Consider the following 162,178-nt stretch of genomic DNA (forward strand, 5'->3'; position numbering starts at 1 on the left):
TTCACGGTGCCGACGGCAACCTGCACGTTAAAGTGGACCCGCTCGCAAAACTCAGCGAAGTCCGCCCGGCAACAGCCTCCATCACCACGCACCTCGACGGCTACGAATGGGGCGACGACCTTTACATGTCTACGCATTGGGCAACCAAGGTCTTCGGTTCGCCCATGAACATTTACGAAGTCCACGCCGGTTCCTGGCGCCGCGACCCCGCCAATCCGGACCGCTTCTTGAACTGGGACGAACTTGCCGAAACCTTGATTCCGTACCTCAAGGAAATGGGCTACACCCACGTGGAATTTTTGCCGCTCGCCGAACACCCGCTCGATGAATCTTGGGGCTACCAGGTGACCGGTTACTACTCCCCCACGAGCCGCTACGGCACACCGGACCAGTTCAGGCATTTTGTGGACCTTTGCCACCAGAACGAAATCGGCGTGATTGTGGACTGGGTTCCGGCCCACTTCCCCAAAGATGCCCACGCTCTCGGACGTTTCGACGGCACCGCCTGTTACGAACATGCCGACCCGCGCCAGGGCGAACACCCGCACTGGGGCACCTACATCTTTAACCTAGGCCGTAACGAAGTCAAGAACTTCTTGATCGCTAACGCCATGTACTGGCTCAAGGAATTCCACTGCGACGGCCTGCGCGTTGACGCCGTGGCCTCGATGCTTTACCTCGACTACGGTAAGGGCCCCGGCCAGTGGGTGCCGAACAAGGACGGCGGCAACATCAACTACGACACGCTCGAATTCCTGAAGCACCTGAACAGCATCATGGGTCGACTCACTCCGCATGCGATTTTGATTGCCGAAGAATCTACCAGCTTCCCCAGCATTACGCGCCCGCCTGAACAGGGCGGCCTCGGCTTCCACTACAAGTGGAACATGGGCTGGATGAACGACTTCCTCAGCTACATTCAGCACGAACCGATTCACCGCAAGTACCACCACAACCAGCTGACCTTCAGCATGGTGTACGCTTACAGCGAAAACTTCATCCAGGTGTTCAGCCACGACGAAGTGGTGCACGGCAAGGGCTCTATGCTCGGCAAGATGCCTGGCGATAACTGGCAGAAGTTTGCAAACCTCCGCCTCACCTACGCTTTCCAGTATGCGCACCCGGGCAAGAAACTCAACTTCATGGGCAACGAGTTCGGGCAGTTCCGCGAATGGAACGAGAAGCGTTCGCTTGACTGGCACCTCATCAGCTGGGATAGCCACGGCAAGCTCCTGCAGATGATGAAAGTTCTGAACCACCTGTACAAGGAAAACGCCCCGTTCTGGGAAATCGACCACTACTACACCGGTTTCGAATGGATCTGGTGCGACGACGCCGACAATTCCATCGTGAGCTTTGTGCGCAAGGACGACCACGGAAACCAGATTCTGTGCGTGTTCAACTTCACGCCGGTGGTCCGCAACGACTACCGCCTGGGCGCTCCGACTCGCGGCAAGTGGAAGGAAATCTTCAACACCGATGCAAGCATGTTCGGCGGCTCTAACGTGGGTAACTTCGGCGAAGTCTGGACGCAGGACATTCCGTGGCAGAACCGCCAGTGGAGCCTGAATATCAAGCTCCCGCCGCTTGCAGCAGTGTACTTCCGCTTGGAAAGATAGGTTTCAAGCCCAGAAAGCTCAGAAAAAAAAGATTTGTACAGGCTAAAACGAGAATTCAAGTCGATTTAGCCTGTATTTTTTTGCTTTTTTCTAAAAAATTACTTTGTCTACAAACACGTTGTACCGGCCAGATATCATTTATGAATGAGTTTAGCCTGTACAAAGACGCTTCAAAGCTCTTTTTTATCAATAATTTGTACAAAATGTACAGGCTAAACGCAATAAGTCGCTTAATTAAGCCTGTACAAGACACCAAAACATTCTCTTCTTGACATAAATGTACAGGCCAAAAGAAAACTAAAACGTGAATTAGCCTGTACGTAGAGATTTTCAACAGCTTAGAACTCCCACACAAATACAAAAAGGGCCGCATTGCTGCGGCCCCTTTTTTCGCATTTAAGCGAGAATTATTCCACCGTGATGAGGGTGACGGTGCGCTTGCCAACCTTGATCGGCTTGCTCACGTCAACACCCTTCTTGGCCTTCTTGGACGGATCGTTTGCCCAGCCTTCCTTCAGCTTTTCGGTGCTGCGGTCGAGAGTCTGGACAGTGGCCTTGCCCTTGAAGCCCGGAATGTTCAACTTGAGTTCGTAGTCGCTGTACGGGCTCTTGTTGATCACGAGGAGGCTCTTCTTCTTGCCGTTTTCGGTGTAGTAGGTCGTGATGAGCGATTCCTTGTCACCGGTAATTTCGGTCTTGAGGAGCTTGCCGCGGAGAGCGTCAGAAGCCATCTGGAATGCCCAATAGCTCGGACGCGGGCAGTTCATGCATTCTTCTGCAGAACGGGTCAGGTAACCGTAGTCACCGCCTTCCGGAGTGATGTCGTTGTGGATATCCCAGTACTGTGCGTTGTCCACGTTTTCGGTGGCAAGCATAGCGAGGTAGTCAGCAACGAACAGACCGTTTTCGAGAGCGATGGTCTGCGGACCCGGGTTGAAGTCCACGGAGTTCCATTCGGTGAGCCAGAGTTCGATCTTCTTGTCCTTCTTGAAGTGGCTGGTCCACTTGTCCACAACCTTATGGAGACGGCTGTAGATAGGAACGAGGTCCTGCGGAGCAGAGAGGAGGGCGAAGTCGTTTTCTTCACCGAAGTGCTGCGGATAGTGGTGAACAATGAGACCGTCGGCAATGTCGCCGGTTTCCTTGAGCACGTTGTCGTTCCACTGGCCATCGAGCACGCCGAGCACGGCCACCTTAATGGTCGGGTCAACCTTCTTCATGGCTTCGATGAACTTACGGGCGCGCTTACCATAAATGGTACCGCCGTCCTTACCATACTTTTCATAGTACGGGTGCCAGTTACCATAGACTTCGTTACCGATTTCCCAGTAAACGATGCCGGCCTTCTTGTCGATGTTCGTGTGCTTCACCCAAGCAGCGGCTTCCTGTTCGGTGCCGGAACCGAAGTTCACGGTGAACATGGCGTTAGAACCGGTCTTCTTCAACCAGGCGAGGAATTCGTCGGTATCGACCATCCAGTCGTGGTTGTCGAGGATTTCCTTCCAGTGGTCGTCATCGGCACGGAGACCACCCGGGTAACGGATGATGCCGTGGTTGATGCGCTTGGCGTATTCAGCAGTCTGAACCTTGAACTTCGGATTGTCGAGCATGTCGCCATCCCAAAGGGCAGCGTTGATACCGAAGAGACCGCCCGAAATGTTCGGGTTGATCACGTCGCCGGTACCCTTGACTTCAACCTTCACGAGAGCCGGACGGGCTGCAGCCTTGACTTCCTTCTGGTTGGTGAGCTTGATGTTGTCAATTTCGAAGCTACCGTTAGAGCCTTCTCCACCCGGTTTGAAGTCGAGAGAGACAACGCCCTTGAGGTCGAACTGACCGTTTTCCTTGGCGTTAGGCGGCTGGTAGTACGGGAACTTGGAGAAGGTGCGGAACGGCACGATCACCGTGGTGCGACCGCGAGGTACACCGGTGTTGGAAACGAAGAGTTCGTTTCCGGCGTCGCCGATCTGAACCGTAATGGACTGCCATGCACGTTCGGAGTAAACGTCGAACATGATGCCCCAGTGGTTCGTCCAGTCACGCTGCTTGGCGTCGTGAGCGGCAGTGTTCTTGGTGAAGTCAAGAACGAAGTCCACCCAGTCGGACATTTCGAAGTGCTTGATGTAAAGGCTGTTGCCGTCGAGCTTGGAGCTCTTGTACGGCATTTCGATTTCGGCCTTGGACTTCGGACCGAAAGACGGTTCCCACTTGTCCTTGGCGAACTTGCCTTCGAAGTCAGAAATCACGACATCCGGAGCCTTGGACTTCCAGTTATCCCACTTGATATCCGGGTCAACCCAGTCGATATTTTCGGTGAAGGTAATCTGGTCCACAAAGATGGTCACAGGAGCCGGCTTGCCCGGTTCGCCCTGGTTTTCACCCTTGCCCACAGAGAAACGGATTTCCTGAATCTTGTTCCACTGCACGTCCTTGGCAACTTCGGCCTGCTTGTTAGCGTCCCAAGCCTTACCCTTGTCGCCGAACTTCTTCAGAGGAATCTTGACGAGCTTCCAGTCCTTGCTGACCTTAGAGCCTTCGATCCAGTCGTTCAGGCTGATCTTGGTCTGGCTCTTGATGTCGTTACCCTGGTTGTCGAGGATACCCACGTAGACCTTTTCGCCACCGAGCTTACCCTTGATCCAGAAGTAGAGACCACCCTTGTTACGCACCTTGGAGAGGTCAATGAACTTGCCTTCGCCAAGAGAGTAGGTCACGCCGGACCAGTCGTTGTTATCGATGTACAGGGCGAGCACGTTCGGGTTGCCCTGAGTCTTGGAATCAGCTTCGCGCTGGGCAGAGAGACCACCGTAGCTGTAGCTGAAGCCCTTGAGCTGGTTATCGTAGAACGTACCGTTCTTGACAGGCTTAGCCTTGCCGTCGAGCTTTTCGGGGTTCTTCGGGCCGTCAATGACGTCGTTGTTTTCATCCCAGTAGACAACCTTCTTCTTCGGAGCGGCCTTCTTGTTGCCCTTCACGATTTCGATGTTGTCGACCCAGATTTCAAAGTCAGATGCGCCGCTCTTGTCGATAGAGAAGCGGATTTCTGCAATCTTGTCCCAGTCGATACGGGCCGGGAATTCAGACTTACGGGTGTTGTCCCAGTACAAGCCACGGTCCGGGAAGTCCACGAGAGGAATGGAAACCTTCTTCCAATCCGTCGTCACGGCACCGCCCTGGATGTACTTGTTCATCGGGAGAACGACCTGAGTCTTCTTGCCGTCAGAAACTTCTTCGTCCAAAAGGCCGACCTTAACGGCTTCGCCACCCTTCTTACCCTTGATCATGAATTCGAGCTTGGAGTCGAGCATGAACTTATTGAGGTCGAAGGTTTCGTTGTACAAGCAAACAGAAGCACCCGAATATTCGCTCGGGTCGAGCTTGATGTTCAAGGCTGCCTTAGACTTGTAGCCGCCGTCCTTAGTAATGGTGATACCTTTGCTCTTGCCGCCGTAAGCGTAGTCAAAGCCCCCCGGACGATACTGTTCGTCGAAGAACTTGTAAGGAACTACACGCGGAGCTTTCGGCTGAGCCATTGTAGCCGTGACACCGAAGCCGAGAAGGGCGACGGTAGCGGCAGTCAATGTACGCTTCATCATATGATCGTGTCCTTTTTTTGTGTTTTTTAGTTTGATTTTGAAATTAAAATTTTCGCGTTCAAAAAGGGAGCACGCGACTTAAAGTCGCGTTTACAGATTGAACCGCTTAAGTAATTACTTGGCTTCCTTCAGGAGCTTTTCAACCAGTTCCGGGCTGAAACGGTCCTGACGCTTGCCGTTGATGTAGAAGTTAGGAGTACCCTGCACGCCGACTTCGGTACCGAGCTGGAAGTCCTTGTCGATACGGGCATTCATGGCAGAATCGAGAACCATGTCCTTCTTGAACTGTTCAACGTTCAAGCCAATCTGCTTGGCCACTTCGACATAGATGGAATCACCGAGTTCGCGGCTATGCGGAGCGAGGGCGTAGCGGTATTCCCAGAACTTGCCCTGCTTGTGTGCTGCGATAGAAGAGGCTGCTGCAGAGCGGGCGTTGGAGTGGAAGCTGAGCGGGAAGTGCTTGTACACGAACTTGATCTTGTCCGGATACTTTTCGTTGAGTTCCTTCATGACCGGAGCGATGCGGGAGCAGTACGGGCACTGGAATTCAGTGAATTCAACAATCGTGAGCTTCGGGTTCTTGGTGTTGCCAAAGACCGGGCTGTCTTCGTCGGGAATGTCCCAGACCTTGTTGTCCGCTTCCATTTCGGCGCGGGCCTGTTCCAGGGAGATGCCACGCTTGTCGAGAGCGTACTTGATGATTTCGAATTCTTCCTTGACCTGCTTGAAATCCTTTTCGAGGTTGTCAAGCCTGGCCTGCTGGTTGAACGAACCGCCGGCGGAAGCCTGATTGCAGGCAACGAGACCAGCGAAACATACTGCGAGAGCAACAATGGGGAGACGTTTCATGTTTTTCCTTTTTGATGTTAAAAAATCTGGGCAAGCACAATACTCGCCTGTGTAAGGGAAATATATAAAAAGTTATTAGTTGGCAGTTGGCAGTTAGCAGAACTTAGAACTTAGAACTTAGATAAGTTACTAGAAACTTTAAGTTAAATCGTCAACGGAAAATGTAAAGAAAAATCAACCCTAAGATCTGAGAACTTAGAGCTTAAAACTTAGAATTTAGAGCTTAGTGTTATTCCACTAAGCTCTAAGAGCGAAGCGGTCTAAGTTCTACCAACTGTCGCGAAGCGACCCTACCCTTGCGAGGTAGCCGCGAATGTCAGCTTTTCGTAGTTCTTGATGGCAAGGTTCAAGCGGTATTCGTTGGGGAACAGGCAAACGAGGTTGCGTTCCTTATCCATCATGCAGTCCATGGCGTATTCTTCGACGAACTTGGCGACATCGGCTTCGGGGCCAGACACCCAGCGGATTCCGTGAGCGGGCACGCGGTCCAGCGACACATCGGCGCCGTATTCGCTCTGCAGGCGGAACTTGAGCACGTCAAACTGCAACTCGCCCACCACGCCAATCACGGGGATAGCGGACTTGAGCGGTTCGTACAGCTGGGTTGCACCTTCTTCGCTCAGTTCGGCAAGGCCCTTTGCCATCTGTTTAGACTTAAGCGGGTTCAAAAGCGTTACGCGGGCGAAGTGTTCCGGAGCAAAATCCGGAATGCCGGTAAAGTTGATCTTTTCGCCGTCGGTCAAGGTATCGCCGATGCGGAACAGTCCCGGGTCGTTGATGCCCACGATATCGCCCGCCCAGGCGTGGTCGATAACTTCCTTGTCTTTCGCGAGGAAGGCGGTCGGGGCGGCCAGGCGGATTTCGCGGCCTGTGCGCACGTGGTAAACCTTTTCGCCACGGGTAAAGCTGCCCGAGCAAATACGCAGGAATGCCGTACGGTCGCGGTGCTTGGGGTCCATGTTCGCTTGAATCTTGAAGACGAAGGCGCTGAAGGCATCTTCGTCGGGGCTCACCGGGCGCTTGTCGGTCTCACGAACCATCGGGGGCGGCGCAAGCTTTGCAAAAGCGTTCAACAGCTGACGCACACCGAAATTGTTCACCGCAGAACCGAAGAACACGGGGCACATTTCGCCCTTCAGGAACTTTTCGTGGTCGAACGGATCCATGGCACCAGTCACCATCTCGTATTCTTCCTTGAACTGGGCGACCCAGTTTTCGCCGCACATTTCTACGAGGCGCGGATCGTCGGGGCCTTCCATCTGGATGATTTCCTGATGGCCTTCTTCTTTATTGAAGGTGTGGAAGGTGTTTTCGGCAATGGAATACACGCCTTTGAAAAGCTTACCCACGCCAATGGGGAGCGTAAAGGGGGCGACCTTGATTTTCAAGATGCTTTCAATTTCGTCGAGCAGGTCGAGCACGTGGCGGCCATCCAAGTCCATCTTGTTGATGAACGTGATGATCGGCGTATGGCGCATGCGGCACACATCCATGAGCTTGATGGTCTGCTTTTCCACACCGTTCACGCTATCGATAAGCACGAGGGCGGCATCCACGGCGGTGAGGGCGCGGTAGGTGTCTTCGCAGAAGTCCTGGTGCCCCGGGGTATCAACCAGGTTGAACATGCAACCTTCGAACGGGAAATTCAGCACGGAACTCGAAACCGAAATACCACGCTGCTGTTCAATCTTCATCCAGTCACTCACCGTATAGCTGCGGTTCGCCTTGGCGCGCACGTGACCCGCTTCGCGGATGACGTTTCCGTACCAGAGGAACTTTTCGGTGATGGTGGTTTTACCTGCGTCAGGGTGGCTGACAATGGCAAAAGTGCGGCGTTTTTCGATTTCGGAATTCATGGCGCCAAATATAGAATAATGTTAATCAATTAAACAATGCTGATTCTGGCTCAAGGCCGGAATGACTTGCAGGCAAAAAAAGAAAAACCGCCTCGGGGTGAGACGGCTTTAAGTGGATGATGCAGGGGTCGAACCTGCGACCCGCTGATTAAGAGTCAGCTGCTCTACCAACTGAGCTAATCATCCATAGTCGCTTAGGACGCGCACAATTATAGAATTAAAATGGGCCGCTGTCAAGGGGTGAAAACGCAATTTTTCAAAAAAAACTATATTTTTTTCATGAGCCTCAATTCGAACCGCATGGATGCCTATTTGGCGTTTTTGGGGGTGGAACGCAACCTTTCGCCCGCCACAATCCAGAGCTACCAGGAGGACCTGCGGCATTTTGTAGTATGGCTCGACGAAAACGGCATTGATCTCAAGGACTTAACGCCTGAAAAGTTGGATGACTTCCTGACGCTCACCGCCGGACAGGAGGAATACTCCCCCACGTCCATCGCGAGGCACTTTTCGAGCCTGCGCGGGTTCCTCAAGTACATGCAGAACCAGGGCGAATACGACTACAGCACTGAATCGATGCTGGATCGCCCGAAACTCGGGCATTATTTGCCCCAATATCTGACCCGCGAGGAGGTCGACAGCGTATTCGAGAGTGCGGCAAACGGCAAGAACCCGCTGCGCGACACGGCACTGTTCGAACTCATGTACAGCGCGGGGCTACGCATCTCAGAAGCCCTCGGCATCAAGCTTTCGCAGCTGGACCTGGACAACGAATGGCTCACGCCGATCGGCAAGGGCAACAAACAGCGCCTGGTGCCGCTCGGCAGCAAAGCCAAAGAAAATCTGAAAGCCTGGATCGAGCTTGGCCGCCCACTCACCCACCCGACTACAGACAACATAATTCTCAATTCCCGAGGCAAGCCCATGAGCCGCATGGGAGCCTGGAAAATCGTACAATTGCATACGATGCACTTGAGCAAGCAAGTTTCGCCGCATACCTTCCGGCACAGTTTTGCCACCCACTGCCTTGAAGCGGGCATGGATTTGCGCGTATTGCAGGAACTGCTCGGACACGCCGATATCAGCACAACCCAGATTTACACGCATATTGACAAGGAATTTATAAAGCAGGAACACCGTGCGCACCATCCTAGAGAACAGACAAATTCTTTCCATCGGCCCATACCCTGATTTGACACCTCCCTAAATTCTAGATATATTTGACCAAAAGATAAAAGCAGAGGCTAAAATGAAAAAAATTTCATTCCTTTTGTTTCCTGCACTCACTGCAGCCGCTTTTTTCATTGCCTGTAGCGACGACGACTCTTCTAGCCGCAAGGTGATTACCGAAGTCAACTCGATTTACGAACTCGGAATTTGCGGAGAAGACAACCAAGGCGATACCGTCTACGCCAAAAAAGAAGACGCCCAGTATTACTGCGACGACGCGAACTGGGTTCCCGTTGCCACCAAGGAATCGACTGGTTCCTCAAGTTCGTCTAGCCAAAAAGCAAGTTCCTCGTCCATGACCAAGGCGGAACTCGATAAATTTACCGAATTGTGCAAGGCTTCCGGCGGCAAGGTAAAAGACGGTGCCTGCTCCTGTAAAAACGAGCTCTGCGATGTCGGTGCGGTCTGCAACACCATCACGGGCATCTGCGGCAACCAGAGCAAACCAACTGACATAGACTCCACCGCCAGTTCTTCCTCGACCGCGACCACATTCGCCGACTTGTGCAAGGCATCTGGCGGTACGGCAAAAGACGGGGCTTGCGTCTGTAAAGAAACCACTTGCGACGAAGGCGTTCTCTGCAACACCAAGAGCAAGGAATGCGCAAACAAGGACGCTGTTGAAATCGAATGCGACGACAGCTACAAGAACTCCTGCTCCAACAGCCCCGCAAGTATCGGCATTGTCAAGGAATGCATAAAAGGAATCGTCGTGAACCGCTCGTGTGGCACGGTCTCTTGTAACGAAGAGGGCACAGACTGTGGCGAATGCCTCGACGACGTGCAGACCTGTACCGAAGACAAGAACTTCAAGGCGACCGTCACCCACTGCGAAAAGGGCAAGAAAGTAACCGAGAGCTGTAACGGGAAATCCTGCGACCCGCGCGACAACGGTTGCGGCGAGTGCACGAACTACGAACACACATGCACCAACGATGACGAAGGAAAGGGAACCGTCTACGAATGCGTCGCCGGCGAAGCCAAGAAGGCCGTTTCCATATGCGGCAACAAGTCGTGCCGTACCGACAAGGCCATCTGCGGCGAATGCCTTAACGGAGAACTGAGGTGCGACAACGACATCAACAACAACGCCATCATGTACAGGTGCGTCGACGGGCAATGGGAAAGGCTCCATAACAAGTTCGACCCGCTCGACAAGGAGTATTACCAATGCCCCGTCGCTTGTAGAGAAGGCACCGATCCACAGAAGATGGAGAACGAATGCGACACGGATCAATGTTCGAATTGTGATCCCTGCTGGGGTGAGCCAATGGGCGGAGCGCCTTCCAATCCAAACCCCTGCTACAACGAGGAACGTTGCAAACAAATTCTCAAGGACGAAGACCCCGACTACCCGCCGTTCAGGAGTTTCGAGACGAAACAGAAATGGAAGGACCTGATTCCTAGTAAAAAGATGGCAGCGAAAGAAGTTCACGGCTACAACTGGACGAATCACAAACCAGTCTCCGCTCCTGAAGAACGCGTGGAAGATTTTGAATTCGACCTTACTAACGAGACGCGCCGCGTATCGTGCAACGCCCTGGGAACCTACTTCGGCTTATGCCACAACACCCTCCAGACCTGCATCAACAATGTTTACCATGGTGAGGGATTTATGGTGGTCTGCGCTAGCGGCGAACTTGTCGACGCTGATGGCAACAACGATGGTATTGCTTGCGAATGCGAAAAAACAGCTAGCAACGCCAACGGATGTTGCTACACCAGAAGCGCCTGCTTCAAGCAGACCAACTGGTCGAGAGACCGCTGCGCTAAGCCCTCGGGCAACGAAAACGACGATTAATTTCATCGACATTTCAGGCAGAAAGGAACCGCAAGGTTCCTTTTTGCATATTGACATATTATCCACGACAAACAGCGCAACCCTGGGAATTTATCCCTAAAGGGAATATATGTTTATAATGGATAGCTATGACTTCTAGAATTTTAAAAATTGCGCCTGTGGCCCTTTTGTGCGTGGCCGTGAGTAGCGTTTTCGCCCTTGGCCTTGCCGACGGTGCGGCAAAGTTCCTCGGCAGTACAACTGTCGAAGGGCCTGTCCCTTCTGACTTCGGGACTTATTGGAATCAGATTACCCCAGAAAGGCAATGCACTTGGCGAACCGTCGAACAAACTCGCGGTACCTTCGATTTTTCCGAATGCGACATCCCCTACAACTGGGCAAAAGAGAACAAGGCTACATTCAAATTTCATGCCCTATTATGGGCTTCGGGAAACCCTTCTTGGCTTAGAGACCTTAGTGCGGACGAAACAAAAGAAGCCATTACCGCGTGGTTCGATGCCGTTGCGGAGCGTTATCCGGATCTAGAATACATCAACGTGGTCAGTGAAGCCAGGCGAATCCATTCACAAATAGGCAGCAACAACAAAATTATCGAAGCCCTTGGCGGCGACAACGAAGACTATAAATTCATAACCACCGCATTCAAGATGGCCCGCGAACGCTGGCCCCAAGCAATCCTCATTTACAACGACTACAACACAATCCAGTGGGAAAGAAATGAAGGGATCGACCTAATCAATACGATCAAGAACAACGGGGCCCCAGTTGACGCCTACGGACTTGAAGGCAACGATTTGATTGTGATGGGAACCGGCCCCATGAAATGCTACAATCCAGACTTGCTCAAGAACGCCCTTCAGGAGATTTACGAGAAAACAGAAACGCCTCTACTCATTTCTGAATACAACATCAGCAATGAAATAGACAGTATTCAAAAAAACTGCTTCGCGGAACATATTCCTGTTTTCATGGAAACCGAATATGTAGTAGGAGTCACCCTATGGGGCTATCTCTATGGGCAATCCTTAATGCAATGCATCACAAACCCAGGGATTAACTGTTCCGGCATTATCAGGGATGGCATAGACCGCCCGGCAATGACCTGGCTCAAGGAGTATTTCAATTTTCAGGAAGATACCACCGCAAGGGATTCGACTATCGCGGATTCCACGATTTCAATCGGCAGCAGCCTCCACCTGCAAGCGAATACCCTCCAGGCATACGACGTGTTTGACCTAAACGGCGTCCGACTCGGCCGCCTGCGCGCCTACACCATCGACGACGCCGTTTCAGTGCTCCAGAATACAAGCGACATCAAGGTCCAGGGCGTCTACATGCTCCGCTCCGTGAAGAACGGCACAGTAAAGCAAGTGCGGATTGCACGGTAGAATTATGGCACGTTTCTCACAAACGTACCATCTTTCTTATAGATGGACAATCCGTCATGCCGAATCACATCACTTCCCAATACATCCTGACATGAATAACTCAAATTTTCTAAATCAAAGCGACATGTACCTAGAGAATACGTATCAATCTGCCAATTCTTTATATTCCAACGAACTAAAGCGATTAACTCCGAGCAATGAATTCCATCTTTAGAATAACATTGATGTTTGCTGGAAACGCTCCCTGCAAAGAATTGATCTGTATACCAACTCCCATACTGATAGGTAAATGAGACTAAAGTATCTAGCCGCCTTTTTATAACTTTACGAACATGTTCCACAACAGCAGAATCCATGACACAAGGTTCTGCAAATCCGTCCTTATAACACATGTCAAAGTCTATTAAGGAATCTCGCGCACTTTCCTTCACATAGATTTCTTTTTCATACACCGAATCAAGCAATGCAGAAAGTTCATCTTTTGCACCAAAATCTTCACCAATCAAGAAGTCATATTTCTTTGGCCAATATTTAGCAGATGGTTTCATCTTTTTAGAGACAACAACATTAGCATACAAAAAATCACACTTTACGCTATCTTTGGAAGCACAAATTGCATCATAGGATCCATCTTCATTCTGATAAAGATGAGAAAAGCCTGCAGCACCAGAGTTAAGCACCATATTTGCATATGAAATATGATTCACCCTTGTTTCCAAACCTTTTACAGAATCACGAGAATTAAAATTTTTAAGAATTCGAACAAGTAATGAGGTGTCTAAATCGCAGGGATACCACAGGTTCTCTCCTTCTACACTCGTCGAACACGCCTTGTACAGTAACGCTTTACGGGGTATAGTGTCAATAAAATCGGCTCTGTTAGAGTGCGAATTAATCCAAGAAGAGCAATATTCCAAACTGTTGTGATACTGTTGTTCCGAGATTCCGGGACTCACTTCATTAGGGCACCATCCCGAAGGAGAGCACTTTGGCTTTGAGTGACAACCCGCCAAAACCGCCAAAATCAAAAGAATCAGAACTCTATAAAGCATACATCACCCGCAAAAAAGTGCCCTTCACCCATAATTTTACTAAATTTGAGCCGTTCAAATTATAAACCAAGGATTAACAATGAGCAAGAATTACAAGATTGCAGTGCTTCCGGGCGACGGTATCGGCCCCGAAGTGATGAAAGAAGCTGTCCGCGTGTTGGACGTGGTTTCCAAGAAGTTCGGCTTCGACGTGAACGCCGAATGGGCAAACGTCGGTGGTGCCGCCTACGACGAAAGCGGTTCTCCGCTGCCGGAAAGCACCCTCAAGCTGGGCGAAGCTTCTGACTGTATTCTTTTCGGTTCTGTGGGTGGTCCGAAGTGGGAACACCTCCCCCCGAACCTGCAGCCGGAACGCGGTGCACTCCTCCCGCTCCGTAAGCACTTCAAGCTTTTCTGCAACCTCCGCCCGGCCCGCGTTTACAAGGAACTCGCAGGCGCTTGCCCGCTCCGTGCCGACATCGTGGGTGACGGCTTCAACATCCTCACCGTCCGCGAACTGACGGGTGACGTTTACTTTGGCCAGCCGAAGGGCCGCGAAGGCGTTCCGGGCTCCAAGGAAGAAATCGGTTTCGACACCATGAAGTACAGCCGCTACGAAGTCGAACGCATTGCCCGCTTCGCCTTTGACGCCGCCATGCTCCGCAACAAGAAGGTTGCCAGCATCGACAAGGCCAACGTGCTCACCACGAGCGTGCTCTGGCGCGAAGTCGTGAACGAAGTCATCAAGGACTACCCGGAACTGACTCTCGAACACCTCTACGTCGATAACGCCGCCATGCAGCTCCTGAAGCGCCCGCGTGAATTCGATGTGCTCCTCTGCCCGAACCTCTTCGGCGACATCCTCACCGACGAATGCGCCATGCTCACCGGTTCCATGGGCCTCCTCCCGTCCGCTTCTATCGCCGAAGGTTCCTTCGGCCTCTACGAACCGGCAGGTGGTTCCGCTCCGGATATCGCAGGCAAGGGTATCGCAAACCCGCTCGCACAGATTCTCTCCGTGGCTTTGATGCTTCGCTACACCTTCAAGGAAGAAGAAGCGGCCAAGGCTATCGAAGCGGCTTGCGAAAAGGTGATCGCCCAGGGCTTCCGCACTGGCGACATCTACCAGGAAGGCTGCACCAAGGTCGGCACGACCGGCATGGGCGACGCCATCATCAAGGCGCTCGGCTAATAAGACCTCAACTTTTCTCACAAGAGTTCCCCCGCCTTGCGGGGGTCTTTTTGTGAACGAAGTGTGGTTATCAACTCCGAACTCTGAATTCCGAACTCCGAATTATCTATGCTCAATACAACTCTCTGCTACATCGAACAAGACGGCAAGTACTTGCTGCTCCACCGCGTCAAGAAAAAGAATGATATCAACAAGGACAAGTGGATTGGCATTGGCGGCAAGTTCGAGGAATGGGAATCTCCCGAGGACTGTATCAAGCGCGAGGCTCTCGAAGAAACGGGCCTCACGCTGATTCGCCCCAAGTACAGAGGGATCGTCACCTTCATTAGCGACGGCATGGACCAGACCGAATTCATGCACCTGTTCACGGCGACTGAATTCACTGGCACCCTCAAGGAATGCGACGAAGGCACGCTCGAATGGGTCGCCAAGGAAGACGTGGCCAAGCTCCCCCACTGGGACGGCGACCTCATTTTCTTGGCACTCCTTGAACGGGGCGCGCCATTCTTTTCGCTCAAGCTCACCTACAAGGGGAGCTCCCTGACCGAAGCGTTGTTGAATGAAGTCCCCGTCACGGTGAGCGACGTCACACAAGGGAAACGACTTTCTTAAAAAATTGGGTCTAAACGCCCCGATTTAAGGTAAATAAAGTCCGTAAGTCCTTGTGAAAAAATATTTTACGTTATAGTTTAGAACTATTAACATAAAAAGTTCTATTTTATTAATACTCCAAACCAACCCCTAGCACCGCCAGCGACTCGTTCAAAGGCGGTGTATTTTTTTACCACTTTGCCAATGCATTTGTGATAATCAGGTCTTGGAGTTTTTCAATGGCGCGAGCCTGACCATGGCGGTCTTCGGTCTCGTTCGCCTGAACGTCATAAGTACCTTCGGCACTCAGCGACTTGGATTCATAAATCACCTTATCTTTCACGTTGTCATAAAACTTGACACTCACGCGAATCGTCACACGGTAAGTTTCGACATCGCTGTTGCTGTTGTAGTTTTCGGGCTTATTCGTATAGCTCAAGAGAGTCATCTCGAAGTCTGCCGTGGCGTCACCGGTTACAAGACGCACGCCGCCAGCATTCTTGCGGAACATTTCGACTACGCCTTCGCGAATGTTGTTGGCGAGCACCGGATCCAGGGTTTTGTCTTCGACTTCATGAATCCTGACCGTCTTGATATGGCTCGGGAGCGTCGACGCCGTAAAGCTATAACAACCGCTCAGGAGCCCCGCAAACAGGGCTATCGCTACAAAACAAAGTAAACACGACGTCTTTTTTGAAAACATAACACAAATTTAAAAAAAACACTCCCAAAGGGAGTGTCTTTAAGGCAAGAATTTGGTTAATTCTTAAAGCGAGGTCTTGAACGTTCTAGAACCGACCTTCACAATGTACACACCCTTGGCTCCAGTGTAAACCTTCTGGGCGCCTGCAATGCCACGGGTCGTGCTAACGACGTTGCCAAGGCTATTGAACACGGTGATGGACTTGCCCTGAGCGTTAGCAACCATGATGCTGTTGTCTGAAGACTTATAGACAGAGACCGAGGCCAAGCTAAGATCTTCGAGCAAAGTCTGAGGATTACCCGAGCTAGAAGATTCTGCGGGCTTTACACTGCTAGAGGACTTCGGAGCTTCAGAAGAAGAAGACGCCACTTCGCTTGAAGAGGATTCCGGTTCAGGCTTTTCGCTAATAAGGCCGTTTACATCCCACTGCTTGATGAAGTTCCAGATATCGGAGACATCTGCCTTGGAGGGGCTGTGACCACGGCCAGGGAGCTTCAAGTGCTTGATATAGACACCCTTGTCACAGGGGCCCCAAGTGTACATCGTGGCACCATTATTTTCGGCATTGGGATAATTCGTTTCTTCTTTCGCCTGAGCCGGGCAGTTGAACTGGTCACGGTAATTCTTGATGAAGCCTTCAACCTGGTTGTATTGCAAAACATCATCGTTAGTTCCATGCGGATGGATGATAGGCACCGGACGCATAGCCTTGGACGCACCGAACACGTTCGTACCAGAAGTAGGCGCAAAGGCGGCGATCTTGTCGGCAATCTTGCTCATAGAATGGTAGGTGAACATGCCACCCATCGAAAAGCCAGAAAGATACACGCGCTTCTTATCGATCTTGTAGTCGGTGTACATCTGGTCGATGATTTCAGTCATCCACTTGGTATCCTTATCGCCCTGGATATCCCAGGTACTCATGCCTGTACCGCCTCTCGGGTAAACAACCACAAAGCCCGCCGTATCGGCAACCGCTTCCCAATGAGTATTAGACTGCTGGTAGTTGGGATCCTGGTCCATACCGTGACATGAAATGAGCAACGGGCTATTTTCCTTAAGATCCGACGGAGCATAGACATGGATTTCTCGACCCGAAACGGACATCTTTTTGTAGTCGTTAAGAGATTTTCCTCCACCGCCTCCGCCCCAGCCGCCCCATTGGGCAAAAGACATCGACGCTGCTGCCAAAATTGGTAACAAGTATTTCATTTTTCACTCCCTATGTATATGATACCTAGGGATAATATATACCGAAAAAATAGGATTAAAACATTCCACAATCCAATTGTGTTGTTGCAAAAGACAACACAGAAAATTAATTTGCACTCCTTTTTTCTGCATTTTGAAATCCGAATTTCGAAATCCGAATCCCGAATTAACTATCTTTTCCGCGTAAAATTTTTATCATCCGAGGCATAAAATGCTTGACATCAAGAAAATCCGTGAAAATCCGGAATACTACATTGCTGAAACCGAAAAGAAATATACGACCGTAAGCCTTCGTGACGTGCTCGCCGTCGATAACGAACGCCGCCCGCTCCTCACTGAAGTCGAACGCCTCAAGAGCGAACGCAACGCCCAGTCCAAGCGCATTGGCGAACTCAAGAAGAAGGGCGAAAACGCAGACGAAGCTCAGGCCGCCACACGCGAACTCGGCAACAAGATCGACGAGCTCGACAAGAAGCTCAAGGAACTCGACTACAAGCAGACCGAAATGCTCATGCATGTTCCGAACATCGCCCCGCGTTCTCCGGAAGGCAAGGACTCTAGCGACAACGTGGTCGAAAAAGATGGCCCGATTCCCGCCGACTACTACACCAAGAACGACGACTTCGCCCGCGTGGACCACAAGACTTTGGGCGAACGCCTCGGCATTTTCGACTTCGAACGTGGCGCGAAGATTTCCGGTTCCGGCTTCCCGGTTTACCGCGGTTGGGGCTCTCGCCTTGAACGCGCCCTCATCCAGTTCTTCCTCGACGAACACATGAAGAACGGCTTCGAAGAATTCACTCCTCCGTACCTGGTGACCCGCAACACCATGCGCGGCACGGGCCAGCTCCCGAAGTTCGAAGAAGACATGTACCGCTGCGACAAGGATGACGACCTGTTCCTCATCCCGACCGCCGAAGTGCCGCTCACGAACCTTTATGCCGGCGAAGTGATTCCGGAATCCGAACTTCCGAAGCGCATCTGCGCCTACTCCGCCTGCTTCCGCCGCGAAGCCGGTAGCTACGGCAAGGACACCCGCGGACTCTTGCGTCTGCACCAGTTCAACAAGGTCGAAATGGTCTACTTCGCTCACCCCGAACACAGCTACGAAGACCACGAAGAACTCACCCGCTTCGGTGAAATGCTTCTCGAAAAGCTCGGCCTCCCCTACCACCGCTTGGCCCTCTGCAAGGGCGACCTCGGTTTCGGTGCCGCCAAGTGCTACGACCTCGAAGTTTACGCTCCGGTCGAAAAGAAGTGGCTCGAAGTCAGCTCCTGCAGCAACTTCGAAGACTACCAGGCCCGCCGCGCAAACATCAAGACGAAGATTAACGGCAAGAACGTCTACGTCCACACGCTGAACGGTTCCGGCCTCGCCACTCCGCGCGTGATGGTGGGCATCTGTGACAACTACCAGCAGAAGGACGGCTCGCTCAAGATTCCTGAAGTGCTGCGTCCGTACATGGGTGGCATGGAAGTCATCGAACCGAAGAAGTAATCGAAAAAGTAGTTTTACGTGAGCCACAAGCGACTGATTCAAATCAGTCGTGGTGGCGAGAGCGAGTGCTTATCATTTTTTTTTCATTTGACTCTAGCACGAGCGGTCTCATAAGTAAACTTTTTTCAATACAGACGTATTGAAGGCTGAGTACAAAGTATATGGTTATGACTTGCATAGTCATAACCATTTTATTATCTTTCTCTTAAAATCAACCCCCAAATCCTCTCTCTTAAGGAGATACGAATGAATATCAAGCTTATTTCTGTCGTCTCTGCACTCGCAGTGTCTGCTGCTGTCGCTCAGGACTATGACGACGAATATGAAGAATCCACCTCCTCTACCGAAAGCGCTCAGGAAGAAGCTCCTGCCGCTCCGGCACCGGAACCGGCACCTGTTGCCGAATCTTCCACTTCTTCCAGCTTCGAAGCTCCTGCTGCATCTGAAAACGTTCCGACTCCGGCTGCAACCGGCACGTTCAACGTTCTTCATGGCAACGCCTACAATATGGTCGGCAACCAGTTCGGTGCCTCCACCATCGATGGCGATATGGAAGCTGTCTACAAGATGAGCGGTCGTAAATTGTTCTACGTCGAACCGTCTGGCGAAGAAGGCGTTCTCGCTCTCGGTTCTGGCTCTATGACCTACCTCCTCGCTTTTGACAACAACACCACTCACAAGACCAACGTGACCCCGGCCGGCGTAAACCACCGCGGTGACTACGTCAACATGGGTCTGTTGACCGCCGGTATCGCAACTCCGGCATTCGGTGTCGCAGTCGATGTAGCTATTGACAAGGCATGGCAGTCCGATGAAGAAAAGGGCCCGAACAACAAGGAAACCGAAGATCGTTCTACGACCGAAGCCGGTGACTACATCAACGTGAAATTCGGTGCTCCGCTCGGTGCTTTCGACATTACCGCTAACGTCTACTGGCTGACCTTCCGTCAGGAAGTGGACGTCGAAACAGACGACAACGGTGCCAAGACCGAAACCGATCCGGACTTCTGGGATATCGGCGCAAGCCTGACTCTTTCCAACAGTCCTTCCGCCAAGAACCTCGCCTGGGCACTCGGCCTCGACTTCTTGCGCCAGAAGAGCGACAGCCGCGTGAAGGTTGCTAACACCACGACCGAAACCACCAACAACGACGCATTCATCTTTATCCAGCCGCGATTCAACTTCGCTATGCCGGTATTCACTGCTGAAAACGCTCAGGTGTTCCTCGGCCTCAATACCCGCTTGCCGATCTTCATCTTCGATGAAATCGAAAACGGCAACCAGACCACCAACACCTACGACTTCGGCCTGTTCTCTACCCCGAACGTTCTCGCCGAAATGTCCCTCAACGAACACTGGATCCTCTTCGGTGGCGCAGCCTTCACCTGGAAGGTCATCGACTACAAGACCGAAAGTGTTGAAGCCGGTCCGGCATCTGACGACACCTCCATCATTTCTATGCGTACCAACGCAACCAACGCCAACGCCGGCCTCCGCTTCAGCTATGACCACTTGGTCATCGAAGCTTCTGTTGCCGACCAGCTTGGTTCTGCCGCATGGAGCGGCCTCGTTGGCAACCTCGGCATTTTCCTGATGTTCTAAGAGAGGCTTTATGAAGACCCTTGCAAAGATTATTTTGGCATCTAGCCTGATTACTCTTGCGGCTTGTTCCGGCAAGGGTTCTGGCGATTCCCGCATTCATAGCATTCCATCTGACGAAGACGAAAATCCGGCTCCGCAGGTCATCGACGACGAAGAAGTTATTCCTTCTGAAACTCCGTCTGGCGAAGATGGCCCGAAGGGCAATGTCTTTGCATGCAGAGACATGTCTGGAGCTTACTGCGCCGAAACGACTGACATGTCGCTGAAGAGCGAATGTGATGAAGAAGACGGCGAAATGCTCTTGGACAAGTGCCCCTCTGGCGGTACGAAGTGTAATCTCGATATTCCCGACGTTACCTTCTACGTCTACAATGGACTTGTGGATTGCAAGACCCTCGAAGCGTTCATGAACGCCGATTGGGAATAATCGTCTAAACAAGCTCTTAAACATTCAAGACGGACTTTTGATATTTCAAAGGTTCGCCTTTTTTTTATTTTTCGGACATGGTTCTGAATATTATTTGGCTCGTATTCTTCTTTGGCGCTTTTGTCGCCTGCATGGTCCAGTGGATTGCCTTCGGCGACTCCGGAATCTTCAACAAGGCTATTCTCGGTGCCTTCGACATGTCCAAGACCGCATTTGAAATTGCCCTCGGTCTTACCGGCATCCTTTCGCTCTGGCTTGGCATCATGAAGATTGGCGAAAAAGCTGGTGCGGTCCAGATTCTCGCAAAGATTGTCTCGCCGCTGTTCAGCAGGCTCTTCCCCGAAATTCCGAAGAACCACCCGGTGATTGGTACTATGCTCATGAACATCAGCGCCAACATGCTCGGGCTCGACAACGCCGCCACCCCCATGGGTCTGCAGGCCATGAAGCAGCTGCAAGAAATCAACCCGAACGAAGACAAATCCGTCGCGAGCAATTCCCAAATTATGTTCCTGGTGCTTAACGCCAGCGGCCTTACGCTGATTCCCGTAAGCATTATGACTTACCGCGCTCAGCTTGGGGCCGCAAACCCGAGCGACGTGTTCTTGCCGCTTTTGCTTTCGACATTCTTCAGCACTATCGCCGGCATTGTCGCCCTCAGCTTTTTCCAGAAGGTCAAACTTAAAGATCCGGTAACGGTCGCCTGGCTCGGCGGACTTTCGGCTTGCGTTATTTCGATTATGGTCTACTTCAGCCACCTGACGGCAGAAGCCATCGGCACCACAAGCCTCTTGATTAGCGGCATCGCCCTGTTCGGCATCATCGTAGCCTTCCTCGGACTCGCCGTATACAAGAAGGTGCAGGCCTACGAAGCCTTTGTCGAAGGCGCTAAAGACGGATTCCATACCGCCGTGATGATTATCCCAAACCTGGTGGCCATCCTTGTGGGTGTCGCCGTATTCCGCGCCAGTGGCGCCATGGACCTGTTGCTGAACGGAGTTTCCTGGATTCTCGGGCTTTGCGGTGCCGGTAGCGATATTGTGCCCGCACTCCCCACCGCCATCATGAAGCCCCTGAGCGGTAGCGGTGCCCGCGGCATGATGATCGACGCCATGAAGACTCTAGGCCCTGACAGTTTCGCAGGCCGCCTGAGCTGCATGTTCCAGGGAGCCGCCGACACGACTTTCTACATCATCGCCGTGTACTTCGGTTCCGTAGGAGTAAAGAAGACCCGCCACGCTGTTACCTGCGCTTTAATTGCAGATGCGGCAGGCGTAATTGCAGCCATCGCAATCGCCTACCTGTTCTTCCCGCCTAACTAATTCGGAATTCTGAATTCGGATTTCAGAATTATTTCTAATAGAATCATAAGTCACCCTGAGCGAAACATCTAGTTCAGGATGACATTTTTTTATTCACAATTATTTTGTTGCTTGCACGATAAGCAGAGCTAGGTAACCGATATAGACGGCTAAAAGAATAGCGCCGGCAATGCGGTTCAAACGACCATCGCCTTTACGCCTAAAGCCGAGTACAATCAAGGCGACCGTCAATGCAGTCATTAAAGGCATGTCGCGATAAGTGACCGCCTTTTCAATTTCATCCATCGGAGAAATAGTTGCCGCTAGGCCCACCACCGCAAGCGTATTGAACAAGTTCGAACCGATGATGTTGCCCAAAGCAATGTCGTTTTCGCCTTTACGGGCAGCGGCAATAGAGCTAGCCAATTCCGGGAGAGATGTTCCAATAGCGACAATCGTCAAGCCAATCAGAAGGTCGCTCACGCCAAGCGTACGGGCAATTTCGACAGCCCCCCAAACGAGAGCTCGAGAACTAGCCACCAGCAAGGCAAGCCCCAAGACAAGCCAGAAAATGGATTTGCCTAAGGAAGTCTGTTTTCCGGCGGATTCTTCTTCAACAGAATTTGATGCCTCGACCCTAGCCTTTTTCAATTCACGCCAAATGCTGTAAGCCATGACCAGCGCAAAGACAACCAGCAAAAGTACGCCATTCCAGCGCACCACGCTACCATCCCACACTAATGCAATAGAAAGCAACGACACAGCGATCAGAATCGGCAAATCACCGCGAATCACGGAGCGCTGCATTAGAATCGGAGAAATAAGCGCAGTCGCACCAAGGATCAAAGCGATATTTGCAATGTTACTGCCGTAGGCATTACCCAGTGCCAGTGCAGGATTCCCTTGAGAAGCCGATATAGCAGAAACCGTAAGCTCCGGAGCCGACGTTCCAAAGCCTACGATTACCATACCAATAAGGAGCGTGGACATGCCGCAGAATTCAGCAACACCTACGGCACCATCCACAAATTTGTCCGCACTCCAGACGAGAACGGCAAGGCCAATAACTACAGCAATAATTGCAAGAATCATATATTAGAACAGATAGACAGTAATTCCCAGATTCAGCGAAGAAGCATCCAGGTTCATGTTCATGTATTTGAGATGACCATCGTACAGGTCGGACACACCAAGGTTAGCCGCGATATCGAGCGAAAGGTAATCGTTCGCCATCACAGAGAAACCAAAGACAAATGCGCAATCCAGGCTAGAACGGTAATCGTCCATCAAGTCAATCTTGTTAGAATGCTTGACATCCTTGGAATCAGTATAGGAAATGCGAAGATCGTCTGCCAGCGGGACAGACATTTCTACACCGAGATCAAAGAAGATTCTAGAAGTTGCGGACTTAAAGGTAAAGAGAACCGGCACATCAATCTTCTTCTGGGAGAATCTGAAGTTTGTCGGCACATCATTAATGTAGTACGATTCGCTAGCCTTGCTCTGTTCATAAAGAACACCGAGCTTGATACCCATGGTGTAAGAATTCAGCGGAATGATCGAGACAAGACCGGCTCTCCAGCTAATGCCATTGTACTGGTCGCTGTCCCAATCGTTACCGGCCAATTGGTAAGCTCCCACAGAACCGCGGGCACCAATCTTGAACTTCATCGGATAAAGCCCCCTGAGTTCGTCGAAGGAGACAGTGTCCTTGCCTTCGCGTTCGGCAACATAGACTGTACGAACGGGAACGCCATCTTCACGGGTATAAACAGTTTCGTAAAGGACCGTATTTCTTGCATCGCGGAATTGTTCAACCGCTCTAGCAGATGCTGCTGTTTTATCGGCATCGTCTGCACCACGAACAGCCTTCGGGGCTACAACCACGGCAGGTTCAGCGACCGGTTCTTCCGCAGGGGCGGCAGGCGCGACAGCTACAGCAGCGGGAGCGGCCTGTTCAGCAGGGGCTGCAGTTTGTTCAGCGGCAACGGGAGCGGCGGCGTCTGCGCCACGAACGGCAACAGGAGCAGATTCTTCAGCAGGAACTGCGGCAGGAGCCTGTTCAGCAGGAGCAGCAGTTGCAGCAGGGGCGGCTGCGGGAGCCTGGGCAAAAGACATCGCCGAAAGGGCTAGAACGCTAAGAATACCAGTAAGTTTACGATTCATTTGAACCTCCATTTTTACAACTTCATTATAGCATTTTTTGAAGTAAATTGCAAAAGGACTCCCAAAAAAAGTGACGAGGTGACAATAAAAAGGTATCAAGCGTCACCAAGAACCCGAAGCATAAGCCAACCTACTTCCGACTTCCTACCGCCTACTTCCTACTGTCTACTTCCTACTGCCAACTGCCTATATTTACTACATTTAAGGCATGAATCTGAATATCGTTTCTTCCGAAAATCTCAAAAACACTGACAGCAAGGCATACGCCCTGTTTTATGTCAAAGAATCTGTTCAATTTTCCACCGTTCTCTCCCCCGAAGGCGAAGAACAGGTCGAAACCATTCTGAAGGGCATGAAGGAAGGCCCCTTCGAGGATTTGGAATATCTCGAAATCGACGGCTGCAACACCTTCTTTGTAGACGCCGCCAAGGAACGCGGTCTTTCCGCCCTCGACCACCTGCGCATGGCCGCCTACCGTCTCGCCAAAAAGGCGATGAAGAAGCAGATTCCCTGCGTAAGCCTGTTCCTCGCCGATGCGGCTGATGAACAGTTCAAGGCCATTTTGCACGGCCTGCATTACGCCGACTACAAGTTCGATGCCTACAAGAGCAAGCAAAAGCCGAACTTCCAGGTGACCTACGAAATCGTTGCCGGCGAACATGTCAAGGATTTCAAGAAAATTGCCGAAGACGTCGCCGTAGAACAGAAGGCCATTACTCTTGCCAAAAACTTGATTAACACCAGCGCCTCGGACCTCTACCCCGCCGAATTCGTGGAACGCGCAAAAACGATCGCCAAGTACACCGAAGGCTTAAGCATTAAGGTCCGCAATATGAAGCAGCTCGAAAAGGAAGGCTTCATGGGCCACGTGACCGTCGGCAAGGGCAGCTCGCACGAGCCGCACATGATTACACTCGAATACAAGCCCGCGAAGCGCACCTCCAAGGACCACTTGGTGATTGTCGGTAAGGGTCTCACCTTCGATACCGGCGGCCTCTGCCTGAAGCCGCCTAAATCCATGCCCGAAATGATCAGCGACATGAGTGGTGCGGCGACCGCGCTCGCCGCAATTCAGGCCATTGCAACGCTCAAGCTCCCGATTCGCGTGAGCGCCGTCTGCTGTCTCGCCGAAAATGCCATCGGTAACAAGTCCGTGCTGCCGGGCGACATCTTTACCGCCAAGAACGGCAAGACCGTCATGGTCGACAACACCGACGCCGAAGGCCGCCTGGTCTTAAGCGACGGACTTGCCGAAGCGGGCCTTATCGGGGCAACGCACATCGTGGACCTCGCCACCCTTACGGGCGCCATGGTCCGCGCCCTCGGCTACGCCGTCACGGGATTCTTCAGCAACGATGACGACCTTGGCCTCAAGGTGATCAACTGCGGCGAAGCCTGCTGCGAAAAGTTCTGGAGCATGCCGCTCGAAGAAGAATACGCCGACGCGCTCAAGGATCACTTCGCCGACCTCAAGAATACAGGCAGCGACGCAGGTGCCATTTCTGCGGCCCTCTTCCTCCAGGAATTCGTGCCCGAAAACACCGCCTGGACGCACTGGGATATCGCCGGCACAGCCTTCGTCGACAAGAAGTGGAAATACACCGAATACGGCGCGACTGGATTCGGCGTGCAGACACTGATTCAACTTGCCCGCGAATTTAGCGCAGCCGAGTAAATTTCTATCTTTGAGACTGTATGAAGAACGTCGATACTATTGCAGTTTTGGACTTTGGCGGGCAGTACGCCCACCTGATTGCTAACCGCGTGCGCCGCCTGGGCGTGTTTACCGAAATCCACTCCCCCGCCGCTCCCGTCAGCGAACTCGAAGGCGTGAAGGGAATCATCTACAGTGGCGGCCCCTCCAGCGTGTACGCGGCCGACGCCCCGGAATACAATCCCGAAATTTTGGACCTCCCGGTGCCGAAGCTCGGCATCTGCTACGGTCACCAGCTCATCGCCCAGCAGTTGGGCGGTCATGTTGAACCGGGCAAGGTGAAGGAATACGGCATCGCCGACCTTATCGTGGGCGACGAGAATTGCCCGCTCCTGAAGGGCCTCCCGAAGGCATCCCCGATGTGGATGAGCCACGGCGATCAGGTGACAAAGCTCCCCGAAGGCTACAAGATTGTGGCCAGCACCAAGGACTGCGAAATCGCAGCCGTCGCTTTCAACAGCGACAAGCCCGAACGCCAGATTTTCGGCATCCAGTTCCACCCCGAAGTCACGCACAGCAAGTTCGGCATGAAGTTGCTCGAAAACTTCATCGACTTCACGGGCGCAAAGAAGACCTGGAACATGAAGAGCTACCTGCCGCTCATCACGCAGCGCATCAAGGAACAGGTCAAAGACCGCAAGGTCTTCTTGCTCGTGAGTGGCGGCGTGGACTCCACCGTTGCATTCGTGCTCTTGAACCGCGTGCTCGGACCGGAAAAAGTGTTGGGCCTGCACGTGGATAACGGCATGATGCGCCTCGGCGAATCCCAAAAGATTATGGAATTCTTGAAGGCCGAGGGAATGAACAACCTCAAGGTCCGCGACGCAAGCGAGCACTTCCTTGCCAAGCTCAAGGGCGTGACTGCTCCGGAAACCAAGCGCGGTATCATCGGCAAGGAATTCTTGACGGTGAAGGACGAGGAAATGGCGAAACTCAACCTCGATCCGAACCAGTGGATGATGGCGCAGGGCACCATCTACCCCGACACCATCGAAAGCGGCGGTACCAAGAACGCCGACAAGATCAAGACGCACCACAACCGCGTGCAAGAAGTCCTGGACCTTATGGAAAAGGGCCTCGTGCTGGAACCTCTCGCCGACTTGTACAAGGACGAAGTCCGCGCCCTCGGCGAAGAACTCGGCATTCCGCACAACCTCGTGTGGCGTCACCCGTTCCCGGGTCCGGGCCTCGGCGTTCGCCTACTCTGCAGCGAAGGCAAACTCACCGACGATATGGTGAAGTTCGAAGACGTGAAGGATACCGCCGGTCAGTCCCTCGCCGACTACCTGAAGGCGAACAACATCGCTGGCCGCCTGCTCCCCATCAAGAGCGTGGGCGTGCAGGGCGACGGTCGCACCTACGCACAGCCGTTCCTCATCACCACACCGGGCCTCAGCTGGAAGGATTGCGAAAAGTTCTCTACCGAACTTGCGAACCGCTTCAAGGCAATCAACCGCGTGATTTACCAGATTGGTTCTGTTGCAGACGAAGATCCGAAGCTTGTGGAACAGTACGCCACCCGCGAGAACTTCGATACGCTCCGCAAGTTCGACAACATCTGCACTGAATTCCTGCAGGCAAACGATTTGTACGAAAAGATTTGGCAGATGCCGGTGGTGCTTGTTCCGCTCCGCACGGCAGGCAAGCCCTGCATCGTGATGCGCCCGGTGAACTCCACCGAAGCCATGACGGCCAACTTCGCCGAAATCGACCAGGGAATGCTGGCCGGACTCTGGCGCAAGTTCGAAGCAGAAGGTGCCGGCTCGCTGTGGTACGACGTGACGCACAAGCCCCCTGGAACAATTGAGTGGGAATAGTTGTCATGGCAGGCATTACATACGAAATAGACGACAAAGCAATTGTTGAACAGATTCGTAACGACGCGATAAACGCCGCTAAAGAACTTGTGGAAAAAGCTCACCTCACGGCGGGCCAGACTGTAGTTATCGGTTGCAGCACGAGTTCCACGCTCGGAAACGACATCGGGAGCCATTCCGTGCCCGAAGTCGGCAAGGCGATTTTCGAAGGGCTCTCGTCCGTGTTCAAGCCGCAGGGCATCTTCATCGCGGCGCAGTGCTGCGAGCACCTGAACCGAGCCATCATCATCGAGCGCGCGGCTGTCCCATTTGCCGAAATCGTGAACGTGGTTCCGCAGCCCAAGGCGGGCGGTTCTTTTGCGACAGCCTGCTACAGCGCCTTCGAGCATCCGGTCGCCATCGAACATATCAAGGCAGATGCCGGGCTCGATATCGGCGGAACGCTCATCGGCATGCACCTGAAGGAAGTCGCGGTTCCTGTACACATGCAGCAGACGCATATCGGCAAAGCTATTTTGATTGCGGCGCGCACGCGCCCGAAATTCATCGGCGGAGAACGCGCCCACTATGACGAAAGTCTCAAGGACGGCTACCCGAAATTCTAAAAAAAAACGAATATTCCAAATTGGAGTAAGAAAATCGTAATAAATAGGGACTATTTTCAAGGGAAAGTCCCTTTTCCTGTTTTCTTTAGTTAAATTGAACATAAGACAACAGGAGAAAAAGGTCGTGGAGCATAGCGAACCAAAAATGATGCAACCCATGGGAGCGGGCCCAAGCACTTCAATTTTCGAGAAAGAAGACTCGATTACAGGCCTTAATTTTGTGGCATGGTTCTTTGCCCAAACCCAAAAAGACCCCAACTTTTACCCTCTTGAAAGATCGACCATCACGTTCTTTAACGTGATGAATTTCAAGACGATTAACCAAAGATTCTCATACCAAGGCGGAAACGAATACCTCTGCAGGTTCAGGGACGAACTCCAAAAGCTTTTTGAAGGTGAAAAAGTTTTACGTGCAGGGGCTGACCACCTGGTGGTCATCAGTCTCAATCTCTCTGTCGAAGAAATCGCCCTACGAATCAAGCTTTTGAACAAAGCGATGACGAGTTACGAAAAAGGGCTCCGCAACCAAATCAAGGCAGGCATCTATATCGCCGACGGCACCCCACAACAACCCATTGTCATGATGGACCGAGCCTCCCTCGCCTGTCGAGAAGTCCATGGCATTTTTAACAGGGAATACGCCGTCTTTGACGAGGAACTCAACAAAAAACACGAACAGAAACAATATGTGTTGGAACACTTTGACGAAGCCTTCGAAAAAGGATTTTTCAAGGTGTATTACCAACCGATTTATCGAACACTGAACAAGAAAGTCTGCGGCTACGAGGCCCTTGCCCGATGGATCGATCCCAATCGGGGCATGATTTCACCCCTCATCTTTATCGAAGTTCTTGAAAAGGTCCACCTGATTCACAAACTGGATGCCTACATTATAGACCAGGTTTGCAAGAACCTTCGCGACGACATCGATGGCGGATACGCCTACCAACCCATTTCGGTCAACCTTTCGAGACTCGACTTTGAACTGAGCGATATCAAGAAAGTCGTTGATAACGCCGTCGCCAAATATAATGTTCCCAAGGAATACATTGTATTGGAAGTCACCGAAAGCGCTTTCGCATCGGATCAGGAGAGCCTTGGGGATATAATCCACTGTTTTAGGGAGGACGGCTACCAAGTCTGGATTGACGACTTCGGTTCGGGATACAGTTCTTTCAATAACCTGCAAACTTACGATTTCGACTTCCTCAAGATAGATATGAACTTCCTCAGGAACTTCGACAAGACCCCGAAGTCCAAGGTGATTATCGCCTCTATCGTTGACTTGGCGAAAAAGCTCGGCATTCACACTCTGGCCGAGGGTGTCGAAACCGAAGACCAGTACGAATACCTGAAGAGTATAGGTTGCGAGCTGATTCAAGGTTACTATTTTGCCAAACCCATGCCCATCGAAGATTTTTACAACAAACGAGCGGAGCTGTGCAGTTTCGAAACAAACGAAACTCCGGCGGAACGCCGCTACTACGACGATATGGGCAGAATCAACTTCCTGGAAAACTCTCCGCTGACAAGAAAGCGCATGGATGTCACAAACGAAATTCCCATTGCACTTATCGAAGGCGAAAACCGAGTTTACCGCACGATATTTGCCAACAAGGCGTTCTACCAGGAAATCAGATCCTTTGGTGCAAACGACATCAATGACGTGCTCAGCTTGCTTACTCCCGAAAGTGCCCTATATTGTTTCAAGCGACTCGTTTACTCCGAAGAATATAACGAAACCGTTGAATATAACCTGATATTGAACAATTCCGTGGTGAAAACGAAGGTCCGCTTTTTGTCGCGTATGGGCACAAAAGCCGTTTACGCGTTCATGGCGAAAAACATTTCTGCCCACGAAAAAAAGTGACTTTTTGAGGTTTTTAACGACAAAAGTCTCCCAAAACGGGGGACTTTTTCATTTTCGCCCCCAAAATATGCAATATTTTTAACTTTTTTCAAAAAAAATCTCCCTTTTTACAAAAAAATTTATAATATAGCGGTAAAGAATACGAAAACGCCTTCACCAAGGAGAAAATATGGCTGGAAAGAAGAGCAAGAACGCGCTGGATGACGATCCGATCATTCCGAATGACGACCTCGAAATGGAAGAAGCTTCCATCTTCGAAGAAGAGGACGACGATTCCGAAGACAAGGGCATTGACGAAATCCTCGGCGGTGCAACTCTTGGCCGCGCCGCGGGCGACCTCGACGGCTGGGGCAGCTCCGAATACGAGGACAACTAAGTACTCGTGAACCGCGAGGAACTCAAAGAAAAATATGCCAAAAAACGAGTGCCCCACGAATGGCGGGGCACCGATTTCTTGTCTACTCTCGTAACAACCTTCTTTGGCTCGGGCATGTCGCCCAAAGCCCCTGGCACCATGGGAAGTTTGGCTGCTACTATTGTCGCTTACCCCATGGCCTTTTTCGCCATAAAATTCGATTCCGTTTTTTACTGGCTCAACCCGTTATTTATTGTTGCAGCAATCATTGTTTTCTTTGCTGCGATTCCGTTCGTGAACAAAGCGATGAAAGACACCGGCACCGAAGACCCGGGTTGGATCGTGATAGACGAAGTCTGCGGGATTTTCATGACATTCGCACTCGTCAATCCCTACATCATCGTAGATAACCCCATTACGCTTCTCGTCGGGTTCGCCCTGTTCCGATTCTTCGATATTCTCAAGCCGCTGGGCATTCACCGTTTCGAGAAATTCCCCGGAGCATGGGGCGTCATGGCAGACGACTTGCTTGGCGGTATATATGCGGGAATCCTGATGTTTCCCATCAGCATTGCGATTGACTTGATTTCGCTTTAGCCTTTAGTAATTCTTGAGGCAGCGCACGGAATACATGTTGCTGCTAATATCAAAATCCATCGTGAAGTCGCCCGGAGGGGCCAAATGCCAGCCGTAGGCGTCCCCCTCTTCGCTGGTGGCGCTCCAGAAATGGGCCGATTTGCCTAAATCCATGAATGTATCGGTAGCCTTGCCCGCAGGCACCACATCGAAGCCGTAACGGTCAGAGCCATCCCACTTGTCCCGCGACTTGAGGCTCACCCAAGCGGCCTCCTTACCGTCGCTGTCTTCGATGACGGTGCGGAATCGTTTCCATTCGTCGTTTTCGGGGAGGTGCCAACCCGTAGGACATGCCTTCTTTGCCATCTCAAAATTATAGAGGCGGCCGTACTTTGCGCAATTCTCTGAATTGTTGTCGTAGCAGGCGCTCCCTTTCACATTGAACGCAAGGTTTTCGGCCATCCAGACGCGGGTCCCAATAACAACCGTCCTGTAGGTGTGTCCGTCGCGCGCATCGTGGAATGTTCCCGTCTGCGGAAGCGCAAAAGAAAGCGTCGCCAGAGCAAGGGACAAGAAAGCAAAAATTTTCTTCGAAAAAAGCATAAGACGAAAATAGAAAAATTGCCACTCGTTTTTGCATTGTAAAATTAAAAATCGCTTTAGAACAAAATTCATCCAGAAACGAGCGAGATAAAATCGCTTTAGAACAAAATTCGCCCAGAAACGAGCAAAAAAATCGCTTTAGAACCAGTCCAAAGCGATTTATGAAAAATTGCGAAACTAATGAATTTATGCTAACGAGTAATTTGACTTAGTGCCTAGCGAGACCAAGAGCAGCGACCGAAGGAGTACAAGTCGTACGCTGAGTAAGTCGATGCGATGCCGTATCGCGACGGCAATAAGGCAAATTACACCTTCAGTTCGCCGGCGTCGATAGAATCCCATGCCGGTATCGCTTCAATCGCCGGGCGGACTTCTTCGGTCACAAACTTCACGACCTGTCCCGGAGCGCGGCCCACGAACTTGCGGAGGTCGAGGATTTCCTTGAGCTTAGCTTCTGTAATTCCGAGCTTCTGGAACTTTTCGTTCTTCAGCACGCGTTCGAGCAAGTCGTTGTCCTTGCCCTGTTCCTTGACGACCTTGCCCGCTTCCATGGACATCACGCGGATTTCTTCGTGGAGTTCCTGACGGTCACCGCCGTTCTTGACGCCTTCCATGATGATGTTTTCGGTAGCCATGAACGGGAGTTCGGCCATGATGCGCTTTTCGATAACCTTCGGGTAAACAACGAGGCCGTTCGTCACGTTTTCGGCGATGATGAGCATGGCATCCATGGCGAGGAATGCTTCCGGAATGGCGAGGCGCTTGTTCGCACTATCGTCGAGGGTGCGCTCGAACCACTGCGTCGCCTGCGTGAAGGCGGTGCTGTTCACCTGGGCCATCACGAAGCGAGCCAGGGAGCAAATGCGTTCGCTGCGCATGGGGTTACGCTTGTAAGCCATGGCGCTGGAACCGATCTGGGTCTTTTCGAACGGTTCTTCCACTTCCTTCACGCCCTGCATGAGGCGCATGTCGGTAGCGAACTTGTGCAGAGACTGAGCGATGGAGCTGAGCACCTGGTTCACGCGGTTGTCCCACTTGCGGGTGTAGGTCTGGCCGGTGATGGTGAGCACGCGCTTGAAACCGGCCTTGGCGGTCACGCGGCGGTCCAATTCCATAATCTTTTCTTCGTCGCCGTTGAACAGGTCCATGAAGCTCGCCTGCGTACCGGTGGTGCCCTTCACGCCGCGGAACGGAAGCACTTCGATGAGGAAGTTCAGTTCTTCGAGGTCAATGAGCATGTCCTGGAGCCAAAGGCAAGCGCGCTTGCCAACCGTCGTAAGCTGGGCCGCCTGGAAATGCGTGGCACCGAGCTGGGCCATGTCCTTGTATTCCATCGCAAACTTGGAAAGCTTGTCCATCACGCGGCAAAGACGCTTGCGCACGAGAATCATGGCCTGCTGCATCTGGATAAGGTCGGTGTTGTCGCCCACGAATGCAGACGTTGCTCCGAGGTGGATGATGCCCTTCGCCTTCGGGCACTGGACGCCGTAAGCGTAAACGTGGCTCATCACGTCGTGACGGCGGCGCTTTTCTTCTTCTTCGGCGACTTCAAAATTGATGTCCTTTTCGTGGGCCTTCAGTTCGTCCACCTGCTCCTGCGTAATCGGGAGGCCGAGTTCCATTTCGGATTCGGCGAGGTAAATCCAGAGCCTCCGCCAAGTCTGGAACTTGTACTGCGGGCTGAAGATGAAACTCATTTCCTTGCTGGCATAACGCTTGATAAGCGGGCTTTCGAATTGATCACGCATGATTTTATCCTTGTTTGAATTTTTACAAAGGTAAAGATAGAAAATTACCTGAACTCGGGAGCGATAGTCAAAATCAGGTTCACGCCATGCAGACCGTGGAAACCGAATTGGACACGGAACAGGTACATATTGGGCATACGGACGCGAATACCGAAGCCCCAGGAATTGTAATAATGGTCCAGGCTCCACTTGTCTATTTTCGGAGCAATCAGGGCATATTCATCAAAGAGAACGCCATCGACCAAGCGGTCTACCGGCCAGCGGTATTCCATGCTCAAAGTCATCAGGTTATGGGTTGTCCATTTATCGCCGTAACCGCGCAAAGGAGACCTTGCGTTCAACGTGATAAACGCATTGTGCGGGGCACCGCCCTCTTCGACTTCCCAAAGGTTCACCATGCGGTATTGAACCGCTATGACGCGGCGTTCAAAAAGCGTATTGCGCACCTGTTCCGGACGCCACACGCGAACCGCCTCGTCCCACGAAAAGTCCGTATAGAACCTGCGGTTTTCGCGCCCTTCTTTTGCCGAAAGCACGTATTTTTTCGCATTTCCCAAATAAAAGTAATGCTGGAAAATAAATTCCGTGATAATGAAATCGTGGTTCAAGCCACCGTCCTTGAGGACTTTATCCTGGTCTTCTTCAGGCGTGATTCCCAAATCTTCGTAGCGGACACCGGAATATTCACCTACGATTGTATAATTGCCGTTCAGCACAATACGGGAGCCGCGCGAGGGCGCATACGGGCAATCCAGATTGTCATAGACAAACGAAAGACCAATCGGAATTTGCATTACATTCTGATAAAGACCTCTGTCTTCTATTTTGTATTCGTCGCTAACCAAGATTGAATCTTGAACATCGGGATGACTGGCGCGACTAAAATACAGCGAAGTAGAAAGTTCCGCATTCCAGTTCGAGGTATATGCAATCGGAGCCCCCAAGCGCCAGCTAAACTGGAAGCTGGAATCGGGCTGCAGGTAATTACTCTTTGTTTCGGGAATGGTAAAACGGCTGTCTCGGTCTAAATCGATGTCGTAACGGAAACCGCCAAAGAAGCGTGTTCCAAACAGGGATTGCTTGTTATAGCGAGCCGTAAAGCCGACATCGCCGTTGGCGTAGTACTCCCCTTGCAGCACCAAGTAGTCTCGATTGAAAAATACACTACGATGGCGGTAATTCGCACCGACCATAGTTCGCGAACCCGGCTTGAAATTGAAGCTCGGGTAAATCATGATTTTGTAATCTTCGCCAAAAGAAATCAATTCTACAGACTTCTCAATAATACCGTTCTTGATGGCGTAGTCCACGGGCTTTGCCACCGGGTAAATCAGGCCGTTCAGGAAAGGCTGGATTATATATTCAAGCGGCCACGACATGGCCGATTTTTCTGGCGCTTGCTCGGTAGAATCCGAAGGAGTTTCGTCTTCTGCATAGGCATATACCGCGCCAAATAAGCATAGCGCAACAATAACCCAAACAAAGAGACTTTGCGACTCCCTTTTTATCATGCCTACAATTTAGTTTAATAATTTGAACAAAGAATATAATAGTTATATTATTTATATGTTTTCGGCTTTCGCCAAATTGATTCGAAAGATTGCCCATTATCCTAAAGCGATGATCGGGTTGTTTCTTGTCGTTACACTTGCATGTATTTACCCCATCGAAAATCTCCGTTGGGAAATCCAATTGCAAGACACTCTGAAAGGACATGAAGTCGAAGCCGATTACCAGTCAATCGAAAATGCATTCGGCGGACTCGGAAGTCTGACGATTGTTATTCAGTCCAAGGACAGTACCGCCAATTTCAAGTTTGCCCAAAATCTTGCGAAATACCTTGAAGACGACCCGCAGGTTCATTACGCCGAATATGCGACCGATCTGGATTTTTTCAAGAAAAACAAGCTTTTATACGCAAGCGAAAACGATCTGGACCAGGTCATCGAAAAACTGGACAGCCTAAGGTCCGCCGAAATCAACAAGCACAATCCCCTCCTGGTCGACCTGACCGATAGCAACCAGGCTCCGGCTGACGCGCCTGCACGCGACACAATCGAAATCATTTCGCAAATCGAGTCCAAATATTTCAAAAGTCTGCAACAGGATTTTTCGAACCAGCAAGGGTCTATCCGCGTAGTCGACGTCTACCCCACCACATCGGTTTCGGACTTGCAGGCCAACCGTGAACTTTTGCGAAAGGTCGAAAAATTTGTCGAAGACAACGGAAAGGGCATTAACGTCTACTATACCGGGAAAGTCTACGATTCCATTAAAGCCGGAAAGGCGTTGCTGCCCGAAGCAAAGTTTGCCGGCGGCATGGCAGCACTCATTATCCTTGTACTCCTCATTATCAATTTCTACCGCCAGCCGCAACTGATTTTCATTTCGGCGATTCCGCTTGCCATTCCGACTATTTTTACACTCGCCTGTGCGTACCTGCTGTTCGGGCGAATCAACCTGTTCACGCTTTCGCTTGGGCTTTTGCTACCGGGGCATGCCTGCCAGGTTCTAACGCATGTCTACACCAGGTACTTCCATGAACGCGAACAGAAGCTGAGCCCCGCCCTCTGTATCGAAAGCGCCCTGTTGGGAATTGGTCCTGTGGTTGCAGCCTCTTCGCTTGTCATGGCAAGCCTGTTTAGCGCCTTTATTCTAGTTCCTCTGCCCGGACTTCGCGAATTCGGAATTCTCGGTGCCATCGGAAGCCTACTCAACCTGATGGTCTGCCCGCTGTTGACCGCTTCGCTCTTGCTGCTCCTGCAACAAAAGAAGCCCTTTGACATCAGTTTCAGCAGCATCACCCCCAATCACCGCAAGCGCCTGTTTTCGTTCAAGACTAACTGGATTATCATTGTCGTTATCAGTATTGTAAGTGCGGTCGCATGGCTTTACAGCGGCACGAACCTGACATTCCTCTACGATTTCAAGAAGACCGAAATGCAATTGGAAGAACGCGAAGCGAGAGCCTTGATTGCAGAAACGGGCTTTTCCACCTACGATCCGATTATCGTCATGCTCCCCGATTCGTCTTACAACGATGACCTGGTTGAAAACTTTGAGCACTTGCAAAAGAAAGGTCGCCTCAAGGACCTTGGCAAAATCTACACGCAATACCAGTTCATGCCCAAGGTCAGTGTCGAGAAAAAACATAAAATCGAAACGCTGAAAAAACTGATTTCGGAAGATGTTCTTTCTAGGCTTAGCCCCAAGGATAGCGCCTCCATTGTCGAGATGTTCGATAATTACGAAAACGAAGTCAAAGACTTTGTTTTGTCCGAAAACATACGTCGCAAGTTTGCAGACAAAAAAGACAATCCGGGCGTATTCGCCTTCATTATTCCCAGTTCCGACCCGAACAACGGACTCACCTGCCGCCACATTGCAAAGCAGTTGATGCAACTTGACGGAATTCACGACAAGACCTTCAAGATTTGCGGCACACCGATTTTGAGAGCCTCGCTTTTGGACACCGTTCTCGGAAACATCAACAAGTCCATTCTCTTGGGAACGGTGCTACTTTGGATTATTCTCCTGATGTTCTATAACAAGCTAAGTCGAGCCTTCTTTACCTTATTGCCGTCGCTATTTGCCATGAGCTGGGTAACCATTCTGGTTCACGTATTCAACATCCAGATTTCGGCATACAGTTCTATCGCGTTTGTCCTCTTGATTGGCGCCAGTGTTGACGGATCATTGCAACTTTGGTCTTCGTACTACGAAAAGCAGGGCGGAAATGCTTGGAGTGTTTTGCAAACGAAATTGATTTCTGTCATGATTGCGCAGGGTGCTTCGTTTATCGGTGCAATCGCCATGCTGTTCTCGTCACACCCGGGAATTAACGGCATGGGCCTCATTGCAGCGCTCGGACTTATTTGCATCTTTATTTCGCATTTTACCATTTACCCCTTGGTGGCCAGCACCTTGGACGCCTACCGCATTTTGAAAAAGGCTAAACTCAGACATGAAAGACTTATCCACAAGAACTCTTAATATCGCAGCTTCTTTAACCGTCGCTATCGATACCTTGGCAAAACAGATGATTGCCGACGGCAAGGACATCGTAAGCCTGGGTGCAGGCGAACCCGATTTTCCGACTCCGACCCCGATTCAAGATGCCGCCTGCAAGGCCATTCGTGAAGGCAAGACTCGCTACACCGCCCCCGTGGGCATTCTGGAAGTCCGCAAGGCCGTGGCCGAAAAACTGAAGGTTGAAAACGGTCTGGACTACAAGCCCGAACAGATCATTATGACAAGCGGCGCAAAGCACGCCGTGTTCAATTCCCTCGCAGCGCTCGTAAACGAAGGCGACGAAGTAATTATCCCGGCCCCGTACTGGGTGACATACCCGGAACTGGTGAAATGGCTCGGCGGAAAGCCAGTGATTGTGAACACCAAGATTGAAGACGGATTCAAAATCAAGCCCGAAGCCTTGAAAGCGGCCATTACCGCAAAGACAAAGGCGATCCTCTTGAACAACCCCTGCAACCCGACGGGCGCCGTGTACAGCAAGGCCGAACTTGAAGCGCTTGCCAAAGTGATTGTCGAAAGCGACATTTACTGCATTTCGGACGAAGTGTACGAATACTTCACCTACGACACGGAATTCTGCTCCGCAGCAGCACTGCCCGGCATGGCCGAGCGCACCATCGTGATTAACGGATTCTCCAAGTCGCACTGCATGACAGGCTGGCGTATCGGTTACGACGCCGCTCCTGCAGAAATCGCAAAGATTATCGGAAAAATCCAGGGACAGGCCACGCACCACCCGAGCAATGTGGCGCAGTATGCCGCCCTCGGTGCCTTGCAGATGAACAAGAGCAATGTTCACGCTATGCAGGCCGCCTTCCGCAAGCGCCGCGACTACATGCTCAAGCGCACCGCCGAGGTTTTGCCGGAACCGTGCCGCGCTCCCGAAGGAGCCTTCTACCTGTTTGCGCCCGTCAAGAGTTTCTACGGCAAAAAAACGCCCGCAGGCAAGGTAATAGACGGATCCATCGATCTTTGCGAATACCTGTTGCAATCCCAGGGTCTCGCCATTGTGCCGGGAGCCGCCTTCGGTGACGACAGCTGCGTGCGATTCTCTTATGCCGCAAGCGACGAGACCTTGCAGAAGGCATGTGACCGATTTATAAGGGGACTGAGCAATCTAAAATAACTATCGTGAAATGTGAAATGTGAAATGTGTGATGTGTAATTAAAAATCCATCAAACATCTCTCATTCAACATTTCTCATTCCTCATTAACCAAATGCAGTCGTTTAGAATAGTCACTCCGCAGATTGGCGAGCCGTTTACCATCGGTCGCAAGCCAGATAACTCTCTGGTGCTTGACAACCCGATGGTTTCGCGCTACCATGCGGTGCTGGAATTCGAAGACAAACATTGGAACCTAAAGAACCTCACGCAGAACAGCGTGACACAAGTCAACGGAAACGATGTCGAATCGGCAGAACTTGAAGATGGTGATACCATTCAGATTGGCCCGATGCAGCTCCGTGCGACCCTCAAACGCGGGCACTTGCAGCTCTTGCTGATGGAATCGGTCGAGCGCGACTTGGTGCAAACCAAGAGTCTGAATAGCGCTTGGGAATCTCTCGACAGCCTGCACATGGATATTCCTGAAGGCACAAGCGCAAGACTCCATGCCGGAAAAGCCGAAATCAGCTTTAATGACAAAATTGTCAATACGCAAGGGAAATCCACCCGATTGATTCAGTTGGAAGAAGGCCGAATGATTCGCCTGCCGGGCTGCACCATGAGCTACGCGCAGGGCGAACTCACTTGCAAGAACTTGCCGCTCGGATTCGATGTGGAAATCGAAAACCTGGATGTCTTTGCCGGAAAAAAACAACTGCTTTCGGGCATTGACTTTAAGCTGCATGCAGGAGAAATCCTCGCCATCATCGGACGTTCGGGCCAAGGCAAGTCGACCCTTTTGCGCTTGCTGCAGGGCAAGCATAAGAGCGGTAACGATTCCTTTGTAAGCATCGGAAAGCTTGATTACCGCAACGAAGAAATCCGCAAGCATATCGCCTTCTTGGAGCAAGATCCAGAACTGCGCCGCGACTTGACCGTTAAAGAAACGCTCTTGGACGGAGCCCGAGTCGGAATGTCTAAGATCGATTTCAAGCGGAATGCGACTGGGCGACTCGAAAAGTTCGGCGAACTTTTCGGGCTGAGCGCAAGGCTTGACAACCCCATTCGCACGCTCAGCGGCGGCGAATGCCGCCGAGTCGCCCTTGCTAAAGAACTCATGGGAAATCCGGGCCTGATTGTACTCGACGAACCGCTTTCTGGCCTCGATCCTTACAACTCCAAGATTCTTTGCACGCACTTGAAGCAGCTCGCCTTCCTCGGGCACACGATTATTTTGACTACGCACAGCTACGAAGCGCTTGAAATCGCCGACAAAGTTCTTGTGCTGCACCAAGGCAAGCAGGCTTTCTATGGCACCCCCAAAGAAGCTTACCGCTATTTTGACAGCGAAAATCCTGAAACGATTCTCACGAACTTGAACGACGACACGGCTTCTAACTGGCAAACCATTCTACAGAACCGTGTCGGTCCCGTAAGAAGCACCTCGACTCTCGAAGCGTTGGTCCCCAGTTTTTTCCCGAAGACCAACTTGTCACCCGTTTTCTTCTACAAGATTTCGATTACCGCCAAGCAATGGATCCGGGACAAAGGCAAATTCCTCACGCTTCTCTTGCAGCCGCTCATTATCGGATTCCTGTTCTCGCAAATATTCTCGGACGCCACATCGCTTTGGATTGTCGCGTTTGCAATCATACTCTCGGCGAACTGGCTTTCGCTTTCACTCTCAATCCGGGAAATCGTACAGGAAAAAGAAATCTTGCAGGCAGAATTCCGCAAGGGAGTCCCGATTCTTCCGACCATTTTGGCCAAAGCGATTCTCCCCACAACGGTCGCCTTCATCCAGACCTTTATCGTTTTTGCCTTTGTCGGATTCCGTACGCATATTTGGCCCTCTCCCCTACCGCTTTTGGCCGTGATTTTGCTGATGGTTCTGCCACCTGTTGCCGTAGGCCTTGCCGTAAGTTCGCTTTCTAAAAACGCCGGGCAGGCAAACGCCATGCTCCCGCTTTTGATTATTCCGCAGGTCGCCTTGGCCGGAGCCCTGGTGCCCTTGGACCAAATGCAAGCTATCGGGCGCATTCTTTCGACCATTATTTGGTCCCGCTACAACCAGGCAAGCCTTTTAAACCTGCTCCTAGAACGCAAAGACGCTATCGAAAACACAATTCTTGCCCTCGGCATCACATTATGTTTTTATATTGTGGTTGCAATAAAACTAAACTGGTCTAAGAAAGCAAAATGATCGCCCCGCAAAAGTCTGAAGTATTTCCGCGTCCTTTTAACGAAAACTACGACCTCATTGGCACCCTCGGTAAAGGGGGCATGGGAAATGTTTACAAAGCCCTAGACAAGAGGCTCGGACGCGAAGTCGCATTCAAGATTTTGGACGCCTCTTCCGATGAAGAAGCGATCAAGCGTTTCTATATGGAAGCGCAGGCGATGAAGGAACTGGACCACCAGAATATCGTTCACGTATTCGACTTCGGTCAAGAAAAGAACCAGCTCTTTATTGCCATGACTTATGTGGAAGGCATTAACCTTGCCGACATTCTGCACAAGAAGGAACAGCTTTCGTTCGAAGCAATCGAAGTCATTATCCGCCAGATTGCACGCGGACTTCTTTACGCTCATAGCAAGGGCATTGTTCATCGAGACGTGAAACCGTCGAACATCATGCTTACCCGCGACAACCGCGTCTACATCATGGACTTCGGCATTTCCTACATCCAGGAAATGGAAAAGGACAGACTCACGCGCACGGGCATGACCATGGGTACCCCCGAATACATGAGCCCTGAACAGTGCCACGGCGACAACGTGACCATTCAGTCTGACATTTACAGCATGGGCGTGATTCTTTTCGAAATGACCTGCGGCCGCCTCCCCTTCGAAGGTAATCGCCCGGTAGAAATCGCCCTGAAGCACGTTCAGGAACAGCCGCCTGCACCGGAACTTTTCCGCAAGGACATGCCCCCCGGACTTTCGAAGTTGATCCTCAAGTGCTTAAAGAAAAAGCTGAACGAACGTTTCCATGACATGCAGGAATTCCTGGACGCCTGCGACCAGGTGTTCCCTACCGAAAAGACGGTACAGCGCCCCACCATGGGCCACACGCCGCTCCGCCGCCGCACGGCATCGATTGCCGAAATGGCAAACATCATCACGCCGCGCGCCCGCATGCTCCAAAAGAAGCTCACGGCTCTTGCCATCTTCATTTTCCCGCTCATCATCATGCTCCTGATTTTGCTGATGCTGACGCACAAGCCCGAAAGTACCTTGCGTGAACTGGAATGGAGCGAAGCTCTTGGCAACTACGAAACCAAGGCTCTCGAAATTGACGAAAGCAACGGCTACCCGCTCAAGAACTTGAACGACAACGACCTTAAGACGGCATGGCTCCACACGATGCCGCAAAAGCCGCAGAATCCGGTACTCACGCTCTACTTCGACGGAAACGCCATCGTGACGCATTTCGGCATCGCTATCGGTTACCAGAAATCCGTAGACGACGCCTTCGGCGACCGTTTCCGCATTTTCAAGAAGCCGAAGATCGTAACGCTCGAAACCAAGGACGGATTCAAGCAGAAAATCAAGCTTGAAAACATCCGCGGAATGCAGTACCCGAATATTCAGGCAATGGAAACCAGCGAACTCAAGGTTTACCTGGATGAAGTCTACGATGGAGAAAACGAAGACTTCGCCATTTCTGAAATTCGCCTGTTGGGCATGGAACTGCCCTAATTTAATTCAGAGTTCGGAGTTCGGAATTCGGAGTTGGAGTTTGAACTCGGAATTCAGATTTCGGAGTTCGGAGTTCGGAATTCGGAGTTGGAGTTTGAACTCGGAATTCAGATTTTGGAGTTCAGATTTCAGAGTTCGGAGTTGGAATTATAATTCGGAATAAAATCGGGCTCATTTTTCACATTTTTCTAAAAACTGGCGTATATACATAGAGACACTCTTCAAAAAGGAACTCTATGTTTAACAACATGTCTAAAGCATCCAATCGGCCCAAGGGTAACTACATCGAAACACTCGCTTCGGCCTACCTAAGCCGCGAAGGCTACCAGATTCTCGCCCGCAATTACGCCTACATGGGCGGAGAATTGGACATTGTCGCCCGCGACGGAGAGACACTCGTCTTTGTTGAAGTCAAGTCCGTGTGGAACAACCAGCAAGGAAATCCGGCCGCCCGCGTAAACACCCTAAAGCAAAAGAAAATCTGGAAGACCGCCTGCCATTTTATAGCCACACAAAAAGAGCATGCACCTTTAGGCTTTGACACGCCTTGTCGCTTTGACGTGCTGACAGCAAGAGCCTACCAGAAGCCCCTGCAGTTCGCGCACTACAAAAACGCCTTTGAAGGCACACAGGTAATCCCGCAGTTATAATGTGAGATGTGTGATGTGAGATGTTTAATTACACATCACACATTCCTCATTCCACATTGCACTACTCTACTTCGTCGAGGAGCACAACAGGAATATCCGTCATGTCGCGGAAGGCTGTACAATCCGTCAGAATGCAGTCGGCACCGCAAACGTAAGCGGTTGCCAAACGCATGGATTCTTCGGTTGAAAGATTCTTCGCCGCAAGTTCGGCCGCCTTCACGGCAATCTCGCCCGTGACTTCGCAAGCCTTGACATTGCGGGAATGTTCAAAGAATTCGCGGTACTGACGCGACAGAAGACCTTCGCCAGCGGCAAAGGCTTTCTTCGAAAGTTCAAATAAAGTAACGTTCGATACCAAAATGGTCAAGTTATTTTCGTAGGCAAAGTCAAGAACCGAAGACACCACCGGATAATAATCCGGGTGCATCTGTAGCAAGCGCACCACGGCACCTGTATCCAGAAAGAGGACTCTCGACTTTTCAAGCGCCTTATTCATAGATTTCCATGTAGGCGATATCTTCGCGCATGCCAGCACGAACCATCTTGAATCGTTCTGCCTTCGGGTAGAAATACCAAATCATCCATTCACCCGCCATATCAGTACGCTTCGTCTTGATGGCAATGGGCTTTTCGCCGTTATAGAAATCGCGCTTGTGCGGAATCACGTGTTCGAACGGGCGGTAGGTATGGACATCTTCACCGGCGGCGCGTTCAATGAATCCATTGCCGCCCTTACTCCAGGTAATGGTCACGACTCCGTTGTCGTCCTTGACTTTTTCGCAACTGTCGAAGCCGCTCCCGCACCACAGGTACTTCTTGTACTTGAAGCTCTGTTCGGGCATATTGAAGGTTTCTACCGTGCGGCGATTACCCTTGTAGTTGCTGTATTCGCCTTCCAGCTTGTACTTGCCGGAATTATATTCGGTGCAACCACGCTGGGCAACCCTCACCTTACGGTCTGCAACGGCGATATCTACCGTACAGCCTTCTTCGGAATAAGTCAAGCGGGCATGTCCGTTTGCCTCGCGGAGTTCCAAATTACTGGCTTCGAGTTCAGCACGGTAGCCGAACGGACCATTCTGAATGACAAACGAGAAGTAGCGGGGATTGGTCGGAGACTTCTTGAGGAACACGCTACCGGTAGAGGATGCATATTCACCGCTCAAGTCCATGGACGCCTGTTGGAACCGGGCGAGGTCGGCGCGTTTGACCCAAACTTCACCCAGCTTGCACTGGATAGGAACAAAGCGGGGCGGTTCCTTGGGTTCGACCTTTTCCCAAATCGTAACGCGACGCTTTTTCACCTTGATTTTGGGGCGTCCCTTTTTGTCTTTTTTGACATTGCCCTTGCGGTCTTTAACTTGAATTGTATCCCTAACGACCATGACTTTTTTTACAGAATCCATGGGAAGCGGAAGTTCCCGAATTTGGTCTGTAAAGACAAGCGAACCTGCAGGAGAATTTTCATCAATGCCGTTAGCGGATTTCTTATAAACTGTCAAAGTTTCCTGAGCAAACGAAAATGAGCAACAGAGCGAAATTAAAACCGTAAAAAAATGAATTTTTTTCAAAACTTAACCTCTTTGTGGGAGTAAAGTTAACTTTTTATTGTTGAAAGAAGGAATATTTTACTAAAATTTAACATGTGGAATATATAAAGGAGTTCCTTTTATGAAGAAGATGTTTATCGCCTCTTGCATTATGGCCGCAGCCGTATTTGCTGCTCCGGCAGCAAAGGCCCCTGCAGCAGCCCCCGCTACTGCAGCCCCGGCAAAAACTGCTGAACCTGCAGCCGCTCCGGCAAAGACTGAAGCCAAGGCCGAACAGCCGAAGGCTGACGCCAAGGCCGCCGCTCCGGCTAAGACCGAAGCCAAGGCAGAACAGCCAAAGGCTGACGCCAAGGCTGCCGAACCCGCCAAGGCTGAAGCAAAGCCTGCTGCAGAAGCGAAGGCAGAACAGCCGAAGGCCGATGCAAAGGCTGAAGAAACGAAGGCCGCCGAAGCCCCGAAGGCAGAAGCTAAGGCCGAACAACCGAAAGAAGAAGCCAAGGCTGAAGAAGTGAAGCCCGCCGAAGCCCCGAAGGCAGAAGCTAAGGCTGAACAGCCGAAAGAAGAAGCCAAGGCCGAAGAAGTAAAGGCAGAAGAAGCCGCTCCGGCAGCCGAAGTCGCCGCCGCTGAACCGGCAAAGAAACCGGCCAAGAAGAAAAAGCGCAAAAAGAAAAAAATGATTCAGAACGCAGTGATGTCGGTGAACCAGATTAACTTCGACATCAACGCAGACTTCGAACTCGAAGCCGGTAAGGTTCTTTGGTCTAGCGAAGACGACGAAATGGGCGACAACTTCGAAACCTGGAAGGGAGAAGCTAACTTCGCCGTACTCGCCGAAGCAGACGATTTCAAGGGCAAGATTGGCGTAGCCTTCTACCCCGCCGACCTCAGGTCTGACGACAACCTCGACAAGACAACCAAGAAGGCCGAACTCCGCGAAGGCACCCGCCAGTATGGAGATGACTACTACTCTCTGGACGAAGCATGGGCCATGCAGGAAACAGACCTGTTCACCTTCAAGGTCGGTCGTTGGGACAACACCGACAAGAGCGGTGACTACTTCGGTGGTTACATCGACGGTTACCTGGCCGGATTCCTTTCTACCCAGCCGTCTGAAAACCAGTTGATGTTCGGTTTCACTCCGTCTGACAACATGTCCGGTTTCATTTCTTTGATCAGCAAGTCCGAAAACCTCAACAAGGGTGATCTGCGTGCTGCATTCAACTTCCACAACCTCGCCGGCATTTCCGCCCTCAAGGTTCAGCTTGCTTACCGCAGCAACATGTTCGATGTCGTTTACGACAGCAAGGCCGACATCAAGCACAACGCTTCCTTGAAGGCTAACTTGCCGATTGTCTCCAACACGGTGGACATCTTCGCTGAAGCCGCCCTCATGGACATGGCCGACGACCTCGTGATTCCCGTTACTGGCGGTATCGCAATCTACACTCCGGTTGTCGACAGAATCCTTGTCGAAGCCGAATACGTTGGCGACCGTCATGAACACCGCGACTTCTGGGGCATGAGCAAGAAGCCCAATCACATCAAGGATGTCTTGGCTGCTCTCTATCTCGAAAAGGCCTTCACTAGCCGCTTCAGCCTGTCTGCAGGTTTCCACAGCTACGGCTGCACCAAGGACTACACCATCTCGGGTAACTTGGTTGGTAGGATTAATTAAGGTTTTAAAACAACCATTAGAAAACATCCCGCGGGAATTCCGCGGGATGTTTCATTTTTAAAAAATACAAGTTGGAATATTCTGGAGTTGTATTTTTACAACCCCTTACGGTCAAGGTCTAGCAACAGAGACTGCAAGGAATCTTCTACGCTCGTGCGGAAATCACCCGAACCAAGGCTGCAGGATGCAACGACATCGTTGCCTTTAGTAATACGGATTACAGCAAAGCCACCTTCAACGGTAAATGAAACGCCAAGACCCTTGTTTAAGGCTTTTTCCAAAAGATCGCGCATAAAAAACTCCTTTTTAACGCTAGAAACATGAATACTCTTAAATTAGGCTTTTTCGCACAAAAAAACAAGAACTTTTTTTGTTTTTCATTGATAAAAAGTCCTTTTTCGGGATTATATTAAGGGTATGTACGACTTTCACCTTCATTTGGCACGGCTTCCGCAGCCGACAACGCTTGCCCGGACCTTAACGGAACGGGGGGTGCACTTCAATGCAATCGCATGCGAGCCTTATGAATGGGAAATTCTCCAGAAGATGAGTGTTTCGCTCTTTGAAGGCTGTACCCGCAATTACGGCATTCACCCGATGGCCATTGCCGACGTGACGGAAGCCGACTGGGAACGTCTCGAAACGATTCTTGTCGACAACCCCGATGCAGGCGTCGGCGAATGCGGTCTTGACAAGCGCTACCCCGGCTATTCAGCCACAGAAAGTTCGCTTCAAGAAGCCGCATTCAAGCGCCACGTGGAACTTGCACTAAGACTCCATCGCGATTTGCACATTCACTGTGTCGGCGACTACGGCCGCATTGTCAAGATTTTAAAAGACTGCAACTACCCCGGCAGAAAGCATCCGAACAAGCCCATGGTGCATACGGTATTCCACCGCTTTGGCGGCGATATTTCTACCGTAAAGTCTGCCCAGGAACTCAATCCGATTTTCTCATTGCACCAGGACTCCTTCCACAAAAAGGCAACCCTTGATGCCATTCCGCAGATTCCTGCAGAACAAATCCGGTTTGAAACCGATGCCGACGAAACTTTCTGCACGGCGAACCTTTTGAAGAATGAATCTGTCGCGAAAATTGCAGATGCCCTCATGGAGCATTTAAAAGAAACGGAACAACTCGTTCGCTAATCCGCTAGTTTTTCGCGGCTGACGAGTTCGTACTCTTCAGGACCGTCGAATCAGCCTTAATCACAGCAAACGCACGGAATTCCTTGAGCGCCTTTTCGGCGAGTTCGATGGCGTTGCCTTTACCGAGTTCAATCACGACTTGCAGTGGCGAACCTCCCATGATGCGCATGGGGAACTGCGTATTCGCATACATCTCGCTGATGATTCGCGGATCGGGCGGCGGGAATTCTACAAAAGTCGCCGCGAGCATTCCCTTGCGCTGCACAAGCCCTTGAATGCGGAGCCGCCCGGCCAAGAGCCCGATTTCGGTCACCAGCAAGAGCATCTTGGCGGCTTCGGGCACGGGCCCGAAACGATCCGCGAGTTCCTGCGCAAGCCCCGCGATTTCGTCGGTATGCGACACGCGGGAAATCCGCTGGTACATCGAAATTCGAGTGAGGCCATCCTGAATGTAGTCTTCGGGCAAGTAAGCGTCTACGCCGAGTTCTACGCGAGGCTGAATCGGCTTTTCGGACGGGCCACCGCGCAGCTGTTCCACCGCCTCGCGCACTAAGCGCACATAAGTTTCAAAGCCGACTTCGGCAATAAAGCCGTGCTGTTCCTGACCGAGCAAGTTACCCGCCCCGCGGATTTCCAAGTCACGCATGGCCAGCTGATAACCGCTACCGAGGTCGGTAAACTGTTCCAGCGCCTTCAAGCGACGCATGGATTCCGCCGAGATTTCGTTCTTCGCGGGAATCACCAAAAGCGCCTTCGCGAGCACGCTGCTACGGCCCACGCGGCCGCGCATCTGGTAAAGCTGACTAATGCCAAAGTGATGCGCGTTCATGATGATAATGGTATTCGCATTCGGGACATCCAGGCCCGATTCGATAATGCTCGTGCTGACGAGGATATCAAACTTGCGGGAGATAAAGGCTTCCATCGCATTTTCAAGATCGCGGTCATTCATCTGCCCGTGGGCAATACCGATGTGCGCTTCGGGCACAAGATGTTCGATATCGTCCGCCAGTTCATAAATGCTTTGCACGCGGTCGTTCACAATGAACACCTGGCCACCGCGAGCCAGTTCATCTTCAATCGCCTGCTTGATGACCATATCGTCGCGCTTCATGAGCTTGGTTTCTACAGGCAAGCGGTTCATGGGCGGCGTATTAATCAGTGAAATATCGCGAACGCCCGTCATGCTCAAGTGAAGCGAACGCGGAATCGGTGTGGCACTCATGCTGAGCGTATCGACCGCAAGGCGCATTTCACGCAGTTTTTCCTTCTGCTTCACGCCAAACTTCTGTTCTTCGTCGATAATTAAAAGGCCCAGATCCTTGAATTGGTTTTTCTCCGAAAGCAGGCTGTGCGTACCGACCAAAATGTCGACCTTGCCTTCGCTCACCTGCTTGAAAATTTCTTTCTTTTCCTTGGCGCTCTTGTAGCGGTTCACAAGTGCTATATTCACGCCAAAGCCTGCAAAGCGGTCCATGAAGTTTTCGTAATGCTGGGCCGCCAAAATCGTCGTCGGCACCAGGAGCACCACCTGCTTCTTGCTCACCACGCACTTGAACGCCGCACGCATGGCGACTTCGGTCTTACCAAAGCCCACGTCGCCACAAATCAGGCGGTCCATCGGGCGGCGTGATTCCATATCCCGCTTGATATCTTCGGTAGCCTTCACCTGGTCGGGCGTCGGGTCGTATTCAAAGGCGTCTTCAAATTCTTTCTGCAGTTTGCCATCGGGCGGGAAATCGAAACCTTCCACCAGTTCGCGCTTGGCGTAAAGTTCCACTAGCTCGCGCGCAATCTGAATGACCTTTTTCTTGACGCGTTCCTTGAGGTTTTCCCAGGCCTTGCCGCCCAATTTATCCAACTTGGGAGGGGTTTCTTGCGTGTCGAGGCGTTCAATCTTCTGCAAGTCCGCTACAGGGAACTTGAGTTTGTCACCGCCGGCGTATTCCAGCAAGGCACAGTCCACCATGCCACCATTCACGTTCACACGCACAAGCCCTAAGTACTTGCCCACGCCGTGATCTTCGTGCGAAACGAAATCGCCGCGGTTCAACGATTCTATCATCAAGGCGCTCGAAACGGAGCCCGCGATTTTGCGTTTACGGGTCTTGTTCGAATGACGATTGAAAATGCGCGTCTCGGTCAGGAAGGCGATTCCGTCGTCTTCGAGCCAGAAACCTTCGGACATGTTGCCCACAATGTAGTCTTCTACCGGCAAGCCTTCGAGCATCTGCTTGATGCGCCCAAGCGCACCCGCCGTCGGGGCGACCACGTAAACGGTTCCGCCGCGGGCGGCAAATTCCTCGATTTCCTTGGCCACGGAATCGGTTCCGTTCGACGAGAAATCCTGCGGTTTGCAATTCAGCTCATGACTGTTGCCGTCGTTGAGCTGCACGCGGGAAACATCCATCGAGGTGCGGCCCACAAACTGGCGCGAAAGTTCGCCCATCTTGAACCAGGTATGCGCCGGGTCCACCGCCTCGGTATCGACTTCGCGGATTTCCCTGAAGGTGTTCTCGCAGTTCACATAATACTTTGCCGCATTCTCTGACAGTAGCGACAATTCCTCGAAAACCAGCGAAGCCTTCGGCAAATAGTCGAGCAAGCTGGAATTGAGCGTCTGGTAACGCCCGCGGTGCCACCAGAGCCCCGAAAGGTCGCCGTTGTAGCACGCCGCCTCGTGTTCCTTGACCGTAAATTCGCCCATCGGGAAAAGTTTCACCGACTTCATGGTCTCTACGGAACGCTGCGAGAAAATGTCGAAGCTACGGATTGATTCAATTTCGTCGCCAAAGAATTCGATACGGATCGGGTGCGGGTACAGAAGGCAGTTTACGTCGACAATGCATCCGCGAATGGAGAACTCCCCCACCCCCGAAACCACAGGCTGTTCCACGAATCCGTGATCCAGGAACCAGGGGCGAAGCGACGAAGGCTCGGCAACACCGCCCACCTTGAGTTCAAGGCAATCCTTCATCACCGTATGCGGTGCCGGAAGCCGCATCAAGAACGAATCCAGCGGACAAACCGTTACAAAAGGATTCGCGCCCTCTACATCGCGGAAAAACTTGAGGCGTTCTTCGACAACGCCTTCGAACGGCACCTTCTTTTCGTAAGGTTTCAAGCCAATCGACGGGAAAAAACGGACAAATTCTTCGCCCAAGAGCCCTTCCAGATTTTCGACCCAATTCTCGGCGCTCTTGTAATCCTTGGCCACTACCAGAATCGGGTTCGGCTTTTTAAGGAACCGTGAGGCCACCATCATGGCTGCCGCCGGAACCGTAGCGCCATTCACGTGAAGCGCGCCCCCTTCAGCCTTGCTGAAGAGGTTTAGCGTTTCACTGCGGGCAAATGTGATGAACTCTGAAAGGGATTCTACCATCGCACCAAAGATAGCTTTTTTTTACTCATCTCCAACTGCGCGAATCGTCCACAGTTTCCTGGATATACCGGAGACCTCGATTTTTATCCAATTACCTGACGCAGCGAATCGCCATACCGATCACACGAACACTCTGATACTGAGTAGATTCATAGAATCCAAACGGTCTACCACGTCCCCAATAATCCCCAGACGCAGTCCAGTAAAAGACCGACATGTTATCAGCCATTCTCGACCTCATCGGATCCATCCCGTTTTGAAGATAGGCAATCTCATAACCGGTCGGAGTTATATTCAGGCCATAGAGGTCTTCATCATGCCATCCCGTTGTATCGGTGAAAGCAGCTGTTGGATAGGGCATCAAGTTCCATCCATCGCCATAGAAGGCATAGAACTTATTGAGATTGTACAAGTTTGTAAGCATGTCATGCAACTCCGTCGAATCAGGCAAGCGCCAACCCGATGGACACGCCTTCGCCGCGGTAGAAGGGCTATAGAGTCGTCCCCACTCGTCACAATTTGTCGCCGTGCTGCTCGAAATACAAATGGTGGAATCCACACCGGCATAATTGAGGTTCTGGGACATGAAATCTAGCCCGTCAATGGTTACGTAATTGTATTTCTTGCTATCTCTGGAATCGGTAAATGTCTTTTTAACTCCAACCCACTTCTGGCCGGTACACTTACTGGTATTTGCTCCGTTGAACATCGTATGTCCTTCGCGAGCGGCCGTACAGTATCCCATATATTCACGATCTGTCGCCTTTTGCCATTTATACGCGTACGATTGAGCCTTACAGACATAGTGTACGCCATGATAAGTAACCGTATCTCCAACGCTCGAATACCCACAATAAGTTCCATGAGCCTTATCTAGAGAATCCAGTTTTTTCCATCCGTTTGATGTTTTGATGTCACAGACATATTCCTCATTATTGAATACGACCCTTTCTCCATCTTTACTAGCACCGCACTCGCCATAGAACAAATACATATTATCAACTCGTGTCCATGAGATGCTAGTACTATGACATGCGTACATGATTCCGTCCGAGCCTTTCTTGTACTTATCGTAGTTTTCCTCGTTACAGGTTCCCAGGGCTCCGATCACCGCACTGATGGCAACCCAATTATGACTGTTGCAGCGATAATATGTGTCACCACTTAAAACGACCTCACGGGAATTATTACCTGCACAGAATCCCAAGAGTTTGTCCAGGGAATCCGGTACAACCCACTTGTTTTCGCGGCATCCATATACGGTACCCAGATATGTTTTAGTCACCCCCGAGGACTTGCTGTCGCATGTACCAAGTACGATATCAGTACCTGCCTTTTTCCAGCTTCCGCTCGTACACACAAAGACTGTATCCACATTCTTTTTGGTCGATCCTTCCATTGAGCTTGTGCAGATACCCAATAAGACTTCATAGCGGTCCATTATTCTCCAGCCATTCTCTTCACAGTAATAAGTCGAACCACTCTTGGTGGAGGCTTTCTTTCCTTTATTACTCGCGGTGCAGAATCCAATTTCTTCGTCCAGGGAATTAAGGGTATTCCAAGATGAGGAGAAGCAATAATACTTACGCGAGTTCACATTGACGATTTTGAGGTTCTTGGTACTATCGCATACGCCACCGATATCTACAGCCTTAACCTCACGCCATCCTCCATCACAAATGTAGGCGTAACCCGATTCCGTCGAATCGATTTCGCCATCACGTTTCTCCGTGCAAAGGCCCATGTCGACTTCAAGATTATTCATCTTGTACCAACCGTCTTCAAGACAGATGTACTTGTCGCCGCCGTAAGGCAAAATCTTGTTTTCGACTTTCGGAACACAGTCGCCCAAATAGTCGTACTTGGTCGCGGTACGCCAGGACGTTTCGTCGCAAATGTACGCGACCTCGCTTTCGGTCGTGTCAATAACGCCCTGTTTCTTGGGAGAGCAAACACCGATTTCACTTTCCAGCTTTGTAAAGGTATCCCACACGCCCTTTCGGCAAACGTAGCGAACTTCATGCAGTTCGCCTTCCTTGAATTCCCTAGTACTGTCGCATTTGCCCATATAGTCGCTCAGGAGCGCCGTACGCCAGCCCGTAGAATCGCAGGCATAAAATGCGTACGAATCGTAAGGCCTGACTTCGTTCGAATAATAATTGGACTGCGATGCCGAAGTCGTCGTTTCAAGAGAATCGAGTGTCCCGATCATGCTGGGCCTGCAGTAGCCCAACTTCAATTCAAGATTCTTGAGTGAACGCCATGCTCCATCTTCGCAAGCGTACAGATTGCCGTTGAACAAATAAGTGGTGCGGTCGTTCTCGTCGGTACAAGCGTCCTTGGAATCCGAGATATCGGCAACCTGCCATTCACGGAACTTGCAGATATACATGGTATCGTTGTACACTGCGGACATGCCGTTTTCGGAACTGCCACAGCTATTCGAGAAATCGTCTACCCAGCGCGTACCAGAGCACTTATAATTGGTCTTTTCGCTCATGACATAGAACGGCTGCAACGTACTACGGGTAATAGAATCGCAATGCGGAAGGTCTTCGACAGTCGCCACAAGATAAGTGTACTTTAGGCAACGTAGCTGGTAAAAGTTTTCTTCGTCTGCCGGCCTGAACGAAACCGAGCGTCCCTTGACTATGGCAATCGTATTGTCGCCAGCCAGATAGTAGCCCGCCTTGTCCAAGTCCGCGCAGTCAACCCCGTGCAAACCCTCATAGCAATAACCACCCATCGAAAATCCGAACGAAGAAGCGACTTCGGGGTACTTGGAAATGTAAGCCATGGTTCCCGACCAGTCATCCTTGGTCGGAACCGAGAATCCGCTCGGGCAACGGGCGTAACCCGGGTGGTACATACGGCCGTACGCATAGCAGTTATCGGGATCGTCATTGTAACACATGGTGCTACTAGAGTAGCCTTCGGTGGCATTGTCTTCTAGCCAGACGTACATGCCGAACTGGACCGTATTCAAGTAGGCTCCTACGCTAGAATCGTAAATTTTGTCCTTGGAAACCTTCGAATCAGAGACCTTGTTGTCGACACCGGCTTCTTTTGCCGGGTGCACATCTTCTTCGGGATCTTCAGGTGTACCGGAGCTGCTGGAATCACCGCCGCAAGCAGAAACCAAAACGCACGTACACGCAAATAGAAGCGCAAAAAGACTCGTGGTCTTTTGAAAAGCTCTCATGTTATCCTCGTTCGTATTTAGAAAAGCGTTTAATAACGTTTTCCGCCCTTTATCTGTAAAAATAAGATAGAAACACAGAATCGCTTTGTCAAAAAGTTTACAAAGGGGAATGCATTGATGTTATCTAATTTGACAAATCTTTGAAAAAGGGCGATATATTTGTATATTTGTACCAACTAATAATCCCTACGGGGTTAAAACCAGGTTTTAACCTAGTTTTTATTCCAAACGGGGGTGCTCTGGTTTGCCTCGCCTAACGCTATTCGCGTTAAGCTCGCCCTACGGGCCTTGCGCTCACTTCGTGAGCTTAAGGGCCAAAACGCTCCTTATAGTCGCGTTTAATCGACAGGTCTCAACCAGAGCTATACTCGGGGTTAAACATTCGGGGGTGCTCTGGTTTCGACAGGGTTACCGAAGTGTTAGTTGCAAGCCGAGGTCTCAGACGAGGGCACTCGTAAAAAAGTCTGAAAAAAAATAAGTGCTGACGAAAACTACGCACTCGCTGCCTAATTAACGGCAACGCCGGGCCTCATTCCGCTCCCATCGGGGTGTACGTCCGGACGCAATATGGGATAGGATTCTTGCATGCCTGGGGCTAGAGTCCGAGATTCACTAGGCTGGTCAAAGTCCGCGCCGACCTTCTTGGGCGTAGATCAGACGAGATCTTAAATTCGAAGGGAAAGCTTGTAGGAACGTGCATGGACGTGATTTTGGACAGGGGTTCGACTCCCCTCACCTCCAGAACAAAAGAAAGGAACTCTTCAAGAGTTCCTTTCTTTTTATACGGGTTTATGGAATGGATTAGTCGAATGAACCACCTGTAAGGACATTAGGTGTATCCGCAGCATCATCGGTTTTGGGACTATCTACCAAAAGAGACGCTTTTACCATGTATTCGAGCACATCCATTTTCGGAGTGACATATTCCTTTTTCTGATCCATTTTCTTTTTCTTATTCCTCTTCTATACCCATTTTGACCATTAATAGACAATCGTTTGTCTCCATGGTATATAAGTTTAAAGCCCGACGCTATCGTTGACATACTAGCCTCACCTTCAATAAATTAACATTTTCCCCATCATTTAAAGTGGATTTTAACCTAAAAACAGCCCTTTCGAACAAAAAAAATATATATTTTCCTCTAAAAGTCATTTTATCTTTAATGAAGTCAAGGGGGGCTTTCATGAAAAATACACTTAAATACTTTTTAGGGGTAATTCTCCTATTTTCTGTTTGCGCATGGAGCAAAGCATCTGATATCCTCATCGTCGTTGACGACGAAATGATAAAAGACAACGAAATCAAGAATGCCATAGACACCTATACGGATGACATCTGGAATACTTATCAAGTAAACGCTACTATCGTGTCTTTCAAATCCCAGAAGAACGGCGGGAAAGCCACCGACCTAAAAGAAATACTCGTAAGCAAGAAGGATTCCATCACGGGCGCCATCTTTGTTGGAGACATTCCGCGCGCTCAATTTGAATTCTACCAGAAAACACAAGAAGGATTCCGGTACCAGCGCTGGGTAACAGACCTTTACTTCATGGACCTTGACGGTATTTGGAAAGACACTGCTGCCGGAGGCCCCGAAGCCCATGGCGGAAAGTTGTTTGACACCACCACGACAACGTTAAACTTCAATGTAATCAACGGTTCTCCGATACCAGGGAAGGTACCGGTGGATAGTTTTTCAATTGCATATTCCGGATACATAAAATCTCCAGTCACCGCACTTTGTTCCCTGCAACTTACCACGGACAACGACAGGCGCCTTTGGATTAACGATTCCCTGCTCATTGATGCATGGTTCAACAACTGGGACATTCCCTATTACAGCGCTTTTCAATTCAAGAAAGACAGCCTCTACAAATTCAAACTAAACTATGCAGAGGAATTTGGCGACGCTTATCTGACACTAAAATGGAAATGCGGGAATAATGCCTCCTATATACCAATCCCTGATTCCGTTTGGCGTCAAAATGACAAGAGCACACCCGGTCTCAACCAAACCTATTATGGAAACATTTTCATGATAGATTCGCTCCCCGAAGAAGACATAAAGCACCTTTGGATTTCTGGAAAATCTAATGGAGTTTTTGACGGGCACTATTCCAAAAGTGGCGCGGTTTCTGATTCCTTTGAAATATGGGTTTCTCGAATTGACCCCAATACGGCTGGTTTCTACGGTAACCCCAAAACACTTTTATTGAACTATTTCGAGAAAATTCACAACTACTATCTCGGTTTGTTCAAGAAAGCTACGCGTAGTGCCATGTTCCTAACTGAGGAAGGAGGCCTAAACAATCCTCTAGACCAGAAATTCGTTGATGGTTTGAGCCTTCTTTATTCCCCAGACTCCCTTGATAAGTCTATCGCCGATGGACAGGAATATCTAGACAACATAAAATCAGATAAGTATGATTGGGCCCTTTATGGTGGGCACGGAGGCCAGACTGGCCTTGGAAACGGACTGGATATAACACAAGTGGAAAGGAACATGTGCGTTTCACCGAGATTCTTCCACTTTGCCTGCTGTGGTCCACTTACCTGCTATGATTTCTACGGCAACGCCAATAGTGCCTCTGTTGGAAGCGAGCATATCTTTAACACGATTAACGGCGGTTTTGTAAGTATCGGTTCGTCCAAAACCAGTGGAAGCGACCAAATGGATGGTTTCATGTACTACGCCTTTGAGCACAAGTTCATTGGCGAATCGTTCCGGGAATGGGTAAACGAAAGGGTGAAAAGGAACCAGTACAGCCACAAGGAAGACCTTTACGATTGGTTCTATGGAGAATCGATTATCGGAGATCCGATGCAAAAACTGGAAATGCCGGAACAAAAAACGATTCGCATCCATAAAGTCAAAGCACAACGGATGCCACAAAAAAACGGCAAACTGTACGACCTTTTGGGAAGAATCAAAGGCTTTTTCAACATCCAGTAATCAACCAAAAAAACAAAGATTTTCGGCTCTGTCAAGCCTTTCCGTATTGCAGCGTTAAAAATTTTTATTCGCTGTAAATTGGCTGTGGTTATGCTGCGGCGGTCAGAATAGCCAAAACAGCCTAAAAGCAGCATTTTCGGGGTGAATTTGCTGGTTTCGAAAGGCTGACGGATTGGGAAAGTTTTGCTAACCCAGGGTTGACGTATAAAATGGCATGAGTGAGTCTTGTAAAATAATGAAATTTTGTGCAGTGAACCTATTGACAATTGCCCAATTGTGCATTATATTTGTGTATGTAATTTATTAAAGCGAGGTTTATACATGGAAAACAACAGCAAACGCAAAGAGCTAACCACCCGTCAAGAAGAAATCCTGGAGTACATCAAGAAGTATTCCAAGGAAAACCGCATGCCGCCTACGGTCCGCGAAATCGGCAACCATTTCGAGATTTCTTCGACGAACGGCGTCCGTTCCATTCTCGCCGCCCTCATCAAGAAGGGCTACATCAACCGCTCCCCCAGACTTAGCCGCGGTATCGAAGTCGTCGACAGCGGCAACAACGAAGGTGCCGAAGCACCGACCAATACCATTGAAATTCCTATCGTGGGCCGCGTCGCTGCCGGTACGCCGATTCTCGCCGTGCAGAACCTCGAAGGCACCGTCACCATCGACCGCGACTTCCTCGCTTGCCGTTCTGACGTCTTTGCGCTCCGCGTCAAGGGCGATTCCATGATCAACGCCGGCATCCTCGATGGCGACCTCATTTTCGCGCGCCAGCAAAAGACGGCCGACCGCGGCGAAATCATCGTTGCCCAGGTCGACAACGAAGCCACCGTCAAGTATTACCACCCCGCCGCAGACCATATCGAACTGCGTCCGGCTAACCCGCGTTACCGCCCGATCATCGTCAAGAAGGACAAGCACTTCTCCATCGCTGGCAAGCTCATCGGCGTCATGCGCAAGGTGAACTAATTATAGACTACGCCGCCCGCGGCGCATCGTCTTCACAAACTCGCTTATAAAAGAAATCCGCCCTCGTTTGAACCGGGAGCGGATTTCATATTTCCGAATAATCGATATTCCGTAGACTGACTATTCACCCATTTCGGCGAGATCTTCTTCAGCTTCCTTCAGGTCGTCTGCGTCCGGTCCGATAATATCGTCATCTTCTTCATCCAGGGAGTCGCCGTCCATGGCACCGAGCTGGTATTCCACCTTGCGGGCTTCCTTGGACTGACCGAGCTTGAGGATAGCGGCGCATTCTTCGCAGAAGCCGAGGTGCTTGTCGACCCAGAATTCCGGAGACACGAGGTTGCGGTTGCAGCGCGTGCACATCTGCGTGGCAGCTTCGCGTTCGAACATCTTGTTCTGTTCTTCGAGTTCCTTGAGAATACGTTCCGTCAGTTCTTCCTGCGTTTCTTCGGCAAGGGACGACTTGTGGCGGATCGCAGAGGTCGGCTTCATGTCAAGGTTCTTGACATCGCTAGACATCTTCTTCTTATTGGAGCGGTCTTCGGATTCGTCGACCTTCACGAACATGATGGTCTTGGAAAGGCGCTTGACACCCTGGAGAAGCACTGCGTAGGCGTAGTCCGGAGCGTTCTTGGACTTCTTTTCGACAACCGGAGTTTCAACAGGCTGTTCGACGTTTTCGACAACTTCGGCCGGCTTGGTGTTCTTTGCCTTGGCAGCCTTCGGAGCCTTGTCAGCCTTGACATCGGGTTTCACTTCGGGCTTTTCGACCTGCTTGGGCTGAGCCTTGGCGGGCTTTGCCGGAACAGGCTTTGCAGCCTTAACCGGAGCGGGCTTCGGAGCGACCTTCTTGGCCGGGGCCTTTGCAGGAGCGGCCTTAGCTGCAGTCTTCTTAGAGTCCTTCGCCTTCGGAGCGGGTTTAGCCGGAGCAGCCTTCTTGGCCGGAGCCTTCGGAGCCGGTTTTGCCGGAGCGGCCTTCTTGGCAGGAGCCTTTGCAGGCTTTGCCGGAGCGGCCTTCTTGGCCGGGGCCTTCGGAGCCGGTTTTGCCGGAGCAGCCTTCTTGGCCGGAGCCTTTGCAGGCTTGGCCGGAGCAGCCTTTTTCACTGCTTTAGCAGGGGCCTTGGCGGGCTTTGCCGGAGCGGCCTTCTTGGCAGGCTTTGCTGCGGGTTTCTTTGCCGGAGCCTTGGACGATACTTTCTTAGAACTCATAGATTACTTCTTTTCCACGATAGTGATGTTAATAATTTTATCATTGGGTTCAATACGGCAAACGACATCTTCGCCTTCGAGAACCTTACCGAACACCGTGTGCTTGCCATCTAGATGGTGCTGCGGCGTCTGCGTGATAAAGAACTGCGAACCGTTCGTATTCGGGCCTCGGTTGGCCATCGAGATAACGCCGGCTTCGTGCTTCAAAGAGCTGATTTCGTCATCGATTGTATAACCGGGGCCGCCCTTGCCGTTACCTTCGGGATCGCCACCCTGGATCATGAATCCGGGAATCACGCGATGGAACGTGAGGCCGTTGTAAAAGCCCTTATTTGCGAGATCAACAAAATTCGCAACCGTGTTGGGAGCGGACTTGAAATCTAGCGAAACCACGATTTTGCCTTCGTGTGTTTCAATAATTGCATCGATTGCCTTAATAGCGGAATAATCCTTGTTGAACACCTTTCCCTGAGCGAATCCAAAACTGAAAAAGCCAAGTACGAGGGCTGTCACAAGGGCAACAAAAACTAGAGGTCTTTTCATATCAACCATGATTGATGGTGCACATCTTTGATTTATATTGTTAATATAGCTTTTTTTGTCAAAGTCCATTGCGCATTTTCTATATTTAGCCCGAAAAATAGCAGGATTCACCCGGTAATTTCACCAGATAATCTTATCGTAATTATGCCGCAAAACGACAACATTAGAAATTTCAGCATTATCGCCCATATCGACCACGGTAAATCGACTCTTGCCGACCGAATGATTGAACTGACCAAGACCGTTTCGAAGAACGAAATGACGAACCAGCTCTTGGACGACATGGACCTTGAACGCGAACGCGGCATTACCATCAAGGCGCACGCCATTCGCATGGTGTACGAAAAAGATGGCAAGGAATACATTCTGAACATGATCGATACACCGGGGCACGTGGACTTCACCTACGAAGTCAGCCGCTCGCTTGCCGCCTGCGAAGGTGCCATTTTGGTGGTGGACGCAAGCCAGGGTATCGAAGCCCAGACGCTTTCGAACCTCTACCTCGCCCTCGAAAACGACCTTGAAATTATCCCGGTGCTCAACAAGGTGGACCTGCCGGGCGCACAGCCAGACCATGTGGCTCAGCTCGTAGGCGACTTGCTCGGTTACGACCCCGACAAGATTCCGCGCATTTCTGCAAAGACTGGCCTAAACGTGGACCAGGTTCTCGACAAAATTGTCGACGAAATCCCGGCCCCCAAGGGCGATACGGGCAATCCGCTCAAGGCTTTGATTTTTGACTCCGTGTACGATTCTTACCGCGGCGTGATCAACTACATCCGAATTGTCGAAGGCACGATCAGGGCCGGCATGAAGATCAAGATGATGAAGACCGGCGCCGAATACATGGTGACAGAAGTCGGAACCTTCAGCATGCGCCGCGACCCGCGCGAAGAACTGACCGAAGGCATGGTGGGTTACGTGCTTGCCAACGTGAAGACGATTAGCGACGTGAAAATCGGCGACACCTTGACCGATTCCGCCAATCCGGCTACCGAACCGCTCCCGGGCTACAAGGATATTCTGCCGATGATCTATTCCGGCATCTACCCCATCAACCCGGAAGACTACAAGGACTTGCGCGAAGCTTTGGAAAAACTCCGCCTGAACGATTCCGCCATCAGCTGGGAACCGGAAACCTCCGAAGCACTCGGCTTCGGTTTCCGCACCGGATTCCTTGGGCTGTTGCATATGGAAATCGTGCAGGAGCGTCTGGATCGCGAATTCAACGTAGACATCATCACGACGGTACCGAACGTGGAATACCACGTGTACATGAGCGACGGCACGATGGTGAAAATCGAAAGCCCCTCCAAGCTCCCCGATGCCAGCCGTTACGACCACATCGAAGAACCTTACGTGAAGGCGCAAATATTCACGCCCAAGGAATTCGTGGGTGCACTCATGACGCTCTGCGAAGAAAAGCGCGGCGAATTCGAGACCATGGAATACCTCGACGAAGAAAAGGTGATCCTCAAGTATAACCTGCCTCTCGCCGAAATCATGTTTGACTTCTACGACCGCCTCAAGTCCGTAAGCCGCGGCTATGCAGGCCTCGACTATGCGCCAAGCGAATACCGCAGAAACAACCTCGTGAAGCTCGACATTCTGTTGAACGGAGACCCGGTGGATGCATTCTCGGTGATTATCCACAAGGACAAGGCCCACACTTATGCCAACGCCATTTGTGTGAAGCTTAAGGACCTTATTCCGCGCCAGCAGTTCGACGTGGCAATTCAAGGTGCCATTGGCGGCAAGATTATTAGCCGTTCGACCGTGAAGGCGGTGCGCAAGGACGTGCTTGCCAAGTGCTACGGCGGTGACATCACCCGTAAGCGCAAACTCCTTGAAAAGCAGAAAGAAGGTAAGAAGCGCATGAAGAGCATCGGCTCTGTTGAAGTGCCGCAGAAGGCGTTCCTCGCCGTACTTTCCCTCTCCGACAACTCCACGAATAACGGGGACTAAGTCCAATGTCCAGACTTTCGAGAAAGGTGAAAAGGCTGCAGCGAAAGAATTCGCAAAGCCATATCTTTCTCTTGTTCCTGTTCTTGTTATTCATTTGCGGAGCAGCCTTTGTCGCACGCCTTTATGCGATTGCGCCTGTCAAGATTATGGATGCGTCGATGACGCCCAAGTTCAAGGAACAATCTATCCATTGGATGTGCAAACTACCGCAATGTCTTTCCAAAATCAAGGAACAGGACATTGTCTGGCTTTCGCTCAAAAGCGGCGAAACCATGGTACGCAGGGTGCTCGCCATGCCGGGCGACTCCATTGAAATCACAGACAAAGGGCGCGTGCGTACGCCGCACCGCAATTACAAGTGGAAGGGCGAAGACGCCTTTATCCAGAGCCAAACGATTTACGTTCCCAAGGCCGGCGACACGCTTTATTTTGACAAATTAAATGAGGTCGAACAAGACTACATTTTGGCCTACCTGCATACGCATGGCGAAAAGATTGCAATCAAGTCGACGCTCTGGCAGGGCGACCGCGAAATCAACATTGACCGCGTGGGAGCCACCAAGATCGCAAACCGCCAGGTAAGCCTTAAGGAAGTCGACTATTTGCCTTGGCAGGACCGTTACCTGATCGAGCTCCAGATTCGTCAAGCCGAGCCGGGCAACGCCCCCATTAAAATCAAGCGCGAACTGTTCCGCCTGAAGCCCGCCAAGCTCGAACTCACTCCCCCGCCCACGTCTTCTGCAGATTCTACCGCCTCCGATTCCATTAAGACCGATTCCGTAAAAGTTGCGCACGTCGATTCCAGCAAAGCAGCAAAATCCGACTCAACTCAGAATGATACAACGAAAAAAGATTCTGCGGTCGCTGCACCTGCAAAGCCTGCCCCTGCAAAAGAAGAACCGGAAAAATACTTGGATGAGCCCTTGAACATGATTGTCATCGAAGAAGACTGCTATTACATGACATGCATCAAGGGCTCCAGCTGCCCCGATTCCCGCGAACTCGGCTACTTTACGCACAAGGACTTTATCGGGCGCTACCTAGAATGGCCTGACCGAATCAAAGTCAAAGTCATCTACCCCATTCAGCGTTACGCAAATCGCGCTTTGGACTATGCCCTTTCGCTCTTAGCTCCGGAAGAAGAAGAGGAGTGAGGTCGCACCTGCGGTGCTTTGAGGTATGAGGTCTCGGCACTTTTAGCGTATTTACAGTAAATACAAAAAGAACCATAAGGCGTAAAACCTTATGGCTCATTTTTTAAGTTCTGAGCGAAACGGACTCAAAGGAGCTTTAGCTCCGAGCTCATAGCTCAAACCTGTTAAGCAATTAGTCCAGCGAGTGAACCAGGAGACCGTCGCGGAGCTTCGGTTCAAACCAGGTGCTCTTCGGCGGCATGATTTCGCCAGCGTCGGCGATGTTCATCAGCTGATCCAGAGTCGTCGGATACATAGCGAAGGCGCAGGCGCATTCACCGCTATCCACACGCTTCACGAGTTCGCCGAGACCGCGAATGCCACCGACGAAGTCGATGCGCTTTGACGTACGCGGGTCGTCGATATCGAAGAGCGGCTTCAAAATAAGCTTCTGGAGGAGAGCCACGTCGAGGCTGTCCACCGGGCCGAGGTTCTTGAGGTATTCAGCCTTGAAGGTGCAAGCGTACCACTTGCCACCCATATAGAAGTTCACCTGGTTCTGCTTGGCAGGGCTCTGCATCTTGTCGAGGGCAACGATATCGAACACCTTCTTCATTTCGTCCATGAGCTGTTCCGGAGTACGGCCGTTCAGGTCCTTGAGAACGCGGTTGTAGTCAAGGATCTTGAGCTGGGTGCTCGGGAAGAGGATGGCGAGGAAACGGTTGTATTCTTCGTCACCGGTGTTGTTCGGGTTCTGTTCGGCGCGGTAGCTGGCGGCGCGAGCACCGGCGGCGCTCCTGTGGTGACCGTCAGCAATGTAGCTCACCGGAACGGCTTCGAAGGACTTGCGGATGGCTTCGATTTCGGCGTCATCGTCGATAATCCAAACCGTATGGCCGAATCCGTCGCCCTTGCTCACGAAGTCATACACGGGCTTACGCTTGGTCACGGCACCGAACACGTCGAACTGGCCCTGATCGCGGTAGGTCAGGAACACCGGACCGGTGTTGGCGTTGGTGGCGAGCACATGGCGCAAGCGGTCTTCTTCCTTGTCGGCACGGGTCAGTTCGTGCTTCTTGATAATGCCGTTGAAGTAGTCGGCAGCGGGAACGCAGCAGACGAGGCCGTACTGTTCGCGACCGTTCATGGTCTGGCGGTAAACATAGAGGCAAGGCTTCTTGTCGTAAGCGATCACGCCTTCGGCAATCATCTTGTCGAGATTTTCGCGAGCATGCGCATAGACCTTCGGATCGTATGCATCTACGGAATCAGGAAGTTCCAGCTCGGCACGAGTCACGCGCAAGTAGGAATGCGGGAGCCCTTCGGCCATGGCCTTTGCTTCGGCGCGATTCATCACGTCGTACGGGAGGGCGGAAATCGTTTCGGCTTCGGCCGGATTCACCGGGCGCAGCGCCTTGAACGGGTAAATGTGCATCATAGGGTGTTTTCCTTTGTGTGCTGCTTTAATTAAAGCTTCGTCTTCAGCAATCAAGCTCTGGATGTAGCTTGTCTTTGCATCCAGCCACTTTTTCTTGCGATAATTTACAATAAAATAGGCCAGGAAAAAGAAGATTGCACCGCCAATGGCAGCCACAATCGTAATTCCAACCATAAAGGCCGCCAAATGCCCAGCCGCATCGTGCCACAAGTGCGAAATCACGGAAATGCAGTTCTTGAAAGAAAGGCCCTCGAATTCCGAAAGGAAGTCGAAATTGATCTTTTCGGGGTTTAAAATTTTGCATCCGATAGCGTAACCCGTGGGGTAAAAGAATCCGAACTGGGTAAGAGGGTTAGCTACGAAAGAAGCAACAATCCCAGGCACCTTCGGAAGCCTGAACAAGGCGCAAAAGGCAACCGTCAAAATAATCGCGACACCAATCGTGGGCCAGATACCGATAAAAACGCCTGCAGCAACCGACCATGCCACCTTCAGGGCATCCTGGCGCTTGGGGAACATGCGGTTATAATAAATACGACTCAGTCTCTTGTACTTGGACTCGGACTTGTCGATACGCTTATGCTTAAAATGAATCATTGCGGGGGCAAATATAGCAATAGTAGGAAGTAGACAGTAGACAGTCGGCAGAAATATGTAGCTAGTCGTCATCACATTTTCTACATTTAGGTCGATGAAACACTTGATTTCTAAAGAAGGCTTTGAAAAGTTCAAGGCGGAATGGGAACACTTGAAATACGTGGAACGCCCCGCCATGATCAACCAGGTGCAGGCGGCTGCAGCCGAGGGTGACCGCAGCGAAAATGCGGCCTACACGTACGGACGCATGCGCGTGCGCGAAATCGACCGCAGGCTCCGCGAACTGGACCGCATTCTGGACGGCGCGCAGGTAGTGGAATCACAGGCATCTGACGACGGCACAGTCCGCTTTGGCGCAACGGTCAAGATGAAGGACATCAAGACCAAGCGCGAACGCACCTACTCTATCGTGGGCGAAAAGGAAATCGACCCGCTGCAAGGCCGAATCAGCATGAAATCGCCCGTAGGCGAAGCCCTAATGGGCAAAAAACAAGGCGACCAGGTGCAAGTGCAAGCACCCAAAGGCCTGATTACATACGAAATCGTGGAAGTGAAATATTGATGATGTGTAATGTGAATTGTGTAATGTGAAATGAAAATTTTTCCCATTACTCATCACACATTCCACACCACACATTGGTAATTATGTTTATCGATACGCATTGTCATTTGGATTCCTACGAACAGCATTCCGGCGAAGCCGTCGGCAATCTGTTTTCACGCCTCGCCCACGACCCGGACCAAAACATCCAGGCTCCCGAAGCCTATATTCACGTGGCATGCGATCCGGCAGACTTTGCCCGCGCCCAAGAGCTCTCTGAAAAATATCCAAATGTCTACGCCGCTTACGGGATTCATCCGGAATATGTTTTGACGGAAACCGCCGAAGACGAAGCAAAACTGCTTAAATACCTGAAGCACCCCAAGTGTGTCGCCTGTGGCGAATTCGGACTGGATTACCACTACGGTTCAGACACCAAGGCCGAACAGGTCAAGCTTTTCGAGCGCCATCTGGAACTCGGGCTCAAATCGGGCAAGCCGCTGGTTTTGCACCTGCGCGAAGCCGACGACGATGCGCTTGCAGTATTGCGTAATGCCGACCTTCGTGGAAGCAAGATTCATGTACACTGCTTTACGGGCTCGCCTAAATTCTGCGCACAATTGCTGGACCTGAAATACCGCGGGGCAAGCATTTTCGTAGGCTTTACGGGAATCGTGACGTTCAAGAATGCGCAAAACGTGCGCGATGCCGCAGCCCTCGTGCCCATGAACCAGATGCTCCTGGAAACCGACTCCCCCTACATGGCCCCCATCCCATACCGCGGAAAACCCTGCCATTCGGGCTATATTCCCTACATTGCACAGGCACTCGCCCAGGTAAAAGAAATCCCTGTAGAGGAGCTCTACAGGGACTGCCGTGAAAACACTCGCCGTTGTTACGGAATATAACTTTCTCCGACGTAACCTCTTTCGATTACGGGGATTTCCTTTGCAGCCTTTTCTGCGGTTGCAGACGATGCAGGCATATAATGCTGCTGCAAGTATTCGTAAGCCTTCTCGGCCGATAGCGGCTTGCTGAAATAGAAACCCTGAATCAGTTTGCATCCTTCGGACTTCAAGAAGTCGAGCTGTTCTTCGCTTTCGACACCTTCGGCAATCAAGTCAAGATTCAAGGACTTCGCAATGCCAATCACCATGCGGGCAAACGAGGCGTCTTCTTCGTCATCGGTCACGTGGTCAATGAAGGACTTGTCCATCTTGAGCGTATGAATCGGGAACTGCTTGAGGTAAGAAAGGCTACTGTAACCCGTACCGAAGTCATCAATCGAAATCTGGATACCCATTCCCGAAAGAGCCTTCATGATCTTCACCGTCTTTTCGGCTTCGCACACGGCTGTGTATTCGGTAATTTCGAGCTTCAGGTTCTTCGGGTTCAAATGCGTTTCAAGCAACACCTGCTTGATATCGTCGATCATGTTGTCGAGCGCAAACTGCTTTGCCGAGAAGTTCACGGCCACCTGCAAGTCGGTATAGCCCTGGTCGGCCCAGGCCTTAGCCTGCAAGCATGCCATTCTCAAGATCTGGGCGCCCATCGGGATAATGAGGCCCGTTTCTTCGGCAATCGGGATAAATTCTGCCGGCGAAATGAACTTGTTTTCGGATTGGTTCCAACGGACAAGCGCCTCGAAGGCTGCCACGCGGTTTCCGTTAGAAACATCGACAATCGGCTGGTAGAACAGCACAAATTCACGCGCCTGGAGAGCCCTGCGGATGTCAAATTCGAGCTTGTAGAGCTTCATGGCCTTTTCACGGATGCCACCGCTAAAGAACTGGATTCCGCCATGGGCCACGCTCTTCTTCATTTCACGAAGGCTCGAGGTGACGTTCGCCATGATATCTTCGACGCAGTCTACTTCACGGTTGAGGGCCACCGCCATCGAAACGCCGATATAAAGTTCGCGGCCTTCCAACTGGATAGGCTGCTTTACCGCATTATGGATTCTACGGACTATGGACTTGATATCGTTATCGTCGTTATTGAACTGGATATCGTGCAAAACGATTGCAAAGACATCCGGACCGATACGGGCAATGGTGTCTCCGGTACGGCACTGCGCCTTAATACGGTCAGCGACAATGCGCAAAACGCTGTCGCCTACATTAATGGAATAAGATGTATTGATCGCTCCAAAACGGTCAATGTCCAGAAGGGCCACCGCAAACAGGTAATCGGGTCTCTTGAGAGCCATGTCGACATCGACCTTGAGCTTTTCAAGGAAGAACTTGCGGTTATAGACACCCGTCAGGGCGTCTTGATAGGCGTAATAGTAATTCTGCTTGGCCTGGGCCTGCTTGTCGGAATTTTCGTCGAGGGAACCCACAATGCGAATGGGGTGACCGTCTTCGTTCAGCTGCACGTGGCCCGAAAGCATCAAGCGGCCTTCGCCGGACTTGGCCTTCAACAAATTGATCATCATGCTGAACTTTTCGCCATTTTCAAGGGCGACCTGCAGAGCCTTCTTGAACTGGAGCCAGTCGCTTTCGACAATGCGTTCCTTGAGCAGGTCAAAGGAATCGAGCATAGTGCTTGCTTCGGCCTGCAAAAGCTTGATTGCGCGGTGTGACCAGTAGACTTTTCCGGTAATGACGTCAAAAGTCCAAAATCCGCTGGCGGAAATATCGACCATCATCTGGAACAGTTCGTCTCGTTCCATGAGGTCTTTCTTGAAATCACGGATAGGTACCGGATCGGCTGCCGGAGGGGCGATATTGACATCTTCGCGCATGCGCTTGCGGTTGCCAATAACCGGGAAACGATACAAAACAGCCACTATGACCAGGAAAAAGTCGGCAAGAATATAAGGGACCGCCCAAATTAGACGCTCCTTACCCGATAGAATTTCTGGAATGAATGCTGCAAAAAAAACACTTGCTATTACCAGCAAGAACCGTAACACCACTTTTTCGTCAAATAATCTCATTTACCCAATCCGTATGGGCATAATATATAAATAAATTTTAACAGTGTGACTAAAAATTTTATGTTTTTTTTAATAGTTGACAATTACACGACAACAAAAAACGGACCCTGCGGATCCGTTTTAATAGTGCCAAAGGGACTCGAACCCTTGTTACCGGCGTGAGAGGCCAGTGTCCTAGACCACTAGACGATGGCACCGAATGCTATTTGGTGTGCCGAAACAGCGACGCCAAATATAGCAAACCACCAATTTTCTGTCTAGTCTCTGTAGTAGAGGTCGAGATTGCTTTCTACAGCGGTCGAATTTTCGAGGTTGTTCACAAAATCATTGAACAAGCTCATAGCGACGTAGCTGCTGGTATTTGCAATTTCGGTCTTCACGGCTTCCTTAACGGAGGCTTCTTCAGGAACCTTCTTGGAGACGACCTTGACCATCACGGCACCGTTTTCGGTAGCGACGGCAGAGCTCCATTCGCCTTCCTTGGTATTTTCGAGAATCTTGGAAATTCGGTTGCTGCCATAGCCGAAGCCCGGCACGTAGCCGTCGACAGAGGCGGTCACATGCTCCATATTCACCTTTTCAATCTTGTTTGCGGCAACAGCTGCAGAATCGGCGGCGCTATCAGCCGGAGCCCAGGCCTTCACCTTGTCGGCAACGGAAGCGAGGTAAGCTTCAGCAGCGGCAGCGGCCTTGTTGCGGAGAAGCGTATTCTTGATGCTGTTGAAGTACAGGTCAACGCTGCGTTCACCAGCCTTGAGTTCCTTGACCTTTTCAGCAACCACGACCCACTTGTTGTTCTTCAAGATCGGAGAAACCTTGCTAGCTTCGTCCGGGAGGTTTTCGTTCGGCCAGGCATAAGCGGCAAGCCCCTTCAGGTAACCGACACCTTCGATATTGTCGCCACGAGAAATCCAGTTAGAAGTGTGAACATCGAGGTTCAGTTCCTTGGCAGCATCGGCAAAAGTCTTGCCAGCATCGACAGAAGCCTTCACCTTGGTGAGAATGCCTTCGAGGCTATCGATTGTTTCAGAAGAAGCGTTCACGACGAGAAGGATATGTGCGACCTTCACGAGATCAGCACCGGTAGAATCCTTGGACTTGCCGAGGCTCTTGATGATGTGGTAGCCAAAGCGGGTACGAACCGGTTCGGAAACGGCACCGGAATCGAGACCGAAAGCGACATCTTCGAATTCCTTGACATAGACACCACGACCCACATAGTCGTCGCTCAAGACGCCGCCCTTTTCAGCAGTGGATGCATCTTCGGAAGAAATACGGGCCATGTCTTCGAACGTGGTAGTCGAAGAGGAATCGGTCAGCTGGTAATAAAGCGTCATGGCATATTCGCGAATGCGCGCGTCATCGCCAGCAGTAGCTTCGACCGGGAGGTATGCAAATTCAAACTGGGCCATGTCCTTCTTGACAAAGAAGCTGTCGCGATGGGCATTGAAGTAGCCAGCGACCATCACGCTGTCCACGGCATTTTCGTCAGCCTTGAAATCTACACCGTTGACAACCGCCACCTGCAGTTCGTAGTCGGTCATGCGACGGTTGACATTCCAGTTCGCTTCGAGAGACGTCGGGTGTACAGAAGCGCCGACCAGCACTTGCAGTTGGCGAGCCGGAATCGTGTTAACCTTCAGGTCTTCTTCGAGCTGAAGCATCACACCCCAGCGGAAAGCTTCGGGAGTCTTGAGCCAAGCGTCGTATTCTTCCTTATTGAAGGTCGAATCCGTGAGGAACTTCGGCAGACTGGCGATATAAGCCTGAGAACGCTGCATCAGGTCTTCCTGGCTCGTAGCCTGCTGCTGGATCATGTACAGGTAGCGCTGGGCTTCCTGGACCAGACGGGCGCGAACGGCATCCGGATTGCGGCTGAATTCGGATTCGAGTTCGGCGACCGACGCGCTCAGTTCGGCTTTTTCGAACTGTTCGTTCAAGAGAATCTGGCGAACAAAGCTACGGAAGACTTCGCTACGCAGCTGGTTGTACTGTTCGTCCTCGAGGTGCTGGCCCTGGTATTGGTTTTGCACGATGTTCTTGATACGGGAGTCGAACTCGGCATAAGTAATCTTCTTGTCGTTTACAACGCCGACCGGATAGCTGTGTCCTTGGTTCGGGACACGGTCCATGGCCAAAAGGCCCACCACGATACCCGCGGCAAAGATAACGATAATCCACTTGGCTTTTTCATTAATCCACGTTAACATAGAGTAGACTCCATAGAAATTTTTGTCGGGCAAAATGTAGCAAAAAAAATCTATTACTTTTATTTTGCATTCAAATAATGCCGAAATAGCCGTTTTTTTCTATCTATATACACCGAAAAAAACAAAGTTTAGTCAACGGAGTTCGGTCATGTACGACATTTTGGTTCTGGGAGCAGGAATTTCTGGCTTGAGTGCAGCACTCCATGCCGCAGAAAAAGGCTTTTCGGTTGTTATTCTCACTAAGGGTGCGAAACCGGACGGCTCATCGAACTACGCTCAAGGCGGAATCGCGACCGTTACCGAAAAAACAGACAAGTTCAAGTTCCATATTGACGACACGCTGGAAGCTGGTGCAGGCCTTTGCAAGAAAGAACCCGTGAACATTCTGACCAAGAGCGGCCCAGATACCATTCGCCAGCTGGTCAAGTGGGGCGTGCAGTTCACCCCCTCGCCCGCCGACAAGACACAATTTGACTTGCACTTGGAAGGCGGCCACAGCCACCACCGTATTTTGCACGCCGCAGACCTCACCGGTAAAGAGATTATGCGCGCCCTGCTTTGCGAACTGCACAAGCACAAGAACATTCACTACATTGAAAACTGCTACATCAAGGACTTGATTTGCAAGGGCGAAGGCAAGAACAAGCGCTGCATCGGTGCCAAGATTATTCACCAGAAGACGGGCATTGTCGAAGACCTTTACGCAAAGGCTTCTATCCTTTCTACTGGCGGTGCCGGTCGTATCTGGCAGTACACGGTTTGCCCGCATGACAGCTGCGGCGACGGTATGGCGATTGCTGCCCGCGCAGGGGCCGCGCTGCAAGACATTGAATTCATGCAGTTCCACCCCACGAGTCTTTACGCTCCGAACCTCAAGAAGCCGTTCCTGATTTCGGAAGCAGTGCGTGGCTTTGGCGGAATCTTGAAAAACGACAAGGGCGAAGAATTCATGAACCAAGTGCACCCGCTGCACTCCCTTGCACCGCGCGACATTGTGGCCCGCGCCATTCATAGCGAAATGCAGCGCTTGGGCAAGCCCAACATGTTTATTGACTTGAGCGGTCGCACGCCGAAAGACATCAAGAGCCATTTCCCGAACATTTACGCGAAGTGCCTCGAGGCAGGAATTGACATTACCAAGCAGTGGATTCCGGTGGTGCCGGCCGCACATTACATGTGCGGAGGCGTACTGGTCGACACATGGTCACGCACCGAGATTAAGGGCCTGTACGCCTGCGGCGAAGTCGCCGCTACCGGCGTCCACGGCGCAAACCGTCTGGCTTCGAACTCGCTTCTGGAAAGCGTCGTCTTCGCCATCCGCGCTGTCGACAACATTAGCGAAAGCGGTCTCCTGAAAGAAAAGATTGCTACAAGCAAGTCGAGCAAGAAAGAAAAGGTTTCGTTCACCAAGTCCGCCTACTGGCGCAAGCGCAAGAAGATTCTGCAGGACATGATGTGGACGCATTGCGGAATCGTGCGCACGGTTGCCGGGCTCAATCAGGGGCTCAAGGTTGTCGAAGAACTTGAAAAAGATGTCAACACCGCCATCAAGAACAAGGAAACCGAAAACCTGTACTTCATTGAATTCCTGAATGCATTGCAGGTATCGAAGATGATTCTGATTGCAGCACTCCACCGCAAGGAATCTCGCGGACTCCACTACATTCTGGATTATCCGAATCTGGACCCGAAGACGAAACACCATACGATTTACTTAAAGTAGGAAGTAGACAGTAGACAGTAGACAGTAGACAGTAGACAGTAGACAGTTGGAAGTTGGACGTGGAAGGAAAAAGCGCAAAACCTTCAAAGATTGGCGGGTACACACCGACGCAGGAACTGGGTTCCGGCGCCATGGGTCAGCTGTGGCTTTGCCATGACAAGTCGCTCGACCGCATGGTCGTGGTCAAGCAAATGCAACAGGACATCGAAGACAACGATGTCAATGTCCGCCGCTTTATGCAAGAAGGCAATATCCTTGCGCACCTAAACCACCCGGCCATTACCAAGCCCTACGCCCTTTGGAAAGAAAAAGACGGCAAGCTTTCGCTGTCCATGGAATTCGTGCACGGGCTCACGCTTCGTCAGATTCTTGACAAAGTAAAACAGCCGCCTCTGTGGGTTGTTCTGAACATTTTGCACGAAATCCTTTGTGCCTTGGGCGAAGCTCACCGCAAGGGAATCGTCCACCGCGACATCAAGCCCGCCAACATCATGGTCGATAACGACGGGCGAATCCATTTGCTCGATTTCGGCATCGCGCATACGGAATCTCCGCTCAAGTTCAACAAGGGCGAAGACGCCGAACGATTAACGCAAACGGGCGCCATTCTCGGTACCGTCACTTACATGAGCCCCGAACAGACTGTCGGCGAAGAAGCCACTCCAGCATCCGACCTGTTTGCCGTAGGCATTATCGCAAGCGAAATGCTCATGGGCCAAAACATTTTCCGCGGCACGAACTTTAGCGACACGCTCCAGAGAATCCAGAAGCTCCGCGTCACCGAAAAGGCTTTTGACAAGGAACTCCCCCGCCGCTTAAAGAAATTGATCGCAAAGATGCTGAACAAGGATCCGCACAAGCGTCCGCTCACCGCATTCGATGCTGCCGAGCAAATTTCGCTTGTCATGCGCAATTACCCACGCGATATGGTTCCGTACATGGCCATGTGGATTTACGCCATCAAGGATTCTATCAAGCAGAAAACCGACTCAATCGACGAAACGCTTTTCACCGAACCCCCGATTTATCCGACGCATATCAAGTTTCACTTTTTCAAGGGACTTGGCATCGGCGCTATCATTGGCTTTTTAATTTGTTTTATCATTACACGTTTTATTTAGGCAAACTTTTTTTAGAAAACAAATTCCATGAACGCAATAGACATTGTCTGCCTCATCATCATTCTTTTTCTCATGTTGCTCGGTTTATGGCACGGATTTTTCCGCGGGATATTCCGACTGATTGCCTGGGCCGCAGGCATTGTGGGCGCCTATTTTGCATGCGACTTGCTTTCTGACTTTGTTTCAAACACGTTGCAGGCAAGCGCATTTTCGACAAAGCTCGTTTGCATGTGCATCGGATTCCTGGTTCCGTTCCTGCTGTTCCTGTTTGTAGGGCGATTCCTCCAGCACATTACCGAAAACACGACTGTCGGTAAAGCCGACCGGATTCTCGGAGGAATTTTCGGAGTCATCAAGGCATTGCTCATTTGCTTTGTGCTGCTGACGATTTTGCACCTGTTCCCCTTTGGCGGAATTATTCCCGAAACCCGCGACACCGCGTTCGCTTACGACGCCTACAAGGCATCTCTTGAATTGATGGGTTATTCTTCGAAGCCGGTGAACTTGCTCGATGTCGCCGAAAAGAAAGCCAACGAAATCACCAAGTCCATTACGGACAAGGCCGCCGAAAAGGCATCCGAAGCAGCCAAGGATGCCGCAGACAAGGCAACCGAAGTTGTCAAAGAAACGGCCAAGGATGCCGCCGACAAGGCAGCCGAAGTCGCCAAGGAATCGGTCAAGGACGCCGTCGACTCGCTCAAGAGCACCGCTAAAGAAGCAAAAGAAGCCGCTAAATAGCCGTCTTATTTTGTTGCGTACTTACGCGCTTCTTTAATAATATCGTCTTCGCCGTCGACATGATGATTACGCATCACGAACTTGCCGTTACAAATCACGGAATGGATGGCACTAGAATCGCCCGCATACACCCAGTTACTCACCAAGTTGTAATTGGGCACAAGGCGTTCATTCTTCAAGTCTAGCAACAAGGCGTCAGCCAAGAAATCGTCGGCAATCAGGCCCGCCGGGATTCCATAGGCAAGCGCCGTATTCGACGTCGCCATTTCGAAAGCCTCTACCGCAGGCAACGCCTCGGCGTTACCGCCCTTGCGTTCCACCTTTGCCAAAAGCGAAATCAGCTTCATTTCTTCGTGCATGTCGAGGTTGTTGTTCGACGACGCGCCATCGGTACCAAGCCCGACAAGAGTACCGCTATCCAAAAGCGCATTCACCTTCGGAATTCCGCTGCCGAGTTTCAAGTTCGAACACGGATTCAGTATCGCCGCCGATTCCGATTCCGCCATCAAGGACATTTCATATTCGTTCAGGTGAACGCAATGCGCAGCCACAAAGTTTTCGCCCAGAATTCCCCACTTGTCAAGGAGTTCTACGGGAGTACAGCCATACTGCTTTTGACAGTCCTTGACTTCCTTGAGCGTTTCAGAAAGGTGTGTATGCAGAATGTAGTTTTCTTCGCGTGCCACCTTCGCGCAGCGCCTAAAAATTTTTTCGCCAACGGTGTAAATGGAATGCGGCATAACGGCAAGCTTGACGCGGTCCGATTCAAGGCGGTGATCTTGCAGGAACTTGAAATTTTCTTCAATATGTTCGGGCGTATCCAAGTTTTCTGCTATCGTTACGCCAATAGAGGCTCGAATTCCCATTTCCTTCACCACCTTCATGGTGACTTCGCGACGCCAGTACATGTCCGAAAAAAAGACGGTTCCGGACTTGATCATTTCAAGCACGGCAAGGCGCGTTCCGATTTCGATATCCTTCGCCGTAAGTTTCGCCTCGAAAGGCCAGATGTATTCCGTGAGCCATTTCTGGAGAGGCATATCGTCGGCATAGCCACGCAAAAGTGTCATGGCGGCATGAGTGTGGCCATTGTAGAACGGTGGCACTATGGCAAGCCCATCGCACTTGACAATTTCGGCATTCTCGTAATCGCGCTTGGAAAGTTCACGACCAACCTTGGCAAATTTCTTGCCCGAAATCAAAATATCCTGTTTTTTTCCTTGAAAAAGCACAGATTGGAGTATCGTTTTTGCCATAATTTTCACTCATGAAACTGATTTACACGAAAAGTAGAATATTTCGGGAGCGTTTTTAGCGGTTTTAGTATATAATTATGGTATGAAGATGGACGAACTGGAAACTCTCCCTATTTCAAGAGCCCAATTTCAGAAATTGGACATTTTCAAGAACGTCGCTTTTGAAAGCCTCGCCGGTTATCTTCTCGGCTGCAAAACCATTACCGTGGAACCGGGAACATTGCTCATCGACCCGAATCAACCCAAGCGCCGGTTGCTGATTTTGCTTGACGGCCTGCTCCAAGTCGTCATGAAATCCCAAGGAGGCTCTTTTTCGGACAATATTCTTCCTGGGCACTGCGCAGGCGAAATGTCCATATTCGACAACGTTAAGCCCAGCGCCCAAGTCTTTGCAAAAGAGAAAAGCACGCTTCTCGTGATTGATGCAGGCACCGCACTAGCCATGCTTAACGCATCGCACGACTTGTGCCTCAACTTCTTGCAACTGCTAAGCAGCAGACTTCGCAACAACAACAAAGTCGTCTGCGAAGAAGAATACCACATTCGCTGTATCGAAGAAAATGCGAAGGCGGATTCCCTGACCGGACTTCACAACCGTCGATGGCTCGAAGAGATGTACACCCGCGAACTCAAGCGCAGTAACGAAGGCGATTTTCACCTTTCGGCATTCATGCTCGACATCGACCACTTCAAGAATATCAACGACACCTTCGGGCATATCGCCGGAGACCAGGTGCTCATTGCCATCGCCAAATGCATTACGAATTGCCTAAGGCCCTCGGACATGCCAGTGCGTTACGGCGGCGAAGAATTCACAGTGTTTCTACCGAATACAACTAGCGAAAACGCTAAAATCATCGCAGAACGACTGCGTTCCTGTGTCGAAAAAATGCAAATAGCGCTCTCTTCGGGCGAGGTCATCTCCGTTACCGTAAGCGTGGGCTTTACCGAAAGGCAGCAAGGGGATACCGTAGAATCAATCATCAAGCGCGCCGATGACGCCTTGTACTACGCCAAAGAATCCGGGCGCAACCGCGTATGCCTGAACCTTGGCGAAGACTCCATGTTTTTGTTTTAAAAACAGGTCGGGCGCTAACGCGCCCTTTCAGGTATGAGGTCGTTCGCCTACGGCTCACTTTGAGGTATTATTTTTTCTCAAAGCGAGTGAAACGAGCGTCCTCAAAGCAAAGCGAGCTCATAGCTCACTGCTCTAAAGACGCTTCAACACGGCAGCGGCGTGGTGGATAAAGCCTTCTTCGGTAGCAACGGCGGCAATCGCCTTCGCATTCTTCTTGATAGCCTTTTCACTGTAGCGGATAATGCTCATGCGCTTGAGGAAGTCGTAGACACCGAGCGGGCTGAAGAAACGGCCCGTGCCGTTAGTAGGCAGCACATGGTTCGGGCCAGCAAAGTAGTCACCCACTGGCTCGGAGGACCACGGGCCGATAAATACGGCGCCAGCGTTCTCGATTTGAGCGGCCATCGATTCGGCTTCGGCGGTCATCACTTCCAAGTGTTCCGGAGCAATGCGGTTCGCGATTTCAACACCGTCGAACCAGTCCTTCACCACCAAAATGCGGCCGAAGTTGCCGAGCACCTTTTCGAGAAGTTCCTTCTTCGGGGAATTTTCGACCTGCACATCGACGCAGGCAGAAATCATCTGGGCGGTTTCCATATTGTCGGTAATGCAAATGGCAGCTTCGAAACCGGAACCGTGTTCGGCCTGGCTCAAAAGGTCGGCAGCAACAAAGTCCGGATCGCAGGTATTGTCGGCCATCACGAGCACTTCGCTGGGGCCTGCCACCATGTCGATGTCCACGACGCCGAAGACTTCTTTCTTGGCGATAGCGGCAAACACGTTACCCGGGCCAACAATCTTGTCGACGCGTTCCACAACCGTCTTGCCCTTGGCATCCTTGGCACCGTATGCAAGCAGGCCAATCGCTTGAGCGCCACCGATGTGGTAGACTTCTTCAATGCCGAGTTCCTGCAGCACGAATGCCACAGCACGGTTGATTTCGCCCTTGATCGGGGTCACCACCACGATGTCCTGCACGCCGGCAACGAGGGCCGGAACTGCATTCATAATCACGGTGCTCGGGTAAATGCCCGCACCACCCGGCACATAGAGGCCCACACGCTTCATGGGGCGAATGCGCTGACCGAGGACTACTCCATCGGCCCCTTCCATAAGCCAGGATTCTTCCATCTGGTTCTTGTGGAAATCACGCACGTTCTTGATGGCTTGCTTCAAGGCCTTCTGCAGTTCCTTGGGGCACTTGGCGGCAGACTTTGCAATGGCGGATGCCGGCACGCGGATGTTCTTGCCCTTGAGGCCATCGAACTTCTGGGCGTATTCCGTCGCCTTGGCGATGCCGCCCTTCTTGATGTCGGCAAGGATCTGCATTACCTTGTCGTGAATTTCCTTGGACGGGGCTACTTCACGCCCGCAGATGCGTTCGATTTCAGCAGATTTCGGAGTAACTTTTACGATTTGCATGAATTATTTCTTCCTTGATACACCGGCAAGATTGCGGACCTTGCGGGCAGTCAATTTTTTCGTTTTCGTCGGAGCAGGTTCTTCCTTGGCTACAGGCACGACAGGCTTCACGTCCAAATGCTTGTAAGCACCTTCAATCACCTTTTCATCGACAAGAATCTTGTAGGTCAGGCCGTCAACGAATGCCATCCAAGACGCTTCGATAATGTTGCTCGAAACACCGACCACATTCCAGTATCCCTTCTCGTCGCCAAAGGTCGTCCACACGCGAACCGTTGCGTCAGAAGCCACCTTGGAACCAAGCACGCGTACCTTATAGTCGTCGAGCTTGACCTTCGCCATATTCGGGAAGAACGGGAGCAAAGCCTTACGGAGGGCTGCATCCAAAGCGTTCACCGGGCCGTCGCCTTCACTCACCTGATGGCTGATCTTGTCGCCAATCTGGAGTTTTACAGTCGCCTGCGAAACAGACACGCCCTGCGGAGTCTTGTCTTCAATGACTCGGTAGTTCAGCACCTTGAACGGTTCCTTGACCATGCCCAAGTGGCGGTACACAAGCATCTTGAAGCTCGCTTCGGCACTGTCAAAATGCCAGCCGGCGTTTTCGCGTTCCTTGATTAAAGAAAGCAGACTTGCCACCACCGGGTCCTTCTTGTCGATACCTGGCTTAATGGCCTTGAGTTTTTCGACCACCAGAGAACCGCCCGCCTGGTCGCTCGTCACAAACACGCGATCGTTACCGACGGCATGCGGGTCGATGTGTTCAAAGCTGCGAGACACCTTCATCACGCCATCGATATGGGCTCCACCCTTATGGGCAAAGGCGGCATCACCCACATACGGAGCATGCGGGTCGCTCGGCAAATTCACGATCTGGTCAATGTTTCCGCTCAGCTGGCGAAGTCTTGCAATCTTTTTCGCTGCAAAGAACTTGGCTCCCATCTTGAAGTGCAAATCGGCAGCGATAGTCGTAAGGTTCGCGTTACCGCAACGTTCACCAAAACCGTTCACCACGCCCTGCACCATGACGGCACCGTTCTTTACAGCATAAATGCTGTTGCACACGCCAAGGCCAGAATCATCGTGAACATGGATTCCGATAGGAGTCGAGATACGCTTCTTGACATCCTTGACAATTTCTTCAAGTTCCCACGGCATGGTTCCGCCATTGGTATCGCAAAGCACGATATAGTCGGCATGGCCCTTTTCTGCGGCGCGCAAGGTTTCCATGGCATACTCGGGATTAGCCTTGTAGCCATCGAAGAAGTGTTCTGCATCGTAAATGACTTCTTCGGAGTTTTCCTTGAGGTATGCGACAGAAGATTCGATCATGTCGAGGTTTTCTTCGAGCGTCGTGCGAATCACGTCTGTCACATGCAGGTCCCAGCTCTTGCCAAAAATGGTCTTGACCGGGGCACCCGACTTCACAAGAGCCTGCAGCAGCGGGTCCTTTTCGGGAATCGTTCCGGGACGGCGCGTAGAACCGAACGCAGCAATCTTCGCATGCTTCAGCTTAACTTCCTTAATCTTCTGGAAGAATTCTTCGTCGGTCGGGTTACTCGGATTGGGCCAGCCACCTTCGATATAGTCAAAACCGAAATGGTCCAAAAGGCGTGCAATCTGCAACTTGTCCGCTAAAGACAAACTGATTCTGCGATCCTGGTTACCATCGCGTAGGGTCGTGTCGTAGAGAAAAACTTTCATGAGTCGTAATTACTTTTTCTTTTTGTCTTTGCCGTAATAGCTGTACTTACCATAACCATAGCTGCCGTAGCCATAGCCATGACCATCGGATTCGCAATGGTTCATCACGAACGCGCGAGGCTTGCCTTCGCAGCAACGGTCGAGTTTCATCATGGATTCCTTGATCTGATCCATGGAATGCTTGCCGTAATGGAGCACGAACAAGGCGAAGTCCACAATGGGGTAAATGAGTTCGGAATCGGTGACGAGTTCTAGAGGAGGCGTATCCACGATAATGATATCGAACTTGGACTTGGCCTCTTCCAAAAGGTTTTTGAAGGTTTCGCCGCGCAAGAGTTCACTCGGCGACACATCGGTCTTACCGGCACCAAGCACATACAGGTTCTTGGTAATGGAATCGGCCACAGCGTTATCCAAGGAGCACTTGCCTTCGAGTACATCGCCCAAGCCCTGCTTGCGGTGGCTATATACCACGCCGCGACGCATGTCGGCATCGATGAGCAAGGTCTTCTTGCCAGAGCCCGCAAAAAGGGCAGAAACGTTCTTGGAAACAAAGGACTTGCCCACGCCCGGAATCATGCCCGTCACCATCATGACGCGCAAATCGTTCGTTGCAAATTCAATAGCCGTATAAAGAGAACGAAGCGCTTCGCTTGACGGCGAATCTGGGTCGTCTTCGACCAGGGGCTTTGTATTCTTGCCCTTGTTGCGCTTGAGGAGAATCGCGTTTTCGGCCTTCGGAATCTTGGCGTAGACGCTAATGCCGGTTTCACGTTCAATTTCAAGAGAACTGCGTACACCTCGCTTGGTCATCTGCAACAGGTAAATCAGCAAGGCACCCAAAAGGAACGCTCCGCCAACGCAACCGGCAAAGATAACCTTCTTGTTCGGCTTGCTGGGCTTGCGTTCGATCTGGGCGTAGTCCACAATACGCACGTTACCCACTTCACCGGCGCGCACCACGCGGAGCTGCTGAATGTTGTTAAGCATTGCCGTATACTGGGCGTTGTTCACGGCCACTTCTTCTTGCAAGCTCATCACGTCTTGCTGGGTACGCGGCATATTTTCGGCAGACTTCTTCAAACGGGAAAGTTCAGAACGCAAGCGGCTCTGCTGTTGCATAATAGTCTGGACAGCCGGGTGTTCTTCCTTGAACAAGCGCGTTGCTTCCTGACGTTGCTGCTCCAATTCCAAAACCTGCTTTTCCAATTCCGTGACCTTTTCCAAGTGAACCCTGGTTTCACCCGTCATGTCCACAGAACCAATTTTCAAGCGGTAGTCTGCCAGCTTCTTTTCGGCCGTATCAAGCTTAGCCTTCACGCCCGGAAGCTGTTCTTCCAGGAATTCCAAAGTCTTTTCAGCTTCGGCACTACGCATTTCCACATTCTGGCGCAGATAAATATTTGCGATCGTATTCAAGACAGAAGCGGCCTTGTCGGCGTATCGATCCGTATAGGACACTCCTATGATACCCGTCTGCTTGCCCTTTTCGGCCACATCGAGTTTTTTGACCAAGGCTCGGACTGCATCTAGCGGTTCGGACTGAACAAGAACAAACCGCTGACCAGGTCTTGCTAGCAAATGTTTAACATGAACTCTAAGAGTATCTCCACCATAGGGAGCTGATAGCGACTCGCCCACCTTGCCCTGCAAAAGCTTAACGCCTTCGGGAGTATAAACGGCAAATTCATTGTCGCCGACAACCTCGGCAGTCCACTTTTCAATGCGGGCAATTTCAGGAATGTAAAGGTCTTCAAGGTCCATGCGGCCTTCCTGATGGAGCAAGCGGTCGATGGCGCCCTTCGGGTAAGCGTTAAAGCATAGACGTTCCTGTTCGACCACATAGTTCAATACCATGCGACTCTTCAAAAGTTCGATTTCGGCTTCTGCAGGAGAGGCAACGTCCAAAAGGGCCCCCATTTCGCCCATGGCCTTCCCAGCCTTGTTGCCCTTCACGTCAATCTGTAAAAGGGCATCGCTCGTAAACTGCGGACGCATCCAGTTCGAAGCCAGGAAACCTGCCGCGCAGCCGAGAACAATACAAAAAGCCAAAAACAGCTTATGCTTCAAAAGCAAACCTAAGACTTCGAGGATATCGATTTCGTCTTCATCCTTATGGTTTGCTGAAGAAGTAGAGCCTATAGAATTATACTGATTATTCAGTTCCATTTTCATCCTTTCTTGATCTTCATTTACAAAAATAGAAAAAGAGGCCGCAGAGCATGTCCGCGACCTCTTTGTATAAGCTAGAAAAGCTTTATTTCTTCTTAGCGTTCTTCTTTGCCGGAGCCTTCTTTGCAGAAGACTTGCAGAACTTCACATAGGCAGCGAGCGTGTCGCAGAACACTTCGTCCGGGGTGTTGTCGCCGTTGATGCGGCTGATGATGGACTTGCTGTACTTGCCGAGAACCTTGGCGGTAGATTCCTTGTAAACCTTGAGACGGTTCTTGATCACGGCTTCGTCGGCGTCGTCCTTACGGCCTTCGATTTTCGCGCGGTTGAGGAGGCGGGCCACGATGGTCTTTTCGTCCTTGATGTCGAGCACGAAGATGTGCTTCACGTCGACCACGGATTCAATGAGCTTGACCTGGGCAACCGTGCGAGGAATACCGTCGAGAAGGAGAGTATCCTTATCCGGGTTCACCTTGTTGGTGTTGATGAGGCCTTCGATGAAGCGGCCGAAAATTTCGACAGTGGCTTCGTCCGGAACCAAGAGGCCCTTGCTGGAATAAGAAGCGAGAAGCTTGCCGGATTCGCTGGAAGGAGCAATGCCACGGAAGATATCGCCCGTGGAAATGTGCTTGAGAGACGTAGTAGCAGCGAGCTTTGCGCCGACGGTACCCTTGCCGGAACCCGGTGCGCCAAAGATAAGAACTGCAGGAATTTTAGCCATTGTATAACCTCTTGGGTTTGATTGTTGAATTTTTTCGCGGGTAAATATAAAAAATGTGTAATGTGTGATGTGGAATGAGAAATTAATCATTACACATTTCACACTTCACATTTCACATTGCTATTAACTCGGTAACGCCTCGGATGTGAACTTGAGCTTGTTGTTTTCGACATCGATGGAGATAGTCGAGAAATCCTTGTAGATTCCAAGGAGCAAGCCTTCGGCAATTTCGTCTTCCACCAGGTTCTGTATCGAGCGGCGAATCGGACGCGCACCGAGAGCGGAATCGTAGTTGTGAGACACGATGAATTCCTTGGCCGCTTCAGAAACTTCCAAGAGTATTCCGCGTTCGGACAAGTTCTTCTGCAAGAAGGTCAGCTGAATGTCTACGACAGAAGACAGGTCCTTCTTGGTCAGCGGACGGAACACAATCTGCTCGTCCACACGGTTCAAGAATTCCGGCGAGAACACGCGCTTGACTTCTTCGCGGATGGCGGTTTCCATACGTTCGTAGTCATCGGTCTCCCCCATCTTGGTGAATCCCATGCCGCTGCTGTGGCGCACTTCGCGAGCGCCAGCGTTACTCGTCATGATGATGATGGTGTTCTTGAAGTTGATTTTGCGGCCGTAGCTATCCGTAAGGATACCGTCATCCAAAATTTGCAGGAGCAAGTTGTAGATATCCGGGTGAGCCTTTTCGATTTCGTCGAGGAGTACCACGCAGTAGGGACGCTTGCGCACCTTTTCGCTGAGCTGTCCACCGCTATCTTCAAAGCCTACGTATCCCGGAGGCGCACCAATCAGGCGGCTCACGCTATGCTTTTCCATGTATTCGCTCATGTCGATACGAATCATGGATTCTTCGCTACCAAACAAGCATTGGCTTAGGACCTTCGCAAGCTCGGTCTTACCGACACCCGTAGGGCCAAGGAACAAGAAACTGCCCATGGGGCGTTTTGCGCTGCGAATACCGGCACGGGTTCGGCGGATGGCCTTCACCACGGCATCTACAGCCTGGTCCTGGCCAATCACGCGTTCCTTGATTTCGTCACCGAGCTTCAGGAGTTTCTGTGTTTCTTCACCAGCGAGGCGGCTGATAGGAATACCTGTCATCTTGCTGATGCAGTCGCGGATTTCGTTTTCGTCTACCACCGGCAAGTCTGCCGAGTCTTCCTTATTCAAGGCTTCGCGGCGTTCGGCGATGCGGTTCGTCAATTCTTCAATCTTGTCGCGGAGGGTTGCAGCCGTTTCGTACTGCTGGTCGGCAATGGCCTCTTCTTTCTTTTGCATGGTCGCGGCAAGTTCGTCTTCCATTTCCTTGAGGTCTTGCGGCGTACGAATCGAATTCAAGCGTACGCGTGCACCGGCTTCGTCGAGTACGTCGATTGCCTTATCGGGCAGGAATCGGTCACTGATATAGCGTTCGGCGAGCGTCACCGCGGCACGAATCGCTTCGGGCGTGTAATGCACCTTGTGGTGCTGCTCGTACTTCGGACGAAGCCCTTCCAAAATCTGGATAGAATCTTCAGAATTAGGCGGATTCACGACAATCGTCTGGAAGCGGCGTTCAAGCGCGGCATCCTTTTCGATGTACTTGCGGTATTCATCGATCGTCGTGGCACCGATGCACTGGAGTTCGCCTCGGGCGAGCGCCGGCTTAAAGATGTTGCTGGCATCGAGGCTACCTTCGGAGCCGCCCGCGCCCACAATCGTATGGAGTTCGTCGATAAAGAGAATCACCGAATTATCGACGCGTTGGAGTTCCATAATCAAGCCCTTCACGCGTTCTTCGAACTGGCCGCGGTACTTGGTGCCCGCCACCATGGCAGCCACGTCGAGCGTCACCACGCGCTTGTTCATCAAGAGTTCCGGAATCTTCTTCTGGACAATCTTCTGGGCAAGGCCTTCGATAATCGCCGTCTTGCCCACGCCCGGTTCACCGATAAGCGCCGGGTTGTTCTTTTTGCGGCGGCAAAGAATCTGGATCAAGCGTTCAATTTCACGACCACGCCCGATAATCGGGTCGAGCTTGCCCTGTTTGGCAAGCGCCGTCAAGTCGCGACCGAAGTGATCGAGAATCGGCGTCTTGGAACGGCTCTGGCTACGCACCTGCTGGCGCGTGTCACCGCGACCCTGCCCCATAAAGCGGTCATCGCCATCCATGCCCTCGCCCTCTTCGCCAGAAGGCTGGCCGTTCATGGCCTCACGCTTGATCTGCTGCAAAGTACTTTCGAAATTTTCGTAAGTCACACCAAAAGTCGAAAGCGTACCTGCCGCCGGAGATTCGGCCTGCTGCAAAATCGCAAGCATCAAGTGTTCCGGGCCAATGTACTGGTCGCCTTCTTCTTTTGCAATTTTTGCCGCATTAAAAAGGGCCGCCTTACAGCGAGTCGTAAAAGAAAGCAATGCACCATGAGCATCGCCCACAGTCATAATGCCACCGTTCGTTGTCAACGAGCGCTGTACATTTTCACCAAGTTCATTCAAATTGATTTTGAGAGCGCGCAAAGTTTCGGCAGCAAAGCCGGAATCTTCGCGGACAAGTCCGAGCAGCAAATGTTCGGTCGTAACGCTGTCGCTACCCAAGTTACGGGCCGCAATGCGGGCAGCCTGCAACACCGCTTTCGCCTTTTTCGAAAAAATACCGTTGATATCTGACATATTTCTCCTTAAGCTACTGAATGACGCCGCCGTGCATCACGACACGCCTTTTTGCAAAACTAGCCAATTTTTCGTCGTGCGTCACAATCAAGAAAGCCTGATTAAACTTTTCGTTCAGTTCACCAATCAATTCGTTCAGCATCGCGGAATTCGCCTCATCGAGGTTGCCGCTCGGTTCGTCAGCCAGCACCAAGTCCGGATGGTTCATGAGTGCACGGGCAATGGCCACGCGCTGGCGTTCACCGCCGCTGAGTTCACGCGGCAAATGCTTGAAGCGGTCCTTGAGGCCCACCGTTTCCAAAAGCATCGCGGCACGTTCCTTGCATTCCTTTTCAGAAGTTCCGAGAACGCGACCCGGCACGCACACGTTTTCAATCGCCGTAAATTCGCTCAGCAAGTGATGGAACTGGAACACGAACCCCACCTGCACGCGGTGGTAGCGGTCTCGCTCGGCGTCGTTGAACTTAGAAAGCGCCTTTCCCTTAAAAAGAATTTCACCGGAAGTCGGCGTATCGAGCATTCCCACCAAATTCAAAAAAGTCGACTTACCCGAACCCGAAGAACCCGTGAGAGCCACCAGCTCACCCGCTTCCATCTCAAAATTCACGCCCTTGAGGATTTCGAGCTTTTCGCCAGTCTCGGAAAAAACGCGACGAAGGTTGATTGTTTGCAAAAGCTTATCGGACATATCTAATCCTTACGGGTCTCCATTTCCATTAGAATCTGAGCCAAGACTTTGTAATCCAAATACTGGATTCCCTCTTGACCCTGATTGATTTTATCGGCCAGCTCACTATGATAGTACAAGTCCATAGCCTCTTCCAAAGAACATTCTTTCTGTTGCGCAAGATTCAAAGGATTCCTGAACCATCGTGGAAAATATACATTTTTTCATTATGAGAGCCATTCTGTATAATTCTCAGGCGTTATCGTTTCCACTTCCGCGTCGGGGTAACGGTTGGTGAACGCCTTGGTCACGCGGCTTCGTTTTCTGCTGTTCCACTTGAATTCAAAAGCCTTGATTTTAGAACCTATAACTTCTAGATAATCTACTTCCATCTGATCGGTCGTTCGCCAAAAATACGGCAGACCGTCAGCCCGGCTGTAGACGTTCTTTTTCATCCGTTCGCTAATGACGTAGTTTTCCCAAAGTGCGCCAACATCTTTCCTCTGGGGAATGGGTGTAAAGTCATTCAGCACGGCGTTACGAATTCCGTTATCCCAGAAATAGAACTTAACACCTTTCTTGATTTCATTTCGCAAATTACTCGAATAAGACGACAACGGAAAAACGATAAAAGCTTGTTCCAAAATTTTCAGGTATGATTCCACAAGCGTTCGCGACACTCCAAGAAGCCCCGACAATTCGTTAAACGAAACTTCACTGCCGACCTGCAAGGCTAGCGCCCTTAACAGTTTCTCTAGAATGGCAGGCTTACGAATACCTTCGTATTGCATCAAGTCCCGATAAAGGTAACTATCGGCAAGCAACTTGAGAGTCTGCTTCATGTCCGCTTCGTTCACGACAACTTCAGGATAGCCCCCAAAAACAAGGCGCAGTTCCAACTTTTTGGACTCTTCCAAAAAACCGAAATTTTTCTCCAGTTCCGAATAACATAACGGAAATAATCTGTATTCAAACTTGCGCCCCGTCAAAGGCTCCTCTATGGAATTAGCCAAAGAGAACGAACTGGACCCCGTGACAACAACTTGAACATCGTCGCGCGAATCCACGAGCAGCTTTACCGCACGTCCAAGATTCTGAATTTTTTGCCCTTCGTCTACAAAAACGACCTTCCTTGCGCCCATCAACTGGGTCCAGCGGTTCACCGTCACCGTATCGAAATAATGGACATCAAGATCGTCGTCTCCGTTCAAAAGCACGGGCTCGACAGACATTTGCCGAAAGATTTCCCTGGCAAGCGTTGTCTTGCCGCTTTGCCTCGGACCATAGACAACGATGACCTTCCCCTTGAAGAAGTTCTGCGATATATCGTCTGCAAGAATTCTGGAAATTTTGCCGTTCATGCCCCAAATATACCCTATTTTAGTCAAAAAGTCAATATTTTGCATTTACAAACACAGAAAAACTAGATATTTTGCATTTACAAAAGCAAAATCACAAGTTTTTAACCTTTTAGGGTAACTTAATTTTTTTCTAGTCCTGGAGACAACGAACTGAACGCGCGAAGTCCTTATTGGCGGTGCTCAGGCCCGCACTGCCTTCGTCGTAGCGCAAAGGCATGCTGTTCGCGTTGCCGCTATCGATCTCAGTAGAACTCCAGAAGTACGCGCCGCCGCCCTCGAAGCTGTAATCCCCATAGTAGCCCCTGTAGCCAGTAGGGAGCGCCGAGAACCCGAAAGCATCCTTGCCGTTACCACCATTCCATCCGGACGTGGACTTGAGCATTGAGCCCGCGGTTGATGAACCACCGACTGCTTTGAACAAAGATTCCCATTCTGTTTCTGTCGGCAGATGCCAGCCATCGGGGCAAATGCCCTGCACCTTTGTCGGGAGCGTGCAGGTCTTGCCGTAACCACAGTCCACACCGTTGCCACCGTCATACAAAGCAACCGAGTCAATCGCCGCCGCCCAGGTGTAAAAGCGACCGGCCACGGCACAGTTTTCAGTTCTATTATTGTAGCACCAGCAGCGCTTCAACAGGATCGGAGTCTTCACGCTGTCGGAATAGTTCAAGTTTTCCGCCATCCAAACCTGGTCTCCAATCTTTATGGTCTTGTAGACCTTGTTGTCGCGGGGGTCGGTCATGGTGCCGTAGTCAATATCAGGATTAAAGCGACATTCTTTGGGAACATTCCAACTCCAGCCAGTCTCACCATCTAAAAATGCTGAGCAGTTCTGTTCAACAGATGAACTGCTAGAGACAACCTCTCCAATGCTACTACTGGAAGATTCCCCGTCAAGCGGGGAATGACGAGAAGAGGAAGAAGACTCATCCTTGCCACTTGAAGAAGATTTCAACTCGTCTTTACTGCTACTGGATTGTGCAGAACCGCTGCTAGATTCCGGGTCGATGCCTGGAATGACGCTGGAGGAAGAATCCGAAAAGTCGTCAGAAGACGTACTGCTGTCGCCACCGCATGCGGCAAGAAAAAGAAAACTAAAGACTGATGCGGTTGCTACGCAGCCTCGCAACATCTTGATTTTTTTCATACCACCCTACTCATGTCTAATCGCCCCCACCGGATCCAAGCGGCTTGCCTTCCATGCGGGGAGCAACGTCGCTGCCACGCAAAGCGCAATGCCGATGACAAAAATCAAAATCACATCAAGAATGTGCACCGAAATCGGGAAGTACGGAATCACGTAGACATCGCCGGGGAGCTTGATAAAGTGGTAAGCCTCTTGCAGCTTGCAAAGCACCAGGCCAATCGTGCCACCGACAATCGTACCGCCCACGCCAATAAAACTTCCCATGAGCATAAAGACGCGCATGATTCCCGCCTTGCTAAAGCCCATGCTGCGGAGGATTCCAATTTCCTTGGTCTTGTCGATGACGACCATGATAAGGCTACTGATGATATTGAACGCCGCAACCAAGATGATGAGGCAAATCACCGCCGCCACAATGAACTTTTCGTAATTCATCCACTTGAGGAGCGTGATGTTTTTCGTTTTCCAGTCCATGGCGTAATACGGATAACCTAACCATGACGCAAGGCTGTCCACCGCCTCGCCGGCAAGCCAATGATTGTTCAGGCGGAACTGAATGCCCGTCACCACGTCACCCAGGCCAAGCAGTTTCTGCAATTCCGGGATGCCCACGTAAGCGAGGTTTCCGTCGTATTCATAAGTACCCGTCTCGAAGATTCCGCTCACCACGCACATCATCATTTTCGGGCCACCACTTGTAACCATAGCATCAGGACTCTGGAAGGTCTGCAGCACAAGCTTGTCGCCAACTACCACACGAAGCCTGTTGGCAAGGCCTGAACCGAGAATAATTCCCGGACGGAGCGTTCCGCTCAAGTCCTCGAGGCTATCGACCGAGTAGTTGCCCCACTTGATGTACTTATGGATGTCGGTCACGCCTTTGGCGGTTTCAGCATCGATACCGTAAATGACAATGCCGTCATTCACCTTCTTGGAGCTCACGCCCACCTTGTAAATGATGAACGGAGACGACGCCACCACGCGAGAATCGCGGTCGCGGACTTCTTTCATGAGGCTATCGTAGGGCGCAATGAAATCGCCGTTGTAAGCCATCACTTCGAAGTGTGCGTCTTTACCAATCATCTGGGCCGTGACTTCTTCTTCGAAGCCGTTTACTGCAGCAAGGGCAACCACCAGCGCAAACACGCCGATAGAAACGCCTAACATACTGAAAATGCCAATAAGCGAGACAAAGAGACTCTTACGTTGAGCCCCTAAGTAACGCCAGGCGATGAGCCACTCAAGTTTATTCATAGGAAGTAGGAAGTAGGAAGTAGGAAGTAGGAAGGCCCTACGTCTTATCCCTTGTACCCAATTTTCTCCTTAAAGCGGTTAACATTTTCCCAATATCATCAAGAGACTTTTTTATCGATTCTGTCTCAGAAGTCTTCAATAGGTTCACACGTTCACTCAAAACAATTTGCGTTTCTAATTCCGATTTAGAACCAAGTGCAATCCCTAAAAAATGCGAAAACTCATTTCTTGATTTACGACCTTCACCTTCTGCAATATTACTCGCAATAGATACAGCCGCACGTCGCATTTGAGATGTCAAGCCAAACATTTCATCTTTAGGAAATGCACTTGTAAGACGATAAGTCTCAACAGCAACATTCATCGCTTGTTGCCAGACAACCAAGTCTCTATATCCTTGAGTCACTGTCTACTTCCTACCGTCTACTGTCTACCGTGAAGCTACGCTTCGGGTTTCATCAGCGGGAAGAGTTGCACGTCGCGGATGGTCTGCTGGTTGGTAAGCAACATAACCATGCGGTCGATGCCGAATCCCACGCCACCGGTAGGAGGTAGGCCAGATTCAATAGCGTGCATGAAGTTTTCATCCATCGGGTGCGTTTCGCCTTCGCCACCGCGGCCGCGGCGCACCTGGTCTTCCAGGAGCTCACGCTGACGGATGGGGTCGTTCAGTTCGGTATAAGCGTTGCCCAGCTCCCATCCGTTAGCGTAGGGCTCGAACTGTTCGATAAGCCCTTCGATGGTGCGGTGCTTCTTGCAGAGCGGAGTGCTTTCGGTGGGCATGTCCTTGATGAAGGTCGGCTGGATGAGCTTGTCTTCCACGGTGAGCTCGAACAGTTCGAGGATACCGCGGCCGCGACTGAATTCGCCGTCCAGGTGTCCGCCCAGCTCTTCCATCTTGGCCTTGATTTCGTCGTCGCTCATTTCGTTGACCTTAAGGCCGCCGAACTTTTCGATAGCTTCGATCATACTGTAGCGGGGCCACGGTGCCTTGAAGTCGATAACCTTCCCCTGGTAGTCAATCTTGGTGGTGCCGTTGGCGGCAATGCAGGCGCGTTCGTAGATATTTTCGAAGTGCACCATCATGTCGTTGTAGTCGGCATAGGCTTCGTAGAATTCGAGACCGGTGAATTCCGGGCTATGGGTGCGGTCCATGCCTTCGTTACGGAAGTTCTTGGAGAATTCGAAAACCTTTTCCATGCCGCCCACAATGCAACGCTTCAGGTAAAGTTCCGGTGCCACGCGCAAGTAGAGCGTCATGTCGCAAGCGTTGTGGTGCGTGGTGAACGGACGGGCGTTTGCACCGCCGTAAATCGGCTGGAGCGTCGGAGTTTCGACTTCGATGAATCCCTTTTCGATGAGGTATTCGCGGATAGCCTGCAGAATTTTGAAACGCTTGATGAACACGTCCTTCACATCATCGTTCAAGGCCATGTCAATGTAACGCTGACGGTAGCGGGTATCCACGTCGGCAAACTCGTTGAATACGACCTTGTTGCCGTTCTCGTCCACCTTTTCCTTAGCGACCGGAAGCGGGCGCACAGCCTTCGAAAGCATGGTCACCTTCTTCACGTGCACGGAGTATTCGCCCGTCTGCGTTTCGAACATGAAACCGTTTACGCCGATAAAGTCACCCAGGTCGGTCATCTTGACGATTTCGTAGTTTTCTTCGCCCACCTCGTCGCGGGCCACCACCACCTGGAGGCGGCCATAACGGTCCTTCAGGTGCATAAAGCACATCTTTCCCTTGCGGTTGAAGCGAACCACGCGGCCAGCAAAAGCAACTTCTTCACCAGACGCCATCAGGGCAGCCTTGTTTTCTTTCAAAACCTTGGAATCATGCGTACGGTTGAACTTGTGCGGATAAGCATCCACACCCATTTCCTTGAACTTCGCAAGCTTCGCGAGGCGAGCCTGCACCTGGTCATTCATGTCTTGCATTGCCATAATTTGGTCCTTGTTAATTTTTACGAGGACAAATGTAGAAAAATGTAGGAAGTAGGAAGTAGGAAGTAGGAAGGACTCAGCGCCAATTACTGTCTACTGCCTACTGTCTACCGTCTACTGCATTACAATTCTGCGTGTCTCCGCATTTTGCGGATATTCAGCGGAAGCACATGATTGTGCCAGTGGATCCATTCGTCGTAATAGATGTACTGGCGTTCGCGACGTCTAAAGTTGCGGCCATGCACAATGCGGCGGCCGTTCTTGATTTCGACCGGGATTGCGATATGCAAGCATTCATGGTACACCACACCGGCCACGGCATATTCCGGGCAGTTGGCGGCATCGTAGCCCTTGCTGATGCTAATCAGGTGGAATTCTTCGCCGGTCACAGGATCCTGACGGACCGAATGGAAGCTGAGCCCGCCCACACGATTGCTCCACGTGATACGGCAAGTTAGTTTGTCTTCAAAATAAGTGCTGTTGATGGCGGCAAGCACATCGTTCAGGTTATGGTACTTGCCTTGCGGCTTTATAGGCGGAAGCCTTCCCTTGCTCGACAAGGATTCATCGCCGCGGTCAGCTAAAATTTGCTCAACAAGAGTCCAAAAACGGCTCACCAAGTCCTTGATAATCGCCTTGTTCTTTGCCGTCTTGCGTTTTACAGCGTGTTCTGCCCACTCGGCAGCCAATTCTCGCGCTGGCGCAAACTCGGGGTCCTTCATGTAGGCAGGCAAAATCACTTCGGGGTGGCCAAACAGCACTCCCCCCTTGCAACGGATGCTCTTCTTGAGTTGCGTATTGTACTTGAAATGCACCAATCCGTTCTGCGAAACCGATGCCGGAACTTTCGGCTTCGCCGGTTCCTTGGGAGCATCGGTATTGTTCCCGAACAGATCAAGTTGCAATCCGAACAAATTCATTTTTCGCCAATCAGACCTTCAAAGCGGTTCACAGCCAAGAGTCCGCCAAAGTAGCTTTCGGGCAAATCCAGCAACGAATAATGTTCCGAGATTCCGTACACGGCATCTTCGATGCTATCCGGCAAGTAAACAATGTAGCTATCGTTTTCGGGCGTCTGCAAATGCTCCGGAGTGCAAAACTTCGGGTCTGTTTCGCTAAAATACATCCGACAAGACACCGGACGCAGCGGGTACACCGTACAATCGCCTTTCTTGTCCGAAAACGGGCACGGATTCCAGGCGCTAAAATAATCGTGCAAGGCCTTGTCTTCGGCGTAATCGTCCAAATCCATTTGGGCAGGCACCGCCCCCTCGGCGCGGCGCGTCTCAAAAAATTTGCTGAACAGCGATGACCTTACCTGGCATGCCTCCATAATATCGAGCAAGTCATTCCGCCCCCGGAGGTCGCAATACAATGTCACCAGTTCAAAAGGTTCTACCGACATGGGGTAATGATGGCAGCAATTTCCGCAAGCGGGCCTACACTGGATCGGGCGCGGCTGCTGCGGCAAAACCGCATCCAAATACTCCGAAAAAAGCCGGTGATATTCGCGGGTGAACTCCATAACCTTAGGGAGTTCCTGCAGCAAGTTATCGGGTCCTATCGCAGATTCGCGGCCCATAGACGCCGCAATGGCATCTAAGCGATCCCTTTCCTCCCTCAAAAGGGTTGCAAGTCGCATTTCGGCCAAGCGAAAAGCCTTTGTCGGAAAATACTCTCGATAAGATTCCATACTACAAAGATAGATATTTTACCAAATTATGAAAAACAAGCCCTAAAAACCCGCGTTTATCGAAAGAATTTCAAAAAACCTCACAAAAAACAGATAATAGATGTCTTTTTGTAAGAATAATGTTATCTTTTGGGAAAATGGGAAAAGTGTAATGAAAAACGTACGTAAATCCAAATTTTTATGGGCTTCGGCATTTATAATTTCTTTGGGGATTGCCGGATGCAACATCTTTAACCCGACTGAAAGCATCAACATCAAGGACAACGACGCGGAAGCCCTCACCTACGAAGGCTACAAGAAGATCCGCAACAACGAATACTCCGAAGCCGAGTATTATTTCAACAAGGCCATTGCCGCCGACTCCAACTATTCCCAGGCCTGGTTCGGACTCATGAAGGCGACACTGAACCGCATGTTGAACGGCACCCAGGAAACCAACGTATTTTCGCTTCTTGCCTACGTAAACGCCAGCCGCGATTCCAAGGTTCCTTTCTCGGGAATGTCTGACGAAACTGCAGCACAACTCCAGACCACCATTGATTCCGTAAACGTCATTGCAGACCAGTTTATCAAGCGCGACAAGGCCGGACAAACCGACAGCATCGTTACCTATAAGTCCTTTTCCGAAGGCTACATGGTTCTCCAGATGATGAAAACCATGCTCGTGCTGCGCAAAACGACGGCCGGCATGAACGGCTGCTCCCTGCAAAAGAACCAGGACAATTCCTGCGACATGGCTTCCGTCTTGAACAATCTTAAGAACGACCCGGCCGAAACCGTGGAATCATTCAACGCAGTCTTCAAGACATGCGAAGAAAGTCCCGAAAGCATGACCAAGATGTTCGACAGCTACCTGCAAGGCTTTGACAACTTGAAAGAAGACGCCCAGCACACAGCCGTGAGCAGCATGTGCGGCGCATTGGCCAAGGAAACCGAAGATGCCAAGAATAACGAGGACCAGCAAGCCAAGACTTTGAACATCATCATCGGCCAGTTCGGCTATAGCGACATTATGGATGACGATGGAGACGGTTGCGTCGATGAAGAAATCTACGACGGCGAAGACAACGACGGCGATGGAGAAATTGACGAAGACGTGAGCGACAAGACAAACGAAATCGTATACGACAACGATATAATTCTTAAAAACGTTACCGCCGGAAAGACCGCCATCAGAGATCTCCGTGTTGTCAAGAAAGCCGGTCCGAACGAAAAATATACGACCGTCGATATCGACATGAACGGCATAATCATCGCCAACGGCAAAAACGAGGCTGAAAAAGACCGTGAGCTCGAAAATGAATGGAAATTTGTCCACCCCAAATACCAAGATCGCGTAGCCTCTGACGACCATCGCTTTGTTTTTGCAGCCGGCCTAGGTTTCAACCCGCAAAAACTGCCCTTCGAAGAGTTTATTGCATACAAGAGAGCCGTAGCAAAGGACACCCATTATCCCCCCTCCTACAATCTTGAATTCCGAAAGAAGTACATTGGCGGATGCTGGGCAAACTATAACGAGCAGCGCTTTATGAAGTGGTTTGAAGGGAGGAACTAAGCGATGAAAAAAAATCTGTTTTTCTTGTTTTTAGCACTTGTAGTCGCCTCTTTCGCAGCCAAGGCCCCGACGCACCATTCCCTGCGTGCCGAAGCCATGGGTAACGCTCACGTAGCCCTCGTCGACGACAAGGAAGCAATCTACTTCAACTACGCAGGCTTGAGCCAGATTAACCGTTTGGGCAACTTCGAAAAGCGCCCAGAACAAGGTTACTACCCCCGCAACTTTTTGGGCGACATGCGCTTGAACTTGGGAGGTGCAGGTCCGTTCGAAACCTACTTTTCGACCTACAGCGTGGCAAAGGACTTGCAGAAAATTTACAAGAACGCAAGAAACTACGCCAACGATAATGGTCTGAGCCAGTCCAACGTACTCTTGGACACTCTCGCCGCTCACCCCGAACTGGTCCACAAGCTGAACAATTACGATCACAAGTACCTGACCATGAAAATCAAGATGGATGCCGAAATGGCGTTCCATGGATTCGGCGGTGCAATCTGGGTTGACGGTAACGTCGCGCCTTACCTGGACGGAGGCCTTATTCTTCCGTTCCTCGCTATCGATACCTTCTACGTCGACGGCGTGGCCCAGGCGGGTGTTTCTTACGGATTCACAAACAACCTCTCTGTCGGTTTGGGCGTCAAGATGGCCAAGCGTCAGAAAGTCGAAATGATTACTGTAGACGTGCTGAACTACGACGCTCTGCAAGATACCCTTGAAGACCGCTACCACGATGTCACCGACAACATTTTTGACTTCAAATCCGTTTCTGCCGGTATCGATTTGGGCGTACTCTACCAGCTCACCCGTGAATTCAGAGTCGGCGCATCTCTTCGTGACGTCTACTTTAAAGAACTGGCTGGCGACAAAATCACGCCGAACTTTACCGCAGGTTTCAACTACAGTCCCCGATTCTTCAACAAGAACACCGGTTACGCCCGTAAGTTCAATATCGCTTGCGACTATGCCGACGCATTCAGCAGCGAAAGGAACTACAAGGTATTCTCACACCTGAACATGGGTCTTGAAGTCGAGCAGAACTTGCTTGCATGGCCGGGCTACAACAACGAAATCCGAGCCCTCGCCCTACGCCTTTCGGGTGGTTTCAAGGGCGGCTACCCCTCTGCCGGTTTCGCCATAGAAGCGCTCCGATTCATTACGGTCGAATTCGCTACTTGGGCTGAAGAACTCGGTTATTACACCGGCCAGGACGAAGAACGTATCTACATGGGCCAGCTGAGTATCGGATTTTAATAAATTCGGAGTTCAGAATTCGGAGTTCAGAATTTCTTTCAGGCGGCTTCGCCGCGATTATTTAAAATCTTAATTATGAATTTTGAAATTCATAATTCAAAAAAATAGAGCGCAAGCTCTATTTTTTTTCTTGGGGGACGAGATGTTCCACGATACGGAACAAGTCGTTATAAATTTCGAGGAAGTCTTCGATCCAGATCGGGTCGCGTTCGCCCACCACATGGAAGGTTTCTTCAAGCGTATGCAAGGCATTGTACGGTCCAACCAAGCTTCCGGCTGGCTGCACCGAGCCGTGATACAAGTCGGTAGCCACCAAGCGGGCACGGAAACTACGCCTTAAGCGGGCAATGAGCGCCGTACGAAGCGACAAGAGTTCTTCATGAGCCTGTAAAAGTTTACCTTCGCGAATCCAGCCTTCAACCAGAGTCAAGCGGCGAATCGTCGATTCACGTTCCGTAGAAGGTACAAGCTGGCGTTTTTCAAGCAGGGTCTGCTTCAATTTGGCAGACATGCCCAAAAGCATTTCAGCATTCCAGAAAACCATGGGATTTTCGGAGAATCGTTCAGACGAATCGACACGCGGCGTATGCGTCTTGATCCAACGATCCAATTTATCGGCCACCATGTTCGCTTCAGGGAGCCTATCGACCGCCAGATATTCTCCGGCACGGTTCAGCAGGTTTTCGGCATAGACCATACGCCAATGGGGCAGCTTCCCACTCTTGCGGATAGCATCGATTCCCATACGCAATGTTTCCAAGCGTTCCTGCATAAAGGCCTTATTACTCCTTCGACATTTTCTGGAGCGGAGTCACACCGATTTCTACGCGGCGGTTCAGGCGGCGGTGTTCTTCGCTGTCGTTGGGGTACTTGGGCATGTGTTCGCCAAAGCCCGCGGCAAAGAGCCTGTCGGGCGGAAACCCCTGCGCAATCAAAGTCTTGACCACGTTCACGGCGCGTTCGGTAGAAAGGTTCCAGTTGGTATAAGTCTTGGACTTCACCGGAGTATCGTCAGTAAAGCCACTCACCATAATCACATCCGTAGAATCAAGAGCTTCCAGAAGGCCCTTGCTAATGCCGCGAATCACGCCCTCGCCCTCTTTGGTAAGGTCTGCACCGTTAATCGGAAATAAGAACGAAGCCTGAATCTGAATCTTGCCGTCTTCGAGAGCAATGAGCCCCGCCTCGATAGAAGTCTGCAGGCTCTTGGACAAAAGCGCGTTGCGTTCAGCCGCAATTTTTCGCATCTGTTCCTGGCAGCTGAGCACTTCTTCTTCGGTACGCGTCAGGTCTTCGGCCTTCTGTTCCTTAAGGGTTGCCATGGCCACAAACGCGAGGATGAACAACGAAACCAGGGCAACACCCAAGTCCGTGTACGCCATCCAAGGATTGCTGTTTTCGTCTTTCTTGAAGCGCATGCTTAGCCCTCGACCTTAGGCTGCTGAACGGCAGAACGTTGAGTCTGTTCCAAAACTTCGAGCAAGATTTCCTGCGTCTTGACGGCGTTTTCCATAAGCACTTCGCTGGCGCGTTCGTGGAAGGCCTCCAGAGACTGGTTGAGGTGTTCCACAAAGCTTTCTTCTTCGTCGCGTTCGGCGGTATCGCCAGAGAGCTTTTCGAGAATCGTTTCGAGGCCGGCACGCAGCATTTCGAGGTTCGCGCTGAGTTCGGACTGGTTCACGCGCATGAGTTCCGCGGTTTCCACGATGTTGCCGCCCAGGGCGTCGGTTGCTTCCTTTTCCTTGACCACGCGGTTGTCAATGCTTTCGGTGAGAGCCTTCTGGGCTTCAAGCAGCACGGCAGAAGTTTCGGAAAGTTTCTGGAATGCGCCGAGAATATCCGAAGAAAGAGCAGAAAGTTTTTCGGCAACAGAATTGCTGAGTTCGGCAGAACCGGCCTGAGCCTTTTCGGCCACCTGCAAAGCCACATTCTTGAGGGTTTCGAGGCCTTCTTTCTGGCTGTCCACGTTTTTGAGCGTTTCGGCAGAAAGGCGTTCCATGAAGGATTTCCACTGTTCGTCGGACCGCTTGACCTGATCGGCCACGGCAGCAGCAATATTTTTCGTCGAATCGTTCATGGCCGATTCCGTTGCCGAAGCAACGCCATCGAGGCCCGCCTTCACATCGGAAGCGACCTTGGCAAGAGCCGTTTCCACGTTTCCGGATACGCCTTCGAGAGAACTCTTGAGCGTCGTAGAAATACCGTTCAACTTTTCGTCAAGCTTGCCCGGTATCGATTCCACAGAAGCAGAAAGCGTCTTGATGTTCTGTTCCATCGGAGTGAATGCGCCCGACAGAGAATCCTTGACCGAGGGGCCCAGGTTTTCGACAGCCTTGTTCATGTTCTGAGAGACATTGGCCAAGGATTCGTTCAACTTCGAAGTCATCGCAGAAAGTTCATCGCCTACCATGGAGACAACGCCCGAGAGTCCTTCCTTGACAGAAGACGCGACAACAGAGAGATTCTTTTCGACAGAATCAAACAGGCGTTCGAGTTCCGTCTGGGCTTGAGCTTCTTCGCTGCCATCGCCGGCAGCACCCTGCAAGTCAAGCGTCAGGGCATCGAGGCGCGCGACAAACGTGTCGCGGGCAGAAACCATCATGTTGCGGCTAGCATTCAAAATCAAGGCAGCAAACAAGCCACAAAGGCTAGTACCGAAAATGCCTTTCATGTTCTGGAACAACAGCTGAATGGTATCGAGCGTGCCCTGCGTCGTGGAATTGTCAATTGCACCGCCGGCAGTTGCCACTGAATACATAAGACCAAAGAACGTACCCATCAAGCCAAGCAGAATCACTGTACCGCCGGCGCTCTTCGGGACCGCAATTTCAACACTGTTCGAAAGCACTTCATATGCCATCGAGGAATCGAGGCGAATATTTTTGGCAAGCAGATTACGGGCAAGAGCGACACGCTTTGCAACCACACCGTCACCGCTCACATAGCCACCACGCTTTTCGCAGGTTTCCAGAATATCAGTTTCAACGGCAATCTGCTTCACCGTCTTGAGGGCAACAAGTTGTTCTCCGATAAACACGGCAAAAATGGCAGCCATAATAACCCAGCCAAAAAGTGGTGCGCCAAAATAGAAGGCAGCAATCACCAGGGCAAGGAGTCCCACAATGGTAAGCGCTAAAATGATTTGGAATGCATTTTTCATTTCATACCTGCATCTTTTAGGACCTCGAAGGGCCCGTTGTTTCAAACAAATTCAATTGACCGCGCGAGAATCCGCGCAAGAACAAAGCCCACTTGCTCTGGTACCATTCAATAATCTGAAGGGTAAGCCCGCGGGCATAATCACAAAAGTCATCGGTAAAGGCGAGAAACCCGTTTTCGTAAGCGTAATGCGGATTCCAGAAACGGCCCACGTTACGCGCACAAGAAGCAGCCGAGCTGTAGTAATGCGGCGGATTCTTGGTGTTGAAGGCAGCGGCAAAACGTTTCTTGGCAAGCGTGTTCAACGAACTACGCAGCGAAACGACCATGGCGTTTTCTTTATCGCGGAGCGACGCTTCCAAACTGGGGAGCAGTTTGGAAACCGCATCCACGGCGCTTTCGGAATGCCAATACTTGCACAACTTTTCCTGCAACTGCATCACGCGCCCGTGCATGCGGACGAACAACGGTTCGGCGTCGCTCACCAACAAGTGAATCGTCGCCGAATAGAAAGCGTTGATATCCTGCTTGTTGTTCTTGACGGTCAACGCCCAGCCCTTTTCTTCGTCGTGATGCAGGAAGTCGCCCCCTTCCAAGAGCATTCGCATCACCTCGTCTGTTGAAAAGCGCTGCATCCACTTGGTGCGGAATTCATCGTAAAGCTGGTTAGCGTCAGCCACAATCTGCGGGAAACTGGAATCGGCCAGTTTCCACGCCGTTTCACTGAAAGAAATCAGTTCCGTCGTCCCCACGTTTACCGCAGGATCGTTCAGCATCGCATCCAAGTGTTCATGCAATACAATCGACCAGGTCACCATCATCGACTGAGAAAGTGTCGCCACCATCGTCGAGCGGTTTGGGCATACCGATAGACGGACGCTATTGCCCGTCATCTTGCGTATGGACCTGCGAAAAGCTTCTTGCACTTAAATCAACCTCTTAGAAAGCGGTTTCTATACGATGCCAAATATTCCTGTTCACACGCTTTCCCTGTGCGGCAAGTTCTTCTGCTTCATTGCGCACGTCAGCTTCAAGGTTATCCTTGATCAAGCTCTTGTCTCCATCAAACTTTCCACCGGGTTCAAGATAAAGGCCGTAAACGTTGTCGTTGATCTTGGTATCGGCAGAGACAACCTGCCCCGCACGAATCGAAAGTGCGAAACGGTTGCGCACGAATTCGCAACGAGCCAAGAAAACTTCGGGCACATCGTCAATCCAGAGGCCGTAGTAGTTGTTCACGAACTTCACGTTTTCAAAAATACCCTTGGAACGGAATACCGTATTGCGGAAGGCATTTTCAATAATCAAGTTCTTGATTTCAAACGGACGGTTGGCCGACACAAAATGAACACCGTTCCAACTCTTGACGGAATCGGCGCTCTTGAAGACCACGGGAGCAGCATCGGTACCGATAATCTTTACCGATCCACGGAACATGAGCTTTGCGTATTCACCCATCAAGACCGTAACACCCGGTTCAATTTCCAGGGTATCTTTTGCAGAGAAAACAGCCCCCTGTTCCAACAAGTAAGGGCTATCCGCCACCACTAGTTTTACCTTGCCATTTTCAATTGGCGGAAAGGGCATCTCCCCTGCCACCGCGACACAGGCAAACAAAAGCGACGTTAAGGCTAACCCCGACCATTTTTTAATGCCTAAAATCAAAATTCACTCCTCAGCTTGATTTTCTGAATCACATGCATATCGGGAATCACGTTGTCAGCGACAATGTCGTTAACGCTCAGGTCGCCAGACAATTCCATTTTCACACTCGAAATTGCACCATGCGTCATATCGAACAGGATTGTACCTGTACCCACGATAAAGCCCTTGCTTTCCATGCGCAAGTCAGAGGTCGAATCAGCAAGTTCCTTGTACTTGATGTTCATGCCAATCTTGGCCATCTGGACACCATCATGAACGTAATGGTCTTCGAGCGTAAAGGACTTGTAGACCATCGTCTTTTTAGACGTACCCGGTATTTCAACCTGGCGGTCCCAAGTTTCGCCAAGCTTGACCGGCTTGCCTGGCAAAAGCGGCTGCACCTTGAGGAAAATACGGATAAGGTCCAAGGCCTCTGTCCCGAGCATCACGGAATCTTCAATGACTGCATCGCGGATATCGCCATCTTTAGCCATTTTGAACTGGAAATGTTCGGTAGACATGTAGCGTTCCATGCTGCTGAATTCTTCGACCGTACGTTTGTCGGACTTGTAGTCCACAGAGTCGATTTTGAGCTGGAACTTGGCAGAACCATCATCGTACGCGGTCAAAAGCGAATTGGTCGCACGGACATTGAGGTGCGTATTCATCGCTTCGGGCGTTCCGGACACAGAATCTGTCGTCGGAAGGATCGCGTTCAAGGAAGATTCGAGGAAATAGGTCTGCTGTGGAGCATTATGAGTGTTGAACGAGAGAGTAAATTCGTTCCCGTCGCAAGCACAAAGGACAAAAAGAGCGCTAGCGCTCGTAAAAAGCTTTAAGAAATTCATACTATGAATATAGTAATTCGGAATTCAGATTTCGGATTTCAGAGTTAAAACAACTAGGATTTCGGAATCTGGAGTTCAAGTTCCAAAACAATCCGAAAAACAAGGTTCTGGGTTAAAATAATTCCGAATTCACAAATCTGAATTCTGAATTAATTTTCCCCTTTGTTGCCGCTATCGCCTTTTTCAAGGCGCATTTTCTGGAAAAATGCCTTCAAAAGGCCTAGACATTCGTCAGCGAGCACTCCGCCCACCACTTCGACTTCGCGTTTGAGTGCGTTGTTCGAAATGACATCGATTGTGGTGCCACAACCGCCAAAACGGGTATCCGGGGAACCATAGACCACACGGCTGATTCGGCTGTTCAAAATGGCGCCTGCACACATGGGGCAAGGCTCCAGCGTTACATACAAAGTACAACCGTCCAGACGCCAGTTTTCAAGATGACTCGCCGCCGTTCCAATCGAAAGGATTTCTGCATGGGCGGTGGCGTCCTTGAGCATCTCAATCTGATTGTGACCTTTACCGATGACTACCCCATCTTTCACGATAACGCAACCGATAGGGATTTCCTTCTCATCGAAAGCCTTTTCGGCTTCGCGAAGCGCCATGCGCATATAACGTTCGTCTTCGTTCGTATTATCCATGTTGACGTGATTCGTGTTTTGTGGTTTATGTAACTACGCCACAATGTGTAGTGTGTAATGTGAAGTGTGAAATTAGATATCAATCATTCCACATCACACATTTCACATCGCACACTGTTTACTTAATCCCTCTCCCGTAGGCGCAGTAGGAGTCTTCCTGCATGTAGTCGCCGTCGTGGTAGTATGCGGCCCGGGCGCGGCAACCGCCGCAGCGGTCGTTGAACTTGCACTTGCCACAGGCACCGGAATAGGCCTTGGTGCGGAGCTTCTTGAACACCTCGGCATTGGCCCAAATTTTGTCAAACGGCGTGTCGTGCACATCGCCCGCCTCTTCCATCATGTAGGCGCAGGGGCGCACCTTCCCGATAGGGCTCACGATGCAGTAGTCAATGCCCGCAAGGCAGCCGCGGCTATAGCGGGTCTTGATGTCAAGCTGGTCTGCGATGCGCAGGAACTGCGGGGCGCAGGTCGGCTTCACGGGGATACCGAGCGTGCGGCTCTTTTCCATAATCTTGCGGAGCAGACCCTCGTATTCAGCAACGCGGAGCGCGTGCCCTTCGATTTCCTTGCCGCGGCCCACAGGAATCAAGAAGAAAATCTGGTGGTTCACCGCGCCGATTTCCTTGACCCAGTCCATGATGTCGAAAATCTCGTTCTGGTTCCAGTCCATAATGGTCGTGTGGATCTGAAACGGGAGGCCCGCCGCCTTGCAATTCTCGATACCCATCATCGTGAGTTCGAAGGCGTTCGGGAGCCCGCGGAAATCATTATGGCGCTTGGGGTCGATACTGTCGATGCTGATGCCCATGGCCATCGCACCGGCCTTCTTGAGTTCAAAAGCCAGGTCGTGCGTAATGAGCGTACCGTTGGTACCGAACACCGGGCGAAGCCCCTTGCTCGAGGCATGCGCGACCAGTTCCACGATGTCCGGGCGGGTCATGGGCTCGCCGCCACTAAAGATCATAATCTTGAATCCCGCCTTCGCGATTTCGTCAATCAGCTTGAGGGCCTCCGGCGTCGTGAGTTCGGCAGCCTTGTTTTCGCCCGCGTCCTGGTAGCAGTGCTTACAGGTCAGGTTACACTTGTTGGTGGTCATCCAAGATACAATCATTTAAATCCTCATTAATTTCATCCATGGATTGCTTCGTCGCCTACGGCTCCTCGCAATGACGTTGTTATAGAGTTTTGAATACTTTCTTAGCGGCATCAACGGTGCGGTCAATGTCAGCTTCGGTATGGGCCGCACTCACAAAGATTGCCTCGAACTGGCTCGGGGCAAGGTAAATGCCTTCGTCGAGCATTCCAAGGAAGTAGCGGCGGAACAAATCCAAGTCAGACTTCTGCACGTCGGCAAAGCACGTGACCGGGCCTTCCGTAAAGAAGATGCAACCCATGGAGCCCACCTGGTTTGTCGCAAGCGGAATTCCCGCCACATTCGCGGCGTCTTTAAGTCCTTCAATCAGGCGTGTCGTCATCGCTTCAGCATGCTTGTAATATTCCGGATGCGTCTTCAGTTCACGCATCGTGGCAAGGCCCGAGGCCATCGCCACCGGATTACCCGACAAGGTTCCCGCCTGGTAAATTCCGCCGAGCGGCGCAATCTGCTGCATCACATCCAAGCGACCACCATAAGCGCCCACCGGCATGCCGCCACCGATAATCTTACCAAAAGTCGTCAGGTCCGGTTTGATGCCGTACAAGCCCTGTGCGCAGTGAATGTCAACACGGAAACCGGTCATGACTTCGTCTACAATCAAGAGTGCGCCATGTTTCTTGGTTTCTTCGGAAAGCGTCTTCAAGAATTCTCTCTTCGCGGGCACCACGCCCATATTCCCGGCCACGGGTTCTACAATGACGCCCGCAATTTCGTCACCAATTTTATCGAACAATTCACGGACGCCGGCCACGTCATTGTACGAGAGCGTCAGCGTGTATTTAGCAAGGTCCGCCGGCACGCCTTTGCTGCTCGGCTTACCCGTGGTAAGCATTCCCGAGCCCGCCTTAATCAGCAAGCTATCGCTATGGCCGTGGTAACAACCTTCAAACTTGACAATCTTGTCGCGGCCCGTGAAACCACGCGCCGCACGAATCGCACTCATGGTCGCTTCGGTACCGCTGTTCACCATGCGAATCATCTCGACACTCGGCACAAGCTCCATCACAAGTTTCGCAAGTTCCGATTCCAGTCCGCAGGGAGCGCCAAAACTGAGACCATTCTGAGCCGTTTCGGCCACCGCCTTAATCACGGCATCGTGAGCATGTCCCAAAAGCATGGGACCCCAGCTGCCCACGTAATCAATGTAATCGTTGCCATCGACATCGTAAATGTGGCTGCCCTTGGCACGCTTAATAAACGGAGGGGTTGCGCCCACATTGCCGTAGGCACGTACAGGACTATTCACGCCACCGGGCATCAGGCCCTTGGCTTCTGCAAAAAGTTTTTCGCTTAAAGAATGGTTCATACCAGACCTTTTTCCAGGGCTTCCTTGGCGTGGTAGGTAATAATGATGTCGGCACCGGCACGCTTGAAGGCAATCAAGTTTTCGCGGATAATCGCCTCTTCATTGATCCACCCCTGTTGAGCAGCAGCCTTCACCATGGAATACTCGCCACTGACATTATAAACGGCCACAGGCACATTGCTCAATTCAGCCGTTTCGCGCAAGACATCGAGGAAGGCAAGCCCAGGCTTGACCATTACAATGTCCGCACCTTCTTCCAAATCGAGTTCTACCTCATGCAAGGCCTCGCGACCATTGCGAACATCCATTTGGTAACTCTTGCGGTCACCAAAATGCGGTGCGGAATCCGCCGCATCGCGGAACGGTCCATAGTAGGCACTTGCAAACTTGGCACTGTATGCCATAATCGGCAAATTCTGGTATCCGTTTTCATCAAGCTTTGCACGGATTGCAGCCACGCGACCATCCATCATATCGGAGGGCGCTACCATGTCGGCACCGGCTTCGGCATGCGAAAGCGCCGTCTTTGCCAAAAGTTCAAGCGTCGGATCGTTATCGACATCGCCATCGTCCTTGACAATTCCGCAGTGACCATGGCTCATGTATTCGCAAAGGCACACATCGGTAATTACATATAAATCCGGGAACTTCGCCTTGATCGAGCGAACCGCACGTTGCACGATTCCGTCATCGTCATAAGCAGACGTTGCCATTTCGTCCTTGTAGCTAGGAATGCCAAAAAGCAAAATGGACTTGACGCCCACTGCCACGCAGCTTTCCAGTTCCTTCAAGATTTCATCGATGCTAAAGCGGTACTGGTTCGGCATCGAAGGAATTTCTTCTTTGACATTCTCCCCTTCGACCACGAACATCGGGTAAACGAGGGAATCGGGATTCACGGCGGTTTCTGCCACCATGTTGCGGATAGTTGCATTCTTGCGTAAACGACGTGGACGGATAATCATATCAAGTGTGAAATGTGAGATGTGGAATGATTATTATTTAATGTAAAAAATCGCGTTCGACCTGTTCAAGGCCTTCGGCCCATTCGGTCTGGATTTTCTGCTTGAGTTTCTTGGCAAGCGACGGAGCACGGCCCTGCGTGGAGACCGTTACGGCGATATTTTCACCGAAATCCATGCGGGCGGGCACAATAAAGTCACCGTCGAGATAATCGCAGGCATTGTTCACCAAAATGCGACGGGCCCGGGCATCGTTAGACACCAGCGCATTGACGTCAGGTTTGTCGGTGCAGATAAAGACCATAAAGATTCCGCGAAGGTCGAGCGGTTCGTAGGGACGGCTTTTTAAGACGATAGACGGGATCGTGGTAAATTCAGGATCGAACTGCGGGGCTACAACAGTGATGCGGGCTCCCGTAGGCAAAAGGGTCTTCACTTTACGAAGCGCAATGCGGCCACCACCTACTACCAGCACATTACGGCCTTCGAGATTTAATTCGATGGAGAAGAGGTTTGAAGTGTGGGCACGCTCCTGCGGAGCTTTGGGGTGTGAGGTCGCGCCCGAGGCGCTTTGAGAAAGTTTATTCTGTGCATTTCGAACGCCGGCGACGACCATGCTTGCAAATTCTTTCCAGTCACCGAGGCAAGGCATCAGCGTAATCGGAATCTGCGGGAATTCAGCCTGCAGCTTCGCGACCACGCGCGGCACGTCATTTTTTGAATGCTGACCGTTCAACAAGAGGAACGGCAGGAGCGTCACCGATTCCACATCCTCGCGGAGGAGCGTGCGCAAGTCATTTTCCAAATCCAACAGGCTCGTACTTGCCACGCGCGTACCGGGCAAATCATGATGAAGCTTGTCCAAAATACCTTCGAAGCCCTTGTAGGCCCCCGGCAAAATGCAGTGATGCGCGATAATCAGAATAGCTTTCATAGTAGTTCGCAGTAGACAGTAGGAAGTAGACAGTGATTAGGAATTTTTAGTGTAAAATTCTACAATCTTTTTCACGAGGGAATCCATGGTCGTCTCGTCGGAGGTGACGGTATTAAAGCCGTGTTTGCGGGCTGCAGATTCCGTCATGCGGCCGATGCAAAAAGATTTTCGAGGATAACAAGCATTATTGTCATTCTGAGCGAAGCCGTTAGGCGTAGTCGAAGAATCTCTATTTAGATCCTTCGATTCCGTGCTTCGCACTCCACTCAGGATGACACTGCAGTAATTCTCTACGGCGCTGGTGCTGGCGAATACGACGGCATCGGCGTTCTCGACGGCTTCACGCTTCCAATCGGGCAATTCCGACACCGGGAGCGTTTCATAAACAACCCATCGGGTCGCCTGCGGCAAAAGATTCAGCAAAGTATCGTCGGCGAGATTGCCCTGCAAAAGGAGAATGCGAGGTATGGGGTATGAGGTCGCACCTTCGGTGCTTTGAGGTATGAGCGCAGCTAAAAGTTTCCCGAGGCCTTCGCCGGTATGGTCTTCGGGCACGTAGTCGCAGCGAATGCCGTATTCGAGCAACTTCTTTTCGGTAATTTTGCCCACGCTCGCAATTTTCTTGCCTGCAAGCACGCGCACATCGTAACCGGCAGCGAACAACTGCTTGAAGAAACTTTCCACGCCGTTCGTGCTCGTGAACGCGAGGATATCGAAGTTCGCGAGAGTGTTAAAATCTACGGGACTGGATTGCCACGCTCCTTCGGGGCTCGCAATGACATGCGAGGCGAGTGCAGTGACAGGCTGTTCACAGACAGGCATTGCCGAGCCGATGCTGTCATGCGCTTGCGCCATGACAAGTGGACATTCCAAAGTTCGAGTTTCGATCATCGGAGTCTCAATAACTTCGGCGCCTAGAGCCGAGAGTCGGGCGGAAATCCCGCTGGCCTGCTTTGCAGCGCGAGTCACCACCAGGCGCTTGCCCGAAAGCGGCAAATTCTTTTTCCAGGCAAGAGTTTGCCTGAGTTCCACGACGCCGCCCATAATCGTAATCGCAGGTGCGGTCACATTTTCACGGGCAATCGTCTCCCCCGCCGTTTCAAGCGTCGCCATAACAGTACGCTGGTACGGAGTCGTGCCCTTTTCGATAAAGGCAAGCGGAGTTTTCGGGTCCTTGCCACATTCAATGAGGCGCTTGGCAATGAAATCCATGTTGGCAATACCCATCAAGAAGATGAGCGTGCCGGGGCACTTCGCGAGATTTTCAAAATCGAGCGAAAGTTCTCCGTTCGATTCGGCTTTTTCGTGCCCGGTAATGATATGGAAACTCGTCGCGATGCCGCGGTGGCTCACGGGAATGCCCGCGTAGGCAGGCACCGAAATAGCCGATGTAATGCCGGGAACCACATCGAATTCGACACCGGCCGCCACCAGTTCCAACGCTTCTTCACCGCCGCGCCCGAACACGAACGGGTCACCGCCCTTGAGGCGGGCAATAACACCCTGCGGGTATTCCTTCGCGAACTGTACCAAGAGCTTATTGATTTCGGACTGTTTCACCTTGTGATGCGTCGGCATCTTGCCCACGTCAACCATCTTCGCCTTCGGATTGCACATTCCGAGAATCGCCGGAGAAACCAAGCGGTCGTACACCACCACATCGGCTTTTTCAAGGATATCTTTTCCACGAAGGGTCAAAAGACCCGGATCGCCGGGGCCTGCACCAATCAAGTAAACATGACCAAAATTCGCCATCAAAAATTAATCCTTGTCATCAAAGGCTTGGGCATCTTCGGGTTCTTCCACAATCCAGTCGCGAATGTGGTCGGCAAGAGCCTTCTGGCCGTCCTTTTCAATTGCATCGGCAAGTTCAGTCAGTTCTTCGGCATCGAGCGTCGTCAAATCCTTTTCGTAGCGGTCCACGTAGCCCGAAAGTTGCTCGTAACGCTTCATGCCAGCGAGCAACTGCATAAATTCAAGATTCGCCGTATTGCCGTTACGGAACTGTTCATGCTCCTTAAGCACGCGGTCGGCTTCCGCTTCGGGCAAGAATGCGGCCAAACGCCCGAGGTTCATCACCTTCGGGAAGGTTTCGTATAAGGTGCGGGCAATCTTGATGCAGTCGGACTTGCGGCCTTCCTTGTCGGCAATGGCAGCCTGCAAATCCAGGTACGCTTCTTCGTCTTCGGAGCCGGGGTTGCGGACATCGCCGAGCCACTGCTTGGCAAGTTCAATATTCCCTGCCATAAACTGGGCATTAGCAATATCAATAAGCGTGGTGTTGCTCTTGTCCGGGTCCTTAAGGAGGGCGGCTTTCGCAAAGTTCGCGGCATCCTTGATAGAATCGGCCATATCGCAAATGGCATCCAGAATGTCTTCGCGGTTGCCCTGGTCGACTTCGGTGACCTTGTTGATCAATTCTTCGAGCAAAGCCTGTGCGCGTTCCTTGGGCAAAATTTCTTCGACGCTCAGGAACACCACCGAGCGGCCTTCACCACCCACATGGCGCATGGCAAGGTCATGAACCAAGTCTGCAACATAATCCTTGTCGGTATACTGCGATGCGAGTTCCACAAAGAACGTTCCGGCATCGTAAAAGAGGTTGTCCCAGTATTCCTTTTCTTCGTCGGTGTCGGCCTTGAACGAAATAAAATCGGCTCGCAACGTCCAGGCCAAAAGTTCCAGCTGGTCTTTGGGATCCTTGAAGTTTTCGATATCGTCAATGCCGTTTGCAATCGCCTCGTACAAGTCTTCGGGGCGATTTAAAAGTCTGCTCTGTCCGCTTACAATCTGAGTGAGCGTATCACGGAGTTTGTCTTCTTTGCTGCGCATGGCCTGCGCCATGGCCGGAGATTTCCATACTTTTTTCTTCTTTGCCATGAAACCAAATGTAGAAAAAAGAACCGTCCCCCACTTATTGCCGGTCCAGCATCCGTTTGATTCGCGCTTGTTTCAGCTTGTTTTTACGGCGTTCGCGGCGGCGTTCCTTACGGAGTTTCCGGCGTAGTTCCGCCATCGTTTCCACTTGGTGCAATATGTCCTTGATTCGCTCGGTCGCAAAAGCATTGTGCAACTTTTTCCGCGTTACGTAATCGAGCAAGCATACGCACAATAACAGGCAACCCACAAATACGGCAAGCGCCACCGGCCACACAATCACAGATGTCTTGTTCGCTACAAGACCAAACGCAGGCGGCATCAGAATAGAGCCCACATAAGAACCAGCCATTTGAATACTGATGGCACGGCCCGAAAGTTCTTCGCCAAATCGTGCTGGAGTCGCGTGAATCAGCGACGGATATACAGGAGCGCAACCGAGCCCAAGCAGGCAAATACACACCGGAGTAAACCAAAGCGGCAAAGGCAGCACCAACACCAGGCAACCAAGCACCACGATGGCAATACCCGCATGCACCAAGCGCATATCCGTAAACTTGATTGCAAAAAATCCGCTCAGAATGCGGCCAATCATGACCGATGCAAACATGAGCGAGACCGCAATCGCCCCGATTTCAGGCTCGAAGCCGCGAGCCACTAGGTAAGTACCGCACCAAAGGCTCGTAGAAATTTCAAGCGACGAATAAAAGAAAAACACCCAAAAAGAAAGCTTCATTCCGGGCACCTTGAGGGCCGCCCGCAGCGAAATATCTTTTACCGCAGACTCCTGTTGCGAGGCGTCGCGTTTTTCCATCTTCTTCCAAATCGGGAGCGTTATAAGCATCATCACGGCTATCAACGCAAGCAACAAGGCGACCATATCGTAAGCGCCACGCCAGCCGACACCCGTCACCACCGAAATCGAAAACAAGGCAGGACCAAGGCATGCGCCCACGCCCCAGCTGGCATGCAGCCAACTCGTGTGTTTCGACTCCAAGTAAATCGCCGCAAAATTGTTCATCGCGACATCGATTGCGCCCGCCCCGATTCCCATGGGAATCGCAAACAGGCACATCATCGCAAAAGAATTCGAAATGCCGTAACCGAACGAAGCCACCGCTGTAAGCGCAATGCTTATAAAGACAAGCTTGCCTGTACCCATCAGGCGAAGGAGTGCCGGAGTCCACAAGCTAGAAACAATCGTTCCCGCACTTACGATAATCGACAAAAGCCCTGCCGCCGAAAGAGGCGCCATCAGGTCACGCTGCATCAAGGGCCATGCCGCCCCTAGCACGGTATCAGGGAGACCTAAGCCAATAAAAGCCGCATATATGACAATAAGTAGAAGCAAGCGCTACACCACGAAGAATCTATTTTTTCTCGCGAATGCGCTTGTACAGGCTCTCCGCTTTTTCGGTATCGCCTGCATTCGAGAACACATGGCCTACGTTTTCGGCACCAATACGCCCTTGAGAATTGCCCGCAAGCCAAGCCTTCATGTAGCAATCAAACGCTTCGTCGTAGCGTTTCTGGGTAAAGTAAATCTGCCCTAAATCAAGGTTCAAGTCCGCCTTGCCCTTGTTGTGCCGCAGGCCTTCTTCCAGCGTGAAGATTGCCATCCACGGGGAATTATTCTGCACATACATTTGCGCCAAGTAGCGGCGAGCCGAAACATTTTCCGGATCCATCAAGATTCCGTTTTCCATTTCATTCAAGGATTGACGTGTAGAATCCATGCTGCGGTAATAATAGGCCATGGTAAAGTGAACATCGGCACCCGCGGTAGCCGTCATCTGAAGCGCATTCTGAAGCGTCTTGATGGCATATTCATAGTCGCCTAACTTTTCATAGACTTCAGCCAAACCGTACCACGCATCCATACGGTCCGGATTCAGCTGCAGGGCGCGTTCAAAATTCTTCTGGGCAAGGGTCCAGTCGCGGCCCTTCAAGTAGCATTCCGCCAAGGCAAAATGCACATGGTCCGATTCTACGCCAAGTTCTACGGCGCGATTGTAAGCCGCAATGGCTTCGCCCACGTCTCCACCCAAGTAGTAAAGGTCACCGAGGAGCATCCAGGCCTTTTCAAAAGTCGGCAAAAGTTCTACAGTGCGTTTGTAAGCCACCATCGCCACCTGCTTGCGGTCCAGTTGCACCATGGCATTGCCCAAGTTGAACCAGGCAAAGGGTTCGTAGCGACCTTCGTCAATGGCCGCGCGGTACAGCGGCACCGCTTCCTTATATTTCCCCTGGTCGTAAAGCTCGTTCGCCTTGAAGAAATAGTCTTCTGCGGCAAAAGCACTTTCAACAGAAACAGCAAACAATAATACACTAACAAAAAAAGATTTTTTTGTCCGCAGATAACTTTTTTTGTCAGAATTAGCGTCGGCCAAGGATGGGGAGGGTGCAGGGAGGGGCCCGTGCGGCCTTCGCAACTCCGAGCTGGGGCCCCGCCCGCATAAAACCTTTGTCATCTTTTTAAAAAAGAAAAACAATTTGTAATTAAAATCAATTGACAAAGCGGAACTCCTTTGTGGCCTTTTGTGCCACGGGGAATCCGCCCAACTGCGCCGGGCTAAACTTCCACTGTCTTACAGCCTTCAAGGCTTCGTTATCAAATCCATAGCCGGGCGGGTCCTGCGTTAACACCTGGGCCTGCGCCACGTCGCCATACACATCGATCACAATTAATACTTTCACGTAACCCGAAACGCCCATGCGTTTTGCCTTCTCAGGGAACTTGGGCTGGATTTCACGCAAAACTTGAGCCTGTTCGTCCACTTCGCCCGCCTCGTAGACGACATTTTCCATGGAGCCCGTCCCCACGGCCGCGCCATCGCCGGCGGCACCGCGGGCAAGCGACAAGTCCATCTGGAAATTCTGGCTACGGGACACTCCCATGTTCGAGGTAATCTTGAACGGGTTCGGATTCACAATCGTACGAATCACCTTCTGCTTGACTTCAGGCTTCTTCTCGCTCACCAGGACCTCGACTTCGGTGACCGCTTCAAGTTCCTTTTCACCCTTGACTCCTTTATCCGACATCAATGCGTTGATTACCGGAATCGCAAGGAAAAATACTGCGCTCAACACAAAGGAGAGCACCAGCGCAATCGGGTAACGAAGATATTTTCCAACAAAATCAAGCATAGATCAGTTAGAAGTAGGAAGTAGGAAGTTTTTACGCTGTCTACTGCCTACTGTCTATTCATTCCCCCTCCTTATTCGCCGAGATAGAAACTTTGCGGACTTTGGCGAGGTTGCATTCGTCAAGAATATCCACCACCACGCCGTTAGGGGCATCTCGGTCGCTCACGATAATCACCGGGCGGTCAGGGGCTTCGGCCATCATCTGGCGGAGCACCGTGTTAAGCGTCGACAGATTCACCTGCGTTTCGTTAATGTGAATCGTACCCTGGCGCGTCACACCAATCAAAATGCTCTCCTTGGCGAGTTCCTTTGCCGAACTGGCCTTGGGCTTCGTCACGTCGACGCCGGTTTCGCGGGTAAAGGTCGATGTCACGATAAAGAAGATGAGCAGGATAAACACCATGTCGAGCATCGGCGACACGTCTATCTTTCCTGCATCATTGGATCGTTTACGGATAAAACTCATTTTTCCTCCGATTTATTTGCAAATACGTAGGATTCATATTTCAAAGCTTCGCTCCAGGCGATTTCTTCTACTTTTTCAACCTTGCTCGCCAAGAAGTTGTAAGCCAGCATCAAGGGGAAGGCGACCAAAAGGCCCGCCTGGGTCGTCAGGAGCGCTTCAGAAATTCCATCGGCCAACAGCACCGGGTTTCCAAAGCCAAAAAGCTGAATAGTCTCAAAAGTATGCACCATGCCCGACACCGTACCGAGCAGTCCAAGCATCGGGGCGATTGCAGCACATGTCGAAATGGTCCGTAGCGATTTCGACAAGTTCACCGAGATGCGGTGACGGGTCTCTTCCATCGCATTGCGAACCGCAACGGGTCCCTGATCGCGGTAGTTGCGCACATCAGAAGCCAATGCGTAAAAATATCCATAGCGGCGGCGTTCGAGTTTCTTGAAGGCAGCATCTTCGCCATCCTTCGAAAGCGTACGCCAGAAACCACCCACGGACTTGCCTTTCAGCATAAAGTAGTAGCAGTAGCGCTCAATCATCAAAAACCAGCCGAACCACCCCAATATGAATATAGGGGCAAGCACCCATCCTCCGCGGAAGACGATGCCCATGGCGGCTTCGACGACCGATATTTCGTTTACCGTTTCCAACTACTTTTCCTTAATCCAAAGGGCATTCAGCACGACTAGGCCTGCACGCTCCATACGGGAACGCAAGGCATCGGCGCGGTTCATCAGGAACGTATGAATGAGCTGCAACGGAATGGCCACAATAAGGCCCGCTTCCGTCGTCACCAAGGCAATCGAAATGCCTCCCGCCAAAAGCTTCGGATCAGAGGTTCCGTGCATCGTAATCACATCGAAAAGCTCGATCATTCCCATCACCGTACCCAAAAGACCAAGGAGCGGAGCAGTCGCCGCAAAGACAGAAATCCAGGTGAGCCCCGATTCGAGCTTGGGCACTTCGGCAGAGAAGAGTTCTTCCAGGGCCTTTTCGGCTCCGTCGCGGCCCGCGTAGTTCTTGGAAAGCACGGCACGAAGCACCTTGCCCACTTCGCCATGCGACTTTTTCGCCAAAGTTCTGGCCGTTTCGATATCACCCTTCTGCAGGGCCTTGATGGCGCGCCTGGTCGAGAGTCCGCCAAAGCCCGCTACCATGAGCCACACGAAACGCCACAGGGCAACAAGCAGGCCCAGCGCAAAGAGCGTCACGATCGGATACATTAGAATTCCGCCGTTCTTGAAGAACTCGCGGAGTTCATCCTTCCAGGTGGTTTCCTGATGGTTCGCCATTTCAGACGAAAGCTCGGTACTGAGGAGCACATCTACCGGCACCATCACGTAGGCAGAATCATTTGCCGCAGCAAAGACCTTGCTTATGTCGCTCTTCGTATCGGGAGTCAGGTTTTCTTGCCAGCTGAACACACGCTTCTTTTCGCCGGCTACCGGGAGCATCAATGCTGCCGGATGATACCCGTTGATATCAACTGCATTTGCCATCTGCATGGCAAAGAGGCCACCCAGGCGCATGCGGTCACCCTGAGCGACGGCATTTCCAAAAACGAGTTCCGCCTTTTCTACCTGGATTTCGCGGGTAAAATCAAGTTCATTCTTTGCAGCATTCAAGATCGACTGGGCAATACGCACAGGGTCATCCCTGTACAGGCCCATTTCCTTTTTCACCTTGTTCTGGACTTCTACTCGTTCTGCAATCTTGAAGGGAATCCCCTGTTCTGCAAACTTCGAAAGCGTTTCCAAGCGTTCGGGACCAGCAGCAAGCGACAAGTATTCGGCGCGGGCTTTTTCGGCCTGCAGCTTGACCTGGGCCAAGTCTTCGCGGGCAACGCGCACGTCTTCGAACAGGCGCGCACGTTCCGACATCAAGGCGTCGACTTTCTCTTTACTTTCATTATACTTTTCGTTAAAGAGTTCGCGTTCCTGGTTGGCGGTTTCACGGTCCTTCCAGCGGGCGGCAACCGCCATATCGCGCTTTTTGCGGGCTTCTTCAAGGTCTGCCTTTGCACTGTTCAATGCGGCGCGCTGCTTTACAGCATCGATATCGGCATTCTGCTGCGCAAAGGAAAGAGGCGCGAGAAGAGCAAAAGCTGCAACTAATAACGGAAGTAAAATTCGAGTTCTAGATCCTTCGACTTCGCGCTTCGCGCGGAGTTTATCCTGAGCAGAGCCGAAGGACTCAGGATGACACAGCACCATTCCACCTTTCGCATTCCTCATTCCGAATTCTGAATTCTGAATTTTCATCTACTTGCCCTCCTTCGGAATCACCACAGGAATCGTGACAAGTCTCGGAGCAGTCTTGCCTTCGGCCACCTTCATCACATCTTTCAATACCGTACGCATGGTAAGGTCATCGGACACGTTATTCCAAGCATAACCGCCATCGGCCGTCCGGGTTAGCCACAGCACGTCGTTACCGTCGTTGCTCACGAAAATGGAGGCGACTGCACCGTAACGCAAGAATGTTCCCGGAACACTGCGGGCATCCACCTGCAGGAATCCCTTGTACACTTCGGTCGTGTACCCCAGGCGAATGCGGTCGTAAAAGACTTCGAGCATGCGATTGAGACCATCGTCCGCTTCAATCAAGCCCTTATGGAGCTGGCCCGCAATTTCTTGTACGCTCTTGATTGTTTCTTCGTTGCGGTACGGGAAATCCGATTCAAATACAGGCACCAAGGAATCAATCACCAAGGCCAAGGATTCGGCATACTTCGCCTTACGGTTCTCGAAGTACTTGATCGTACCCAAGGATTTTTGACGTACACTTGCCAAATTCTGGAGTTCAGCCTTCAGGGAATCGATTTCGGCCTTCAGTGTCTTGTTCTGTGTCGCGAGCGCCTGAACCTTTTTGCGTCCGACCTCGATAAATTCGGCGTGACGTTTCTTTTCGGCATCATGGAGCGTTTTTTCGCGGGCTGTTTCGGCCTCCACCGCCTTAATCTGGCGACGGACACTTTCTACCGTTTCCTGCGCCTGCGAAAAAACACCCGCAAGGCTCAAGCAAAGGAATATCTTGGTGAGTAAATGAAATTTCATATGCGAAAAATACAAAGAACCGCGGTCACTAGACCACGGCTTCTTTCAAAATAAGTTGAAAAACGAGCATTAGAACTTAGTTGCAAGAACTTAGAGCTTAGAATTATCAAATATTGAAATCGTCTAAGTTCTACAAGCGCAGCGGACTAAGTTCTACCAACTGAGTCGAAGACGTTACTTCTTGGAATCCTTGAAATACTGCGGAGTATTCTTGGCGCCGGCCTTCTTAAGGGCCTTGATCAAGCGGGTATAGCCTTCGTTGGTAGCCCAGTCGAGCACAGAATAGCCCTGACCGCACTTGGCGTTCACATCGACACCCTTGTTGATGAGGAACATCATGGCGTCATAGTTACCATTCTTGACGGTCCAGTGAATCGGGAGGTAACCGTCAGCGCTACGGGAATCAAGCGGAGCACCAGCATCAGCAAGCACTTCGAGCATGTCGACCTTACCGGTCTTTGCGGCGAGAAGCACTGCAGTACCGAGAGTCTGGGATTCAGCACCTTCGGCCTTGAGCTGAGCGAGGAGGCGGTTCACCACTTCCTTGTTGCCCATCATCACGGCGTTGTCGAGCACCGCTTCACCGTTGCCGTTCTTTACGTCGGCCTTGGCACCATGTTCGAACAAGTAGTTCAGCACGACCATATTGCCCTTGTTGGCAGCGATAGCCACGGCATTGTTGCCGTTGTCGGCCGGAGCGTCAATTTCGAAAGAAGCCTGCAAGAAGAGAGTCATCTTGGCAGTATCGCCGTTCACTGCGTAAGAAACGAACTGGTTCGGGGTAAAGGGAATCTGCTGTTTGGTCAGGTACTTGCGCACGGACTGAGGATCATTCGGGTCCATTTTGCTGTCGCAAGCGGTCATGGACATCATCATAGTGGCGGCGCAAAGGGCCAACAACTGCTTTTTCATAAAATTGTGCTCCAAATGAGGTTTTTCTTATTTTTGGTCTAAAAAATAAACAATTTTTGGTCAATTAACACAAAAAAACTCAAATTACAACTTTTTTTTACCAAAATATTCCCCGCGCCTCCACAGCCCTTTTTCTCAACTCAAGACCAACCATTTATATTTAAGGCATGAGAAAGAGAATTTACCCCCTGATTTTGCTTTTCTGCACCCTCGCTTTTGCCGACCGAGTGGTCATCGACACCTCCATGGCAGCCTCCACCAGCAACGACAACCGAGAATTCGAGGACCGGGGATCATTCGGACCCTATGTCGAATGTTTCCGCAACAACCACGAATACTTCCACACCTATTTCGAGCGTAAAACCGGAGAACTCCGCGAAAACGACGAATTCATGTTGGATTACACCACGTATTTCCAGCCTTACGTAAGCCTCGGAATTACGCTGTTCTAACGGGATTTTTTCTAAAAAAACTTATTTCTTAATCTTAAGTTTTTCACCCATCTTAATCTTGGTATCATTCAAGTCATTCCACTTGACGATATCTTCGATAGTCACATTGTATTGGCGAGCGATATCCCAGAGTCCCTCGCCTTTTTTAACGGTATGGACCTTGTATTCGGCTTCCGGGGCCGACGCGACCTTCAGCTTTTGACCGACACTTAAGCTCGTGGACTTGCCCATGCTGTTGAGTTCCTGGATTTTAGCCACGGAGGTACCGAACTTGCGGGAAATGCTGCTCAGGTTATCGCCCTGTTGCACGACATAGACCGAGACCTTTTCGTTAGAGGTTTTCTTGGCGGCCGGCTTAGATTCGGACTTGGCGGGTTTCTTTTCGGCCTTTTTCTTCACGTATTCCGGAATCACCAGGGAATCGCCCACGGTAAGGCGGCGACTAAAGCCCTGGTTAACCTGCATGAGCATCACGACAGGGACCCCGTAGGACTTTGCTATGTCGGCAAAGGTATCACCCTCGCGGACAGCATACTTGGCGCCCTTCGAAATCTTGGGGCGATCCTTTTGCGGACGGTCGCTTTCAACCTGGGGTTTCGGTTCGGGTTTAGAAACGACCAAGGTATCGCCCGTCTTTACGATTGCGGCGACATCCAAGGAATTCCATGCGCGAACAGAATCCTGGGAAATGCCGAACTTGCGTGCCACAGAGGCCACATCATCGCCAGATTGCACGATATAGGTACGGACTTTATGCGGTTTCTTACCCTTGCTAGACTTGGGTTTCGGAGTCACCTTGATCGGAATTAGCAAAGTCTGGCCAGCACGAATACGGGAACTCTTCATGTCGTTCGCCTGCTGCAATTCAGACACCTTGATACCGTACTGGCGGGCAATCACGCCAAGGTTTTCGCCCTTGCGGACCTTATGGTGGTGCCAGCTGGAGAAACTGTTCTTTTCCATCTTGTCGTAGCCATCGACAAATGCGGTACGGGTTCCGACCGGCAAGCGCAACAGGTAAGATTCCTTGTTCGGAGGCGTACACCACTTCACCAGTTCCATGTTCAGGCTGCGCAGCGTATCTTCGGTAACCTTCAAAAGCTTTGCCACTTCTTCGAGCGGGAACGAATCAAATACGGTTACGGTATCGAAATCGGGGCGGTACGTTTGTTCGACAGTCATTTCGTACTGTTCCGGATAATGGCCGATGACCATGGCCGCAAGAATTCTCGGCACGTAGCGCATGGTTTCTTTAGGGAGCTCCAAATCCCAATAAGTCACCGCCACCGACGTGTCGCGAGTAGAATCTGCCTGCATTTCACGCAAGAGCCTGCGCACACGTCCTTCGCCGCAGTTGTAGGCAGCCATAGCCAAAAGCCAGTCGCCAAATTCATCGTGCAGGCGGTTCAAGTACTTGAGGGCAGCCATTGTCGCCAGCTCCGGATTACGGCGCATGTCGACCCAGTAATCCACTTCGAGCCCGTAACGCTTACCCGTTTCCGGAATGAACTGCCACATGCCAGAAGCCTTGGCACGGCTGTAGGCCTTAAGCTTGAAGCCCGATTCCACGAGGGCAAGGTAAATCAAGTCGCGGGGCATTTTTGCCGCATCGAGTTGGGCGTAAATCAGCGAATCATAGGCCGTTTTTCGGTTCAAGGAGCCCGACATAAAGGCTCGAGCCGAGTTGGTCATATAGTAGATTTCTTGCAGCACGCGTTCGTTAAATCTTACCGGAAGCGTAAACTGCGACACATCGAGCGTATCCAGGAAACTTTCAATCACCTGCAAGGATGCACTGTCGGCTTCACTTTCGTCAAGGGCATCGACACCTTCGATCGAAACTTCGTTTCGCACAAAATTTTCGGCATTTTCGCCAAGTTCCGCCACGTTGGGGTAAACTTCATCAAGTGCACGCACAATGCGAAGCGGCATTTTGGCACGGTAGGCAGAATCTTCTGCAGCAGAGACATTCTTATAGGTCGAATCAAACCGTTCAGAGACCAACTGTCTCAGCGATTCATCCAAGTAATGCCTGGCCAAAAGCCATTCCTGGTTATCCATGGCCTGCAGGGCATACTGGTAATAGGTCCACGAGGGGCGAATCGCAAGGGAATCCGAAATTTTTTCCTTGAGGGCGCGTTCCGAAAAAGATTCCGTATCCGACGAATTTGCAGAGTCTACCTTGGGCGTCATATCGGGCTTGCTTGCGCAACCGGACACCAACATCACGAATAAAGATACTATGCCAAAAAAGAAAAATCTCATCAAAAATTTCCAGACACCTAATTACCGGCAGCTTAATTGCCTGTCACGCGTTCCACACCGAACCAAATGACTCCTGCCAAGACAAACGCAGCAACCATTTGCAAAATAATAATAATGCGGTTTACGCGATAGGCCTTTTGCGACTTACGGTGCCAAGACGGCAGTTCCTGTTTTTCATTCGATTCATTCATTGCGGGGTTAAATATAACAAATAGCAATTTCCTTATCCGTTAAATTTCTATGTTATACAGCGGATTATGAAGAAGCTGTTTGCCGCACTAAGCCTAATGTGTATTCCCGCCTTGGCCCAGGTAGGAATCGTCCGGTCAACGAGCGGCATTCACGCCCCCTCGGCAAAGACTCTTCCACAAGGATTTCTTTACATTTCTGGCGCCTTCGAAATGGTGAGCGACGGAAACCCCTTGAGTCTGGAAGGAGGATACACCGACAGCAAAGGCAATTTTGTTCCACTCGAAAAGAACACGCCCTCGAACGACGAAACCTTCTACGCGAGTTTCGCCGTCCTGGACAACCTTGAACTGGGCGTTTCATTACCGTTCCATTACGAAGGCGATATCAACAACACGGATTTGGACGGATTCGGTCTCGGCGACCTGCATTTGTCGGCCAAGGGATCCATTCCCGTAAACGAATGGTTTTACCTGGGGCTTAGCGGTGAACTTTTTGCGCCGACGGGTTCTACCAAAAAAGGATTCCGCCCCAGGCACCGCTGGTACGTCAAGTCTGATGGTGAAACCTTCGCCTTTACCTCGAACTACACAGCTGCAAACGTCAACGTTCATTTTTCGTTCGACCTTAGGCAATACCTGACCTTTAACGGATACGTGGGACTTCTGAGCGATGTCGGCGAAAAAGGGAAATACCTCCTGTGGGGTGCCGGTTTTAACATCTTCCCCGAAAAGACTCTGACTCTCATTTTAGAAGCGTCGGGCGAAACACCCATGCGTTCTACGCGAATGAGTTACCACTTCTTGAACAGTCCCTTCAGACTCACTCCGGGCTTGAGGCTGCACTTACCTTACGATGCTTACCTCACCCTTTCGGGTGATATAGGATTCCACTATTTCAAGGACCTCGATATCGACGACGCCCTGTCTATCGATCTCAAAACGGATAAAAGCAACCTGCATTACAGGGCGTCCGGCTCGCCCGAAGTTGCCATTGCCATTAGCCTAAGCAAGGTATTCAACCTAAGCTGGGGCGACGACGACAACGACGGTGTCATCGACCGTAAAGACATGTGTCCGAACACATTCAAAGGCCAAAAGGTAAACCCCCGCGGGTGCCCTGTCGATGAAGACCAGGACGGAATCCTCAACATCGTGGACCTTTGCCCTAACACGCCCACGGGTCTTGAAGTCGATTACAACGGTTGTCCCCTGGATCACGACAACGACGGCGTAGCGGATTACCTCGACAAGTGTCCCAATACGACAAGCGGTTTTGCAGTCGATTCTACAGGCTGTATGCTCGACACCGATGGCGACGGCATTGACGACAACAACGACAAGTGCCACGAAACGCCGCACGGAGAACCAGTCGGAAACGACGGCTGCCCCCTAGACCAGGATAAAGACGGCATTCCCAACGAAACGGACCAATGTCCCGATACCCCCGAAGGCATTTCGATCGACAAGAACGGCTGCCCTCTCGACTTCGATGGTGACGGAATCCCCGACGATATCGACAACTGCCCCAACAGCAAGCTAGGCGAACTCGTCGGCGAATCGGGCTGTCCCCTGGATTCCGACAAAGACGGCGTCCCCGACACAAAGGACGAATGCGCCGACACCCCCGAAGGTGTCACTGTCAATATCCTCGGCTGCCGCATAGACCAGGATGGCGACGGAATCTTCGACGAAGAAGACAAGTGCCCAGGCACTCCCGAAGGCGCCCCAATTGACAGCCTCGGCTGCCCGCTCGATTCTGACGAAGACGGTATCGCCGACTGGGCAGACCAATGCCCGGGCACCGCCCCCAACACGTTTATCGACATTTCTGGCTGCCCCACCAACCAAAGGCACAACTTCAACACGTTTGCAAGACATATCCGCTTCAAGGGAATCGATACGGTCCTTGTGAATTCAAGCTACACCGCCCTTAACGACATCGTATACTACATGCGTCAATACCCCATGAATCTCGAGATTCAATGTTCTGCAAGCGAAGCCGGAGCAAACGCCGAACGAATCTCTAACGAACGCGCCGAATTCATTTACAACTACCTTGTCAAAAAGGGTATCCGCAAGGAACGCCTCAAGTTCCAGGGTTTCGGAAAAAAATTACCGCCGACACTTACGCAAAAAAGCGGCAGCACCGACGTAGTGAGATTTATTCCCTCGCCCGAAAATCAAAAGCAATAGTTTTTTGCTATATTTGCACTTCCATTCTTACGGCACCTCGCCAAATCAAACAAAGGATTTTCTATGAAGATTGCTGACAAGACCGTTGTCCAGATGCACTACACCCTGACCTCCGACGAAGGCAAGGTCATCGATTCCTCCGAAGGCCGCGAACCGCTGCAGTACATTCAGGGCGCCCACATGATCGTGGTCGGTCTCGAAAAGGCAATGGTCGGCCACGACGTGGGCGACAAGTTCGACGTCAAGGTGATTCCGTCCGAAGGCTACGGCGAATACAACGAAGAAATGACCCAGGAAGTCCCGCTGGACGTTTTCCAGGGTGTCGACAAGGTGCTCGAAGGCATGATGTTCTATGCACAGACTCCGGCCGGCCCGATGCCGATCCGCGTGAAGTCCGTTTCTGAAAAGACCGCCGTGATTGACGCTAACCACGAACTGGCCGGCCAGAACCTGAACTTCGCCATCGAAGTCGTCTCTGTGCGTGAAGCCACCGAAGAAGAACTCAATCCGCAAGGTCACCACTGCTGCTGCGGAGGCAAAGGCGAAGGCGATCACGAATGCAAGTGCGGCGAAGAAGGCCACGAATGCGAATGTGGCGGAGAAGGCCATGAATGCGGTGGCCACGGCCATAAGGAAAACTGCGACGGTAACGGCGGTTGTGGCTGTCCCAACCACGACAAGCACCACGGGAAGTAATTCAGAATTCGGATTTAGAACATAAAACAATTAACGCGTGTAATTTTTCAATTACACGCATCTTTTTTTGAAATTTATCCGGGATCAACCCGTTTCAGCACTTATTCGTACTGCGGAACAGTCCAGGTCGTGGGCACCGCCGGAGTATCGCTGTCATCATGGTTGAAGGTAAAGCCCTTCTTGGCGTCAAAGCCTTCGATAGAGCCCTTGACCGCCGAGGCACATTCGCTCGGATGCAAGCAGCTGGAGTTCTTGAGCATGAGCATGTCGCCATAGACATCCCAAATGCCGGACTTCAGTTCTTCGGTATTGGCACCCTTCTTGGCGACAACGGAGTAATCACCCGATTTCTTGAGCGTAAGCGTCCAATCGAGGCCTTTTTCAGGAGCGATCCATTCGCCAGCCAAGGCTTCCTTGTCGACATCCTTGTACTTGATAGAGGACTTTTCGCACTTGTACGATTCACCCGTATCCATATTCAGGTCGAAATCGGTGCTGACCTGGGCAGAAACTAGCGAATATACCGCCTGATCAAAGAACACCGGAAGCATCAGCAAGTGGCTGCGTTCGATATCGTAGTAACCCGCAGACCAGCTCAATTCTTCCTTGACCGTCTCTTCCACAACATAGCGCCCCTTGTAGAACGAATATACCTGCTTGGTGTCACCGTTCTTGCAAGAAAGCTTGACTCCCTGCAACTGGGTTCCGTCCGAAATCCAATTTGAAGAGATCGGCACATTGGCCTTTTCGACATCGATATAGTCGCCATCGTTGATCGAGACCTGCAACTTCTTTTCGTCCTTGACGACAAACTGGAGCTTTCCGGATTTTTCAAAGAACTTCTGCATTTCGTCCGAAACCTTCGAAGTAATCCCCATAAACGAACCATTGGACTTGCCGTATTCAATCACGCCGTTTTCAAAATCAGAGCGGACCGCGATCCATGCCGTATCGGGAATCCAGATAGAGAACACACCTTGCTTTGCGCCGGAAGCAAGATAAATCTGCGTTCCGAACATTTCTCCAAGGGTCATGTTCTTTTCAAGATCTTCCAAGGTTGCAGCACGCATGCCCTTCGGAAGTTCCGGAGCTTCGGAAGACGATGATTCTTCGACCGAAGAAGAAGATTCCGTAACGCTCGAGGAGCTACCTTCATCACGCTCCACATTCGACGAATTGTCATCGCTGCCACAAGCGGCAAGCATCATGGACAATGCAATGGCGGAAGTGAACACCGCCGACTTTGCTTTAAAATTCATATATACCTCTTTTTCTGCATAGAATATATACAAAAAAAACTGCAATGTAAACAGAATGTGTTTTTTTGTGACAAAAAACGCTTTTTGAATCAAAATTCCAAGGGGGAACCGGGCGTGTAGCCTAAATCGGACTTCGCATTTTCGATATCAGGAGCGGCATCGTACAAAAAGCCCGCAAGAGCTTGCTCCGCCGTCACCGGGCGTCCGCCAATCCAGCTTTTCAGGACAGCGAGTTTCTTGGAAATCCACCACGGCAATGGAATCATGCAATGACGCATGCCAGCCTGCTTCAAGACGGCCTTGGCCATATCCGCCATCGAAAGCACCGTTTCTCCGGCGAGGGCATACGTATTCCCGACGGCACACTCCGAAAGTCCCGCCAAAGCGATTCCCTTGACCAAATCCGTACTTTTCACGGGGCGCTTGAGGCACTTGCCGCCTCCTGGCATAAAATACACCGGAAAGCGCTTTACGTAGGCCACAAACATGTTAAATTCGATTCCGCCGGTACCGATAGGCGAACTGATTACAAGCGTCGGGCGAACAATCGTCCATGGGAGGCCAGAATTCTTGACGTAAGACTCCCCTGCCAGTTTACTTTGACCATACTCCGTCAGCACAGGATACGTCACCGAGATGCTAGAGACATAGACCAAGCGCTTGACAGCTGCCGCTTTGGCCACATTCACGACATTGCGCGTTCCACCGGCATTGATGCGTTCAAAGGCGCCCGGTTTAGTCGAAAGGAGAATCGCGGCGAGATGGTACACCAAATCTACGCCGACAAAGGCTTCGCGGATCGAATCCGCGTCAGTGACATCCCCATAAAAAACCTCCACCCCCTCGGGTAAAAACCCAGCCTGGGTATCGCCCGGGAGCACAAGCACGCGAACACACACATCACGAGCCAAGAGTTCCCGACAGAGCGCCTTCCCTACGACGCCTGCGCCACCCGTCACCAAAGCAATCATTGCTAGGCTTCCAGCAAATAGCGGACATCCTTGACCCTGCGGGCAAGGTCTTCGTCATTATCCATCTGCTTTGCAAGTGAACGGATTGCGGCGATAACAGAAGAGTAATCCCTATTGAAGAATTCGCCGATATTCACAAGAGAGGTATTCGTCATTTCGCGACTAAGGTACATCGCGACCTTACGCGGCAAGGCGACACCGGCATCCTGACGCTTGCTTGTAAGCGCCATCAAGTCCGTACCGAATTCCAAGGCTACCGTCTCGGCGATACCCTTGACCGTCAGTTCTTCGACTCCGGTCGTTCCCGGAGGAGCCACCAGGCGCTTTACCACGTTCAGGTCAAGATTCTCTTCGCAAAATTGATTCAGGGCTCGAATACCGTTCAGCATCCCCTCGATCACGCGGACATTTTCACGCGGCGGGAGCGAAAGGAACCGACAAATTTCTTCGCGGTCACGGTCAAGAAACGGGATATTCATCGATTTCTTTTGAATCAGCTTGATTCTTGTCGTCAGGTCCGGAACGTCGATTCCAACAGCGACACAAGATTCCAGCGGAGCAAGCAACTTTGCCGAAATGCTCGGAATCGCGTTTGGCAACTTGCGTTCAGGCGGAACTTCGCCTTCTTCCAGGCGGTTAAAATTGGAAGGATGGCGGTCGCATGACAATACGACCTGTTTTCCGAGCGTACGCAAATGCTTGATCAAGATTGCGAGCTTTTCTTGACAGAACTTCTTGCATTCCAGAAGTTGGATATCGTCCAGAATCAAGACATCGCAGTTTTCGTATTTATCCTGGAAAGCTGTAGCGAGTTCACGGACATTACCCGTCTTGAGTTTCAGCGCCTTGTACATGGCAGTAGCATCGTGCACGAAATCGAAAGCCTGGCAATAGATGACACGCGTATCGGGCTTCGTTTTCACGATTTGGGCGGCAATCGACTGGAGCAAATGAGTCTTGCCCAAACCAGACTTGCCATACACAAAAAGCGGATTCAAGGCCGGATCGCCCGGATTTTCGGCAACGGACTTGCAAGCTTCGCAGGCAGTACTGTTACAATCGCCCTCGATAAAGTTTTCAAACGTATAGCCAGAGTACAGAGAAAGCTTATTGCGCGGACGCCTTCTGGGCGCTGCTACACGGGAGGCGCGCACAGGGGGAAGCTTCGGGGCGGCCGGAGTCGACATCACCTGCACATTCTTTTCGGCAGGGGCAATAGAAATCTTGAAATCGACAAAGGAATCGCCAAGAACCTCGGAAAAAGCAGTGCGCAAAACACCTGCATAATGCGCGTTCACCCAGTCTCTGCGAAATTCATCGGGAACTGTTATCTGGGCGTAGCCGTCAAAAAAACCCTGGTATCCGACCATATCAAGGATTTCAAGACCCAAATAATCATTACATTCAACATGCGCACGGTCCAACACCAACTGCCAGACCGAAGATTCAGAATTCAAAAGAGCAACAGAGTTTGTCACGTTCTACCAATCATCTAAAAAAGCATGGAAAAATTAAATAAAGCATACAAGAAAATAATCGAGACCGCTCATTTTTTTCTAAAAACGCCGTTTTTAGCGTAAAAAAGCCAAAAAAATATTTATTCCCAAAACTTACCGCATTGTTGCAAACAAATCACTCTTTTAATCACTCCGCAGTCAAGATAGACTCCCTATGATTAGAACACTTTATCAACAGAAAAATTTTGTAGCATGTCTTGACAAGAAAAAACATACTTTTAGTGCTCAAATTATCATCATTCCAAAAAGCATACAAATAAATAACAGCCCTTTTTAGTCAAAAAAAGGCATTTTTTCATAGAAGATATTGATTGTCAATGATTTAGCGGTCTATTTATTTTCGTCCAGTTTCGACTGGAGATTTTCGATCCGCTGTTCCAGCATTTTCTGGATTTCAGGCAGCAACCTATCCTTGATTCGGTCCAGATAAAGGCACTGCAGCTGGATCATGCGATTGCGGTGGCGACCGGCGTGTTCCTGAATCCAGCGACTTACCGCCAACTGGCGGTCCTGCATGCGTTCCTGCAGTACCTGCTTAATGTATGTCGTCTGTACGGACATATAGCGCTGCATGTTGAACGGGAGCTTGTATGTGCGGATAAACTGCTTGAGCAATTCCAAAAGCGAGAGATTCTGCCCTTTGCGATCCTGAATAAACTGCTTCAGTTCTTCGCAGTGGCACTCAAAGAAAGGCATAATGGCCTTATCATCAATCTGATAAAGTTCCAGTTCGTCTTGTTTCTTTGTCGCTTCGTCGACTGCCATACGCTATAAATTTATAAAAAAATCAAATTTTATGTGATTTCACGCACAAAAAAGGCAAAATTCGCATTAGAAGAAAGATTTTCAACGTTTTCTTGTAAGAAAACGACACCTTCGGTACCCGGATGCAAGCGATCCACGTCCCCACCCTTGAAATCCTTCATCGAATCGATCTTGCAGCGGGCCATGCCCGAGGGAGTCATCAACGCAAGAGAATCGTCTATCGAGAAGGGGTTCTTGACATTCACGCGGCAGGAATTCGTGTTCGCATCATAGGCTATGACCTGAGCGGCCACGCAGCCACCGGGAGCATCTTCGTGAGTGGACTCGTAATTCTGCGGCAAGGGGCCGCGCAGGAATCCCGGCATAAAGCCGCGACCGTCCACAAACGAAATCGCGCGATAGGCGTCATTCGACACCTTGACCGATTCCGTTGCAACGCCCTGTTCCATTTGTGCGGCGCAAGAATCAATTGCCATACGGTAGGCACGCACCACCTGGCTCAAGTAATACACCGACTTGGTGCGGCCTTCGATCTTGAACGAATCGAGCCCTGCCGCCATCAGTTCCGGAATCACGTCAATTGCGCAGATATCGCGGCTACTCATGAAGTACGTGCCCCAAGCATCTTCGTCCAAGGCGATCGGATCCAGTTCCGGACGATCCGTGCGCTGCAGGCTGAAAGAACCCTCGTGCTCGCGATAGTCTTCACACTGCGGTTCAGGATTGGCATACAGGCGGTATGGCATACGGCAACTGTTATCGCAGGCACCTTGGTTTGCATCGCGACGGGTGACCCAGTTACTAAGCATACAGCGACCGGACATCGACATACAAACCGCACCATGCACAAACACTTCCAGTTCCAGATCCGGCAAACGGTTCTTGATTTCCAATATTTCAGACAAGCGAAGTTCGCGGCTCAAAATCACGCGACGCACGCCCAAATCGTGCCAGAACTTGGCCGCCAGGTAATTCGTCGTATTTGCCTGCACAGACAAATGAACTTCGACCTCCGGTCGCACTTCGCGAAGCCAGCCCACAAAGCCTGGGTCCGCCACAATCAGCGCGTCGGGTTTCAAATCAATGGCCGCTAGCAATGCGTTCTGGAAGGCTTCCACCTTCACATTGCGCGGAATCACGTTACTCGTGAGATAAAACTTTTTGCCCAATCGGTGGGCGTATTCAATGCCTGCGGCTAAGTCATCTAAATTCTTGAATCCGTTTTCACGGGCTCGGAGCGAAAAAGCAGGCTGGCCCGCATACACGGCATCGGCGCCGTATGCAAAGGCGTACTTCATGCGAACAAGATCGCCAGCAGGAGCAAGAAGTTCAGGTAGCATTGTAGTAGACAGTAGGAAGTAGGAAGTAGGAAGTAGGAAGTTGGAAGTAGGAAGTTGAATGTTGAAAGTTGAAAGGGGTGTGGGTTCGCAATTACCACTTGAATCCCGTTCTCAAATAAACCTTTTCGTCGTTGAACAACGTAATCTCGCCGAGGAAGAACACATACTGGCCTTCGTAGCTGATCGAAGGCGTGAGCGAATATTCCATATCAGCGCCCTTCAAGAAACGCTTGTGAATTTTCATGTGGTTGCGACGCGGAGTCGTATCATTCACCGCACTACCGTAATCCGTTCCTTTCCAGAACCAGGTATTGCGAAGCGAGGCAAAAACGTGACGGTCCAGGCGGCCATAAGCCGTAAAGTCAATCGTCTGGCTGTTCGGGCCAGCCTGGTTACCCAGCGGGCGGCCCAAATGAGCCATCTGCGCCGTATTTGCATGGAAATGGGAATACACATAAGGTTCAATGCGGGCATATTCTGCAATAAAGCCCGATTCCAACAAATGAGACTTGATCTTGAAATCGTGTGCACCATGCATACCGGCCATCCACGCCCACTTCGCTTCGATATTGTCGTTTTTCACAAGACTCACCGGACTTTCCATATCGTCCAGGTAGAATTCGCTATACATGCGGAGCGAACGGAACAAGCGGTAGTTAAAGTCGAAGGAAAGAGAGCCATTATTGCTGTCTTCGGAATAGTTCCCCTTTTCCATAAACAGCGGGACCACCGGCACAAAAAGCCAAGGCTTCAAGTTGTCGTACTGGATTTGCAGTTCGCTGATACCGAAGGTCGCGTTGCCCACAGCCAGTTCATAGCGATGACCGAATATATTGCGCATTTCTTCCTTGTTGTTCATTCCCATGCCGGGATAAATACGCAAGTCTCCGTAGAACGAAAGAACACGCAACGGGCCAAATTGCATATCGAGCGAAAGCATATTGTACGGAAGCGCAAACTGGTTCAGGCTCAAGTTATTGTAATAGCCCGGACCCCAGTGCATCACGTCGCGACCGAAATCCAGACGCAGCCAATCGTAATTCAATGCAATATGCGCACGGTAGCGGGCATAGCTCGTGTATTCAAGCCCCGAATTATTTTCTTCTTTCTGGAATTCCAGGAATTCACCGTCAAAAGATTTCGGATAACTTGCGGAATGCCCTTCGTCGTAAATGCGAGCATCGAGTACAAAATCAATCGAATCCGCATAACCGCGCAAATAGATACCGCCATCGACTCCCGGCCAGATCGTATCGCCAAGCGATTCGCCACCGCGGTAATCAATACCCCCTACAAGCGACATGGCAAGTCCCATGCGCGGATTCTTTTTTTCAAAAGCCGAACCGTGTCCCGAAACTGCGGCGCCGTTTTCATTATCGTAGTAAAGCAATGCATTTCTTTCGGAGTCGACAAAGTTCTTGCGAAAAGCTGTATCGCGATGCGGATAGGCGAAGAACTGGCGCCCCTCCCCTGTCGTTACACGATGCAAATCAAACAGCATCGGAGAATTTTCAAGGAGTCGCAAATTGCGGACATTTTCAGGACCGACTACAGGCGATGCTGCAAATGCCGGTACAGAAAGCATGACTGCCACCAAAAGGGCAAACGGCTTAGACAGTGATATTTTCATAACGTCTCGATTTTTCAAGAATCAAAATGGCGTATTCTATTTCAAAAGATAGCTTTTTATTTGTTGTAAACAACGCAACGGGTGCATTTTGGAGCGATTTGTTCCGAACGGGAAAATTCGTTCCAAATTATGTTTTCTGTTTTTTTTATTAAGTCACTTTTTTGTTTAAAACGGTTTGTTCCACTATGTATTTTTCATAAAAACAAAAACAACCCCCATAAAAGAGGAAATCATGCTTACAAGGAATTGTTTGGGAATTACTTCCCTTGTAGCAGGAGGCCTTATTGCCGGATGTTCGAGCGACAGCAGCTCTACCAGCCCCAAAGACAACCTCGCCGATGCTACAGGAATCATCACTAACGCATGCGTCTATGACGGCTACGCAGCCATGCAGGGCGCAAGCGGAGAAACACTTTGCCTCGATACCGAAGGGACACTTGCCTTCTGGATCAATGCAGACGGAAGCTACGGGTTTCCCGAAGCCACGCCGGGCTCCACTGAAAATAACACCGCAGATTCTATCGAAACCAGCACAGATGTAGGCACAACGACGCCTAGCGACTCTACGGTATCCGCCGACAAACCCGCAGAGGATTCAACGGATTCCGAACCTGCAAGCGAAACGCAGTCTTGCACCACCGACAAGGCGCTCTATACCGTAAACGGCATTTCTTACTACAAGAATGAAGACGGGAGCCTCTATTATTTTGATACCGACTGCAACAAGACATCCCTTTCGATGATCGCACCGGCAAGCAGTTCTTCTGAAAATTCTGACGATCCCGAAACCGCCGCAAGCAGCGCATCACGACCGGGACTTTCTTCTTCCGAAACCGCAACACCTGTATCTAGCAGTTCAAATGCAACGCCAAGCAGTTCTGCAGTCACAGTTCCGAACAGCAGCGCCTCCGTCGCTACACCGTCAAACGGTTCTGTGCCTGCAATCACCTACGCTGCCAGCGGCGCCACGGTTGAAAACAACAACAACTGCGTCACGGTTACCGGTGGCGAAGTCGTCATCACCTGCGCCGGCGACTATGACTTTAGCGGCTCCTATAACGGTGCCGACGCACAAATCCGCGTGTATTCTCCCAAGAGCGATTCGGGCGTTTACCTGAACCTACGCGGGCTCACGCTCACCAATACTGCAGACGCCCCCATTTACGCTCAGATGTCCAGCAAGACCTTCGTGGTCGCCAAAAGCGGAACCACCAACACGCTTAGCGACGGAAGTTCCCGCACAAAGTCCTACACTTACGTAAATTCCAACAACGAAACAAAAGTGGACACCACCGGCGCTTGCATTTACGCCAAGGACGACTTGACCATCAAGGGCGAAGGCACCTTAATCGTGAAGGGCAACTACAACAACGGCATTCACACTAGCAACGACTTGCGCTTCCGCGGCGCCACAACAATCAACGTGACCGCCGTAAATAACGGCTTGAAGGGCAAGGGCACCGTAGATATCGAAAACGGAAACATTACCATCGCAGCGACCAACGGCGACGGCATCAAGAGCGACGAAGGCGAAGATGCAGGCTCTATAGTAGACAATAAAGGTATTGTCAATATCAAGGGCGGCAACATCACCATTACCAAGGCGGGCGATGACGGCATCCAGGCTTACAACTATATCATCGTCCAGGACTCTGTTTCTGAGCCGAACATCAAGGTAACATCGACCGGCAAAGGCATTGTCTCTGACAACAGAGTTTACATCAATGCCGGAAAGATCGATATTTCCTCTGGTGACGACGGCGTTCATTCCAACCAGAACATCTACTTTAACGGAGGCTACACAACTATAGCGGCCCCCAAGAACGACGGCGTACACGCCGACTCAACCCTCATGATTAACGATGGCACCATCTACGTGACCAATTCCTACGAAGGTCTGGAAGCCTGGTACATCAAGGCAAACGGCGGCATCACCGATGTCTACGGAACCGATGACGCCTGGAATGCGGCCGGCGGCAATGACGGTTCCGGCAACACCAATCAAGGCGGCCAGTCAAACTGGGGATTCGGCCCCGGAGGCGGCATGGGCGGCGGCATGGGTAGCAGCAGCGGATTCTTGACCATTACGGGCGGCGTTCACCACGCAAAGACCGGCTCCGGTGACACCGACGGCATTGACAGCAACGGCGAACTCACGATTTCTGGTGGCGTTGTCATCGTTGAATGCCAGATCAGCGGCGGCATGGGCGGCTCCTTCGACGCCGACGGCACTGCAAGCCTCACCAGCAAAACGGTTCTCGGTTTCAGCAGCGGTTCCTCGGAAAAGGGCACGAACTATAACGTGAGCTTTACAACCGGCAACTACTACGGAACCTCTAACATCGCATTCAAGCCCTCCATATCGGGTAGATACATGGTCGCTACTACGGGTCAGCCCGCACAAGTAAGCAATACCTCCAGCTACCAGAAAAGCGTCACCTTCCCTTCAGGAAGCACAGTCTACTACAACGAATAGAATTCCTCCTAATCCACCAAAAAGTCCTCCGCGTTTGCGGAGGACTTCTCATATTCTTGCGGCAAAGCCGCCTTGCTTTTAACTACATCCAGCTACGTTCGGACGTACCCGAAATACCGCGAATCTTAAGATCGAAGTCATCGGGGTTCGTGGCAGCGTTCATTGCTGTTTCCAACGAAATCTTTTCTTCTTCGTAGAGTTTCAGGAGCGCCTGGTCGAAGGTCTGGCTGCGGTACTGCATGTGACCTTCGGCAATGGCCTGTTCGATCAAGTCGTTCTTGTCCTTGTCTTCGATGTATTCCTTGATAGCAGCCGTATTCACCAAAATTTCGGCAGCAGGCACGCGCCCGTTACCATCCTTGGTCGGCAACAAGCGGAGCGAAATAATGCCGGCAAGCACTTCAGAAAGCAGCAAGCGGATTTCGTCATGCTGGTGCGGCGGATACATCGAAAGCACACGGTGAATGGTTTCGGTCGCGTTCGTGGTATGGATCGTCGCAAACACCATGTGACCCGTATCGGCAGCGGTCAAGGCAATCTGCATGGTTTCAAGGTCACGAATTTCGCCCACCAGAAGCACATCCGGGTCCTGACGAAGCGCTGCACGAAGGGCGTTTGCATACGAAAGGGTATCCACGCCAATTTCACGCTGTGAAATAATGGCCTTGTCATCGCGGTAAAGGTATTCAATCGGGTCTTCGACCGTAATGATATTCACCGCTTCGTTCTGGTTGATATAATCAAGCATGGCGGCAAGCGTCGTCGACTTACCCGAACCCGTCGTACCTGTAACCAGCACAAGGCCGCGCTTGGTCAAGGACATGTCGCGAATAACGTCAGGAAGATGCAAGTCTTCGAAGGCCGGGATTTTTGCCTTAATGTGACGAATCACGACGGCGATAGTACCACGCTGACGGAATACGTTCACACGGAAACGGCCCATGTCGCGGGCGCCCACGGCAAAGTCGCATTCCTTGTTCGCTTCAAAGCGCTGTTTCTGGTCGCGGTTCATGATATCATCCAAGAAGGAATCCATCATCAACGAATCGACCTTGACATCAAAGGGGCGCTGCAAAGCACCATTAATACGGTAAACAGGCGGAACGCCCACGCGCAAGTGCAAGTCAGATGCATTGCGGTTTACCATTTCACGGAGTAATTTTTCAATGCGAAGTTGCGGCTGCTGTTGCTGTTCGGCCATTAGGCGTTACCTCCGAACTTTTCGTTATAGAGTTTTTCCACTTCGGAAAGTCTAGCCGCAATATCTTCGTTTTCAGGTTCCTTCTGAGCGAGGTCCTTGTAGATTTCGAGAGCCTTTCCGTACAGACCCTGGTCGAAATAAATTTCGGCAAGCGTACGCGTATTCAGGCTTTCGTCCAAATCATGGGAACCGCGATCGAGCGGAGCATCCGGATCATTAATCAGACCCGCAGAAATTTCATCGTCGGAATCGCCAGACATCAAGAAATCGACACCCTTGTTTGAAGGCGTTGTTTCTTCGGGCAGAGAATCGTCATCCATGTCGAACAAGCCCTTGAATGCTCCGGAGACTTCCGTTTCCAGGGAATCCAGATCCTGCGCCGATTCGGCCGCCGGAGCTTCTTGCGCCGGGACTTCCGGCTGAGCTACAGATTCTACCGGAGCAGTCGAACCTTCAACCGGCAAATCGGATTCGTTCTCTTTTCCGAACAAATTATCAAAGGACTTGTCGATATCTTCTTCAAGAGCTTCCTGAGCTGATTCCGGAGCCTTTTCGATAGATTCTTCGACCGGAGCTTCGGTCAATTCCTGCTCAATCGCTTCCTGGCTATCAGCCGCAGCCGGAGCAGAGACTTCAGGCAAATCCAAGTCGTCGTCAGCGTTGCCGAACATCGAAGCGAAGGCTCCGCCCATTTCCTTAGCAAGGTCCGAAGTATCTTCAGACTTCACTTCGGGCATTTCAAGTTCAGCTTCAGCCTGGTTCACTTGTTCTTCAAGCGACACCGTTTCTTCCGGTTCAGCCCCCTGCGTTTCGGCAGTTTCAACCGGTTTTTCTTCGGGCAGGTCATCGTCTGCTCCAAAGATCGATTCAAAAGCGCTGTCTACGCTAAAGGCGCTATCCGAAGCCTGCTGTACAACAGGTTCTTCAGCAGGAACTTCCTCAGCAGGTGTTTCATCGACAGGAACTTCAGCGACAGGAGATTCTTCGACTGCCGGAGCATCTTCAGCAGGAATGTCGGCGACAAGTTCTTCGGATTCTGTCGTACTATCATCTGCGAAGAGATTATCAATCGGAGACTCCAGAATCGGAGCTTCTTCAACTGGAGTTTCTTCAGTTGAAGGCTTGTCGTCAGCAAAGAGATTGTCGATCGGAGACTCAAGTGCCGGAGCATCAAGAGACGGTTCGTCATCAAGCTTGAAGGAATCTTCTTCAGCCGGCAATTCAAGATCAGCAACGTTTTTTTCTTCAGCCGGAGTTTCATCGACAGGAAGTTCCAGAGATTCTGCGGCAGGTTCTTTGGAGTTTTCTACCGGTTTTTCTTCGGGTAGTTCATCTTCGCCGAAAATAGAATCGAAGGCATTATCGATTGTCGTCGGTTCATCGGCAGCAGGCGCCTCGACAGCAGGAATTTCTTCAACAGGAGTTTCTTCGACGCGAGATTCTTCGGCAGGAGCCTCGTCAGAGACCAGGTTCATGTCGGCAGAGGCAGACTTTTCAAACAGACCGCTACCGCTAGACTCCTCGGGCAATTCGTCTTCACCAAAGATATCGCCAAAGGCATCGTCAATGCTCTGCGGCTTGTCTTCTGCAGACTTTTCGAACAGAGACGATTCGTCAAGAGAATCCTTATCTTCGATACCTTCATCAAGCGGGGATTCAGTAAGGGACTCTATGGACTGCGTCGAGAAATCATCCGTATCGGTTGTATCCGAAGGTTCAGCGTTTGCGGACTCTTCGTTAACCGGTTTTTCTTCGGGCAGTTCGTCTTCGCCAAAGATATCGCCAAAGGCATCGTCAATACTTTGCGGTTTGTCTTCGATAGAGGCCGATTCAAAGATAGAAGCGGCGTTCGACTGCGCATTCTCGTCAATGCTTGCAGGAATGTCCGAAACAGGAGTTCCGGCATTTGCAAACGGACTAGCGCTGGTCGATTCCTCGGGTTCAAGATCGTCATCCAGACCGAACATGTCGGACAGAGCCGAGGACACATCGGAACTGGAAATATTTTCTTCGGCGCCGAATTCTTCGGCAAGAGTTCCTGACTCGTCGGTCTTGATCGAATCCATTGCAGATTCAAGCGATGCGGACAAGTCTTCCATCGTGGAGTCTTCGGCGGCATCGCCATTGGGCAGCATGGCGGCAAGAGATGCAAACGGATCGTCAGCCATGCTCTCGTCAGAAGCGGATTCTTCGGCTACCGGAGAATCAATCGAATCGGCGGTGGCAGGCATTTCAAATGTATCCGTACCGGCATCCGCAGTCGCCGGTTCAGACGAGGATTCGTCGTCAAACGACATGTCAAGCGGAGATGCGGCACTACCCTGTTCCTGGGTGGTATCGGACATGATGAACTCAGAGTCGCCCGCTGCGGCAACAGCAGCTGCAGCAGCCGTACTTTCGAGCACGACGTCGTATTCTTCTTTCCAGAAGGTGTTCAGCGGGTCCATGTCGTGCAAACGACGGTAACAGACGTTTCGCTCGGCAAGCATCCCCAGTTTGTCGTAGGCATCGCCCATCAACTGCTGTGCAGCCAGGTTGAACGGATCCATCGTAATGATGCGTTCACATTCCTCAACGCAAGGCTGGTACGCTTCGAGTTGAGTAAGAATCTTTGCGCGGACAAGTCTTGCCGAAATATCGTTCGGGTACAGCGTAAGACCGCCATCGACTCTCTGGAGAGCCTTGTCCAGCTCCCCTGCCACGCGTTCAAGATCTGCAAGCCATGCAAACACCATGGAGTTGGTGTTTTTCTTGCCTACAGACTTTCTAAGTGATTCCAACGTTACCGCCATAAACACCTCTTAGAGCAAAATTGCTTCGTCCGCCAAAAGAACGGGGATTCCTTCGCGAACCGGATACACCCTGGAATTGTCTTCGGTAGAAAGAGCCTCGGTCAAAGGTTCCGTCACTTTCTCGCCAGCAACGTTCTTGAGCGTGCCTGCGGAAATAGATTGATTTAGGGCGGCCAAGCATTCGTCAGACGCCAATTTGAGCTTACCCCTGGTTTCGGGGCAGCAAAGAATATCCAAAAGATTTGTATCGAACATAAAACCTTAATAATCAAATACTTACACAAAAAATAACTCAATTTTTGTGCAATGTGTAAAGATATTGTAAGGAATAGCGATTTTAGTGCAGATATTTGAGGTTTACAAGGGCAAAATCGCCCATTTGGGAGTTTCCGATGAGTAAAAACACCTTTAAACCGAGGCTATCGAGCCACTTGATATCGAATGGTTCTCGGTAACCCGACAAATTGGACACCACCAGAAGTTCACGACACCCCGTTCGGTTGCAAATCGATTCCATCGAAGAAAGATCACCCAGCAGATGCTGGCGGTTTTCTTCGGAGACCTTGGACGGGTCGGAACTCACACAACCGAGAATTTCAATTCCCGGAATCACATTGTAACGGTCAAACCAGGACTGCAGGGAATCTTCGGAACCGCCAAGCAAAATGGAACGGTGACGTTTCTTCGCAAAGATGCGGTAGAAATAGTTTATCCAAAATGCAAAGCGTCTCCAGACCAGAAGAGCAAAGGGAATCGCAAGGCTAGAGGCCACCACAACGGCGATCCAGCGCGTATCATAAGGCAAGAGGCTCATTTCATCGACATCGATCGGTGTCTGGGTAAAATAACGGAATGCCACATAACCGCCGACTGCAAGTACATTCAACGGCAACAGGAATCGAAGGATTCCTTCACCCTTCAGACTCGACACCGTGTATTCCCCTCGGAATACGAGGAACACCATGTTCACGATAACGACCAGGCCAACTAGCCACCAATCTTCGAACTGGGAAATATCCAAAATGGAGTGCTTGACAACAACCGCATAATTAAAGCAATTCGAAGCCACTTCGCCACCCCTTTCGGCACAGGAACGATCAACCGAAATACCTTTACCCAAGAAGGCAACCGCCCAAATCGCAAGGACGCCGAGATCCAGGAACATCTTCCAGAACTTCGGGATCAAGCGCGAGAACATGCCGACAAATGCCGCAAAGAGAATACCGAAAGACACCAGGAAATTCGGCACGAAATACAGGTCCTTGTGTTTTTTCACAAAGATAAGCATCGCCTTGTAGAAATCCACATAGGATCCCCAACGGCGAGTACGGCAACTCTGTCCCTTAAAATGAAGGATATTCGTCGAAGGCGTATAATAGTTCTTGAATCCCGCTGCCTTGGCCCTAAAGCACAAGTCAAGGTCTTCGCCGTACATAAAGAAATCTTCGTCAAAACCGCCCAACGATTCGTACAACTCGCGACGGATGCAGAAGAACGACCCACTGATAGCGTCTACTTCGATCATCTTGTCGGGATCGGCAAACGTCATGTTGTAGCTAGCAAGAGTCTTGTTCTTTGGGAAAAGAGCCGCAAGCCCGATCGTCTTGGACACGGCAGAAACAATTGTCGGGAAAGAACGACGGCAAGCCCACTGGATAGAACCATCTTCGTTCAAGATTCGGCAACCCACCGTTCCCGACTCCGGATGCTCTTCCATAAAATCGAGCACCTGGGTAAACGAATCACGGGACACGACCGTATCCGGATTAATAAAGAACAGATACGGCTTGGTCGCCTGTTTCTCAGCCAGATTGCATCCCTTGCCAAAGCCAAGGTTTTCCTTGGAATCAATCCATACGACTTCCGGGAAATACGCCTTGATTTCAGGCAGTATCGGCGAGTCGGAGCCATTATCCAACACGATAATCTGGGCATCCACATTTTCGCACGCGTCACGAACAGACTTTAGACATGCCGGGATAAAGTCGCAAGAATTGTACGCAATGATAATGATGGAGCAAGAGTACATAATAATTCAGAATTCGGAGTTCAGATTTCAGAGTTCGGAATAAAAAAATTCCAAATTCATCACGCAAGTCCTAGGCGGAGTTTAAGAACCAGGAAGAACGCTTCGGAAATAATGCCGCCGCTCATCTTGGAAGTACCGCGGGTACGGTCCGTAAAGATAATCGGGATTTCCTTGACACGGAGCCCCTTCTTCCAAATCTTGAAAGTTGTCTCGATCTGAAAACAATAACCATCACTCTTCATCTTGTCGAGATTCAACGCCTGCAAAGCTTCGCGACGGAAGCACTTGAAGCCGCCCGTGGCATCGCTAATCGGAAGTCCTGTCACGATGCGGGTGTAAACATTTGCACCGTAGCTGAGAATCAAGCGACGCAAGTCCCAGTTGACCACGCTAATGCGGTGATTCTGGTAGCGGCTGCCGAGTACGAGGTCGGCATCTTCGGCCGTTTCCAAAAAACGATTCAAGTCCGTCGGCGCATGGCTAAAGTCAGCATCCATTTCAAACACGCGTTCGTAGTCTCGCTCGAGAGCCCACTTAAAACCGGTCACATAGGCCGAGCCAAGACCCATTTTGCCCTTGCGACGAATCAAGTGTACACGCGGATTCTTCTTGGTTTCTTCTTCGACCATGTCGCCCGTTCCATCGGGACTGCCGTCGTCGACCACCAAGATTTCAAGACATTCATTCTGTTCAAGAATAGCCGACATAATGAGCATAATATTTTCTTTCTCATTATAAGTCGGAACAATCACAAGACTTTTAGGGTACGCCATAAACCAACTTCTCCTAACTTAAATCTACAATTTCGTGAATTGATTCGGCCACCGGATAGCTCTGTTTTTTGCTTCCGTTCATCATTTCGCCCAAAAGTCCAAGAGAAATGAACTGCACGCCCATCACGAGCGAGAATCCGCCTGCCAAAAGGAGCGGACGCACGTGGAGTGCACCAGTCTGGAACCATTCGTAGCCGAAATAGCCCGAAATACCGAAACCGACGAGCATAAAGATGAGGCCCAGAAGTCCAAAGAAATGGAGCGGCTTCGAAGCAAAGCTGCGCATGAACATCAGGGACACCAGATCCAGGAACCCCGACACCAAGCGAGACACGCCGTACTTAGACACGCCATGAATGCGGGCGCGGTGTGCGACCGGCATTTCGGTAATGCGGAAGCCCTGCCACTTGGCCATCACGGGAATAAAGCGGTGATAGTCGCCGTACAGGTGAATAAACCGCACCACGGAACTGCGGTAAGCCTTGATACCGCAATTGAAGTCATGCAGACGCTGGCCACACACGATCGAAACCGTCAAGTTGAATAGCTTGGACGGCCAAGTCTTATGCCAGGGATCCAGGCGACGGATCTTCCAACCAGAAACCAAGTCGTAGCCGTCTTCCAGAATCTTAATCATCTTCGGGATTTCAAGCGGATCGTCTTGCAAGTCGCCATCCAAAGTCGCCACGTACTTGCCGCGGGCCTTGGAAAATCCGAAAGCAAGCCCAGCTGCCTTTCCGCAATTGAACTGGAAACGGAATGCACGAATAAAGGAATACTCCTTGGATAAAGACTCCACCACTTCCCAGGTATTGTCACGGCTTCCGTCATCGATCAAAATGACTTCATAGGTAAAGCCAGTCGGCTCGATGGCAGCAACAATTTCCTTAAAAAGCTCCGGAAGGTTCTCGCTTTCTTCCTTGACTGGAATAACAAGACTCAAATCCATTCGTATCCTCTCTTCTTATCGCAAAAATTTACTTGGCAGCTACTACAGCAGGTTCGTTAGCAGAATCTTTTTGGAGAGAATCGGCCGGAGCGGCCGGCACGGGTTCTTCAACCTTCAAAGGTTCGTCGGACATCTGTTCAATCTGGCGGGCAGCCATCATCAAGCGTGCTCGGCCACCTTCTTCGTAAGCCGGGACATTTTCAAGACCGCGGTTTACCACATCCTGGGCCTTGGCCTTCTGGCCAGCGGCTTCGTAAACGAATGCGGCAGCCCAATAGTTACGCCATTCGCTCGGGAACTGCTTCATGCCCATCTCGAGGTACTTACCGGCAGAAGCGGCGATGCTGTCCACCTGGGACATTCTTTCGGCCGTAAACGGATGCGTGTTGCGGAGCGTAGAAATCTTGTCGCGAGCATCGAAAGAAATCTGCAGGTAGAGCGACACGTAGCCAGAGAGCAGGCGTTCGGTTTCTCCGTTGATGTAGGCCGTACCGTCGCCGAGGCCACGGAACTTGAACACGGAATCAATGAGGTCAGCCGTATACTTAGCATCGAAGGAATTGCGTTTCGGAGTCAAATCACCCTTCACGAAATTGTATACCATGCCTTCTTGTACCATGTACTTTTCGAGACCCATGAAGTTGGAAGTACCGACGGTCGTCGAAATTTCAATAGGCTTGTCCATATTCTGGAGAGCAAGGTCAATCACCAACTTGTGCTGCGTGAGCATCATGCCACTACGGGTACGGGCTGCCCATTCGGTAAAGGCGTCCCACACCTGGTAATGCACCTTGAACTGCAATAGCTTTGCAGAATCGGCCGGAGAAAGTTCCTGACCTTCCATGGCGTCAATGCGATTCTTGAGCTGCGGCATCAGGCGCTGTGCGTTCTTGACCCAAGTAGAAACCTGATGGTTCGGGTTAGAGGCAGAGCTGTTGTCCAGCACCATGTCGCGGTCAATGGCAGCCTTGTCGTAGCTAAGCTTGAGGATCGGTTCGTTGTCGAGCATCTGCTTAATGTACCAATCGGTATTACCGAGCGAGAGGTTCACCACGCGAACGTCCTTACGCACACCGGCCACTTCCTGAGCAAACCACAGCGGGAAGGTATCGTTATCACCATTGGTGAAAAGGATAGCGTTCGGGCGGCAGCTATTCAACAGGTTGAAAGCATAATCCCAAGGAACCCAAAGGCCAGAACGGTCATGTTCCTTGTAGTTCGAAATGCAAGGTACCAGGAAGGACACAGCAACCAAGGCTGCAGCCACCGGGTTGGCAAAGGCAGCAAAGCTAGACGTTGCAACCAGGAACACCAGGATACCGGCACCGATACCGTAAATCATGCTCATGACAATGAATGCCGGAGTATAGAAGTAGTCACGTTCACGCACTTCCAGGTGCACGGCATCGGGGAACGGAGCACGGCTACCCACCTGGGCAAAGCCGCTTTCAATCTTCTGCCAGTTCTGCCAAACAGCGGAATTGGTATAGCCATCGATTTCACGCTGGATATCGGCAAGACGAGCTTCGTTTGCACCACGGGCCTTGAGCGTTTCCAGGCGGATCTTGGCATGTTCGATATTCTGGCGCATATCGATGAGTTCGTTCGGGTCCGGCAGAGCCGAAATACCCATACCGCGGCTGTTCAGGTCTTGAACATTGCGGCTCATCACAGACACCCAGTAGTCATGATCGCGCTGTTCCATGCGAGTGCCGTCGGCAAAGTTGATGTAGAACAACAGGCCGAGAGAGCAGAGAGCATAAAGTACAGAAACGAACACGCCCACGTTGCGGTTGCGCTTCCAGACAAACACGCAAACCATCACCAAAAGGCCGTTAAAGAGCAAGAACATCATGAACTGCGGGAGCGTTGCATCGCCCATGAAGCTCATCTGTGTGGGGAACTTGATACCGAAACGTTCCACCGGCTGGTTGTCGGCAGCATCGAAGGTATAGACGCCGTTGGCGTAGTTCACATCGCCCACCTTATACGGCAGGTACTGAGCCATCTGGTATCCACCGTAACCCATGTGCGGGAAGGAGAGGAACTGGTGGCTAATGCGAGAACGACGATAGAAGGCACGACTAATCATGCTTTCGGAGCCGTACTGCTTACGTTCAATGAAGTTATTGAAGGCGACCCAGTTTTCATCCTTGAACAGGTTACCCAGCTGGAGGTTGCCTTGTTCATCGCGGATGTTGATTTCAGGATCGTTTTCGTCGATAATCGGGTTCAATTCCGAACGGATCGGAATGTAGAGGTGCGTGCTGTAACCAATCAGGGCAAAGAAAGCAAATGCCAAGGACAGACGCATGCTGCGCTGCACACCCTTGTTCTTGATAGGCTTTGCAAGGCAAAGAATCGAAAGAGCAATCAAGCAGATGAAAGAGATTTCAATAAAGGCAGACACCATGTAAATCACGGAGCAAAGGAGCGTACCCGTAATCCAGATAGGAATGCGTTCTACAATCTTCTTGGGTTCGGCCACGAGCAAGAGCGCAAACACGGCAGGAACCGTAAGCATGGTGTAAAGGTGAGCGCCCACGCCGAGGAAGGCGATGTAGCAAATGAAAATCAGGATGCGGTCGCTGTATTCTTCGTTACGCTTGTTGTACCAAACGAGGCCGAGGTAAGAAACGAGCATCAAGATAAACATGGCGAGGCCGTAGACTTCGGCTTCGACAGCATTGAACCAGAATGTGTCCGAGAACGTGAGCAAGAATCCCGCCACGAGTGCGGAAGTCGCAAGCACGGCCGTACGGACCTTACCGGTAATCTTTTCGGCAAGGGCATCGGTCTTAAGGACCGTCGCCAACAGTTCCCAGGCAAAGAGAGCCGTCACATAGACTGTCGCCGCAGAACTCACCACCGAGATGTAGTTCACGCGCTTTGCAATTTCACCCACGAACGGGAGCAGCACGATGACTGCGCGGGCAAGGAACACAAAGAAGGGCGTTCCAGGAGGATGCGGAATGCCAAGCGTATTGGCGCAAGCGACAAATTCGCCGCAATCCCAGAAGCTTACCGTAGGAGCCATTGTCAGCACATACACGATCAGTGCCACAAATGCCGCAATGCCTGCGAAGATATGTTTCATCCATTTTTCCTTGAGCATTTTACTTTTCCTTGGGTTCGGTGACAACCATGCCACGGTTACGCATAAAGCCGGTCAAAAGGCCATTGACAAAGGAATCCGAATTGTCGGTGCTGTACTTGGCGGCAATCTGCACCGCTTCAGAAATAGCGACCTTCATCGGGATTTCGGGGATGTAAGAAAGTTCGACCATCGCAATGCGGAGCACAATGCGGTCAAGGCTTGCCATGCGGTCCAGTTCCCAGTGGGCGGCCGCGGCCTTGATGTTTTCGTCGAGTTCTTCGCGATGGGCCTGCACCAGGTCCACCAACTTCATTCCATACTTTTTCTGTTCAGCATGAAGGGGCTGGGATTCAAGCACTCCCGGAAGAGCCTCCCCTGCGGTCTGGCCCGTAATTTCCATGGCATACAAGAGCTGCATGGCAAAAACTCGGGCGGGTCTGTAAGATATTTTCATAATCAAGATTCAGATGTGAAATGTGAAGTGTGAAATGTGAAGTGAGTAATTAGGCATTTGTCATTACACATTCCACATTACACATTATCAAAAGTTCGTTTCTAGATATCCTTGTAAAGGTTTGCCATTTCGACGGCGGTAGATGCCCAGCTGGAGCCGAGGTTGCCGGCCTTGAGGCCTGCACGGTTCATAGCCTGGTCCACGGTATCGGTGGTGAGGATTCCAAGAATCACGGGGAGCTTGCCTTCGGCAGCGATGTTTGCGATACCGCCGGTAGAAGCGTTCACCACCACGTCGTAGTGGCTGGTTTCGCCGCGAATCACGGCACCCAGCGCCATCACGGCACTGTACTTGCCGCTGTCAGCGAGGCGACGGCACACGCCCGGAAGCTCGAATGCACCCGGCACATGCACGACGGTGATATCCTTGTCTACTACACCAAGCAGTTCAAGTTGACGCACAGCCCCTTCCAGGAGCTTGTCCGTCACGACCTCGTTAAAGCGGGCAACGGCGATTGCCACCTTGAGGCCCGTTCCATTCAGGGAATTCTTGATTTCGTTCACCATTTATTTTTCCTCTTTCAAATTTTCTTCGGACGCAATGCCTGCAGCACCGGCAGCTTCATCGACATGCAGCTGGTGTCCCATCTTCTTCTGCTTCGTGAGCAGGTAGAACAAGTTTTCCTTGTTCGGCTTAATTTCGATCGGCACGCGTTCCACGATCTTAAGGCCGTAAGCCGTAATGCCCGAAATCTTGCTCGGGTTATTCGTCAAGAGACGCATTTCCTTGACGCCGAGGTCTGCCAAAATCTGGGCGCCCGTACCGTACTGACGCAGGTCCGACTTGAACCCAAGGTGCAGGTTCGCTTCGACCGTGTCCATGCCCTTTTCTTGCAGTTCGTAGGCGCGGAGCTTGTTGCAAAGACCGATTCCACGGCCTTCCTGGCCGCGCATGTAAAGGAACACGCCGCCGTGCTCGCCGATGAACTTCATGGCGGCGGCCAGCTGTTCGCCGCAATCGCAACGCAAGCTACCAAAGATATCGCCCGTCAAGCATTCGCTATGCACGCGCACGTAAACCGGCTTGCTGAAGTCGGGGTTTCCGGCAACCCAAGCCACATGTTCCACGCCGTCAGTCTTGCTACGGTAAGCGTAGGCGGTAAAGTCGCCGTACTTGGTCGACACATGCGGAGCGGCTACGCGCTGCACGAGCTTTTCGTTTTTCAGGCGGTAGTCGATCAGGTCGTGGATCGAGATAATCTTGAGGTTAAACTTCTTCGCCACTTCCTGAAGCTGCGGCATGCGAGCCATGGTGCCGTCTTCGTTCATGATTTCGATAAGGGCGGCTGCAGGTCTTAGTCCAGCAAGCTTTGCGAGATCGACTGCGGCTTCGGTATGGCCTGCGCGACGGAGTACGCCCTCTTCCTGGGCGTACAGGGGCGAAATATGCCCCGGCCGCCCAAAGTCGCTGGGCTTGGAATTCGGGTCCGAAAGGGCGAGAATCGTTGCCGCACGGTCGTGAGCGGATACACCCGTGGTGCAGCCTTCAATTTTATCGACCATGATGGTAAACGGAGTCCCGAGAATCGAGGTGTTCTCGGCGGTCTGCCGCGTGAGGTTCAATTCATGGCAGCGCTTGATCGGGAGCGGTGCGCAAAGCACGCCACGACCTTCGTGGAGCATGAAGTTCACCTTTTCGGGTGTAATCTTTTCGGCGGCGATCACAAAGTCGCCTTCGTTTTCGCGGTCTTCGTCATCGACCACGATCAAAAACTTGCCGTTCTTAAAATCTTCGATGGCCTCTTCAATCGTATTAAGCAAGGTCTCGTTCCTTCAGATAATTTTCAATATACTTGCCGAGCATGTCGACTTCCACATTCACGATGGTTCCCGGAACCCAGTTGCGCAGGTTCGTGCGGGCCAAGGTTTCAGGGATAATGCACACGCGAATGGAATCTTCGAATTTTTCAGCGACCGTCAGGCTGATTCCGTTGAGCGAAATCGAACCGCGGCGAATCACGTAGCGACGCAGGTCTGCCGGAAGTTTCAAATCCACTTCCACACCCGTTTCACGCGGAGTCACCTTGATGACTTCGGTAATGCAGTCCACATGGCCCATCACAAAGTGACCGCCCATAAAGCTGTCTGCACGACACGGAAGCTCCAAATTCACCAACTTGCCGACAGCGGCCTGCTTGAAGCCCGTGTTTTCCACCGTCTGGTGCATCAGGCAAAAAGTGGCTTCGTCATCGGTGCAAGATTCTATGGAAAGACAAACACCGTCGTTCGCGACACTGTCGCCCAACTTACAATTTTTAAAAAAGCCTGGTGACTTAAGGCGCATAGTAAGCGCATCGCCCCTACTTTCGATAGAAACGATTTCACCGGTAGATTGAATAATTCCCGTAAACATACGGAGCAAATATAGAAAAATAGCTACTAGAACTTAATCGGATACAGCAAGTACCAGTGGAATTCGGGATAAACTTGCACGGTCGGGGCCGGCAGCTTGAAGTAATTCAGGTACTTCACGATGGTGCGCGCCATACGGCTCTGCGGGCGGAAAGCTTCCAGGTCGTAATCGAGCGCGATATAGACTTCACGATGCGGGTGCGGATCGTCCGTAAACACACCCTCGTCGATGCTGAGGCCCGCCGCCAGGGCAAGCCAACTCGGGTAATACGCACGGGCGGCCTTCGGCAACAAGCGATAAACCTTGAACGAAGCCCAGAAGGTCTGATTGCAGTAATCATCCGTAAACACGCCCGTATCACTTTGTCTGTAATACGCCTTGGAATTGATCCAGTAACTCCACTTGAGATCTACGTACTTGAACACGGGAACGTAGCGCTCCGCCATCGGCAGAAAGCCACCGAGGGTTCCCGAAAGCACGTCAAAAATGCTGAAGCCCCACTCCGGCGAAAAACCGTCTTTTACGTCGATTGCAATATGGGTCGCCATTGCCGAAAGGCCTGCGAACAAGTAAGACTTGAACTCGGAAATACCCGCCCAGCGGTAGCCTTCGTAAAAGGACTCGCCCATCATGACGCCCGAAGCGAAATGGCCGAACTTATCCAGGTTCAAGGCGTAGTCAAAATCATTTTCGAAATGGAAATCACTCCCCTGTTCGTCCCACCAGCCTTTCTGAAACACCAGCCAGTAAGCGGCACCGTAGGCAATCAGCACCGTCGAGGCCACGCCCACGCCCTTGGCGACCGAAAGTTCGGTCGTATCACCGGGGTCTTCGCTGCGGTAATCCCATGTAGAATCGCGCCAGGTCGGCGGATCGTAAGGGGCGGCCTGCAAGGAAACGCTTGCAAACAGGAGCGACACCAAAGCAATCGATATGGAACGAAAAATTTTCACGGAGACAATTATAGAAAAGTAGGACGTTAGAAGTAGGAAGTAGGAAGTTAGAAGTAGGAAGAAATAGCTAACAAATTTTTACAGTCTACAGTCTACTTCCTACTGTCTACTAAATAAAAAGCCCTGGAGAATGAACTCCAGAAGGCTTTTGTAAATGTGTAATGTGTAGTGTGTGATGAGAAATGAATAATTTTTAATTAGTCATTACACATTTCACACTTCACATTGAATTAGTTGCGGCCGAGGAGCAGCACGCTGTTCTGGCCACCGAAGCCGAAGCTGTCGGACATGGCGTAGTTGAACGAGTGGCTGGTGTTCTTGTTGGCGCACACATCGAGGTGGATGCGTTCGTCCTGATTGAACACGTTCGTGGTCGCGTGAATCATCTGATTCTGCAAGGACTTCACGGTGATGATGGCTTCGAGAGCACCGGCGGCGCCGAGAGCGTGGCCGATCATGCACTTGGAAGAGTTCACCTTGAGGCTGTCGGTGGCGCCGGCAAAGACCTTTTCGAGTGCGGAGCATTCAGCAACGTCGCCGAGCGGAGTCGAAGTACCGTGGGTGTTCACGTAGCCCACATCCTTCGGGGAAATACCGGCTTCGCGGAGAGCCATTTCGATAGCGAGGCGCACGCCTTCGCCGTCTTCACGCGGGGCGGACATGTGGTGAGCGTCGGCGCTCATGCCGATGCCGGCCACGCGGGCGAGAATGTTGGCACCACGCTTCTTAGCGTGCGTAAGGCTTTCGAGCACGAGAATGCCGGAACCTTCGCCGATTACGAAACCGTCGCGGTCCTTGTCGAACGGACGAGAGGCCGTCGTCGGATCGTCGTTGCGCTTGCTCAAAGCCTTCATAGAGGTAAAGCCAGCGAGAGCGACATTGTTCACGGTTTCGTCGGTACCACCGGCGAGCATGATATCGGCGCGGCCCAAGCGAATCTGGTCGTAGGCGGCGGCGATAGAATGGTTAGAGGTGGCGCAAGCGGAAACCACTGCGTAGCAGGGGCCCATCCAGCCAGTGCGGTTGGAAACTTCGCCAGCGGGCATGTTCACGATAGACATCGGAATGAAGAACGGGGACACGCGGCTCGGGCCACGGTTCGAAAGCGAAACGACGGAGTCGCTATAAATCTGCATACCGCCGATACCGGAACCGATAATCACGCCAGAGCGGGTCGGATCTTCGTTTTCGGGAGAAATACCGGCGTTCTTGAGTGCCTGGAAAGAAGCATACACAGCGTACTGGATGCACCTGGACAGACGGGACGAATCGCGCGGGGAAATAAATTCAGAACCATCGAATTCCTTGACGGCGGCAGCTATCTTGATCGGATAGTTGGTCACGTCGAAGCGATCGATCGTTGCGAGTCCGGATTTACCTTCCAGCAGGTTGTTCCAAAGGAGTTCCGGCGTATTGCCGAGGGCGGAAACACACCCCATACCTGTAATTACAACTTCTTCCATAGTGCGCCCAAATATAGAAAAAAGCAAAGTAACTTGGGAGCATTTTGTCTTAAATTTTTAGATATTTAATACAATATGTTTACATTTTTATCACAGATGCCAACTTTTCAGTACAAAAAAAGTACTAATGGTACAAATCCCAAATAGAAACGCGTCGGTGTCTGATTCTAAGGGGAATCGATTTAACAAAGCTTCTCCAATACTCTATTTCGTGCCAAAAAACCTCGGACGGAGAAAAGGGCATCAGTCGAATCGATTTCCAACGGTTTGTAAACCAGCGACGGACAAAATTCATTCCATGCAAATCTTTGGCATTTACACGGTTAAGCCCGAAATTTCCGCTATCGTAGACTTCCGCAAGCACCTTTTTGCCCATTTTTTCATCGGGCGCCACAAGCATCTTGTCTCTTTCCAGGCCAAAAACCTCATGCAAAGCCCACATAAAGGCACCGCCCAAGCGTTTAAGGCCAAAGCTCCCTAATTTTGAAGCGACTTCGCGACGTTCTGCGTCTGTCGAATGCTGCAACAAGATAAAGTAGTCGACAAACTGCTTAAGTCCGACCCCCTCATTGAAAAAATGCCTTTGAAGATGCGCCAATTGCATAACAAGGGCAAACTTGATAGACGGAGACCAAAAACCTTCGGGCACCCGCTCCGTATTCAAAATTTCGCGTTCCAGATAACGCTGCAGGCGCGCATTCGCAAACGGACTCAAGACGCCAGAAGACGGCTTGAAATGAACTTCAACAGCAACTTTGCCCGTATTGAGCAAATGGACATGGTGCGGAGCGTTTTCACCAGTTTTGTCAAGTTCGAAACCCATCTCTTTCACAAGGGCGACAACGCTTTTTCGTCCGCCTTCCACCCACAAGTCAATATCGCCCGCATGCCGCATAAACGGGTCCGGGTAAAGCCTTGCGTTTGCAGCCCCCTTCAAGACAGCCGTCTTGCGCCCTTTCGCAGCAAACAGTTCCGTATACCTCGCGGCTTCGGCGTTCAGAAGCTCATTATGTCCCTTGACTGTCTCCGACTCACTCGCCCACTGGAACATCAATCCTATCGGAGGGCGCTTTTCTTTTGGTAAATTGCAAACGGCACGGTAGACAACCGCAGCCACCAAATGACGCAAGCTATCCAGATGAACCGCTTCCCATTCAGATTCATTTAATTTACAATCAAATATCTGTGGATCACACTTGGGCGAAACAGCCATTCGCAACAATTTGTACAGAGGCTCCATATTCAAAAAATAAAAAAAACAATGCCGCTAGGCGGATTTGCATTCATAACAATCCGGCTGTACAATTTTGCTCTTCATTTTTTTTTAAATTGTCCGCGTTATGGCAAGAATTAAAAGTGCACCAAACCTCGTCTGGATGGACCTTGAAATGTCGGGTCTCGAGCCGGAGAGGGACGTCATTCTCGAAATCGCGACAATCGTCACCGACCCGAACTTGAATATTTTGGCCGAAGGGCCCGTCTTGGCGATCCACCAAACCGAAAACGTTTTTGAAGGCATGGACGACTGGAATAAGCGTCACCACACCCAAAGCGGACTCGTGGAACGCTGCCGCAAGTCGACGCTCAGCATGGCCGACGCCGACAAGATGACCCTCGACTTTATCAAGCCCTTCACCACCGAACGCGGAAACGTGCTCTGCGGGAATTCTATTACGCAAGACAGGCGTTTTCTGTACAAGTACATGCCGCTTTTGACCGGCTGGCTGAACTACAGGAACATCGACGTGAGTTCCATCAAGGAACTGACCTTCCGCTGGTACCCGGACTTACCGGAATTCCAGAAGATGGAAAAACACCAGGCCCTGGACGATATCCGCGAAAGCATTGCCGAACTCGAATACTACCGCAAGACGATTTTCAAGTAAAGTTTAAACTTTAAGATGGACTATAATAATTACCTTCCGAAAAAAAGACTCCCCTACGCAGTCAGGATCCGCAACCGAATTATCGTTTTTTCCGTTTTTATGGGACTTTGCGCCCTGTTGGGCACTTGCATTTTTGGCGAGAAAGCCCCCCCGAAACCCGCTGAAGAGGACGAGTATGCAGAAACGGTAGATTCTACTGCCGCCAACGCCGCTCCCCTGCAGACCGAACAGCTTAACGAAACGGGGATTTTCCCCAAGGCCGATTCAGAAGACCTGGTGAACATGCAGGCAACCGTTGCCGCTGCAGTTGTTCCCGAGAACCCCGCCGAAGCAGACGTTATCGACAGCACACACATCAAGGCTCAGAAAGACGTTTTCCTGGCCGAAAAGATTGACAACCTGCTGCGCCGATTCCGCCCCGAACACGCGGTGATACTGATGGTAGATCCCCAGAGTAACGAAATCATTGCCTGGGGCGAACGCCGCAACGACCACGTGCAAGAAAAGCCCGACTACTTTATCAAGAACACCTTCCCCGCAGCATCGCTTGCAAAGACAGTCACCATTTCGGCGGCCATGGAATCAAACCGCTACTCGCTCACGTCGCAAATTCCGATGATTGGTTCTAGCATCCACCTTTACAAGAATCAGTTGCGCGTCAAGGAAGGCTACAAGGGTCCGTTTATTGAACTGCAAGACGCTTACGCCAGGTCCGCAAACCCGCCCATGGGCATTGTGGGCATGAACGTGGGTGCCGAACGCCTGCGCAGCGCCGCCAAGAAACTTGGCTACAACACGAACTTCCCGGGAGCGCTCCCCCCGCGCTCCAACTACGCTCCGCCCGACACCGGTTACGGTCTCGCCGAAGTCAGCAGCGGCTTTACGGAAGCCACCACCTTGACACCGCTCCTTGCGGCAGCACAGGTCCGCGCCATTCTCATGAAAAAGCCGCTCGAAATTCCGTGGGCCGCAAACCTGGACGGTTACGCCCCCAAGAGCCGCATCGCGCTTGATGTAGGCAAGTTCAGCGACAACACCTATTATGGCCTGCGCGAAGCGATGATTCGTACTGTCACGCACGGTACCGCACGTAAAAACATTTCGACCAGGCACATGGCCCGTAAGAACTACGAAGCTTTAAACATCGGCGGAAAGACGGGCTCGCTCGACGGGCACGACCCGTACGGCCGCTACGAATGGTTCATGGGTTTTGCACAATCCAAGGCAGACCCGAACAAGGCGGTAGTGCTTGTGATTATGCAGGTGCACGATTTACAAGGTATGCGCTCGCAGCCGGCAACCCAGGTCGCCGGAATGCTGTTTAACTATTGGGCTCACCAATATTTACCCAAGAAAGGAAAGTAAAATGGAACCGACATGGTGGAATCTAATCCCTTCTTATTTTGACGGAACGGCCTTTACACTCGGGAGTTTCCCGGTGCGCTGGTACGGCATCATGTACATTTTCGCCTTCGTGACAGGCTACCTGACGCTGATGCACGTGAACAAGAAAGAAAAGCTGGGCTACACCAAGGACCAGTTCGACAGCCTGTTCACCTGGATTATCGCGGGCATCATCATCGGTGCGCGACTGGGTTACGTGTTCTTCTACAAACCGGGCTACTACCTTGCAAACCCGACCGAAATCATACTGCCCATGACTCACGATGCTCTTGGCTACCACTTTGCCGGAATCTCAGGCATGAGCTACCACGGCGGCATGATTCTCGGAACGATATTCACCTACATTGGCCTGAAGCGCAACAAGATGAAGGTCTGGGAAGGCCTGAACCTTTGCTTCATGCTTGCTCCGCTCGCCTACACTTGGGGACGCTGGGGCAACTTCATTAACGGCGAACTTTTTGGCGAAGTCACCACGAGCGGCATTGGCATGTGGTTCCCGCTCGCCCACGACAGCCCTATCGAAAACCCAATTCTACACCACCCGAGCCAGCTTTACGAAATGCTGTTCGAAGGAATTATCTTGTTCGCAATCTTGTACAACTTAAGACGAATTCCGCTCTTGCGCGACAAGATGCCTTGCCTATACCTGATGGGCTACGGCTTCTTTAGATTCTTCATCGAATTCTTCCGCAGACCCGATGCGCACCTCGGTCGTGTGGACCTGTTCGGCATGAGCCGCGGACAAACGCTTTGCAGCGTCATGTTCCTGACCGGTTTAATCTGGCTAATTGTACTGATTTACAGGCAGAAGAAAGCAGTAGGAAGTAGGAAGTAGACAGTAGGAAGTAGGAAGTAGGAAGTAGGAAGTAGGAAGTAGGAAGTAGACAGTAGGAAGTAGGAAGTAGACAGTAGGAAGTCTGTTATTAAAAAAGGGTCCCCGTATGGGGACTTTTTTAACAGCTTACCGCAAGCTCACTGATGGCGAGCGCAGGTACCTTTACGCCGGCGAACGGATTGTAGTATTCGTTGCCGACACCGACCACATTCTGGATGATGTCGAAATAGTTGCCCGACAAGGTCACGCCATCGACCGGATGCTGAATCACACCGTTTTCGCACCAAAAACCATGCGCACCGATGCTGAGTTCGCCGCTCACCGAGCTACAGCCGGAGCCGCCTTCGAGGCGCACCACCAAAAGGCACTTAGGGAACAGTTTCAACAGGTCCGCAGTCGAGGACTCGCCCGCCGGAACAAGCATATTCCAGAATGCGGTAGACATCTTGGAGCCGAAATCGCGGGCGCCATTACCCGTTGTGGTTCGTCCAGCCTTCGCGGCGGTTTCCAGGTTGTAGAGCGCTTCGTTAAAGATACCGTCCTTAATGACTTCGACTCGTCGAGTCAAACAGCCTTCGGAATCAAAATACATCTTGGTGCTAAAGGCTTCGCCTGTTGGATCGCACCATAGAGAAAGCTTTTCAGAGGCAATTTTCAGCCCCTCTTTACCAGCAAGACGAGAAGTTCCTTTTTGCATGGACTCTGCAATGAACGGAGAAGCATACATGCTCATGAATCGGCCAGAAATGCGTTCCGAGAACACTACCGGAATCTTGCCGCCTTCAATTTTCTTGGCGCCGAAAAGCTCGGTTGCATAGTTTGCGGCCCTGTCTGCAATTTCGGCGACGGTGAACTTGCTCCAGTCGCGCTCGCTTTTGACAAAGTTACCTAGCTTGCTGATACCATCACGCACAGCGACAGCGCCTGCACCCACCGAGACGGAGTTGCCCTTATCGGTATAGAAAAGACCCTTGTGGTTTGCGACAATCGAAAAGTCTCTGTTCAAGTCGGCTCCCAAGTACGGAATATTCTTGATGTCGGCAGAACGTGCAAACGTTTCTTTTTCAAGTTCGATGCAAAAATCCTTGAGTTCTGCCAGAGTGAGCGATTCCAGTCCTGGATTGTAATTGGGATTCCCTTCCGGAATCTTTGCCGGTGCAGGCAATTCAAAGTTGACCTTCTCGGTCCACTGCGTATGGCAAACGGCATCCTTGATGGTCTGCGCAATCGCTTCCTTCGTCAAGCGTTCCGTATGGGCGTAACCCGGACGGCCATCCTTAATCACGCGAATGCCAAGCCCTACGGAATCCGAAATTTCGGTATTCTGCACTTGGCCCTGAAAAACAGACAAGCCCTCGGAATGGGAATTCGAGGCAATTACATCAAACTGTTCCGCCTCGCCCTTCGCGAGGTCGCACATGCAATTTACAGCATCTATAATATTCATAACAAATCCTTCGGCTCCGTTGCACTCCGCTCAGGATGACACTCACGCTCTCTTTGCCTTACTAGCGAGCATGCGCCAGTAGGCAGCGGGGCTACCGGTCACGGATTCAAGCGCTTCGGCGAGTTCGCGAGTAATTTCAACATTTCCCGCAATTAAGCCCTCGAGAGTTTCCATCGAGACGCCGATGCGACGGGCGAATTCCGCCTTGTCCATCTTGAGCCATTCAATCCCTTCTAAAATCGCCTGCCCCGGAGTGGGTGTTCCATGCCTTGCCATATTTTTGCGCCTCCAGCGCAGTTGGTAGAACTTAGCTGATAGAACTTAGAAAATTCAGCATCCAAGTTCTAAGATCTAAGCTCTAAGTTCTAAAAAATTACGTCCTTCCAGCCTTCGGCGCCAAAGCGAAGGTCGCGTTCCACAAATTCCCAAATTAACAATTTCTTGCCTTTAAGCACGCCGGCCTTACGGGCAAGCTTTTCGCGTACCAAGGTTGATGCGCCGCCATCGCTCACGATAGAGGCTACCGGCCGGCTGATATTCTTTGCAAAATGCGCAATCCAACCCGCATTCACAGGAGCATCAGTCTGGTAAATTCGGCTGAAACTGTCGCCGAGAATCAAAATCTTCGACTTGCGGAAGTCGTCTTTGAAAGGCGTCTTGACCGTATCGCGCACCACCGTAGAATCCGAAAGCGAATCTGCCGGAGCTTCTTCCGTGCGTTCCGAAATTTCTTGCTGGTAAATCACATGGCCTGTCACCTGTTGCGCCTTGAACACGTTAAACTTGTTAAGGCCGCTCATTTCGCCAATGTCACCCATGCGGTCCGCCAAAGAATCGGACACAACATAATTCATGGATGGTTCCCCGATATCGATCATACCCGCATCGACCATCGCGTTTACCTTTTTCGCTATTTCTCCCGCGGCAAGTTCCGCACCCCTGGGAGTCCAGTGTGTATCGTCATCCAGATAAAGCGCACCCAAGTTAGCGTCATCGGCCTTTGCGGCAAGGAGTGGCGTATACAGGTCCACCGTATTCAGCCCGAGTTTTGTCAGGGAATCCAGAATCGCCTTGCCATGTCCAGCAAGCTTCAAGCCATCGACGCCGGTCAAACGTTCCGGATAAATACTCGGCTTACCCGGAGTAATTACCACCAGGAGTTCAACGCCCTTCGCCTTGAGCTGTTCGCGGAACTTGAGAATCGCCTGAATCGGGTTATCGAGTTTTGCGCTACGCACATCCAGCGGAGATGGCTGCACCAGGAATTCGACATCTTGACGATAGAAAAGCCAACGGCCCGCCCCGGAACCGAGCACCACCTTTTCGCCCGGATCATTGAAGATATTCCACACCGCAAGCTGGTACTTGGGGCGGAATGCAAGCACGAGCGCGTTTTCGTCTTCGACCTTGTTTTCGAACGCACGCAGGTAGCGGCTCGTCCACACGCCATAATGCTTAATGCCACAAAGCGCACGCCAAAGCGAGAATTGCCCAAATTCGGCCACCACCGCCTTCAGCGTTGAATCTACCGCTTTGAAGGTTTCAGGTTCGTCTTCCAGAGCAGCCACCAAGGTATCCGCATGTTTCAGCAACTTGTAGTCCGCCTCGGCCGTATCCAGTTCGGCATAGCTGTTCACCGTAAGCGCAACCGCTTCCAAGTCCGAAAGAGCACTGACCACGCCTTCAAGTGATTCGCCCACTTCGGCACCACCGGCAATCGATTCACGCGCCGCAAACCATGCTTCGTTCAACTTGGCCGTCGATTCCGCCATCTTGGATTCGCGCGCAAAAGGGGTATAAACAATATCTTTGAAAATATCGAGGCTTACAAAGCGCTTTTCGCCGCGCAAGTCCGCCACCGTCTGCACCGAAAACGGCAGTAGCAACAAAACGGCAAAAACAACAATAAAAGCAATATAAAGTTTCTTCACACTAGAAAAATAAAAATTTCAGCTTGAAAAGGGGATCCCCGCCTACGCGGGGATGACATAAAAAAAGAGCTGGCAGCCGAAACTACCAGCAAAATACCCGGATCGCGATTCGAACGCGAGTCTGATCCTTAGGAGGGACCCGTTCTATCCAACTGAACTATCCAGGCAAATTCGGTGGCAAATATAACAAAAAATTTCTACATTTGGAGCCATGAAAAATTTTTACGTTACAACGCCGATTTATTACGTTAACGACGCCCCGCATATCGGGCACTCCTACACCACCGTCCTCGCGGACATCCTCACCCGTTTCCACAAGATCCTGGGCTACCAGACGTTCTTCTTGACCGGTACCGACGAACACGGCCAGAAGGTGCAGCGCGCCGCCGAAAAGCGCGGCGTGACCCCGCAGGAACACGTGGATGAATACTACCACCGTTTCGAAGACCTGTGGAAGAAGATGGGTATCGGTAACGACTTCTTTATCCGCACCACGATGCCCGAACACAAGGCTTTTGTGCAGGAATGCCTGCAGAAGCTCTGGGACAAGGGTGAAATTTACTCGAAGGAATACGAAGGTTGGTACTCCGTCGGCGAAGAACGCTTCTTCAGCGAAGACGAACTGGACGAAAACAAGTGCGACCCCATTAGCCACCGTCCGGTGGAATGGCTCAAAGAAAAGAACTATTTCTTCAAGATGGGTTCTTACCAGCAGAAGCTGATTGACTTCTTGGAAAGCCACAAGGACTGGATCGTGCCGGACTACCGTTGGAACGAAATCCGCGGATTCCTGCGCCAGCCGCTGAACGACCTGTGCATCAGCCGCCCGAAGGCACGCCTCAGCTGGGGCATTCCGCTGCCGTTCGACACCGACTACGTGACCTACGTGTGGTTCGACGCCCTGCTCAACTACGTGAGCGCCTCCACCGCCTTCCACAAGACTTATGCCGACGGCACGCCGATCTGGCCTGCCACCTACCACCTCATCGGCAAGGACATCCTCACCACGCATAGTGTGTACTGGCCGACCATGCTCATGGCCCTCGACATTCCGCTCCCGCAGCACATCCTCGCCCACGGCTGGTGGCTCGTGAACGGCGGCGAAAAGATGAGCAAGTCCGCAGGCAACGTGGTGAACCCGATGGACTACATGGAAAAATACGGCATCGATGCGTTCCGCTACTTCCTCGCCCGCGAAATGGTGGTGGGCCAGGACGCGAACTTCACGCACGACGCCTTCGTGCGCCGCATCAACAGCGACCTCGCCAACGACCTCGGTAACGTACTGAACCGCGTGCACCGCCTGGTCATCACGAACTTCGAAGGCAAGCTCCCCGCCGCAACCTCCATCGGCGATGCCGAAAATGAAGTCATCGACCTTGCGAACAAGGTGATTGCCGAAATCAAGGAAGGCCTGCCGCAGGCCCGCCTCTCCCAGTCTATCGAAACCATCATGCAGCTCGTGCGCAGCATCAACCGCTACCTTGAAGTCAAGGCCCCGTGGAAGCTCGCCAAGGACGAAACCAAGAAGGACGAACTCGCGACCGTACTCTACGTTTCCGCCGAAGCGGTGCGCCTTTCGCTCTGCCTCTTGTGGCCGGTGATTCCGACCAAGGCCGAAGAAGGCCTCGCCATGCTCGGTTGTAACTTCCAGAGCGCCGATGACCTCGCCTGGGGTATCCTCAAGGGTGGCGAAGCGTTCGGCGAAGGCAAGCCGCTCTTCCCGCGTATTGAAGAAGAAGTCAAGAAGCAGGAACCGCCGCAGAAACCCAAGCAGAACAAGCCCCTGATGGCTGCTGACGTGCCCGCCGCCATGGACATGCGCGTGGCCCAAATCAAGGAAGTGGCCGACCATCCGGATGCAACTAGCCTCTACGTGCTCAAGGTGGACGCTGGCGAAGGCGAACTCCGCACCATCTGCAGCGGCTTAAAGAACAGCTACAAGGCCGAAGAACTCCAGGACCGCAAGATTTTGCTGTTCGCAAACCTGAAGCCGAGCGCCCTGCGCGGCATCATGAGCCAGGGCATGCTCTTTGCGGGCGACCTCGACAACGAAGCACACACTTGCCGCCTCGTCTCCGTGCCCGAAGACGCTAAGCCCGGTGACCGCGCCCTCTTCAAGGGTGTCGCCCCGAGCGAACCGCGCGAACTCAAGGTGAAGGACTTCGAGAAGATTGCGCTCTCCGTGAAGGGTGGCGCCGTGTTCTGCGACGCTCTCGCTCTCGAGGTGAACGGGAAGCCGGTGACCTGCGACGTGGCCGACGGCAACGGCGTGCATTAATCAAAAAAAACAAATTTAAAACAGGCACCCCGCTCAAAGCGAGGTGCCGTTTTCATTTCTAGAGATAAAATTTTAAAATAAATTGAAATCAATGAACTTGTAAAAGCCGGCGTTTTTCGCCGCTTCAAATTCACCTTCGTCAAAGGACTTGTTTACTAGACCTTCATGAATGATTTTAATAAAGGTTTCTTTTAACGGATCAAGATCGTTTTTTATAGTATTGTAAACGATAAACGAGTCAAGCCCCGCATAATCGTGAACAATCCTGTTTCGCATTCCACGAATTGCCTGAATGTTTTCACTTGCAATTCCCGCTTTGGCTGTGTCCGAGAGCTTATTGATGGATTCGCCGATGTTTGCAAGCAATGTCAAGCACGCATTGAAAACCATCTGATCTTCTTTTTCAAGAAGTTCCTCGGTGGAATGAATATCCTGTGTATATTTTTGAATTTTCAAGAGGGATTCGAGCATTCCCAATAAATGGAAAAGGTCGTTCTTTGGGTCATTCGACACGGATGGACTCCTTGTTTGCTCGATACAAAATAATGGGGTTTGCAAATTTCTCTATGACGACATCCACGGACTTGCCAGTCTTTTCAGAAAGTTCCTTTCGCAAAGACAACAGGTCATTGTAGTCCTGGTAATCACGAACCAGCAGGTCAATGTCATTGGGAGTCGCCGTCCGGACAGACGAGCCGAATACAAAGACATCCTTCAAGCGATACTTTGCAAGAAGCTTGTTTTCACGGAATATCCGTAGTATGTTTTCGGCGAACACCATATTTTTCCCTTTTTACATCATTAATATAATTTATTTTCGCATCAAGAGCCATATGGAGGCTTTCCAGCAAATCAAGGCGTCGAATTTTTAGGAGGGAAATTAGCGGCGTGGTATCGGAGACGACAATCATACCTGTGCGGCCTCTTTGGCTTTCAGGCGTTCATAAGTCGCCACATCCTCTTCCACCTCGCTCCAATCCATGTCGAAATAGGCAAAACCCTCTTTGGCGTAAAGTTCGATAAGTTGCCACTTCGTGATGCCGAGGATTTCTGCGGCACGACCATGCGAAATGGTCTCGTTCTTCACGAACGGATGCAACAACAAGGCCAACTGGACAAGTTCGCCATCTGGCTTCGTAGCAATATACGGTTCCATAGCCACGGGAACCTTAAGCTGCACTGTTGTCATTTCCATAGGGGCCTCCACCATCAATATATATTTTTTTTACGGGAAAGGCAAGCCTAACTCATGGCACCTTGGCTATTGCAAAAAAGTTTTATTTTGAATAAATACTTAATATGGCCCCGCTTTTCGCAGAGCCTATTCACCCACCTACAGACAGTATTGACACCTATCCCGAAAACTTTCAAGGCGACCGAGGCGGAATATCTTCCATCTAGGACATACTCCGCTACCTGGATGCGCTTTTCCTGAGTGTATCTCACATTTGCCATTGTGAATCTCCCTTTTTTAGGCCACACAATGGAAACGATAATACATTTTTACACTCTTGTAAAAACGCAACAGTTCACTCCTACCAAGTTAAAAGTTTGCCAAGTGTGCACCCCTGCGCACACTCTTTTTAATTGTTATGTTTGTGATTTTAAGGGATTATTTCCAAAAAGGATCTTCGTAGTCTTCTACACAACGGACAGACGCTGCATAATCCTTGCGGATATTCGCTTCACGATGAGCCGGATCCGTTATATAATGGCCTTTCGCGCCTGTCACATTAAACTCTTCTGGTTCAAAGAATATGGCCCATTCACCAAAATTAACGTACTCTCCATCCTTTAAATAACCAACAGGGAGCGCAGAAAAGCCGCTACTATTCCACCCATGCCAAACAATCGGAGAGCTCAAACCCCTATGGGACACATCATTTAAACGCAACCATTCTCGACCATTCATTACATGCCAGCCTTCAGGACAAATTCCCTGACGCTGAACATAAAAACCAAATTTTTCCGAATGTCCCTCAGGCGGAACAAAGCTATCCTTGCAAGCACTGCTACTATCCACAAATAGCGAATCGCATGCCTTGGGAAGTCCCATTGCCTCACTCCATGTATAAAGACCTCCAAAACCGTTATCACAATACCATTCATCATCGTTGTAGCAATATTTTTCTACAGCATCGTCATCAAAATTTAGAGAACCTTTCATTATCTGTTTACCATAGTTTAAATTTTCGGCAAATACACGATAAACATGACTCGAATCAAGGAAAACGTACGTTAGCGTTTTGTACACCTGCTTATCTCTTGGATCCGTATAATCTTCCGATGCATATTCACAATCCGGATAGCCGTTACAATAGAATTGTTCCGTCATATCGTAATGGGCGTCGGAGGAACTTGATGGAGCCAAAACATCATAGTGGTCCTTTACCCATGTCCCATTTTCACATTTTCTGTATATAATATACAACCCAGAACGAAGTGTATCCAAATCACCATCATTACATATAGTTTCAGAATTACTAGAAGATGACGAAACCACCCCCTCTTCCGAACTACTGGAATTATTCTTTTTTCCGCTAGAACTAGAACTCTTCAGCGAATCATCTCCAGGCTTTACAGAACTAGAAGACCTCGAACTGCCACCGGAAGATGTTCCTTTGTCCGTAACGGAACTCGAGGAGAGATTTTCATCATCAACGCTACTGCTCGAAACTTCCGCTACCGGGTCAGGGTCGGCACTGCTGGAACTGTCATCACAGGCCGTAATACAGAACATCATAATAGCACAACCCAACAAACAAGTAGAGATCCTTCTCCCCATTCGGGGATCATGCCCACTAAGGCAACAAGTTGCCAAGTGGTCAAAGAGACTCCACTTCGTTCCTACCCAAAGGGCATAACTCAACTTTGACAACAAGTTGTCTAGTTTCGTATAGCTCAGGATGACACTACTATTCGCAATGACGTTTCTATTGTTCTTCATTATACAATTGTAGGTGGTTTTTAGGCAAAAAATGTGTTAAATGGTCTTCTTAGCTCCAGGCATGAACATGTCGAAATCCCGCTGGATTAGTTCGCCTGTGGAGTTGTAGATGTTTTCACCAAGATAATAGTCGCAGACAGTCTCGCGTGAACCATAGTCTAATCCTAATTCACAATACAATTATAAAAAAAATAACGGGGCATTGCCCCGCTATTTTCGTTGTTTAGGAGATCCTTCGACTCCACGCCTCACGGCGTTTCGCTCAGGATGACATTCCTGTCTATTTCCTACTGACTACCGTCTACTAACTCACCAGCATCATCGAGAACACCATGACGAACAGTGCGACGGTTTCGCCGACGCCAAGCACCATCAGGTAGTTCACCAGGCCCTTGCCGGTTTCGCCCAGCGCGTTGCAGGCGTCCGCAGCGGACTTGCCCACGTACCAGGCAGAAGCCATCATGCCGATGCCACCGAAGATGCCGACACCCAGGTATGCAGCCCAGTTGGCCGGGGCCGCCTGGGACTTGTTCAGGATGTACATCATCAGGAGCATGCCGTAGATTGTCTGCGCAATCGGCGCGCCCACGAAGATGAGCAGCGTAAACAGCGCGTTCTTACCCTTGAGATACGCCTTCTTCCAGGCCCCGATGGCCGCCATGCCGGCAGTCCCGCAGCCCAGCGCAGA

The 162,178-nt window shown here is 51.2% G+C and carries 132 protein-coding genes, 3 tRNA genes, 1 other RNA gene and 2 pseudogenes (1 of these 138 running past the window's edge); 44 read left to right on the forward strand and 94 right to left on the reverse strand.

From position 1 onward, the window contains the following. Nucleotides 1-1,619 carry the 3' portion of a 1,4-alpha-glucan branching protein GlgB gene (gene glgB / locus BUC02_RS09530; protein ID WP_217653076.1) on the forward strand. Its footprint begins 598 nt before the window's first position, so the window shows 1,619 of its 2,217 coding nt (coding positions 599-2,217); its start codon lies off the left edge, out of view; its stop codon occupies nt 1,617-1,619. Between the two features lie 407 nt (nt 1,620-2,026). On the opposite strand, the gene BUC02_RS09535 is transcribed toward glgB, so the two are convergent. The 4 genes from BUC02_RS09535 to BUC02_RS09550 all read right to left on the reverse strand — a co-directional run bounded on the left by BUC02_RS09535 (nt 2,027) and on the right by BUC02_RS09550 (nt 8,106). Beyond that, nucleotides 2,027-5,215, reverse strand: a complete 3,189-nt coding sequence (locus BUC02_RS09535) for a carbohydrate binding domain-containing protein (RefSeq protein ID WP_073321916.1) — start codon at nt 5,213-5,215, stop codon at nt 2,027-2,029. 114 nt (nt 5,216-5,329) lie between these two features. Continuing rightward, nucleotides 5,330-6,064, reverse strand: a complete 735-nt coding sequence (locus tag BUC02_RS09540) for a DsbA family protein (RefSeq protein ID WP_073321918.1) — start codon at nt 6,062-6,064, stop codon at nt 5,330-5,332. 290 nt (nt 6,065-6,354) lie between these two features. After that, the gene (locus tag BUC02_RS09545; RefSeq protein ID WP_073321921.1) at nt 6,355-7,920 is read right to left on the reverse strand and encodes a peptide chain release factor 3; all 1,566 of its coding nucleotides are present in this window, start codon (nt 7,918-7,920) and stop codon (nt 6,355-6,357) included. A 113-nt stretch (nt 7,921-8,033) separates the two neighbouring features. Further along, nucleotides 8,034-8,106: transfer RNA gene (locus tag BUC02_RS09550), tRNA-Lys, on the reverse strand. A 93-nt stretch (nt 8,107-8,199) separates the two neighbouring features. On the opposite strand from BUC02_RS09550, the gene BUC02_RS09555 reads away from it, so the two are divergent. The 3 genes from BUC02_RS09555 (at nt 8,200) to BUC02_RS09565 (ending at nt 12,339) form a co-directional block, all read left to right on the forward strand. Continuing rightward, entirely contained in the window at nt 8,200-9,111 is a 912-nt protein-coding gene (locus tag BUC02_RS09555; protein WP_073322226.1) for a tyrosine recombinase, read from the forward strand. A 58-nt stretch (nt 9,112-9,169) separates the two neighbouring features. Beyond that, on the forward strand, nt 9,170-10,951 hold the full coding sequence (locus BUC02_RS09560; RefSeq protein ID WP_073321924.1) for a hypothetical protein: 1,782 nt from the start codon (nt 9,170-9,172) through the stop codon (nt 10,949-10,951). 128 nt (nt 10,952-11,079) lie between these two features. Next, entirely contained in the window at nt 11,080-12,339 is a 1,260-nt protein-coding gene (locus tag BUC02_RS09565) for an endo-1,4-beta-xylanase (RefSeq protein ID WP_083564532.1), read from the forward strand. 2 nt (nt 12,340-12,341) lie between these two features. Here BUC02_RS09565 and BUC02_RS16420 read toward each other — a convergent pair whose 3' ends face one another. Beyond that, entirely contained in the window at nt 12,342-13,391 is a 1,050-nt protein-coding gene (locus BUC02_RS16420) for a hypothetical protein (RefSeq protein WP_139261096.1), read from the reverse strand. A gap of 79 nt (nt 13,392-13,470) precedes the next feature. On the opposite strand from BUC02_RS16420, the gene leuB reads away from it, so the two are divergent. Both leuB and BUC02_RS09580 read left to right on the forward strand, forming a co-directional pair. Continuing rightward, nucleotides 13,471-14,562: a 3-isopropylmalate dehydrogenase gene (gene leuB, locus BUC02_RS09575; RefSeq protein ID WP_073321933.1), complete on the forward strand. Its 1,092-nt coding sequence runs from the start codon at nt 13,471-13,473 to the stop codon at nt 14,560-14,562. Nucleotides 14,563-14,670: 108 nt separating this feature from the next. After that, a complete protein-coding gene (locus tag BUC02_RS09580) occupies nt 14,671-15,174 on the forward strand; it encodes an NUDIX hydrolase (protein WP_073321936.1) in 504 nt (167 codons plus the stop codon). Nucleotides 15,175-15,343: 169 nt separating this feature from the next. On the opposite strand, the gene lptE is transcribed toward BUC02_RS09580, so the two are convergent. Both lptE and BUC02_RS09590 read right to left on the reverse strand, forming a co-directional pair. After that, nucleotides 15,344-15,856, reverse strand: a complete 513-nt coding sequence (gene lptE, locus BUC02_RS09585; protein ID WP_073321939.1) for an LPS assembly lipoprotein LptE — start codon at nt 15,854-15,856, stop codon at nt 15,344-15,346. 63 nt (nt 15,857-15,919) lie between these two features. Continuing rightward, on the reverse strand, nt 15,920-17,068 hold the full coding sequence (locus BUC02_RS09590; protein ID WP_083564534.1) for a DUF6383 domain-containing protein: 1,149 nt from the start codon (nt 17,066-17,068) through the stop codon (nt 15,920-15,922). A 211-nt stretch (nt 17,069-17,279) separates the two neighbouring features. Between BUC02_RS09590 and serS the strand changes: the two genes are divergently transcribed. From serS to BUC02_RS09610, 4 genes are all read left to right on the forward strand, one after another. Continuing rightward, entirely contained in the window at nt 17,280-18,566 is a 1,287-nt protein-coding gene (gene serS, locus BUC02_RS09595) for a serine--tRNA ligase (protein ID WP_073321945.1), read from the forward strand. Between the two features lie 246 nt (nt 18,567-18,812). Then, nucleotides 18,813-20,168 (forward strand): hypothetical protein, encoded by a 1,356-nt coding sequence (locus BUC02_RS09600; RefSeq protein ID WP_073321948.1) that lies wholly within the window; start codon nt 18,813-18,815, stop codon nt 20,166-20,168. 10 nt (nt 20,169-20,178) lie between these two features. Then, nucleotides 20,179-20,595, forward strand: a complete 417-nt coding sequence (locus BUC02_RS09605; protein ID WP_073321951.1) for a hypothetical protein — start codon at nt 20,179-20,181, stop codon at nt 20,593-20,595. A 77-nt stretch (nt 20,596-20,672) separates the two neighbouring features. After that, a complete protein-coding gene (locus BUC02_RS09610; RefSeq protein ID WP_073321953.1) occupies nt 20,673-21,917 on the forward strand; it encodes a nucleoside recognition domain-containing protein in 1,245 nt (414 codons plus the stop codon). Nucleotides 21,918-22,016: 99 nt separating this feature from the next. On the opposite strand, the gene BUC02_RS09615 is transcribed toward BUC02_RS09610, so the two are convergent. Continuing rightward, nucleotides 22,017-22,988 carry a calcium/sodium antiporter gene (locus BUC02_RS09615; protein ID WP_073321955.1) on the reverse strand — a complete coding sequence of 324 codons (972 nt, stop codon included), beginning with the start codon at nt 22,986-22,988 and terminating at the stop codon, nt 22,017-22,019. 3 nt (nt 22,989-22,991) lie between these two features. Then, complete coding sequence (locus BUC02_RS09620; RefSeq protein WP_073321957.1) at nt 22,992-24,062, reverse strand: outer membrane beta-barrel protein; 1,071 nt, start codon at nt 24,060-24,062, stop codon at nt 22,992-22,994. A 208-nt stretch (nt 24,063-24,270) separates the two neighbouring features. Here BUC02_RS09620 and BUC02_RS09625 point away from each other — a divergent pair, with 208 nt between their 5' ends. From BUC02_RS09625 to BUC02_RS09650, 6 genes are all read left to right on the forward strand, one after another. Next, entirely contained in the window at nt 24,271-25,737 is a 1,467-nt protein-coding gene (locus BUC02_RS09625) for a leucyl aminopeptidase family protein (RefSeq protein WP_073321959.1), read from the forward strand. 20 nt (nt 25,738-25,757) lie between these two features. Continuing rightward, nucleotides 25,758-27,593, forward strand: a complete 1,836-nt coding sequence (gene guaA, locus BUC02_RS09630) for a glutamine-hydrolyzing GMP synthase (protein WP_073321961.1) — start codon at nt 25,758-25,760, stop codon at nt 27,591-27,593. Between the two features lie 5 nt (nt 27,594-27,598). Next, on the forward strand, nt 27,599-28,198 hold the full coding sequence (locus tag BUC02_RS09635; RefSeq protein ID WP_073321963.1) for a TIGR01440 family protein: 600 nt from the start codon (nt 27,599-27,601) through the stop codon (nt 28,196-28,198). 145 nt (nt 28,199-28,343) lie between these two features. Further along, complete coding sequence (locus BUC02_RS09640) at nt 28,344-30,068, forward strand: GGDEF domain-containing phosphodiesterase (RefSeq protein ID WP_083564536.1); 1,725 nt, start codon at nt 28,344-28,346, stop codon at nt 30,066-30,068. A gap of 169 nt (nt 30,069-30,237) precedes the next feature. Further along, nucleotides 30,238-30,444, forward strand: coding sequence for a hypothetical protein (locus tag BUC02_RS09645; protein WP_073054201.1), 207 nt, complete (start codon nt 30,238-30,240; stop codon nt 30,442-30,444). Between the two features lie 78 nt (nt 30,445-30,522). Next, on the forward strand, nt 30,523-31,020 hold the full coding sequence (locus tag BUC02_RS09650; protein WP_254794179.1) for a phosphatidylglycerophosphatase A family protein: 498 nt from the start codon (nt 30,523-30,525) through the stop codon (nt 31,018-31,020). A gap of 3 nt (nt 31,021-31,023) precedes the next feature. Here BUC02_RS09650 and BUC02_RS09655 read toward each other — a convergent pair whose 3' ends face one another. The 3 genes from BUC02_RS09655 to BUC02_RS09665 form a co-directional block, all read right to left on the reverse strand. Beyond that, entirely contained in the window at nt 31,024-31,572 is a 549-nt protein-coding gene (locus tag BUC02_RS09655; RefSeq protein ID WP_170930552.1) for a fibrobacter succinogenes major paralogous domain-containing protein, read from the reverse strand. A gap of 335 nt (nt 31,573-31,907) precedes the next feature. Next, complete coding sequence (gene purB, locus BUC02_RS09660; protein ID WP_073321971.1) at nt 31,908-33,350, reverse strand: adenylosuccinate lyase; 1,443 nt, start codon at nt 33,348-33,350, stop codon at nt 31,908-31,910. 44 nt (nt 33,351-33,394) lie between these two features. Then, nucleotides 33,395-34,729 (reverse strand): BamA/TamA family outer membrane protein, encoded by a 1,335-nt coding sequence (locus tag BUC02_RS09665; protein WP_073321973.1) that lies wholly within the window; start codon nt 34,727-34,729, stop codon nt 33,395-33,397. Nucleotides 34,730-34,970: 241 nt separating this feature from the next. On the opposite strand from BUC02_RS09665, the gene BUC02_RS09670 reads away from it, so the two are divergent. From BUC02_RS09670 to BUC02_RS09690, 5 genes are all read left to right on the forward strand, one after another. After that, a complete protein-coding gene (locus BUC02_RS09670; protein ID WP_217653077.1) occupies nt 34,971-37,343 on the forward strand; it encodes an MMPL family transporter in 2,373 nt (790 codons plus the stop codon). Beyond that, nucleotides 37,315-38,508, forward strand: a complete 1,194-nt coding sequence (locus tag BUC02_RS09675; protein WP_073321978.1) for a pyridoxal phosphate-dependent aminotransferase — start codon at nt 37,315-37,317, stop codon at nt 38,506-38,508. The genes BUC02_RS09670 and BUC02_RS09675 overlap by 29 nt, the downstream gene beginning before the upstream one ends. 93 nt (nt 38,509-38,601) lie before the next feature. Continuing rightward, nucleotides 38,602-40,692, forward strand: a complete 2,091-nt coding sequence (locus BUC02_RS09680; RefSeq protein ID WP_073321981.1) for an ATP-binding cassette domain-containing protein — start codon at nt 38,602-38,604, stop codon at nt 40,690-40,692. Further along, nucleotides 40,689-42,191: a serine/threonine-protein kinase gene (locus BUC02_RS09685; RefSeq protein WP_073321984.1), complete on the forward strand. Its 1,503-nt coding sequence runs from the start codon at nt 40,689-40,691 to the stop codon at nt 42,189-42,191. Before BUC02_RS09680 ends, BUC02_RS09685 begins: the two co-directional genes overlap by 4 nt. Before the next feature lie 236 nt (nt 42,192-42,427). After that, nucleotides 42,428-42,841 (forward strand): YraN family protein, encoded by a 414-nt coding sequence (locus tag BUC02_RS09690; protein WP_073321987.1) that lies wholly within the window; start codon nt 42,428-42,430, stop codon nt 42,839-42,841. Between the two features lie 61 nt (nt 42,842-42,902). Here BUC02_RS09690 and BUC02_RS09695 read toward each other — a convergent pair whose 3' ends face one another. Both BUC02_RS09695 and BUC02_RS09700 read right to left on the reverse strand, forming a co-directional pair. Then, nucleotides 42,903-43,337, reverse strand: a complete 435-nt coding sequence (locus tag BUC02_RS09695) for a type II toxin-antitoxin system VapC family toxin (RefSeq protein ID WP_073321990.1) — start codon at nt 43,335-43,337, stop codon at nt 42,903-42,905. After that, the gene (locus BUC02_RS09700; protein ID WP_254794182.1) at nt 43,330-44,343 is read right to left on the reverse strand and encodes a hypothetical protein; all 1,014 of its coding nucleotides are present in this window, start codon (nt 44,341-44,343) and stop codon (nt 43,330-43,332) included. Before BUC02_RS09700 ends, BUC02_RS09695 begins: the two co-directional genes overlap by 8 nt. Before the next feature lie 169 nt (nt 44,344-44,512). Between BUC02_RS09700 and BUC02_RS09705 the strand changes: the two genes are divergently transcribed. Next, entirely contained in the window at nt 44,513-46,066 is a 1,554-nt protein-coding gene (locus tag BUC02_RS09705) for a hypothetical protein (RefSeq protein WP_073321995.1), read from the forward strand. Between the two features lie 95 nt (nt 46,067-46,161). Here the strand turns inward: BUC02_RS09705 and BUC02_RS09710 are convergent, their stop codons facing one another. After that, complete coding sequence (locus BUC02_RS09710) at nt 46,162-46,359, reverse strand: hypothetical protein (RefSeq protein ID WP_073321998.1); 198 nt, start codon at nt 46,357-46,359, stop codon at nt 46,162-46,164. A gap of 124 nt (nt 46,360-46,483) precedes the next feature. Between BUC02_RS09710 and BUC02_RS09715 the strand changes: the two genes are divergently transcribed. Beyond that, the gene (locus BUC02_RS09715) at nt 46,484-47,215 is read left to right on the forward strand and encodes a TatD family hydrolase (RefSeq protein ID WP_073322001.1); all 732 of its coding nucleotides are present in this window, start codon (nt 46,484-46,486) and stop codon (nt 47,213-47,215) included. Nucleotides 47,216-47,219: 4 nt separating this feature from the next. Here the strand turns inward: BUC02_RS09715 and mfd are convergent, their stop codons facing one another. Continuing rightward, a complete protein-coding gene (mfd, locus tag BUC02_RS09720; protein WP_073322004.1) occupies nt 47,220-50,597 on the reverse strand; it encodes a transcription-repair coupling factor in 3,378 nt (1,125 codons plus the stop codon). A 91-nt stretch (nt 50,598-50,688) separates the two neighbouring features. Continuing rightward, nucleotides 50,689-53,799, reverse strand: a complete 3,111-nt coding sequence (locus BUC02_RS09725) for an FISUMP domain-containing protein (RefSeq protein WP_073322007.1) — start codon at nt 53,797-53,799, stop codon at nt 50,689-50,691. 384 nt (nt 53,800-54,183) lie between these two features. Here BUC02_RS09725 and ssrA point away from each other — a divergent pair. Beyond that, nucleotides 54,184-54,543: a transfer-messenger RNA gene (gene ssrA / locus BUC02_RS09730) on the forward strand. A 57-nt stretch (nt 54,544-54,600) separates the two neighbouring features. On the opposite strand, the gene BUC02_RS16210 is transcribed toward ssrA, so the two are convergent. Beyond that, entirely contained in the window at nt 54,601-54,741 is a 141-nt protein-coding gene (locus BUC02_RS16210) for a hypothetical protein (RefSeq protein WP_175549833.1), read from the reverse strand. Nucleotides 54,742-54,983: 242 nt separating this feature from the next. Here BUC02_RS16210 and BUC02_RS09735 point away from each other — a divergent pair, with 242 nt between their 5' ends. Together BUC02_RS09735 and lexA are read left to right on the forward strand one after the other, a co-directional pair. Continuing rightward, nucleotides 54,984-56,753, forward strand: coding sequence for a PA14 domain-containing protein (locus tag BUC02_RS09735; RefSeq protein ID WP_175549834.1), 1,770 nt, complete (start codon nt 54,984-54,986; stop codon nt 56,751-56,753). Nucleotides 56,754-57,074: 321 nt separating this feature from the next. Then, nucleotides 57,075-57,725 (forward strand): transcriptional repressor LexA, encoded by a 651-nt coding sequence (lexA, locus tag BUC02_RS09740; RefSeq protein ID WP_073054163.1) that lies wholly within the window; start codon nt 57,075-57,077, stop codon nt 57,723-57,725. A gap of 120 nt (nt 57,726-57,845) precedes the next feature. On the opposite strand, the gene BUC02_RS16215 is transcribed toward lexA, so the two are convergent. Next, a complete protein-coding gene (locus tag BUC02_RS16215) occupies nt 57,846-58,934 on the reverse strand; it encodes a hypothetical protein (protein ID WP_073322012.1) in 1,089 nt (362 codons plus the stop codon). A gap of 3 nt (nt 58,935-58,937) precedes the next feature. Next, complete coding sequence (locus BUC02_RS09750) at nt 58,938-59,363, reverse strand: peptidylprolyl isomerase (protein WP_073322228.1); 426 nt, start codon at nt 59,361-59,363, stop codon at nt 58,938-58,940. Between the two features lie 258 nt (nt 59,364-59,621). On the opposite strand from BUC02_RS09750, the gene lepA reads away from it, so the two are divergent. Both lepA and BUC02_RS09760 read left to right on the forward strand, forming a co-directional pair. After that, a complete protein-coding gene (gene lepA, locus BUC02_RS09755) occupies nt 59,622-61,442 on the forward strand; it encodes a translation elongation factor 4 (protein ID WP_073322016.1) in 1,821 nt (606 codons plus the stop codon). A gap of 5 nt (nt 61,443-61,447) precedes the next feature. Continuing rightward, the gene (locus tag BUC02_RS09760; protein WP_073322019.1) at nt 61,448-62,596 is read left to right on the forward strand and encodes a S26 family signal peptidase; all 1,149 of its coding nucleotides are present in this window, start codon (nt 61,448-61,450) and stop codon (nt 62,594-62,596) included. A gap of 172 nt (nt 62,597-62,768) precedes the next feature. Here the strand turns inward: BUC02_RS09760 and BUC02_RS09765 are convergent, their stop codons facing one another. Both BUC02_RS09765 and BUC02_RS16735 read right to left on the reverse strand, forming a co-directional pair. Next, nucleotides 62,769-64,013: a DUF1015 domain-containing protein gene (locus BUC02_RS09765; RefSeq protein WP_371341001.1), complete on the reverse strand. Its 1,245-nt coding sequence runs from the start codon at nt 64,011-64,013 to the stop codon at nt 62,769-62,771. A gap of 99 nt (nt 64,014-64,112) precedes the next feature. Next, nucleotides 64,113-64,787 (reverse strand): annotated as a pseudogene (locus BUC02_RS16735) (DUF2062 domain-containing protein); the annotation flags it as partial. On the opposite strand from BUC02_RS16735, the gene greA reads away from it, so the two are divergent. Continuing rightward, on the forward strand, nt 64,705-65,172 hold the full coding sequence (gene greA / locus BUC02_RS09770) for a transcription elongation factor GreA (RefSeq protein WP_073322025.1): 468 nt from the start codon (nt 64,705-64,707) through the stop codon (nt 65,170-65,172). The pseudogene BUC02_RS16735 and the gene greA overlap by 83 nt on opposite strands. An 83-nt stretch (nt 65,173-65,255) precedes the next feature. After that, on the forward strand, nt 65,256-66,059 hold the full coding sequence (locus BUC02_RS09775) for a TatD family hydrolase (RefSeq protein ID WP_073322028.1): 804 nt from the start codon (nt 65,256-65,258) through the stop codon (nt 66,057-66,059). Here the strand turns inward: BUC02_RS09775 and BUC02_RS09780 are convergent. From BUC02_RS09780 to BUC02_RS09790, 3 genes are all read right to left on the reverse strand, one after another. After that, nucleotides 66,047-68,092: a putative bifunctional diguanylate cyclase/phosphodiesterase gene (locus BUC02_RS09780; RefSeq protein ID WP_083564542.1), complete on the reverse strand. Its 2,046-nt coding sequence runs from the start codon at nt 68,090-68,092 to the stop codon at nt 66,047-66,049. The two genes, BUC02_RS09775 and BUC02_RS09780, sit on opposite strands and share 13 nt — an antisense overlap. 124 nt (nt 68,093-68,216) lie before the next feature. Further along, a tRNA-Glu gene (locus tag BUC02_RS09785) sits at nt 68,217-68,289 on the reverse strand. A 60-nt stretch (nt 68,290-68,349) separates the two neighbouring features. After that, nucleotides 68,350-70,302 (reverse strand): peptidylprolyl isomerase, encoded by a 1,953-nt coding sequence (locus tag BUC02_RS09790; protein WP_073322033.1) that lies wholly within the window; start codon nt 70,300-70,302, stop codon nt 68,350-68,352. A 148-nt stretch (nt 70,303-70,450) separates the two neighbouring features. On the opposite strand from BUC02_RS09790, the gene nadB reads away from it, so the two are divergent. From nadB to BUC02_RS09805, 3 genes are read left to right on the forward strand one after another with little or no spacing between them, the layout of a single operon-like run. Then, a complete protein-coding gene (gene nadB / locus BUC02_RS09795; protein ID WP_073322036.1) occupies nt 70,451-72,025 on the forward strand; it encodes an L-aspartate oxidase in 1,575 nt (524 codons plus the stop codon). Between the two features lie 59 nt (nt 72,026-72,084). Then, complete coding sequence (locus BUC02_RS09800) at nt 72,085-73,146, forward strand: serine/threonine protein kinase (protein ID WP_139261098.1); 1,062 nt, start codon at nt 72,085-72,087, stop codon at nt 73,144-73,146. A gap of 27 nt (nt 73,147-73,173) precedes the next feature. Next, entirely contained in the window at nt 73,174-73,884 is a 711-nt protein-coding gene (locus BUC02_RS09805; protein ID WP_073322042.1) for a CvpA family protein, read from the forward strand. Nucleotides 73,885-73,889: 5 nt separating this feature from the next. On the opposite strand, the gene BUC02_RS09810 is transcribed toward BUC02_RS09805, so the two are convergent. Continuing rightward, complete coding sequence (locus BUC02_RS09810; RefSeq protein WP_073322045.1) at nt 73,890-75,140, reverse strand: amidohydrolase; 1,251 nt, start codon at nt 75,138-75,140, stop codon at nt 73,890-73,892. A gap of 88 nt (nt 75,141-75,228) precedes the next feature. On the opposite strand from BUC02_RS09810, the gene BUC02_RS09815 reads away from it, so the two are divergent. After that, nucleotides 75,229-76,218, forward strand: coding sequence for a GGDEF domain-containing protein (locus BUC02_RS09815; RefSeq protein WP_073322048.1), 990 nt, complete (start codon nt 75,229-75,231; stop codon nt 76,216-76,218). Between the two features lie 132 nt (nt 76,219-76,350). On the opposite strand, the gene hisD is transcribed toward BUC02_RS09815, so the two are convergent. The 14 genes from hisD to BUC02_RS09880 form a co-directional block, all read right to left on the reverse strand. Further along, complete coding sequence (hisD, locus tag BUC02_RS09820) at nt 76,351-77,640, reverse strand: histidinol dehydrogenase (protein ID WP_073322051.1); 1,290 nt, start codon at nt 77,638-77,640, stop codon at nt 76,351-76,353. Between the two features lie 3 nt (nt 77,641-77,643). Continuing rightward, a complete protein-coding gene (gene cimA, locus BUC02_RS09825) occupies nt 77,644-79,344 on the reverse strand; it encodes a citramalate synthase (RefSeq protein ID WP_083564546.1) in 1,701 nt (566 codons plus the stop codon). Between the two features lie 9 nt (nt 79,345-79,353). Then, entirely contained in the window at nt 79,354-81,513 is a 2,160-nt protein-coding gene (locus BUC02_RS09830) for a polysaccharide biosynthesis tyrosine autokinase (RefSeq protein ID WP_139261099.1), read from the reverse strand. 88 nt (nt 81,514-81,601) lie between these two features. Continuing rightward, nucleotides 81,602-82,237, reverse strand: a complete 636-nt coding sequence (locus BUC02_RS09835) for an adenylate kinase family protein (RefSeq protein ID WP_073322057.1) — start codon at nt 82,235-82,237, stop codon at nt 81,602-81,604. Nucleotides 82,238-82,360: 123 nt separating this feature from the next. After that, nucleotides 82,361-84,898 (reverse strand): ATP-dependent Clp protease ATP-binding subunit, encoded by a 2,538-nt coding sequence (locus BUC02_RS09840; protein WP_073322060.1) that lies wholly within the window; start codon nt 84,896-84,898, stop codon nt 82,361-82,363. Nucleotides 84,899-84,911: 13 nt separating this feature from the next. Next, nucleotides 84,912-85,586, reverse strand: coding sequence for an ABC transporter ATP-binding protein (locus BUC02_RS09845; RefSeq protein WP_073322063.1), 675 nt, complete (start codon nt 85,584-85,586; stop codon nt 84,912-84,914). 2 nt (nt 85,587-85,588) lie between these two features. After that, nucleotides 85,589-85,711, reverse strand: coding sequence for a hypothetical protein (locus BUC02_RS16630; protein WP_256375149.1), 123 nt, complete (start codon nt 85,709-85,711; stop codon nt 85,589-85,591). An 81-nt stretch (nt 85,712-85,792) separates the two neighbouring features. Next, the gene (locus BUC02_RS09850; protein WP_073322230.1) at nt 85,793-86,926 is read right to left on the reverse strand and encodes an ATP-binding protein; all 1,134 of its coding nucleotides are present in this window, start codon (nt 86,924-86,926) and stop codon (nt 85,793-85,795) included. Between the two features lie 130 nt (nt 86,927-87,056). Next, entirely contained in the window at nt 87,057-88,073 is a 1,017-nt protein-coding gene (locus BUC02_RS09855) for a fibrobacter succinogenes major paralogous domain-containing protein (RefSeq protein WP_073322066.1), read from the reverse strand. A 6-nt stretch (nt 88,074-88,079) separates the two neighbouring features. Then, a complete protein-coding gene (locus BUC02_RS09860; RefSeq protein WP_073322069.1) occupies nt 88,080-89,327 on the reverse strand; it encodes an ABC transporter permease in 1,248 nt (415 codons plus the stop codon). A gap of 37 nt (nt 89,328-89,364) precedes the next feature. Next, nucleotides 89,365-89,733, reverse strand: a complete 369-nt coding sequence (locus BUC02_RS09865; protein ID WP_233247868.1) for a four helix bundle protein — start codon at nt 89,731-89,733, stop codon at nt 89,365-89,367. Nucleotides 89,734-89,768: 35 nt separating this feature from the next. Continuing rightward, nucleotides 89,769-91,274: a lysine--tRNA ligase gene (gene lysS, locus BUC02_RS09870; protein ID WP_073322072.1), complete on the reverse strand. Its 1,506-nt coding sequence runs from the start codon at nt 91,272-91,274 to the stop codon at nt 89,769-89,771. Nucleotides 91,275-91,396: 122 nt separating this feature from the next. Next, the gene (locus tag BUC02_RS09875) at nt 91,397-92,194 is read right to left on the reverse strand and encodes a SprT-like domain-containing protein (protein WP_073322075.1); all 798 of its coding nucleotides are present in this window, start codon (nt 92,192-92,194) and stop codon (nt 91,397-91,399) included. After that, nucleotides 92,191-92,967 (reverse strand): YkgJ family cysteine cluster protein, encoded by a 777-nt coding sequence (locus BUC02_RS09880; protein ID WP_073322078.1) that lies wholly within the window; start codon nt 92,965-92,967, stop codon nt 92,191-92,193. The genes BUC02_RS09875 and BUC02_RS09880 overlap by 4 nt, the downstream gene beginning before the upstream one ends. Nucleotides 92,968-93,118: 151 nt before the next feature. Here BUC02_RS09880 and BUC02_RS09885 point away from each other — a divergent pair, with 151 nt between their 5' ends. Together BUC02_RS09885 and BUC02_RS09890 are read left to right on the forward strand one after the other, a co-directional pair. After that, the gene (locus tag BUC02_RS09885) at nt 93,119-94,522 is read left to right on the forward strand and encodes a hypothetical protein (protein WP_139261100.1); all 1,404 of its coding nucleotides are present in this window, start codon (nt 93,119-93,121) and stop codon (nt 94,520-94,522) included. Nucleotides 94,523-94,525: 3 nt separating this feature from the next. Continuing rightward, on the forward strand, nt 94,526-95,776 hold the full coding sequence (locus BUC02_RS09890) for a hypothetical protein (protein ID WP_073322087.1): 1,251 nt from the start codon (nt 94,526-94,528) through the stop codon (nt 95,774-95,776). 118 nt (nt 95,777-95,894) lie between these two features. Here the strand turns inward: BUC02_RS09890 and BUC02_RS09895 are convergent, their stop codons facing one another. The 21 genes from BUC02_RS09895 to BUC02_RS09995 all read right to left on the reverse strand — a co-directional run bounded on the left by BUC02_RS09895 (nt 95,895) and on the right by BUC02_RS09995 (nt 116,881). Further along, nucleotides 95,895-96,548: a hypothetical protein gene (locus BUC02_RS09895; RefSeq protein WP_073322090.1), complete on the reverse strand. Its 654-nt coding sequence runs from the start codon at nt 96,546-96,548 to the stop codon at nt 95,895-95,897. Between the two features lie 10 nt (nt 96,549-96,558). Next, nucleotides 96,559-97,194 carry an OmpA/MotB family protein gene (locus tag BUC02_RS09900; RefSeq protein ID WP_073322093.1) on the reverse strand — a complete coding sequence of 212 codons (636 nt, stop codon included), beginning with the start codon at nt 97,192-97,194 and terminating at the stop codon, nt 96,559-96,561. 2 nt (nt 97,195-97,196) lie between these two features. Beyond that, nucleotides 97,197-98,936 carry a fimbrial protein gene (locus BUC02_RS09905; protein ID WP_073322096.1) on the reverse strand — a complete coding sequence of 580 codons (1,740 nt, stop codon included), beginning with the start codon at nt 98,934-98,936 and terminating at the stop codon, nt 97,197-97,199. Between the two features lie 16 nt (nt 98,937-98,952). Beyond that, the gene (locus BUC02_RS09910; protein WP_073322099.1) at nt 98,953-99,861 is read right to left on the reverse strand and encodes a hypothetical protein; all 909 of its coding nucleotides are present in this window, start codon (nt 99,859-99,861) and stop codon (nt 98,953-98,955) included. A gap of 13 nt (nt 99,862-99,874) precedes the next feature. Continuing rightward, entirely contained in the window at nt 99,875-100,522 is a 648-nt protein-coding gene (locus tag BUC02_RS09915; RefSeq protein ID WP_073322231.1) for a right-handed parallel beta-helix repeat-containing protein, read from the reverse strand. A gap of 74 nt (nt 100,523-100,596) precedes the next feature. Further along, a complete protein-coding gene (locus BUC02_RS09920) occupies nt 100,597-101,298 on the reverse strand; it encodes a hypothetical protein (protein WP_249268870.1) in 702 nt (233 codons plus the stop codon). Nucleotides 101,299-101,576: 278 nt separating this feature from the next. After that, entirely contained in the window at nt 101,577-102,071 is a 495-nt protein-coding gene (gene tadA, locus BUC02_RS09925; RefSeq protein ID WP_073322105.1) for a tRNA adenosine(34) deaminase TadA, read from the reverse strand. A 118-nt stretch (nt 102,072-102,189) separates the two neighbouring features. Further along, a complete protein-coding gene (gene nirJ2 / locus BUC02_RS09930) occupies nt 102,190-103,182 on the reverse strand; it encodes a putative heme d1 biosynthesis radical SAM protein NirJ2 (protein ID WP_073322108.1) in 993 nt (330 codons plus the stop codon). A 64-nt stretch (nt 103,183-103,246) separates the two neighbouring features. After that, the gene (gene hemL / locus BUC02_RS09935) at nt 103,247-104,533 is read right to left on the reverse strand and encodes a glutamate-1-semialdehyde 2,1-aminomutase (protein ID WP_073322111.1); all 1,287 of its coding nucleotides are present in this window, start codon (nt 104,531-104,533) and stop codon (nt 103,247-103,249) included. Next, nucleotides 104,530-105,498 (reverse strand): porphobilinogen synthase, encoded by a 969-nt coding sequence (hemB, locus tag BUC02_RS09940; RefSeq protein ID WP_073322114.1) that lies wholly within the window; start codon nt 105,496-105,498, stop codon nt 104,530-104,532. The genes hemL and hemB overlap by 4 nt, the downstream gene beginning before the upstream one ends. A gap of 37 nt (nt 105,499-105,535) precedes the next feature. Further along, entirely contained in the window at nt 105,536-106,429 is an 894-nt protein-coding gene (locus BUC02_RS09945; RefSeq protein WP_073322118.1) for an NAD(P)-dependent oxidoreductase, read from the reverse strand. 36 nt (nt 106,430-106,465) lie between these two features. Then, nucleotides 106,466-108,184 (reverse strand): uroporphyrinogen-III C-methyltransferase, encoded by a 1,719-nt coding sequence (gene cobA, locus BUC02_RS09950; RefSeq protein ID WP_073322121.1) that lies wholly within the window; start codon nt 108,182-108,184, stop codon nt 106,466-106,468. A 6-nt stretch (nt 108,185-108,190) separates the two neighbouring features. Then, entirely contained in the window at nt 108,191-109,309 is a 1,119-nt protein-coding gene (locus BUC02_RS09955) for a hypothetical protein (protein WP_073322124.1), read from the reverse strand. A 34-nt stretch (nt 109,310-109,343) separates the two neighbouring features. After that, nucleotides 109,344-110,657, reverse strand: coding sequence for an MFS transporter (locus tag BUC02_RS09960; protein ID WP_073322127.1), 1,314 nt, complete (start codon nt 110,655-110,657; stop codon nt 109,344-109,346). Between the two features lie 19 nt (nt 110,658-110,676). Beyond that, nucleotides 110,677-111,627 carry a tetratricopeptide repeat protein gene (locus BUC02_RS09965; RefSeq protein ID WP_254794183.1) on the reverse strand — a complete coding sequence of 317 codons (951 nt, stop codon included), beginning with the start codon at nt 111,625-111,627 and terminating at the stop codon, nt 110,677-110,679. Nucleotides 111,628-111,811: 184 nt separating this feature from the next. Next, a complete protein-coding gene (locus BUC02_RS09970) occupies nt 111,812-112,453 on the reverse strand; it encodes an energy transducer TonB (RefSeq protein WP_073322133.1) in 642 nt (213 codons plus the stop codon). 58 nt (nt 112,454-112,511) lie between these two features. Beyond that, complete coding sequence (locus BUC02_RS09975) at nt 112,512-112,919, reverse strand: ExbD/TolR family protein (RefSeq protein ID WP_073322135.1); 408 nt, start codon at nt 112,917-112,919, stop codon at nt 112,512-112,514. Further along, on the reverse strand, nt 112,916-113,563 hold the full coding sequence (locus tag BUC02_RS09980) for a MotA/TolQ/ExbB proton channel family protein (protein ID WP_254794184.1): 648 nt from the start codon (nt 113,561-113,563) through the stop codon (nt 112,916-112,918). Before BUC02_RS09980 ends, BUC02_RS09975 begins: the two co-directional genes overlap by 4 nt. Beyond that, on the reverse strand, nt 113,564-115,174 hold the full coding sequence (locus tag BUC02_RS09985; protein WP_254794185.1) for a MotA/TolQ/ExbB proton channel family protein: 1,611 nt from the start codon (nt 115,172-115,174) through the stop codon (nt 113,564-113,566). Beyond that, nucleotides 115,175-115,969 carry a DUF3450 family protein gene (locus BUC02_RS09990; RefSeq protein ID WP_073322235.1) on the reverse strand — a complete coding sequence of 265 codons (795 nt, stop codon included), beginning with the start codon at nt 115,967-115,969 and terminating at the stop codon, nt 115,175-115,177. A gap of 174 nt (nt 115,970-116,143) precedes the next feature. Then, a complete protein-coding gene (locus BUC02_RS09995) occupies nt 116,144-116,881 on the reverse strand; it encodes an ankyrin repeat domain-containing protein (protein ID WP_073322138.1) in 738 nt (245 codons plus the stop codon). Nucleotides 116,882-117,048: 167 nt separating this feature from the next. Between BUC02_RS09995 and BUC02_RS10000 the strand changes: the two genes are divergently transcribed. Beyond that, nucleotides 117,049-117,333: a hypothetical protein gene (locus BUC02_RS10000; RefSeq protein WP_139261101.1), complete on the forward strand. Its 285-nt coding sequence runs from the start codon at nt 117,049-117,051 to the stop codon at nt 117,331-117,333. A gap of 21 nt (nt 117,334-117,354) precedes the next feature. Here the strand turns inward: BUC02_RS10000 and BUC02_RS10005 are convergent, their stop codons facing one another. Together BUC02_RS10005 and BUC02_RS16220 are read right to left on the reverse strand one after the other, a co-directional pair. Beyond that, entirely contained in the window at nt 117,355-119,598 is a 2,244-nt protein-coding gene (locus tag BUC02_RS10005) for a LysM peptidoglycan-binding domain-containing protein (protein WP_083564548.1), read from the reverse strand. Nucleotides 119,599-119,630: 32 nt separating this feature from the next. After that, nucleotides 119,631-119,789, reverse strand: coding sequence for a hypothetical protein (locus BUC02_RS16220; RefSeq protein ID WP_158212921.1), 159 nt, complete (start codon nt 119,787-119,789; stop codon nt 119,631-119,633). A 66-nt stretch (nt 119,790-119,855) separates the two neighbouring features. Between BUC02_RS16220 and BUC02_RS10010 the strand changes: the two genes are divergently transcribed. Together BUC02_RS10010 and BUC02_RS10015 are read left to right on the forward strand one after the other, a co-directional pair. After that, complete coding sequence (locus BUC02_RS10010) at nt 119,856-121,982, forward strand: thrombospondin type 3 repeat-containing protein (RefSeq protein WP_073322147.1); 2,127 nt, start codon at nt 119,856-119,858, stop codon at nt 121,980-121,982. Nucleotides 121,983-122,045: 63 nt separating this feature from the next. After that, on the forward strand, nt 122,046-122,678 hold the full coding sequence (locus tag BUC02_RS10015) for an FKBP-type peptidyl-prolyl cis-trans isomerase (protein WP_073322150.1): 633 nt from the start codon (nt 122,046-122,048) through the stop codon (nt 122,676-122,678). Between the two features lie 101 nt (nt 122,679-122,779). Here the strand turns inward: BUC02_RS10015 and BUC02_RS10020 are convergent, their stop codons facing one another. The 6 genes from BUC02_RS10020 to BUC02_RS10045 form a co-directional block, all read right to left on the reverse strand. Further along, the gene (locus BUC02_RS10020) at nt 122,780-123,937 is read right to left on the reverse strand and encodes a hypothetical protein (RefSeq protein WP_073322153.1); all 1,158 of its coding nucleotides are present in this window, start codon (nt 123,935-123,937) and stop codon (nt 122,780-122,782) included. A gap of 89 nt (nt 123,938-124,026) precedes the next feature. Next, complete coding sequence (locus tag BUC02_RS10025; protein WP_073322156.1) at nt 124,027-124,908, reverse strand: NAD-dependent epimerase/dehydratase family protein; 882 nt, start codon at nt 124,906-124,908, stop codon at nt 124,027-124,029. 2 nt (nt 124,909-124,910) lie between these two features. Further along, nucleotides 124,911-126,386 carry a DnaA ATPase domain-containing protein gene (locus BUC02_RS10030; protein ID WP_073322159.1) on the reverse strand — a complete coding sequence of 492 codons (1,476 nt, stop codon included), beginning with the start codon at nt 126,384-126,386 and terminating at the stop codon, nt 124,911-124,913. Between the two features lie 369 nt (nt 126,387-126,755). After that, nucleotides 126,756-127,190, reverse strand: a complete 435-nt coding sequence (locus BUC02_RS10035; protein ID WP_073322162.1) for a hypothetical protein — start codon at nt 127,188-127,190, stop codon at nt 126,756-126,758. Nucleotides 127,191-127,219: 29 nt separating this feature from the next. Continuing rightward, a complete protein-coding gene (locus BUC02_RS10040) occupies nt 127,220-128,530 on the reverse strand; it encodes a U32 family peptidase C-terminal domain-containing protein (RefSeq protein ID WP_073322164.1) in 1,311 nt (436 codons plus the stop codon). A 91-nt stretch (nt 128,531-128,621) separates the two neighbouring features. Next, entirely contained in the window at nt 128,622-130,160 is a 1,539-nt protein-coding gene (locus tag BUC02_RS10045; protein WP_073322167.1) for a hypothetical protein, read from the reverse strand. A 232-nt stretch (nt 130,161-130,392) separates the two neighbouring features. Between BUC02_RS10045 and BUC02_RS10050 the strand changes: the two genes are divergently transcribed. After that, nucleotides 130,393-132,636, forward strand: a complete 2,244-nt coding sequence (locus tag BUC02_RS10050; RefSeq protein ID WP_083564551.1) for a carbohydrate-binding domain-containing protein — start codon at nt 130,393-130,395, stop codon at nt 132,634-132,636. A gap of 82 nt (nt 132,637-132,718) precedes the next feature. Here the strand turns inward: BUC02_RS10050 and BUC02_RS10055 are convergent, their stop codons facing one another. From BUC02_RS10055 to BUC02_RS10120, 14 genes are all read right to left on the reverse strand, one after another. Further along, entirely contained in the window at nt 132,719-133,837 is a 1,119-nt protein-coding gene (locus tag BUC02_RS10055) for a type IV pilus twitching motility protein PilT (RefSeq protein WP_073055084.1), read from the reverse strand. Then, entirely contained in the window at nt 133,837-136,629 is a 2,793-nt protein-coding gene (locus tag BUC02_RS10060; protein WP_139261102.1) for a hypothetical protein, read from the reverse strand. The genes BUC02_RS10055 and BUC02_RS10060 overlap by 1 nt, the downstream gene beginning before the upstream one ends. A gap of 9 nt (nt 136,630-136,638) precedes the next feature. Further along, the gene (locus BUC02_RS10065; RefSeq protein WP_073322176.1) at nt 136,639-136,884 is read right to left on the reverse strand and encodes a Trm112 family protein; all 246 of its coding nucleotides are present in this window, start codon (nt 136,882-136,884) and stop codon (nt 136,639-136,641) included. 82 nt (nt 136,885-136,966) lie between these two features. Further along, nucleotides 136,967-138,658: a glycosyltransferase family 2 protein gene (locus BUC02_RS10070; protein ID WP_073322179.1), complete on the reverse strand. Its 1,692-nt coding sequence runs from the start codon at nt 138,656-138,658 to the stop codon at nt 136,967-136,969. Between the two features lie 59 nt (nt 138,659-138,717). Beyond that, nucleotides 138,718-139,431 carry a polyprenol monophosphomannose synthase gene (locus tag BUC02_RS10075; RefSeq protein ID WP_072799187.1) on the reverse strand — a complete coding sequence of 238 codons (714 nt, stop codon included), beginning with the start codon at nt 139,429-139,431 and terminating at the stop codon, nt 138,718-138,720. Between the two features lie 13 nt (nt 139,432-139,444). Then, nucleotides 139,445-140,380, reverse strand: coding sequence for a glycosyltransferase family 2 protein (locus BUC02_RS10080; protein ID WP_073322182.1), 936 nt, complete (start codon nt 140,378-140,380; stop codon nt 139,445-139,447). Nucleotides 140,381-140,408: 28 nt separating this feature from the next. Further along, on the reverse strand, nt 140,409-143,477 hold the full coding sequence (locus BUC02_RS10085; RefSeq protein WP_254794186.1) for a glycosyltransferase family 117 protein: 3,069 nt from the start codon (nt 143,475-143,477) through the stop codon (nt 140,409-140,411). 19 nt (nt 143,478-143,496) lie between these two features. After that, entirely contained in the window at nt 143,497-143,931 is a 435-nt protein-coding gene (gene nusB / locus BUC02_RS10090; protein WP_254794187.1) for a transcription antitermination factor NusB, read from the reverse strand. A gap of 101 nt (nt 143,932-144,032) precedes the next feature. Continuing rightward, complete coding sequence (ribH, locus tag BUC02_RS10095; protein ID WP_073322239.1) at nt 144,033-144,494, reverse strand: 6,7-dimethyl-8-ribityllumazine synthase; 462 nt, start codon at nt 144,492-144,494, stop codon at nt 144,033-144,035. Nucleotides 144,495-144,497: 3 nt separating this feature from the next. Continuing rightward, on the reverse strand, nt 144,498-145,751 hold the full coding sequence (locus tag BUC02_RS10100; protein ID WP_073322188.1) for a bifunctional 3,4-dihydroxy-2-butanone-4-phosphate synthase/GTP cyclohydrolase II: 1,254 nt from the start codon (nt 145,749-145,751) through the stop codon (nt 144,498-144,500). Next, on the reverse strand, nt 145,744-146,343 hold the full coding sequence (locus tag BUC02_RS10105) for a riboflavin synthase (RefSeq protein WP_072799199.1): 600 nt from the start codon (nt 146,341-146,343) through the stop codon (nt 145,744-145,746). Before BUC02_RS10105 ends, BUC02_RS10100 begins: the two co-directional genes overlap by 8 nt. 26 nt (nt 146,344-146,369) lie before the next feature. After that, nucleotides 146,370-147,296: a YfiM family protein gene (locus BUC02_RS10110; RefSeq protein ID WP_254794188.1), complete on the reverse strand. Its 927-nt coding sequence runs from the start codon at nt 147,294-147,296 to the stop codon at nt 146,370-146,372. A 230-nt stretch (nt 147,297-147,526) separates the two neighbouring features. Beyond that, entirely contained in the window at nt 147,527-148,759 is a 1,233-nt protein-coding gene (gene fabF / locus BUC02_RS10115; RefSeq protein WP_073322241.1) for a beta-ketoacyl-ACP synthase II, read from the reverse strand. A gap of 124 nt (nt 148,760-148,883) precedes the next feature. After that, a complete protein-coding gene (locus BUC02_RS10120) occupies nt 148,884-149,999 on the reverse strand; it encodes a nucleotidyltransferase domain-containing protein (RefSeq protein ID WP_073322243.1) in 1,116 nt (371 codons plus the stop codon). Between the two features lie 109 nt (nt 150,000-150,108). Here BUC02_RS10120 and orn point away from each other — a divergent pair, with 109 nt between their 5' ends. From orn to lgt, 3 genes are all read left to right on the forward strand, one after another. Then, a complete protein-coding gene (gene orn / locus BUC02_RS10125) occupies nt 150,109-150,645 on the forward strand; it encodes an oligoribonuclease (RefSeq protein WP_073322244.1) in 537 nt (178 codons plus the stop codon). Nucleotides 150,646-150,744: 99 nt separating this feature from the next. Continuing rightward, on the forward strand, nt 150,745-152,010 hold the full coding sequence (locus BUC02_RS10130; RefSeq protein ID WP_254794189.1) for a penicillin-binding transpeptidase domain-containing protein: 1,266 nt from the start codon (nt 150,745-150,747) through the stop codon (nt 152,008-152,010). Nucleotide 152,011: 1 nt separating this feature from the next. Next, nucleotides 152,012-152,884, forward strand: a complete 873-nt coding sequence (gene lgt, locus BUC02_RS10135; protein ID WP_073322196.1) for a prolipoprotein diacylglyceryl transferase — start codon at nt 152,012-152,014, stop codon at nt 152,882-152,884. A 118-nt stretch (nt 152,885-153,002) separates the two neighbouring features. On the opposite strand, the gene BUC02_RS10140 is transcribed toward lgt, so the two are convergent. From BUC02_RS10140 to BUC02_RS10155, 4 genes are all read right to left on the reverse strand, one after another. Continuing rightward, nucleotides 153,003-154,331: a TldD/PmbA family protein gene (locus BUC02_RS10140; RefSeq protein ID WP_073322199.1), complete on the reverse strand. Its 1,329-nt coding sequence runs from the start codon at nt 154,329-154,331 to the stop codon at nt 153,003-153,005. Between the two features lie 42 nt (nt 154,332-154,373). After that, a complete protein-coding gene (locus BUC02_RS10145) occupies nt 154,374-154,607 on the reverse strand; it encodes a helix-turn-helix transcriptional regulator (protein ID WP_073322202.1) in 234 nt (77 codons plus the stop codon). A gap of 89 nt (nt 154,608-154,696) precedes the next feature. Further along, a complete protein-coding gene (locus BUC02_RS10150) occupies nt 154,697-156,262 on the reverse strand; it encodes an alginate O-acetyltransferase AlgX-related protein (protein WP_073322204.1) in 1,566 nt (521 codons plus the stop codon). 94 nt (nt 156,263-156,356) lie between these two features. Beyond that, a tRNA-Arg gene (locus tag BUC02_RS10155) sits at nt 156,357-156,429 on the reverse strand. A 44-nt stretch (nt 156,430-156,473) separates the two neighbouring features. Between BUC02_RS10155 and metG the strand changes: the two genes are divergently transcribed. After that, the gene (metG, locus tag BUC02_RS10160; RefSeq protein WP_073322207.1) at nt 156,474-158,543 is read left to right on the forward strand and encodes a methionine--tRNA ligase; all 2,070 of its coding nucleotides are present in this window, start codon (nt 156,474-156,476) and stop codon (nt 158,541-158,543) included. 72 nt (nt 158,544-158,615) lie between these two features. On the opposite strand, the gene BUC02_RS10165 is transcribed toward metG, so the two are convergent. The 7 genes and pseudogenes from BUC02_RS10165 to BUC02_RS10190 all read right to left on the reverse strand — a co-directional run. After that, on the reverse strand, nt 158,616-159,014 hold the full coding sequence (locus BUC02_RS10165) for a HepT-like ribonuclease domain-containing protein (protein WP_073322210.1): 399 nt from the start codon (nt 159,012-159,014) through the stop codon (nt 158,616-158,618). A 31-nt stretch (nt 159,015-159,045) separates the two neighbouring features. Beyond that, entirely contained in the window at nt 159,046-159,324 is a 279-nt protein-coding gene (locus BUC02_RS10170; RefSeq protein ID WP_073322213.1) for a nucleotidyltransferase family protein, read from the reverse strand. Nucleotides 159,325-159,379: 55 nt separating this feature from the next. After that, nucleotides 159,380-159,454: pseudogene (locus BUC02_RS16740) on the reverse strand (DUF3368 domain-containing protein); the annotation flags it as partial. After that, nucleotides 159,451-159,738 (reverse strand): UPF0175 family protein, encoded by a 288-nt coding sequence (locus BUC02_RS10175; protein WP_073192209.1) that lies wholly within the window; start codon nt 159,736-159,738, stop codon nt 159,451-159,453. The pseudogene BUC02_RS16740 and the gene BUC02_RS10175, both read right to left, overlap by 4 nt. A gap of 47 nt (nt 159,739-159,785) precedes the next feature. After that, entirely contained in the window at nt 159,786-159,998 is a 213-nt protein-coding gene (locus BUC02_RS16745; protein ID WP_073322216.1) for a helix-turn-helix domain-containing protein, read from the reverse strand. 157 nt (nt 159,999-160,155) lie between these two features. Next, complete coding sequence (locus BUC02_RS15705; RefSeq protein WP_217653079.1) at nt 160,156-161,286, reverse strand: FISUMP domain-containing protein; 1,131 nt, start codon at nt 161,284-161,286, stop codon at nt 160,156-160,158. 508 nt (nt 161,287-161,794) lie between these two features. Continuing rightward, the coding region (locus BUC02_RS10190) for a V-type ATP synthase subunit K (protein WP_073322246.1) at nt 161,795-162,178 on the reverse strand (384 nt) is incomplete at its 5' end.

The organism is Fibrobacter sp. UWOV1, assembly GCF_900142495.1.
GTDB lineage: Bacteria > Fibrobacterota > Fibrobacteria > Fibrobacterales > Fibrobacteraceae > Fibrobacter.

Excerpts from the sequence above, each read along its gene's own strand:
- BUC02_RS09705 (WP_073321995.1), top strand. The coding sequence starts at position 44,513 with ATGAAGAAGATGTTTATCGCCTCTTGCATTATGGCCGCAGCCGTATTT.
- BUC02_RS10050 (WP_083564551.1), top strand. The coding sequence starts at position 130,393 with ATGCTTACAAGGAATTGTTTGGGAATTACTTCCCTTGTAGCAGGAGGC.
- BUC02_RS10065 (WP_073322176.1), bottom strand. The coding sequence starts at position 136,884 with ATGTTCGATACAAATCTTTTGGATATTCTTTGCTGCCCCGAAACCAGG.
- BUC02_RS16745 (WP_073322216.1), bottom strand. The coding sequence starts at position 159,998 with ATGGCAAATGTGAGATACACTCAGGAAAAGCGCATCCAGGTAGCGGAG.
- BUC02_RS09725 (WP_073322007.1), bottom strand. The coding sequence starts at position 53,799 with ATGAGAGCTTTTCAAAAGACCACGAGTCTTTTTGCGCTTCTATTTGCG.
- BUC02_RS10170 (WP_073322213.1), bottom strand. The coding sequence starts at position 159,324 with ATGGTGTTCGCCGAAAACATACTACGGATATTCCGTGAAAACAAGCTT.
- BUC02_RS09580 (WP_073321936.1), top strand. The coding sequence starts at position 14,671 with ATGCTCAATACAACTCTCTGCTACATCGAACAAGACGGCAAGTACTTG.
- metG (WP_073322207.1), top strand. The coding sequence starts at position 156,474 with ATGAAAAATTTTTACGTTACAACGCCGATTTATTACGTTAACGACGCC.
- BUC02_RS10130 (WP_254794189.1), top strand. The coding sequence starts at position 150,745 with ATGGGACTTTGCGCCCTGTTGGGCACTTGCATTTTTGGCGAGAAAGCC.
- BUC02_RS09890 (WP_073322087.1), top strand. The coding sequence starts at position 94,526 with ATGAAAAAAAATCTGTTTTTCTTGTTTTTAGCACTTGTAGTCGCCTCT.
- lepA (WP_073322016.1), top strand. The coding sequence starts at position 59,622 with ATGCCGCAAAACGACAACATTAGAAATTTCAGCATTATCGCCCATATC.
- BUC02_RS10005 (WP_083564548.1), bottom strand. The coding sequence starts at position 119,598 with ATGAGATTTTTCTTTTTTGGCATAGTATCTTTATTCGTGATGTTGGTG.
- BUC02_RS09835 (WP_073322057.1), bottom strand. The coding sequence starts at position 82,237 with ATGGCTAAAATTCCTGCAGTTCTTATCTTTGGCGCACCGGGTTCCGGC.
- BUC02_RS09635 (WP_073321963.1), top strand. The coding sequence starts at position 27,599 with ATGGCAGGCATTACATACGAAATAGACGACAAAGCAATTGTTGAACAG.
- BUC02_RS09900 (WP_073322093.1), bottom strand. The coding sequence starts at position 97,194 with ATGCGCTTCAAGAAAGACGAAAACAGCAATCCTTGGATGGCGTACACG.
- BUC02_RS09600 (WP_073321948.1), top strand. The coding sequence starts at position 18,813 with ATGAATATCAAGCTTATTTCTGTCGTCTCTGCACTCGCAGTGTCTGCT.
- BUC02_RS09850 (WP_073322230.1), bottom strand. The coding sequence starts at position 86,926 with ATGAACGGCAAAATTTCCAGAATTCTTGCAGACGATATATCGCAGAAC.
- lysS (WP_073322072.1), bottom strand. The coding sequence starts at position 91,274 with ATGGCAATGCAAGACATGAATGACCAGGTGCAGGCTCGCCTCGCGAAG.
- BUC02_RS16220 (WP_158212921.1), bottom strand. The coding sequence starts at position 119,789 with ATGAATGAATCGAATGAAAAACAGGAACTGCCGTCTTGGCACCGTAAG.
- BUC02_RS09555 (WP_073322226.1), top strand. The coding sequence starts at position 8,200 with ATGAGCCTCAATTCGAACCGCATGGATGCCTATTTGGCGTTTTTGGGG.
- BUC02_RS16215 (WP_073322012.1), bottom strand. The coding sequence starts at position 58,934 with ATGAGTTCTAAGAAAGTATCGTCCAAGGCTCCGGCAAAGAAACCCGCA.
- BUC02_RS09765 (WP_371341001.1), bottom strand. The coding sequence starts at position 64,013 with ATGATGCACATTTACCCGTTCAAGGCGCTGCGCCCGGTGAATCCGGCC.
- BUC02_RS09860 (WP_073322069.1), bottom strand. The coding sequence starts at position 89,327 with ATGAATAAACTTGAGTGGCTCATCGCCTGGCGTTACTTAGGGGCTCAA.
- BUC02_RS09840 (WP_073322060.1), bottom strand. The coding sequence starts at position 84,898 with ATGTCAGATATCAACGGTATTTTTTCGAAAAAGGCGAAAGCGGTGTTG.
- BUC02_RS09680 (WP_073321981.1), top strand. The coding sequence starts at position 38,602 with ATGCAGTCGTTTAGAATAGTCACTCCGCAGATTGGCGAGCCGTTTACC.
- greA (WP_073322025.1), top strand. The coding sequence starts at position 64,705 with ATGAAACACTTGATTTCTAAAGAAGGCTTTGAAAAGTTCAAGGCGGAA.
- BUC02_RS16210 (WP_175549833.1), bottom strand. The coding sequence starts at position 54,741 with ATGGATCAGAAAAAGGAATATGTCACTCCGAAAATGGATGTGCTCGAA.
- BUC02_RS09845 (WP_073322063.1), bottom strand. The coding sequence starts at position 85,586 with ATGTCCGATAAGCTTTTGCAAACAATCAACCTTCGTCGCGTTTTTTCC.
- BUC02_RS10025 (WP_073322156.1), bottom strand. The coding sequence starts at position 124,908 with ATGATTGCTTTGGTGACGGGTGGCGCAGGCGTCGTAGGGAAGGCGCTC.
- BUC02_RS10085 (WP_254794186.1), bottom strand. The coding sequence starts at position 143,477 with ATGAAACATATCTTCGCAGGCATTGCGGCATTTGTGGCACTGATCGTG.
- BUC02_RS09990 (WP_073322235.1), bottom strand. The coding sequence starts at position 115,969 with ATGAAATTTCATTTACTCACCAAGATATTCCTTTGCTTGAGCCTTGCG.
- fabF (WP_073322241.1), bottom strand. The coding sequence starts at position 148,759 with ATGGAAGAAGTTGTAATTACAGGTATGGGGTGTGTTTCCGCCCTCGGC.
- BUC02_RS16630 (WP_256375149.1), bottom strand. The coding sequence starts at position 85,711 with ATGGACTTGTACTATCATAGTGAGCTGGCCGATAAAATCAATCAGGGT.
- cimA (WP_083564546.1), bottom strand. The coding sequence starts at position 79,344 with ATGAAAGTTTTTCTCTACGACACGACCCTACGCGATGGTAACCAGGAT.
- BUC02_RS09615 (WP_073321955.1), bottom strand. The coding sequence starts at position 22,988 with ATGATTCTTGCAATTATTGCTGTAGTTATTGGCCTTGCCGTTCTCGTC.
- BUC02_RS10020 (WP_073322153.1), bottom strand. The coding sequence starts at position 123,937 with ATGAATTTTAAAGCAAAGTCGGCGGTGTTCACTTCCGCCATTGCATTG.
- BUC02_RS09605 (WP_073321951.1), top strand. The coding sequence starts at position 20,179 with ATGAAGACCCTTGCAAAGATTATTTTGGCATCTAGCCTGATTACTCTT.
- BUC02_RS10145 (WP_073322202.1), bottom strand. The coding sequence starts at position 154,607 with ATGGCAAGGCATGGAACACCCACTCCGGGGCAGGCGATTTTAGAAGGG.
- BUC02_RS09535 (WP_073321916.1), bottom strand. The coding sequence starts at position 5,215 with ATGATGAAGCGTACATTGACTGCCGCTACCGTCGCCCTTCTCGGCTTC.
- BUC02_RS09735 (WP_175549834.1), top strand. The coding sequence starts at position 54,984 with ATGAAAAATACACTTAAATACTTTTTAGGGGTAATTCTCCTATTTTCT.
- nirJ2 (WP_073322108.1), bottom strand. The coding sequence starts at position 103,182 with ATGATTGTATCTTGGATGACCACCAACAAGTGTAACCTGACCTGTAAG.
- tadA (WP_073322105.1), bottom strand. The coding sequence starts at position 102,071 with ATGGATAATACGAACGAAGACGAACGTTATATGCGCATGGCGCTTCGC.
- BUC02_RS10015 (WP_073322150.1), top strand. The coding sequence starts at position 122,046 with ATGAAGATTGCTGACAAGACCGTTGTCCAGATGCACTACACCCTGACC.
- BUC02_RS09775 (WP_073322028.1), top strand. The coding sequence starts at position 65,256 with ATGTTTATCGATACGCATTGTCATTTGGATTCCTACGAACAGCATTCC.
- BUC02_RS09790 (WP_073322033.1), bottom strand. The coding sequence starts at position 70,302 with ATGTTAACGTGGATTAATGAAAAAGCCAAGTGGATTATCGTTATCTTT.
- BUC02_RS09815 (WP_073322048.1), top strand. The coding sequence starts at position 75,229 with ATGGACGAACTGGAAACTCTCCCTATTTCAAGAGCCCAATTTCAGAAA.
- BUC02_RS10120 (WP_073322243.1), bottom strand. The coding sequence starts at position 149,999 with ATGGAGCCTCTGTACAAATTGTTGCGAATGGCTGTTTCGCCCAAGTGT.
- BUC02_RS10140 (WP_073322199.1), bottom strand. The coding sequence starts at position 154,331 with ATGAATATTATAGATGCTGTAAATTGCATGTGCGACCTCGCGAAGGGC.
- hemB (WP_073322114.1), bottom strand. The coding sequence starts at position 105,498 with ATGATTATCCGTCCACGTCGTTTACGCAAGAATGCAACTATCCGCAAC.
- BUC02_RS09710 (WP_073321998.1), bottom strand. The coding sequence starts at position 46,359 with ATGCGCGATCTTTTGGAAAAAGCCTTAAACAAGGGTCTTGGCGTTTCA.
- BUC02_RS09560 (WP_073321924.1), top strand. The coding sequence starts at position 9,170 with ATGAAAAAAATTTCATTCCTTTTGTTTCCTGCACTCACTGCAGCCGCT.
- BUC02_RS09905 (WP_073322096.1), bottom strand. The coding sequence starts at position 98,936 with ATGAAAAATGCATTCCAAATCATTTTAGCGCTTACCATTGTGGGACTC.
- BUC02_RS10175 (WP_073192209.1), bottom strand. The coding sequence starts at position 159,738 with ATGGAAATGACAACAGTGCAGCTTAAGGTTCCCGTGGCTATGGAACCG.
- BUC02_RS09955 (WP_073322124.1), bottom strand. The coding sequence starts at position 109,309 with ATGGCAAAGAAGAAAAAAGTATGGAAATCTCCGGCCATGGCGCAGGCC.
- BUC02_RS10075 (WP_072799187.1), bottom strand. The coding sequence starts at position 139,431 with ATGGCGTACCCTAAAAGTCTTGTGATTGTTCCGACTTATAATGAGAAA.
- BUC02_RS09995 (WP_073322138.1), bottom strand. The coding sequence starts at position 116,881 with ATGAAAAAGCAGTTGTTGGCCCTTTGCGCCGCCACTATGATGATGTCC.
- BUC02_RS09640 (WP_083564536.1), top strand. The coding sequence starts at position 28,344 with ATGATGCAACCCATGGGAGCGGGCCCAAGCACTTCAATTTTCGAGAAA.
- BUC02_RS09590 (WP_083564534.1), bottom strand. The coding sequence starts at position 17,068 with ATGAAATACTTGTTACCAATTTTGGCAGCAGCGTCGATGTCTTTTGCC.
- BUC02_RS10000 (WP_139261101.1), top strand. The coding sequence starts at position 117,049 with ATGAGAAAGAGAATTTACCCCCTGATTTTGCTTTTCTGCACCCTCGCT.
- BUC02_RS10060 (WP_139261102.1), bottom strand. The coding sequence starts at position 136,629 with ATGGCGGTAACGTTGGAATCACTTAGAAAGTCTGTAGGCAAGAAAAAC.
- BUC02_RS10055 (WP_073055084.1), bottom strand. The coding sequence starts at position 133,837 with ATGGCCGAACAGCAACAGCAGCCGCAACTTCGCATTGAAAAATTACTC.
- BUC02_RS10105 (WP_072799199.1), bottom strand. The coding sequence starts at position 146,343 with ATGTTTACGGGAATTATTCAATCTACCGGTGAAATCGTTTCTATCGAA.
- BUC02_RS10165 (WP_073322210.1), bottom strand. The coding sequence starts at position 159,014 with ATGCTCGAATCCCTCTTGAAAATTCAAAAATATACACAGGATATTCAT.
- BUC02_RS09975 (WP_073322135.1), bottom strand. The coding sequence starts at position 112,919 with ATGAGTTTTATCCGTAAACGATCCAATGATGCAGGAAAGATAGACGTG.
- guaA (WP_073321961.1), top strand. The coding sequence starts at position 25,758 with ATGAAGAACGTCGATACTATTGCAGTTTTGGACTTTGGCGGGCAGTAC.
- lexA (WP_073054163.1), top strand. The coding sequence starts at position 57,075 with ATGGAAAACAACAGCAAACGCAAAGAGCTAACCACCCGTCAAGAAGAA.
- cobA (WP_073322121.1), bottom strand. The coding sequence starts at position 108,184 with ATGGCGAATTTTGGTCATGTTTACTTGATTGGTGCAGGCCCCGGCGAT.
- lgt (WP_073322196.1), top strand. The coding sequence starts at position 152,012 with ATGGAACCGACATGGTGGAATCTAATCCCTTCTTATTTTGACGGAACG.
- BUC02_RS09805 (WP_073322042.1), top strand. The coding sequence starts at position 73,174 with ATGAACGCAATAGACATTGTCTGCCTCATCATCATTCTTTTTCTCATG.
- BUC02_RS10010 (WP_073322147.1), top strand. The coding sequence starts at position 119,856 with ATGAAGAAGCTGTTTGCCGCACTAAGCCTAATGTGTATTCCCGCCTTG.
- BUC02_RS09875 (WP_073322075.1), bottom strand. The coding sequence starts at position 92,194 with ATGAATTTGTTCGGATTGCAACTTGATCTGTTCGGGAACAATACCGAT.
- BUC02_RS15705 (WP_217653079.1), bottom strand. The coding sequence starts at position 161,286 with ATGATGTTCTGTATTACGGCCTGTGATGACAGTTCCAGCAGTGCCGAC.
- BUC02_RS09880 (WP_073322078.1), bottom strand. The coding sequence starts at position 92,967 with ATGGAATCTTATCGAGAGTATTTTCCGACAAAGGCTTTTCGCTTGGCC.
- BUC02_RS16420 (WP_139261096.1), bottom strand. The coding sequence starts at position 13,391 with ATGCTTTATAGAGTTCTGATTCTTTTGATTTTGGCGGTTTTGGCGGGT.
- BUC02_RS10080 (WP_073322182.1), bottom strand. The coding sequence starts at position 140,380 with ATGGATTTGAGTCTTGTTATTCCAGTCAAGGAAGAAAGCGAGAACCTT.
- leuB (WP_073321933.1), top strand. The coding sequence starts at position 13,471 with ATGAGCAAGAATTACAAGATTGCAGTGCTTCCGGGCGACGGTATCGGC.
- BUC02_RS09690 (WP_073321987.1), top strand. The coding sequence starts at position 42,428 with ATGTTTAACAACATGTCTAAAGCATCCAATCGGCCCAAGGGTAACTAC.
- serS (WP_073321945.1), top strand. The coding sequence starts at position 17,280 with ATGCTTGACATCAAGAAAATCCGTGAAAATCCGGAATACTACATTGCT.
- BUC02_RS09665 (WP_073321973.1), bottom strand. The coding sequence starts at position 34,729 with ATGTCGTGGCCGCTTGAATATATAATCCAGCCTTTCCTGAACGGCCTG.
- BUC02_RS09830 (WP_139261099.1), bottom strand. The coding sequence starts at position 81,513 with ATGGAACTGAATAATCAGTATAATTCTATAGGCTCTACTTCTTCAGCA.
- purB (WP_073321971.1), bottom strand. The coding sequence starts at position 33,350 with ATGCGTGATCAATTCGAAAGCCCGCTTATCAAGCGTTATGCCAGCAAG.
- hisD (WP_073322051.1), bottom strand. The coding sequence starts at position 77,640 with ATGCAAATCGTAAAAGTTACTCCGAAATCTGCTGAAATCGAACGCATC.
- BUC02_RS10070 (WP_073322179.1), bottom strand. The coding sequence starts at position 138,658 with ATGTACTCTTGCTCCATCATTATCATTGCGTACAATTCTTGCGACTTT.
- BUC02_RS09675 (WP_073321978.1), top strand. The coding sequence starts at position 37,315 with ATGAAAGACTTATCCACAAGAACTCTTAATATCGCAGCTTCTTTAACC.
- BUC02_RS09915 (WP_073322231.1), bottom strand. The coding sequence starts at position 100,522 with ATGCCCTTTCCGCCAATTGAAAATGGCAAGGTAAAACTAGTGGTGGCG.
- BUC02_RS09620 (WP_073321957.1), bottom strand. The coding sequence starts at position 24,062 with ATGAATCGTAAACTTACTGGTATTCTTAGCGTTCTAGCCCTTTCGGCG.
- BUC02_RS09645 (WP_073054201.1), top strand. The coding sequence starts at position 30,238 with ATGGCTGGAAAGAAGAGCAAGAACGCGCTGGATGACGATCCGATCATT.
- BUC02_RS09545 (WP_073321921.1), bottom strand. The coding sequence starts at position 7,920 with ATGAATTCCGAAATCGAAAAACGCCGCACTTTTGCCATTGTCAGCCAC.
- BUC02_RS10035 (WP_073322162.1), bottom strand. The coding sequence starts at position 127,190 with ATGGCAGTCGACGAAGCGACAAAGAAACAAGACGAACTGGAACTTTAT.
- hemL (WP_073322111.1), bottom strand. The coding sequence starts at position 104,533 with ATGAACCATTCTTTAAGCGAAAAACTTTTTGCAGAAGCCAAGGGCCTG.
- BUC02_RS09985 (WP_254794185.1), bottom strand. The coding sequence starts at position 115,174 with ATGAAAATTCAGAATTCAGAATTCGGAATGAGGAATGCGAAAGGTGGA.
- BUC02_RS09970 (WP_073322133.1), bottom strand. The coding sequence starts at position 112,453 with ATGCTTGATTTTGTTGGAAAATATCTTCGTTACCCGATTGCGCTGGTG.
- BUC02_RS09670 (WP_217653077.1), top strand. The coding sequence starts at position 34,971 with ATGATCGGGTTGTTTCTTGTCGTTACACTTGCATGTATTTACCCCATC.
- BUC02_RS10045 (WP_073322167.1), bottom strand. The coding sequence starts at position 130,160 with ATGAAAATATCACTGTCTAAGCCGTTTGCCCTTTTGGTGGCAGTCATG.
- BUC02_RS09565 (WP_083564532.1), top strand. The coding sequence starts at position 11,080 with ATGACTTCTAGAATTTTAAAAATTGCGCCTGTGGCCCTTTTGTGCGTG.
- BUC02_RS09625 (WP_073321959.1), top strand. The coding sequence starts at position 24,271 with ATGAATCTGAATATCGTTTCTTCCGAAAATCTCAAAAACACTGACAGC.
- BUC02_RS09855 (WP_073322066.1), bottom strand. The coding sequence starts at position 88,073 with ATGAAAAAAATCAAGATGTTGCGAGGCTGCGTAGCAACCGCATCAGTC.
- BUC02_RS09715 (WP_073322001.1), top strand. The coding sequence starts at position 46,484 with ATGTACGACTTTCACCTTCATTTGGCACGGCTTCCGCAGCCGACAACG.
- lptE (WP_073321939.1), bottom strand. The coding sequence starts at position 15,856 with ATGTTTTCAAAAAAGACGTCGTGTTTACTTTGTTTTGTAGCGATAGCC.
- nusB (WP_254794187.1), bottom strand. The coding sequence starts at position 143,931 with ATGAAAATATCTTACAGACCCGCCCGAGTTTTTGCCATGCAGCTCTTG.
- BUC02_RS09610 (WP_073321953.1), top strand. The coding sequence starts at position 20,673 with ATGGTTCTGAATATTATTTGGCTCGTATTCTTCTTTGGCGCTTTTGTC.
- BUC02_RS09895 (WP_073322090.1), bottom strand. The coding sequence starts at position 96,548 with ATGCAGGAACGCTTGGAAACATTGCGTATGGGAATCGATGCTATCCGC.
- BUC02_RS09760 (WP_073322019.1), top strand. The coding sequence starts at position 61,448 with ATGTCCAGACTTTCGAGAAAGGTGAAAAGGCTGCAGCGAAAGAATTCG.
- mfd (WP_073322004.1), bottom strand. The coding sequence starts at position 50,597 with ATGGTAGAATCCCTTTCAGAGTTCATCACATTTGCCCGCAGTGAAACG.
- BUC02_RS10040 (WP_073322164.1), bottom strand. The coding sequence starts at position 128,530 with ATGCTACCTGAACTTCTTGCTCCTGCTGGCGATCTTGTTCGCATGAAG.
- BUC02_RS09810 (WP_073322045.1), bottom strand. The coding sequence starts at position 75,140 with ATGGCAAAAACGATACTCCAATCTGTGCTTTTTCAAGGAAAAAAACAG.
- BUC02_RS09540 (WP_073321918.1), bottom strand. The coding sequence starts at position 6,064 with ATGAAACGTCTCCCCATTGTTGCTCTCGCAGTATGTTTCGCTGGTCTC.
- BUC02_RS09885 (WP_139261100.1), top strand. The coding sequence starts at position 93,119 with ATGAAAAACGTACGTAAATCCAAATTTTTATGGGCTTCGGCATTTATA.
- BUC02_RS09780 (WP_083564542.1), bottom strand. The coding sequence starts at position 68,092 with ATGAGATTATTTGACGAAAAAGTGGTGTTACGGTTCTTGCTGGTAATA.
- BUC02_RS09945 (WP_073322118.1), bottom strand. The coding sequence starts at position 106,429 with ATGAAAGCTATTCTGATTATCGCGCATCACTGCATTTTGCCGGGGGCC.
- BUC02_RS09695 (WP_073321990.1), bottom strand. The coding sequence starts at position 43,337 with ATGAATAAGGCGCTTGAAAAGTCGAGAGTCCTCTTTCTGGATACAGGT.
- nadB (WP_073322036.1), top strand. The coding sequence starts at position 70,451 with ATGTACGACATTTTGGTTCTGGGAGCAGGAATTTCTGGCTTGAGTGCA.
- BUC02_RS09685 (WP_073321984.1), top strand. The coding sequence starts at position 40,689 with ATGATCGCCCCGCAAAAGTCTGAAGTATTTCCGCGTCCTTTTAACGAA.